This is a genomic window from Mycobacterium sp. NPDC050441 (assembly GCF_040655355.1).
Taxonomy (GTDB): domain Bacteria; phylum Actinomycetota; class Actinomycetes; order Mycobacteriales; family Mycobacteriaceae; genus Mycobacterium.
This window is the reverse complement of record NZ_JBFAJS010000002.1, coordinates 569,541-800,226: the sequence shown is the minus strand read 5'-3', so window position 1 is coordinate 800,226 and position 230,686 is coordinate 569,541. Positions and strand designations below refer to the sequence as shown.

At 66.1% G+C, this 230,686-nt stretch carries 182 protein-coding genes, 1 tRNA gene and 2 pseudogenes (2 of these 185 only partly in view); 57 read left to right on the top strand and 128 right to left on the bottom strand.

The annotated features are described in order from the left end of the window. Positions 1 to 396, bottom strand: the 5' end (the start) of a protein-coding gene (locus tag AB0I14_RS08740; protein ID WP_358019100.1) for an EamA family transporter. It extends 438 nt beyond the left edge of the window; the window shows 396 of its 834 coding nt (coding positions 1-396); its start codon is at positions 394 to 396; its stop codon lies off the left edge, out of view. Positions 397 to 431: 35 nt separating this feature from the next. Then, positions 432 to 1,049 carry a TetR family transcriptional regulator gene (locus AB0I14_RS08735; protein ID WP_358018812.1) on the bottom strand — a complete coding sequence of 206 codons (618 nt, stop codon included), beginning with the start codon at positions 1,047 to 1,049 and terminating at the stop codon, positions 432 to 434. Between the two features lie 207 nt (positions 1,050 to 1,256). On the opposite strand from AB0I14_RS08735, the gene AB0I14_RS08730 reads away from it, so the two are divergent. From AB0I14_RS08730 to AB0I14_RS08720, 3 genes are all read left to right on the top strand, one after another. Next, complete coding sequence (locus tag AB0I14_RS08730) at positions 1,257 to 2,609, top strand: aromatic ring-hydroxylating dioxygenase subunit alpha (protein WP_358018810.1); 1,353 nt, start codon at positions 1,257 to 1,259, stop codon at positions 2,607 to 2,609. Between the two features lie 49 nt (positions 2,610 to 2,658). After that, positions 2,659 to 3,123: a hypothetical protein gene (locus AB0I14_RS08725; RefSeq protein ID WP_358018807.1), complete on the top strand. Its 465-nt coding sequence runs from the start codon at positions 2,659 to 2,661 to the stop codon at positions 3,121 to 3,123. Positions 3,124 to 3,251: 128 nt separating this feature from the next. Continuing rightward, the gene (locus AB0I14_RS08720; RefSeq protein ID WP_358019097.1) at positions 3,252 to 3,668 is read left to right on the top strand and encodes a GtrA family protein; all 417 of its coding nucleotides are present in this window, start codon (positions 3,252 to 3,254) and stop codon (positions 3,666 to 3,668) included. 15 nt (positions 3,669 to 3,683) lie between these two features. Here the strand turns inward: AB0I14_RS08720 and AB0I14_RS08715 are convergent, their stop codons facing one another. Beyond that, positions 3,684 to 4,502 (bottom strand): acyl-CoA thioesterase domain-containing protein, encoded by an 819-nt coding sequence (locus AB0I14_RS08715; RefSeq protein WP_358018804.1) that lies wholly within the window; start codon positions 4,500 to 4,502, stop codon positions 3,684 to 3,686. Between the two features lie 44 nt (positions 4,503 to 4,546). Next, positions 4,547 to 5,245, bottom strand: a complete 699-nt coding sequence (locus tag AB0I14_RS08710) for an MBL fold metallo-hydrolase (protein ID WP_358018801.1) — start codon at positions 5,243 to 5,245, stop codon at positions 4,547 to 4,549. Between the two features lie 50 nt (positions 5,246 to 5,295). Here AB0I14_RS08710 and AB0I14_RS08705 point away from each other — a divergent pair, with 50 nt between their 5' ends. Genes AB0I14_RS08705 through AB0I14_RS08695 form a run of 3 tightly spaced genes read left to right on the top strand, consistent with a single transcriptional unit; the run spans position 5,296 to position 7,509 of the window. Further along, the gene (locus tag AB0I14_RS08705; protein ID WP_358018798.1) at positions 5,296 to 6,117 is read left to right on the top strand and encodes a tat pathway signal sequence; all 822 of its coding nucleotides are present in this window, start codon (positions 5,296 to 5,298) and stop codon (positions 6,115 to 6,117) included. Positions 6,118 to 6,164: 47 nt separating this feature from the next. Beyond that, entirely contained in the window at positions 6,165 to 6,968 is an 804-nt protein-coding gene (locus AB0I14_RS08700) for a DoxX family protein (protein ID WP_358018795.1), read from the top strand. Between the two features lie 10 nt (positions 6,969 to 6,978). After that, the gene (locus AB0I14_RS08695; protein WP_358018792.1) at positions 6,979 to 7,509 is read left to right on the top strand and encodes an RDD family protein; all 531 of its coding nucleotides are present in this window, start codon (positions 6,979 to 6,981) and stop codon (positions 7,507 to 7,509) included. Between the two features lie 74 nt (positions 7,510 to 7,583). Here AB0I14_RS08695 and AB0I14_RS08690 read toward each other — a convergent pair whose 3' ends face one another. Beyond that, the gene (locus tag AB0I14_RS08690; protein WP_358018789.1) at positions 7,584 to 9,023 is read right to left on the bottom strand and encodes a gluconate:H+ symporter; all 1,440 of its coding nucleotides are present in this window, start codon (positions 9,021 to 9,023) and stop codon (positions 7,584 to 7,586) included. Next, positions 9,020 to 9,547: a gluconokinase gene (locus tag AB0I14_RS08685; RefSeq protein WP_358018786.1), complete on the bottom strand. Its 528-nt coding sequence runs from the start codon at positions 9,545 to 9,547 to the stop codon at positions 9,020 to 9,022. The genes AB0I14_RS08690 and AB0I14_RS08685 overlap by 4 nt, the downstream gene beginning before the upstream one ends. A gap of 123 nt (positions 9,548 to 9,670) precedes the next feature. Between AB0I14_RS08685 and AB0I14_RS08680 the strand changes: the two genes are divergently transcribed. Further along, positions 9,671 to 10,387, top strand: coding sequence for an FCD domain-containing protein (locus tag AB0I14_RS08680; protein WP_358018783.1), 717 nt, complete (start codon positions 9,671 to 9,673; stop codon positions 10,385 to 10,387). An 8-nt stretch (positions 10,388 to 10,395) separates the two neighbouring features. Beyond that, a complete protein-coding gene (locus AB0I14_RS08675; protein ID WP_358018780.1) occupies positions 10,396 to 11,283 on the top strand; it encodes a hypothetical protein in 888 nt (295 codons plus the stop codon). 6 nt (positions 11,284 to 11,289) lie between these two features. On the opposite strand, the gene AB0I14_RS08670 is transcribed toward AB0I14_RS08675, so the two are convergent. The 7 genes from AB0I14_RS08670 to AB0I14_RS08640 form a co-directional block, all read right to left on the bottom strand. Continuing rightward, positions 11,290 to 11,616, bottom strand: coding sequence for a YnfA family protein (locus AB0I14_RS08670; RefSeq protein ID WP_358018777.1), 327 nt, complete (start codon positions 11,614 to 11,616; stop codon positions 11,290 to 11,292). A gap of 3 nt (positions 11,617 to 11,619) precedes the next feature. After that, positions 11,620 to 12,381 carry an ABC transporter ATP-binding protein gene (locus tag AB0I14_RS08665; protein WP_358018774.1) on the bottom strand — a complete coding sequence of 254 codons (762 nt, stop codon included), beginning with the start codon at positions 12,379 to 12,381 and terminating at the stop codon, positions 11,620 to 11,622. Next, positions 12,365 to 13,207, bottom strand: coding sequence for an ABC transporter ATP-binding protein (locus AB0I14_RS08660; RefSeq protein WP_358019094.1), 843 nt, complete (start codon positions 13,205 to 13,207; stop codon positions 12,365 to 12,367). Before AB0I14_RS08660 ends, AB0I14_RS08665 begins: the two co-directional genes overlap by 17 nt. An 8-nt stretch (positions 13,208 to 13,215) precedes the next feature. Continuing rightward, positions 13,216 to 14,418, bottom strand: a complete 1,203-nt coding sequence (locus tag AB0I14_RS08655; protein ID WP_358018771.1) for a branched-chain amino acid ABC transporter permease — start codon at positions 14,416 to 14,418, stop codon at positions 13,216 to 13,218. Then, positions 14,415 to 15,452, bottom strand: coding sequence for a branched-chain amino acid ABC transporter permease (locus tag AB0I14_RS08650; protein WP_358018768.1), 1,038 nt, complete (start codon positions 15,450 to 15,452; stop codon positions 14,415 to 14,417). Before AB0I14_RS08650 ends, AB0I14_RS08655 begins: the two co-directional genes overlap by 4 nt. 82 nt (positions 15,453 to 15,534) lie before the next feature. After that, positions 15,535 to 16,746: a branched-chain amino acid ABC transporter substrate-binding protein gene (locus AB0I14_RS08645; protein WP_358018765.1), complete on the bottom strand. Its 1,212-nt coding sequence runs from the start codon at positions 16,744 to 16,746 to the stop codon at positions 15,535 to 15,537. Between the two features lie 196 nt (positions 16,747 to 16,942). Continuing rightward, positions 16,943 to 17,569 carry an ANTAR domain-containing response regulator gene (locus tag AB0I14_RS08640; protein ID WP_358018762.1) on the bottom strand — a complete coding sequence of 209 codons (627 nt, stop codon included), beginning with the start codon at positions 17,567 to 17,569 and terminating at the stop codon, positions 16,943 to 16,945. An 83-nt stretch (positions 17,570 to 17,652) separates the two neighbouring features. Between AB0I14_RS08640 and AB0I14_RS08635 the strand changes: the two genes are divergently transcribed. After that, positions 17,653 to 17,729 (top strand) — tRNA-Leu (locus tag AB0I14_RS08635). Between the two features lie 5 nt (positions 17,730 to 17,734). Here the strand turns inward: AB0I14_RS08635 and AB0I14_RS08630 are convergent. Next, positions 17,735 to 18,079, bottom strand: a complete 345-nt coding sequence (locus AB0I14_RS08630; RefSeq protein WP_358018759.1) for a hypothetical protein — start codon at positions 18,077 to 18,079, stop codon at positions 17,735 to 17,737. A gap of 163 nt (positions 18,080 to 18,242) precedes the next feature. On the opposite strand from AB0I14_RS08630, the gene AB0I14_RS08625 reads away from it, so the two are divergent. Continuing rightward, positions 18,243 to 18,917: an isoprenylcysteine carboxylmethyltransferase family protein gene (locus AB0I14_RS08625; protein ID WP_358018756.1), complete on the top strand. Its 675-nt coding sequence runs from the start codon at positions 18,243 to 18,245 to the stop codon at positions 18,915 to 18,917. A gap of 39 nt (positions 18,918 to 18,956) precedes the next feature. Here AB0I14_RS08625 and AB0I14_RS08620 read toward each other — a convergent pair. From AB0I14_RS08620 to AB0I14_RS08610, 3 genes and pseudogenes are all read right to left on the bottom strand, one after another. Further along, positions 18,957 to 26,993, bottom strand: a pseudogene (locus tag AB0I14_RS08620) (amino acid adenylation domain-containing protein); the annotation flags it as partial. 113 nt (positions 26,994 to 27,106) lie between these two features. After that, a complete protein-coding gene (locus AB0I14_RS08615) occupies positions 27,107 to 51,547 on the bottom strand; it encodes a non-ribosomal peptide synthase/polyketide synthase (protein WP_358018753.1) in 24,441 nt (8,146 codons plus the stop codon). Continuing rightward, positions 51,537 to 51,767, bottom strand: coding sequence for an MbtH family protein (locus AB0I14_RS08610; RefSeq protein ID WP_166904687.1), 231 nt, complete (start codon positions 51,765 to 51,767; stop codon positions 51,537 to 51,539). Before AB0I14_RS08610 ends, AB0I14_RS08615 begins: the two co-directional genes overlap by 11 nt. A gap of 662 nt (positions 51,768 to 52,429) precedes the next feature. Here AB0I14_RS08610 and AB0I14_RS08605 point away from each other — a divergent pair. Beyond that, positions 52,430 to 53,833: a cytochrome P450 gene (locus AB0I14_RS08605; RefSeq protein WP_358018750.1), complete on the top strand. Its 1,404-nt coding sequence runs from the start codon at positions 52,430 to 52,432 to the stop codon at positions 53,831 to 53,833. A 16-nt stretch (positions 53,834 to 53,849) separates the two neighbouring features. Here AB0I14_RS08605 and AB0I14_RS08600 read toward each other — a convergent pair whose 3' ends face one another. The 3 genes from AB0I14_RS08600 to AB0I14_RS08590 all read right to left on the bottom strand — a co-directional run bounded on the left by AB0I14_RS08600 (position 53,850) and on the right by AB0I14_RS08590 (position 57,209). After that, positions 53,850 to 55,115: a glycosyltransferase gene (locus AB0I14_RS08600; RefSeq protein ID WP_358019091.1), complete on the bottom strand. Its 1,266-nt coding sequence runs from the start codon at positions 55,113 to 55,115 to the stop codon at positions 53,850 to 53,852. A gap of 55 nt (positions 55,116 to 55,170) precedes the next feature. After that, positions 55,171 to 56,010: a TylF/MycF/NovP-related O-methyltransferase gene (locus AB0I14_RS08595; RefSeq protein ID WP_358018747.1), complete on the bottom strand. Its 840-nt coding sequence runs from the start codon at positions 56,008 to 56,010 to the stop codon at positions 55,171 to 55,173. A 218-nt stretch (positions 56,011 to 56,228) separates the two neighbouring features. Then, positions 56,229 to 57,209: a class I SAM-dependent methyltransferase gene (locus AB0I14_RS08590; protein WP_358018744.1), complete on the bottom strand. Its 981-nt coding sequence runs from the start codon at positions 57,207 to 57,209 to the stop codon at positions 56,229 to 56,231. A gap of 45 nt (positions 57,210 to 57,254) precedes the next feature. Here AB0I14_RS08590 and AB0I14_RS08585 point away from each other — a divergent pair, with 45 nt between their 5' ends. Further along, positions 57,255 to 58,205 carry a GAP family protein gene (locus tag AB0I14_RS08585; protein WP_358018741.1) on the top strand — a complete coding sequence of 317 codons (951 nt, stop codon included), beginning with the start codon at positions 57,255 to 57,257 and terminating at the stop codon, positions 58,203 to 58,205. Positions 58,206 to 58,235: 30 nt separating this feature from the next. Here the strand turns inward: AB0I14_RS08585 and AB0I14_RS08580 are convergent, their stop codons facing one another. Both AB0I14_RS08580 and AB0I14_RS08575 read right to left on the bottom strand, forming a co-directional pair. Further along, positions 58,236 to 59,027, bottom strand: a complete 792-nt coding sequence (locus AB0I14_RS08580; RefSeq protein ID WP_358018738.1) for a class I SAM-dependent methyltransferase — start codon at positions 59,025 to 59,027, stop codon at positions 58,236 to 58,238. A gap of 161 nt (positions 59,028 to 59,188) precedes the next feature. After that, positions 59,189 to 60,469 carry a glycosyltransferase gene (locus tag AB0I14_RS08575; protein WP_358018735.1) on the bottom strand — a complete coding sequence of 427 codons (1,281 nt, stop codon included), beginning with the start codon at positions 60,467 to 60,469 and terminating at the stop codon, positions 59,189 to 59,191. Between the two features lie 283 nt (positions 60,470 to 60,752). On the opposite strand from AB0I14_RS08575, the gene AB0I14_RS08570 reads away from it, so the two are divergent. Beyond that, positions 60,753 to 61,541, top strand: coding sequence for a GAP family protein (locus AB0I14_RS08570; protein ID WP_358018732.1), 789 nt, complete (start codon positions 60,753 to 60,755; stop codon positions 61,539 to 61,541). Between the two features lie 21 nt (positions 61,542 to 61,562). Here AB0I14_RS08570 and AB0I14_RS08565 read toward each other — a convergent pair whose 3' ends face one another. From AB0I14_RS08565 to AB0I14_RS08525, 9 genes are all read right to left on the bottom strand, one after another. After that, positions 61,563 to 62,840, bottom strand: a complete 1,278-nt coding sequence (locus AB0I14_RS08565; protein ID WP_358018729.1) for a glycosyltransferase — start codon at positions 62,838 to 62,840, stop codon at positions 61,563 to 61,565. Between the two features lie 108 nt (positions 62,841 to 62,948). Further along, on the bottom strand, positions 62,949 to 64,235 hold the full coding sequence (locus AB0I14_RS08560) for a hypothetical protein (protein ID WP_358019088.1): 1,287 nt from the start codon (positions 64,233 to 64,235) through the stop codon (positions 62,949 to 62,951). 194 nt (positions 64,236 to 64,429) lie between these two features. Beyond that, positions 64,430 to 65,398, bottom strand: coding sequence for a sulfotransferase family protein (locus AB0I14_RS08555; RefSeq protein WP_358018726.1), 969 nt, complete (start codon positions 65,396 to 65,398; stop codon positions 64,430 to 64,432). A 140-nt stretch (positions 65,399 to 65,538) separates the two neighbouring features. Continuing rightward, a complete protein-coding gene (locus tag AB0I14_RS08550; RefSeq protein WP_358019085.1) occupies positions 65,539 to 65,877 on the bottom strand; it encodes a hemophore-related protein in 339 nt (112 codons plus the stop codon). Between the two features lie 99 nt (positions 65,878 to 65,976). Next, complete coding sequence (locus tag AB0I14_RS08545) at positions 65,977 to 68,844, bottom strand: RND family transporter (protein WP_358018723.1); 2,868 nt, start codon at positions 68,842 to 68,844, stop codon at positions 65,977 to 65,979. Between the two features lie 40 nt (positions 68,845 to 68,884). Continuing rightward, positions 68,885 to 71,800: an RND family transporter gene (locus tag AB0I14_RS08540; protein ID WP_358018720.1), complete on the bottom strand. Its 2,916-nt coding sequence runs from the start codon at positions 71,798 to 71,800 to the stop codon at positions 68,885 to 68,887. Further along, positions 71,797 to 72,207: an MmpS family transport accessory protein gene (locus tag AB0I14_RS08535; RefSeq protein WP_358019080.1), complete on the bottom strand. Its 411-nt coding sequence runs from the start codon at positions 72,205 to 72,207 to the stop codon at positions 71,797 to 71,799. The genes AB0I14_RS08540 and AB0I14_RS08535 overlap by 4 nt, the downstream gene beginning before the upstream one ends. A gap of 501 nt (positions 72,208 to 72,708) precedes the next feature. After that, positions 72,709 to 73,443: a hypothetical protein gene (locus AB0I14_RS08530; RefSeq protein WP_358018717.1), complete on the bottom strand. Its 735-nt coding sequence runs from the start codon at positions 73,441 to 73,443 to the stop codon at positions 72,709 to 72,711. 61 nt (positions 73,444 to 73,504) lie between these two features. Continuing rightward, positions 73,505 to 74,560: a hypothetical protein gene (locus AB0I14_RS08525; protein ID WP_358018714.1), complete on the bottom strand. Its 1,056-nt coding sequence runs from the start codon at positions 74,558 to 74,560 to the stop codon at positions 73,505 to 73,507. A gap of 145 nt (positions 74,561 to 74,705) precedes the next feature. Between AB0I14_RS08525 and AB0I14_RS08520 the strand changes: the two genes are divergently transcribed. After that, entirely contained in the window at positions 74,706 to 75,992 is a 1,287-nt protein-coding gene (locus tag AB0I14_RS08520; RefSeq protein ID WP_358019077.1) for an adenylate/guanylate cyclase domain-containing protein, read from the top strand. Here the strand turns inward: AB0I14_RS08520 and AB0I14_RS08515 are convergent. The 8 genes from AB0I14_RS08515 to AB0I14_RS08480 are packed head-to-tail and all read right to left on the bottom strand — an operon-like array spanning position 75,989 to position 83,665. Then, the gene (locus AB0I14_RS08515; protein WP_358018711.1) at positions 75,989 to 76,474 is read right to left on the bottom strand and encodes a DNA starvation/stationary phase protection protein; all 486 of its coding nucleotides are present in this window, start codon (positions 76,472 to 76,474) and stop codon (positions 75,989 to 75,991) included. The two genes, AB0I14_RS08520 and AB0I14_RS08515, sit on opposite strands and share 4 nt — an antisense overlap. Positions 76,475 to 76,533: 59 nt before the next feature. Next, on the bottom strand, positions 76,534 to 78,315 hold the full coding sequence (locus AB0I14_RS08510; protein WP_358018708.1) for a DUF2339 domain-containing protein: 1,782 nt from the start codon (positions 78,313 to 78,315) through the stop codon (positions 76,534 to 76,536). A 43-nt stretch (positions 78,316 to 78,358) separates the two neighbouring features. After that, positions 78,359 to 79,012 carry a response regulator transcription factor gene (locus tag AB0I14_RS08505; RefSeq protein ID WP_358018705.1) on the bottom strand — a complete coding sequence of 218 codons (654 nt, stop codon included), beginning with the start codon at positions 79,010 to 79,012 and terminating at the stop codon, positions 78,359 to 78,361. Further along, positions 79,012 to 80,169, bottom strand: a complete 1,158-nt coding sequence (locus AB0I14_RS08500; RefSeq protein ID WP_358018702.1) for an ATP-binding protein — start codon at positions 80,167 to 80,169, stop codon at positions 79,012 to 79,014. Before AB0I14_RS08500 ends, AB0I14_RS08505 begins: the two co-directional genes overlap by 1 nt. A 57-nt stretch (positions 80,170 to 80,226) precedes the next feature. Then, positions 80,227 to 81,084, bottom strand: a complete 858-nt coding sequence (locus AB0I14_RS08495; protein WP_358018699.1) for a sulfurtransferase — start codon at positions 81,082 to 81,084, stop codon at positions 80,227 to 80,229. A 10-nt stretch (positions 81,085 to 81,094) separates the two neighbouring features. After that, positions 81,095 to 81,847 carry an amino acid ABC transporter ATP-binding protein gene (locus tag AB0I14_RS08490; protein ID WP_358019074.1) on the bottom strand — a complete coding sequence of 251 codons (753 nt, stop codon included), beginning with the start codon at positions 81,845 to 81,847 and terminating at the stop codon, positions 81,095 to 81,097. A gap of 17 nt (positions 81,848 to 81,864) precedes the next feature. Beyond that, complete coding sequence (locus tag AB0I14_RS08485; protein WP_358018696.1) at positions 81,865 to 82,770, bottom strand: amino acid ABC transporter permease; 906 nt, start codon at positions 82,768 to 82,770, stop codon at positions 81,865 to 81,867. A 7-nt stretch (positions 82,771 to 82,777) separates the two neighbouring features. Next, the gene (locus tag AB0I14_RS08480) at positions 82,778 to 83,665 is read right to left on the bottom strand and encodes an ABC transporter substrate-binding protein (RefSeq protein WP_358018693.1); all 888 of its coding nucleotides are present in this window, start codon (positions 83,663 to 83,665) and stop codon (positions 82,778 to 82,780) included. A 207-nt stretch (positions 83,666 to 83,872) separates the two neighbouring features. Between AB0I14_RS08480 and AB0I14_RS08475 the strand changes: the two genes are divergently transcribed. From AB0I14_RS08475 to AB0I14_RS08450, 6 genes are all read left to right on the top strand, one after another. Further along, complete coding sequence (locus AB0I14_RS08475) at positions 83,873 to 84,463, top strand: HdeD family acid-resistance protein (protein WP_358018690.1); 591 nt, start codon at positions 83,873 to 83,875, stop codon at positions 84,461 to 84,463. An 85-nt stretch (positions 84,464 to 84,548) separates the two neighbouring features. Next, a complete protein-coding gene (locus AB0I14_RS08470; RefSeq protein ID WP_358018687.1) occupies positions 84,549 to 86,021 on the top strand; it encodes a cytochrome ubiquinol oxidase subunit I in 1,473 nt (490 codons plus the stop codon). Positions 86,022 to 86,032: 11 nt separating this feature from the next. Continuing rightward, entirely contained in the window at positions 86,033 to 87,082 is a 1,050-nt protein-coding gene (cydB, locus tag AB0I14_RS08465) for a cytochrome d ubiquinol oxidase subunit II (RefSeq protein ID WP_358018684.1), read from the top strand. A gap of 50 nt (positions 87,083 to 87,132) precedes the next feature. Next, a complete protein-coding gene (cydD, locus tag AB0I14_RS08460; protein ID WP_358019071.1) occupies positions 87,133 to 88,686 on the top strand; it encodes a thiol reductant ABC exporter subunit CydD in 1,554 nt (517 codons plus the stop codon). After that, positions 88,673 to 90,205 (top strand): ATP-binding cassette domain-containing protein, encoded by a 1,533-nt coding sequence (locus tag AB0I14_RS08455; protein ID WP_358018681.1) that lies wholly within the window; start codon positions 88,673 to 88,675, stop codon positions 90,203 to 90,205. The genes cydD and AB0I14_RS08455 overlap by 14 nt, the downstream gene beginning before the upstream one ends. 10 nt (positions 90,206 to 90,215) lie before the next feature. Continuing rightward, complete coding sequence (locus AB0I14_RS08450; protein ID WP_358018678.1) at positions 90,216 to 90,773, top strand: DUF4190 domain-containing protein; 558 nt, start codon at positions 90,216 to 90,218, stop codon at positions 90,771 to 90,773. A 6-nt stretch (positions 90,774 to 90,779) separates the two neighbouring features. On the opposite strand, the gene AB0I14_RS08445 is transcribed toward AB0I14_RS08450, so the two are convergent. From AB0I14_RS08445 to AB0I14_RS08390, 12 genes and pseudogenes are all read right to left on the bottom strand, one after another. Then, complete coding sequence (locus AB0I14_RS08445) at positions 90,780 to 91,652, bottom strand: acyl-CoA thioesterase II (RefSeq protein ID WP_358018675.1); 873 nt, start codon at positions 91,650 to 91,652, stop codon at positions 90,780 to 90,782. A gap of 47 nt (positions 91,653 to 91,699) precedes the next feature. After that, the gene (gene pyk / locus AB0I14_RS08440) at positions 91,700 to 93,118 is read right to left on the bottom strand and encodes a pyruvate kinase (RefSeq protein WP_358018672.1); all 1,419 of its coding nucleotides are present in this window, start codon (positions 93,116 to 93,118) and stop codon (positions 91,700 to 91,702) included. Positions 93,119 to 93,142: 24 nt separating this feature from the next. Then, on the bottom strand, positions 93,143 to 94,645 hold the full coding sequence (locus AB0I14_RS08435; protein ID WP_358018668.1) for a glutamate synthase subunit beta: 1,503 nt from the start codon (positions 94,643 to 94,645) through the stop codon (positions 93,143 to 93,145). Then, positions 94,638 to 99,203, bottom strand: coding sequence for a glutamate synthase large subunit (gene gltB, locus AB0I14_RS08430; protein WP_358018665.1), 4,566 nt, complete (start codon positions 99,201 to 99,203; stop codon positions 94,638 to 94,640). The genes AB0I14_RS08435 and gltB overlap by 8 nt, the downstream gene beginning before the upstream one ends. 85 nt (positions 99,204 to 99,288) lie before the next feature. Then, positions 99,289 to 99,702, bottom strand: a complete 414-nt coding sequence (locus tag AB0I14_RS08425) for a DUF2752 domain-containing protein (RefSeq protein ID WP_358018662.1) — start codon at positions 99,700 to 99,702, stop codon at positions 99,289 to 99,291. Then, positions 99,692 to 100,088, bottom strand: a pseudogene (locus tag AB0I14_RS08420) (TM2 domain-containing protein). The gene AB0I14_RS08425 and the pseudogene AB0I14_RS08420 overlap by 11 nt, the downstream one beginning before the upstream one ends. 26 nt (positions 100,089 to 100,114) lie before the next feature. Then, complete coding sequence (lgt, locus tag AB0I14_RS08415) at positions 100,115 to 102,367, bottom strand: prolipoprotein diacylglyceryl transferase (protein ID WP_358018659.1); 2,253 nt, start codon at positions 102,365 to 102,367, stop codon at positions 100,115 to 100,117. Further along, positions 102,364 to 103,152: a tryptophan synthase subunit alpha gene (trpA, locus tag AB0I14_RS08410; RefSeq protein WP_358018656.1), complete on the bottom strand. Its 789-nt coding sequence runs from the start codon at positions 103,150 to 103,152 to the stop codon at positions 102,364 to 102,366. Before trpA ends, lgt begins: the two co-directional genes overlap by 4 nt. Then, complete coding sequence (gene trpB, locus AB0I14_RS08405) at positions 103,149 to 104,414, bottom strand: tryptophan synthase subunit beta (RefSeq protein ID WP_358018653.1); 1,266 nt, start codon at positions 104,412 to 104,414, stop codon at positions 103,149 to 103,151. Before trpB ends, trpA begins: the two co-directional genes overlap by 4 nt. Before the next feature lie 37 nt (positions 104,415 to 104,451). Further along, on the bottom strand, positions 104,452 to 105,270 hold the full coding sequence (gene trpC, locus AB0I14_RS08400) for an indole-3-glycerol phosphate synthase TrpC (RefSeq protein ID WP_358018650.1): 819 nt from the start codon (positions 105,268 to 105,270) through the stop codon (positions 104,452 to 104,454). An 83-nt stretch (positions 105,271 to 105,353) separates the two neighbouring features. After that, on the bottom strand, positions 105,354 to 105,974 hold the full coding sequence (locus AB0I14_RS08395) for a TIGR02234 family membrane protein (protein WP_358018647.1): 621 nt from the start codon (positions 105,972 to 105,974) through the stop codon (positions 105,354 to 105,356). Beyond that, positions 105,971 to 107,500 (bottom strand): anthranilate synthase component I, encoded by a 1,530-nt coding sequence (locus tag AB0I14_RS08390; RefSeq protein WP_358018644.1) that lies wholly within the window; start codon positions 107,498 to 107,500, stop codon positions 105,971 to 105,973. The genes AB0I14_RS08395 and AB0I14_RS08390 overlap by 4 nt, the downstream gene beginning before the upstream one ends. A 71-nt stretch (positions 107,501 to 107,571) precedes the next feature. Here AB0I14_RS08390 and AB0I14_RS08385 point away from each other — a divergent pair, with 71 nt between their 5' ends. Further along, positions 107,572 to 108,027: a peroxiredoxin gene (locus AB0I14_RS08385; RefSeq protein WP_358019068.1), complete on the top strand. Its 456-nt coding sequence runs from the start codon at positions 107,572 to 107,574 to the stop codon at positions 108,025 to 108,027. Here AB0I14_RS08385 and AB0I14_RS08380 read toward each other — a convergent pair. Beyond that, positions 108,014 to 109,672, bottom strand: a complete 1,659-nt coding sequence (locus AB0I14_RS08380) for a 2-isopropylmalate synthase (protein ID WP_358019066.1) — start codon at positions 109,670 to 109,672, stop codon at positions 108,014 to 108,016. The genes AB0I14_RS08385 and AB0I14_RS08380 overlap by 14 nt on opposite strands. Positions 109,673 to 109,917: 245 nt before the next feature. Here AB0I14_RS08380 and AB0I14_RS08375 point away from each other — a divergent pair, with 245 nt between their 5' ends. Together AB0I14_RS08375 and AB0I14_RS08370 are read left to right on the top strand one after the other, a co-directional pair. Then, a complete protein-coding gene (locus AB0I14_RS08375) occupies positions 109,918 to 110,589 on the top strand; it encodes an FCD domain-containing protein (RefSeq protein WP_358018641.1) in 672 nt (223 codons plus the stop codon). Continuing rightward, on the top strand, positions 110,586 to 111,383 hold the full coding sequence (locus tag AB0I14_RS08370) for an ATP-binding cassette domain-containing protein (RefSeq protein ID WP_358018638.1): 798 nt from the start codon (positions 110,586 to 110,588) through the stop codon (positions 111,381 to 111,383). Before AB0I14_RS08375 ends, AB0I14_RS08370 begins: the two co-directional genes overlap by 4 nt. Positions 111,384 to 111,455: 72 nt before the next feature. Here the strand turns inward: AB0I14_RS08370 and AB0I14_RS08365 are convergent, their stop codons facing one another. From AB0I14_RS08365 to hisD, 11 genes are read right to left on the bottom strand one after another with little or no spacing between them, the layout of a single operon-like run. Beyond that, positions 111,456 to 112,451: a hypothetical protein gene (locus AB0I14_RS08365; protein WP_358018635.1), complete on the bottom strand. Its 996-nt coding sequence runs from the start codon at positions 112,449 to 112,451 to the stop codon at positions 111,456 to 111,458. After that, positions 112,441 to 114,087, bottom strand: coding sequence for an N-6 DNA methylase (locus tag AB0I14_RS08360; protein WP_358018632.1), 1,647 nt, complete (start codon positions 114,085 to 114,087; stop codon positions 112,441 to 112,443). Before AB0I14_RS08360 ends, AB0I14_RS08365 begins: the two co-directional genes overlap by 11 nt. Positions 114,088 to 114,137: 50 nt before the next feature. Continuing rightward, positions 114,138 to 114,695, bottom strand: a complete 558-nt coding sequence (locus AB0I14_RS08355) for a hypothetical protein (protein ID WP_358018629.1) — start codon at positions 114,693 to 114,695, stop codon at positions 114,138 to 114,140. Between the two features lie 24 nt (positions 114,696 to 114,719). Beyond that, positions 114,720 to 115,067: a phosphoribosyl-AMP cyclohydrolase gene (hisI, locus tag AB0I14_RS08350; RefSeq protein ID WP_358018626.1), complete on the bottom strand. Its 348-nt coding sequence runs from the start codon at positions 115,065 to 115,067 to the stop codon at positions 114,720 to 114,722. After that, the gene (hisF, locus tag AB0I14_RS08345) at positions 115,064 to 115,849 is read right to left on the bottom strand and encodes an imidazole glycerol phosphate synthase subunit HisF (RefSeq protein WP_358018623.1); all 786 of its coding nucleotides are present in this window, start codon (positions 115,847 to 115,849) and stop codon (positions 115,064 to 115,066) included. The genes hisI and hisF overlap by 4 nt, the downstream gene beginning before the upstream one ends. Next, complete coding sequence (locus AB0I14_RS08340; RefSeq protein WP_358019063.1) at positions 115,846 to 116,676, bottom strand: inositol monophosphatase; 831 nt, start codon at positions 116,674 to 116,676, stop codon at positions 115,846 to 115,848. The genes hisF and AB0I14_RS08340 overlap by 4 nt, the downstream gene beginning before the upstream one ends. Then, positions 116,673 to 117,407 carry a bifunctional 1-(5-phosphoribosyl)-5-((5-phosphoribosylamino)methylideneamino)imidazole-4-carboxamide isomerase/phosphoribosylanthranilate isomerase PriA gene (priA, locus tag AB0I14_RS08335; protein WP_044518436.1) on the bottom strand — a complete coding sequence of 245 codons (735 nt, stop codon included), beginning with the start codon at positions 117,405 to 117,407 and terminating at the stop codon, positions 116,673 to 116,675. Before priA ends, AB0I14_RS08340 begins: the two co-directional genes overlap by 4 nt. Next, complete coding sequence (gene hisH / locus AB0I14_RS08330) at positions 117,404 to 118,021, bottom strand: imidazole glycerol phosphate synthase subunit HisH (protein ID WP_358018620.1); 618 nt, start codon at positions 118,019 to 118,021, stop codon at positions 117,404 to 117,406. The genes priA and hisH overlap by 4 nt, the downstream gene beginning before the upstream one ends. Next, entirely contained in the window at positions 118,018 to 118,626 is a 609-nt protein-coding gene (gene hisB, locus AB0I14_RS08325; RefSeq protein WP_358018617.1) for an imidazoleglycerol-phosphate dehydratase HisB, read from the bottom strand. The genes hisH and hisB overlap by 4 nt, the downstream gene beginning before the upstream one ends. Continuing rightward, positions 118,623 to 119,762 carry a histidinol-phosphate transaminase gene (locus AB0I14_RS08320; protein ID WP_358018614.1) on the bottom strand — a complete coding sequence of 380 codons (1,140 nt, stop codon included), beginning with the start codon at positions 119,760 to 119,762 and terminating at the stop codon, positions 118,623 to 118,625. The genes hisB and AB0I14_RS08320 overlap by 4 nt, the downstream gene beginning before the upstream one ends. Further along, positions 119,762 to 121,090: a histidinol dehydrogenase gene (gene hisD / locus AB0I14_RS08315; protein WP_358018611.1), complete on the bottom strand. Its 1,329-nt coding sequence runs from the start codon at positions 121,088 to 121,090 to the stop codon at positions 119,762 to 119,764. The genes AB0I14_RS08320 and hisD overlap by 1 nt, the downstream gene beginning before the upstream one ends. A gap of 104 nt (positions 121,091 to 121,194) precedes the next feature. Here hisD and AB0I14_RS08310 point away from each other — a divergent pair, with 104 nt between their 5' ends. Together AB0I14_RS08310 and rhtB are read left to right on the top strand one after the other, a co-directional pair. Next, entirely contained in the window at positions 121,195 to 121,605 is a 411-nt protein-coding gene (locus AB0I14_RS08310) for a nitroreductase family deazaflavin-dependent oxidoreductase (RefSeq protein ID WP_358018608.1), read from the top strand. Positions 121,606 to 121,626: 21 nt separating this feature from the next. Next, complete coding sequence (gene rhtB / locus AB0I14_RS08305) at positions 121,627 to 122,262, top strand: homoserine/homoserine lactone efflux protein (RefSeq protein ID WP_358018605.1); 636 nt, start codon at positions 121,627 to 121,629, stop codon at positions 122,260 to 122,262. Here the strand turns inward: rhtB and AB0I14_RS08300 are convergent. Next, positions 122,259 to 122,669 carry an SRPBCC family protein gene (locus AB0I14_RS08300; protein WP_358018602.1) on the bottom strand — a complete coding sequence of 137 codons (411 nt, stop codon included), beginning with the start codon at positions 122,667 to 122,669 and terminating at the stop codon, positions 122,259 to 122,261. The genes rhtB and AB0I14_RS08300 overlap by 4 nt on opposite strands. An 81-nt stretch (positions 122,670 to 122,750) precedes the next feature. Here AB0I14_RS08300 and AB0I14_RS08295 point away from each other — a divergent pair, with 81 nt between their 5' ends. Then, positions 122,751 to 123,650: an AraC family transcriptional regulator gene (locus AB0I14_RS08295; RefSeq protein ID WP_358018599.1), complete on the top strand. Its 900-nt coding sequence runs from the start codon at positions 122,751 to 122,753 to the stop codon at positions 123,648 to 123,650. On the opposite strand, the gene nadC is transcribed toward AB0I14_RS08295, so the two are convergent. From nadC to nadA, 3 genes are read right to left on the bottom strand one after another with little or no spacing between them, the layout of a single operon-like run. Further along, positions 123,587 to 124,444 carry a carboxylating nicotinate-nucleotide diphosphorylase gene (nadC, locus tag AB0I14_RS08290; protein WP_358018596.1) on the bottom strand — a complete coding sequence of 286 codons (858 nt, stop codon included), beginning with the start codon at positions 124,442 to 124,444 and terminating at the stop codon, positions 123,587 to 123,589. The two genes, AB0I14_RS08295 and nadC, sit on opposite strands and share 64 nt — an antisense overlap. Further along, positions 124,444 to 126,045: an L-aspartate oxidase gene (locus tag AB0I14_RS08285; RefSeq protein WP_358018593.1), complete on the bottom strand. Its 1,602-nt coding sequence runs from the start codon at positions 126,043 to 126,045 to the stop codon at positions 124,444 to 124,446. The genes nadC and AB0I14_RS08285 overlap by 1 nt, the downstream gene beginning before the upstream one ends. Then, on the bottom strand, positions 126,042 to 127,085 hold the full coding sequence (gene nadA / locus AB0I14_RS08280; protein ID WP_358018590.1) for a quinolinate synthase NadA: 1,044 nt from the start codon (positions 127,083 to 127,085) through the stop codon (positions 126,042 to 126,044). The genes AB0I14_RS08285 and nadA overlap by 4 nt, the downstream gene beginning before the upstream one ends. 46 nt (positions 127,086 to 127,131) lie before the next feature. Between nadA and AB0I14_RS08275 the strand changes: the two genes are divergently transcribed. From AB0I14_RS08275 to AB0I14_RS08260, 4 genes are read left to right on the top strand one after another with little or no spacing between them, the layout of a single operon-like run. After that, entirely contained in the window at positions 127,132 to 127,824 is a 693-nt protein-coding gene (locus AB0I14_RS08275) for an NUDIX domain-containing protein (protein WP_358018587.1), read from the top strand. A 42-nt stretch (positions 127,825 to 127,866) separates the two neighbouring features. Continuing rightward, positions 127,867 to 129,198: a lipase family protein gene (locus tag AB0I14_RS08270; protein ID WP_358018585.1), complete on the top strand. Its 1,332-nt coding sequence runs from the start codon at positions 127,867 to 127,869 to the stop codon at positions 129,196 to 129,198. Positions 129,199 to 129,254: 56 nt separating this feature from the next. Then, positions 129,255 to 130,043: an AraC family transcriptional regulator gene (locus AB0I14_RS08265; RefSeq protein WP_358018582.1), complete on the top strand. Its 789-nt coding sequence runs from the start codon at positions 129,255 to 129,257 to the stop codon at positions 130,041 to 130,043. A 49-nt stretch (positions 130,044 to 130,092) separates the two neighbouring features. After that, positions 130,093 to 130,503 (top strand): VOC family protein, encoded by a 411-nt coding sequence (locus AB0I14_RS08260; protein ID WP_358018579.1) that lies wholly within the window; start codon positions 130,093 to 130,095, stop codon positions 130,501 to 130,503. Here the strand turns inward: AB0I14_RS08260 and AB0I14_RS08255 are convergent. The 3 genes from AB0I14_RS08255 to bioB form a co-directional block, all read right to left on the bottom strand. Further along, positions 130,484 to 131,056 (bottom strand): DUF2567 domain-containing protein, encoded by a 573-nt coding sequence (locus AB0I14_RS08255; RefSeq protein ID WP_358019061.1) that lies wholly within the window; start codon positions 131,054 to 131,056, stop codon positions 130,484 to 130,486. The two genes, AB0I14_RS08260 and AB0I14_RS08255, sit on opposite strands and share 20 nt — an antisense overlap. 131 nt (positions 131,057 to 131,187) lie before the next feature. After that, positions 131,188 to 131,427 (bottom strand): hypothetical protein, encoded by a 240-nt coding sequence (locus AB0I14_RS08250; protein ID WP_358018576.1) that lies wholly within the window; start codon positions 131,425 to 131,427, stop codon positions 131,188 to 131,190. Between the two features lie 11 nt (positions 131,428 to 131,438). After that, positions 131,439 to 132,416, bottom strand: a complete 978-nt coding sequence (gene bioB / locus AB0I14_RS08245) for a biotin synthase BioB (RefSeq protein ID WP_358019058.1) — start codon at positions 132,414 to 132,416, stop codon at positions 131,439 to 131,441. A gap of 151 nt (positions 132,417 to 132,567) precedes the next feature. Between bioB and AB0I14_RS08240 the strand changes: the two genes are divergently transcribed. Beyond that, positions 132,568 to 133,185 carry a TetR family transcriptional regulator gene (locus AB0I14_RS08240; protein WP_358018573.1) on the top strand — a complete coding sequence of 206 codons (618 nt, stop codon included), beginning with the start codon at positions 132,568 to 132,570 and terminating at the stop codon, positions 133,183 to 133,185. Positions 133,186 to 133,196: 11 nt separating this feature from the next. Here the strand turns inward: AB0I14_RS08240 and AB0I14_RS08235 are convergent, their stop codons facing one another. The 4 genes from AB0I14_RS08235 to AB0I14_RS08220 all read right to left on the bottom strand — a co-directional run bounded on the left by AB0I14_RS08235 (position 133,197) and on the right by AB0I14_RS08220 (position 136,946). Beyond that, on the bottom strand, positions 133,197 to 133,706 hold the full coding sequence (locus AB0I14_RS08235; protein ID WP_358018570.1) for a 2'-5' RNA ligase family protein: 510 nt from the start codon (positions 133,704 to 133,706) through the stop codon (positions 133,197 to 133,199). A 1-nt stretch (position 133,707) separates the two neighbouring features. Further along, the gene (gene bioD, locus AB0I14_RS08230; RefSeq protein WP_358018567.1) at positions 133,708 to 134,385 is read right to left on the bottom strand and encodes a dethiobiotin synthase; all 678 of its coding nucleotides are present in this window, start codon (positions 134,383 to 134,385) and stop codon (positions 133,708 to 133,710) included. Continuing rightward, entirely contained in the window at positions 134,382 to 135,530 is a 1,149-nt protein-coding gene (locus AB0I14_RS08225) for an 8-amino-7-oxononanoate synthase (RefSeq protein ID WP_358018564.1), read from the bottom strand. The genes bioD and AB0I14_RS08225 overlap by 4 nt, the downstream gene beginning before the upstream one ends. A 72-nt stretch (positions 135,531 to 135,602) precedes the next feature. Continuing rightward, the gene (locus AB0I14_RS08220) at positions 135,603 to 136,946 is read right to left on the bottom strand and encodes an adenosylmethionine--8-amino-7-oxononanoate transaminase (RefSeq protein WP_358018561.1); all 1,344 of its coding nucleotides are present in this window, start codon (positions 136,944 to 136,946) and stop codon (positions 135,603 to 135,605) included. A gap of 46 nt (positions 136,947 to 136,992) precedes the next feature. Between AB0I14_RS08220 and AB0I14_RS08215 the strand changes: the two genes are divergently transcribed. The 4 genes from AB0I14_RS08215 to treZ are packed head-to-tail and all read left to right on the top strand — an operon-like array spanning position 136,993 to position 145,341. Continuing rightward, entirely contained in the window at positions 136,993 to 139,161 is a 2,169-nt protein-coding gene (locus AB0I14_RS08215) for an acyltransferase family protein (RefSeq protein WP_358018558.1), read from the top strand. A gap of 4 nt (positions 139,162 to 139,165) precedes the next feature. Continuing rightward, entirely contained in the window at positions 139,166 to 141,346 is a 2,181-nt protein-coding gene (gene glgX, locus AB0I14_RS08210; RefSeq protein WP_358018555.1) for a glycogen debranching protein GlgX, read from the top strand. A gap of 1 nt (position 141,347) precedes the next feature. After that, the gene (gene treY, locus AB0I14_RS08205) at positions 141,348 to 143,615 is read left to right on the top strand and encodes a malto-oligosyltrehalose synthase (RefSeq protein ID WP_358018552.1); all 2,268 of its coding nucleotides are present in this window, start codon (positions 141,348 to 141,350) and stop codon (positions 143,613 to 143,615) included. Beyond that, the gene (gene treZ / locus AB0I14_RS08200) at positions 143,608 to 145,341 is read left to right on the top strand and encodes a malto-oligosyltrehalose trehalohydrolase (protein WP_358018549.1); all 1,734 of its coding nucleotides are present in this window, start codon (positions 143,608 to 143,610) and stop codon (positions 145,339 to 145,341) included. Before treY ends, treZ begins: the two co-directional genes overlap by 8 nt. On the opposite strand, the gene AB0I14_RS08195 is transcribed toward treZ, so the two are convergent. Next, entirely contained in the window at positions 145,335 to 145,793 is a 459-nt protein-coding gene (locus AB0I14_RS08195) for a helix-turn-helix domain-containing protein (RefSeq protein ID WP_358018546.1), read from the bottom strand. The genes treZ and AB0I14_RS08195 overlap by 7 nt on opposite strands. An 85-nt stretch (positions 145,794 to 145,878) precedes the next feature. Between AB0I14_RS08195 and AB0I14_RS08190 the strand changes: the two genes are divergently transcribed. Next, the gene (locus AB0I14_RS08190) at positions 145,879 to 147,045 is read left to right on the top strand and encodes an MFS transporter (RefSeq protein ID WP_358018543.1); all 1,167 of its coding nucleotides are present in this window, start codon (positions 145,879 to 145,881) and stop codon (positions 147,043 to 147,045) included. On the opposite strand, the gene AB0I14_RS08185 is transcribed toward AB0I14_RS08190, so the two are convergent. Continuing rightward, complete coding sequence (locus AB0I14_RS08185; RefSeq protein ID WP_358018540.1) at positions 147,014 to 147,841, bottom strand: DUF2182 domain-containing protein; 828 nt, start codon at positions 147,839 to 147,841, stop codon at positions 147,014 to 147,016. The genes AB0I14_RS08190 and AB0I14_RS08185 overlap by 32 nt on opposite strands. Continuing rightward, entirely contained in the window at positions 147,838 to 149,307 is a 1,470-nt protein-coding gene (locus AB0I14_RS08180; RefSeq protein WP_358018536.1) for a tyrosinase family protein, read from the bottom strand. Before AB0I14_RS08180 ends, AB0I14_RS08185 begins: the two co-directional genes overlap by 4 nt. A 300-nt stretch (positions 149,308 to 149,607) precedes the next feature. Here AB0I14_RS08180 and AB0I14_RS08175 point away from each other — a divergent pair, with 300 nt between their 5' ends. Beyond that, entirely contained in the window at positions 149,608 to 151,272 is a 1,665-nt protein-coding gene (locus AB0I14_RS08175; protein ID WP_358018533.1) for a M4 family metallopeptidase, read from the top strand. A 25-nt stretch (positions 151,273 to 151,297) separates the two neighbouring features. Here AB0I14_RS08175 and ilvA read toward each other — a convergent pair whose 3' ends face one another. Beyond that, positions 151,298 to 152,590: a threonine ammonia-lyase IlvA gene (gene ilvA / locus AB0I14_RS08170; RefSeq protein WP_358018529.1), complete on the bottom strand. Its 1,293-nt coding sequence runs from the start codon at positions 152,588 to 152,590 to the stop codon at positions 151,298 to 151,300. 138 nt (positions 152,591 to 152,728) lie between these two features. Here ilvA and AB0I14_RS08165 point away from each other — a divergent pair, with 138 nt between their 5' ends. After that, positions 152,729 to 153,166 carry a lipoprotein LpqH gene (locus AB0I14_RS08165; protein ID WP_358018526.1) on the top strand — a complete coding sequence of 146 codons (438 nt, stop codon included), beginning with the start codon at positions 152,729 to 152,731 and terminating at the stop codon, positions 153,164 to 153,166. A gap of 80 nt (positions 153,167 to 153,246) precedes the next feature. Beyond that, positions 153,247 to 153,477: a hypothetical protein gene (locus AB0I14_RS08160; protein WP_358018523.1), complete on the top strand. Its 231-nt coding sequence runs from the start codon at positions 153,247 to 153,249 to the stop codon at positions 153,475 to 153,477. Here AB0I14_RS08160 and AB0I14_RS08155 read toward each other — a convergent pair. Continuing rightward, positions 153,471 to 153,875, bottom strand: a complete 405-nt coding sequence (locus AB0I14_RS08155; protein WP_358018520.1) for an SRPBCC family protein — start codon at positions 153,873 to 153,875, stop codon at positions 153,471 to 153,473. The genes AB0I14_RS08160 and AB0I14_RS08155 overlap by 7 nt on opposite strands. Positions 153,876 to 154,013: 138 nt before the next feature. On the opposite strand from AB0I14_RS08155, the gene AB0I14_RS08150 reads away from it, so the two are divergent. Together AB0I14_RS08150 and AB0I14_RS08145 are read left to right on the top strand one after the other, a co-directional pair. Beyond that, entirely contained in the window at positions 154,014 to 154,847 is an 834-nt protein-coding gene (locus AB0I14_RS08150) for a class I SAM-dependent methyltransferase (protein ID WP_358018518.1), read from the top strand. Between the two features lie 63 nt (positions 154,848 to 154,910). Next, a complete protein-coding gene (locus AB0I14_RS08145) occupies positions 154,911 to 155,849 on the top strand; it encodes an LLM class flavin-dependent oxidoreductase (RefSeq protein WP_358018515.1) in 939 nt (312 codons plus the stop codon). Here AB0I14_RS08145 and AB0I14_RS08140 read toward each other — a convergent pair. Continuing rightward, positions 155,828 to 156,217: a MerR family transcriptional regulator gene (locus AB0I14_RS08140; protein ID WP_358018512.1), complete on the bottom strand. Its 390-nt coding sequence runs from the start codon at positions 156,215 to 156,217 to the stop codon at positions 155,828 to 155,830. The genes AB0I14_RS08145 and AB0I14_RS08140 overlap by 22 nt on opposite strands. Before the next feature lie 55 nt (positions 156,218 to 156,272). Here AB0I14_RS08140 and AB0I14_RS08135 point away from each other — a divergent pair, with 55 nt between their 5' ends. Then, positions 156,273 to 156,755, top strand: a complete 483-nt coding sequence (locus AB0I14_RS08135) for a PPOX class F420-dependent oxidoreductase (protein ID WP_358018509.1) — start codon at positions 156,273 to 156,275, stop codon at positions 156,753 to 156,755. On the opposite strand, the gene dnaE is transcribed toward AB0I14_RS08135, so the two are convergent. The 7 genes from dnaE to lspA all read right to left on the bottom strand — a co-directional run bounded on the left by dnaE (position 156,721) and on the right by lspA (position 165,313). Further along, positions 156,721 to 160,269 carry a DNA polymerase III subunit alpha gene (gene dnaE, locus AB0I14_RS08130; protein WP_358018506.1) on the bottom strand — a complete coding sequence of 1,183 codons (3,549 nt, stop codon included), beginning with the start codon at positions 160,267 to 160,269 and terminating at the stop codon, positions 156,721 to 156,723. The genes AB0I14_RS08135 and dnaE overlap by 35 nt on opposite strands. A 78-nt stretch (positions 160,270 to 160,347) precedes the next feature. After that, a complete protein-coding gene (locus tag AB0I14_RS08125; protein WP_358018503.1) occupies positions 160,348 to 160,992 on the bottom strand; it encodes a TetR/AcrR family transcriptional regulator in 645 nt (214 codons plus the stop codon). 69 nt (positions 160,993 to 161,061) lie between these two features. After that, entirely contained in the window at positions 161,062 to 162,291 is a 1,230-nt protein-coding gene (locus tag AB0I14_RS08120) for a DUF6596 domain-containing protein (protein ID WP_358018501.1), read from the bottom strand. A gap of 2 nt (positions 162,292 to 162,293) precedes the next feature. Continuing rightward, positions 162,294 to 162,671: a YciI family protein gene (locus tag AB0I14_RS08115; RefSeq protein WP_358018498.1), complete on the bottom strand. Its 378-nt coding sequence runs from the start codon at positions 162,669 to 162,671 to the stop codon at positions 162,294 to 162,296. Positions 162,672 to 162,702: 31 nt separating this feature from the next. Continuing rightward, positions 162,703 to 163,602 (bottom strand): EamA family transporter RarD, encoded by a 900-nt coding sequence (gene rarD, locus AB0I14_RS08110; RefSeq protein WP_358019055.1) that lies wholly within the window; start codon positions 163,600 to 163,602, stop codon positions 162,703 to 162,705. 50 nt (positions 163,603 to 163,652) lie between these two features. Then, positions 163,653 to 164,576, bottom strand: coding sequence for an RluA family pseudouridine synthase (locus tag AB0I14_RS08105; RefSeq protein WP_358018495.1), 924 nt, complete (start codon positions 164,574 to 164,576; stop codon positions 163,653 to 163,655). After that, on the bottom strand, positions 164,576 to 165,313 hold the full coding sequence (lspA, locus tag AB0I14_RS08100; protein WP_358018492.1) for a signal peptidase II: 738 nt from the start codon (positions 165,311 to 165,313) through the stop codon (positions 164,576 to 164,578). The genes AB0I14_RS08105 and lspA overlap by 1 nt, the downstream gene beginning before the upstream one ends. Positions 165,314 to 165,369: 56 nt before the next feature. Here lspA and AB0I14_RS08095 point away from each other — a divergent pair, with 56 nt between their 5' ends. The 3 genes from AB0I14_RS08095 to AB0I14_RS08085 are packed head-to-tail and all read left to right on the top strand — an operon-like array spanning position 165,370 to position 167,342. Next, a complete protein-coding gene (locus AB0I14_RS08095; protein WP_358018489.1) occupies positions 165,370 to 166,338 on the top strand; it encodes an asparaginase in 969 nt (322 codons plus the stop codon). A 14-nt stretch (positions 166,339 to 166,352) separates the two neighbouring features. Then, positions 166,353 to 166,826, top strand: a complete 474-nt coding sequence (locus AB0I14_RS08090) for a hypothetical protein (RefSeq protein WP_358019052.1) — start codon at positions 166,353 to 166,355, stop codon at positions 166,824 to 166,826. 54 nt (positions 166,827 to 166,880) lie between these two features. Then, entirely contained in the window at positions 166,881 to 167,342 is a 462-nt protein-coding gene (locus AB0I14_RS08085; RefSeq protein WP_358018486.1) for a hypothetical protein, read from the top strand. On the opposite strand, the gene AB0I14_RS08080 is transcribed toward AB0I14_RS08085, so the two are convergent. Continuing rightward, on the bottom strand, positions 167,324 to 168,667 hold the full coding sequence (locus AB0I14_RS08080; RefSeq protein ID WP_358019049.1) for a DNA polymerase IV: 1,344 nt from the start codon (positions 168,665 to 168,667) through the stop codon (positions 167,324 to 167,326). The two genes, AB0I14_RS08085 and AB0I14_RS08080, sit on opposite strands and share 19 nt — an antisense overlap. A gap of 72 nt (positions 168,668 to 168,739) precedes the next feature. On the opposite strand from AB0I14_RS08080, the gene AB0I14_RS08075 reads away from it, so the two are divergent. Next, complete coding sequence (locus tag AB0I14_RS08075) at positions 168,740 to 168,958, top strand: RNA-binding S4 domain-containing protein (protein ID WP_358018483.1); 219 nt, start codon at positions 168,740 to 168,742, stop codon at positions 168,956 to 168,958. A gap of 10 nt (positions 168,959 to 168,968) precedes the next feature. Here AB0I14_RS08075 and ileS read toward each other — a convergent pair whose 3' ends face one another. Continuing rightward, the gene (ileS, locus tag AB0I14_RS08070; protein WP_358018480.1) at positions 168,969 to 172,100 is read right to left on the bottom strand and encodes an isoleucine--tRNA ligase; all 3,132 of its coding nucleotides are present in this window, start codon (positions 172,098 to 172,100) and stop codon (positions 168,969 to 168,971) included. A 289-nt stretch (positions 172,101 to 172,389) separates the two neighbouring features. Beyond that, positions 172,390 to 172,956, bottom strand: coding sequence for a hypothetical protein (locus AB0I14_RS08065; protein ID WP_358018476.1), 567 nt, complete (start codon positions 172,954 to 172,956; stop codon positions 172,390 to 172,392). A 136-nt stretch (positions 172,957 to 173,092) separates the two neighbouring features. Here AB0I14_RS08065 and AB0I14_RS08060 point away from each other — a divergent pair, with 136 nt between their 5' ends. From AB0I14_RS08060 to AB0I14_RS08050, 3 genes are all read left to right on the top strand, one after another. Continuing rightward, the gene (locus tag AB0I14_RS08060; RefSeq protein WP_358018473.1) at positions 173,093 to 173,461 is read left to right on the top strand and encodes an XRE family transcriptional regulator; all 369 of its coding nucleotides are present in this window, start codon (positions 173,093 to 173,095) and stop codon (positions 173,459 to 173,461) included. A gap of 48 nt (positions 173,462 to 173,509) precedes the next feature. Continuing rightward, on the top strand, positions 173,510 to 174,244 hold the full coding sequence (locus AB0I14_RS08055; protein ID WP_358018470.1) for a hypothetical protein: 735 nt from the start codon (positions 173,510 to 173,512) through the stop codon (positions 174,242 to 174,244). Between the two features lie 119 nt (positions 174,245 to 174,363). Next, a complete protein-coding gene (locus AB0I14_RS08050) occupies positions 174,364 to 177,390 on the top strand; it encodes an RND family transporter (RefSeq protein WP_358019046.1) in 3,027 nt (1,008 codons plus the stop codon). 33 nt (positions 177,391 to 177,423) lie between these two features. Here AB0I14_RS08050 and AB0I14_RS08045 read toward each other — a convergent pair whose 3' ends face one another. The 10 genes from AB0I14_RS08045 to mutA all read right to left on the bottom strand — a co-directional run bounded on the left by AB0I14_RS08045 (position 177,424) and on the right by mutA (position 196,747). Then, the gene (locus AB0I14_RS08045; RefSeq protein ID WP_358018467.1) at positions 177,424 to 178,611 is read right to left on the bottom strand and encodes a PE-PPE domain-containing protein; all 1,188 of its coding nucleotides are present in this window, start codon (positions 178,609 to 178,611) and stop codon (positions 177,424 to 177,426) included. A gap of 50 nt (positions 178,612 to 178,661) precedes the next feature. Further along, on the bottom strand, positions 178,662 to 179,366 hold the full coding sequence (locus tag AB0I14_RS08040; protein ID WP_358018464.1) for a GAP family protein: 705 nt from the start codon (positions 179,364 to 179,366) through the stop codon (positions 178,662 to 178,664). A gap of 30 nt (positions 179,367 to 179,396) precedes the next feature. After that, positions 179,397 to 181,121 (bottom strand): AMP-binding protein, encoded by a 1,725-nt coding sequence (locus AB0I14_RS08035; protein WP_358018461.1) that lies wholly within the window; start codon positions 181,119 to 181,121, stop codon positions 179,397 to 179,399. A 36-nt stretch (positions 181,122 to 181,157) separates the two neighbouring features. After that, complete coding sequence (locus tag AB0I14_RS08030; protein WP_358018458.1) at positions 181,158 to 182,573, bottom strand: condensation domain-containing protein; 1,416 nt, start codon at positions 182,571 to 182,573, stop codon at positions 181,158 to 181,160. A 34-nt stretch (positions 182,574 to 182,607) separates the two neighbouring features. Beyond that, positions 182,608 to 188,883: a sulfolipid-1 biosynthesis phthioceranic/hydroxyphthioceranic acid synthase gene (gene pks2, locus AB0I14_RS08025; RefSeq protein ID WP_358018455.1), complete on the bottom strand. Its 6,276-nt coding sequence runs from the start codon at positions 188,881 to 188,883 to the stop codon at positions 182,608 to 182,610. Positions 188,884 to 189,849: 966 nt separating this feature from the next. Next, positions 189,850 to 191,115: a serine hydrolase domain-containing protein gene (locus AB0I14_RS08020; RefSeq protein ID WP_358018452.1), complete on the bottom strand. Its 1,266-nt coding sequence runs from the start codon at positions 191,113 to 191,115 to the stop codon at positions 189,850 to 189,852. A gap of 75 nt (positions 191,116 to 191,190) precedes the next feature. Then, the gene (locus AB0I14_RS08015) at positions 191,191 to 191,529 is read right to left on the bottom strand and encodes a DUF4333 domain-containing protein (protein ID WP_358018449.1); all 339 of its coding nucleotides are present in this window, start codon (positions 191,527 to 191,529) and stop codon (positions 191,191 to 191,193) included. Positions 191,530 to 191,594: 65 nt separating this feature from the next. After that, on the bottom strand, positions 191,595 to 192,566 hold the full coding sequence (gene meaB / locus AB0I14_RS08010) for a methylmalonyl Co-A mutase-associated GTPase MeaB (protein WP_358018446.1): 972 nt from the start codon (positions 192,564 to 192,566) through the stop codon (positions 191,595 to 191,597). Between the two features lie 43 nt (positions 192,567 to 192,609). After that, on the bottom strand, positions 192,610 to 194,874 hold the full coding sequence (gene scpA / locus AB0I14_RS08005) for a methylmalonyl-CoA mutase (protein WP_358018442.1): 2,265 nt from the start codon (positions 194,872 to 194,874) through the stop codon (positions 192,610 to 192,612). 1 nt (position 194,875) lies between these two features. Continuing rightward, positions 194,876 to 196,747, bottom strand: a complete 1,872-nt coding sequence (gene mutA / locus AB0I14_RS08000; protein WP_358018439.1) for a methylmalonyl-CoA mutase small subunit — start codon at positions 196,745 to 196,747, stop codon at positions 194,876 to 194,878. Between the two features lie 138 nt (positions 196,748 to 196,885). On the opposite strand from mutA, the gene AB0I14_RS07995 reads away from it, so the two are divergent. After that, a complete protein-coding gene (locus AB0I14_RS07995; RefSeq protein ID WP_358018436.1) occupies positions 196,886 to 197,641 on the top strand; it encodes a TVP38/TMEM64 family protein in 756 nt (251 codons plus the stop codon). 11 nt (positions 197,642 to 197,652) lie between these two features. Then, on the top strand, positions 197,653 to 198,129 hold the full coding sequence (locus tag AB0I14_RS07990; protein ID WP_358018433.1) for a nitroreductase family deazaflavin-dependent oxidoreductase: 477 nt from the start codon (positions 197,653 to 197,655) through the stop codon (positions 198,127 to 198,129). Positions 198,130 to 198,140: 11 nt separating this feature from the next. Here the strand turns inward: AB0I14_RS07990 and AB0I14_RS07985 are convergent, their stop codons facing one another. The 4 genes from AB0I14_RS07985 to AB0I14_RS07970 form a co-directional block, all read right to left on the bottom strand. After that, complete coding sequence (locus tag AB0I14_RS07985; protein WP_358018430.1) at positions 198,141 to 198,767, bottom strand: RES domain-containing protein; 627 nt, start codon at positions 198,765 to 198,767, stop codon at positions 198,141 to 198,143. Further along, positions 198,764 to 199,291, bottom strand: a complete 528-nt coding sequence (locus AB0I14_RS07980; RefSeq protein ID WP_358018427.1) for a hypothetical protein — start codon at positions 199,289 to 199,291, stop codon at positions 198,764 to 198,766. The genes AB0I14_RS07985 and AB0I14_RS07980 overlap by 4 nt, the downstream gene beginning before the upstream one ends. A 76-nt stretch (positions 199,292 to 199,367) precedes the next feature. Continuing rightward, entirely contained in the window at positions 199,368 to 200,564 is a 1,197-nt protein-coding gene (locus tag AB0I14_RS07975; protein WP_358018424.1) for an SPFH domain-containing protein, read from the bottom strand. A 41-nt stretch (positions 200,565 to 200,605) separates the two neighbouring features. Beyond that, complete coding sequence (locus tag AB0I14_RS07970) at positions 200,606 to 201,040, bottom strand: NfeD family protein (RefSeq protein WP_358018421.1); 435 nt, start codon at positions 201,038 to 201,040, stop codon at positions 200,606 to 200,608. 57 nt (positions 201,041 to 201,097) lie between these two features. Here AB0I14_RS07970 and AB0I14_RS07965 point away from each other — a divergent pair, with 57 nt between their 5' ends. Then, positions 201,098 to 201,955, top strand: coding sequence for a hypothetical protein (locus AB0I14_RS07965; RefSeq protein ID WP_358018418.1), 858 nt, complete (start codon positions 201,098 to 201,100; stop codon positions 201,953 to 201,955). Here AB0I14_RS07965 and AB0I14_RS07960 read toward each other — a convergent pair. The 9 genes from AB0I14_RS07960 to AB0I14_RS07920 all read right to left on the bottom strand — a co-directional run bounded on the left by AB0I14_RS07960 (position 201,952) and on the right by AB0I14_RS07920 (position 210,970). Beyond that, entirely contained in the window at positions 201,952 to 202,983 is a 1,032-nt protein-coding gene (locus AB0I14_RS07960) for a ferrochelatase (protein WP_358018415.1), read from the bottom strand. The two genes, AB0I14_RS07965 and AB0I14_RS07960, sit on opposite strands and share 4 nt — an antisense overlap. Before the next feature lie 3 nt (positions 202,984 to 202,986). Next, a complete protein-coding gene (gene inhA, locus AB0I14_RS07955; RefSeq protein ID WP_358018412.1) occupies positions 202,987 to 203,796 on the bottom strand; it encodes an NADH-dependent enoyl-ACP reductase InhA in 810 nt (269 codons plus the stop codon). Positions 203,797 to 203,860: 64 nt separating this feature from the next. Then, complete coding sequence (gene fabG1, locus AB0I14_RS07950) at positions 203,861 to 204,637, bottom strand: 3-oxoacyl-ACP reductase FabG1 (protein WP_358018408.1); 777 nt, start codon at positions 204,635 to 204,637, stop codon at positions 203,861 to 203,863. A gap of 84 nt (positions 204,638 to 204,721) precedes the next feature. Beyond that, on the bottom strand, positions 204,722 to 205,729 hold the full coding sequence (locus AB0I14_RS07945) for a VWA domain-containing protein (RefSeq protein ID WP_358018405.1): 1,008 nt from the start codon (positions 205,727 to 205,729) through the stop codon (positions 204,722 to 204,724). A 77-nt stretch (positions 205,730 to 205,806) separates the two neighbouring features. After that, positions 205,807 to 206,754 (bottom strand): DUF58 domain-containing protein, encoded by a 948-nt coding sequence (locus AB0I14_RS07940; protein ID WP_358018402.1) that lies wholly within the window; start codon positions 206,752 to 206,754, stop codon positions 205,807 to 205,809. Further along, a complete protein-coding gene (locus tag AB0I14_RS07935; RefSeq protein ID WP_358018399.1) occupies positions 206,751 to 207,911 on the bottom strand; it encodes a MoxR family ATPase in 1,161 nt (386 codons plus the stop codon). The genes AB0I14_RS07940 and AB0I14_RS07935 overlap by 4 nt, the downstream gene beginning before the upstream one ends. 134 nt (positions 207,912 to 208,045) lie before the next feature. Next, complete coding sequence (gene ripB / locus AB0I14_RS07930; protein ID WP_358018396.1) at positions 208,046 to 208,714, bottom strand: NlpC/P60 family peptidoglycan endopeptidase RipB; 669 nt, start codon at positions 208,712 to 208,714, stop codon at positions 208,046 to 208,048. A gap of 37 nt (positions 208,715 to 208,751) precedes the next feature. Beyond that, positions 208,752 to 210,161: an NlpC/P60 family peptidoglycan endopeptidase RipA gene (gene ripA / locus AB0I14_RS07925; RefSeq protein WP_358018393.1), complete on the bottom strand. Its 1,410-nt coding sequence runs from the start codon at positions 210,159 to 210,161 to the stop codon at positions 208,752 to 208,754. A gap of 230 nt (positions 210,162 to 210,391) precedes the next feature. Further along, positions 210,392 to 210,970, bottom strand: a complete 579-nt coding sequence (locus tag AB0I14_RS07920; RefSeq protein ID WP_358018390.1) for a DUF6676 family protein — start codon at positions 210,968 to 210,970, stop codon at positions 210,392 to 210,394. A 226-nt stretch (positions 210,971 to 211,196) separates the two neighbouring features. Between AB0I14_RS07920 and acnA the strand changes: the two genes are divergently transcribed. After that, on the top strand, positions 211,197 to 214,025 hold the full coding sequence (gene acnA, locus AB0I14_RS07915; protein ID WP_358018387.1) for an aconitate hydratase AcnA: 2,829 nt from the start codon (positions 211,197 to 211,199) through the stop codon (positions 214,023 to 214,025). 37 nt (positions 214,026 to 214,062) lie between these two features. Continuing rightward, on the top strand, positions 214,063 to 214,641 hold the full coding sequence (locus AB0I14_RS07910) for a helix-turn-helix domain-containing protein (RefSeq protein ID WP_358018384.1): 579 nt from the start codon (positions 214,063 to 214,065) through the stop codon (positions 214,639 to 214,641). Positions 214,642 to 214,670: 29 nt separating this feature from the next. On the opposite strand, the gene AB0I14_RS07905 is transcribed toward AB0I14_RS07910, so the two are convergent. From AB0I14_RS07905 to AB0I14_RS07885, 5 genes are all read right to left on the bottom strand, one after another. Then, positions 214,671 to 214,865: a helix-turn-helix domain-containing protein gene (locus AB0I14_RS07905; protein ID WP_358018380.1), complete on the bottom strand. Its 195-nt coding sequence runs from the start codon at positions 214,863 to 214,865 to the stop codon at positions 214,671 to 214,673. A 129-nt stretch (positions 214,866 to 214,994) separates the two neighbouring features. After that, positions 214,995 to 216,623, bottom strand: a complete 1,629-nt coding sequence (locus AB0I14_RS07900; RefSeq protein ID WP_358018377.1) for an ABC-F family ATP-binding cassette domain-containing protein — start codon at positions 216,621 to 216,623, stop codon at positions 214,995 to 214,997. Positions 216,624 to 216,648: 25 nt separating this feature from the next. Then, the gene (locus AB0I14_RS07895) at positions 216,649 to 217,479 is read right to left on the bottom strand and encodes an enoyl-CoA hydratase (RefSeq protein ID WP_358018375.1); all 831 of its coding nucleotides are present in this window, start codon (positions 217,477 to 217,479) and stop codon (positions 216,649 to 216,651) included. 18 nt (positions 217,480 to 217,497) lie between these two features. Next, positions 217,498 to 217,872 (bottom strand): thioredoxin, encoded by a 375-nt coding sequence (gene trxA, locus AB0I14_RS07890; RefSeq protein ID WP_358018372.1) that lies wholly within the window; start codon positions 217,870 to 217,872, stop codon positions 217,498 to 217,500. Positions 217,873 to 217,916: 44 nt separating this feature from the next. Then, complete coding sequence (locus tag AB0I14_RS07885) at positions 217,917 to 219,014, bottom strand: 12-oxophytodienoate reductase (protein WP_358018369.1); 1,098 nt, start codon at positions 219,012 to 219,014, stop codon at positions 217,917 to 217,919. Positions 219,015 to 219,187: 173 nt separating this feature from the next. Here AB0I14_RS07885 and AB0I14_RS07880 point away from each other — a divergent pair, with 173 nt between their 5' ends. Beyond that, on the top strand, positions 219,188 to 220,690 hold the full coding sequence (locus AB0I14_RS07880) for an HNH endonuclease signature motif containing protein (RefSeq protein ID WP_358018366.1): 1,503 nt from the start codon (positions 219,188 to 219,190) through the stop codon (positions 220,688 to 220,690). 64 nt (positions 220,691 to 220,754) lie between these two features. Here the strand turns inward: AB0I14_RS07880 and AB0I14_RS07875 are convergent, their stop codons facing one another. The 10 genes from AB0I14_RS07875 to AB0I14_RS07830 all read right to left on the bottom strand — a co-directional run bounded on the left by AB0I14_RS07875 (position 220,755) and on the right by AB0I14_RS07830 (position 228,404). Then, a complete protein-coding gene (locus AB0I14_RS07875; RefSeq protein ID WP_358018363.1) occupies positions 220,755 to 221,051 on the bottom strand; it encodes a hypothetical protein in 297 nt (98 codons plus the stop codon). Positions 221,052 to 221,105: 54 nt separating this feature from the next. Further along, positions 221,106 to 221,447: a hypothetical protein gene (locus AB0I14_RS07870; protein WP_358018359.1), complete on the bottom strand. Its 342-nt coding sequence runs from the start codon at positions 221,445 to 221,447 to the stop codon at positions 221,106 to 221,108. A 103-nt stretch (positions 221,448 to 221,550) separates the two neighbouring features. Beyond that, complete coding sequence (locus tag AB0I14_RS07865; RefSeq protein ID WP_358018356.1) at positions 221,551 to 222,078, bottom strand: hypothetical protein; 528 nt, start codon at positions 222,076 to 222,078, stop codon at positions 221,551 to 221,553. A 68-nt stretch (positions 222,079 to 222,146) separates the two neighbouring features. Then, positions 222,147 to 222,488 carry a metal-sulfur cluster assembly factor gene (locus AB0I14_RS07860; RefSeq protein WP_358018353.1) on the bottom strand — a complete coding sequence of 114 codons (342 nt, stop codon included), beginning with the start codon at positions 222,486 to 222,488 and terminating at the stop codon, positions 222,147 to 222,149. Further along, a complete protein-coding gene (gene sufU, locus AB0I14_RS07855) occupies positions 222,485 to 222,937 on the bottom strand; it encodes a Fe-S cluster assembly sulfur transfer protein SufU (protein WP_358019043.1) in 453 nt (150 codons plus the stop codon). Before sufU ends, AB0I14_RS07860 begins: the two co-directional genes overlap by 4 nt. Positions 222,938 to 222,939: 2 nt before the next feature. Then, entirely contained in the window at positions 222,940 to 224,196 is a 1,257-nt protein-coding gene (locus tag AB0I14_RS07850; protein WP_358018350.1) for a cysteine desulfurase, read from the bottom strand. A gap of 1 nt (position 224,197) precedes the next feature. Next, the gene (sufC, locus tag AB0I14_RS07845; RefSeq protein WP_358018347.1) at positions 224,198 to 224,971 is read right to left on the bottom strand and encodes a Fe-S cluster assembly ATPase SufC; all 774 of its coding nucleotides are present in this window, start codon (positions 224,969 to 224,971) and stop codon (positions 224,198 to 224,200) included. 2 nt (positions 224,972 to 224,973) lie between these two features. Further along, entirely contained in the window at positions 224,974 to 226,161 is a 1,188-nt protein-coding gene (gene sufD, locus AB0I14_RS07840; protein WP_358018344.1) for a Fe-S cluster assembly protein SufD, read from the bottom strand. Continuing rightward, positions 226,162 to 227,592, bottom strand: a complete 1,431-nt coding sequence (gene sufB, locus AB0I14_RS07835; RefSeq protein WP_358018341.1) for a Fe-S cluster assembly protein SufB — start codon at positions 227,590 to 227,592, stop codon at positions 226,162 to 226,164. It abuts the gene before it with no gap. Beyond that, positions 227,589 to 228,404, bottom strand: a complete 816-nt coding sequence (locus AB0I14_RS07830; protein ID WP_358018338.1) for a metalloregulator ArsR/SmtB family transcription factor — start codon at positions 228,402 to 228,404, stop codon at positions 227,589 to 227,591. The genes sufB and AB0I14_RS07830 overlap by 4 nt, the downstream gene beginning before the upstream one ends. Positions 228,405 to 228,469: 65 nt before the next feature. On the opposite strand from AB0I14_RS07830, the gene mptB reads away from it, so the two are divergent. Together mptB and AB0I14_RS07820 are read left to right on the top strand one after the other, a co-directional pair. Further along, positions 228,470 to 230,146 (top strand): polyprenol phosphomannose-dependent alpha 1,6 mannosyltransferase MptB, encoded by a 1,677-nt coding sequence (gene mptB, locus AB0I14_RS07825; protein WP_358018335.1) that lies wholly within the window; start codon positions 228,470 to 228,472, stop codon positions 230,144 to 230,146. Continuing rightward, positions 230,143 to 230,686 carry the 5' portion of an ABC transporter ATP-binding protein gene (locus AB0I14_RS07820; RefSeq protein ID WP_358018332.1) on the top strand. It continues 389 nt past the right edge of the window, so only the first 544 of its 933 coding nucleotides appear in the window; it begins with the start codon at positions 230,143 to 230,145; its stop codon lies off the right edge, out of view. The genes mptB and AB0I14_RS07820 overlap by 4 nt, the downstream gene beginning before the upstream one ends.

Sequence of the window (230,686 nt, the reverse complement as noted above, 5' to 3'; positions counted from 1 at the left end):
ACCGATGAGGTCGACGTCGCCCGTCCAGGGCTCGGTGAGCAGCACGACGCCGGCCGCTGCGAGCCCGGGCCAGAGCACTCGACTGCGGCCTTTCCCGTGTGCGACCGCGACCCCGAGCGGGCCGAGGAATTCCAGCGCGCTGGCCGTCCCCAGCGGGATTCGGGACAGCGCCGCCATGAACAACATGGTCACCCCGGCGGTGACCACACCGAGCGCGACGCAGGCCCAGAAGGCAGATTTCGTGAACGCCGAGGGACGCGGCCGCACGATCAGCAATATCAGCACTCCGGCCCAGGCCAAGCGCAGCCACGCGGCGCCCTCGGCACCGATGTCATCAATCAGGCCGACGGCCACGGCCAGACCGATCTGCACGCACAGCATGGAGGCCATGGCCATCAGCGCGCCGGTGCGCGCGGGATGTCGAACCTGCTTCACGAACCATTCCCCTTGGGGACAACGATATTGGCCAGAACCATGCGGAGGAACGGCCGGTAGACCGCCTGCTCATCGAGCAGACTGTTGAGGGTGACGCCGTCGTTGGCGGCCAGAACCACCCGGGCCAGATCCTGCGCCGGAATGCTCAGGTGACCTCCGAGACGGGCGGCGCCTTTGGAGATGTAGTCGGCGAGGGCGCGGACCGTCGCCTCCCGCTGCGCCGCCACCCGTTCCCGCGCGTCGGGATTACGTAGCAGGAACAGCGTGTACTCGGATCCGAGCGCGGCCCGGTCGGGGCCCTCGGCGGCGACCAGGTCGCGCCAACGGTCACCGAGTTCGTCGACGTCGAGATCGTCGAGTCGGTGGAACGTCGCGATGACATCGGCAAAACCGTCGAGGAATTGTTGGCGTTGCCGTTCGACCACAGCCAGGAACAACTCGGCCTTGCTCCCGAAGTGGGAGTAGATGGCACCGCGGGTGTATCCCCCGACCTCAGCGATGTCTTCGAGCGCGGCTCCGTCAAACCCCTTGCGCGCAAACACCTCTTCGGCAGCGTCCAGCAGAACGTTGCGCGTGTGCTCCAAGCGGCGTTGCTTCGTCCAGCGTTCGGCCATGACCCCATCCTGTCAAACGTTAGCCAGCGGGCGCGGCAGTGCACCTCCACGATCGTCGCCACTCGACCTATCAATATGCACCGTTGTATTAGATATACAGATATGTATAGTAGTGATCGCAGTCACAAGCCACTTCCCCAGCGCCGACGCGCCCGGGCGCGCCCGGCCGTCAGCTCGCAGCCCGATATCGAATGAGGAGGCCCGCCCGTGCAGACAGCACGCCCCGGAAACTGGGTGGACAACGCCACCCGCCTGGATGACATCGGACCTGATGCGTACCGGATGCAGATTCCGACCAGTCGCTATATCGCACCGGAATTCGTTGCCCAGGAGCGTGATTCAATCTGGAAGAAAGTCTGGCAGGTGGTCGGCCGGGTGGATGAGTTGACCAACGCCGGCGACTGGAAGCAGTACCAGATCTTCGATCAGTCCTACCTCATCGTGCGGGGCAAGGACGACCGGCTTCGCGCATTCGTCAATGCCTGTCGACATCGGGGCAACGTGTTGTGCCGCGATGCCCGCGGGAACGCCAAACGCGGCTTCCTGTGCCAGTACCACCTGTGGTCCTACGACCTCGACGGGCGACTCAAGGGCATGTTGCGGGAAGCGTTGGCCGGGCCGATCGACAAAGACACCCATGGGCTCATCGAGGTCTCGGTGGGCACCTTCGCCGGGTTCATCTTTCTCAACCCGGATCCGAATGCCGAACCCCTGGCGGACTTCATCGGCGACGAGGTCGCGACCATGCTGGCGCCGTATCACCTCGACGAGATGGTGACGGTGATGGACGTGACCGAGGCCATCGACTGCAACTGGAAGGTCGTTCTCGATGCCTTCCAGGAGGGCTACCACATCAACGGCATCCACCCCCAGCTCCTGCGGGTGATCAACATCGACCCCGCCACCAGCCGGTACCGGTTCTTCGACCAGCACAGCGTGTCGATGGCGCCGTTCGACGTCGTCGGAGCCACCCCGGAGCAGCAGGTCGACGGCATCATGGACCTACCCGAGACCTTCCCGTCCACCGTCGCGGTGCTCCCCCGCTTCTCCGAACTCGTCGCCGAGCATCGCGGCGAGGATGGATCGCTGAACTTCCCCGAAGGCGTCACCGCCCGCACACTGCTGCAGCGGGCAACGCGAGACACCTTGACCGGCATGGGACTTGACGTCAGCGGGCTGACCGACGCCCAGATGAGTGACAACCACGGCTGGGTGTGGTTCCCGAATTTCTTCATGACCATCCGCGCCGGGGAAGCCACGATCATCATGTCGCTACCGCACCCGGACGGTGACCCCAACCGGTGTATCTGGCATGTCGCCAGCTACATGTGGTTGCCCGACGAGCACAAAGCCGCGTTCACCGCCGAGCCCATCGTGGTCGACGAAGCCGGCAGCTACAAGTATTTCGAAGCGCTGCAACAAGATTACGAGCAGATGCCACGTCAACAGATCGGGTTGCGCAACACCGCCCTGAAGCACATGGCCCTGGTCAAGGAAGAAGTCGTCATCGCGCACTTCCATTCGGTCGTCGACAAATACTTGGCGGCAGCCGACTCCTGACCGGACCCAAGTCAGTACCCAAATCGACCACAGAAGAGGAACCTCTCCGTTGAAAGACGTCAGCGAAGTTGTCGACGAATACACCGGCCGCCGCCGCACCGTGGTGCAGTACGCGGTCACCACCAAGCAATTGGTTGGCGCCGCCAAGCAACCCGGCTTCGGAACAGACGGCTGGGCTCCGCTGGCCGCCTTGGTCGCCGTCGACGAGTTCAAACGCGTCGGCAACTTCAAGGAAGTCATGAACTGGGCGCAGTACACCGACTTCATGACCAACTGGGCCGCCGCCTCCGAGTGGGACGGCTTGTTCAAGCGCGTCAGCGAAGCCGACGGCGTGGTGTTCCTCGAACTCGAGGAACACACCAAGATGGGCGACTTCGAGTCAGTGGTCAACTCGATCTCGGTGTATGAGTTCACTGCCGACGACAAGATCCGCCACATCGACCTCTATCTGCAGATGGCGCTGCCGAACACCGAGATGCTGACCAGCTATGAGGGAGTTGCGATCTCGGAGTGACGGCCACCCCGTGTCGATACCTCCGGTGAAGTTCGCCCGGTGCTCACGGTCCCGACATCTTCCGATGCCACCGTGTCCATGTGCGGAGCGAACCGAGCCGGGTATCGCCGGCCGAGCGATTCCACCGGATGTGCGCCGTGGCGGTGCGAGCCCTGCCGGCGCCGCTGAATTCTCTTGTGGCTCCGACGTTCCTCGGTTTCGCGTTGATCAACACCTTCACCTTCGGTGTCGACCTGACGATCCTGACCCTCCTGCACGGCGGGTTCCGGGCGCCGCTTGCTGTCGCGGTGACGGTCGGATACGCCGCGGCTTTTGGCCTGGCCTACTACCTGAACCGCACCCTGAACTTTCGTTCGCACGCCGCTGTCGGTCCGCAGGTGACGGTGTACGTCGTAATGGTCGTGATCAACTACCTGGCGTTCATCCTGGGGGTGTCGAGCGGGCTCGCGGCGATGGGCACCGAGTATCACCTGGCCAGGATCGTTGCCGGCGGGTGCGAGGCGATCTTCATGTACTGCGCGATGCGGTGGGTGGTGTTCCGGTGACCCGGCTCGCCCCGGCTACCGCGGCGCGGTCCGACCCGGAAACGGGTCGTTGTTGAAATCGATCTGAGCTGCCGGGTTACTGATCGCCGTGACCAGGCCGGTGCCGAACGCCCCGGCACTGTCGTACAGCGTCGAAGCGCCGACGGCGACGCCATCGGCTGACCAATGTGAATCCGCCTGCACGCCGATCCACTCGTCACCGGGTAACCGCGACAGCGCGACCGTGAGGTCACCGTTGATGTAGCCGACGCCGGCGGTGCCCAGGTTGGTGACCAGACTGGTGCCCTCGGCAGCCATGGCCGCCCGCACGAACGGCGAATTCGGATGCCCCTGCACCACCGTGATGGTGCGGTTCATGAACCGCTTACGCGATGCGTTCTGATGCTCGGCGATGGCGCGACTCCAACCACCCGCGTCACTGCCCATGTACGTCGTCCGGTCCCCGTCGAGTGCGGCAGGCGGTTCGAAGTCGGTGGCCGCAGTCCATTCTTCACCCCGCGGCGGTGCACTCAGCCGGTATTGCACCAACGTCGCACGGGCCACGGTCACGCCGTCCTGCACCAGCTCGCACTCCGAATTGCGGACCCGCCGGCCGTCACGGATCAACGCCACCTTCGTCGTGGTCGGCAGGCCGCGCGCGGCCTTGAACAGGTCGACCGTCAACCGGGCCGGCAGAAACTCGGGAAGCCCGAAGGCCGCCTCCAGCGCCCGTGCGGCGAGGCCGACCAGCGCGGGACCGTTGAGGTGATCCTCACCCCAGTGGCTCTGCGCAAAGCGGGTCGGCTGGAACCTGTCCTGCTCGGACTGCACGAAATGGGCGTCAACCTCGGTCATCGGCGAATCGTCGCATATTGGCTAACTAAATCGGTCGGCGGGGATCACCTAGTGCGCCGGGCGCTCAGCCAGCGCTGTTGGAGCCGGATGAAATGGGCGTCGACGACCGCACCGTGCCCCGGAACGAACACCCCTTGCTCCCCGCCCGCAGCCAGCACCGCCTCGAGCGTGGCCGGCCACGCCTCCAGATCGGAATCGGCGTCGATGACCGGATCACCGGACTGCTCGACGAGATCACCGCAGAACACCACTGTGTGCTGGTTCGGCACCGTCACGATCAGGTCGTGGGTGGTGTGGCCGGCACCTGGACGGCAGACACTCACGGTCCGGCCGTCGAGATCGATCTCCCCACCGGACACCTGGTGGGCGGGAGCCGACATCGCGGCGATCGCCCGGTCGACGTCGTCGGCGTCGGCACCGTGGCGGATCGCATCGCCCCGCAGGTGCGCCCGGCCGGCAGTCATGGTGACCGCAACCTCTGGCGCACAATAGATTTCGGCATCCTTGAACCAGGAGCAGCCGAGGACATGGTCAAAATGGTTGTGCGTCAGGACAATATGCCCGACTCGATGCCCCGTCAGTGCCGCCACATCGGCCTCGATGCCGCGCGCCTCGGCCAAAGTCGTACCGGCATCGACCAACAATGCGTGCGTGCTGCCACTGACCAGACCGACCGTCACATCCAGAAACGGCAGCCGGGTGCGCCACACACCCGCACCCAACTGTTCCCAGTCGTAGTTCACAGCCCGATGCCGGTGCCGGCCAGGGGATCCACCCCTGCGAAGCTACTCCAATGCGCCGCCTCCTGTCCTTTGCCTGCGTACTGGCCGCCATCTGCGGCGGTGCCACCGTCCCGTCGGCCGGCGCAGCCTGTACGACCGGGGCCGATTGCGACTTTTCTGAGCGCGTGGCCGCTGCCGATGCCTACTTGGCGACGCGCCCGGGCACCGTCGGTTACGTACTGCGAGACCGCACCACCGGGGCCGTCTACCGGAATGCACACGCCGGGGAGCAGGTGTGGACGGCGTCCACGATCAAGCTGGGCATGGTGGTCGATCTGCTGACCAGACAACGTGCCGGCAGTGTCACGCTGACCGATTCGGACCGGGCCCTGATGGCGGCCATGCTGCACTCGTCCGACGATGACGCCGCCGACACCCTGTGGACCCGGTACAGCGGCGCCGATCACCAGGCGTTCAACACCGATTTCCCAGCGTACGGGCTGACCGAACTACAACCGCAACGCGGATTCAGCCGCACCTTCCCGTACTGGGGCTTCCAGAAGACCACGCCAGAAGATCTCGACCGGCTGATGACTTACACCCTCACCGGTCTCACCCCGGCCGAAACGGCAGGCATCGTGGACGCGCTCCAGCACGTCGACGCCAACCAGCAGTGGGGCGTCTGGGGTGCCGGCGCGGCGATGAGCCCAGGCAACAAGGACGGCTGGTCACTCGAACAGGGCGGCTGGGTGGTCAACAGCGTAGGTTTCGCCGGACCGCAGCAGCGCTACACGCTGGCGATCATGAATGCGCTCGACGACCAGGGCGGTTACGACGACGGGGTTCAGACCACCACGCATCTCAGCGAAGTGCTACTGGCCGGACGCCGCTGACCTGACCGGACAGGTTTGCCCTGGCTGGCTCTGGGAACTCCTAGCTCATGTTGATCAGACGAATCGCCCGCCCCATGTTGTCGGCGACCTTCATCGCCCGAGGCGTCGACACCCTGCGCGACCCGAGTACCTCCACCGAGACGACTCGCAGAACGCTCGGCGCGTTGAGTGCACTACCCGGCCCCGTGGGCGCCGGGGTTCCGAACAACGCTGCCATGGTTGCACGGGCCAACGCCGTGGTTCAGGTGGCAGGTGGGCTCCTCCTGGCGCTCGGCCGGGCACCGCGGCTGACCGCGGCGGCTCTGGCCGTCACGATGATTCCGAGAAGCGTTGGTTCACAGGCATTCCTGAAAGATTCCGACCCACAACACGCCGCCGCTCAGCGCCGTGAGTTCCTCACCGACGTGAGTCTGCTGGGCGGTCTGATCATCGCGGCGGCCGACACCGCAGGCAAACCGTCCCTGGCCTGGCGCGGACGCCGTGCGGCACGGAACGTCTCGGCCAGCGTCGCCGCCGCTGTTCCCGGCGTGACAACCGGCAGTCTCAACAACAATGCTTTCACCGACAGTGCGTTCGCCGAGAAGGTGGGGCAGGGCCTGGCTGTCGGTGCCGAACGCGGCCGTGAGCTGGCCGACACGGCTCTGGAGCGGACGACTGAATTGGCTGCCGAATTGGCGCAACTCGCGCGTGAACACGGACCCGAGGTGGCCGACGCGGCCCGCGAACGCGCCACCGAGTTCGCGCACATCGCACGTGAGCGTGCACCCGAACTCGCCGAAGCCGCCCGCGAACGCTCTGCTGCGCTGGCCGATATCGCGCGAGCCCAACTCGAGCAGCGACGGAATCGGTAGCGTTGGCGGCATGAGTACGGGCGACTATCCACCGGAATTCGGTCAGTACGGACAACCGGGCGGCTACCCACCGCCTTATAGCGGCCAGCCATCGGGTGGGTATCCCCCGCCCTACGGCGCCCAAGCCCCCGGCGGCCTGGGCCGGCGTTGGTTGGCTCGGGTGATCGACGGGATCTTCGTCATGATCGGGGCGTTCTTCCTGTCGTTCGTCACCGACTCGCTGTCGAGCTACTGGGTGACCGGCCTGTTCACCGGACTGCTGATGTTCATCTATTACGTGGCTTTCGAGGTGGCGATGGGCGCGACGCCCGGCAAGAAGCTGCTCGGGCTCGCCGTGCACGGTCCGGGCAACGCACCGAAGCCGACGGCCAAAGAGTCGGCGATTCGCAACGCCTTCACCCTCCTGACGATCATCCCGTGGGTGGGCGGCCTCCTGGCCGTCATCGCGATGATCGTGATCGCGGTGACCATCAGCTCGAGCCCCACCAAGCAGGGCAAGCACGACGAACTCGCCGGCGGCACGCAGGTGGTCCGAGGCTGAAAACCGTTGCGTGAGGTGCCTGTTCGCGCAGGCGCCTCACGCCCGGGGCTGGGGCTGGGGCTGGGACCGGCGGCTCAGATCACCAGCCCCAGCAACAGGACGAAAATCAGGCCGCACACCGACAGCACGGTTTCCATCAGCGACCAGGATTTGATGGTCTGACCGACCGTCATCCCGAAATACTCCTTCACGAGCCAGAATCCGGCGTCGTTGACGTGTGAGAAGAACAACGAACCGGCACCCACCGCGAGCACCACGAGGGACACCTCGCCGGTGCTCATCCCCTCGACCAGGCCCAGCATGAGTGACGACGCCGTGATGGTGGCGACGGTAGCCGAGCCCGTGGCCAACCGGATCAAGACCGCGAGCACCCACGCCAGCAGCACCACCGACAGGTTGGCGCCCTTGGCCCATTCGGCGAGCAGGGTGCCGATCCCAGTGTCCACCAGAACCTGTTTGAACCCGCCACCGGCCGCCACGATCAGGATGATGCCGGCCACCGGCGGGAGCGATGACTCAATGCACTTCACGATCTGGTCGCGGCTCATCTTGGCGCCGCCACCGAGGGTGAACATTCCGACCACCACCGCGATCAGCAACGCCATCAAGGGCTGGCCGAGGATGTCGAACGTCTGACGCAGCAGATGCGACTTGTCGTCGACGAAGATGTCGACAAGCGCCTTGCCCATCATCAGCGCCACCGGCAGCAGAACACTGAACATGGTGATCCCGAAGGTCGGTCGCGCCTTCGTAGCGGTCGTCATCGTCGCGCCGGCCGTGGCACTGCCACCGGAGTCCGCGCCCGTGGAGTCCGCGGCGTCGAACCGGTCCGGGACCTCCAGGACTACCCAGCGGCCGGCCAACTTGCCGAACAACGGACCTGCCACCACGATCGTCGGGATTGCCACCAGCACGCCCAGCGCCAGGGTGACACCGAGATCTGCGTTGAGCAACGAGATTGCGGCGACCGGCCCCGGATGTGGTGGAACGAATCCGTGCATGGCCGACAACCCCGCCAGCGCCGGGATGCCGACGGTGATCAAGGACAGTTGAGAACGCCGGGCCACCAGGTAGATCACCGGCATCAACAACACCAGACCGATCTCGAAGAACATCGGCAGGCCGATGATTGCGCCCACCAACGCCATAGCCCACGGCAGCGCCCGCGGCGACGCGTGGCCGACGATGGTGTCCACGATCTCGTCCGCTCCCCCGGAGTCGGCCAACAGCTTGGCGAACATCGCACCGAGAGCGATCAATATCCCGACACTGGCAGCCGTGGACCCGAAGCCGCTCGAGAACGACGCGAGTACGTCGCTGACGTTCTCGCCCGCAGCCATGCCCACGGTCAGTGCGCCGAAGATCAGGGCCAGGAACGGATGAAGTTTGACGATCGTGATGAGCACGACGATCAGGGCGATGCCGGCCAGTGCGGCCAGGACCAGTTGCGCGCCGCCCGCCACGGGCTCAACCAGTTCCGACCCGGCCGCGAGATGAGTGAGCGCCGAGGTCATCGGTTCTCCTGTTCTGTTGTCGCAGTATCGGCTTGGGCTGTGTCCCGGTGGACATACTCATCGACGATGGCGTCGATGCTCTGATCCACGTCGATGGCGATACCGGCCTCATCCGGGCCGAGCGGCTCCAGCGTCGCGAATTGGGAGTCCAACAGGGCGGCCGGCATGAAATGCCCCGGCCGGCTGGCCTGGCGTCGGCGGATCACTTCGGGTGATCCACTCAGATACAGAAACACGACATCGGGGCAGTGCCGCCGCAGTTGGTCGCGGTACTTGTGTTTGAGTGCCGAGCAGCTCATCACGCCGCCGTCGTGGTGCTTGGCGAGCCACTCCCCGATCGATTCCAGCCAGGGAAAGCGATCACTGTCGTCGAGGGCGTGGCCCGCGGACATCTTGGCGATGTTGGCCGCGGGGTGAAAGTCGTCGGCGTCAGCGAAAGGAACCCGCATTCGCTGTGCCAGTGCGGCGCCGATGGTCGACTTGCCCGACCCGGATACGCCCATGACCACGACTGGTGAACCCATACAACCGCCTCACGATGTGTGTCTGCCGTCACACAGCATGGCTCAAAAGGCATACGTTTGCAACAGGCGGGCGATTACATCTGTTCTTTAGCCCACATATCCTCGATATGACAGGATGTAACCGTGTCCTCGCCATCAAACGTCGGCGCGTTGCATGCCAACCTGCTGACCGCGCTCGGTACCGGAATCGCCTCCGGTGAGCTGGCGGCCGACCAGGTGTTGACCCTGGACCGGCTCAGCGCCGAGCACGAGGTGTCGCGCAGCGTGGCGCGCGAGGTGATCCGGGTGCTGGAGTCGATGGGCATGGTGGAGTCGCGGCGCCGGGTCGGAATCACGGTGCAGCCGTCACGCAAGTGGAATGTGTTCGATCCCAGACTGATTCGCTGGCGCTTACAGGCCGGAGACCGGGCGGCGCTCCTGGCATCACTGTCCGAGCTGCGGCGAGGTTTCGAACCGGCCGCCGCGGCACTCGCTGCACGGCGGGCCGACCCCGACCAATGCCGAATCCTTGCCGCCGCGGTCTCGGACATGGTGGTGCACGGACGGTCCGGCAATCTCGACGCATACCTGCTGGCGGACAAGATTTTCCATCGGACGCTCCTGGACGCCAGCGGCAACGAGATGTTCCGCGCACTCAACGACGTGGTGGCCGAGGTCCTGGCCGGGCGCACGCAGCACGGCCTGATGCCGCACTCCCCCAACCCGGCCGCCATCGAGTTGCACGACCAGGTGGCCAGGGCGATCCGGCTGCGCGACGAGGACGCTGCCGAACGGGCGATGCGGGCCATCATCGACGAGGCGGCCACCGCGGTGATCGACGGCGACGGCACCGGTGCTTAACTAGCCCTATGGGTCGTTCTCCCGCATTGGCACGTCGTTTCTTCGACCGGCTGGAGCCGGTACACGGAGTCACCTACTTCGCCCCAGAGTCACGCGCGGCGCTCGAGTCCTTGGGCTACCCCGGCTTCTGGATGGGCTACTTCGCCGCCCGGTCCGCGCCGCTGGGCATCGTGGCGCCCGAAGTCGTCGCCGCCATGTTTTATAACTTCACCGCCGAGCGGGTAGCCAAGGCCCTGCCTGCGGCGTGGGAAAAAGCCAGTCCGGCAACCCTTTTGAAGATGCGGTCGGAATCGGCCGTCGCGGCGCTGCGCCGATCCGGAGTGGCCGACGCCGACGCCACCCGCCTGGCCGGCGAATTGACGGAAAAGGCCGCGCGCACGGCACCCCTGGACGGGCGGCCGCTCTACGCCGCCAACCGGGCCCTGCCATGGCCGGAGGACCCGATCGCCAAACTCTGGCACGCGGTCACCCTGCTGCGTGAGCACCGCGGCGACGCCCATATCGCTGTACTGGTCACCGAGGGAATCAGCGGCCGGGAATGCAATGTGTTGCACGCCGCGGCCGGTCGGGTGCCACGCGAGATGATCATGCGCAGCCGCGACTATGACGACGAGCAGTGGGCGGGCTACGCCGAGCAGTTGCGCGCACGTGGCTGGTTGGACGGCCAAGGAAACCTCACCGACGCCGGGCGAGACATCAAGCAGGTCGTCGAAGACCGCACCGATGCGCTGGCTCTGAGCGCACTGGATGCGTTGACCGACGACGAGATCACCACCCTGTTCCGCGTGCTGACGCCGATCACCCGGCAGGTGGTGGCCGCCGGCGACGTTCCGGCCGCCACGCCCATGGGTCTGAGCCGCGACAATCTCGACGACGACAGCGCCCATCTGGGCTGACAGGTTTCAGCGCGGCGCGTACATGATGAGCCCGACGCCCGCGAGGGCGACGAGCGCACCGGTGACATCCCACCGGTCGGGCCGGAAACCGTCGGCGGCCATGCCCCACAACAACGACCCGGCGATGAACACCCCGCCGTAGGCGGCCAGGACCCGGCCGAAGTGGGCGTCGGGCTGGAACGCCGCGACGAAGCCGTAGGCGCCGAGCGCGATCACCCCGGCGCCCATCCACATCCAGCCACGGTGCTCGCGTACGCCCTGCCACACCAGCCAGGCGCCACCGATCTCCAGCACCGCGGCGAGTAGGAACAGCGCAATCGATTTGCCTACCATCACTCAAGCCACTCCGAGGTAGGCGGCGCGAATGCTGTCGTCCGCCAACAACTCCCGCGCATTGCCGGTTCGGGTGACGTTGCCGGTCTCCAGGATGTAGGCCCGGTCCGAGCGGCTCAGCGCCTGTTGGGCGTTCTGCTCGACCAGCAACACCGTGGTGCCCTGGGTGTTGATCTCGGAGATGATCCTGAAGATCTGCGATATCACCATCGGCGCCAACCCCATCGACGGCTCGTCGAGCAACAGCACCCTCGGCCGGGCCATCAGCGCGCGGCCGATGGCCAACATCTGCTGTTCCCCGCCGGAGAGCGTGCCGCCAACCTGCGACCGCCGCTCGGCCAGCCTCGGGAACGTCTCGAACACCCAGTTCAATCGCTCGTCATGCTCGTGGCGGGACGCGAATTTGCGTCCATAACAACCCATCTCCAGGTTTTCCACGACTGTCATGCCCGGAAAGACCCCGCGTCCCTCGGGAGCCTGGATCAGCCCGTCGATGACGCGCTGATGGGCTTTCACGCGCGAGATGTCGCGGCCTTCGAACCACACCGAGCCCGAGGTCAGCGACCGTAGGCCCGAGATCGCCCGCATCATCGTGGTCTTGCCGGCCCCGTTGGAGCCCAACAGCGTGACCAACTCCCCCTCGTGCACCACGAGCGAAACCCCGTGCAACGCCTTGATGCGGCCGTAGTGCACGACCACGTCGCGCACCTCGAGCAGAACGGGGCGCGCGGATTCCGTCGGTGACAACTCAGGAGACGCTGTCATCAGGTACCCCCAGATATGCGGCGATCACCCTCGGGTCCTCGCGGATTTCGTGTGGCGATCCGTCGGCGATCTTGCGGCCGAATTCCAGCACCACGATGCGGTCGGTCACGCCCATCACCAGGCGCATGTCGTGCTCGATCAGGAGCACCGTGTAGCCGTCGTCGCGGATCTTTCGGATCAACTCGATCAGCGACGCCTTCTCGGCCGGGTTGAACCCGGCAGCCGGCTCGTCCAGGCACAGCAGCTTGGGTTCGGTGGCCAGCGCGCGGGCGATCTCGAGGCGCCGCTGATCTCCATAGGGAAGGTTCTTGGCCTTCTCTTCCCCGCGTTGCGCGATCCCGACGAAATGCAGCAAGGCCACGGCGCGTTCGACCGCCGACCGCTCCTCGCGACGGTGCCGTGGGGACCGCACCAGGGCGCCCGGCACCGAGGTCTTGTGCCGCGCATCGGTTCCCACCATGACGTTCTCCAGTGCGGTCATCTCACCGAAGAGGCGGATGTTCTGGAAGGTGCGGGCGATGCCGCGGCGGGTGATCTGGTGACGTTTGATCCGCCCGAGCGGGGCGCCGTCGAACAGGACCGACCCCGAGCTGGGCCGGTACACCCCGGTGATCGCGTTGAAACACGTGGTCTTGCCCGCACCGTTGGGGCCGATCAGGCCGAGGATCTCCCCGCGGCGGATGTTGAAACTGACCGAGTCCAGGGCCACCAGTCCGCCGAACTTCACGGTGAGATCCCGTGTCTCCAGCAGGACCTCGCCCTCGGCGGCCTGAATGTCACGATGGACCCCGGCCAGCTCCTCGACACTCTCGGTCACGCCGGGCATGGGCTCGTTCACAGCACCGGCTCCTTGTCCGTGTTGCCGCGCAACAGCTGTCGGGCCGATCTGCCGTAGGTCAACAGCTGCTGGCGCACCGGGAACAGCCCCTGCGGCCGGAAGATCATCAGCACCACCAGTGCCAAACCGAAGAACAGGTACTTGAGGTCACCGAGGTTGATCCCGAGGAACTCGACCCCCAGGAGGCGGTTCGGCAGATACACGACGATGAAGGCGCCGAAGATCACGCCGAGCTTGTTGCCCTGACCGCCGAGCACCACCGCACACAGGAACAACATCGAGTTGATGATGTTGAACGTCGGTGGCGCGACATACTGAACCTGCCCGGCGTAGAGCGCACCGGAGAGCCCACCGATCGCGGCGCCGATCACGAAGGCCCACAGCTTGAACCGGAAGGTGTTGACGCCCATCACCTCTGCGGCGTCCTCGTCCTCACGGATGGCGACCCAGGCGCGCCCGACCCGGCTGCGCTCCAGGTTGCCGACCAACAGCAGGATGCCGATCATCAGGATCAGGCCGAGCCAGAACCACCAGGTGCCGTAGTTGGCGTCACCGACCGAGTTGCCGCTGGAGAACACACCGTTGGGCAGCTTCTCGCTCTCCCCCACCCGCGGATAGGCAACCTGATTGAGCCCGCGTGAACCGTTGGTGATGTCGGACAGATTGTCGGCCAGCAGTCGGATGATCTCACCGAAACCGAGGGTGACGATGGCCAGGTAGTCGCCGCGCAACCGCAGCGTCGGTGTCCCCAGGATCAAACCGGCCAGCGCGGTGACGGCCATGGCCAACGGCACGCAGGACAGCCACGCCCAGTCCTTGCTGAAGAAACCGTCGGGACCCACCTTGTTCCACGGGCTGTCGGGGCTGGTCAACAGGGCGACGGTGTAGGCGCCGACGGCATAGAAGCCGACATAGCCGAGGTCGAGAAGGCCGGCCTGACCGACGACGACGTTGAGGCCGATCGCGATGATGGCGACCATCGCGAACTGTGCCATGGTGCCGCCGAAACTGATGCCAGGGGTGTTGAGGAAGCTCGGGGTGAACAACGGCAGCAGGCCCAGCAACCCGAAACCCGCCACGCCGACAACCCATTTGGCCATGCGCGGCAGCGTCGCCCACGCCTCGCGGACGGCGTCGCCGGGGGCCAGCAGGGTCTTGGTCACCGAACCGGCGGACTCTGAACCGTGATGCTCGCTCATACCCGTGCCTTCCCGAGGCTTTCACCGAGTATGCCCGTGGGCCGGAACAACAGGACCAGCACGAGCAGCACGAACGCCACCACGTCACGCCACTGCGTTCCGAACACCGCCTGCCCGTAGTTCTCCATGATGCCCAGCAACAGGCCGCCCAGCAGGGCCCCACGGAGATTGCCGATGCCGCCGAGCACCGCCGCCGAGAATGCCTTGATTCCCAGTAGGAATCCGCCCGAGTAGATGATGCCCTGAGGCACCTTCAGCGTGTAGAGCAGTGCCGCCGCCCCAGCCAGCAGGCCGCCGATGAGGAAGGTCCGCATGATGATGCGCTCCCGGGAAACGCCCATCAGCGTGGCGGTGGTCGGGTCCTGCGCCACCGCGCGGATCCCGCGTCCGAACTTCGTGCGGTTGATCGCGATATCGGTCAGGAGCGCCAACACCAGCGCGGCGCCCACGATCACCAGCGTCACGTTCGACACCGTCGCGCCGAAAATCGTGAACTGGGCTTTCGGCTGGACCAGAACGATGGGTTGTTGCGCGTTGCTCCCGCCGTAGCCCTTCATCAGCTTCGGCAGCACGAAGTGCACGAACTCCTGCAGCACGAACGACATACCGATGGCCGTGATGAGGAAGGTCAGGGCGCGGGCATTGCGTTTTCGCAGCGGCCGATAAGCGATGAGCTCCAGCCCGACCGCCGCCGACCCCGAGACCAGCATCGCGAACAGCAAGGCGATGCCGAGATACAACACGGTCAACGCGACACCCTTGTTGTAGGCGTTGCCGCTCGGGGCGAAACCCAGAATCACATCCAGACAGAAGTACGCGCCGAACATTCCCAGCATGAAGATCTCTGAATGGGCGAAGTTGATCAGGCGCAGCACGCCGAAGACCAGCGTGTAGCCCACCGCCACCAGAGCGTAGATCGCGCCCCAGGACAGGCCGTCGATCGTCAACTGCCAGAACCCGTCTCGCAGGCCGTCGAGGTTGAAGCTGATGTTGGCTGCCAGGCAAGCGGATTGCTCGACGCACTGGTGAATCATCCGGCGGCGGCTCCTGACTCTGTATGTGAAGCGAAACGCGTCCGAGTCCTGGTGACGGTCTCGGACGCGTTTCGTGTGGCGACTACTTGACTTCGTACATCCAGATCAGGTTGGTGGTCAGCTCGCCCTTGTCGGTCCACTGGTACTTGCGCGCCACACCCTGGCCCTCGTACTTGCGGACGTAGTCCAGCAGCGCCGGCCGGGTGATGGCGCCGGAGTCGATGCCCTTGAGCAGGATGGTGCCCAGGTCATAGCCCTCGGTGCTGTAGGTGCCGGGCGCCTGGCCGAACTTCTTGGTGTACTCGTCGGCGAATGCCCCGGTGGCCGGACCACACGGGCAGGACAGCAACGCGCCCTTCGACGATTCGCCGGCCTGATTCACGAACTGCTGATCCTTGGTGCCGTCGGCGCTGACGAAGGTTGCCGTCACGCCACCGTCTTTGAGCTGCTGCACGAACGGTGCGGCCTCGGAGTAATAGCCGCTGTAGAAGACCGAGTCCGGCGCGGCCCCCTTGATCTGGGTGACCGCGGCCGAAAATTCCTTGTCCCCCTTCTTCACCGAGATGTTGCACGACGAATCGGCAACCGGGCCAAGGGTTTCGCGCACGGCCTCGGCCAGGCCCAGACCGTAGTCGGTGCTGTCGTCGACCACGCACACCTTCTTGTTGCCGAGCGTGTTCTTGAGATAGTTGGCCACCGAGGGGCCCTGCACACCGTCATTGGCCAGGCCGCGGAAGAACGTCCGCCACCCGTTCTCGCTCAACGTGACGTTGGTGGCCGAGGCGGTGGCGGCGAGCAGGCCGGCCTGGTTGAAAACATCGCCGGTGGCCTTGGTCTCCCCGGAGAACGCAGGCCCGACCAGTCCGATGATCATCGCATCGTCGACGATCTGGGGCGCCACGCCGGTGGCCTTCTGCGGATCGCCTTCGGTGTCAAAGCTCTTGAGCTGCACCTGGCAGCCGGCGTTGGCGGCGTTGTGCTTGTCGACAGCCAGCTGCACGCCGTTCTTGATGTTGATACCCAGGGCGGCGTCCGGACCGTTGAGCGCGCCCATCATGCCGATCATCACCGGCGGGCAGACGGCCTTGCCGTCACCGGCGGGCTCAGCGGGCGCGACGTCCTGAGCGGCCTTGACCTCGGCCCCGTTCTCGTCGATCTGAACCTTCTCGACGATCTTCAAACTGGTCTGCGATGCCCCGTCTTCCGGCGAGGATTGGTTACAGCCGGCAATAGCCAGGGCAACCACACCCGCACTTCCGAGAGCAAACGCTTTCCGTGCCACGCGACCGCGCACGCTTCACCTCCGGGTCAGAGTTGTCAGCGGTACCGACGCCCCGACCGTGTCAGGAAGGGGCGCCAGAGCTTCGGGTAGAACATAGCCAACCACCGGCCCGAGCGCGGGATGTTGAGTGAGGCATCTTGCGCGTGTGCTGGCTGAACGTGGAATTTCGGCCCGACAGAAACCCACAATTAACAACCAGCCTTGTCGGTCAGTTCTCCGGAGCGGGTGCTTCCTCGGATTCGTCCAGGGTTTCCAGCACCACCTCGGCCACCCGTTTCATGGTGGTACGACGGTCCATCGCGGCCCGCTGAATCCACTTGAAGGCCTCGGGCTCGGTCATCTGATGTTTGCTCTGCAGCAAACCCTTGGCCCGCTCCACCAGCTTGCGGGTCTCCAACCGATCGCCCAACGTCGCCACTTCGTTTTCCAGCGCGGCGATCTCGCTGAACCGGCTGACCGCCACCTCGATGGCCGGGACCAGGTCGGTGACGCTGAAGGGCTTGACCAGGTAGGCCATCGCCCCGGCATCGCGGGCACGTTCGACCAACTCCCGCTGGCTGAACGCCGTCAGGATGACGATCGGGGCAATGCGCTTGCTCGCGATCTCAGAGGCGGCGTCGATACCGTCGCGGCGCGGCATCTTCACGTCCATGATCACCAGGTCCGGGTGCAGGGCCTCGGCGAGCTCGACGGCCTCCTGACCGTCACCGGCCTCACCCACGACCTCGTATCCCTCTTCACGGAGCATCTCGGCGAGGTCGAGGCGGATGAGCGCTTCGTCTTCGGCGATGAGCACGCGGCGGGGGCTGTCAGCGTCGTTCGGTGACCCGGTCATGGGGAACATTGTGTCGTGGAGGCCGCCGTTCGGCGACCTCGGGGCCATCCTCTATGGTGGTAGGCCGCAGTACCGAACGGGACGCCCTCGTATCCCAACTGGCAGAGGAAACGGATTCAAAACCCGTACAGTGTGAGTTCGAATCTCACCGAGGGCACCACGAAGTCATTGGAAGGCAGTAGCGCAGGCGAAGAGCGCGGCGGGTAGATACCCGATCAGTGCGACGCCGAACAGCCCACTCAGAATTCTCACCAGCCGCGTCCTGCAGATGATCGCCGCCCGGATCAATCCGCCATAGCCGAGTATCGCCAGCGCCACACTCAGTACTGCTCCCCCTCGTGCCTGCACCGCTTCGGTGGTCGACGGGTAGGCGCCGCTCATCAGATTCGATGTCAGCGCATCGCTGCTCAACACGACGTAGAGCGTCGTGAAGGACACGAGCAAGAGGAACGCCGAGCCCAGCGCGACCCTGGTGGCGAGCTTCGGCCTGCCGTCGGGAAGTTCCACCATGAGATAGGACGCTACGGCACGGGGCCTGCGGAAAGCGGTTGCACCGCTTGGTCGTAACTTGCGGGCCAATCGCACCCACCTCGTGGGTGACCGACGGTAGGTTAAGCCGAGCGCTGCGTTGCGCCCGTCGACGGCCGATGCTGTGGCGGACGACAGGAGGATTGTGAAAGCCGTTGCGAAAGTAGTGGGATTCGGGCTCGTTGAGCTCATCGTGTTCGGCTTGGTGCTGTTCTCGCTTGCCGGAACCTTCAACTACTGGCAGGCGTGGGCCTTTCTTGTGGTGTTCGCACTCTCAACGTGGATCCCGAGCATCTACCTGCAGCGCGCAGACCCCGCCGCGCATCAACGCCGCAAGCACGCCGGGCCGGCCGCCGAAAGCCGAACGCTGCAAAAGGTCCTCATCGCCGGGTGGTACGCCTCACTGGCAGCGATGGTGGTGGTCAGCGCCCTAGACCATCGCTTCGCTTGGTCCTCGGTGCCACCGGCCATCTGCGTGGCCGGCGATGTTCTGGTGGCCGTCGGTCTGGGCATCACGAGCCTGGTCGTCATCCAGAACAGCTTCGCGGCCTCCACCGTTCAGGTGGAGACAGGCCAGAAGCTCGTCTCCACCGGCCTGTACGGGCTGGTGCGCCACCCCATGTACACCGGCAACGTGCTGACCATCGTCGGCTTCCCGCTCGCGCTCGGGTCCTACTGGGGGCTCCTGCCCGTCGTCCCCGGACTCCTGATGCTCGTCGTTCGCATCCGCGACGAAGAGAAGCTGCTGGTCGAACAGTTGGACGGCTACCGCGAATACGCACAGAAGGCGCGCTTCCGCCTGGTGCCCTACATGTGGTGATCGCCGCGTCGGCCCCCGACCGGCCGACGCGGCGACCGTTCACTGCGCAGGTGCGTCGTCCAGCTCCTGCGCCAAGCGCCGTACCGATGGGGCGTCGAGCAGCGTGAGCACCGTCAGTTCGGCATCGAGGGCTCCGTTGATCGCGGCAACGGCACGCATCGCGGAAATCGAATCACCGCCCGAATCGAAGAAGGACTCCTCTACTCCCACCCGGTCCATGCCCAGGACCTCGGCGTAGATGCTGGCCACGATCTGCTCGATCAAGGTGGCCGGCGGGTTGTAGGCGGCGTTGGTCTCACGAGCTTCGGTTGCCGGCACGACCGTGCGGCCCCATCCGTCCAGCCGTGGCTGCCCCTTCTGTAAGTCCACGGACGACAAGCGGCGTCCCGGATGGGCGGTCATCTCCACCAACACCTTCTTGAACCGCTCCATCAACGCGTCGATGGATTCCGCGTCGAACACATCGGTGTCGTACTGGACGCGCAGTTCCAGCTCACGTCCCGGCCCGGCCTGCACCGAGATCGGGTAGTGGTAGTAGTCGCGGCTGCTGAAACCGGTGATGGCCAACCCGTCGCCACCTGGCTGCGTCCCGGCCTCAGTCGGATAGTTCTCATAGACGAAAACGGTGTCGAACAGTCTGTCCTGGCCGGTGATGCGGTGAATGTCGCTGAGTGCCACGTGCTGATGCTCGATGGTGTCGTTGTGGGCGCTCTGCAGTTGAGCCAACAGGTCGGCTGTAGTCGTGTCCGGCGTGAACGTGGCCCGCACCGGCACTGTATTGATCAGCAGACCCACCATCGAATCCGCGCCGTCGACCTCCGGAGATCTGCCCGAGACGACGGTGCCGAATGCGACGTCAGGCTGGCCGGTCAGTGAGCTGAGCAGTAGGGCCCAGGCACCTTGCAACACCACATTGACGGTGGTGTGCTGCGACCGCGCCAGCTTGGTGAGCGCTCGCGTGGTCCGCGCCGGCACCCGATACGAGGCGACGCAACGCTCCCCGAACCGCAACTTCTGCGGCGGCCCGACGAGAATCGGGGTGTCGAAACCGGCCAACACCTCACGCCACGCCGTATGGGCGGCATGGTGATCGCGTTCGGCCAGCCACGTCATGAACCTGCGATACGGCGAGGCCGCGGGCAACCGTAGCCCGTGGTAGCCCGCGAAGATCTCCTGCATCAGGATCGGCATCGACCAGCCGTCGAGCACGATGTGGTGATTGGTCAGGACGAAACGGTGGCGGCCGTCCGCGACACGAATGAGTGCGGTCCGGAAGGCGGGCTGGTTCTCGAGGTCGCACACTGCTGCACGCTCGTCCGCACAGATCGCCTCGATCTCCGCGTCGACACCAATGCCGTTGGCGTCCAATTCGATATACCGCCAGGGTGCCACGGGATCGACGGGAATTGCCTGCACGGGCTGCTCGAATTGTGGGCAGAAGCGGGCCGCCAGATGCGGATGCCGGCCGACCACTGCCTGCACGGCCTCGCGGAGTTGCTGCACGTCGAGCGGGCCACTCAAGGCCAGATCCAGCTGCACCGCATAGACGTCGTCGCCGGAGCTACTCGCGATGCCGGCGTGATACAAGAGTCCCTGCTGCAATGGGGTCAACTGCAGCACGTCGGAGATGGGGAATTCTCCGTGCAGCACATCGATCTGCTGCTGGCTCAGCCGGGCCGGAGCGATATCTGACGGGGTCAACCCGCCCCCACCCCGCCTGACATGGGCGCAGATACCCGCCAGGGCGTCGAACCACAGGCGGCTGATCCGGGTGACGGCCGTGTGATCGAGTGCCGAAGGCGCCCACGTCCAGGTGGCATTCAGATGCGGGCCGGTGTCAGTGTCGATCGTGACGGCGTTGAGCTCCACGGAGTGGGCCAGCGCAATGGGCATCGCCCCGGCGGCGCCGGTCAATGACAAGCCTTCCTGGCTGAAACGCCACACATCACCAGAAGCGAAAGCTGCCGGGGAGCCCAGCCGTCCGAGGTAGTTGAACCCGATCACGGGATCGGATCCAGCCAGGTCCACATCGGCGTTGAGATATCGCAGCAGACCGTAGCTCAGCCCGTCGGGCAGCGCTCGAAGCTGCTCTTTGGCGTCTTTGATCACCGCACCGAGCGCGGCATCACCGGCCACCACCTGCGTCCAGCGCAGCGCGCCTCCACGGCCGCCGAAGCTCAATGACACCGGGTACTTGGTGGTGAACCACCCGACGGTGCGCGACAGGTCGATATCGCGATCGTCGCCCAAACCTGCCAATTCCTCTTGGCGCCCATGACCTTCCACGTCGATGGCGATCGGAGCACCGCCGGTCCCCAGGTATTGCGTCCACGCGAGGGCAAAGGCGATCAACAGGATCTCCTGCACGCCGGCGTGGAATGCCGCAGGCACCTCGCCGAGGAGCATGCGGGTGGTCTCGGTGTCCAGGAAGTCCGTCAGGTATCCGGCCGTGGCAAACGTGTCCTCCGCCGGTTGGGGTGCCGGCAATGCAGCTGGGATCGATGTCACCTGGCGCCACACGTCCGCCTGGCTCACCACGTCGGGGTGACGCGCGTATTGAGCCAGCAGGTCGGCCCATCCCGTGAACGACGTTCCAGCGGGCGGCAACAGCACGGGCTGCTCGCCGCGATGCTGAGTCCAGGCGATGTTGAGATCCTCCAGCACGATTCGCCAGGACACACCGTCGACCGCCAGATGGTGAACGACCAACGCCAGTTGGCCCGTGGCGGAACTCCACAATGCGCTCAGCATCGCCCCGGCAGCAGGATTCAACCGCGACCGTGCCGCCGCCAGCGCGTCTTCCGTCAACACATCCACCGTGTGCAGGTACGCGCGGGCATCCACCCCGTCCGCCTGCGGCACCGTCAGAGACCATCCACCTGCTCCGTCGTCCTCGGCACGCAATCGGAGCATGCCGTGCCGATCGAGCAAGGCCTGCAGCAGGATTACGACGTCGTCCTCGGAGGCGCCCGCGGGTGCCTGCAGCACCACCGTCTGATTGAACTCGTCGATCGGGCCGTCGGCGGTTTCCAGATCCTTCAACCACCGCATGATCGGGGTCGGGACCACCGGTCCGAGTCCCTCGTCAATCACGCTGCCTGCGCCGTTGGCCATCCTGACGACACGCGCCAACCGGGCCACGGTCTGCTGAACGAAGATGTCGCGCGGGCGACCGGTCAGGCCGGCACTGTGCGCCCGCCATATCACCTGCATGGCCGAAATGCTGTCGCCACCGAGGTCGAAGAACGAGTCGTCGACTCCGACCTGCTCCAGCCCGAGGACTTGCGCGAAGATGCCGGCCAGGATTTCCTCCAGGCCGGTGGCCGGGGCGCGGTAGTGGTCCACGTCTTGGTATTCGGGTGCCGGCAGAGCACGGGTGTCGAGTTTTCCGTTGACCGTCAAGGGCAACGCCTCGATCGCGACGACCGCCGTGGGCACCATGTAGGGGGGCAACTTCTCCCCCAGGATGGCGCGCAGTTCAGCGGGGTCGGCGCCCCCGGTGATGTAGCCGACCAGGCGCTTGTCGCCGGGACGGTCCTCCCGCGCGATCACCACCGCCTGCTCGACACCGTCCAAAGCCGTTAACGCCGACTGGATCTCACCCAGCTCGATGCGATAGCCCCGGATCTTCACCTGCTCATCGGCGCGGCCCAGGTACTGCAGTTCCCCGTCCGCACGCCAACACACGAGATCCCCGGTGCGGTACATCCTTTGTCCCGGAGCCCCGAACGGGCACGCCACGAACCGCGATGCGCTCAACCCGGGCCGGCCCACGTACCCGGCACCCAAACCCGCACCGGCCACATACAACTCGCCCACCACCCCGACCGGCACTGGCTGCAACGAGCGATCGAGCACGAAGAAAGCCAGGTGGTCCAGCGGCACACCGATCGGGCTGACACTGCCCTCGACATCGGCGTCGGTGATCTCACGGAACGAGGCATGCACCGTCGTCTCGGTGATCCCGTACATATTGATCAACCGTGGTAGCACCGGATGGTCCTGCAGCCACTCGCCCAGCCGGGCAGGCTCCAGTGCCTCACCACCGAACACGACCAATTCGAGTTGGAGTTCAGACACCAACCCCGGGGAAAGCTCATCCGCCGTTTGCAGCGCGTAGAACGCCGACGGTGTCTGACTCAACACGCTGACGCGTTCATCGACCAGCAACGCATGGAACTCTTCGGGCGATCGCGCCACCGAATCGGACACCACCACCAGCCGCCCACCGTGCAACAGCGCGCCGAAGATCTCCCACACCGAGAAGTCGAACGCCAGCGAATGACTTTGTGACCACACCTGATCCGCCGACAGCTCCAGCTCGGTATCCAGCGCCTCCAGCAGCCGGGTCACGTTGCGGTGCGGGATCGCCACACCTTTCGGCACGCCCGTGGTGCCCGACGTGTAGATCAGATACGCGATGTCGTCCGGGCCGACCACCGGCAGGACGGCACTCGGACGATCGTCGGTCGCAGCGGCCGCGACCTCACAGACATCGATCACCGTCAAGCCATACCCGACCAGCCGATGGGTCAGATCGGTGGTGGTGACCACGGCCACCGGCCCGGAATCGGTGAGGACGAACTCCAACCGCGAATCGGGCACCACAGGATCGATCGGCACATACGCCGCACCGGTCTTGAGAACTGCGAAGATCGCCATGATCGCCTCAACCGACCGGGTGAACAGCAGTGCCACCCGCTGCCCGGGACCGACACCCTGCTCGGCGAGCAGGTGCGCCAACCGATTCGCAGCCTGATCGAGCTCTCCATAGGTGATCCGGCTTCCATCGAAGCTGACTGCCACCGCCCCGGGATCGCGGGTCACGTGCGCCTCGAACAGTGCCGGGATGGACACCGGTGCGGATGCCGGACGGGTCAGCGTCGCCCGATTGCCCACCTCGTCGAGACGGGCCTGCTCATCGGCATCAAGCACATCGATCGCCGACAAACGGCGGTTCGGGTCGGAAGCCATCGCCTCGAGCACCCGATATAGCCGATCGATCAGCGCCTCGATGCTGTCGCCGTCGAACACGTCGGTACGGAACTCCACCGTCCCGGAAATACCTGCGGCCTCACCGGTTTCGGTCCAGCGTTCGGCCAGCGAGAACGACAGATCCATGCGAGCGGTGTGGGTGTCCAGCGGTAGCTGAGTGACCTGCAGATCCCCCAGCGCCACCCCGCCGCCGGCATCACCGGTCTGTCCAGGAACGTTCTGCCAGGCCAGCATCACCTGCACCAGCGGGTGATGGGCCAGGGACCGGGACGGATTCAGCCGCTCGACGAGCACCTCGAAGGGCACGTCCTGGTGCTCGAAAGCACCGAGACTGCGCGCCCGAACTTGTGCCAGCACCTCGGCAACGCTGGGATCACCTGCCAGATCCACGCGCAGCACCAAGGTGTTGACGAAGAATCCGATCAGCTCATCGAGAGCCGGGTCGCGACGCCCCGCGATCGGGAAGCCCACCGCCACATCGGAACTCGAGCTGAGTTTCGACAACAGAACGGCCAGGGCAGCCTGCATGACCATGAACTTCGTGGCGTTGTGATCGCGCGCCAGGCGTGCGATCTGCTGCTGTAGATCGGCCGGCCACTCCACATCGACCCGGTCGCCGTTCTGGTCAGCGACCAAGGGATAGGGCCGGTCGGTCGGCAATGCCAAGCGTTCGGGCATCCCGGCCAGGGCGTCGGCCCAGAATTTCAGTTGCTGGGAGATACGGCTGTCGCTGTCCTCCAGATCACCGAGCTGTGCGCGCTGCCACAGGGTGAAATCCGCGTACTGGACGGCCAAGGGCTGCCAGCCGGGCGTCTGCCCTGCGCCTCGGCTGGCGTAGGCCACCCCCAGATCGGCCACCAGCGGAGTGATCGACCAGCCGTCGGCGGCGATATGGTGCACCACCGCCACCAACACGTGCTCGTCCTCGGCCAGCCGGAAAACCATTGCCCGCAAGGGAATCTCGTTGGCCAGGTCGAAGCTGTACCGCGCCGCTTCCTCGACAGCCTCCTGCAACCGGCCGGTCGGCCATCCGACGGTATCAACGACTTCCCAGCCGAATTCGGTCTGCTCGGCGGGAACGATCAGCTGTTGAGGTGTTCCGTCGACCGTCGGGAACAATGTCCGCAGGCTCTCGTGGCGATCCAGCAGGTCGGCGAACGCCGCACCGAGGGCATCGACATCGAGCGGGCCGTCCAGGCGCAACCCTGCCGCCAGGTTGTAAACCGGTGAAGGTCCATTCAATTGGTCGATGAACCACAGTCGGCTCTGCGCAAACGACAACGGCATCACCGCCGGCCGCTCGCCGGCCACCAACGGCTGCTGTCGACCTCCATCACCACCGATGCGAGGCATCAACTGGGCGACTGTGGGAGCGTCGAATACGATGCGCTCTTCCAGACCGGCGTTCAGGGTCCGGTTGAGCGCAGCAACCAGACGCATGGCCTGCAGCGAATCGCCGCCGAGATCGAAGAATGAGTCGTCGATACCGACGCGGTCCAGTCCGAGGATCTGGGCGTAGATGCCGGCCACGATCTCTTCGGTGGGCGTGGTCGGGGCGCGGTAATCGTCGACGTGTTGGTATTCGGGTGCGGGCAGTGCTTTCTTGTCGAGCTTGCCGTTGACGGTCAGCGGCACAGTGTCGATCACGACTACTGCCGTGGGCACCATGTAGGACGGCAGCTTCTCCCCCAGCGTCGCACGCGCCAGGGATGGATCGGCGGTCCCGGTGATGTAGCCGACAAGCCGCTTGTCGCCGGGACGGTCCTCCCGCGCGATCACCACCGCCTGCTCGACACCGTCCAAAGCCGTTAGTGCGGCTTGGATCTCACCGAGCTCGATCCGATAGCCACGAATCTTGACCTGCTCATCGGCCCGCCCCAGATATTGCAACTGCCCATCTGTGCCCCAGCGCACCAGGTCCCCGGTGCGATACATGCGTGTGCCCGGCGCTTCCTCGTTACCGAATGGGCAGGCCACGAATCGTGCCGACGTCAATGGCGCCCGGCCCACATAGCCGTAACCCAAACCCGCACCGGCGACGTACAACTCACCCACCACACCGGCGGGCACCGGACGCAACCAGCCGTCGAGGACGAAGAACGCCAGATCGGCCAACGGCCCACCGATCGGCGAGACCGCATTCTCCATGTCGGGTGCCGTGATCTCACGGAACGTGGCATGCACTGTCGTCTCGGTGATCCCGTACATGTTGATCAACCGCGGCAACCGCGGATGTTCGGCCAGCCAGGGCTTCAGCCGGGACGGTTCGAGCGCCTCCCCGCCGAACACCACCACCTCGAGTGCCAGCCGGTTCTCCAGCCGGGCCGTGTCCACGGCGGCCAGCGCGTAGAACGCCGACGGGGTCTGACTCAACACGCTGACCTGCTCAGCGACCAACAGCGTATGGAACTCTTCAGCCGAACGTGTCACCGACTCGGACACCACCACCAACCGCGCGCCGTGGAGCAGCGCGCCGAAGATCTCCCACACCGAGAAGTCGAACGCCAACGAATGACTTTGTGCCCATACCTGACCCGGCGACAATGCCAGATCACGATCGATCGCATCCAACAGCCGCGTCACATTCCGATGCGGAATTGCCACGCCCTTGGGCACACCCGTGGTACCCGAGGTGTAAATCAGATACGCAACATCATCACCGGCTGGCTCGATCAGCGGTGCGGTACCCGGCCGGCTGGACATCGCGGGATCGTCGACATCGATCACCGTCAACCCACGCCCGCTCAGACGGTCCATCAGGTCAGTGGTACTGACCACAGCCGCCGGCGCCGAATCGGTCAGGACGAATTCCATGCGTGCATCAGGCACCGACGGATCGATCGGCACATACGCCGCACCGGTTTTCAGCACACCCAAGATCGCCACGATCGACTCGACCGACCGCGGAAACAGCACCGCCACCCGCTGCCCCGGACCGACGCCCTGCTCGACAAGCAAGTGCGCCAACCGATTCGCGGCCTGATCGAGCTCACCGTAGGTGATGTGGCTACCGTCGAAGCTGACTGCCACCGCACCCGGATCACGAGCCACCTGCGCGGCGAACAACAACGGAATGGACAGTGACGCCGTAGCCGGCACGTCTAGGGCCGCGCGGTTACCCCACTCATCCAGCTCCTCGAGCTCGTCGTCGTCGTCCAGATCCATCGACAACAATCGCCGGTTGGCGTCGGCAGTCACGATTGTTGTACCTCCCCGGTCATGGCCTCCAGCACCCGCTGGAAACGCCCGACGACTTTGTTCACGCGTTTGGCAGTGAACACGTCCGTGTCGAATTCGACGCGGAGAACCAGTTCCGTCCCGGGCATGGCTTGCAGGGTCAGCGGATAGTGGTTGTATTCGCGGCCATTGACCTCGGTGATGGCCAATCCATCGGCCATCGAGGCCGCGACGGACTCCACCGGATAGTTCTGATAGACGAACAGGGTGTCGAACAATTGATCGTGGCCGACGGCGCGGTGGATCTCGCTGAGTGCCAGATGCTGATGGTCGAGGGTGTCGCCGTGACGGCGTTGCAGTTCGTCGAGCAGGCCGGCGATAGTGGTGTCCGGCGTGATGGTGGCCCGAACGGGCACGGTGTTGATGAGAAGGCCGACCATCGAATCCGCGCCTGCCACTTCTGCTGATCGGCCCGAGACCGCAACGCCGAACGCGACATCCTGCTGGCCGGTGAGCCACATGAGCACCTGCGCCCAGGCGGCCTGCAGCACGGTGTTGGCGGTGGTGTGCTGCGAGCGGGCGAGCTCGTTGACTGCCCGGGTGGTTTCGGCAGGCAACCGGAACGTCTCGGTGGCCCGTCGCCCCGGCCGGGTCCGGTTGGGAGCGACGAGTGTCGGCGCGGCGAAACCAGCCAACACCTCTCGCCACGCGGCGTAGGCAGCGTCGACGTCCCGATCGGCCATCCACGTCACGAATCTGCGATAGGACCCGGGAGCCGGCAGGCGCTGTCCGTAGTAGCCGGCGAATATCTCCTGCAGAAGGATCGGCAGTGACCACCCGTCGAGCACGATGTGGTGATAGGTCATGACGAACCGGTGCTCGCTGTCGGCGGTACGGATCAGCGCTGTGCGGAACGCCGATTGGTGGGCCAGATCGCAGACCGCGGCGCGTTCGTCGGCACACAATTGCTGCGCGTCTGTGTCCGTTGCCATCTCGAGGTATTGCCAGGGCACACTGGGATCCGCCGGGATTATCTGCACCGGGTCGTCGAATCGTTTGTCGAACCGGGCTGCCAGGTTCGGGTGCCGCCTGACCACCGCACGCACCGCCTCGCGCAGCCGATCAGGATCCAGCGGGCCGGTGACCGTGACGTCGAGTTGCATGGCGTAGACGTCGTCCTCGTCGTCGCCGAGGGTTGCATTGGCGTGGAACAAGAGTCCCAGCTGCAGCGGCGTCAAGGGCAGCACGTCGGCAAGCTGGTGGTCCTGACTGAGCTCATCGATCTGCGGTTGGCTCAGATTGGCCGGGACAACGTCAGACGGGGTCAGACCGCCGCCGCCGCCCCGGACGTGGGCGCAGATACCGGTGAGTGCCTCGAACCACAGCTGGCTGAGTCGGCTGACCTGGGTCTCGTCCAGAGCCGAGGGAGCCCAGGTCCACGACGCGTAAAGGCTTGGGCCGGCATCAGTTTCGGCTGTACTCGCGTTGAGCTCCACAGTATGTCCGAGCGGCATGGGAACGGCCGCGGCGGTGGCGGCGGTCGCCGCGCCATCGACGCTGACCTGCCACAGCCCAGCCATGTCCGCCTGCTGAGCGGAGCCGGATGCGCCCAGCCTGCCGAGGTAGTTGAATCCGATGGTTGGGTCGGATCCGGACAGATCGATGTCGGGGTTGAGATATCGCAATAGTCCGTAAGTCATTCCGTCGGGTAGCGCACGCAGTTGTTCCTTGGCGTCTTTGATCACCTGGCCGAGTGCCGGATCGCCGGCCGTCACCTCAGACCAGCTCAGCCCGGCCTGACGACGTCCGACCTCAGCCGCGACGTTCAGCACCACCGGATACTTGGTGGTGAACCAGCCCACGGTGCGGGACAGATCGACGGCCCGATCGGAAATTCCACCCAGATCTGCCAATTCCTCTTGACGGCCGTGGCCCTCGACATCGATGGCGACCGGCAGAGTAACTCCCAGGAACTGGGCCAATGCCAGCCCATAGGCGATCAGCAGAATGTCTTGTACCCCAGCGTGGAACGCGGCCGGGACCTCGCCGAGCAATGCCCTGGTCGTCTCGACATCCAGTGAAGCGGTGAGGTGGCCGGCGGTGGCATACGTGTCCAGATCGGGCCGCACTGCGGGCAGGACGGATGGAGTCGTCAACGCTCGCTGCCAGCGCTCGGCCTGATCCTCCACCGGGGCGGAGCGCGCGTACTCACCGAGGAGTGCGGCCCATTGCGCGAAGGAGGTCCCTGTCGTCGGCAACGCCACCGGCTGTCCCTGGCAATGCTGCGCCCAGGCGATATTCAGGTCTTCCAGCAGAATTCGCCACGACACCGCGTCGATCGCCAGGTGATGAATGGTCAACACCAACTGGCGGGCGGATGCCACCCACAGTGCGCTCACCATGTTCCCGGCGGCCGGGTTCAGCCGCGACCGGGCCGCGACCAACGCCTCATCGGTGAGCACGTCGACCGACTCCAGAGATGCTCGCGCCGAACCCTTCTCGGGTACCAGGAGAGACCAGTTCCCGGCCTCGTCGTCCTCGGCGCGCAGTCGCAGCATGGCATGCCGGTCCAGCAGAGCACTCAAGAGCATCTCGGCGTCGGACTCGGTGACGCCCGGCGGGGCTTGGACCACCACTGTCTGGTTGAACTGGTCGATCGGGCCGCCCGCGTGGTCAACAGATTCGAGCCAGCGCATGATCGGGGTCGCCGCAACCGGACCGACACCCTCGTCGACCGGACCGTCGTCATCACCGGTCACCCCGACCACCTGAGCCAGTCGGGCCACCGTCTGTTCGACGAAAATGTCACGCGGACGGCACATCACACCGCACGCCCTGGCCTGAGCCACCACCTGCATGGACAGAATGCTGTCGCCACCCAGGTCGAAGAACGAGTCATCGACCCCGACCCGCTCCAGTCCGAGAACTTGCGCGTAGATGCCGGCCAGGATCTCCTCGACGGCGGTCGCAGGTGCGCGGTACTGGTCGGCGTCCTGGTATTCCGGTGCCGGCAACGCGCGGGTGTCGAGTTTGCCGTTGACCGTCAACGGCAACGCATCCAGCACCACGATCGCTGCCGGGACCATGTACGGAGGGAGCCGGTCGGCCAACGCATTTCGCATCCCGGCCGGATCCACCGACCCCGCTGTCCCTGCGGTGACATAGCCGACCAGGCGCTTGATACCCGGATGGTCCTCGCGGGCGATCACCACGGCCTGCCCCACGCCGTCCAACCCACCCAGCGCAGCCTGAACTTCGCCGAGTTCGATGCGGTAGCCGCGGATCTTGACCTGGTCATCGGCGCGACCGAGGTACTGCAGCTGTCCATCGGCACGCCAGCTCACGAGATCCCCGGTGCGATACATGCGTGTCGCGGGCTCCCCCGGCTCACCGAACGGGCAGGCCACGAACCGGGCTGCGGTCAGACCCGACCGGCCCAGGTAGCCGCACGCCACGCCGTCGCCGGCCACGTAGAGCTCGCCGATCACTCCGGGCGGAACCGGGCGCAACCACTCGTCGAGTACGAACAGCGCCGACGTCGCGACGGGCGCCCCGATGGGTGCGGCGCCCGACCCATGCGCCAGTGGCGCGCTCATCGACGCGTACACGGTGATCTCAGTGGGACCGTAGGCGTTGATGACCACCCGCCCGGGCGCCCAGCGATCAACCACTTCACCGGGGCAGGCCTCACCACCGAGCAACAATGCGACCGACTCCAGCCCCTCCGGCGACAGCGCCCCAGCGGCTGACGGCGTCTGGGTGAGCACGTTGACCTGCTCGCGGACCAGGAGGGCATGGAAATCGTCAGGTGAGGTCACGACCGACTCGGGCACCACCACCAGGCGTGATCCGCCCAGCAGCGCGGCCCAGATTTCCCACACCGAGAAGTCGAAGGCGTACGAATGGCATTGCGTCCACACCTGGTTCGCAGGCAGATCCTCAGGCGTGGACCGTGCCAGATGCGTCAGATTGTCGTGGGTGACGGCCACGCCCTTGGGCAGACCCGTGGTGCCCGAGGTGTAGATCAGGTACGCGAGATCATCCGGGGCGGACTCGGGCGCAAGGTCCGGAAGTGGCGTGGCCGGTTGGTCGGCCACCGCGGGATCGTGAACGTCGATGACCTGCAGGCGATGTCCATCCAGCCGGTCGGCCAAGCCGGCGATGGTGACCGCGACGACCGGTGCGGCATCGGCCAGCATGAACTCGACCCGGGCTGCGGGCAGCGCGGGATCGATCGCCAGATACGCCGCTCCGGTCTTCAGCGCCGCCAGCATCGCGACGATCGCGTCCGCGGAGCGGTCCAGCAGCACGGCAACGCAGGTTCCGGGACCGGCCCCGTAACCGATCATCAGGTGGGCCAACCGGTTTGCGGCCTCATCCAGTCCGCGGTAGGTCAGCGAATGCCCGTCGGAGGTCACCGCGACGGTTTCCGGGGCGCGGGCGACCTGTGCGGCGAACAGCGCGGGAACCGATACCGATGCGCTTGTGGACCGGGCTAGTGCGGCCCGATTGCCGATCACGTCGAGGCGGGCGCGTTCAACGGCGTCGAGCAGATCGATCGACGACAGGCCCCGGTCGGTGTCGGTGGTCATCGCGACCAACACCTGCTCGAACCGTTTGATCAGCGTTTCGATGCTAGCCGCGTCGAAGACGTCGGTGCGGAACTCCACCGTCCCGCCGATGCCGGCAGGCCCGCCGGTCGGGGTCCGGCGTTCAGCCAGGGAGAAGCTCAAATCCATCCGCGCGGTGTGGGTGTCCGCCGGCATCTGGCTGACCTCCAGATCACCCAGCGCGAGCCCGGAACCGGACGCGTTACCGGCCTGCCCGGGGACGTTCTGCCACGCCAGCGCCACCTGGACCAACGGGTGATGGGTCAGGGAGCGTGTCGGGTTGAGCCGATCCACAAGCACCTCGAACGGCACGTCCTGATGCTCGTAGGCGGCCAGGCTGCGGGCCCGCACCTGGGCGAGCAACTCCGCCACCGTGGGGTCTCCGGCCAGATCCACCCGCAGCACCAGGGTGTTCACGAAGAAACCGATCAACTCATCCAGCGCAGGGTCGCGGCGTCCGGCGATCGGGAAACCGACTGCCACATCGGAACTTCCGCTGAGTCTGGAAAGCAGGACTCCGAGCGCGGCCTGCAGCACCATGAAGCTGGTCGCGTTGTGCTCACGAGCCACCCGGGCCACCTGCTGTTGCAGCTCGGCGGACCAGTCCAGGGCAATCGTGGCGCCGCGCTGGTCGGCAGCCGGCGGGTAAGGCCGATCGGTGGGCAATGCCACGCGTTCGGGCATCCCGGCCAACGCATCCTGCCAGTAGGCCAACTGCGAGGCGATCCGGCTCTGACTGTCGTCGAAGTCACCGAACTGAGTGCGTTGCCACAGCGTGTAGTCGACGTACTGGACGGCCAGATCTGCCCAGCCGGGGGCTTGGCCGGCGCTTCTGCCGGCGTAAGCCACCCCGAGATCAGCCACCAGCGGAGTGACCGACCAGCCGTCGGCAGCGATGTGGTGCACCACTGCCGCCAGCACGTGTTCGTCGTCGGCAAGGCGGAAAAGCCGGGCCCGCAAAGGAATTTCGGCCGAGAGGTCGAAGGTGTGGCGGGCCGCTTCGCCGATCGCCGCCTGTAACCGTTCCGCCGTCCACCCGGTGGCATCTACGACGTCCCAGCCGAACTGGGCGTCCTCGACTGCTACCACCGACTGCCGCGGAATTCCCTCGACTGCCGGGAAGACGGTACGAAGGCTTTCGTGGCGAGCCACCACATCGGCCAGTGCCACACCCAACGCGTCGACATCCAGCGCCCCGCTCAGCCGAAGAGCGGTTGCCATGTTGTAAACCGGCGACGGGCCCTGCAACTGGTCCAGGAACCAGAGCCGGGACTGTGCGAAGGACAGCGGAATCTCCGCGGGCCGATCACCGGCCACCAGCGGATCCAGTCGAGTCGCTTCCCCGCCGATGCGGGGCGCCAGTTGCGCCACACTGGGCGCTTCAAACAGCACACGCACTGCAAGACCGGTGTCCAGGGCGGCATTGACCGCGGCGACCAGACGCATCGCGGAAAGCGAATCTCCGCCGAGGTCGAAGAACGAGTCGTCGACCCCGACCCGCTCCACTCCGAGCACGCGGGCGTAGATCTCGGTGAGGATCTCCTCGGTGGGGGTCGCCGGGGCGCGGTAGTGGTCGATGTCCTGGTATTCGGGTGCCGGAAGGGCACGGGTGTTCAGTTTTCCGTTGGGGGTCAACGGCAATGCCGCCAACTGCACGACGGCAGCCGGAACCATGTAGGCCGGGAGCTGCTCGGCCAACTGGGCACGCAGCTTGGCCGGCTCCGCTGTTCCGGTCACGTAGCCCACCAGCCGCACGGCGTCGGGACGGTCCGTACGAGCGATCACCGCCGCCTGCTCGACACCGTCCAGCCCGGCCAGCACGGCCTGGATCTCGCCGAGCTCGATGCGATACCCGCGGATCTTGACCTGCTCATCGGCACGTCCGACGTAGCGCAATTGACCGTCGGCGCCCCAGAACACCAGATCGCCGGTGCGATACATGCGGGTGCCTGGCGCCCCGAACGGGCAGGCGACAAAGCGCGAGCCGGTCAGATCAGCCCGGCCCACATATCCCAGACCCACACCGCGGCCGGCCACGTACAACTCGCCGACCACGCCGGGCGGCACCTGACGCAACGCCGCGTCCAGGACGAACAGCGCCGCACCCGATACCGGCGCGCCGATCGACGGCGCCCCCGACCCAGCTGTCAAAGGTGCAGTCCTGGAGGCACATATCGTGGTCTCGGTCGGGCCGTAGGCGTTGACCATCACCCGGCCGGGTGCCCAACGGTCCACCACGTCGGCTGGGCAGGCCTCACCGGCGACCAACAACGTCACCGCGCCCAAACGCTCGGGTGACAGCATCGCCACCGCCGACGGCGTCTGGCTCAACACGTCGACCTGCTCGGCCACGAGAAGGGCCTGCAGATCCTCTGGTGAGCGGGCCACCGATTCGGGTACCACCACCAGCCGCCCGCCATGCAACAGCGCGCCCCAGATCTCCTCGACCGAGGCGTCGAAGGCATAGGAATGCCACTGCGTCCACGTCTGTCCGGCCAGGAATGTGCCCGGCGTCCCCAGCAGTTCGGTCACGTTGCGGTGGGTGATCGCCACGCCTTTGGGAACACCGGTGGTGCCCGAGGTGTAGATCAGGTAGGCGATATCGTCCGGGCTCGGCACCACGAGTTGGGCGTTGGCAAACCCCTCGAGGTCCGGGGTATGGGCGGTGTCACTGACATCGATGACCAGCAGGTCGCACCCGGCCAGCCGATGGGCCAGACCGGTGGTGATGATCGCGGCGGCCGGGGCGGCGTCGGCGAGCATGAATTCGATCCGCGCATCGGGCAGTACGGGGTCGATCGGCAGGTAGGCCGCCCCCGTCTTGAGCACGGCGAGCATGGCCACGACCGCTTCCGCGGAGCGCTCCGCCAGCAACGCCACGCACGCCCCCGGGCCGACTCCGTGCGCGGTCAGCGTGTGGGCCAACCGGTTTGCGGCGTCGTCGAGTTCCAGATAGGTCATGCTGCGGCCGTCCACGGTGATCGCCACCGCCTCGGGCGCACGGGCAACCTGTCGAGCGAACAGCGCGGGGACAGACAAGGAGGCCGGGGCGGGCTCGGGGGGCGTCAAGACCGCCCGGTTGCCCCAGCCGTCCAGACACGCGCGCTCCGCCGCGTCGAGCAGATCGAGAGACGAGAGTCGTTGGGTGGGGTCGGCGGTCATCGCCGCCAGCACGCGCTGCCACCGTGCGATCAGTGCCTCGACGCTGTCCGCGTCGAACACATCGGTGCGGAATTCCACCGCCCCGCCGATCCCGGCAGGCTCGCCTTCGGCGGTCCAGCGTTCTCCGAGGGAGAATGTCAGGTCCATACGGGAGGTCTGGGTGTCCACCGGGAGCGGTGTCACCCGCAGATCCCCCAGGCTCAGCCCGTCGGCGGGGCCGGTGTCCTGCCAGGGAAGGTTCTGCCAGGCCAACGCCACCTGAACCAGCGGGTGATGGGTCAGGCTCCGGGTCGGGTTGAGCCGCTCCACCAGAACTTCGAACGGCACGTCCTGGTGCTCGAAGGCGGCCAGGGTGCGCGTCCGCACCTGAGCCAGCACCTCGGCCACGGTGGGATCCCCGGCCAGATCGACGCGTAGCACCAGGTTATTGACGAAGAAGCCCACCAGCTCATCGAGGGCTGCGTTACCGCGCCCGGCGATCGGGAAACCAACGGCCACATCTGAACTCGCGCTCAGCGTGGACAACAGCACGGCGAGGGCGGTCTGCATCACCATGAAGTTGGTCGCGCTGTGCTCGCCGGCCACCTCGTTCACCCGCTGCTGCAGCTCGACCGGCCAGTCCACCGCCACGGTGGACCCGCGCTGATCGGCAACCGGCGGGTACGGACGATCGGTGGGAAGCGCCAGGTGTTCGGGGAGGTCCGCCAGCGCCTCTTCCCAGTAGGCCAGTTGCGCCGCGATCGGACTGGCAGTGTCGTCGAGATCACCGAGCTGCGCGCGCTGCCACAGCGTGTAATCGACGTACTGCACCGCCAAGGGCTCCCAATCGGGTGCCTGTCCCCTGCTCCGGCCGGCGTATGCCACGCTCAGGTCACGTACCAGCGGGGTGAGTGACCAGCCGTCGGCGGCGATATGGTGCACCACCGTCACCAGGACGTGCTCATCCTCGGCGACTCGGAAAAGCTTTGCCTGCAGCGGAATTTCAGCGGCGAGGTCGAAACTGTACCGGACCGTGGAGCCGACGGCCTCTTCCAGGGCACCTGCCGGCCAGCCGCTGGCATCAATGACGTCCCACCCGAAATCGACCGCGTCGACGGACGTCACCACCTGCCGGGGTGTTCCATCCGGCGCGTCGAACACTGTGCGCAGACTCTCGTGGCGAGCCACCACATCAGCCAGCGCCGCACCCAACGCGTGGGCGTCGAGACGCCCGTGCAGCTGCAGACCGACCGGCATGTTGTAAACCGGGGACGGCCCCTGCAGCTGGTCGACGAACCACAGCCGGTTCTGGGCGAACGACAGTGGGATCACTTCGGGGCGTTCACCGGCCACCAGCGGCTCCAGCCGCCCTGCACGTTCACTGACGCACGACGCCAATTCGGCGACCGTGGGCGCTTCGAACACCGTGCGGACCGAAAGCTCGGTGTCCAGACTGGCGTTGATGGCCGAGACCAGGCGCATCGTCGAGACGGAATCCCCGCCCAGATCGAAGAACGAGTCGTCGGCGCCCACCCGCTCCACGCCGAGCACGCGGGCGAAGATTCCGGCCAGGATCTCCTCATCCGGGCCGACCGGCGCGCGGTAATGACCGACGTCCTGAAAGTCCGGCGCCGGCAGCGCCCGGACATCGAGTTTGCCGTTCACCGTCACCGGCAGCGCGGCCAGGGCCACCACCGAGGCGGGAACCATGTAGCCCGGCAGCCGTTCGGCCAGCGCGGCACGTGCTTCGATCGGATCGGCGGTCCCGGTGATGTAGCCAACCAGGCGCTTGTCCCCCGGGTTGTCCTCGCGGGCGATCACCGCCGCTTGGTCGACTCCCTCGAGCGCGGTGAGTGCGGACTGGATCTCACCGAGCTCGATGCGGTACCCACGGATCTTGACCTGCTCATCGGCGCGGCCGAAGTAGTCCAGCTGCCCGTCTGCGCGCCAGCGCACCAGATCGCCGGTGCGGTACATCCGCGACCCCGGCTCCCCGAACGGACAGGCCATGAATCGCGACGCGGTCAGCCCTGTGCGACGCCAATACCCCACGCCGACACCGGCACCCGACAGGTACAACTCGCCGACCACACCTGCGGGCACTGGGCGCAGCGACTCGTCCAGTACGAAAAACGCCGCCCATGCCGTCGGCGAGCCGATCGGCGGAGCCCCCGAACCGGCTTCCAATGGCGTGCTGGCACACAACCACATGGTGGTCTCCGTCGGACCGTAGACGTTGACCATCACCCGCCCCGGCGCCCAGCGCTCCACCACGTCCGGCGGGCAGGGCTCGGCCCCGATCACGAGCGCCGTGGCTTCCAGACCTTGCACCGGCAACACGCCCACTGCCGACGGGGTCTGCGTCAACACCGTGACCTGTTCACGCACCAGCAGGGCATGGAAGTCTTCCGGCGACCGGGTCACCGAATCTGGCACCACCACAAGCCGCCCGCCATGCAGCAGCGCACCCCAGATCTCCCACACCGAGAAGTCGAACGCATACGAGTGGAACTGCGTCCACACCTGCCCCGGCTCCAGTGGCACCCCGATCTGCAGCGAGTCGAACAGCTGCGCCACGTTGCGCTGGGTGACCGCAACCCCTTTGGGCTGCCCGGTGGTGCCCGAGGTGTAGATGATGTGGGCCATGTCGTCGGGAGCCGGCGGCGTCAATGCGGTGCTGGGCTGGGTTGAGGCGATGGCGTCGGCAACATCGCTGACTTCGACGATCCTCAGCTGGTGCCCGCCGAACCGGTCGACCAACGCCGCAGTGGTGACCGCGGCGATCGGGGCGGCGTCGGTCAGCATGAACTCGACCCGGGCCTCCGGCAGCGCAGGATCGATCGGCAGATAGGCCGCGCCGGCCTTGAGCACCGCCAAGATCGACACGATCGCCTCGGCCGAACGGGGGAACATCAACGCCACCCGTTCGCCGGGGCCCACCCCCTGGCTGACGAGCAAGTGCGCCAACCGATTCGCGGCCTCATCGAGTTCGCGGTAGGTCAACGTCTGGTCCCCGCAGACCAGCGCGACCGTCTCCGGCGCACGTGCCACCTGCGCCGCGAACAACTCCGGCACCGACGCCGGCTGCACCAGGTCGGACAGCACCGCGCGATTGCCCCACCGCTCCAGGCGCGCCCGCTCGGCCTCGTCGAGCAGGTCCAGCGCCGACAACCGGCGACCTGGAGCCGCGGTCATCGCCTCCAGTACCGCCTCTATCCGCTTGGTGAGCGCTTCGATGTCGGCCGGGTCGAAAACATCGGTGTCGTATTCGAGACGCAGCCGTAGTTCGTCGCCGGGTATCGCCTGCATCGTCAGCGGATAGTCGGTGGATTCGTGACTGGTGAACTCGGTGATCTCGAGCCCGTCGTCCCCGCCCGACATCGCGCTGGTGTCCACCGGGTAGTTCTCGAACACGAACAGGGTGTCGAACAGTCGGTCGTGGTCGGTGATCCGATGGATTTCGCTGAGCGAGAGATATTGGTGCTCAAGGGTTCTGGTCTGTGCGCTCTGCAGGTGGTCGAGAAGATCGGTGGTGGTGATCGCCGCCGTGATGTCCGCCCGCACCGGCACCGTGTTGATCAGCAGGCCCACCATCGATTCCGCGCCGGCCACCTCGGCCGGCCGTCCCGAGACAACCGTGCCGAAGGCAATGTCACGCTGGCCGGTCAGGGAGTTCAGCAGCAGCGCCCACGCACCCTGCAGCACGATGTTGGCGGTGGTGTGGTGTGAGCGCGCCAGGTCATTGAGCGCCCGGGTGGTCTGCTCGGACAGTCGATGCGCCCGCACGCCACGACGCCCCAGCCCCGACTTCTGCGACGGGCCGACCAAGGTGGGGGTGTCAAAGCCGGCCAGCACCTCACGCCAGGCCGCGTGCGCGGCCACGACGTCGCGATCGGCCAGCCACTCGATGAAACTGCGAAACGGCGTGGCCGCAGGCAGCCGAAGTCCTTGATAGCCGGCGAAGATCTCCTGCAACAGGATTGGCAGCGACCAGCCGTCGAGCACGATGTGGTGATTGGTCAGCACCACTCGATGGCGGTTGTGTGCCGTACGGATCACCGCCACCCGGAAGGCCGGAGGATGGGCAAGGTCGCAGACCGCGGCGCGTTCCTCGGCGCAGACCTGTCGGATCTGCTCCTCGGTTACGGCCGTGCCCAATTCGACGTACCGCCAACCCGCAGTGGGATCGGCCGGAATGACCTGCACCGGCTCGTCGAACTGCTCGCAGAACCGGGCCGCCAGGTGCGGATGGCGGTAGGCCACTGCCTGTACGGCATCGCGCAGCCGGTGCTCATTGAGCGCGCCGGCAACGGTGATGTCCAGTTGTACGACATAGAGATCGTCGTCGGGTCCCTCTGCGGTGCTGCTGTGAAAGACAAGTCCCTGCTGTAATGCGGTCAGCGGCAAGATGTCCGCGATCCGGTACTGGCGGGTCAACTCGTCGATCTCGTGCTGGTTGAGCCGGGCGGGCACGATGTCAGACGGCGTCAATCCGCCTCCGCCATTTCGCACGTGCTCGCATATGCCGGACAGCGCGTCCAACCACAGTTGGCTGAGACGGCCGATCTGGGCCTCGTCGACTGCCGAGAGCGCCCAGGTCCAGTTGGCCTGCAGCTGCGGGCCGCTATCGGTGTCAACGGTGCCGGCGTTGAGGGCCACGGTGTGGGTCAACGGCATCGGTATCGCCGCGGTCACACCGGTCGCCGACAGACCTTCGGGGGACATCTGCCACAGCTCACCGGCCGCATCGGCGGATCCGCCGCCGAGACGACCCAGATAGTTGAATCCGGCTGTCGGGTCGTCGGTCCCGAGGTCGATGTCGGGATTCAGGTAGCGCAGCAGCCCATAGGTCAATGGGGCCGGCAGAGCCCGAAGCTGCTCCTTGGCGTTCTTGACCACGGCGCCCAACGCCGCGTCACCGGCGACCACCTGGGTCCACGACAGCCCACCGGCGAAGTTCAAGGCCACCGGGTACTTCGTGGTGAACCACCCGACCGTGCGCGACAGATCGATGTCGGCGGCGATGTCCTCGTGCCGCCCGTGGCCCTCGACATCGATGGCAATCGGATCGCCGCCGGCGCCGGCGAATTCAGCCAGTGCGAGCCCGAAGGCGATCAGCAGAATGTCGTTTACGCCCGCGTGGAACGCCGTCGGCACCGCACCGAGCAACATGCGGGTGGTCTCGGCGTCCAGCGACACCGGCAACTGTCCGGCGGTCTCGTAGGTGTCCGCCTCGGGACGTACCGCCGGTAGAACCGCGGGCGCCGCCACGATCCGTCGCCACTCCTGTTCATGGGCCACGACGTCGGGATCGCTCGCGTAGGTATCCAGCAGTTCGGCCCACCGCGCGAATGATGTGCCGGCCGGTGGCAGCGCCACCGGTTGTCCGCCACGATGCTGTGCCCAGGCGAGGTTGAGGTCCTCCAGGATGATTCGCCACGACACCCCGTCGACCACCAGATGGTGAGCCACGAGTACCAGCTGGGCCGTGGAGGTGACCCACAACGCGCTCAGCATCACCCCGGCGGCCGGGTTCAACCTCGATCGTGCCGCCACCAGCGCATCGTCCGTCAGAGCGTCCACCGACTGCAGGCACTCACGTGCGTCGACCGAACCCGGCTCGGGCGCGGTCAATGACCATCTGCCGGTGGCCGCAGTTGATTCGCTCCTCACGTCCGCGGCGTCCTCGACACGCAGCCGCAGCATGGCATGCCGATCCAGCAAGGCCTGCAACATGTTTACGACGTCGGCCTCGGTCACTCCACCGGGAGCCTGCACCAGCAGCGTCTGGTTGAACTGGTCGACCGGGCCGTCGACGTCCTGCAGCCAGCGAATGATCGGGGTGGCCGGTACCGGTCCGACGCCTTCGTCGACCGGGCCGTGCGATCCGGCGGCCACACCGGCCACCCGCGCCAACCTGGCCACCGTCTGCTCGACGAAGACATCGCGCGGGCGGCACACCAGGCCGGCCGCCCGGGCCCGGGCAACCACCTGCATCGACAGAATGCTGTCGCCCCCGAGGTCGAAGAACGAGTCGTCGACTCCGACCCGCTCCAGCCCGAGAACCTGGGCGTAGATGCCGGTCAGAACCTCTTCGACCGCGTCTTCCGGGGCCCGATAGCGTTCCCCGTCGCGGTAATCGGGTGCGGGAAGTGCACGGGTGTCGAGTTTTCCGTTCACCGTCAACGGCAGTGCATCCAGCGCCACCACCGCGACGGGCACCATGTAGGCCGGAAGCCGGTCGGCCAGCTGGGACCGGATCCCGGCTGGATCCGCGGTGCCGGTGAGGTAACCGACCAGCCGCTTGTCACCGGGACGGTCCTCACGGGCGATCACGACCGCCTGCTCGACGCCGTCGAGCCCGGCCAAAGCGGCCTGGACTTCACCGAGTTCGATGCGGTAGCCACGGATCTTGACCTGCTCGTCGGCGCGGCCCAGGTACTCGAGCTGACCATCGGGCCGCCAGCACACCAGGTCTCCGGTGCGATACATGCGGGTGCCGAAGCCACCGAACGGACAGGCGACAAACCGCGAGGCGGTCAAGCCGGTTCGGCCCACATAGCCATATCCGAGGCCCGCGCCTGCCACGTACAGCTCACCGACGACTCCGGCCGGCACCGGGCGCAACGACTCGTCGAGCACGAACAGCGCCGCTCCGGGAACCGGCGAGCCGATCGGCACTCCGCGCCCAGGTTCGAGTGGCGCACTGATCGCCACGCACATCGTGGTCTCGGTGGGACCGTAGGCGTTGATCATCACCCGCCCCGGAGCCCACTGGTCGACCACCTCGGGTGGGCAGGCTTCACCGACCACGACCAGCGCCGCCGACTCCAAGCCCTCGGTCGGCAACACCCGTACGGCCGAGGGTGTTTGGGTGAGAACGTCGACGTGCTCGCGAACGAGCAAGGCGTGGAAGTCCTCCGGGGAGACCGTGATCTCCTCGGGTACCACCACCACCCGTCCGCCACGAAGCAAGGCGCCGAAGATCTCCCATACCGAGACATCGAAGGCCAGCGAATGGCACTGGGGCCACACGCCGGGGTGCGGCAGTCCGGCATCGAGAGTCTCGAGTAGTTGGGTCACGTTGCGGTGCGTGACAGCAACGCCCTTGGGCACCCCGGTAGTGCCCGAGGTGTAGATGAGGTAGGCGATGTCGTCTGTGCTCGGCGTCGGCAGGGCACCGCCGTCAAGGGCGGGGACCTCGCTGACATCGACGACCGCCATGCCGCGCCCTCGCAGCCGGTCGACCAGATCGGCGGTGGTGACCGCGGCCACCGGCCCGGCATCGGCCAGCACGAAATCCAGCCGCGTATCGGGCACCGACGGATCGATCGGCAGATACGCCGCACCGGTCTTGAGGATGCCCAGGATCGCCACGATCGCCTCGGCGGACCGGTTGAACAGCAGCGCGACACACTGGCCGGGCCCGGCACCCTGACCGATCAGCAAGTGCGCCAACTGGTTCGCGGATTCATCGAGTTCCCGGTAGGTCCACGAACGCTCACCACAGGTGACCGCCACCGCCCCGGGAGTACGCGTCACGTGTTCGGCGAACAACGCGGGAACCGACACGGCCCTGGGCGCCGGACGGTTCAGCGTCGCCTGATTGCCGATCGCCGCCAGGTGCGCGTGGTCATCGTCATCGAGCAGATCCACCGACGACAGTCGCGCCGCGGAGTCGGCAGTCATCGCCGTCAGGACTCGCTGCAGTCGGGCCACCAGTGTTGCGATGGTGTCGGTGTCGAATACGTCGGTGCGGAATTCCACCGTCCCGCCGATTCCGGCCGGCTGACCCGTCTCGGTCCGACGGTCAGCCAGCGAGAAGTTCAAATCCATTCGCGCGGTGTGGGTCTCCACCGGCATCCGGGCGACCTGTAGATCGCCCAACGCCATCCCGGCAGCTGAATCGTTGATGTCGTGCCCGGCGACGTTCTGCCAGGCCAACGCCACCTGGATCAAGGGGTGGTGCGCCAGGGACCGAGTCGGGTTGAGCCGTTCGACGAGCACCTCGAACGGCACATCCTGGTGGTCGAACGCGGCCAGACTGCGCGCGCGCACCTGAGACAGGACCTCGCTGACGGTCGGGTCCCCCGCGAGGTCGACCCGCAGGACCAACGTGTTGACGAAGAAGCCGACCAGTTCATCCAACGCTGGATCACGGCGCCCGGCGATCGGGAAACCAACCGCCACATCCGAACTCGCGCTCAGCTTGGACAACAGTGTCAGCAGCGCCGCTTGGACCACCATGAAACTGGTCGCATTGTGCTCACGCGCAAACCCGGCAACCTGCTGCTGCAACTCGGCCGGCCAGTCCACCGCCATCGTCGCGCCCCGCTGATCGGACATCAGCGGGTAGGGCCGATCGGTGGGTAGCGCGACGCGCTCGGGCATCCCGGCCAGCGCGTCCTGCCAGTAGGTCAGTTGCCCCGCGATCCGGCTGTGGCTGTCCTGAAGGTCGCCGAACTCAGCGCGCTGCCACAACGTGTAATCGGCGTACTGCACCGCCAGGTCAGCCCAATCGGGAGCATGCCCAGCGCATCGGCTGTTGTAGGCCACCCCCAGATCCGCCACCAGGGGCGTGACCGACCAGCCGTCGGCAGCGATGTGGTGCACAACCGCCGCCAGCACGTGCTCGTCCTCGGCCAGGCGGAACAGCCGGGCCTGCAAAGGGATCTCGGTGGCCAGGTCGAAAGTGTGCCGCGATGCGGAGTCGATCGCTTCCTGCAGGCGCACCGCCGTCCAATCGGTGGCATCGACCACGTCCCAGCCGAATTCCGCCTGCCCGGGGGCCATCACCACCTGACGGGGAATACCGTCGGGCGCGGCGAACAGCGTCCGCAAGCTCTCGTGGCGGTCCACCACGTCGGCCAGCGCCGCGCGCAACGCGTCGACATCCAGTACGCCCCTGAGCCGGAAGGCGGCCGTCATGTTGTAAACCGGTGACGGACCCTGCAATTGGTCCAGGAACCACAACCGCGACTGGGCGAACGACAACGGAACCACCGCGGGCCGCTCACCGGCCACCAACGGCTCCAACTGAGCCTCTTCCCCACCGATATGGGAGGCAAGCTGCGCAACGGTGGGTGCGTCGAACAACGAGCGCACCGCGACGCCGGCATTCAGCGATCTGTTGATCGCCGCGACCAGACGCATCGCGGACAATGAGTCCCCGCCGAGATCGAAGAACGAATCGTCGGCGCCTACCCGATCCAGACCCAGGACACGGGCATAGACGTCGGCCAGGATCTCCTCGACCGGGTTGGACGGGGCCCGATAGTGATCGGTGCCGGCGTAGTCCGGTGCCGGAAGGGCGCGTCTGTCGAGCTTGCCGTTGACTGTCAGCGGCACCGCATCGATCGCCACCACCGCGGCCGGGACCATGTAGCTCGGGAGTCGCTCGGCGACCTGGACGCGGACCTGACCCGGGTCGGCGGTGCCGGTGATGTAGCCGACGAGACGCACGGGGCCGGCACTGTCCTCGCGGGCGATCACCACCGCCTGTGTCACCCCGTCGAGAGCGGCCAGGGCGGCCTGCACTTCACCGAGTTCGATGCGGTACCCACGGATCTTGACCTGTTCGTCGGCGCGCCCGAGGTACTGCACTTGACCGTCGTCGCCCCACCGCACCAGATCGCCGGTGCGGTACATCCTTTGTCCCGGGGAGGTTCCCGCGATGCCGAACGGGCAGGCCACAAACCGCGACGACGTCATACCCGCTCGACGCCAATAGCCAACGCCCACACCGCGACCGGCGATGTACAGCTCGCCGACCACTCCGGGCGGCACCGGACGCAGCCAGGCGTCCAAGATGAACAACGCTCCCCCGGCCACCGGCTTGCCGATCGGCACCAACGGCCCCGGGGTCAGCGGTGCGCTGATCGACGCGTACACCGTGGCTTCGGTGGGACCGTAGGCGTTGATCATCACTCGACCGGGCGCCCAGCGATCTACCAGTTCAGGCGGACAGGCCTCACCGGCCACCACCAACGCCGCCGAATCCAGACCCTGCGGCGAGATCATGCCCGCCGCCGAAGGGGTTTGGCTCAACACAGTGACGTGTTCGGCAACCAGCAGCTCGTGGAAGGCCTCGGGTGATTCGGCGACCTGTTCAGGCACCACCAGCAGACGCGCACCATGCAGCAGTGCACCGAAGATCTCCCACACCGAGACGTCGAAGCTGTACGAGTGCCACTGCGTCCAAACCTGGCCCGGCCCCGACGACACGTTGGCGTCGAGCGAGCCGAACAGCCCGGGCACGTTCCGGTGCGGGATGGCAACGCCTTTCGGGACGCCGGTCGTGCCCGAGGTGTAGATGATGTACGCGATGTCATCGGGCGCCGGGCCCGACAATGCGGTGCAGGGTTGGCTGTCGACCGCAGTGTCGTTGACGTCGATGACGGTGACGCCGCACCCGTCCAGGCGGGACCGCCGGTCGGAGGTGGTGACCGCGACGATCGGCGCGGCGTCGGCCACCATGAACTCGATGCGTGCGAGCGGGAGTGCAGGGTCCACCGGGACGTAGGCCGCACCGGTTTTCAGTACTGCCAGAATTGCCACGACGGCCTCGGCCGACCTGGAAAACAGCAGCGCCACAACCTCGCCCGGGCCGGCGCCGCGTTCGGACAACAGGTGTGCAAGCCGGTTGGCGGCGTCATCGAGTTCCCGGTATGTCATCGACCGGCCGTCGAAGGTCACCGCCACCGCGTCGGGGGTACGCCCGACCTGCGCGGCGAACAAGGACGGAAGCGAATGCGCGGTGGCCGGTTCGGCCAACACCGACAGGTTGCTCCACTGGTCCAGGCAGGAGCGCGCAGCCTCGTCGAGCAGATCGACCGTCGACAACGGCCGGCCCGGATCCGCCGTCATCGACGCCAGAATCGTTTTCAACCGCTCGATGATCGCCTCGACCGTGCCGAGGCCGAAGACCTCGGTGTCGTATTCGACGCGCAGACTCATTTCGCGGCCGGGCAGTACCTGCACCGCCAGCGGGTAGTGGTTGGACTCGCGGAAATCGAATTCGGTGACGGTCAAGCCGTCGACGCCCAGCGGCGCGGTGGTATCGATCGGATAGTTCTCGAAAACCAGGAGGGTGTCGAACAGCTTGTCCTGGCCGGTGATGCGGTGAATGTCGCTGAGCGCCACGTGTTGGTGCTCGAGCGTGTCATTGTGGGCAATTTGCAGCTGGTGCAGCAGGTCCGCGGTGGTGGTTGCCGGCGTGAAGGTGGCCCGTACCGGCACCGTGTTGATCAGCAGGCCGACCATCGAATCCGCGCCGAGGACCTCGTCCGGACGCCCGGAGACCGTCGTGCCGAAGGCGACATCCTGCTGGCCGGTCAGCGAGCTGAGCAACAGCGCCCAGGCACCCTGCACCACCACGTTGGCGGTGGTTTGATGCGACCGGGCCAGGTCGCCGAGTGCCCGGGTGATCTCCTCGGACAGCCGGAATGAATCAATGCCTCGTTCCCCCAGACCATCTCGGACGGCCGGGCCGACCAGTGTGGGAGCGTCGAAGCCGCTCAGCGCTTCCCGCCACGCCGCGTGGGCGCCGACGCGATCCCGCTCGCCGAGCCAGGTGACGAAGCTGCGGTACGGCGCGGCCGCGGGCAGCCGCTGCCCACCGAAGCTCGCGAAGATCTCCTGCAGCAAGATCGGCATCGACCAGCCGTCGAGCACGATGTGGTGAGTGGTCAGTATGAATCGGTGCTCGTCGTCCGCGACACGAATGACTGCGGCACGGAAAGCCGGCTGATTTTGTAGGTCACAGACCGCGGCGCGTTCGGCGGCGCAGATCTCCTGAATCTGGTCGTCAGTGTCGATGCCATTGGCTTCCAATTCGATAGACCGCCACGGCACCACGGGATCGACCGGAATGACCTGTACCGGCTCGTCGAACTGTTCGCAGAACCGGGCCGCCAGATGCGGATGCCGCGCGGTAACCGTCTGCACCGCGTTGCGCAGCCGATTCTGATCGAGTGGTCCGGTCAACGCGATGTCGAGCTGCATCGCATAGACGTCGTCTGAGCCCTGCGCGGTGTCCGCGTGGTAGAGCAGCCCTTGCTGCAACGGGGTCAGCGGCAACACGTCGGCGACGCGATACTGCCGGCTCAGCTCGTCGATCTGCAGCTGGCTCAGCTCGGCAGGCGCAATGTCGGACGGGGTCAGCCCGCCGCCACCGCGACGCACGTGCTCGCAGATACCGGCCAGGGCCTCGAACCACAATTGGCCCAACCGGTTGACCAGCTCGTCATCGAGCGCCGAGAGCGCCCACGTCCAGTCGGCGTTCAGTTGCACGCCGGTGTCGGTGTCGACGGTGGCTGCGTTGAGCTCCACGGTGTGCCCGAGTGATGTGGGCACCGCCCCGGCGATGCTCGTCAACGAGAAGCTGTCAGGGCAGATCCGCCAGATATCAGCGGACGTATCGCCCGCGGTCGCACCCAGGCGGCCCAGATAGTTGAACGCGACGGCTGGGTCAGGTCCTGCCAGGTCCGCGTCGGGGTTCAGGTAACGCAGCAGGCCGTAGGTCAGGCCGTCGGGCAGCGCCCGAAGCTGTTCTTTGGCGTCTTTGACCACCGCACCGAGCGCCGCGTCACCGGCGACCACGTGTGCCCAGGACAGGCCACCGCTGCGACCGAAGTTCAACGCCACCGGGTATTTGGTGGTGAACCACCCGACCGTGCGCGACAGGTCGATATCTCGGGCGGGAACTCCACCCAGGTTCGCAACGTCTTCATGGCGGCCGTGACCCTCGACATCGATGGAGATCGGTGCGCCACCGGCGCGCGAGAATTCAGCCACCGCCAACCCGAATGCGATCAGCAGAATGTCGTGCACCCCAGCGTGAAACGCGGTAGGCACTTCGCCGAGCAACATCTGGGTGGTCTCGACGTCCAGCACCATCGACAGCTGCCCGGCGGTCGCGTAGGTATCGACCTCGGGTTGTGGCGCGGGCAAGGTTGCCGGGGTCGCGGCGATCTGCCGCCACAGCTGCTCCGGTTCCCTGACTTGCGGGTACTGCGCAGCGTGAGCCAGTAGATCGGCCCAGCGGCCGAATGACGTACCGGCATCCGGCAGTGACAGCGGCTGCCCGCCGCGATGCTGGGCCAAGGCGATGTTGAGATCCTCCAACACAATTCGCCAGGACACCCCGTCGACGGCCAGATGGTGAACGATCAACACCAGCTGACGCGCCGAGGTCACCCACAGCGCGCTGATCATCACCCCGGCAGCCGGGTTCAACCGCGACCGTGCCGCCACCAGCGCCTCATCGGACAGCACATCCACCGTGCGCAAGCATCCAGCCGCGTCGAGGGCGCCCGGCTCGGGAACCGTCAACGACCATCCGCCGGCGCCGTCATCTTCGGCACGCAACCGGAGCATGCCGTGTCGATCAAGCAAGGCCTGCAACAGGATTACGACGTCAACGTCGGTGACGCCCGTGGGCGCCTGCATCAGCACCGTCTGGTTGAACTGGTCGATCGGCCCGTCGCTACGCTCCAGGCTCTTCAGCCAATGCATGATCGGGGTCGCTGCCACCGGCCCCAGACCCTCATCGGCCGGCGCGTCGGCTGTGCCGGCCGTCTCCACCACCTGAGCCAGGCGGGCGACGGTCTGCTGGACGAAAATGTCCCGGGGGCGGCACACCAGGCCTGCCGCGCGGGCGCGTGAGGCCACCTGCATCGACAAGATGCTGTCCCCACCCAACTCGAAGAACGACGCGTCGACACCGACGCGGTCCAATCCGAGGATCTGGGCGTAGATGCCGGCCAGGATCTCCTCAACGGGAGTCGACGCGGCCCGATAGTCATCGACGTCGTGATATTCCGGTGCGGGCAATGCCTTCTTGTCGAGCTTGCCGTTGACGGTCAACGGGAACGCACCCAAGGCGACCACCGCCGTGGGCACCATGTAGGACGGCAGCTTCTCCCCCAACACCGTTCGCACCACGGACGGATCGGCGGTCCCGGTGATGTAGCCGACCAGCCGCTTGTCGCCGGGACGGTCCTCCCGCGCGATCACCACCGCCTGCTCGACACCGTCCAAAGCCGTTAGTGCGGCCTCGATCTCACCGAGCTCGATCCGATAGCCACGAATCTTCACCTGCTCATCGGCCCGCCCCAGATACTGGAGTTCCCCCTCCGGGCGCCAACACACCAGATCCCCGGTCCGGTACATGCGTGAGCCCGGTGAACCGAATGGACACGTCACGAATCGTGTCGACGTCAATGGCGCCCGGCCCACATAGCCGTAACCCAAACCCGCACCGGCGACGTACAACTCACCCACCACACCGGCGGGCACCGGACGCAACCAGCCGTCGAGGACGAAGAACGCCAGATCGGCCAACGGCCCACCGATCGGCGAGACCGCATTCTCCATGTCGGGTGCCGTGATCTCACGGAACGTGGCATGCACTGTCGTCTCGGTGATCCCGTACATGTTGATCAACCGCGGCAACCGCGGATGTTCGGCCAGCCAGGGCTTCAGCCGGGACGGTTCGAGCGCCTCCCCGCCGAACACCACCACCTCGAGTGCCAGCCGGTTCTCCAGCCGGGCCGTGTCCACGGCGGCCAGCGCGTAGAACGCCGACGGGGTCTGACTCAACACGCTGACGTGTTGGTCGACGAGTAAGGCGTGGAACTCTTCAGGTGAGCGTGTCACCGACTCGGACACCACGACCAACCGCCCGCCGTGGAGCAGCGCGCCGAAGATCTCCCACACCGAGAAGTCGAACGCCAAAGAATGGCACTGCGTCCACACCTGACTGGCCGACAACGCCACGTCACCGTCGATCGCATCCAGCAATCGCGTCACATTCCGATGCGGAATCGCCACGCCCTTGGGCACACCCGTGGTACCCGAGGTGTAAATCAGATACGCAATGTCGTCGGGCGCCGGCACCTCCGACGGCGGAGTACTCGGTTGGCCGTACACCGCGCGGTCGTGAACATCGATCACGGTCAACCCATGTCCACCGAGCCGATCTACCAGCTCGGCGGTGGTCACGGCGACAACCGGACCGGCATCGGCCAGCACGAATTCCAGCCGAGCATCCGGCACCGACGGATCGATCGGCACATACGCCGCACCGGTTTTCAGCACCGCCAGGATCGCCACGATCGCCTCGACCGACCGCGGAAACAGCACTGCCACCCGCTGGCCCGGACCGACACCCCGCTCAACGAGCAAGTGCGCCAACCTATTCGCAGCCGCATCCAGCCCGCGGTACGTCATCGAGCTATCGCCGAAACTGACCGCCACCGCACCCGGATCACGAGCCACCTGCGCGGCGAACAACGCCGGAATTGCCGCTGACGACATCGGCGCCGCCCCATACAAGGCCGGCCGATTGCCCCAGCTGTCAAGCTCTTCGAGCTCATCCCGGATGTGGATCGTCGAAATCGTCCGTCCCGGGTCGGGCGTCATCGCTCTCAGCACCTGTTCGAAACGGTCCGCGATATCGCGGGCGTCGCAGCCGGCGAACAGCTGTCCCACCCCCGTCATGCTGAGAAGGAGGTCTTCACCCTCCTGGAGGAACACCAGACCGAACTGATCCACCAGGCCGGTGTGCGTCACTGTCCCCGACCCGAAAGCACTACCGAAATAGGCCACCGGGATAGTCGGGATGAAATTGATGGCGGCCCGGGTCGACGGCTGTCCTGTCCCCTGGAATCGCGCCTTGTTCTCGATCGCGCGGAGCGGGAATCGCTGATGGCGCATCGCTTCCTGGATCCGCCTGTCGACATGCCGGCAGAACTCGGCCACTGTGGACCGCGGTGACGTTCTCAATACCAATGGCACAACCCCGGAAACCATCCCGGGCATCATCAGCACTTCGGGACGTACCCGTCGGCTCACCGGAAAGTCGAGCACGACCTCCGATCCCCCGGACTCGCCGTGGACCAGCAGCGCGTACGCCGCGGCGATCACCGACGCTCGGCGCACCCCCAGGGCTTTCGACAGCTCGCGGGCCCTGTCGACGACGAAACGATCGAGCCGGACGGGCGCCGAAGGCTCGTACTCATCGGCCTGGTTTGCGACTCCGGATGCCGGTCCATGATGAGGCTCAGCCTCAAGCGGTACATTCTTGGACCAATACGCCTGATCGTCGAGGAAATCGTCGGTAGCCTCGTACTCAGACTCGCAATCGATGAGGCTCTTCAGCGACCCGAAGATTGCGGGGGGCATCGGCTGGCCTGCAGCGATTGCTGTATAGGCAGCGGCAATCCGATGAATGACGAGACCCATGCCGATGCCGTCGATCGCGATGTGGTGGCAGCACACAAAAAAGTAGAACTCGTCGGCCCGCGTCTGCATCAACGCGAACTTGAAGAGCGGACCGTCCAGCGGCATTGGCGTCTGACGGATCGAGGACACGACGCGATAGACGTCCTGCACCGGATCGGCCGAGCCCGTCAGGTCATGGAGGGCAACCTCGACATCCGGATAGTCGACTGCCGTCTGGAAAACCTGGCCGCCTACCTCCCAAAAGGTAGCCCTGAGAGGTTCAGCCTCGTGAACCACGTGACGAATCGCCCGTTCCAGAACGTCATGTTCAATGACGCCGTCGAACCGCGCGAGCATACCCAGCTGCCACTTGACACCGGCGCGCCCAGTCTCCTCGGCAAGCCAAATATCCAGCTGGCCCCGCGTGAGCGGAAGTGCCTCAGAATCACTTCCAGAAGTTCCAGCCGGCGGCTTACTGATCAACAGTCCGACCCTGTGCCAACCTCTCGCGGAGACTCTTCGGCCGGATGTCAGCCCAGTGTTGCTCGATGTACTCCAAGCAGGAGGCGCGATCCGCCTCGCCGTAAACCACCCGCCAGCCGGCCGGAACGTCTGCGAAGGCCGGCCACAAGCTGTGTTGCTCCTCGTCGTTGATCAGGACGAAAAAACTGCCGTTGTCGTCGTCGAATGGATTGATGCTCACCAGTTCTCCAGACCATCTGGGCGAGTTAAATGGAACACGTTCTAAACCTAACCCAAACGGGGTGATCGGCAAGCAGTTTTAGGAAAATCGTCAATATTTGCTGATTGCCATACGGCGCCCGATGTGCGATGCCGTACCCCCCGCCACGGGCACCGTTAACATGGCGAATTAGCCACTAACGCTTAGCTTGCGACGAGTTACGCTGCTACGCACGCAGCCACCAGCACCGATCGCCATGGCCGCCCGCATCGGACAGAAGTTTGCTGAGTGACGGACTCTCCACACCCGCCAGCCGACGTCGCGGCACCGATTCGACCCGTACGAACCTTCAGCGAGACAAATTCAACTGCCCAGAACATGCTGAGCGCCAGCACAGCATTTCGCCCCGAGATCGGGAACTAATGGCCGTCGTCCGATCAAGGTTGCAGACAAACGTGCCCACCACCCACCGGCTCACCCGCGATGGGTGATATCTCCGCCCGAAAGCGCCCCGTACCCAACCCGACGCCGTACGGTTGGGAACTACCGTAGAACCCGGATCTGCGACCGTGGATCGACCCGGGGCGAGTGTTCCCCCTCGACCGGCAACCCGCGTCAGTTGCAGTCCGAGGCCGTCGGCCCGTCAGCACCCGTACCGTCTAGTAGCTAGGGATCACGCAAAAGTGACTGCCGCGAAAACCGAACTGCCGCCCGGACCTCCACTTCCCATGGTGGTGCAGTCCACGTTGATGGCCGGCTTCGGTTTGCGCTTCCTGCGCGCCTGTCAGCGCCGCTACGGGAACATGTTCACGCTGCGTATTCCGTTGTCGGGCACGGTCGTCTACCTTGCGGATCCCGCCGACATCAAAACGGTGTACGCCGGCGACCCTCGGGTCTTTCACTCCGGCGAAGCGCATTGGTTTTTTCGTGGACTTTTAGGTGAGAGCTCGCTGTTTGTGCTCGACGAGGACGCGCACCACACCCTGCGCCGCCTGACGATGCCGGCATTTCATCGGGACGCCGTCGCACAGCAGGCCGCTCAGATGGTCGAGATCGCCGCCGCGAACGTCGCCGGGTGGGAGGTCGGGAAGAGCTTCCCGGTGGCGCCCAAGACGACGGACATCACGCTTGAGGTGATCTTGCGGACGGTCATCGGTGCCAGCGACCCGGCGCGCCTGGCCGCGCTGCGCAGAGTGGTGCCGCGGTTGCTCTACATGAAACCGTGGGAAACACCGGCGATTACGAAGCCGAGCCTTCGGCGTCACCGCCCGTGGCGAGGAGTGGGCCGGCGATTCGAGGAAGCCGACGCCCTGCTCTACGCCGAGATCGCCGACCGTCGTGCCGACCCCGACCTCGCCGAACGTACCGACGTGCTGGCCATGTTGGTCCGCGCCACCGGCGACGACGGTCGCACGATGTCCGACAGCGAACTGCGCGACCAGCTCCTGACGGCGATCGCGGCTGGACACGAGACCACCGCGACGGCACTGTCCTGGGCGTTGGAGCGGCTGATCCGCCACCCGGATGCGCTGGCCAAGGCGGTGCGGGCCGCCGATGCCAGCGCCGCAGGCGACCCCGCCGGCGACGAGTACCTCGACGCGGTGGTCAAGGAGACGTTGCGGATCCGCCCGGTGCTGTTCAGCTCGGGCCGGGTTCTCAAGGAGCCGACCGAGATCGGCGGCTATCGGTTGCCGGCGGGCGTCATGGTCGACCCGGCGATCGGGCTGGTGCACGCGAGCGCCGCGGTGTACCCGGATCCGGATCGATTCGACCCGGATCGAATGCTCGACGCCTCCCTGAGCCCCACCACCTGGCTCCCTTTCGGCGGTGGAAACCGCCGCTGCCTCGGTGCCACCTTCGCCATGGTCGAGATACGGCTCGTGCTACGTGAGATCCTGCGTCGGGTCGAGTTGAGCACCACCACTGCAGCAGACGAGAAGCAGCGGGCGAAGCACGTCACGTTCGTTCCACATCGCGGCGGGCTGATCCATGTCCGCGCGATCCGAGACACCGAGCCGGCATCGCAACCAGCGATGACGCAGCATTGCCCGGCCGATGTTCACGGGTCGCGCGACTCGCCGCAGTAGCGCACCACGCCTGGCGTCACGGCCGACCCACACCGGCGAGTTTCTCCACGAGATCGGCCGTGGTCGCAATACTGTCGGTGGGGTCGGTCATCTGAGTGGCCACCTCGCGGGCCCGGGCTGCAATGTGCGGCTCGAGGATCGTGCGCAGGTCTGCGACCAGGGACTTTTCGGTGGTGGCCGAAAAGCGCCGGGCAGTGCCCACTTTCAGTCGTTTGACTCGAGATCCCCATAGTGTCTGATCGAGATCCGTCGACAGGATCAACGTGGGAACCCCCGCACGTAAGCCCGCGGCAGTGGTGCCCAGCCCGCCGTGATGCACGACCGCGCGGCAAGCGGGAAAGGCGGACGAGTAATTCATCGCGCCGACGATCTTGACGTCTTCAGAATGCGGGACGTGACTGAAGTCCGTTCCAGCAGCACACACCAACGCCCGCTCGCCCAGCTGCGCGCAGGCCGAGCTGATCATGGCAAGGGTTTCAGCACCCGATTCCATCGGCAAACTGCCGAAGCCGAAAAATATGGGTGGTGTTCCGGCGGCGATCCACGAGGCGACCTCGTCATCTGAATCCCCGGGAAGATTCATCGTCAAGGCACCGACAAAGGGTCGTTGACCAGACCATTGGGCCCATTCGCCCGCCAACCCGGGAAAGCAAGCTTCGTCATACCCCTGGATTTCCAGGCAACCGCGTTCGGTGAGCCGCCACGGCGAGGGCGAGGTGGCCTTTGGCAAAGCCAGTTCGCCTCGCTGTATGCCTTCGACTTTCTTGGCGTTGCGCCATGCAACCCATTCAGACGCTTTCATCGCAGTACGGCCCAGCCGCCCAGGCAGGAACGGTATGAAGTGGCCATTGGCCCGAAGCGGGAACAGGTGCAGCGTGGCCAACGGAATGTCGTAGTACTCAGCGACGTTGCCCGCGGCATCCTCGAAATTCACGCCGGTGAACAGCAGGTCTGCACCTTCGGCGAGCGACGTCAGCGTGGCGATGATGTCCTTCCAGCACTGGTGGAAGGGCGCCACGACTTCGCGCCGCAACCTGATCATTTCCCGGACCTTCCAGAAATTACGGAAGAAATGGGTCCAGAAGTCGCGGTGTGCATCCAGCACCGCCTGCAGATCCGGTCCGTACGGGATCGCGGTCGGCCCGGCCGCCTCGACGAAGCCGATGAGGTCGGGTGGGACAGCCATGTGCACGTCGTGTCCGCGGCGCAGCAACTCGCGGCCCACGGCGACACAGGGCTCGATGTCACCGCGTGTTCCGTAGCTTGCCAGGACAATCTTCATCGCAGATTCTGGCCTCTCACGTCCCTTGCGCGCCTGCGGAATCCAACGCCTTTCACTATTTGCGCCAAAGCACAGCAGTCCCGTCGATGTCGACGATCTCGGCGGTGATCCCATGCTCCGTCCGGTAGTCGGTGACGGCTTGCCGGCATGGCTTGAGATCGTGATAGTCATCGATGATGCAGAAGCCCTGTGGGGACAGCCGCGGGTAGAGCGCGTCGAGCGCCTGGATCGTTGATTCGTACAGATCGCCATCGATCCGCAGTACCGCAATTTGATCGATCGGCGCGTCGTGCAGGGTGTCCTTGAACCAACCAGGCAGAAAGCGGACCTGGTCGTCCAGCAGTCCGTAGCGCTCGAAATTCGCTCTGACCTCAGTTTCGGGCACGCCCAGAATGCCGGCGAGACTCTGCGTCCTGAGCCCTTTGTCTGCTTTGTAATTCTCGGGGTCGACGCGTGGCAGGCCCTCGAACGAATCCGCTACCCAGACAGTTCGCTTCTCGTCTCCGTAGGCAGCCAATACGGCACGCATCAAGATGCACGCCCCACCGCGCCACACTCCACATTCGATCAGGTCGCCTGGGATGTCGTCAGCCAGCACGGTCTCGACGCAATGCTGAAGGCTGGCAAGCCTCTGCATTCCGATCATCGTCTCGGCCTCGGCCGGCCAATCTATGCCCAGGTCTCTCTTGTGCTGAACGAGGGTGCCGTGATGTCCGTTCGGAGTAGCGCGCGCGAGTCGGTGTGCACCACTGCGCACAAGCATGCTGTTGAGAGTTTTGAAATAGAGCCGTCGCCGCAGCGTCCACTGGGCAGGCATCCGCTCCGGCATTCCGTATCTGGTGAGGTTGCCCCGGATCAGGTCGAGGTACAGAGATCGAACATCGTGGTCGGTCACGTGAAATGGGGCCCCCAGCTCGGATTCCAGTCGGTTCGAGTGACTCTAGCCTCGAGCCGGCACTGCCCGGCCCGGTTTGTCGATTGACTCTGCGGAGTTTGATCCACCCGTTGCACAGGACAAGACATGGCGAGCGCCCCGGCCTCACGTCGCGCAGCTGGATCGATTGTGGCAGAGATGATTTCCGGCACCGCTACGGCCCGTGGTCGTCCGACGCCCTATATGGCCTGTAGAACGAACCCCGTCTGATCGCCCCGCCCCTGCCGGTTCAGCAATTGCGCGCGCTTCTCCCACTGCCACAGCTGCTTGGGTCCGAACATTCGCAGAATCCTGGGGTCGGTCACCGCAACGTCACGTCGATAGGCTTCACTGCCGAGGAACTGGCCCAAATTCGAATCATCAAACGTCCGAACCACTCGCATTCCAGCCCGCTCGGCCGCCATTGCCATTCCCTGTCGGGAAGGTATGACCATGTGCCGAGGTGCATCGGCCTGCACCCAATCCGCCCGGTAGGTGGCCCAGGCTTCCGATGAGGTCGTCGGCACACGCGCCAGGCACATACCTCCCACAGCGAGCTTCTCGGAGGCCACCTTGAGTGTCGCGACCGGGTCGGGAACGTGTTCGAGGGAATGATTGAACATTATGAGGTCGTAGTTGCCGGCGACGTCGCCCAAATCTGCCTTCATCAGTGGCACGCCTTCGGCGGACTCGCCATCGGCCTCGATGAACGGGTCCGCCCCACACAGATTGTTGAATCCAATTCTGGTCAGACGATCCAGCAGTCCACCCGTGCCACACCCCACGTCCAGGATTCGCGCGTCGTGGTCAACTGGCAATTGAGCGAGCATTTTGACGACGTCGCCCCCGAGCAGCACGCGGAAGATCCCTTCAGATAACCGCGACTTTATGAATGCACCGAGTATCGGACTGCCGCCGCGCAGCTTAGTTTCGTCGTGCTGTGTGACCAGCCATCGGAAAGCGCCCGGCTGCGCTGACGCGCTGTGCGAGTAGTAGTTTGAGGGATAGTGACGCATGAGTTCTGCACCCTCGAGCGCATCGTGAATCTGCAACGTATCGCATACAGCGCAGCAGAAATATTCAAATGGTTCCCGAGTGCCGAACATCATCTCGCGAACTTCGATTGCCGGATGGGGGCCGGTCGATCCGCATAACCGGCAATCTCTGGTTATCGCGGACACTCGGCCATCCTCAGAGAACTCCACGCCACCGCGGCAGCATACCGTTTGCGGTCCGCCGCCGGGCCGAAACCGGCCAGCCGCCTGGGCCGGCGTACGGGCGAAGTTGGCGCTGGCAAACCGACTTTGGCGTACCGGGATAGGAACGCTCAGGGCACCGACAGCTTGAAAAGAGCTGACCGGGACGAGCGACCGGGTAGTGTTTCGGCCGTGTGGGGATCGGTGCTTGCGCTAGGGATTTTGGTGGGCCTCGATCCCATGCGGATCGGCATCACCCTTCTCGTGATCTCGCGGCCGCGCCCCGTGCAGAACCTGCTCATGTTCGGCGCCGGCTGTATGACTGCATGCATTCCCACGCTGATAGTCCCGCTGACGCTGCTGCACGCGACTCCGATGTTCAAATCGACTGCGGAAGCCTGGGCCAAGAGTTCCACGGGCGGTTACATCCAAATCGGCATGGGTGCGGTCGCGCTGACGACTGCCACGCTGCTGACAGTGCACTTCTGGGTACGTCAGCGGGCGAAGCTGCCGACCGCGGACGGTGGCGCGTCGACCATGGTCCTGGACACGGACAAGTCGACGCCGGTCGCGCGGTTCCTCGCCCGCGCACAGGAGGCACCGGAAGACGGTGGGTCATTTTTCCGGCGCCTGATGCGGCGCTGCCACGATGCGTGGGACAGCGGAGCCTTGTGGGTCTCGTTCGTGATCGGCTTCTCATTTGCCGGGGCCCCACCCGACGTGGCTCTGTTCCTACTCGCGATCGTCGTCGTCTCAGGAGCAGCGGTCGGCACGCAGATCACCGCCGCCATCGCGTTCATCATCGGGATGCTGGCCGTGGTCGAGGTCGTCCTCATCAGCTATCTGGCCGCACCTACGAAAACCGAAGCCGTCCTGCAGCGGCTGCACGACTGGGCGTGGGCCCATCATCGAAAGATCCTGGTGGCCATGTGCGTATTGGCTGGTGTCATGTTGATCGCCAAGGGCTTGAACACCATCTGAGTTGGGATACCACCCGACGTACCGGAAAGTTCAGCCCACTCCGCTATCGCCATCCCGCGAGCGGCTGGCCACCGCCACCGTCGGGCCCAGCCCGCGCCGGGTCCGAAACTCAACGGTGATCGAGGGGTCGGCATGCCGGCCCAGCGCACGCAGCGCAGCCGGACTGTAGGCGCGCAGCGAGCTGATGAACCCGTCATGCTGCAACGGCGAAACCTTGATGAGTGGAAGCACAACCGCCAACAGAGCCACGTGCAAAGGAGCCGGCGGCCTGGGCAGATCGACGATCAGCAGTTTCTTCGCCGCCCGGGTACCCGCCGCAAACACCCGCGAGGCGAGTTCAGGGGCCAGGTGGTGCAACGACAACGCAAACACCGCCAGGTCGTAATAGCCTTCCGGCGCGTCGATTTCAGTGGCGTCCATCTCCCGGACGACGGCGCGCGGGTGATTGCCGAGATCTCCGGCGGCCATGCCGGCGACAAACGTGGGCTCGATGTCGGTGACCGTCAGCTGAGCAGTGGGATGCATCTCCAACAGCTTGCGCGACAGCCCGCCGAGGCCCGCACCGAGTTCGAGGATCTTCGGAGCGGGCACCTCGGCCACCTCGCGTAGCACCATCCGGGCACACTTCTCGTGGATACCGATCCTCCGCCGCCCTCCGGCGCGGTCCAGCGAATCCATGACCTTGCGTTTCAGATCATCGACGTCGTCACGATCCAGGTACTCCAGCCGGTTGGTCTGCAATCGCCGGTCCAGCCACGAAGCGTCCGGCCCACCACGGGGCATGTTCGCGATGTCGGAGGTTCTGCTATCCACGTAGACCATCATGGGTCATCGCGGTGGTGATCCGAATAGAAGTCGTAAAGTCACCGCGATTGCTGCCGGCCTGAATGGGCCAACGTGCTATCACTCAGAGATCCAAGGGTTTTGAGGCGCGGCGAACGGACTTCCACCGGTGTGATGTCATTTGTCCCGTGCCGGGGCGATCAGCCGGCACGGTTGAGCCGACCGAACTTTTCCAGCAGGTCGGCGGTGGTCGCCACGCTTTCGGCGGGTTTGGTCATGTGAGTGGCGACCTCACGGGCGCGAGCCAGATACTCCGGCTCGAGGACGGTACGCAGGTCTGCGACCAGCGTCTTCTGGGTAGTGGCCGAAAGACGCCGAGCGGTACCCACTTTCAGCCGTTTGATCCGAGCTCCCCACAGCGTCTGATCCAGGTCTGTTGAGAGGATCAAGGTGGGCACCCCCGCACGCAACCCCGCGGCAGTGGTGCCCGCGCCGCCGTGGTGCACGACCGCACGGCAAACCGGAAAGGCAGCCGCGTAGTTCATGGTGCTGACCACCTTGACGTGATCGGAATGGGGGACGTCGCTGAAGTCACTCGCTCCGGCGCACACCAACGCCCGCTCGCCCAACTCGACACAAGCGGCACTGATCATGGCCAGTGTCTCGGCGCCGGAGTCGACCGGCATGCTGCCGAAACCGAAGCAGATCGGTGGGGTTCCCGCGGCAATCCAGGCCGCGACCTCGTCGTCGGTATCGGTCGGCAACTCCATCGTCAATGCACCGACAAAAGGCCTTTGCCCCTCCCATTTCGCCCATTCCTCCGCGAGCCCGGGAAAGTAGATCTCGTCGTAGGCCTGGATTTCCAGCGAGCCGCGCGCGGCCACCCGCCACGCTGAGGGACCGGTTGCCTTTGGCAAGCCCAGTTCGCGGCGCTGCGGATCCTCCAGCCTTTTCATCATGGGCCAGCTCACCCACTCCGACGCCCTCATCATCGCGCGAGCCAACCGCGCCGGCAGCGCCGGAACGAGCTGCCCGTTGGGCCGCAGCGGGAACACATGCAACATGGCCAACGGAATCCCGCAACCCTCCGCGACATTGCCGGCAGCCTCCTCGCCGATCACCCCGGTAAAGAGCACATCCGCCCCGTCCACCAAGGACGTCAGCGTCTTGTTGATGTCCTGCCAGTACTGGTCGAAGAGATGCCACTCCTCGCGCAGCAAACCGGCCAGATCCCGGACCCGCCAGAAGTTCTTCCAGAACTTGCGCAAGAAGCGCGCCCAGAAATCCCGGTTCAGGTCTTGCCACACCCGCACATCCGGCCCGCAAGCAATGGCCTCCGGTCCAGCCTCCGCCACGAAGTCGACCAGATCGGGCGAGACAGCCATGCGTACGTCATGACCGCGGCGCACCAGCTCACGACCGACCGCCACTCCAGGCTCTACATCACCACGAGTCCCATAGAAAGCAAGCACAAATTTCATCGCGGAGCCTCAAGCCCTTTCAGTTGTCCCAGCCGTGAGCTGCCCGAAGACACCGGTCATTATCCCCATCCCCTGTCAGTTCCGTTCCAAAACGGAAGAGCTGAATCCGGAAGAAACTACCCAAGATTCGACCGGGTCCCGATGAAAACGCGAGTCGGTTGGTGCTGCCGCCCCCCGACGCCGGGGCACGACTTCGATCCGCACGCCGACGGCCGGACGGACGCCGGCCAGGCCAAGATCAACCAGGTTCCAAAAGGCCCAAAAAATAATTAACTAGCAGGTAATGTTCCCCGCCGTGTGGGGCTCACTACTCGGTATGGCGATTCTGATGGCGTTCAATCCAGCCCTTCTGGCCCTCATCCTCCTCGTCATCTCCCGTCCACGACCGGTGCAGAACCTGCTCGTGTGCTGGATCGGCTGCCTCACAACGAATATTCCCGCGCTCGTGGTCCCAGTGGTGTTGCTGCACCGTGCGCCGATGTTCAGTCCTCAGGCTCCGGCTGCCAACGCCGCGGCCCGGCACATCCAACTCGGCATGGGTGTGCTCGTGCTCTCGATCGCTCTGCTCATCGCGGTACGTTTCTGGGTTCGTTCGCGAGCGCAGGTGCCGATACCGGCCGGCAACGTCTCGGGCCAGGTGTTGGAATCCGAGGGGCCGAGCCAAATCTCGTCGCCGTTCGCCGGCGTGGGTGATGTGACGGACGGCGGATCTGCGATTCGGCGGCTGTTCGGCCGTCTTCAAAGAGCCTGGGACAGTGGCGCCTTATGGGTCGCGTTGGTGTGCGGCATGGGATTCTTGCCGGGATTTCCGCTGGTCCTGTTTGTGGCGACCACTGTCGCGTCCTCCGGGGCTTCGACGGGCACGCAGGTTGTCGCCGTCATCCTGTTCGTCGTCGCGATGTTCGCCGTTTTCGAGGTCGCCGTCGTCAGCCATCTGATCGCCCCGGTGCGAACCCAAGCTGTGCTGCAACCCGTACACGACTGGGCACTGGCCAACCGGCGCCAGGTGATGATAGGTATCTTCGTGATGATCGGATTGTTGCAGGTGGTAAAGGGTTTGGGCATCATCTGAGCGGGTGCTCGGATGGCAACGTCAATCAGGACGCCCTGATCGGGCGAACCGTTCCAGGTGATCAGCGGTACTGGCGACACTGTCGTCCGGTTTGGTCATCTCAGTAGCGATCTCGCGGGCCCGGACGACGTATTTCGGGTCGAGAATCGTGCGCAGGTCCGCGGTGAGCCGTTCACTGGTAGCGGCCGAGATGCGCCTTCCGAAACCAACTTTCAGCCGTTCGACGCGACCTGCCCAGATCGCCTGATCGAGCGCTGTCCAGTAGACGAGCATAGGTACTCCGGCGCGCAGTCCCGCGGACATTGTGCCCATGCCACCGTGGTGTACCAGCGCGCGGCAGGCTGGAAACACGGCCGCGAAGTTCATCGTGTCCACGACCTTGACTTGGTCGGAGTCGGGGACCTGGCTGAAGTCACTCGAGCCGGCGCACACCAACGCCCGCTCCCCCAACTCCGTGCAAGCCGCCTTGATCATCGCCAGCGTGTCAGCGGGAGATTTGACCGGCGTACTGCCGAAGCTGAAGAAAATCGGCGGTGTTCCCGCCGCAACCCACGCGGCGACCTCGTCATCGCCGTCCGTTGTCAGCTCCATCGTCAGTGCACCGACAAAGGGCCTTTGGCCATTCCATTGCGCCCACTCGGCCGCCAGTCCGGGAAAACAAACCTGATCGTAGGCCTGTATTTCCAGTGATCCGCGTTCGGTGATCCGTCGTGGCGAGGAGCCGGTGGCCTTCGGCAGACCCAGTTGGCGACGCTGCGCGTCGTCGAACTTCTTCACCCCGCGCCAATTCGCCCACTCGTACACCTTCAGCGCGGAACGCCCCAACGAGGGCGGCAGGAATGTCAGCATCCGACCGTTGGGCCGCACCGGCGAGACGTGCACGGTGGCCATCGGAATGCCGTAGTACTCGGCGACATTCACCGCTGGAGGTTCGAAATTCAGGAAAGTGATGAGTAGGTCCGCCCCGTCGGCGAGCGACGTCAGCGTCGTAGTGATGTCCTCCCAGAACCGGACGACGGACTCCCCGATCTCGCGCATTTCGCGCATCAGTTTCATCAGTTCCGGGATCTTCCAGAAGTTACCGAAGAAACGGACCCAGAAGTCCCGGTGCGCGTCCGCCCACACCGCCGTATTCGGGCCGTAGGGGACTGTCTCAAGCCCGGCCGCCTCAGCGAAGGCAACCAGGTCGGGCGGGACAGCCAAGCGCACGTCATGCCCGCGGCGCACCAGTTCACAACCGACCGCGACACAGGGCTCCACATCGCCGCGAGTGCCATAGCTTGCCAGCACCAATTTCATCGCGCGTCTCTCGACATGAACTCTCCAGTCCGAGCTGTTGCGAACAACGCTGTGGCAGCTAATCTTCGGGATTGAACGGTCTAGGCTACCTACCGCACAGCAGGTATGTCAGTGGATCTCACCGGCAAGGTCGAAATCGGCCAACGTGCGCGCAGCCAATTCGCGCAAGGCGAATGTCGTATTCTCCGCACCGGGTTGATAAGCGCCGACGCTGATGAAGATCTTGCCGCTCAAGCGTCCAGACAGAATGACCAAGCGGCCGCCGGTCCGCTCAAGGAGCTGTCGCGATTCTTGTTGCCCGGTCGTTCGCGCGTTCGCGAACTCGGCTACGGTGCCATCGGCCTGGCTGATGAACGAGCTGAGATCGCCCAGGTAAGAACAGAACACCGCTTGGTCTGGGTCCGCGGGCACTCTGGCGACCATCTGTTTCAGCATCCGCTTCGGCATGAACGACGGCAGCCACAGGAGCTGCTTGGACTCCTCTGACGTCTCATTCAACGTCGCCAGCGTCTGCTTGATGGCCGCACGGACGTCACGCAGATCTGTTGTGACCGGTGCCGGGTCGAGGGTGACGCGCGCGTACGACAGTGCCATCGCGCGAGTGTCGTCCTCCGTGCGGTCGCTCATCGGGATCTGGAGCGTGACGGCGCCGTCCTCTTCGCGGACACGGCCGATGCGTTCGCCGAACTTCGCGGCAAAGGCCGCGGCCAGGGTGTGACTCGCTCCGCCGAGAGCTTCTGCTCGCGCGTCCCACGCACCCAGGTCAACGTAGATGGTCAGGGCGGGGACGAGCACAACGTCATCGGCGACGACTGTCTTGCCGGGTGCCGGCCGCGGCGCCGATGAAGGACGATTCTCAACCTTGGTTCGAGTCTGCTCTCGGGCCGATTTCACTGCCGTGACAAGCGCTCGGGCAGCCTTGGGCACATCGCGCGCTGTTTGTCGGGCATCCTCGACCACCGCTTGCAGTCGAGTGCGTGACTGTGGGGGCGGATACCCGAGATCGCGCGTTTTGCCCAGTGTCCCTTCGACTATCACGAGCGCGAGCCCAAGCCCGTCGATCAAGTTGTGCGAGAGCACCAGGCTGATCGCGGTCGAGCCGTCATCGAGAGGAAGGACACCGATGTGCCAGCCTCGACCCGATTCAGCATCGACGGGGAGCTGTGAGCGTTCATCGACCCAGTTACTGAAATCAGCGCGTGGGCCGGTCGACTCAGCGATGTCGACATCTGACGGCCCCCGATCCAGGACCCATCGATGCCGGGCGACCGGGAGCGCCGGACGCTCGATGCGACGACCCAACAAACCCTCGCCGAGATTGCGGTGAAAGCGTCGTAGCCCGTCGAGATCGATGGCGCGGTCGTACAGCCACGTGACCTGTATGACCACGTTCATCCCGGCCGCGCGATGTTCTGCCAACAACGCTTCGTCTGCCAACGCGAGCCGATTATCCCGTCGCACAGGATCTTTGAATGCGCGGCGCGTTCTCAACGATTCACGTGTACGACTTGTTCGCCCTGACACCAACTAGCCTCTTTCATCGTCAGCAGTGCGCTGCGCTACCGCAACGGTGCCCGGTTGCAGATGGGTCAGGCCCACGTTCCGCGGCGCCGGTGAGCCAGTGCGACGGCCTCGTAGCGAAACTTCAGGATTGACGGCCGAATGAAGCGGTTCAGCTTGTTCAAGCGGACGGAATTCTCGAACACCGTCCGGAAGCCTTGTTCGCCTGCACGATATTCCGCAAAGACGCGATCCAACTGAGACTGGTCCAAGGCTTCGTCGCGCGCGGCCGCGCTCAGGGCCTCGTAGACGGAAGAAATCCAGTTTGTCCCGAAAGTTTCCGTCACCGGACCGATGCTCCGCTGGCGGTGGAGGTCTGGTGTGAGGAACTCGTCGATTGCGCCTTCATCCCGGGTATCCAGATCGATGCCCAGGGCCACCGAAATCCGCTTGACCTCACGACGCCAATCTTCGAGGAGGTTGGCGTACTCGACGAACACGCGCGGCATGTCGCGGGTATCTCTCTCAGCCAGCAGGTTGAATTTCAACCACAGCGCGCTCCCGAGCTCCGGCGATGTCAGAAAATCCGCGGCACCTGATGCGATGACTTCCTGCGGAGGACGCACCATGTTGACGACAGCGATGTCGAAGCCGGCCTGCCGAGCGGCTTCGAACCACAAACTGGACAGCAGCGTTATCTGCAGGTCCTTGATGAGCACGAGCGGCGCAGCCGGCAATGTGGCGAGAAACTGTCCAATCTTGTTGACGCAGAAATCTTTCTGCTCGTCAGTGAACCCCCCGTCCTCCTGCAGGCGCAGCGACGGATCGAACACTGCGCTGCCGTGGCGGCGCAAGATCGTGTTGTTGAGGTGAAGGGAGGCACGCGGCTCCCAGTAGCCACGCGGGTTGCGCGGGTCGGCGCCCGACAGCCCGACCGGGAGCGTAGCGCCGCACAGCGAGAGGACCCGCGTGACCGCAGAAGTTCCAGACCGAGGCACACCCAACACGAACAATGCGACTGGACGCGCCGCGGAATCGCTGTTACCGGCGGGGTTCACAAGCCCAACTCCTCGAATGGCGCGGCGGTGCATCGACTCTGATTCATGACGACAGAAACTGATCTCGCCGAGCCGGCATGGCGAGACTGGCACCGCCCACCGAAGACGAGCGAACCCACGACGACGGTGCCCACTTCAGATCAGAAGTTGCTGCAGGTGTTGAAGGCTTGTTCGATGGTGCCGAGGTACGGCTGAAACATCGGAGCATTCGCCACATCTCGGGCTGTCCTCGCCCGCTTGGCCGGTGCGTCAGTGAGGAATTCGCGCAAGCCGCGCTGCAGTATCGGCGATTGATCGAATGCCATCCGGACTTGGGGGTCCTGCGCATCGAGCGCTGATACCAACTGCGGATAAGTGCAAGTCGTGTTGATGGCCGAATCCAGATTTGGCCCCGCGGACGCGATCCCGGCTCCAGCGGTCAACGACAAAGCGAGGCCTCCTAGCCCGACGGCCAGTTTGGTCAACGACAGACGGAACATATTCAAAACTTCCTTCCTACCATTGCTCCCGACCATTCCGACTGTAATCGGCCTGGCCCGATACCACCCGTGCTTTGTCCAGCTCTCCATGACGCGAAATCAGGCCTCCTGCTTGACCAGTGGATCAGCAGGCGCTGTCACTGGGCCCAGAACCGCACTGGAGGGCCGCTGGCGGACCCTCAGCGGCCACCAGAACCAACGCCCCAGCAGCGCGGCGATCGCCGGCGTCATGAATGCACGCACCACCAAGGTGTCGAACAACAAACCCAAACCGATGGTGGAACCCACCTGACCGATGATGCGCAGATCACTGACCACCATCGACAACATCGTGAACGCGAACACCAGACCCGCGGTCGTCACCACTTTTCCGGTGCCGCCCATCGCCCGGATGATGCCCGTATTGATCCCGGCGCCGACCTCTTCCTTCATCCGCGACACCAGCAGCAGGTTGTAGTCGGAACCCACCGCCAACAGGACGATCACCGACATCGCCAAGACGAGCCAGTGCAATTCGATGCCGAGGATGTGCTGCCAGACCAGCACCGAAAGCCCGAACGCCGCGCCGAGCGAAAGTGCCACCGTACCGACGATGACCAGAGCGGCGACGAAACTCCGCGTCACCACCAGCATGATGCCGAAGATCAGGCAGAGCGCCGCGACACCCGCGATCAAGAGGTCGAATTTTGACCCGTCCCGCAGATCCTTGTATGTCGCAGCGGTTCCGGCGAGGTGGATCGAGGCGTTCTGCAGCGGTGTCACCTTGATCGCCTCTTCGGCTGCCGTCCGCACGGCATCGACCCGCGAGATCCCCTCGGGCGTTCCGGGATCGCCCCGGTGCGTGAGGATCAGCCGGACGGCCTTCCCGTCGGGCGAAAAGAACAGGCTCATCGCCCGTTGGAAGTCCTTGTTCTCGAACACTTCCGGGGGCAGATAAAAGGAGTCGTCGTTCTGGGCGCCGTCGTAGATCTTGCCCATCGCGCTGGCATTCGACGTCGTCTCGTCCATGATGGCGATCATTCCGGACATGGTGCTGTGCATTGTCAGCATCATGGCTCGCATTGACTTCATGATTTCGATCATCGGCGGCAACTGAGTGACAAGCTGCGCCTGTAACCCATCCATTTTCACCAAGTTGTCGAGAAGTTTGTGCATCTGAAGGCTGAGCTGGTCGGTGCTATCAAGCGCGTCGAACACTGATCGAATGGCGAAGCAAATGGGAATGTCGTAGCAGTGGCCTTCCCAATACAAGTAATTGCGAATCGGCCGGAAGAAGTCGTCGAAATTTGAAACGGTGGCCATCAGATCATCAGTAAGTTCGGCAGTCTCCCCGGTCACCTCGACGGTGTTGTGAGTGATCGAGCCGATCAACTTCATCAGATTGTGAGTGCCCTCCATCTGGGTGATCATTCTCTGCATGTCGTCCGCCTGCTTCAACATGCCGTTCATGCGATCTTTCGCGAATGGCACGATCTGTCGGAGGCCGGCGCTCTGCAGGCTGATTTGAAACGGTATCGACGTGCGCTCGATCGGGCTGCCCTCAGGCCGGGTAATACTCTGCACCGTGGCAATTCCGGGAACCGCGAAGATCTTCTTGGCCAGCTTGTGCAGGACCAGAAAATCTGTCGGATTGCGCATATCGTGGTCGGCTTCGAGCATCAGGATGTCGGGCGTCATCCGCGACTCGGGGAAATGCCGCTCGGCGGCCGCGTACCCGACATTGGCCGGGATGTCCTGGGGTACATACAGCCGGTCGTCGTAGCTGGTCTGATATCCGGGCAGGGCCAACAGTCCGACGAAAGCGACCGCACACGCCCCAGCAAGAATCGGCACCGGCCATCGGACCACCGCCGTGCCGACCCCCCGCCACCGGCGGACCATGAGCTTCCGCTTCGGTTCGAACAGCCCGAACCGGCCGCCGACGGCAATGACGGCCGGAACCAGCGTGACGGCCACCGCGACGGCAACCGCCATGCCTATAGCGGAGGGAATGCCCATCGTCTCGAAGTACGGCAGCCGGGTGAAGCTCAGACAGTAAATGGCTCCGGCAATCGTCAAACCTGAGGCCACAACCACTTTGGCAACGCTGCGATAGGTGGTGTAGAACGCGGTTTCGCGGTCTTCGCCGGCTTGACGTGCCTCGTGATATCGCCCGATGAAGAAGATTCCGTAATCGGTTCCTACCGCGATTCCGAGCGATACCAGCAGATTCACCGCAAATGTCGACAGACCGAGGACCTGGTGATCGCCGAGGAATGCGACGACTCCCCGCGCCGCCTGCACCTGTATTCCGACCATTGCCAGCAACAGGACGACGGTGATGACCGAGCGGTACACGAAAAGGAGCACCGTGCAGATCACCACCAGGGTCACCAGCGTGATCTTCATGATCGACGTATCACCGGCGTGGTTCATGTCGGTGATCAGCGGGGAGGGACCCGTGACGTAGGCCTTCACCCCGGGCGGCGGCGGCGTTCCCGCCACGATGCCCCGGACCGCTTCCACAGATTCGTTCGCGAGGGCCTGCCCCTGGTTACCCGCGAGATTCAGCTGCACATAGACACTCAGATCATCGGCACTCTGAACACCCGACGCGGTGAGTGAGTCCCCCCAGTAGTCCTGAACGTGCTGCACGTGTTTCGTATCGGCTCGCAACTGACGAACCAGATCGTCGTAATAACTGCGCGCGTCCTCGCCGAGGGGTTTGTCACCCTCCAGGACGATCATCGCCACACTGTCGGAATCGGATTCGCCGAACACCTGCCCCATGCGCTGCATCGCCTGAAACGACGGCGCATCCTTGGGAACCAGCGATACAGAGCTTTCCCGCCCGACTTGTTCCAATGACGGAACAGCGAAGGTGACGACGGCGATGATCGCCAGCCAGCCGAGAATGATCGGCACCGACAGCCGATAGATCACCCGAGCGATCAAAGGCGGCCGGTCGCTTGTGTGCCGACTGCTCATGCGGCCTTCACCGCACAGAAGGAATACGCATTCATAACTGTCAGCGCTCTTCCCTCTGCAGGATCGACCGCACAAGCTGGCCGCGGCCCGACGGGCGACCCGCTGCGCTGAGGCCCGCTGCGCTGAGGGGACGTGGATGCACCCGCTGCGGCCACCAGAACCACCGCCCCAGCAGCGCGGCGATCGCCGGTGTCATGAATGCGCGTACCACCAAGGTGTCGAACAACAGCCCGACGCCGATGGTGGCACCCAACTGTCCGATGGTGACCAGGTCACTGACAACCATCACCAACATCGTGAACGCGAACACCAGTCCGGCGGCCGTCACCACCTTGCCGCTGCCGCCCATGGCCCGGATGATGCCGGTGTTGATCCCGGCGCCGATCTCCTCTTTCATCCGGGACACCAGTAGCAGGTTGTAGTCGGAACCCACCGCCAACAGGACGATCACCGACATCGCCAGCACCACCCAGTTCAAGGGCATACCGAGGATGTGCTGCCAGATGAGCACGGAAAGCCCGAAGGCCGCGCCCAGTGAAAGCGCCACCGTACCGACGATGACCAGAGCGGCGACGAAGCTCCGCGTCACCACCAGCATGATGCCGAAAATGAGGCAGAGCGCGGCGACAGCCGCGATCAGGAGATCATATTTAGACGCTTCGACCAGGTCTTTCACCGACGCCGCGGTGCCCGTGAGATAGATCGAGGCATTTTGCAGCGGCGTGCCCTTGAGCGCTTCTTCGGCCGCGGTTTCGATCGGGTCGACGAGCGACATGCCCTCAGTCGTCGCCGGATCGCCTCGCTGGGTGATGAGCATGCGGGCCGCTTTCCCGTCCGGTGACAGGAAGATGTCCATGACGCGCTGGAAGTCCTTGTTCTCGAAGACTTCCGGAGGCAGGTAGAAGGAGTCGTCGTTCTGCGCGGCGTCGAATGCCTTGCCCATCGCGGTGGCGTTGTCGTTCGACGTCGCCATTTGATCCATGATCCCGGACATGGTGCTGTGCATCGTCAGCATCATGGTTCGGGTGGATTCCATGGTCGAGATCATCACCGGAAACTGAGCGGCCAATTGCGGCAGAATTGCGTCGAGTTGATCGAGATTGTCGACCAGGCTGACCATCTTGACGGTGATTTGGTCAATACCGTCGAGCGTGTCGAAAACCCCTCTGATCGACGAACATATCGGAATCGTGTAGCAGTGCGGTTCCCAGTAGAAGTAGTTCCGGATCGGTCGGAAGAAATCATCGAAATTCGCAACGTGATCGCGCAGTTGATTGGTCACCGTTTGCAGCTCATGGGTATCGGCGACCATTTTGTGCGTCGTGCTGACCATCTCTTCCGTCAGTGCCTGCATGCGCTTGACGATGGCGATCGTTTTCGTCATGTCGTCGGCCTGCACCAGCAGGTCTTCCATTCGATCCTTCTGGAACGGCATCAAATGGGTTTGAGACGCATTGCTCATGCTGAGCATGAACGGAATCGTCGAGTGTTTGAGCGGCTCCCCGGCGGGACGGGTCGGCGCCTGGACCATCGAAACTCCCGGCACGGACTGCACACCCTTGGCCAGTTTGTTCAGGACCAGGAAGTCGATCGGATTCCGCATGTCGTGGTCGGCCTCGATCAGCAGAATGTCGGGCGCCATCATCAATGACTGGGGGAAATGTCGCGTCGCCGCCGCATAACCCACATTGGCGGGGATGTCCTGCGGGATGTAATTCTGGTCGTTGTAGCTCGGTTTGTATGCGGGAAGCGCCAATAGGCCGATGAGCGAGACCGCGCACGTCGCGACGAGAATGGGCCCGGGCCAACGAACGACCGCCGTGCCCACCTTCCGCCACCGACGGGTGGTGAGCTTCCGCTTGGGTTCGAACAGCCCGAAGCGGCTACCCACGGCGATGACTGCGGGGACGAGTGTGACGGCCACCAAGACGGCGGCAGCCATGCCCACGGCAGTGGGAATGCCCAGAGTTTGATAGACCGGCAGACGGGTGAAGTGCAGACAGAGAATCGCCCCGGCGATGGTCATGCCGGAACCCACGACCACCTTCGCGACGCTGCTGAACGTCGTATAGAACGCCGCCTCTTTGTCCTCGCCGGCCTGGCGCGCCTCCTGGTAGCGCCCCGTGAAGAAGATGCCGTAGTCGGTACCCGCCGCGATCGCGAGCGCTACCAACAGGTTGACGACGAACGTCGTGATACCGATGACCCCGAGACTGCCGAGTAACGCCACTACCCCTCGGGCCACCGTCAATTCGACGCCGACAACCACCAGCATGAGAATCACGGAGATGATCGACCGATAGACGAGCAGCAGCATCACGAAGATGACCGTGAGGCTCAACGAGGTGACCAGCCCCACCGTCCTGTTGCCGGCCGGGCCCAGATCCGCGGCGAATGCCGCCGGTCCCGTGACATAGGTCGTGATTCCCGGCGGCGCCGGAATCCGGTCCACGATCGCACGCATCGCCTCAACGGATTTGACCGCCGAGATGTCCGCGTTGCTGGTGAGCGTCACCTGTACGTAGGTGGCCTTGCCGTCGACGCTCTGCGCGGCGCCCTGGGTCATCGGGTCGCCCCAGAAATCCTGGACGTGCACGACGTGTGTGGTGTCGGCCTTCAGCTGACGAACCATCTCGTCGTAGTAGCCGTGTGCGGCATCGCCGAGGGGCTGCTCCCCTTCCAGAACGATCATCGCGACAGCGCCCGACCCGGCTTCGCCGAACAGTTGCCCCATGCGCTGCATCGCCTCGAACGACGGTGCGGCGGCGGGATCCATCGCTACCGGATGCTCTTTCTCCACCTGCTCGAGCGAAGGCACGGCAACGCTCAGGATGACGGTGACCGCCAACCATCCCAGGATGATCGGCACCGACAGCACGCGGACCATGCGTGCGATGAACGGGCGGCGCCTGGCCATGGGCAACGGCTCCGTTATCGGCTCACTGTCCGTGCTCATGCGGCCTTCAGCTGACAGAAGGTGAAGGCACTCACGCCAGTCCGGACCTTCTCGTCCTTCACCTCGTCGCCGACGAGGATGCGGCATCCGATCGAGTCAGTATTGCCTTGAGCGGAGATGTTGCCCATCGCCGTCGCATCGGAGATCGGGAAGTCCATCGACCATGGCAGCGGCGCGTCCCGGATGAGTTTCGGTTCGGCATCGGCATCGAAATAGCTGATGGTCGCCAGCGTCCCCGGGGGGCCGAATACCTCGTAAACCAGGTGCTTGGGGTCGTGGGCCCGCTTCTCCTCACGCTCGGTACTGGTGTACGCGGGGCGGCTCTCGCTGCCGAAGACGCCGTGCAATCTCTGCACGGTAAATCCGCCTGCGACTCCCACCACCACCAGCACCAGCGGAATCCACAGCCGCTTCAGGATCCTGAAAATCGCGAGTTCCTCCGACTGTCTCCGTGCCGGCACCCTGGCGGGTGCTCAATCATGCATTTGCAGATCGGATGCGAACGATCGAGCCCCGAATGCAGAGGCATTCCAGGCCAGACCCTGCACGAAGCTTCCGCAAACGTGCTGCGCGCCTCGATGAGCGCACCCGATCCCGAAGAGTAAACCATGCCTTTGCGTCAATATGGCGCAAACGAGTCAGATGGCCGGAATCGCTTCACCGCCTTGACAATCACGCTGAAGCGACACCGCTCGCACACCAACCGGTACCGCCGGTAATCCCCACTGTTCGGGCGCTGTCGAGACGGTGCCGAGCAGCCCCGAATCTAGGAACCAGCTATGAATCAGCCGTGAAAGGACCACGAAGTGCGCCATTGCTGCGGGCCGGCTGACGGATGCTATCCCGCGACGATGAATCCATCCAAGCACACACCTGGATCCGCACTCACGGCGACAGCCCCACGACACTCAGGACACCTCAACGGCCGGCGCAAGGTCCCGGATGGCCTGACGAATCATGCGGGGCCGGGGCGCCGCACCTGCGGGGTATACGACGGTGGTGTGCAATCGCGGGTTGGTGGTGCGGATTGTCCACACGTGGGTGTACACCACGCCGCGGGCATCGCGGGACGAATGAGTGACAGCCGTGACACCGTCCCATCGCCGGAACCCCGGGTCGTCCTCGGAGGGCGGCGGATAGCCGATCCCTTCGTGAGACAGCCAGAAGTGAGTACGCCCGTATGACCGGATGGTGCGTATTGGAATTGCGACGGCCACCGAAACCATCCCCACGAGAGCCATCGCGCTGACCACGGTCATCCCGACCGCCGCCAAGCCTGTCGTGCCGGGCCGGTCTAGACCGCCGTGCTGGATCGCTCTCCGAATGAAACGACCAACGCCGGATGCCGTCACGGCAAGGACAACCGCAGCCACGGTGGCGAAGACCCAGAACACCGGACCGAGCGGACTACGAACCTCCAGCACGGTGTCGTCCGGCGCTTCCGGCGGCTCACCCTTCGGTTCAGCGGTAGACGCGCAGCGAAAGGAGACGGCCCCGAATCCCGTCGCCATGATCAGGACTCCCATCAGCGGGGCCCAAGGTGAGCCCGACAATTCTCCGCGAGCCCAACCCAGCACTGCGAGCAGTCCCCCGACGAGCGAGGTGACGGCCGCAGCGATGAACACCCAAACCAGTGGACCCATCCGGTAGACCTCGGCAGCGGACCGTCTGCGGTCATGCTCGCCGCGCGTCACTGCTGTGCCGCTACGGCAGGAACCGGGCGATCTGCGGTGACGGCAGTGTCTGAGCGGCGCGCGCCTGCCGGAAGCCCACCGCTCCACCTGCGGCCGTCATCAACAGCATGCCGCCCAGTCCGGGCAGCACGGCGAACAGCAGGTCGCTTGTGCTGGCCGTGCGCAGATAGTCGGCGTATCCGAGCCGGAAGGACTCCGCCAGCGCAGGCACCGAAAGCGGCTGTGCCGCTGGTGGTTCTGGCCGCGGCGCAGGAATGGCCGGCGCGCTCGGGACCGCCGGCGGCACCCCTACCGGTGGGGCCGTGGGCACCGGGACCGAGATGACCGGAGCGGGAGGGACCACGACCGGCGCCGGAGCGACCGGGGGCGCAGCGATCGCCGGAGCGGGTGCGGCGGGAACCTTGGGCGGGGCCGACCGGATGACGATCGTCCGACTGCTCGGGGCCGTCGGCACCGGCGCGAGTTTGGGGGCCCGGCCGAGGTTTCCGTTTGTCGGCACCCCTGCCGCTCCCCCTCCGCCGCCCGTCACGGCTGCCGTCGGGGCCTGGGCAGTCCCACTGGTCACAGCCGCAGTAGGCACCTGGGCGGTCCCGCCCGATAGGACTGCCGACGGACCCTGCCCGGTCGTGCCGACGCGGGCCGACTGCGGTGATTCGGCGAATGTTCCTGAGCGGGCCGCGGTCTCCGGGGCCTCGCCTACGCCCACCTTGGTGGTCGCGGTGTCGGTGGTCCCGACCTTCGACTCGGGCTTGGAGCTTTTGGAAGCCCTCGACCCGCCGAGGCTGCCCCCGGAATTCTTGACTCCGGCGCCGCGCTGCGGGCCCAACTTGGCCGCGGGACCGGACTTCTTGTTCTTCTTCTTGTGATCGAAGATGTCGTGGATATCGATACCGAACAAGTGCGCCGAAGCCACCGCGGTGCCGGCCATGCCAGGTCCGACCACCATGGCACCACAAGCGATCGCACAGCCGGCTGCGGTGTTGCGCACCCATGACTGATCCACGAAGAGGTCCCCCCAGAACAGATCGGCGGCACTGCTGCCGCGCTCACTGGAACAAGTGCCCATTGTGACATATCGATATTCTGTCGGATTTTGCTGGACCATGATTCGAAATAGCGGCCGCGTCAATGTCGGACAATCCGGTTGCTTGCGGCGATACCCTTTGTCCGTGGTGGTCAGCGAGTTCCGCCGGTCGGTGTGCATACCAGAGATGGCGTTGAACAACCGCGTTCCGGCCCGCACTCGGCACTACGCCGAGAGCGTGTCGAGCCGACTGCGGGTGTTGACCATTGCGACGTGTATTGCGGCCGCGGTATCCGGGGGATTCGGGGTCTTCCAACTCATCCTCGGCGGGCCAATGTGGCGGTTCGGCTTCGTCAACCTCGGATCTGCCGCGTTCTTCCTGCTAGTGCCGCTGTTGTATCGGTTCGGCGAACTGATCGCGCCGCTGGCGTTCTTCCTGTTCGCCTATGTATCGGTGTCGACGATGTGCTTCGCGGTCGGCACCGGTTCGGGACTGCAGTTCTACTTCATGGTGGCGGCGTCGCTGGCGGTGCTGGTGTTGGGAATCGAGCGCATTGTGCTGGCGGGGACGTTGACGGCGCTGGCGGTAGCCGCCGCAATCGTGCTGGAAGTCCTGGCCCCCGACGATCGGGGGCTGGGGCCACCGTGGGCGCTGACCGCGGGGTTCGTTCTTTCGGCGGTCTCGGCCGGAGCAATGGTGTTTGCCACAGTCTGGATGTCGTTACGTGAGATCGCCCGTGCCGAACAAGCCATGGAAGCCGAATACCAGCGGTCCGAGCAGTTGCTGGCCAACATTCTGCCCACCACGATCGCGCAGCGGCTCAAGGAGCCCTCACGGACGATCATCGCCGACAACTACGACGACGCCTCGATCCTGTTCGCCGACATCGCCGGCTACACCGAACGGGCCAGCGACCTGACTCCGACCGATCTGGTGCGCTTCCTCGACCGGCTGTACACCGACCTCGATGCGCTGGTGGACCGCCACGGCCTCGAGAAGGTGAAGACCAGCGGTGACTCCTACATGGTGGTGGCCGGGGTGCCCAAGCCACGCACCGATCACATCGAGGCACTCGCCTGCTTGGCGCTCGATCTGGCGGAAGCCGTGGCCGACCTCAAGGACCCGCGTGGGCGCGCGGTGCCATTGCGGATCGGCCTGGCAGCCGGACCCGTGGTGGCCGGGGTGGTCGGGGCCCGCAAGTTCTTCTATGACGTCTGGGGCGACGCGGTCAACGTCGCCTCACGAATGGAGACCACCGACGTGGCCGGCCGAATTCAGGTGCCGCAGAACGTCTATGACCGCATCAGCCACGCGTTCGTGCTCGAGGAACGCGGCGATGTCGAGATCAAGGGCAAAGGCGTCATGCACACCTGGTACCTGACCGGCCGCCGCGACGATGAAGCGACACGCGCCCGACTGGAGAATGCCGGTCCGACGCGTGCCGCCTCCTTCGTGCCGCCGACCAGTGGTTAAACCTTGCGGTTCTCCGACTTGATCAGCCACGCCAGCTTTTCCAGGCCATCAATCAACTGGTGCAGGACGTCCGCGGTTGTCGGGTCGTACGCGTCCACCTCATCGTGTACCTCGCGCATGGTCTCCACGGCCGCATAGATCCGAGTGGTGACAAGGTCGACTACCTGGTCGGTACTGCGCTCGTAGGCGGGGAACTCCGGGAGCGTGGTGCTGCCCACCACGGTGTCCGACCGTCCGTCGGGGACGGCATCGAGCGCACGCATCCGTTCGGCGATGGTGTCGCTGCCCTCCCTGGCGAAATCCACGACCTCATCGAGCTGCAGATGCAGGTCCCGGAAGTTGGTGCCGACGACGTTCCAATGGGCCTGCTTGCCCTGTATGCCCAGTTCGATCAGGTCGACGAGGACCTGCTGCAGGTGTCCGCTCAGCTCCGGTGTGGCCTGGTAGCCCTGGATGTCGGATTCGATTCGACGTGTACTCATGCCAGTTACAACTGTCCCTAATCTGGAATCACTCCAGTTTAGGGCAGATGTGAGCACGTTCACACCGGCCGCCGGCCCGCCGCCTGGTCCTGCTGATTGAGCAGTCGCGCATATCCCGCCCCCATGCCCAGCAGGGCCAACCCGACCACGATGAACACCGCGACCCGGAAGATTCCGTCGAGAGTCCCCAGGTCGAACAGGAACAGCTTGGCCATGGCCGCCGCGACGAGCGCCATGCCGCCGCCGATGGGCAGCGACCGCTGCGCCTTGGGGCGTCGCGCCGCATAGCGGAGCAGGCCGGCCGCCACCGCGATCCAGCAGATGGTCGCCACCATGTGGCCACCGAAGAAGCCTGCCCCGGTGCCGGCGATGGCGACGCCGGCCGTCACGGTGAACACGGTGAGCGCATATCCGGCCACAAGAGCCGCCGCCGCCCACACCAGCCGGAGCACCTCCTGATCCCCCGCGCCCTCGGCGGACCATGCCCACGAGATCGCGGCCGCCGCACCGACCGCCAGTACGCTGCCGATCAACAACGAAACCGTAAGTCCCGCAGATAGTTTCGTGGCCTGCACCAGGACGTCGGGGCTGGCAGAGTCGAGGTAGACCAGGCCTCCGACCACAGCCAGCCCGATGGCGATCCACCGCGTCACACCCTGGCGACGCCCGGCAACGGCGACCACGGTGGCCATCGCCAACAACACCGGGCCCGCCACCGGCGCGTCAAAGGCCACCAGCACGGCGATGAGCACGGCAACAGCCGCGAGTACCGACCATATCTGGCGGACCACGACGCCCAGCCCGGGAATGCGCTCGCCGAGTGCCACGATCACCACCAAGGCCGCCGCCAGCGCAACCAACATGAGGGCTGCAATCGCACGATCGACGCCGGCCGCGACACACAACACGGGAAGAACGCCGCAGGCGGTCAGAACCGCCGTTGCCCACGGCTTGGTGGACCAGCGCAGCACCAGCACCCCGCCCGCCAGTGCCAGCGCTGCAGCCAGCCCGCAGGCCAGCGCGAGCACGAGATCATTCCGGCCATCGATTGAGGCCGTCGCCAGCGCTGTCAACAACGGCAGCGTGGCCGCCGCGATACGTGCGGCGTACAACCCGGTCCAGTCTCGACCGAACTGGATCGGAAGTGCGGCGGCCGACAACGCAAGCATGAATCCGATCAGCAGCAGGGTCACTCCGTCGGTGACGACAGGCGCCAGGGCGATCAGCGGCACCAGGACCAACAAGCCCAGCTGTTCGGAGTTCCACCGCCGCGCCAGCATCAGACCGCCGCCACCGATTCCGGCGGCCAACATCAGACCGACCGGCGCCGACACCCAGTCATAGATCGTGGTCACGGCGATCACGTCCATGTACGCGGCCGCAACACCGGTTGCAGCCAACGCGATCGCCCCGACCCGGCCACCCGGCCTGCGATACAGCCACCACCCCGCGCCGACCAGCCCGGCGGCCAGCACTGCACCTGCCGCGACCCGGAACTCCGGTCGCAGGATGCCGGCCTGGGCGGCCAGCACCAGCAGCAACACCACACCGGTGAGCGTCACGGCCACCCCGGCCACCGCGAGTGCCTTGCCGATCCAGCCTTCTGAGCGCTCCGGACGGAACGCGGGCGCGGGCCTCGGCGGCGCCGGCGTGGGAGCGACGGGAGCGACGGGCCAGGCGACAGGCGGCGCAAAAGGCACCGGGGCCGGTACGACCGCCGGAGCCTGATCGACCAGTCGCCCCAACTCCCCCAGGTCCGCCGACACCCGGTTCATGTAGGCCGAGATCGCGGACAAGTCGGACGACATCCGGGCGATCAAGGCGCGATGAGATTCGCTCATGCGGTCATAGTGGCAACAAATGCGGTTGCCGTGATGAGTAGGACTACTCGTCGAGGCCGTGTTCGATGGCGTAGCGGGCCAATTCGACACGGTTGGCGACCTGCAACTTGCGGAACGTCGCCTGGACGTGGTTCTCGACCGTGCGGTGGCTCAGCGACAGGCGCGTGGCAATCTGCTTGGCCGTCAGCCCCTTTGCCACAAAACGCAGCACCTCGGTCTCCCGCTCGGTCAAGCTGGGGGTGGCCGGACCGTCGTCCGGATGTCGAGCGATACGCCGATACTCGCCGAGGACCAGCCCGGCCAACCCCGGCGTGAACACCGCACGCCCCTCCGCGGTGGCCCGTACCGCAGCGGTCAATTCGGCTTTCGACGCACTCTTCACCAGATACCCGGTGGCCCCGGCTTTCACCGCTTCCAGAACGTCGTCGCGCTCGTCGGAGGCCGAAAGCACCAGCACCCGCGACGACGGCGACACCGCGAGGACCTCGGCGGTGGCCGTGGCGCCACTGCCGTCGGACAGGCTCATGTCCATCACCACCACATCGGGCAGCACCACCCCGGCCCGCCTACCCGCCGAGGCCACCCCATCGGCGGTGGCCACGACATCGAATCCCTCGTCGGCGAGATCTCGTGCCACCGCGTCGCGCCAGATCGGATGATCGTCGACGACCATCACCTTCAGTGCGGTCTCCGTCATCACTGTCCCTTCTCGACGGCGTCACGGCCTCCAGATGAGCGGGGCAGCGTGAGTTCCCATTCCGTGCCACATCCAGGTTCTGTGTTCAACTGCGCCTGCCCGCCCAACCAATCCATGCGGCCCACAATCGATTTCGAGATTCCCACATGACCTTCGCGGGCCGCCGCTGCCAGTCGCCCGGCAGCGATACCCACACCGTCGTCGCGAATGCTCACCGTCACCGAATCGCCGAGATCCTCAAGCAGCACGAAAACCCGGGCGCCGGGTCCGGCGTGTGCGGCGGCATTGTCCAGAGCGTTGCCGGCCGCGGCGAACAACTCATGGGCGGCGTCGTGTTCGAGGAGCACGGGTTCGGCCGGCAGGCTGACCGAAACCCGATCGGAGGCCCGGGACCGCAGCAAGGCACCGATGTCGGTGACGCCGCCGGTGTGCACCTCCGGATCGGGCGCGCTGACAAGCCTGCGCAACGCGCGCTCCTGCTCTCCGGCGAGTTCAGCCAATTGCGCTGTCTCACCACCGATTTCCCGACCTCGCCGCGAAACCAGGGCCAACACTTGAATGGCGCCGTCGTGGACCCGTCGAGACAATCGCTCTCGTTCTTCCAACGAGGCCGCCAACCGCACCGCACGCTCCAACTCGGCATGCGCGCGACGCGCGGTCTGAGCGGCCATCCCCACCGCGAGGCCCACCGCCAGCTCGATGACGATGGTGGCGTTGCGGCCGAGATTGATACTGACGTAACCCTTCAACGCGGCCGCGGCCGCCATCACGGCCAGCCCGGCTCCCATCCCTCCGACCGGACCGAACTGCAGTGCCGCCGAAATCGTGGCGTTCGTCGCCCACAAAGTTGTGGGCCACGACTGGTTGTCGGCGATCCAGTGCTCGGATGCCACCAATTCGGTGGAGAGCATGAGGGCCAGGACCACCACGGTCTCGGCGATGACCCACGACGGACGACGGCCGAAACCCTGCAGGTAGGCAATCCCACACGCGATGCTCCAGGCGATCAGCACCGCGCACAGCACGCCGGCCAGTACCGGCCTGGTCAGATCATCGTTGATCGCGATCTGAAACCCCAGCGCGTACAGGCAACTCAGCAACCGGAAGATCTGCGCGGCACGCCACAACGGAGTAACCGGTTCCGGGCGCCGCTGCATTGGCCCAGCATAAAGTCGCTCACCGCCGCGCAGGTGCACCGATCGTGAACGTGCGGGCTACTGCTCCCCGAGTGCCACCGGCCGACCCGGATCTGACGCCCACTCGGACCATGACCCGGGATACAGCGCCGCATCCACCCCGACGGCAGCCAGGCCGGCCACCGCGAGCGCCGCGGTGACCCCCGACCCGCAGTAGGCACCGATATCGGCCCCGTCGGCCACGCCCCGATCGGCGAGCAGCGCGTGTAGCCGGACCTCCGGGAGCAGCGTGCCATCCGTGGAAAGCAACTGGGTGCTGGGCAGATTGACGGCCCCGGGGATGTGACCGGCCACCGGGTCCACCGGCTCGACGTCGCCGCGGAACCGTTCCGGCGCCCTGGCGTCCAGCAGCACCTCAACCCCGGTCATCGCCTGTCCGGCGGTCAGGGTGCGCAGGGCCCCGCGGTACAGGTCGTCATAGAGCACCTCGACATCACCACTCGGGGGTGTCATCGGGCCGGTTGGCAGGCCCTCACCCGCCGCGGACCACGCCGCCAGACCTCCGTCGAGAATGCGGACGTCCTCGATCCCGGCCGCGGTCAACACCCACCACGCCCGGGCCGATCCGGCACGATTCCAGTCGTCATAGACGACGGTGGGCACACCCTTGCGCACCCCCCAACGGCGCGCCGCCGCCTGCAGGTCGGATCCCGACGGCAGCGGATGACGACCACGACCGGTGATGCGATGGTCGGTCAGATCCTCGTCCAGCGAGACATAGACGGCGCCGGGCAGATGACCGCTCAGGTAGGCCTGTTCACCGACGGGCTCAGCCAACGACCAACGCACATCCAGCACCGTGACCGGATTGCCGGAAGCGATGAGCTCACGAAGTTCACCGGCCGTGACGAATACGTCATGTCGTGCGGAAGCCACACTCTCGAAGCTACATCACCTTCGACAGAAACTCCTTTGTGCGTTCATGTTTGGGGTTGGCCATCACCTCACGGGGATTGCCGCTCTCCACGATGACACCGCCGTCCATGAATACCAACTTGTCGGCGACTTCACGGGCGAAACCCATCTCGTGGGTGACCACCACCATCGTCATGCCCTCGCCCGCGAGTTTCTTGATGACCGCCAGCACCTCCCCGACGAGCTCCGGATCGAGCGCCGAAGTCGGCTCGTCGAACAGCATCAGCTTCGGGTTCATCGCCAGCGCCCGGGCGATGGCCACCCGCTGCTGCTGGCCGCCCGACAGCTGTGCGGGGTAAGCGTCGGCCTTGGCGACCAAACCCACCTGATCGAGCAGATCCTTGGCCCGGGCCAGCGCGGCGTCCTTCTTGACCCGTTTGACGCGCATGGGCGCCTCGACGATGTTCTCCAACGCGGTACGGTGCGGGAACAGGTTGAAATGCTGGAACACCATGCCGATGTCACGACGCTGCCGGGCAGCATCTCGCGGGGCCATCTCGTGCAGCTTGCCGCCACGTTCGCGATAGCCGATCAGGTCCCCGTCGACGTACAGACGACCGGCGTTGACCTGCTCGAGATGGTTGATACACCGCAGGAACGTCGACTTGCCCGAACCCGACGGACCGACCATGCACAACACCTCGCCCCTGCCGACGTCCAACGTGACGCCTTTCAGGACGTGCAGGGCACCGAAGTTCTTACAGACGCTCTCGGCCCGCACCATCGGTTCGGCTGCGGCGGTCATGGATGTGGCTCTCCCATCTGCGCTTTGGCCAGGGCCTGCAGTTGCTTGGAGGTCAACTTGCGCGACGCACCACGCGCATAATGCCGCTCGAGGTAGTACTGGCCGACCATCAGAATGCTGGTGATCGCCAGGTACCAGGTGGACGCCACCAGCAGTAGCGGGACCGGCTGAAACAGACCGACACCGATATCCTTTGAGCGGCCGTACAACTCGAAGCTGTACGGAATGGCGGTGACCAGCGACGTCGTCTTCAGCATGCTGATGAACTCGTTGCCGGTCGGCGGGATGATGACCCGCATGGCCTGCGGAAGCACCGTACGTCGCATGGTCATGCTCCACGACATGCCAAGCGCGACCGAGGCTTCCGTCTGCCCTTCAGGCACCGAGTTGATACCGGCTCGGATGATCTCCGCCATGTAGGCGGCCTCGTTGAGCCCCAGGCCGAGAACCGCCAGCCAGAACACATTCGGGTCGGACAGGGTGAACTCGAAAAGCTTCGGGCCGAACGGTACGCCGAACTGAATGTTCTTGTAGATCACGGGGACCAGGCCCCACAACACCAGCTGGACATAGATCGGGGTGCCGCGGAAGATCCACAGGTAGGTCCAGGACACCGCTTTGAGCACCGGATTCGGTGACAACCGCATCACCGCCAGGAGCACGCCCAGAACGAGCGCCAGGATCATCGAATAGATGGTCAGTTGCAGCGTGTTCCAAGCAGCTTCCGAGATGCGCTGATCGAAGAGGTACTTGCCGTACGTCTCCCACCCGTATGCGTCGTTGGTCGCCGCGCCCCACAGGAACAGCCCGATCAGGACGAGGATGAGGATCGCCGCCACCCAACGCCATGGATGTCTCAGCGGGACGGCGTCGATGGCGGCCGGCGACGATTCATCACTCATCGGCGGCTCAGCTGGTCGCACCGTTGATGACTGGCTTCTCGATCATCCCGTTCTCCGCGCCCCAGTTCGCGGCCACCTGCTTGTACACACCGTTGTCGATCAGGTGCTGAAGCGCCTGCTGCAGCGACGCTGCCAGCGGCGAACCCTTCTGCACCGCCCAGCCGTACGGTGCGGAGTCGAAGACCTCCCCAGCCGCTTCGAGCTTTCCGTTGCTCTGTTTGATCGCGTACGCCGTCACCGGCGAATCCGCGGACATGGCGTCGGCCTGCCCCAGCATCACCGCACTGGTGGCGGCGGTCTGGTCATCGAACTTGATGACGTTGATGGCGGGCTTGCCCGCATCGACGCACTTCTTGCTGCGCGCCGGCATTTCCTCGGTGTCCTGCACCGTTGCCGTCTGGACAGCGACCTTCATGCCGCACGCGTCTTCGGGGTTGATCCCCGCACCGACCTTCTGTGCCCACGCCGAACCGGCACTGAAGTAGGTCACGAAGTCGACCTGCTCTTCACGCTTCTTCGAGTCGGTGAACGACGACATGCCGAGGTTGTAGTTCCCGCCCTGAACCGACGGGATGATCTTGTCGAACAACGACGCCCGATACTCCGGAGTGAGACCCAGCGTGGCGGCGATCGCATTCATCAAATCGACATCGAAGCCGATGATCTGGCCGCCGGGATCCTTGAATTCGTTGGGCGGATAGGACGGGTCGGTCCCGATGACCAGCTTGCCGCTCGACTTGATCGGCTCCGGCACCGAATTGGCGATCGCGTCGACCTTCTCAACCTTCGCCGCCGTCGTCGTCTTGGTTTCTGACCCTCCGGATTCGGTGTTGTTCGCGCAGCCCGACATCGCGAGCGCGCCACTTGCGGCGACCACCACCGCGAAACGCCACATCTTGCTTCGTCGGGGACGACATCCAACTGTCACGGTTGTCTCTTTTCTCTGTCTGCGGCTGCGGTCGGGCTGTTCCAAATCGAAGACGTTAATGGCCGCCGGGCTGGGATGCAGCGTCGGTAACGGAACCTTAACTACCAGGCTGCGACACCACAGCCTTAACGCAAAAACCGCGATCTACATCTGTGTTTGTGTCAAACTGCCTGCATGGAAACCACTGCTGCCCCAAGCTTGTTGCCACATCTGTGGAAATCGACGCTGGTTTCGGGAATTCTCGCCGTCATCCTCGGCATCCTGGCGTTGGTATGGCCCGGGATCACCATCCTGGTTGCCGCGATCTTCTTCGCCGCGTACCTGTTGATCACCGGTATCTCCCAGCTCGTCCTGGCGTTCAGCATCCGGTCATCGGTCGGTGGGCGGGTGTTGCTGTTCATCGGTGGCGCCGCGGCGCTCGTGCTGGCCGTGCTCTGCTTCGTCAGCCTGCAGAATTCGTTCGAACTGCTGGCGATCTGGATCGGTGTCGGGTTCATCTTCCGCGGTGTCGCAACCACGATGTCGGCCATCGGGGATCCTTCATTGCCCGGGCGGGTCTGGGAGATCATCATCGGCATCATCAGTGTCATCGCCGGCATCATCATGTTCGTCGCCCCGAAGGAGGGTTTGGTCGCCCTCGCTCAGGTCACCGGCATCATCCTGATCGTCGTCGGGACATTCGAGGTGATCTCGGCATTCGCAATCCGCAGCGAGGCCAAGAAACTCCACGCCTTGATCTCGCCGGAGCCCCCCACCGTGACGTAAGACACCGGTCGCGGTCGGCGCTGGGCTCCGGGATATCTACTACACTCCGTCGTAGATTGATCTGAGACCTCGAAAGTAGGGCCAGATGGACGCTTTGGACGTATCACGGTGGCAATTCGGAATCACCACCGTGTACCACTTCATTTTCGTTCCGCTGACCATCGGGTTGGCACCGCTGATCGCCGTCATGCAGACGGTGTGGGTGGTCACCGGAAACGACAGCTGGTACCGGTTGACCCGGTTCTTCGGCAAGCTCTTCCTGATCAACTTCGCGATCGGCGTCGCTACCGGCCTGGTGCAGGAATTCCAGTTCGGCATGAACTGGAGCGAGTACTCGCGATTCGTCGGAGACATCTTCGGTGCACCGCTGGCCATGGAAGGCCTGGTCGCATTCTTCTTCGAATCCACGTTCATCGGATTGTGGATCTTCGGCTGGTCGCGACTGCCACGGCTGGTTCATCTGGCCTGTATCTGGATCGTGGCTCTGGCAGTGAACATGTCGGCGTTCTTCATCATCGCCGCGAACTCGTTCATGCAGCATCCCGTCGGGGCGCACTTCAATCCGGAAACGGGCCGCGCCGAACTGACCAGCATCGTCGCGCTCTTCACCAACAACACCGCGATCGCCGCATTCAGTCACGCTGTCGCGGGCGCATTCCTGACCGCAGGCACGTTCGTGGCCTGTGTGTGCGCGTGGTGGATGGTGCGTTCGCGCCGCAGTGGTGACGACGCGGAGGGCACCAAGGACGACGCCGCCACGATGTACCGCCCAGCCACGATCCTGGGCTGCTGGGTCATGCTGATCTCCGCGGTCGCGCTCTTCTTCACCGGAGACGCGCAGGGCAAGCTGATGTTCCAACAACAGCCCATGAAGATGGCCTCGGCGGAATCGTTGTGCAACAGCGAGACCGATCCCAACTTCTCGGTGCTGACCGTCGGTACCCACAACAACTGCGACAGTGTCATACACCTCATCGAGGTGCCCTATGTGCTGCCGTTCCTGGCCGAGGGCAAATTCACCGGCGTTCACCTCGATGGTGTCAACGACCTGCAGGCGCAGTTCGAGGAAAAGTTCGGGCCCGGTGACTACCGTCCGAATCTCTTTGTCACGTACTGGTCATTCCGGGCGATGATCGGGTTCCTGGCTGTGCCGGGGTTGTTCGCGCTGGCCGCGCTGTGGCTCACCCGGGGCGGGAGAATCCCCCGACACCGCTGGTTCAGCTGGTTCGCCCTGCTGACGATCCCGACCCCGTTCCTGGCCAACAGCGCCGGTTGGGTGTTCACCGAGATGGGTCGCCAGCCCTGGGTCGTGGTGCCGAATCCGACCGGTGATCAAGACATCCGGTTGACCGTCGCCCAGGGTGTCTCAGGGCACTCGGCGGGGCTGGTATGGCTTTCACTGATCACGTTCACCCTCCTGTACGCCGTGCTGGCGGTCGTGTGGTTCTTCCTGCTGCGCCGCTACGTCGTCGAGGGGCCGCTGGAACACGACTCCGAACCTGCCCCGCCGACGCCACCGGGCGATGACGAAGTCGCGCCGTTGTCGTTCGCCTACTGAGGAGCGGATCGATGGGATTACAAGAACTCTGGTTCATCCTGCTGACAGTCCTGTTCCTGGGATTCTTCATCCTCGAGGGATTCGACTTCGGCGTCGGGATGCTGATGGCATTCTTCGGCCGGACTGCCGCAGCCCGGGACGAGGACCCCGAACCGTACCGCCGTGCCGCACTCAACACCATCGGCCCGGTATGGGACGGCAACGAAGTCTGGCTTATCACCGCGGGCGGAGCGATGTTCGCCGCCTTCCCGGAGATGTATGCCACGGTGTTCTCCGGGCTGTACCTGCCGCTACTGGCCATCCTGTTGTCGATGATCGTGCGCGTCGTGGCGATCGAATGGCGGGGCAAGATCGACGATCCCGGGTGGAGGCGATGGGCCGACACCGCCATCGCGATCGGGTCTTGGGTGCCGGCCATCCTGTGGGGTGTCGCGTTCGCCGGACTGGTGCGCGGCCTGCCGGTCGATGCCGATCGACAGATGCACCTGTCGTTCGGTGACGTTCTCAACGCCTACACGCTGCTCGGCGGACTGGCGACCGGTGCACTGTTCGCACTGCACGGCGCGGTGTTCGTCGCGCTCAAGACCAGCGGCCAGATCCGCACGGATGCCTTCCGATTCGCAACGCGGTTGGCGATCCCGGCCACGGTTCTGGTGGCCGGTTTCGGCATCTGGACGCAATTGGCCCACGGCAAGAGTTGGACATGGTTCCTCCTGGCCGCTGCCGTGCTGGCACAACTGGCGGCGGTCACCCGGATCTACAACCGCAGTGGCGAGGGCTGGGCCTTCATCTACACCACCATTGTGGTTGCCGCCGTGGTACTTCTGCTGTTCGGATCGTTGTTCCCGAATCTGGTGCCTTCGACCCTGAACCCGGACTGGAGCTTGAACATCCACAATGCCTCGTCCTCGCCCTACACGCTCAAGATCATGACGTGGGCGGGGCTGGTGTTCGCGCCACTGGTGGTGATCTACCAGGCCTGGACGTACTGGGTGTTCAGCAAGCGGATCTCCGCCGATCGGATACCCGCCCCGGTCGGGCTGTCGCGGCGGTCAGTCTGAATCTCTGGCGCGCACTCGGCATCCGGGGAGCCACCGGGTCCACGGCGGCGCTGCGGCGCCATCTGCTGGCGACAGTCGCGTGCGGCGTCACCATCAGTGCCTGCACCATTGCCGCAGCCGTTGTGCTGGCGCACATCGTTGCCGCGATCATCACCGACCCGGGATCGGCGACCCGCCACGGCGGTGCCCTCGTCGCGTTGTCGGCGCTCTGGACACTGCGTGCCGCGGCCCACTGGCTCCAGGGCCGTCTCTCCCAACGCGGCGCCACCTCGCTGATCGGAGAATTGTCCAGCCAGGTGCTGCGCTCGGTAACCGCCGCACCCCCAAGGCAATTGGCGACCGACCGTGATGCCGCTGCCGCAGTGGTCACCCGTGGCCTCGACGGCCTGCGGCCCTACTTCACCGGCTATCTGCCCGCAGTGGTGCAGGCGGCGGTCCTCACCCCGTTGGCAGTGGTGGTGATGGCCTGCTACGACCTCCAGGCCGCGGCGATCGTAGTGATCGCGCTCCCCCTGATCCCCGTGTTCATGGTGCTGATCGGACTGGTCACCGCCGAGCGGTCGGCGGCCTCACTCGCCGCGATGACGACGCTCCAAGCCCGGCTACTCGACCTGGTGGCCGGCATTCCGACGCTGCGCGCCCTCGGCCGGGCTGCCGGCTCGGTCCAACGGATCACTGAATTGGCTGCCGCGCACCGACGTTCCGCCATGGCCACGCTGCGGATCGCATTCCTCTCCTCGTTGGTGCTCGAACTGCTGGCCACTTTGGGTGTGGCGCTGGTCGCCGTCAGCGTCGGCCTGCGACTGGTCTACGGCGAGATGACCCTGACGGCGGGGCTGACAGCGCTGCTGCTGGCCCCGGAGGTGTTCTGGCCGCTGCGCCGCGTCGGCGCGGCATTTCACGCGGCACAGGATGGTAAAACAGCAGCAGAACAAGCTTTTCGACTGTGCGAGACGCCCACGCCGACCGAAGGTGGCGTGCGTCTGGCGAATACCGCACCGACGATCGAGTTGAGCGGCCTGGGACCGGTGGTCGAACCCGGTCGGGTCACCGTGCTGACGGGACCCAACGGGGCGGGAAAATCGACTGCACTGCAAGCCATTCTCGGATTGGCCAGGCTGCCATCGGGGCCCGTGCGGGTCGACGGAGTGGATGTCCTCGACCTGGATCTGACGGCCTGGTGGCACAGCATCGCCTGGCTGCCGCACCGGCCCGTGCTGATCCCGGGGACTGTCCGCGAAAACCTCGAACTACTCGGACCACTGGCCGATCCGGACCGTGCCTGCCGCGAATCCGGATTCGACGATGTGCTCGATGACCTTCCCGACGGGTTGGACACCAGGATCGGCCGCACCGGGGTCGGACTGTCTCTGGGGCAGCGACAACGGTTGGGGCTCACCCGAGCACTCGGGTCATCGGCACGGCTGTTACTGCTCGACGAGCCCACCGCCCACCTTGATTCCGCTCTGGAACAACGGGTGTTGCAGGCCATCGTCGCCCGGGCCCGCGCGGGCGCCACGGTCGTGGTGGTCGGGCACCGGGATCCGGTGGTGGCCATCGGCAACGAGGTGATCACGATTGGTGCCACACATGTTTCGTCGTGATCCGCTGCTGCGGCTGACCCTGGACCTACTGCGGCCACGGTTGAGCCGGCTGATCCTGGCCAGCGTCCTCGGGGTGCTCTCGCTGGGCAGCGCGCTGGCCTTGGCGGGCGTCTCGGCGTGGTTGATCACCCGGGCCTGGCAGATGCCCCCGATCCTGGACCTGTCCGTGGCCGTGGTCGCGGTTCGCGGGCTGGGCATTTCACGCGGCGTACTCGGTTACTGCCAGCGACTCGCCGCCCACGACACGGCACTACGGGCGGCGGCCAACGCCCGCACCGGGCTGTACCGCAGGCTCGCGACGGGACCCGACGACGACGCGATGCGGTTGCCCAGTGGCGAATTGGTTTCTCGGGTCGGTAGTTCCGTCGATGAACTGGCCGATGTGGTGGTGCGCTCTGTGCTGCCGATCGTGGTGGCCACAGTGCTCAGCGCGGTGGCCGTCGGTGTCATCGCGATCATCTCACCCAGTGCCGCGGTGGTGTTGACGCTGTGCCTGCTGTTCGCCGGCGTGGTGGCCCCGGCACTCACCGCCCGCGCTGTGGCGGCCGCGGAATCCGTTGCTGTCCAACACCGCGGTGACCGCGACTCCGCCACGATGCTGGCCTTGGAGTACGCCCCGGAGTTGCGGGTGAGTGGACGGCTCGACGACGTCATCGCCACCGCCGAGCGCCATCATCGCGACTGGGGGCACGCCGCCGACCGTGCGGCGGCCCCGGCAGCGCTGGCCGCCGCGATGCCCAGCATCGCCATCGGCGCCAGTGTGCTGGGCGCCGTCGTCGCAGGCATCGCGCTGGCCCCCACCACCGCGCCGACCACCCTCGCCATCCTGATGTTGTTGCCGTTGTCCGCCTTCGAGGCCACCACCGCCCTTCCCGACGCCGCCGTCGGGCTCACCAAATCCCGCATCGCCGCACGGCGTCTGCTCGAACTCACCGAGGGTGATCCCCTGGCCCGCCGACGGCCCTCGGCTCCCTCCGTCGATCTGCCGGACGGGGGCCGGCTCGCCGTCGTCGGCCCCAGCGGCTCGGGAAAGACCACGCTGCTGATGGCGCTGGCCGAGCGGCTCGATGAAACCCCGGGACGCGCAGCATTTTTCGCCGAGGACGCACACATCTTCGAGACCACGGTGCGGGACAATCTGCTGGTGGCCCGCGGGGATGCCACCGATCCCGAACTGCTGTCCGCGATCGAGCGGGTCGGCCTCGCCGAATGGCTGGCGGCGCTGCCCGACGGTCTGTCGACCGTGCTCGAAGGCGGCCACACCGCGGTATCGGCAGGTCAGCGACGCCGGCTGCTGCTGGCGAGAGTGCTGCTGTCAGATTTCTCCGTCGTCCTGCTCGATGAACCGACCGAGAACCTCGATGCTGCCGACAGCCAACGCATCCTGACCGAAATCCTCACTCCGGGTGAATGGTTCGCCGTGGACCGGACCGTCGTCGTCGCCACCCACCATCTGCCGGATACGCTCGGCTGTCCCGTCGTCCACTGTCCGCAACCCGGCACCGTCATCGGCGGGTAGCCTCGCAGACATGACCGACGAGCGATCCAACCCGCCCGGGTCTGAGGAGCCACAGCCGACCGGACCTCCCCCGCCACCGGCGTATCCCTACGGGCCGCCCCCCGGCGCATATCCCGGGCCCTACCCTCAGGCCCCGCAACCGTACGGCGGGTACCCGATGCAGCCCAGCCCGCGCGGGCCTGCGAACGGGCTCGGTATCGCTGCCCTCATTCTGGCCATCGTCGCCCTGCTGCTGACGTGGTCGGTGATCGGTGGGCTGATATTCGGCATAGTTGCGCTGGTCCTGGGATTCATCGCCCACGGACGCTGCCGACGAGGCGAAGCCACCAACAGCGGCGTCGCCGTCACCGGAATCGCCCTCGGCGCGATCGCCTGCGTGTTGTCCCTGGTATTCGTGGGCATCTGGGTGTACTTCGGCCAGCGATGGTTCGACGATATCGGCGGCCGCGACTACGTGCACTGCCTGCAGCAGGCCGGCGACGATACCGTGGCCCAGCAGCAGTGCGAGAAGGAGTTCGAGCGGCGGGTGGAGGATTCGTTCGGCGTGACGCCGACCCCTACCCGCTGAGCTGACTCACGACTTGGCGGCACCTGGGAAGTGCTTGACGATTCCCTCTTGCACCACCGTCGCCACCAAGTGGCCCGACGCGTCGAAAAAGTGTCCGGTACCCAACCCGCGGGATTCCGCGGCCACCGGCGACGTGGTCGAATACAGCACCCACTCGTCGAACTTGATCGGCCGGTGAAACCACACGGAGTGATTCATCGTCACCGCGAAGATGCGATCGAAACCCCAGGACAACCCGTGGGTCGTGATGATCGAATCGAGCACCGTGGTATCCGAGGAGTACACCAGTGCCGCACCGTGCAGTACCGGATCGGAGGGCATGGTGCCTTCGGTCTTGAGCCACACCCGGTTGTGATCGAGCTTGCCGCCCTTGTCCCGCATCACCCAGGACGGATCGTTGGTGTACCGCCATTCGATCGGGCGCAACGCCTCGACGAACAGCGGCACCGTTTTCTCGTACCCGCGCAGCAGTTCATCGATCTTGGGCAGCGTGTCCGGATGCGGAACCTCCGGAGCGGGCACGCTGTGCTCCAGCCCCCGGCCGGCGTTCATGTAAGACAGCATCACGGTGGTCAGCAGGTTGCCGTCCTGCATGACATCCACGCGGCGGTTCGCGAACCGGCGCTCGTCGCGCAGCCGCACCACGTGGAACTCCAGATCCTTCTGGGGATCACCGCCGGCGATGAAGTGCGCGTTCAACGCACTCGGTGCCAGCTTGTATTCCAGCGTGCGCCCGCCGGCGACGAACGCCTGCGCGACCATCTGCCCACCGAAGGTGCGCACCGGGTTCTTGCTCGGATGCGAGCCGGTGAACAGATTGTCATCGACGCGATTCAGATCGAGAACAGCCAGCAGCTCCTCGAAATCCGGGTGTGTCAAGGAAGGCCTTTCGAGATCTTTGGCAGGCGCTCGCTGGCAGACGACCGCTAGACGTCGTCCTCCCCGATGCGGTGCACATGGATCAGATTCGTGGAGCCTACTGTGCCCGGAGGAGCGCCCGCGACGATGACCACCAGCTCACCGCGCTTGTAGCGGCCCAGATCCAGCAGCGACTTGTCGACCTGCCGGATCATGTCGTCGGTGCTGTTCATCTGCGCCACGATGAACGTCTCGGTGCCCCAGGTCAGGGCCAGCTGGCTGCGCACCTCGGGCAGTGCCGTGAACGCCAGCACGGGAAGCGGGGTGTGCAGACGGGCCAGGCGGCGCACCGTATCCCCGGACTGGGTGAACGCGACCAGCGCCTTGGCGTCGAGCCGCTCCCCGATATCGCGGGCCGCGTACGAGATCACCCCGCGCTTGGTGCGCGGCGTGTGCGTCAGCGGCGGCACCGTCACCGAGTTGTCCTCGACGGCCTTGATGATGCGAGCCATCGTCTTGACGGCCTCCAGCGGGTACTTGCCGACCGAGGTCTCGCCCGACAGCATCACCGCGTCCGCGCCGTCGAGAACGGCGTTGGCGACGTCGGAGGCCTCAGCCCGGGTGGGCCGGGAACTGTCGATCATCGACTCCAGCATCTGGGTGGCGACGATGACGGGTTTGGCGTTCTCCCTTGCCATCTGGATGGCGCGCTTCTGCACCAGCGGAACTTCTTCCAGCGGCAGCTCGACGCCGAGGTCACCGCGCGCCACCATGATCGCGTCGAAGGCCAGCACGATGGCCTCGAGGTTCTCGACGGCCTCGGGCTTCTCCAGCTTGGCGATCACCGGCACCCGCCGGCCGACCCGGTCCATCACCTCGTGCACCAATTCGACGTCGGCGGGTGAACGCACGAACGACAACGCGACCAGGTCCACACCGAGCCGGAGCGCGAACTCGAGGTCCTCGATGTCCTTCTCGGACAGCGCCGGCGCCGTCACGTTCATGCCGGGCAGCGACATGCCCTTGTTGTTGCTGACGGGACCGCCTTCGGTGACCTTGCAGACCACGTCGTTGCCGTCGATCTTGTCGACCACCAGGCCGACGTTGCCGTCGTCGACAAGGACCCGATCCCCAGGGCGCGCATCCTCGGCCAACCGCTTGTAGGTGGTCGACACCCGGTCGTGCGTGCCCGCGCAGTCGTCGACGGTGATCCGCACCGATTCGCCGGCCGCCCAGTAGGTCGGGCCCTCCGTGAATCGGCCCAACCTGATCTTGGGTCCCTGCAGATCTGCCAGCACACCCACAGCGTGGCCGGTGGCATCCGATGCCGCCCGGACCCGCTTGTAGGCGGCCTCGTGGTCGGTGTAGTCACCGTGGCTGAAGTTCAGCCGAGCGACGTCCATACCGGCCTCGACCAGAGCCCTTACCGTCTCATCAGTGCTGGTAGCCGGGCCAAGCGTACAAACGATTTTTCCGCGTCTGCTCACGTCATGCCAGTCTAGTTTATCGATTCAGACAACGCTCAGTGGGAGCGTCCCGGGCCGCACCGGTGACGGCAGATCCGACTCGCCCATCAGGTAGGCGTCCACCGCGTGTGCCGCGCTGCGGCCCTCCGCGATGGCCCACACCACCAGTGAGGCGCCCCGGTGCGCGTCTCCGCAGACGAACACGCCGGGCGCGTCCGTCTGCCAGTCCGAACCGCACGACACGGTGCCGCGCCGGGTCAGTCTCAGGTTCAGCCCGTCCAGCAGTGCCATGTGCTCGACCCCCTCGAACCCGATCGCCAACAGCGCCAGGTCGCAGGGAATCTGCAACGACTCGCCGACCGGGGTGATCTCGCGCCGTCCTTCCGCATCGCGGGTCACCTGAACCTCGGCGATCTCGATCGCACGCACATGACCGGTGTCGTCGCCGATGAACCGTTGCACCGCCACCTCGAACCGGCGCGCACCTCCTTCGGCGTGCGCTGGGGAGGTCCGCAGCACCAACGGCCACGTCGGCCACGGCGAGAGCTCGTCATCGCGGGTCTCGGGCGGTTCGACGTTGTAGTCGAGCTGCGTCACCGACGCCGCACCCTGACGGTGCGCGGTACCCAGGCAGTCTGCGCCGGTGTCACCGCCACCGATGATCACCACGTGCTTGCCCACCGCCGAGATCGGTGAGGACGCGTCGCCCTCGCACTCGCGGTTGGCCGGCACCAGATGCTCCATCGCCAGGTGCACGCCGTCGAGTTCACGTCCGGGCACCTCGTTGTCGCGGCCCCGTAGCGCACCGACAGCCAGCACCACCGCCTGGTGGCGCTGACGCAGCTGCTCGACCGTCAAATCGACGCCCACCTCGCACTCGGTGACGAATCGCGTACCCTCGGCCCGCATCTGGGCCAGACGCTGATTCAGCACCGACTTCTCGAGCTTGTACTCGGGGATCCCGTAGCGCAGCAGCCCACCCACCCGGTTGTCGCGCTCGTACACCGTCACCTCGTGGCCGGCACGGGTGAGTTGTTGTGCGGCAGCCAAACCCGCCGGGCCCGAGCCTACGACTGCGACGCTCCTGCCCGTGGAGATCGCGGCGGGTTGGGGTTCGACGATGCCGTTCATCCAGGCGTGGTCGGCGATCGTCTGCTCGATCCGCTTGATCGTCACGCTGCCGCCGGTCTCCGCCTCGGAAATCGAGAGCACGCAGGCCGACTCACACGGCGCCGGGCACAGCCGTCCGGTGAACTCCGGAAAGTTGTTGGTGGCGTGCAGGCGATCACTGGCCGCATCCCAACGCCCCCGCCGGACCAAGTCGTTCCATTCCGGGATCAGGTTGCCCAACGGGCAGCCCGCCTTGCCGGAATGACAGAACGGGATCCCGCAATCCATACAGCGCCGCGCCTGCTGCGACACCTCACCGGCGCGCGCATTGGGATCCTCGCGCTCGTACACCTCGCGCCAGTCCCCCACCCGCTCCTCGACCGGCCGCTTGGCCGCCTCGATCTTGGGGACACGAAGAAATCCAGTCGGATCAGCCACGGCTGGCCTCCATGATCGCGCTGTCCACATCGCGCCCCTCGGCCTTGGCCATCCGGGTCGCCTGCAGAACACGCTGGTAGTCGGTGGGCATTACTTTGGTGAATTGCGCACTGCGTCTTGGCCAGTCAGCCAGAATCGAGGACGCCAGGGTGCTGCCGGTATGGCGCGCATGGCCGGTCACCACATCGTGCAGCCAGGCCAGGTCCTCTGCTTCCAACTGCTGCAGCTGCACCATTTCGGTGTTGACCTTCGCCGGGTCGAGTCCGAGCACGAAGGCGATGCCACCGGACATGCCGGCAGCCAGGTTGCGCCCGGTCTTACCCAGGATCACCACCCGGCCGCCGGTCATGTACTCACACGCGTGGTCTCCGACACCCTCGACGACCGCCAAGGCCCCGGAATTGCGGGCGCAGAAGCGCTCACCGACCCGGCCCCGCAAGAACACCTCGCCCGAGGTGGCGCCATACAGCAGGGTGTTGCCGGCGATGACATTGTCCTCGGGCAGGAACAGCACATCGTCGGGCGGCCGCACGATGACCCGACCGCCGGAAAGTCCCTTGCCCACATAGTCGTTGGCATCGCCGACCAGATCCAGCGTGACTCCCGGCGGCAGGAACGCTCCGATCGACTGGCCGGCGGACCCGGTCAGGGTGACGTGAATGGTGTTGTCGGGCAAGCCGGCGGCACCGTAGCGGCGGGTGACCTCCGATCCGAGCAAGGTACCCACCGTTCGGTTGACGTTGCGGACGGGAAGCTCCAGCCGAACCGGTAGGGCATCCTCGAGTGCGCCCTCGGCAAGTTGGATCAAGGTCCGGTCGAGGGCCAGCTCGAGACCGTGATCCTGGTCGCGCACGCGCCGCCGCTGAGTCATGTTGCCATGGGCATCGAGCGGAACCGCGAAAATCTGGCTGAGGTCCAGCCCACGGCTCTTCCAGTGCGCCACACCGGGATCGGTGTCGAGTACCTCGGCATGGCCGACCGCCTCGTCGATGCTGCGGAATCCCAGCTCGGCGAGGTAGCGGCGGATGTCCTCGGCGATGAAGGTGAAGAAGTTCTCCACGAACTCGGGCTTGCCGTTGAACCTCGCCCGTAGTTCGGGGTTCTGCGTGGCCACGCCGACCGGGCAGGTGTCCAGGTGACAGACCCGCATCATGATGCAGCCCGACACCACCAGCGGTGCGGTGGCGAAGCCGAACTCCTCGGCACCCAACAGCGCCGCCACGATCACATCGCGGGCACTGCGCATACCGCCGTCGCATTGCACGGTGATCCGGTCACGCAGACCGTTGAGCACCAACGTCTGCTGGGTGTCGGCCAGGCCGATCTCCCACGGCGCCCCGGCGTGCTTGAGCGAGGTCAACGGTGCGGCGCCGGTGCCGCCGTCGTACCCCGAGATCAGCACCACGTCGGCGTGCGCCTTCGACACCCCGGCCGCAACCGTTCCGACCCCGACGCTGCTCACCAGCTTCACGTGAATCCGGGCGTCGGCGTTGGCGTTCTTCAGATCGTGGATGAGCTGAGCCAGATCCTCGATCGAATAGATGTCGTGGTGCGGGGGTGGAGAGATCAACCCCACACCCGGTGTCGAGTGCCGGGTCTTGGCGATGTTGGGGTACACCTTGTAGCCCGGAAGCTGGCCGCCTTCACCGGGTTTGGCGCCCTGAGCCATCTTGATCTGGATGTCGGTAGCGTTCACCAGGTAGTCGCTGGTGACGCCGAAGCGGCCCGAGGCGACCTGCTTGACGGCGCTGCGCCGCCGCGGATCGTAGAGTCGGTCGACATCCTCGCCGCCTTCTCCGCTGTTCGACCGGCCACCGAGGTTGTTCATGGCGATGGCCATGGTCTCGTGGGCCTCCGCCGAGATGGACCCGTAACTCATTGCACCGGTGTTGAACCGGGTCACGATCGACTCGACCGGTTCAACCTCGTCGAGCGGGACCGGGGGACGAAGCCCCTGCTTGAACTCGAACAGGCCGCGCAGCGTCCCGCCTTCCCGGGACAGCCGGTCGACCTCCTCGGAGTACCTGGCGAAAATGTCGCGGCGCCCGGTACGGGTCGAATGCTGCAGCAGGAACACCACTTCCGGGGTGAACAGGTGCAGCTCCCCTTCCCGACGGAACGCGTACTCGCCGCCGACCTCGAGACGACGGTGCACCCGCTCGGTGGGGTTCTCCGGATACGCGCGCCGGTGGCGCAGCTTGACCTCCTCGGCCAGCACATCCAGTCCGACGCCGCCGAGCTGGCTGGTGGTACCGGTGAAGTAGTCCTCGACGACCTCGCGGCTCAGCCCGATCGCCTCGAAAACCTGCGCAGCGGTGTAGGACGCGACCGTGGAGATGCCCATCTTGCTCATCACCTTTACCACGCCCTTGCCCAGCGCCTTGACGTAATTGCGTACCGCGGTGGCGGTGTCGATGCCGGTGAGCTCACCCTCGCGGATCAGGTCCTCGATCGACTCGAAGGCAAGGTAGGGGTTGACCGCGGCCGCCCCGTACCCGATGAGCATCGCGATGTGATGGACTTCGCGGGCATCGCCGCTTTCCACCACCAGCGCCACCTTGGTGCGTTCCTTGGTCCGCACCAAGTGATGGTGTACCGCCGAAACAGCCAGCAGCGACGGGACCGGAGCCCGCGTGTGATCGGAATCGCGATCGGAGATCACCAGTGTGCGAGCACCTTTGGCGATCGCCTCGGTGGCCCGCAACTGCAGGTCATCGAGCGCTTCGGCCAACCCCTCCGCACCGCGTTCGACGTCGTAGAGAGCACGCAGCACGGCGGTACGCAGGCCGGGATGATCACCGTCATCGTTGATGTGGACGATCTTGCTCAGCTCGTCGTTGTCGAGAACCGGCCAACGCAACACGATTTGACGGCAGGACGCGGCCGAAGGTTCCAGCAGGTTCTCCTCGGGCCCCATTACCCGGGCCATCGAGGTGACCACCTCCTCGCGGATGGCATCCAGCGGCGGGTTGGTCACCTGGGCGAACAGTTCGACGAAGTAGTCATAGAGCAGCCGTGACCGCTTCGAGAGCACCGCGACTGGGGTGTCGGTCCCCATCGAACCGAGCGGCTCACCGCCCGATGCCGCCATCGGGGTCAGCAGGATCCGCAGTTCCTCCTCGGTGTAGCCGAACGCGATCTGCCGGCGCACCACCGAGTCGTGATTCGGCTGGATGCGGGACCGGTCGGGCAAGGTGCTGAGATCCAGCAGACCGGCATGCAGCCACTCACCGTAGGGTTCGGCCGCGGCCAACTGCTCCTTGATCTCGTCGTCGGAGATGATGCGTCCGGCGGCGGTGTCGACCAGGAACATCTTCCCGGGTTGCAGGCGGCCCTTGGCAACGATCTCCCCCGACGGCACATCGAGTACACCGCTCTCACTGGCCAGGATGATCCGATCATCGACCGTGCGCCACCAACGCCCCGGCCGTAAACCGTTGCGGTCCAACACCGCCCCCACCACGGTGCCGTCGGTGAACGTGACGCAGGCCGGCCCGTCCCACGGTTCCATCAGAGAGGCATGGAACTTCCAGAACGCGCGCTCCGCGGCATCCATGGTCGTGGCGTTCTCCCACGCCTCCGGGATCATCATCAGCACCGCGTGCGGCAGGCTGCGCCCGCCCAGGTGCAGCAGCTCGAGCACCTCGTCAAAGGACGCCGAATCGGAGGCATCCGGGAAGCAGATCGGCGACAACCGGCTCAGGTCACCGGGAATCCGGGCGCTGGCCAGTAGCGCCTCCCGGGCGTGCATACGGTTGCGGTTCCCGCGCACGGTGTTGATCTCCCCGTTGTGCGCGACGAACCGGAACGGATGCGCCAGCGGCCAGGACGGGAATGTGTTGGTGGAGAAGCGACTGTGCACGATGGCGATCGCACTCATGCAACGCGCGTCCCGCAGGTCCGGAAAGTATTGCGGCAGCTGCATCGTCGTGAGCATGCCCTTGTAGACGATCGTGCGGCTGGACAGCGACGCGATATAGACCGCGTCGACCCCGGTAGCCTGCTCGGCCCGCTTGCGCAGTGGATAGACCTTGCGGTCCAGCTCGAGACCGCTCTGGCGGATGCCGTCGACCTCGGGGACCGCAACAAACAGCTGCGCCATGTAGGGCATGCAGCCCAGCGCCGTCGTACCGATGCCGGCGCCGTCCGGATCGACCGGCACTGCACGCCAGCCCAGAACCTCGAGGCCTTCCTCGGCGGCCAACGCTTCGATGCGGTCGCGCGCGGCGCTGCGCGCGTCCTGGTCCTGCGGCAGGAAACAGATGCCCGCGGCGAAGGTGTGAGTGCCATCGGCTGCAGGCTCCGGCAGGGCGAAATCGACCACCTCACGGAGCAGTTCGACCGGCAGTTGCAGCAGGATGCCGGCACCATCCCCGCTGTTGGGCTCAGCCCCGGCGGCGCCGCGGTGTTCGAGGTGTTCGAGCGCGGTCAGACCGTCGGAGACGATGCCGTGGGAGCGGCGGCCCTGGATATCGGTGATCATGGCCACGCCGCAGGAATCGGCCTCATTGGCGGGGTCATACAACCCCTGCGCATCTGGCAATGCCGAGAACAGCATCTAGTCGCACCTCCGCAAGTCCGGAACATCCTGGTCCCGGGACTGCACCGGCCCGAATTTTCAGTGTATCAGCGCAGGTGGGCTACTACTGAGTGCTTATCGTCGGGACCAACGGGAAGCCAGGCAGGTTCCGCACCACGGTCCAGAGCACCAACGTGACCACGATCGTCACCACCGCCGGCACCGGAAACAGCGGCTTGCCCAGCCGCCACCGGACCACCATCCACACGATGAGGGACGGAAGACCGACCAGGGCGAATACGTTGTCGACGACAGCAGCACCCACGTCGCCGTGCAGCAGGTCGTGGGTCATCCGCAGGCCGCCACAGGCCGGACAGTTCCACCCGGTCAGAGCCTTGAACGGACACCCCGGAAACAAGAATCCGGGACGGTGTGGATCGGCCATACCGATGTAGGTCAACGCGCCGGCGCCGAGCACTCCCGAGGCCAGCAGCGAATACCGCCCCGTCGTCGTGGTGGTGAGGCCGCTAGGTGCCATCGCGAAGTGGACGCCCGTACGTATCGCGGACCCTGTCGGTAAGGATCAGGATCGCGTCGATGAGCCCCCAAATGATGGCCCCTATGCCGCAGGTGGCCAACCCCACGATCAACTGGGCGACGCCCAATCCGGGTCTGGCCCAAGTAGATCCGCCCGATGCCCACAAAGCCGAACAAGCCGACCAACTGCAGTAGACCTGCAACCACCTTGGACTTGTCGGAAAGCGGTTCGCCGGTGACCGGATGACGGCCAAATGGCGCGCTCGGATCCATGAACGCCGGTGGATACGGCGAGTAGCCCGGTGGCGGCGGGTATCCTGCGGGCGGTGGAAAGCCGGCCGGCGGCGGGATATCCGAGGGACCTGCGGACTGCGACGGATCAGTCATACAGCCAGGATGCCAGAGTCGGATCCTTACCGGTTACGGCGCAACCAGCGACGCACGCGGCCGCCCTGCTCGGTCGGCTCGTCAACAGCGGGTGACTCGGAGCCGGTTTCGCCGGAGACGTCCTCATCGACTTCGTCGGTCTCGTCCTGCTCGGCAGTCTCGGACTCTGCGTCACCGTCTGCCTCATCGGCAGTCTCGGCATCCTCGTCTTCGTCGGTTGCGTCCTCGGTGTCCGACTCGGATACAGCCTCGGCCTCATCGGTCGCGTCGTCGGCGTCGGCCTGCTCGGCAGCGTCGGGTGCCTCATCGACGGCCTCATCGGCAGCGGCACTATCGCCCGCATCTTCGGCTTCGGCTTCGGCTTCGGCTTCGGCTTCGGAGGGATCAGCTACCGCTGCCGCTGACTCATCGGCATCCGCGTCGACCGCAACCGCTGCAGAGTCAGACTCCTCGTCAGAGGTCGCCTCATACGCGTCGTCGTCGGCCGCGGGCTCCTCGCCCGCCTCGGAGTCGGTTTCGGCGGGTTCAGGCTCTTCGTCGGCATCGGCCTCGTCGGTTGTCTCGGCGGCGTCTTCCCCGACCTCAGCCTCGACGGCATCCGCCACCGGAGCTTCAGCCTGGTCGACCTCGTCGGTATCCACCGACTCCTCGGCCTCAGCAGGCTCAACCGGACCGGCCTCGTCGGCGACATCGTCGTCAACGCCGGCCCCGACTACCGCTTCCTCACCTTCGGTGTCGTCGGCGGTCTCGTCAGCCGCCTGCTCCTCGGCAGCTTCCCCAGATTCGGGTTCCGGCTCGGCGTCCACATCAGTGGACTCGTCGGCAACAGCGACCTCGTCCGCGCCGTCTTCCTCGACCTCCGACTCAGCTTCGGCTTCGGCTTCACCAGCGTCATCCTCGGCATCAGTGGACTCGTCGTCAGCTGTGGCTTCGTCCGCAGCCTCTTCCTCGACGTCGGACTCGGCTACCGCATCCTCATCGGTGGCCTGCTCTTCGGCGGCCTCGTCCTCAGCCACATCGTCGGATTCGGCCTCAGCATCGGTGGACTCGTCGTCAGCAGCGAACTCGTCCGCAGCCTCGTCCTCGAGGTCCGCCTCGCCGGCGTCCTCGTCGGCCTGATCCTCGGATTCGACTTCCGGCTCGCCTTCGGCTTCTGCCGACTCCTCGTCGCCGGCGTCCTCGTCAGCATCGTCAGACTCTGCATTGATCGCCTTCAGTTCGATGGCCGCAGCAGCTTCGGCGCCGTCGTCCTCGCTGGCGCCGACCTCATCCGGATGCATGTGGTCGGCATCCTCGGCGTCCTCGTCATCGTCTTGTCCCGCCGCCGTTGCAGCCGCGACAACACCGGTGGTGGCCGCTGCGGCAACGACTTCCTTACCGAGTTCGTCGAGCGCCGACTCATCCTCTTCGTCCTCGCGGTTACCCACCAAGGTCGCCGGGTCTTCCCGTCCCTTGGTCGCCAGCATGATGTAGACGACGGCGCCGATGAACACGAAGGTCGAGGTGAAGGTATTGATGCGGATTCCGGCGAACTCGGTTGCCGGGTCGCTGCGCATCAATTCGACCAGGAACCGGCCCGCGCAATAGCCGGCCACATAAAGCGCGAACAGCCTTCCGTGGCCGAGTTTGAACTTACGGTCGGCCCAGATCAGCAGCGCGAAAATCAGTAAGTTCCACAGCAATTCGTAGAGGAACGTGGGGTGTACCACCCGTAGGACCTCGCCGGTCGACACTCCGTTGAGATCATCCACCCTGCCGAGGGAGTTCACGCGTTTGTAGATCTCCAGGCCCCACGGGAGTGTGGTGTCGCCGCCGTACAGCTCTTGGTTGAAGTAGTTTCCGAGCCGGCCGATGGCCTGAGCCAAGATGATTCCCGGAGCGATCGCATCACCGAAGGCCGGCAGTGGAATTCCGTGCGAACGGCAACCGATCCAGGCTCCGACGCCGCCCAGTGCGACGGCGCCCCAGATTCCCAGACCGCCCTGCCAGACCTGGAATGCTGCGCCCAGTCCCTTTCCGGTCGGCCCGAAATAGGTGGGCCAGTCCGTCATGACGTGATAGAGCCGGCCACCGACCAGCCCGAAAGGTACTGCCCACAAGGCGATGTCATAGATGACGCCGGCTTGGCCGCCCCGCGCCTGCCAACGCCGGTCGCCGATCACCAGCGCTGCGATGATGCCGACGATGATGCACAGCGCATACGCGCGGATCGGCACCGGCCCCAGATGCCAGACGCCCTGTGACGGGCTGGGCAAATACGCGAGCACGGTAGTGGTCAAGCTGAAATCCTCTGCCTAACGCCGTTGGCCAGTTCTTCGGTGAGGCGACGGACTGCGTCCAGCCCCTCGCTCAGGGCCGACACGAGTGCCGACCCGACGATGACGCCGTCGGCGTAGGCGCCGATCTCGGCCGCCTGCGCTCCCGAGCGCACACCCAATCCGACCCCGACGGGGATGTCGGACACTTCCTTGACGCGCCGCACCAACTCCGGCGCCGCGTTCGAGACCACATCGCGTGCCCCGGTGACGCCCATCGTCGAGGCGGCGTAGACAAAACCTCGCGAAGCATGCACCGTCGCCGCGAGCCGTTCCGGCGTCGAGGACGGGGCGACCAGGAAAATCCGGTCCAGATTGTGTTCCTCGGATGCGGCGATCCAGTCGACGGCTTCCTCGGGGATCAGATCGGGGGTGATCAGACCGTATCCACCGGCGGAGGCCAGGTCGCGGGCAAATGTGTCAACGCCCTTGCGCAGCACCGGGTTCCAGTAGGTCATCACCACGGCGCGGCCGCCGGCGTTGCTGATCGCCTCGACTGCCGCCAGCGTGTCGCGGACCCGCACCCCACCGGCCAGTGCGGCCTCGGTGGCGGCGGCGATCGTCGGTCCGTCCATCCCTGGATCCGAGTAGGGAACGCCGACTTCCACCAGATCGCAACCGGATTCGACCATCGCCGTCATCGCCGCGATCGAAGTCTGAACGTCCGGGAACCCGGTCGGCAGATAGCCGATCAGCGCGGCACGGCCCTCGGCGCGGCAGCCGTCGAACAACTCCGCCAGCCGGCTCATCCCGCGCTCCCCTCATCGAGCAGTCCGAACCACTTGGCCGCAGTCTCAACGTCCTTGTCACCGCGCCCGGACAAGTTCACCACGATGATCGATCCACTGCCCAGTTCAGGCCCCAGCTTGAGCGCGCCGGCCACCGCGTGCGCCGACTCGATCGCCGGGATGATGCCCTCGCGACGGCACAGCAGCGAGAACGCGTCCATCGCCTCGGTATCGGTGACCGGGCGGTACTCGGCACGACCGATGTCCTTGAGGAACGCATGCTCGGGCCCGACGCCCGGGTAGTCCAAACCGGCCGAGATGGAATGCGATTCGATCGTCTGGCCGTCCTCGTCCTGCAACAGGTAGGAGAACGATCCTTGGAACGCACCGGGTGAGCCGCCGGTGAAGGTCGCGGCGTGCCGACCCGTCTCGACACCGTCGCCCGCGGCCTCGAAACCGACCAATCGGACCGCTGGGTCGTCGATGAACGCGTGGAACACGCCGATGGCGTTCGAGCCGCCGCCGACGCACGCGGTGACCGCGTCGGGTAACCGACCGGCCTGATCGAGGATCTGCGCCCTGGCCTCCATGCCGATGATCCGCTGGAAATCACGCACCATCAGCGGGAACGGATGAGGACCGGCCGCCGTCCCGAAGCAGTAATAAGTGTCGTCGGCGTTCGTCACCCAGTCCCGGAACGCTTCGTTGATCGCGTCCTTGAGGGTCTTGGATCCGGCCTCGACCGAGACCACGGTCGCGCCGAGCAGCCGCATCCGCGCGACGTTGAGGGCCTGACGGGCGGTGTCCACCGCGCCCATGTAGACGATGCATTCCAGACCGAGCAGCGCACACGCCGTGGCGGTGGCGACGCCGTGCTGACCGGCGCCGGTCTCGGCGATGACGCGGGTCTTGCCCATCTGCCGCGCCAGCAGCGCCTGTCCCAGAACGTTGTTGATCTTGTGAGAACCGGTGTGGTTCAGATCTTCTCGCTTGAGGAAGATGCGCGCGCCGCCGGCATACTCGGACAGCCGGGCGGCCTCGTACAGCGGGGACGGCCGGCCACTGTAATGACGCTGCAACCGGTCGAGCTCGTCGAGGAAGGCTTGATCGCCGCGGGCCTTCTCATAGGCCGCGGTCACCTCCTCGATCACCGCCATCAGTGCCTCGGGAACCAACCGGCCACCGTAAGAACCGAAATGCCCCAGTGCGTCGGGATCGTGAACGGTCGGTTCGGCCACGCCTGCGCTGGAACGGGGCAACTCAGGCCCCGCGAGATCCGCCATCAAACAGCCTTTTCGTGCAAGCGGCTCATCGCCTGGTTCAGCGAGCCGGTTTCGGGCAGGACGGGTGTGTACCGGCGGTGACCAGATCGGCGACCGCGCTGCGGGGATCCCCGCTGGTCACCAGGCCCTCACCGACCAGCACTGCATCGGCACCCGCGCCGGCATACGCCAGCAGATCAGCGGTTCCACGTATTCCGGACTCCGCGACGCGGATGACATTGCTGGGCAGCCCCGGAGCGATCCGGCTGAAGCAGTCCCGGTCGACGTCAAGCGTCTTGAGGTCGCGGGCATTGACGCCGATGACCTTGGCGCCGGCCTGCAGCGCCCGGTCGGCCTCTTCTTCGGTGTGCACCTCCACCAGAGCCGTCATCCCGAGGGATTCCGTGCGCTCCAGCAGCGATTCCAACACCGGCTGCTCCAGTGCCGCCACAATCAGCAGCAACAGGTCGGCACCGTGCGCCCGGGCTTCATGGATCTGGTACGGCTTGACGATAAAATCCTTGCGCAGCACCGGAATTGACACTGCGGCCCGCACCGCGTCGAGGTCATCCAGAGATCCGTTGAACCTGCGCTGCTCAGTGAGCACACTGATCACCCGCGCGCCGCCGGACTCATACGCCTTGGCCAACTGCGCCGGGTCGGCGATATTGGCCAACTCGCCCCGAGACGGGCTCGCCCGCTTCACCTCGGCGATCACCGCAATTCCCGGTTCCCGCAATGCAGCCATCACATTGAGTGGCGCAGGTGCGTCCTGGGCCCGCGCTTTGATATCAGCCAGGCTGATAACGGCCTCGCGGGCGGCAACGTCGGCGCGGACTCCCTCGATAATGGAGTCGAGCACTGTGGCCGAACTCATCGCCCGTCGGTTCCTTTCTGGTGCCTCCGGGCCGGTCCCGGTTGCCCTCCCTCGAAGGGTAGCCGCCGCCACACCTTCACCATTCACCGGCCCTTACTGTCCGGATCACTGCCCTCGCCGGTCGGATCGTGACCTTCGTCCAGCGCATCCCACAGCATTCGCTCCGACATCGGCTCATCACCGCCGTCTCCCCTGGCTGCCTCGCGCCGCGCCGCAGGTGCCGCGTAGCGGCCCGTACTGCCGCGCTTCGCACTATTGGCCGACCGCATCAGCAGCACCGCACCGACCAGTGCACACACCGCCGCCACCAGGGTCAGTACTGCGCCCCCGAAGGAACGACTGGTCCCGCCTCCGGCTGCGGTCAGCTGGGAGACCGGAACGACAGCCAGGTCAGCAGCCCGCTGCGCGACATCCTTGGCCACCCACAGGCTGATCCCCAGGTACCCCATCCCGGCGCTGGCTGCGGCGATCAGCAGGGCCAGCAACCGCAACGCCCAGCCGTGTACGGCCAGCACCGCGACCGCGGCCGCCAGCACCAGCAACGCCAGCGGGATCAAAGCCGTCGACCAGGTTGCGCCCGTCAACGCCGTGGCCTTGGGCTGGCCCAGCCCGTCGAACGACGTCAGCGAGACCCAGGTCATCCGCGACGCGACCCACAGCAGCACCGCCGCGACGACGAACAACGCCTGCGCCACCCGGGTCACGGCTCGGCCAATGTGTCAGCGGCGGCAATGGCGTTGAGCACAGCTTTCGCCTTGTTCGCCGATTCGTTGTACTCGTAGGGGCCGTTGGAATCGGCCACGACTCCCCCGCCGGCCTGCACATAGGCCGTGCCGTCACGCATCAGCGCGGTCCGGATGGCGATCGCGAAGTCGGCATTGCCCGCGAAGTCCAGGTAGCCCAGCACGCCGCCGTACAGGCCGCGCCGGGTCATTTCGACCTCCTCGATCAACTCCATGGCCCGCACCTTGGGCGCCCCCGACAGGGTTCCTGCCGGGAAGCACGCCGTCACCGCATCCAACGCGGTCTTGCCCTCCGCCAACTCCCCCGTCACCGTGGACACCAGGTGCATCACGTGGCTGTAGCGCTCGATGTGGCTGTAATCCTCCACCCGCACAGTGCCCGGGCGGCACACCCGCCCCAGATCGTTGCGGCCGAGGTCGACGAGCATCAGGTGCTCGGCGCGTTCCTTCTCGTCGGCCAGCAGCTCCTTTTCCAGCAGCACATCTTCTTCCTCCGTGGTACCGCGCCACCGCGTTCCCGCGATCGGGTGGGTGGTGGCCCGGCCGTCTTTCACCGTGACCAGCGCCTCGGGGCTGGAGCCGACGACCGAGAAGTCCAGTCCGCCATCGGCATCGGGGACATTGAGCAGATACATATACGGGCTCGGGTTGGTCACCCGCAGCATCCGGTAGACGTCAATCGGGTCGGCGGCGGTATCCATTTCGAACCGCTGCGAGGGCACCACCTGGAAGGCTTCGCCGGCCTCGATGTCACCGACGAGTTTGTCGACGATCGCGGTGTACTCCTCCACCGTGCGCTGCGCGCGGTGGTTGGGCGCAGGCCGGCTGAACGTCGCCACCGTGGACGGCAGCGGCTGGCCGAGGGCGGCGGTCATCACATCGAGGCGTCGCACCGCATCGTCATACGCCTCGTCAACCCGTTCGTCGGTGCCGTTCCAGTTCACCGCGTTGGCGATCAGGGTGATGGTGCCCTCGTGGTGGTCGACGGCGGCGATGTCGGTGGCCAGCAGCAGCACCATGTCCGGCAGGCCCAGATCGTCTATGGCGAGCTCCGGGAGCCGTTCCAGCCGGCGCACCATGTCGTAGGCGAAATAGCCCACCAACCCCGAGGACAGCGGCGGCAGGTCCGGCACCGCCTCGGTCTGCAGCAGGTCCAGCGTGGCCCGCAAGGCTGCCAACGGCTCGCCGCCGCTGGGCGCATCCCTGGGGGCCGTACCCAGCCACACCGCCTGGTCGTCGCGGACCGTCAGGGCTGAGGGGGCACCGGCGCCGATGAACGACCATCGCGACCACGACCGACCGTTCTCGGCGGATTCCAGCAGGAACGTGCCGGGACGGTTGGCGGCGAGCTTGCGGTACGCGGACAACGGCGTCTCGCTGTCGGCCAGCACCTTGCGCGTCACCGGGACCACGCGGTGCTCAGCGGCCAGCGCCCGGAAATCCTCGCGCGATGTGGTGCGGGTGAGGCTGTCGGCGGTGGTTTGCACAGACCAATCCTCCCAGATCGGCAGAGCAGGACTGGCATGCAGACGGCGTAGCCTGAGCGACCATGACACAGATCAGGACCGGTGACACCGTTCCCGACTTCGAACTCCCGGACCAGACCGGCACGAATCGCAGCCTGACGAGCCTGCTCGCCGACGGCCCGGTGGTGCTGTTCTTCTATCCGGCGGCGATGACGCCTGGATGCACCAAGGAGGCCTGTCACTTCCGGGATCTGGCCGGCGAGTTCACCGCCGCCGGGGCGGCCCGGGTCGGCATCAGCACCGACCCGGTCGCCAAGCAGGCCAAGTTCGCCGACATCCAGAGTTTCGACTACCCGCTGCTCTCGGATGCCGACGGCAAGGTGGCGGCCCAGTTCGGGGTGAAGCGTGGCCTGCTCGGCAAGCTCATGCCGGTCAAGCGGACCACGTTCGTCATCGACACCGACCGCACTGTGCTCGCGGTGATCTCCAGCGAGATCAGCATGGACACCCACGCCGACAAGGCACTGGAAGTCCTCAAGGCGCGTTGACCGCCCGCAGCACCGCCGCCATCGACGCCGCGAGCACCGAATCGCTGCGCCCGCACGCCCATCCGGTGCGGCCGGCCGACCGGTACTCCAGATAGCTGACGGCGGTGCTGCCGATCGATTGTTGGGTCAGGCTCAACACCTCGATCGAATGGCCGATCTCCGCGAGGGCGGCCCGCAGCGCATCCACCGGGCCGATGCCGCGGTGGCTGCTGGTCACGGTACGGCCGTCGAACACCAGCGTGAGGTCGGTGACCGCGGCCGCACCGTCGCCGCCGGTGTGCCAGTCCTTGAGCTGCACCGGCCCGGCCGGATCGAGATAGGTCGCCTCGAACAACTCGAACAGTTCGGCGGCGGTGACCTCGGCACCGCTTTCGTCGGTGTGCGCCTGGACGTGACGGGCGAAATCGATCTGCAGGCGGCGGGGCAGATCCAGCCCGTATTCGCCTGCCAGCAGGTAGGCGATCCCGCCCTTGCCGGACTGTGAGTTCACCCGGATCACCGCGTCGTAGGTGCGACCGATATCGGCCGGGTCGATCGGCAGATACGGTACCCGCCAATCGATTTCATTTTCCGGCCGCCCGACGTCCGCGGCGCGGCGGCGATGTTCGGCGAAACCTTTCTTGATCGCGTCCTGATGTGTTCCCGAGAACGCCGTGTGCACCATGTCCCCGACATAGGGATGGCGCTCGTGGATCGGCATGCGGGTGCAGTGACTGACCGTCCGCGCGATCTCGTCGATGTCGGAGAAGTCGATCATCGGATCCACGCCCTGGGCATGCAGATTCAGTGCCAGGGTGGCGATGTCGACATTGCCGGTACGTTCACCGTTGCCGAACACGCAGCCTTCGACCCGCTGCGCCCCGGCCAGTACCGCCAGCTCGGCGCAGGCGATGCCGGTCCCCCGATCGTTGTGCGGGTGCACCGACAGGATGACGCTGTCCCGACGAGACAGATTGCGGTGCATGTACTCGATCTGATCGGCGTAGACGTTCGGGGTGGCAACCTCGACGGTGGCCGGCAGGTTCAGGATGACGGGACGGTCCGGGGTGGCCTGCCACAGCCTGGTCACCGCGTCGCACAGCTGCAGCACGTAGTCGGGCTCGGTGAGGTTGAACACCTCCGGTGAGAACTCGAACCGCACATTGGGCATGCTGTCGGTGAACTCGAGGACGTCCCGCGCGCCGGCCAGGATCAGGTCCCGCAATTCAGTGCGGTCCTTCCCCAACACGACATCGCGCCAGGTCGGTGCGGTGGCGGTGTACATGTGGATGACGACGTCGTTGCCGATGCCGCGCACCGAGTCCACGGTCCGTTCGATCAGGTCGCGGCGTGCCGGAACGAACACGACGATGGTGACATCCGGCGGGGCGATATCGGATTCCGCGAGCAGCCGGACGAAGTCGAAGTCGGTCTGCGACGCCGACGGGTATCCGACCTCGATTTCCTTGTAGCCCATGGCGACCAGCAGCTCGAAGAACCGGCGTTTGCGGGCCGGGTCCATCGGCTCGGCCAGCGCCTGGTTGCCGTCACGCAGATCCACTGGGACCCACAACGGCGCGGCGGTGATCCGGGCGGTAGGCCAATCACGTTGCACCAGAGGTACTTCGATGCGGTCGTACACGCTCGAGTAACGACCCGACGGCATCTGGGACTGCCGCTGTCGGTTCCAGCCCGGTGCGGTCGCCGGGATGTCCCCGGCCGGGGTGGCGATGGTGGGAAATGCTGACGTTGTCATGAGGGTGCCTTCGGTCGGATGGGTTTCGACCGGCGCGACACAGCCCCACGGCAGGGGGCCGGTCGATTCAGGCCCCGCCGCGGCGGCTAAGCAGGAGGACACGCGTCATGATGGCTAGACTATACACAACTCCTCAGACAAGTAGACAGGTTGCGATGACGTCCCAAGTACAGCGTCACCCGCTGGCGACCCAGACCGCCCAGCTGCTCCTGACGCGCATCCGTCAGGGCGAATGGCCGCTGGGTCACCGGCTCCCCGGCGAGACGACACTGGCCGCCCAACTCGGCGTCGGCCGCTCCACCCTGCGCGAGGCCATCCGCGAGCTGTCCGGGAAGGGCGTTCTGGAGAGCCGCCAGGGCGCCGGGGTCTTCGTCACCGCGCTGGACGCCGTCGAAGACTGGGACACGGTGCTGCGCCGCGCCACCATCGTGTCGGTGATCGAGGCCCGCATCGCCATCGAGGCCGAAGCCGCCGCACTGGCCGCCGCCCGCCGCACCCCCGCCGATCTGCGCGCGATCCGTCGCACCCTGGCCGCCCGCGGCGTGGTCGGCCAGTCGGTACCCGATCACGTCGACGCGGATATGGCATTTCACCGCACGGTGATCGCCGCCGCCCACAACGAGGTGCTGATCCAGTTGTTCGACGCCTTCCTGCCGCGGCTGCGGCTGGCGATGATCGACATGCTCAAGATCCAGCCCATCGCATCCGAGCCCTGCGACCACGACCTGCACCAGCAATTGGCCGACGCAATCGTCGCCCGAGATCCCGAGGCCGCAGCAGCCGCCAGCAGAACCCATTTGAGCTCAATGAAGGAGTCCTTCGCATGACCCCGGTCCTCGACATCACCGATGTGACCTTCCGCCGCGACGGCAAGCAGATCATCGACGGCATCTCCCTGACCGTGCAGTCCGGTGAGCATTGGGCACTCTTGGGGCCCAATGGTGCCGGCAAGAGCACACTGCTGGGTTTCTGTGCGGCCGTGACGTTTCCGACCTCGGGCACCGTGCGAGTGCTCGGCGGCCAGATGGGCCGCACCGATCTGGCCGTGCTGCGACGCTCCATCGGTCACGTCAATCCCCGGCATCGCCTGCAGTACCCGCTCACCGTGCGCGAGGTGGTACTCACCGGCATCACCGCCACCATCGACATTGCCGCCCACTGGACGCCCACCCCCGAGCAGGTGCGCCGGGCCGACGACCTCATCGATACCGTGGGGCTGACCGCCCGCGCTGACGCGATCTGGCCGACGCTGTCTCAGGGCGAACGCGGACGCACCTTGATCGCGCGGGCATTGATTGCCGATCCGCAGCTGCTCCTGCTGGACGAACCCACTACCGGTCTGGACGTCGCAGCCCGCGAGCAGTTACTGGAAACCCTTGATACATTGGATGACTCGCATCCCGACATGGCCTCGATCCTGGTCACGCACCACCTCGAGGAGCTGCCCACCAGCACCACGCACGCCCTGCTCATCTCGCAGGGACGCACGGTGGCCAGTGGGCCGGCCCGCGATGTGGTCAACACCGAACACGTCAGCGACGCCTTCGCCCACCCTGTGGTGGTGGGGTATCAGGACGGCAGATGGAGCGCGCGGGCCAAGGCCAGCTCGCGAGTCTTGTAGCCTCCGTGAGTGCGACGCAAAGGTCGTTCACGGCGCGAATCTGCGACCTTTGCGTTGATCTCGGCGATTCTGTCAGGCGTCGGACGGCGTGTTACGACGCCGGCGTGCCTCACGGTGCCGGGTCACCGGTGTGGTGTCGATGACGCGGTTGACCATGGTCGCCAGAAAACGCGAAGGCTGCAGCCCGGGCGGCACCGTGTCGTGCCGGATCACGATGTCGGGCAGTGCCGCCAACGCCTCGTCGACGGCGGCCGTGGCAACGTCGACGATCTCGAACAGTGCATCGGGCTCGGCTTTTTCGATGCTGTCGACTTCCTCGTCCGCGGACTCGGCGACCTCGGAGTCGTAGTCGATCATCACCAGCGCCACCGCGTGATAGGCGTCGTCCTCGGTGCCGAGCTTGCCCAGCAGGTCGATGAGCCACTCGGCCTTGTCCGGTTCGGTGCTGAGAATCGTCGAGCGTAGACCGTAGACGAATCCGAGCGCCGACAACGGGTGGCGCAGGCGCAGATTCTTGGCGTCGCCGTAGCTTTCCTCGACACGGTTGGCGGCATTCTTGCCGAAGCTGGAATCCATCCGCTTGGTGCTGATCAGCAGTTCCGGGCCGGTGTCCCAGTCCGACATCACCACATCGACCTGCTTCATGTAGTGCTTGCCCAGCACGCTGGCGCTCGACGCGGCAACGCCTTTCATCGATCGCTTGAGCCGTTGCTCGATGAGGTGCCGTTCCTTCTGTGGCAGCGCCTCGAGCAGACTGGCGATCGCGCCGGGCATGATCCGCGGATCCGTCGCCCTGGGCCACACCGCATCCGGATCGAATCCGGCGCGCCGCAACTCGTAGGCCAGCCACACATCCAACGCCAGCGCCGGAACTCCGGTGGTGGAAGGCGCATCCAGGAACAACGGCACCCCGAGAAGCTTGCGCAGCACCCGGAAATCCGGGACGAAGGTCAGCTCGCCCGCGCTGCGTACCCACGGGTTGGTGTGCACGCCGCCAGGCGCCGCGTCGGCCACGATGCGGTCGAAGATCGCCCACGCGGTGGCTTTGGTCGACGGTTCAGCGGGCACGCCGAGACCTTACCGTCCGGCGGGTCGCCAATGAATCGCGCGCCGTCCGAACAGGTTCCAAGACGATCCGGGCCGGAAGTCCCAACGCGTCGTCGACGACGCGCGTCGCGTCGAGCAGCCTGCCGCGCTCCAGGAGCGCCCCGACGCGTCGGCGCACCGCTCGCAGCTCGTCGGCGCGAGCAGCCACCAGATCGGGCGACGGAACCAGCCAGCGATCGGCCTCACGCGGTTCGATCTTGAGGATGCCGCCGCCGTAGGAGCGGCCGACGATCTCGGCATGGAGCACCGTCACCGAGTTCAGCGCGGCCAACCCGAGCAGGTCGCGGCCCAGCGTGCGTACCCCGTCACCCAGGTACACCCCGTGCACCGAGTTGAGGTGATGCGCCTTCGCTCGGTTGGTGACCAGGCGCGGGGTGTCCGCATTCATGCAGGTCAACAGCACATCGGCCGGACTCACCAGTGGCACCAGATACCAGGGCTGCCGCACCCGGCACTTGTAGGCCAGGTGCACGCCGGCGGCGTGCCCGGCATCGATGTAGCGCTGTGCCGCCGCCGACGGGTGCCCGGCCGGCCGGAACAGATGGATGGACCGGCCGTCCTCCCCCAGTCTGTCCAACTGTTCGGCCGACAGCGTCAGCCCGCGTAGGTGCGCGCTGCCCGGCGGCGACAACGGCAGCAGGTCGGTGCGCTGCAGACCCAGTTCACCTACGCGCTCCGGGGACAGCGCGAAGTAGCCGTTGTTGCCCGTCACCATGCCCAGGGTCGTGTCGCCCCAGGTCTCCAGCATCGTGAAATGCCCGTCAGTGTGCAGACGGTGGATCGCCTCCACCGGCGCGTTGCCGATCAACCCGCTGACCCATTTGTCGGCGGGATCGCGCGGTGACCAACGCCGCTGTGCGAGCTCGGATGTCAATGAGCCCGCGTTACGGGCCCGATGGATGACGGCATGACCGCACGGCCCGCCGCCGTAGCCGTCGGCCAGCAGCAGCACCACGTCGGCCTCGGCCTCGGGGAACACCTGCTCGTCGAACATCACCAGCTCGACGCTCGCGAACCGGTCGAACAAGAACTTCCGCACCGCCCCTGCGTAGTTGACGCTGAGCAGCTCGGCGGGCAGCACCAGCGCCAGGCGCCCACCCGGCCGCAGGAACAGCGCGGCGTGCACGGTGAACGCGGCCCAACTCGAGGCCAGGCCAGACAACGTCACCCCGGCCTTGAGTGCAGCGCGCCGCGACTGCGCCCTGGTCGCGCCCCGGAACTCTTGATAGCGGATGTAGGGCGGATTGCCGATCACCGCGGTGTATTCGGCACGCGGTTCGATGGCGAAGAAGTCCGCAGTCCGGATGCGGGCCCGTCCCCCGGCCTCGGTCACCCGGCGGCGCGCGGTGGCCGCACTGGACCGGTGGATCTCGATGCCGTCAAGCTCGGGTAGCTCAACACCGAGCTCATGCAGCCGGCGCGCGGCGGCCACCAGAAAGGCAGCGTCACCTGCCGAGGGTTCCAGGACCCGCTCATCAGCCGAGCGCACCGCCCACTGCGCGAGATAGTCGGTGATCGGGGCCGGGGTGAAGAACGCTCCGCGCGCCTTGCGGTCCGCGGCGGAATCGCCGCGGGCCGGCACAGCGCTGTCAGTCACTCCGCCATTCTTGCCGACCACACCGACAAGTCGATGACCGCAACGCCCGCTCAGAGCTTGAAGTTGGTGTAGACGACCCGGTGCCCGAGAAATCCGCTGACCGCGGCGATAAACTCGGGCGCCAATGGATTCCAATTCCAGAACTCCACGGTCAGCAGGCCGAAGCCCCAAGCCGGGTCCCAATCCCACCCGTTGAGGTCGTTGGCGCCACCACAGGACGGGCAGGGCATCGCACCGACACCGCCGTCCGACCATTCACCGATGGCCGCGAACGCTGCCTCACGCTTCTGATCGTTCGATGCGAGCAACTCCCGGTGCCCGCAATGCCGACAGGTGAGGACTTCCGGCTCGTAGCTATACGACACCACCCGTCCGACGCTGATTTCGGCCCCATTGGTCCACAGCACCGGTGCCGGATCGGTTCCGCCGACAGCATGGCCATAGTTCGGTCCGGGCGGGTGCCCAAGGGGCGCCCCGAGTACGCAGTCGGTTTGCTCGGCACTGATCATCCCGGTGTCGATGAGCCACCGCGTCAGGCGTGCGCCCAGCTCCGGTGCGTCCTCGGCCGACACCTCGACGTCGACCAGTGACTGCGACCAATCTCCCATCGGTCCACGGTAATACGGCGCCAGTCAGTCCACGGGGGGCAAAAGGACGTCCGCGTCAAAGCACGTGTGAGCGCCGGTGTGACAGGCGGCGCCGGTCTGATCGACCTCCAGCAATACCGTGTCGCCGTCACAGTCGAGACGGACCGAGTGCACGTACTGCGTATGCCCCGAGGTCAGTCCCTTGACCCACTGCTCGCCGCGGGACCGCGAAAAATACGTCGCCTCACGGGTTTCCAGGGTGCGGGCCAACGCGTCGTCGTCCATCCAGGCGACCATCAGCACCTGGCCGGTGGAGCGCTCCTGCGCCACCGCACTGAACAGGCCGTCGGCGTTGCGCTTCAAACGCGACGCGATCGCCGGATTGAGACTCATCGGACGATGATCCCTTCCGCCGCCATCGCGGCCTTCACCTGGCCGATGGTCAATTCCCGGAAATGGAAGACGCTGGCCGCCAGCACCGCATCCGCGCCGGCCTGCACGGCGGGCGCGAAATCGGCCACCGCACCGGCACCGCCACTGGCGATCACCGGGACGCCCACCGCTGCCCGCACCGCGCGCAGCATCGGCAGATCGAATCCGGCCTTGGTGCCGTCGCGGTCCATCGAATTGAGCAGGATCTCGCCGACCCCGAGTTCGGCACCCCGTGCGGCCCACTCGATGGCGTCGATTCCGGTGCCGCGGCGCCCACCGTGTGTGGTGACCTCCCAGCCCGAGGGGGTGGGCTGATCGCCGGCCGGCACGGTGCGGGCATCGACGCTGAGCACGATGCACTGCGAGCCGAACTGGCGGGCCATCTCGGCCAGCAGTTCCGGCCGGGCAATGGCGGCGGTGTTGACCGACACCTTGTCGGCGCCGGCGCGCAGCAGCACGTCGACGTCGTCGACCGAGCGCACGCCGCCACCGACGGTCAGCGGGATGAACACCTGCTCGGCGGTGCGTTTGACCACCTCGAGCATGGTGGACCGGCCCGACGAGGACGCGGTCACGTCGAGGAAGGTCAGCTCGTCGGCGCCTTCGGCGTCGTAAGCGGCCGCGAGTTCGACGGGATCGCCTGCATCGCGCAGGTTCTCGAAGTTGACGCCCTTGACCACCCGGCCGGCGTCGACATCGAGGCACGGGATGACCCTCGTCGCGACATCACTGATGGTGCTCACAGGTAGTCCTCCGGATTGCCAGCGGATTTCACGATTTCCAGCATGCGTTCGTGCACGCCGGGTGCGGCGGCCAGGGCCGACTTCGACTCGGCCGTCCACGGTTCTCCGGCCAGGTCCGTCACGATGCCCCCGGCCGCGCGAACCAGCGCCACACCGGCGGCATGGTCCCAGATGTGGTGCCCGAAACTGATGGCTCCGCCGAGGATTCCGGCCGCAACGTAGGCCAGGTCGACTCCGGTGGCGCCGTGCATCCGCACCCGCGAACAGATCCTGCTGAGGTTGGACAGCACCTCGACCCGGTAGCGGCCGGGGAACCGGCCGCGGGAGTCGATGTTGAAGGTCTGGATCCCGACGATCGAATCGGTCAACGTCGGCGATCCCAGCGCCGGCAGCGCGGTGCCGTTGTCTCGCACCGGACCTCCGGCCAACGCCGAATACCGCTGCCCGGTGAACGGCAGCCAGGTCAGGCCTGCCACCGGCTCGCCGTCGGCCAGCAGGCCGAGCAGGATGGCCGCCATCGGCGACCCGGCCGCATAGTTGAAGGTGCCGTCGATCGGGTCGAGAACCCACACCAGCGGCGAATCGATGGGCTCACCGCCGAATTCCTCGCCGTGGACCCCGATTCCGGTGGCCTCGGTCAGTGCCCGCACCACCTGCCGCTCGATCGCCAGATCGACCTCGGTGGCGAAGTCGTTGCCCTGCTTGGTGACCGCGGAATCGGCGCGGTGCCCGGCGATGAACGGCACCGACGCCGCGTCGAGGATCTCGGTCGCCGCGGCAACCAGCGCGGCCAGCTTCGACGGATCCAGGTCACCCACCTCGCTTATCCGCTGACCGCGGCCAGTGCCTGCGGCAGAGTGAATCGTTCGGCGTAGAGCGCCTTTCCGACGATCGCGCCCTCCACACCGTGGCCGGTCAGGGTGGCGATCGCCCGGAGGTCATCGAGGCTGGACACCCCACCCGAGGCGATCACCGGGGCGTCGGTGCGGTCGGCGACCGCGGCCAGCAGTTCCAGGTTGGGGCCGGTCAGGGTGCCGTCCTTGGTGACGTCGGTGACGACGTAGCGCGAACACCCTTCACGATCAAGGCGATCCAGTACCTCCCAGAGGTCGCCGCCGTCGGTTTCCCAGCCGCGGCCGCGCAGGCGCCAGCTGTCGTTCTCGAACTGCACGTCCAGCCCGACTGCCACCCGGTCGCCGTATTCGGCGATGGCCCGGCGGCACCACTCGGGACTTTCCAGCGCCGCGGTGCCGATGTTCACCCGGGCGCAGCCGGTGTCCATGGCGGCCTTCAGCGAGTCGTCGTCGCGGATGCCTCCGGACAGCTCGACTTTCACGTCGAGCTTGCCGACCAGATCGGCCAGCAGTTCGCGGTTGCTGCCCCGGCCGAAGGCGGCGTCCAGGTCCACCAGGTGGATCCACTCGGCGCCGTCACGCTGCCAGGCCTGGGCGGCCTCCAGCGCCGAACCGTAATCGGTCTCACTGCCCGCCTTGCCCTGCACGAGACGCACCGCCTTGCCGTCCACCACATCGACAGCCGGCAACAGAATCAAACTCACAGTCCCTCAACCCAATTCGCGAGCAGCGTCGCACCGGCGTCGCCACTCTTCTCCGGATGAAATTGCGTAGCCGACAACGGGCCGTCTTCGACGGCGGCGATGAACGGCACGTGATGCGTTGCCCAAGTGACCAGTGCATCCGGATTACCGGACCACTCCTGGGCAGCATACGAATGAACGAAATAGAAGCGCGTGGCGGCGTCGAGGCCCTTGAACAGCGTGCTGCCGGCCGCCGCGTCGACCACATTCCAGCCCATGTGCGGGATCACCGGCGCGTCCAGTCGGGTCACCGAGCCGGGCCACTGCCCGCAACCGGTGGACTCCACCCCGAACTCCACACCCCGGGCGAACAGGATCTGCATACCGACGCAGACCCCCAGCACCGGACGGCCGTGCTGCAAGCGGTCGGCGATGATCTTCTCCCCGCCGATCGCCCGGAGCCCCGTCATGCAGGCCTCGAACGCTCCGACACCCGGCACCACCAGACCGTCTGCGCCCGCGGCAGCGCCTGGATCGGCCGTGACCTCGACGTCGGCCCCGACGCGCTCCAGTGCCCTCTGGGCCGAGCGCAGATTGCCCGATCCGTAGTCCAGGACGACGAGTTTCTTGGTCACAGAGTGCCCTTGGTCGACGGAACACCGGTGACCCGGGCGTCGTACTCGACGGCCTGCCGCAGCGCGCGGGCCACCGCCTTGTACTGCGCCTCGGTGATGTGGTGCGGGTCGCGACCGTAGAGCGTGCGCACGTGCAATGCGATGCGGGCGTTGAACGCCAGCGATTCGAACACGTGCCGGTTGATCACAGTGTGGTACGGCGCGCTGGACCCGGCGATGGTGAACTCCACCATGAACTCGGGCTCGCCGGTGTGCACGAAGTAGGGCCGGCCGGACACGTCGACGGCGGCGTGCGCGAGCGTCTCGTCCATCGGGATGAACGCGTCACCGAACCGGCGAATGCCCGTCTTGTCGCCCAGGGCCTGTCCGAGCGCCTGACCCAGCACGATCGCGGTGTCCTCGATCGTGTGGTGGCCCTCAATCTCAATGTCGCCCTTGGCGTGCACCGTGAGATCGAAACTGGCATGGGTGCCCAGCGCGGTCAGCATGTGGTCGAAGAACGGGACACCGGTGTCGATGTCGACGACACCGGTGCCGTCGAGGTCGATCTCGACGACGATGTCGGATTCCCTGGTCTTGCGTTCGACTTTCGCGCGACGGGTCACGATGCTCCTACCGGGCTGTTGGCTGGCTGAAGTTCGGTGGTGGCCAGATCGGCGCTGGCGGCCAGGAACGCGTCGTTCTCCTCGGCCAGACCGATGGTGGTGCGCAGGAAGCCGGGGATACCGACATCGCGGATGAGGATCCCTTTGTCCAGGTAGCGCTGCCAACTGGCAGGGGCGTCGGCGAACTCGCCGAACAACACGAAGTTCGCGTCACTCGGGATCACGCGGTAGCCGAGGCGGGTCAGTTGGGCGCTCACCCGGTCCCGTTCGGCGGCCAGGGTGGCGACACTGGCCAGTGTGTCGTCGGCATGCCGCAGTGCCGCACAGGCGGCAGCCTGCGTGAGCACCGACAGGTGATACGGCAGACGTACCAGCAGCAACGCATCGATCACCGCGGGCGCGGCGGCCAGATAACCGAGCCGACCACCGGCGAACGCAAACGCTTTACTCATCGTGCGGGTGACGATCAGCTTGGCCGGGAACTCGTCGATCAGGGTGACTGCGCTGGGCTGCGAGGAGAACTCGCCGTAGGCCTCGTCGACGATCAAGATGCCGCCCGCCATCGCCTGCAGCAGACGGCGCAGATCTTCGATAGAGACACTTTGTCCCGAAGGATTGTTGGGGCTCGCGACGAACACCACGTCGGGTGTGCGTTCCCTGACTGCAGCCACGGCCGCATCAACATCGAGTCCGAAGTCCGCGGCGCGGGCGGCCTGGAGCCATTCGGTCTGGGTGCCGTCGGAGATGATCGGGTGCATCGAGTACGACGGCACGAACCCGATCGCGGTGCGGCCCGGCCCGCCGAAGGCCTGCAACAACTGCTGCAGGATCTCGTTGGAACCGTTTGCCGCCCAAAGATTGTCGACAGTCAGCTGCACCCCGGTGGCCGCGGTGAGGTAGGCGGCCAGATCGGTGCGCAACGCCACCGAGTCACGGTCGGGATAACGGTGCAGTTCGGCCGCGGCCGCGCGGACCGATGCGGCGACGTCGTCGATCAAGGCCTGCGTCGGCGGGTGCGGATTCTCGTTGGTGTTCAGCCGTACCGGCACCACCAATTGCGGTGCGCCATAAGGAGATTTTCCGCGCAGGCTTTCACGCAGCGGCAGATCGGCCAGCGTCACATCCTGTGCGCCCATTACCTTTCGAACCTCCGTCGGACCGCCTCGCCGTGCGAAGGCAGGTTTTCGGCCTTGGACAACGTGATCACATGCCCGGACACGTCCTTGAGTGCGGCCTCGTCGTATTCGACGACGTGGATACCACGCAGGAACGTCTGCACCGAAAGGCCGCTGGAGTGCCGGGCGCAGCCCGCGGTCGGCAGCACGTGGTTGGAGCCGGCGCAATAGTCACCCAGGCTGACCGGCGACCAGGCACCCACGAAAATGGCTCCCGCCGAACGGATCCGGCCGGCCACGGCGGGCGCATCCACGGTCTGGATCTCTAGGTGCTCGGCGGCGTAGGCGTTGACCACCCGCACCCCTGCCTCGATGTCGTCGACGAGCACGATCGCGGACTGCTTGCCCGAGAGCGCGACTCGAACACGGTCAACGTGCACGGTGGTGGCCAACTGGCGGGTGAGCTCGCGGTCGGTGGCCGCGGCCAGCGCCTCGCTGTCGGTGACCAGCACGCTGGCCGCCATCTCGTCGTGCTCGGCCTGGCTGATCAGGTCGGCAGCCACGTGCACCGGATCGGCCGTGTCGTCGGCCAGGATCGCGATCTCCGTCGGGCCTGCCTCGGCGTCGATGCCGACCTGCGACCGGCAGATCCGCTTGGCGGCAGTCACGTAAATGTTGCCGGGGCCGGTGATCATGTCCACCGGGGCGAGCTCGGCGCCGTCGGTGTCCGTGCCACCGTAGGCCAGCAGCGCCACCGCCTGCGCACCGCCGACGGCCCACACCTCGTCGACGCCGAGCAGCGCCGCGGCGGCCAGGATGGTCGGGTGCGGCAGGCCCTCGAATTCAGCCTGCGGCGGGCTGGCGATCACCAGCGAATCGACGCCGGCAGTCTGCGCGGGCACCACGTTCATCACGACGCTCGACGGGTAGACGGCGTTGCCGCCCGGCACGTACAGCCCCACCCGTTCGACCGGCACCCAGCGTTCGGTGACGGTGGCACCGGGGGCCAGCGTGGTGGTGGTGTCGGTGCGACGCTGGTCGGCGTGCACCGCGCGGGCCCGGTCGATCGCGACCTGCAGTGCGGCGCGAACATCGGGGTCGAGTTCGGCGAGGGCGGCGGCCAGCCGTGCCGCCGGAACGCGAACGGTGTCGGGGCGGATCCCGTCGAAGGTATGGCCGTAGTCCAGCGCGGCCGTCGCGCCGTGCTCGGCGACGGCCTCCACGATCGGACGGACCTTGGGCACCACTGCGTCCACATCGACTCCGCCGCGGGGCAGCGCGGAACGCAACTGCGCGGCGTTCAGCGCACGGTTGCGCAGGTCGATACGGGACATCTGAAACTCGGCCATCGGTTCAATTGTCCCTGATCAGTCCAGTTGATAAAAATCCGTCGTCCACTGCTGCCGGCACAACCCGCCGTAGGGTAGTTCCAGACTGCCGAATGGAGCCCCAGATGTCCGCGAAAGACCACCCGAACAACGCCCCCGGCGTACCGATGCTTATGCCGCCTGCGCTGGAGCGGTTCCAGATCAAATACATCAACCCGCTGGTGAAACCATTTTCCAGGCGCTTGCCGGGCTTCACCGTGATCAAACATCGGGGCCGCACCTCCGGTACGCCGTACGAGACGATCGTCACCAGCTACCGCAAGGGCAATGTCTTCGCGGTCACGCTCATGCACGGCAAGACCAACTGGGTGAAGAACGTGATAGCGGCCGGCGGGGCCGACGTGCACCTGTTCCGTGGCGACATCAAGATCACCAACCCGCGCGTCCTGCCTGCGGGCACGGATGATCCGACGCTGCCCCGGATCCCCCGCGGCGCCGCCCGCCGGATGGGCGTCTTCGTCGCAGATATCGTTTGACAGGCTCGCCAGACTGCATACATGACCTGGCAGATCTGGCTGGCGTTTCTCGGAGCGTCGATCGCCATCAGCGTGTCCCCGGGAGCCGGGGCGATCCAGTCGATGGCGACCGGCCTGACCCATGGCGTACGCCGCGGGTCATGGAGCGTGCTCGGACTCCAGATCGGGCTGCTCCTGCAGTTGGTGTTGGTCGCCGTCGGCCTGGGCGCCGTCGTCGCCAAGTCGATGCTGGCCTTCCACATCGTGAAGTGGATCGGTGTGGCCTACCTGATCTATCTGGCGATCCAGCAGTGGCGTAGCGCCTCGCAGGATCTGCGCGACCGGATGGGCGGTACGGGCGAGCGAGGCCGGCTGGCCCTGGTGATGCGCGGATTCCTGGTCAACACCACCAACCCGAAGGGCCTGGTGTTCCTGGTCGCGGTACTACCGCAGTTCGTGGTGCCCACCGCGCCGTTGCTGCCGCAGTATCTGGCCATCGGGGCGACCATGGTCGCCGTCGACGTGGTCGTGATGAGTCTCTACACCGGGCTGGCCGCCCGGATGCTCACCTGGCTGCAGACACCGCGTCAGCAGACCATGCTGGGCCGGGTGTTCTCCGGGCTGTTCGCCACCGCCGCCGTGGTGCTCTCGTTGGTCCGCCGCGGCGCGACCGCCTAACCGCCCGTCAAGTTCTCCAACGCACCCTTGATGATCGGCGCTGCCTGCTCCATCACCGCACCCAGCCCACCGGCCGCACCGTCTGGCAGCACATCGCGTGACCAGACGAAGCGACACCGATGCGGGCCGTTGGCCACCACCTGCATCACGGCGTTGTCGTGCTCGGGTCGTGCGGCGTCGCCGATCAACGAGTAGGCGATCCGGCGGGCCTGATCGTCGCGGCTGACCAGGCGCTCGCGGGCAATGAATCCGTCGGCGAACGTCACGACGCGAATATCGCCGTCCGCCTCGGAGGCCGCCACGAAGCCCGGCGCCATGCGCACCGGACCGTCCGCCCAGTCGCCGATCACCTGCCACACGCGGGCGCTGTCGGTTTCGATGTCGAATTCAACGTTGATCCATGCCATGGCACCAGTCTGGCCGGGCGCCGATCGACTGTCTTGAACATTCTTGCGCGCTGTCGACGCCGGCCCAGACTGTCGGTCCCCATGGCTAACGTGCAAGAGGTGTTGACCGCCCAGACCCTGATCGCACGACCCGATTTCAGCGTCGCGACGTGGGACTGCACCGGCGGGAATGCTGGTTGGTCCGAGCCCGAGTGCCCGATCGACGGACGGTTCGTGCTGGTGCGCTCTGGTTGCTTTCGCCGCCGCGGACCCGGCGGTGCGGTGGAGCACGATGCAACGCTGGGCTACCTCGGCGCGCCTGGTGAAAGCGAGCAATTCGCACATTCACACGGCGGCGACAGGTGCACGTCAGTACAGCTCAGCGCGCCGAACTGGTGGCAGCTCGCCGGCGAGCCGAGACGGACCGGGCCCGCCGCGGTGTATGTAGACGCCCGGCTGGAATTGACGCATCGGCGGTTGCTGGCCACCCATCACCACGATCCCGATTACCAACTCGCCGAGAGCCTGGTGCAACTCGTGGGAACAGCGCTGCGTGCCGCCGCGCAACGACCGATGCCGGCCGCCGATGCGCCGAGTCGTCCCGCCGACCGTCGGATGGTGGCCCAGGCGCGCGACGCGATCAGGCAGGCCGATGACACAGCCGTGGGACTGTTCTCCCTTGCCGGCGCTCTCGGGGTCTCCGCATACCGGCTGAGCCGATCGTTCAGCAATGAACTCGGAGTATCGGTGACGCGGTATCGCAACCGGGTGCGGGTCGGAAAGGCCCTCGACTTACTGCAACGCGGTGAGTCCACGATGGCCGACATCGCCGCTGGGCTGGGCTTCGCCGATCAGGCCCACCTGTGCCGGACCGTGCGCCAGCACACCGGCTGCACACCGACCGCTGTTCGGCGCGAATTACGCCAGGTGTCCCCCGGTCAGGTGTCGAGACCGATGTCGAGCACCCGCACCGAATGGGTGAGTGCACCGATCGCCAGGTAGTCGACCCCGGTACCGGCGTACTCGGCAGCGCTGTCCAGGGACAGGCCTCCCGAGGATTCCAGCAGTGTCTTGGGCGATCGCGTGTCCCGGCGCTGCACCGCGATCTGGGTCTGCCAGACCGGGAAGTTGTCGAGGAGCACCAATTCCACATCGGCGGCGAGCACGTCATCGAGTTGCTCGAGGGAATCCACCTCGACCTCGCACGGCAGGTCCGGAGCCTCGGCCCGGACGGCCTTGAGCGCAGCCAGCACCGACCCGGCCGCGGCGACGTGGTTGTCCTTGATCAGTGCCGCGTCGCCGAGTCCCATCCGGTGGTTGACGCCGCCGCCGACGCGCACCGCGTACTTCTGCAGCGCCCGCAGGCCCGGCAGCGTCTTGCGGGTGTCGCGGATTTTGGCGTGGGTGCCGGCCACCGCGTCGACCCAGGCCGCGGTCGCGGTGGCGATCCCCGACAGGTGACACATCAGGTTCAGCATGGTGCGCTCGGCGGTCAGCAGACCCCGGGTCGGCGCCTCGACGGTCAGGATCGCCGAACGGGCGTCCAGCCGGGCACCGTCCTCGACGCGGTCGATCACGCGGTAGCCGTCGGCGCCGAGTACCTCGTCGAGCACCAGCAGCGCGATGTCGACGCCCGCGGCCACGCCCGGTTCCCGGTTCACCACCGACGCGGTGGTCATCGCATCGGCGCCGACGGTGGCGAGGGTCGTCACATCCGGGCCGTAGCGCAGGTCCTCTTCGAGTGCCCGCGCGATCGTGGCCTGGGCCTCGGCCAACTCGGTATCCGAAAGTGCCATCAGCACACCGCCGTTGGGGCGTCGAGGGCGGGACGGCCGGCTACGGCACGAATCGTCACAGAGTGCTCCTGAGCGGGGTCGGTTTCGGGATGGTCGCCACGGTGGTGGCAACCCCGGCTTTCGGTGCGGGCCAGGGCTGCGACGGCAATCGCCTGTGCGGTTGCGGTGAGGGCCGCGTCCTCGAAGCTGTGGCGAGTGGCGGGCTGGACGGATCGCGCGTCGGAAAGGACGCCGTCGAGGCGGCGCAGGCCCTCGGCGTCGCGCACCACCGATGCACATTCGGACATGGTGTGCTGCAGGACATCTCGGTCAACAACATCATGGCGACGCTCCTGCGGCGCCTGTGCCCGCACCGAGCCCGCGGTACTCGCGTGCTCGGCGGCCGCCCGACCGGCCCGGCCGCCGACGACCAGTCCTTCGAGGAGACTGTTGGAGGCCAACCGGTTGGCCCCGTGCATCCCGGTTCGGGCCACCTCGCCCGCGGCGAAAAGGCCTGGCAGCTCGGTACGTCCGTGCACGTCGGTCACCACGCCGCCACAGCTGTAGTGCGCACCGGGCACCACCGGGATGGGTTGGCGGGTCGGGTCGACGCCGGCTGCTGCGCATGCCGCCGCCACCGTCGGGAACCGGTTGGCGAACTGGGCGACGCCGCGGGCGTCGAGGTATACGCACGGGTCACCCGTGACGCTCAGTCGGCCGTTGATCGCCGCGGCAACAACATCGCGCGGGGCCAGGTCCCCCATCGGGTGCACCCCGTCGGTTACTGAATTACCGTGCGAATCAATGAGTATGGCGCCTTCACCGCGCAGCGCTTCGGTGATGAGCGGCCGCCGGCCACCGCTGTTCTCGGCGTACAGCATCGTCGGGTGGAACTGGACGAACTCGATGTCGCGGACCGCAACTCCGGCCCACAACGCCAGTGCAATGCCGTCGCCGGTCGAGCCGCTCGGGTTGGTGGTGGCCTGGTACACATGGCCCAGGCCGCCGGTGGCCAGGATGATCGACGGGGAGTGCACGATGCCCAGGCCGTCCTCGTTGCGGACCAGCACCCCGGTCACACCGCTGTCGTCGCGCAGGATCTCGCACGCCACATGGTCACGGCGGATGTCGAGTTTGGCCGCTGCCGAATCGAGTGCCCGCTGCACCTCGGCCCCGGTCGCGTCGCCGCCGGCGTGAATGATCCGGCGTCGCGTGTGCCCACCCTCGCGGGTCAGTGCCCAGCGCCCGGGAGCCGCCTCGTCGAACTGTGCGCCGTCGGTCACCAGATCGGCTACCGCGCCGTACCCGGCCGCGACGATCGAGCGCACGGAGTCCGGATCGCACAGGCCGCCCCCGGCGGCGACGGTGTCCGCGACATGAGCGTCGACCGAGTCGTCGGTGTGCGGCAGAACGACGGCAATCCCGCCCTGAGCATGGAAAGTCGCCGTCTCACGGGCCTTGCTCAGCACCACCACCCGGCGGCCACGGCGATGCGCGGCCAAGGCCGCCACCAGGCCGGCGACCCCGGTGCCGACCACGACGACATCAGCACGCTGCTGCCACAGCGTTGAACTGCCGCAGGCGAAGCGGCTCGATCCCCGGGCGCTGCCCGTCGGAGTCATTCGCCGCCGCCGGGCTGACCAATCGCAATCATCCGCTGCACGCTGGCACGACCCAGCCGGGCGGTTTCGGGATCGACATGCACCTCGTCGGCGCCCTCGATCAGGCATCGCAGCAACGCAGCAGGGGTGATCATCTTCATGTAGGTGCACGAAGCGCGGTCGTTGACGGCCAGGAAGTCGACTTCGGGTGCGGCCCTGCGCAACTGGTGGAGCATGCCGACCTCGGTGGCGACGAGAACCTGCCGGGCCCGGGTCTCCCGCGCCGCGTCGAGCATGCCACCGGTGGACAGGATCTTCACCCGATCCTCGGGAACCGCACCCTCACCCGCCAGGTAGAGCGCCGAGGTGGCACAACCGCATTCGGGGTGGACGAAGAGTTCGGCGTCGGGGTGTGACCGGGCCTGGGCGGCCAACTCGTCGCCGTTGATCCCGGCGTGCACGTGGCATTCGCCGGCCCAGACATGCAGGTTCTTACGCCCGGTGACGCGGCGCACGTGCGCACCCAGGAACTGATCCGGGCAGAACAGCACCTCTCGGTCCTCGGGGATGGACGCCACGACCTCGACCGCATTCGACGACGTGCAGCAGATATCTGTCAGCGCCTTCACCGCGGCGGTGGTGTTGACGTAGGACACGACGACCGCGCCGGGGTGCTCATCCTTCCAGGCCTGCAGGTCGTCGGCGGTGATCGAATCGGCCAGCGAGCAACCGGCCCGCTGGTCCGGGATCAGCACCGTCTTGTCAGGGCTGAGGATCTTGGCCGTCTCGGCCATGAAGTGCACACCGCAGAACACGATGGTGTCTTCGGGGGCCTCGGCGGCGATGCGCGAGAGCGCCAGGGAATCGCCGACGTGGTCGGAGACGTCCTGGATGGCCGGCAGCTGGTAGTTGTGCGCCAGCAGCGTCGCGCCGCGCAGGTCGACCAAACGGCGGATCTCAGCGGCCCATTTCTCGTCGCCGTCAACGCCTGAATAGCCACCGGGGCCATCGACGATCTGTTCTGCCAGGCCACCCGAGAGGGTGTCATTGAGAGCGGTCACGCCGACCTCCTCCACTGCGTCAGGTTTTCGACTTATAATCGAAAACATGCCACATCGTAACACCGCGCACGAAGTACTCGCCGCTGTGTTCCAGGTTCGCGGTCTCGACACCCGACAGCCGGCCCTCAACGTGCTGCTATGGCAGCGGGCACTCGATCCGGAGCGGGGCAAATGGTCTCTGCCGGGCGGTCGACTGGAGGACGACGAGGACCTGATCAGCTCGGTTCGGCGACAGCTGGCCGAGAAGGTTGACCTGCGTGAACTTGCCCACCTCGAACAACTGGCCGTGTTCTCCGATCCACATCGGGTTCCTGGCGTGCGGACCATCGCATCCACATTCCTGGGCCTGATGCCCTCTCCCTCGACCCCAGCCCTACCGCCGGACACCCGGTGGCATCCGGTCAGCGACCTGCCCCCGATGGCCTTCGACCACGCGCCGATGGTCGAACACGCGCGCAACCGGCTGGTGGCCAAGATGTCGTATACCAACATCGGATTCGCTTTGGCACCAAGAGAATTCGCCCTGTCCACGCTGCGTGACATCTACAGCGCCGCGCTCGACCATCAAGTCGACGCGACGAACCTGCAGCGGGTTCTGGAACGCCGCAATGTCATCACCCGCACCGGCACCACCGCTCGATCAGGCCGCAGCGGCGGACGCCCCGCGGCGCTGTACCGCTTCACCGAATCCCGGTACCGCGTCACCGACGAATTCGCCGCATTACGCCCGCCAGGGTGAGTCGAGTGGATTCTTAGACCCTCCTTAAGTAAGAATGCCTGGATGGACTTGGGCAGTGCAGCACGCGCCTCCGGAGCCGAATGGATCGGTCGAGCACCTCACGAGGAGCTCGACCGGGCCGCTCGACCCGAACTCCCCCACCGGGATGCGTTCTACGCCCCGCCTGCTGGATTCGAGCACGCCGAACCGGGCACCGTCCTGCGCAGCCGCGATGTCGAACTGGCCTTTCTGGGCCTGATCCCCCAGCGCCTGCAGGCCACGCAGCTGCTGTTCCGCTCCACCGACCGCAACGGCATCCCCGAAGCTGCGGCCACCACCGTCATCGTCCCGGCCGATGCCGCAGCCGACTGCCCGGTGGTGTCCTATCAGTGCGCCATCGACGCCATCTCGGCCCGGTGCTTCCCGTCCTACGCGCTGCGCCACCACGCCAAGGCCACCGGCTCACTGGCCCAACTGGAGCTTCTCCTCATCTCGGCCGCACTGGCCGAGGGCTGGGCGGTCTCGGTACCCGACCATGAGGGCATCGACGGCATGTGGGGCGCGCCCTACGAGCCCGGTTACCGGGTGCTCGACGGCTTGCGCGCGGCGCTCAACACCGAACACCTTTCGTTGTCGCCGAAGGCACGCATCGGCCTGTGGGGATATTCCGGGGGCGGCCTGGCCAGCGCCTGGGCGGCCGAGATGGCCGGCAGCTACGCCCCCGAACTCAACATCGTCGGCGCCGTCCTCGGCTCCCCCGTAGGCAACCTCGGAAACACCTTCCGCCGACTCAACGGCACCGTGTTCTCCGGGCTGCCGGCGCTCGTGGTGGCAGCCCTCGCCGACATCTACCCCAACCTCAACCGCGTCATCGCCGAGCACGCCACCACCGAGGGACGCAAGATCCTGGACCGGCTGCACCGGATGACCACTGTGGAGGCCATCGTGCGGATGTTCCGCACCGACATGGCCGATCTGGTCGACCTGCCGCTGGAGGAGATCCTCGACGGGCCCGAGGTCACCGAGGTGTTCCAGGACACCAAACTCGGTGTGGCCGTGCCGGTTCCGCCGGTTCTGATCGTGCAGGCGGTGCACGACGAAATCATCTCGGTCGACGACATCGACGAACTCGCCGATACCTATCTAGCCGGCGGCGCCGACGTGACCTACCACCGCGACATGTTCAGCGAGCACCTACTGCTGCATCCGTTCTCGGCGCCGATGGCATTGCGCTGGCTGACCGACCGGTTCGCCGACCGCCCGCTGACCGACAACCTGGTGCGATCCAAATGGCCGACGCTGCTCAACCCGATGACCTACATGGGCATGGCGCGACTCGTCGGAATCGGCGCCAAGGTCGCCATGGGACGGCCTGTCCGGCGGCGCCCGCTCTGACCCGCCAGGCGCTGGCACAATAGGGGTAGATGCGTTATATCCGTCAGCCCCCGACGGTGGCCCTGCGCGACAGCGTCGACCACCTGTGGTGCCTTGCGGACGGACCCATGCATTCGGCGGAACGCATCCTGCCCACCGGGACCACCGAGCTTGTCGTAAATCTCGGCGCTGACGTCATAGCCCTAACGAATCATGAAGGTTCACAACAGTTTTCTGGTGCCGTAGTCTCCGGGCCCTATACCCGACCGTTCGACATAGACCCGCGCGAGCACACCGCAATGGTGGGCGTGCATTTCAGGCCGGGTGGCGCCCTCGCAGTGCTCGGTGTTTCACCGCGCGAACTGCTCGGCTCCCATGTCAACCTTGATGTGTTGTGGAACAGCGCGGCGTCCCACGTCCGCGCCGAGATCTGCGAAGCGGAATCGGTCTCACAGCGCTTGGCGATCGTCGAATGCGCATTACTCACCCGATCCCATGGCGGCGGCGAACTGACCCGTGAAGTGGCCTTTGCGGTGCGCGCGCTCAGCCACACCCGCCAACCAACGATCGAAACGCTGGCCCGCGAAGTCGGCCTCAGCCACCGCAGACTGATCCAGCTGTTCACGACCCAGGTCGGAATGGCGCCCAAACGGTTCGCCCGCCTGAAGCGGTTCCGGCACGCGCACGACGCCGTCTCTTCGGCACCGTCACCGCCGCACTGGTCCACCTTCGCCATCGAGCACGGGTATGCCGATCAGTCGCACATGATCCGGGAGTTCCAGGAATTCTCCGGGATGACGCCCGCCCAGCAACTACGCCGAAGCGTCTACGTCACAAAGAACGACCACATCGCGCTCGAACCGTAGGTCAATTTCGTTCAATACATCCGCCGCGAAAGTCGCGCACACTGCGGTCATGTCTGGACACACCACCTACCGAACCGGCGCGGTCCGCTACCAGGTCACCGACGTCGAGCGTGCGGTCGCGTTCTACACGGAGCACCTGGGGTTTCATGTCGCCCTGCGCGGAGGGCCGGCATTCGCGTCCGTGGCCAACGGCAATCTCACCCTGTTCTTGAGCGGGCCGGGCAGCTCAGGCGCGCGTCAACTGCCCGACGGAAGTTCACAGGCCCCCGGAGGCTTCAACCGGTTCGTGCTCGAGGTCGAAGACCTCGACGCGGCCATCACCGAGTTGCGCGGGGCCGACGTCTCGTTCCGCAACACGGTGGAGACGGGTCCGGGCGGCCGGCAGATCCAGATCACCGACCCCGACGGCAACCCCGTCGAGCTTTTCGAAGCGGCAGCCGTCAAGCCCCCGGCGGACTGACCACCGGCGGGATCACCGGATATGTCGGCGTCTCCACAGGCGGCCACGCGCCCAGGTCATCGCGCACCGTCGACACCGCGATCAGCGCGTAGACCATTGCCGCTGCGGCCGCGGGGAACAGGATCGTGCCGGCGATCTGCAGCGGTGTGTGCCCGAAAAAGACCGACGGCGCTTCCATCACGTAGTGCACCCGATGTTCCGGGGTCACCGGAGCTCCGGCGATGTCCAACGACCCGAACCGCAGGTGGGCAAGAGCCACACCGACACCGGCGGCCGTCCCGGTGGCCAACGCACAACCCGCGGCCAAAGCACCGACAAGAACCGGCCCGCGATGTGGGGCCCACTGCCACAGCGCCACCGCGGCCACGACCGCCAGGACGACAAGCATGCCCACGAACATGAACGCCGACGTGAAGAAGTGGTCGGATTCGCTGCCCAGATAGGCGTGCACCCGTTCACCGCTGCGGGTCAACGCGACCACGCCATGAATTCCGGGAGCCAGCCAGGCCCACACCGCGCCGATCACCGCACCCGCCACCGCGAGCGCAGCCATCACGATCAGTACCGCCCGCTCGCGCGAAACTCGCGGTGCGCCAGGGATATTGGCGCGACCTGGGCCGGCCTGGGCAACCTGCTCTTCGCCCGAGAGGCTCATCGGCGCTTTCTGCTCTTCGCCCGAGAGGCTCATCGCCGCGTATCCAGGTCCATCGAATCCACCTGCCCATGCCGCGAACACTTCGCCCACCACCCGGTGGGCCGCACCTGGACGATCATCCGGCGGCCGCACTCGGCACAGAACCGGGGTGGTTCCAGGCCGAGCTGAGCGGCGGTAGGAATGACACTTCCGTCCGCCGCGTCCGCCTGGACCCCGGTGTAGACGTTGTATAGGCCGGCGCCGACGGGCGCGGGCAAATCTTGAACCATCACCACCAGTTCTACAGGCTGGCGTTCAGCGCCTTGAGCGGCATCTGCAGATCGTCGAGCAATTCCAGGTCCGACTCGGCCGGGCGGCCCAGCGTGGTCAGGTAGTTGCCGACGATGACGGCGTTGATGCCGCCCAGGATGCCCTGCTTGGCGCCGAGGTCACCGAGAGTGATCTCGCGGCCACCGGCGAAACGCAGCATGGTGCGCGGCAGTGCCAGGCGGAACGCAGCCACTGCCTTGAGCGCCTCGGATGCCGGCAGCACCTCGAGGTCACCGAACGGCGTGCCCGGACGCGGGTTCAGGAAGTTCAACGGGACTTCGTGCGGGTTGAGCTCGGCCAGGTTGGCGGCGAATTCCGCGCGCTGCTCCAGCGTCTCCCCCATGCCGAGGATGCCGCCGCAGCAGACCTCCATGCCGGCCTCGCGCACCATCTCCAGCGTGCCCCAGCGCTCTTCCCACGAGTGGGTGGTGACGACGTTGGGGAAGTACGACTGCGCGGTCTCCAGGTTGTGGTTGTAGCGGTGCACGCCCATGTCCTTGAGGCGGTCCACCTGCTCCTGCGTCAGCATGCCCAGCGAGCACGCGATCTGGATGTCGACCTCGTTGCGGATCGCCTCGATGCCTGCGGCCACCTGCGCCAGCAGCCGCTCGTCCGGACCGCGCACCGCCGCGACGATGCAGAACTCGGTGGCACCGGTCTTGGCCGTCTGCTTGGCCGCCTCGACCAGGCTCGGGATGTCGAGCCAGGCGCTACGCACCGGGGAGGCGAACAGACCCGACTGCGAACAGAAGTGGCAGTCCTCCGGGCAGCCGCCGGTCTTGAGGCTGATGATGCCCTCGACCTCGACCTCGGGGCCACACCACTTCATCCGGACCTCGTGGGCCAGGGCGAGGAGGTCTTCGAGCTGGTCGTCGGGAAGCTGCAGCACCTGCAAAGTCTGATCCCGGTCGAGGCCGACGCCGCGCTCCAGAACCTGCTCGCGAGCCATGCCCAACACATCTACGGCTGCCTGCGTCACCGAAACGTCCTCCTGTGGATCGTCTGCCGGCCGGGCCGACACTTGAACACGTCGGCGGTGCCGACACTTGAACACGTCGGCCGGGCCGACAATTGAACACCGTTCAGGCTAGGGTAACGGTGTGCAACTCCACAAACCCGACGTGGTGGATGCGGCGACGGCCATCCTCGACAACTACGGCATCGCCGACCTGACGATGCGGCGCCTGGCTCGTGAGCTCAGTGTCAGCCCGGGCGCGTTGTACTGGCACTTCGCCAACAAACAGGAACTGCTGGGCGCTGTCGCCGACCGCATTCTCGAACCCGTCCGCATCGAGCGCACCGCCTCCGCATGGCCGGGCCGGATCCACCAGATCTGTGTGGCACTGCGGGACGCACTGCTGTCGCACACCGACGGAGCCGAGCTGGTGTCGTCCAGCTTCGCGGCCGGGCAATCCCAGATCGTCGGTGAGATCGTCGCGCAGCTCACCGACGCCGCCCAGCAGGCCGGCGTGGTGTCACCGGATGACGAGTTGGCCGCTCGGACGGTGCTCTATTACGTGCTCGGCTTCACCGCTGACGAGCAGTCACGGCTGCAGTGGGACGCCGCAGGAGCATTGGCCGATGAACAGTCAGTGCTTCACCGCGACACGTCACGGCAGTTCGCGTTCGGCCTGCAATTGTTGGTCGACGGGTTGGCGGTGCGCGGCGCGAGCTCGCTCAGCGCCGGACGCGACATCCTGCAGCGCAGCCAGGATTGACGCGTACCCGGTCAGCCGATCGGATACTCGACGCGTTTGTCGCCGTCCCAATGTCGCAGCCCGGTCACCTGGCCGACGATCTCTGCGGGACGTCCGGCGATCCGCACAGCGGTGGTCAGCCGGACCGGCGCGATCCGCCGGGCCAGCGTGACGTGCGGGGTCCAGTTCCCCGGTTCGGCGTGTGGCATCGGGGCAGGGGCCATGAACGGCAGGCACAGGCGATAAACCTCCGCCTGGATTTCGACTAGCTCTTCAGTCGGGACCAGCAGCCGCGCCAACACTGCGGCCGAGCGCCCGAAGATCAGCGTCGCGCCGAGTCGGCACGGTAGTGGGAACCGGTCGGTGAGTTCGTGCAGCACCGCCTCGGCCTGGCCGTCGATGTGTTGGGCGACGGTCAGCGTCGAGTGCGGTCGGCTGGCAGGCGCCTGGCTGGGAATGTCGGCGTCGCGCAGCGCATCCCAGATCCGCCGGACCGCGGCTTCGGTGTCCGGGTCGAAGACCAGCTCGACGGAATGGACCATGTCAGGACAGGCCGGTCAGCCAGTTCGGGTCAAAGGCGTCGGCGCACATCTTCTCGAACTCCGCGGCGCTCGATCTGCCGGCCCCCGCCGGGAGCGCGGCACGTACCGGCGCCAACTGTGCCAGCGCCTCGCGGTTGCCCGACTCGGCGACGCCGGGCTTCTCCGGCCAGGCTCCGATCACCAGGCCGGCGCAGGTAATTCCTTGCCCGGCAAGCGATTCCAATGTCAATGCGGTGTGGTTGAGTGTTCCCAGCCCCGGGGACACCACCACGAGGACCGCAGCGGAGAGCTCAGAGGCCAGATCACGCAGCGTGACACCGTCGGCGCCCAGCTCGACCAGGAGGCCACCGGCGCCTTCGACGAGGGTCAGCCCGTCGGCAACCTCGGCGTTGCGCACCGCGTCCACCAATTCGGCACACGTCGGCAACGGAAGTCCGGCGCGCTGCGCGGCCGCCACCGGTGCCAGCGGTTCCGGGTAGCGCCATCCCCCGTGCAGATTGCCGACCCCGGACAGCCGGCTGACCTCACCGAGGTCGTTGTCGCCGTCGACGGTTCCGGTCTGGACGGGCTTGCACACCGCGACCTCAAGCCCGGCAAGCCGGGCCGCACAGGCCAACGCGGCGGTCGTCACGGTCTTCCCGACGCCGGTATCGGTCCCGGTGACGACCAGCGTGCTCACAACCGGGCCTCGGACAGGACCTCGGTCAACACCTGGCGGGCCAGGTCCATCTCGTCGGCGGTCAGCGAGGCCCGCGCCGTCAAGCGCAGTCGTGACGTGCCCTCGGGAACCGTCGGTGGGCGGAAGCAGCCCACCCGCACGCCGCGGTCAAGGCAGGCTGCAGCGGCAGCCACCGCGACCTCGGGGTCACCGAGGATCACCGAGACGACTGCGGATTCGGGCACCGCGGTATCTCCGGAAATCCGGGCCAGCGCGGCAGCATGATCCAACACGGCTTGTGCTCGGTGAGGTTCGGCGATCAGCACCCGCAGGGCCGCCCATGCCGCGCCGACGGCGGCCGGCGCCAGGCCGGTGTCGAAGATGAAGGGGCGGGCGGCGTCGATCAGATGGGCGCGGATCGGCGCAGGGCCGAGCACCACGCCGCCCTGGCTGCCCAGTGCCTTCGACAGCGTCGTCGTCATCACCACGTCCGGCGCTCCGGCGAGGCCGGACTCGTACAACAGGCCCTGTCCGCCCGGGCCGCGCACGCCGAGCCCATGTGCCTCGTCGACGAGCAACAGCGCACCGTGCCGGCGACAGACCGCGTGCAGTTCGGGCAGCGGCGCCAGCACCCCGTCGGTGCTGAACACCGATTCGGTCAGGACCACCGCGCGGTCCTCTGTGCGTGCCGACAGCGCGGCATCGACCGCGTCGACGTCGAGGTGCGGCGTGACGGTCACCCGCGCACGCGACAGCCGACAGGCGTCGACCAGCGAGGCATGTGTCAGGGCGTCGGAGACGAGCAGCGAGCCCGGGCCGCTCAACGCGACGACGGCGCCCAGGTTGGCGGTGTAACCCGAGGAGAAGACCAATGCCGACTCGGCGCCGACAAACGTCGCCAGAGCGGTCTCGAACTCTTCGTGCAACTCGGTGTTTCCGGTGACCAGCCGGGAACCGCCGGCGCCGGCACCCCAGGTGCGCAGCGCTTCGATGCCACCGTCGAGGACCTCCGGGTGTTGCGACAGTCCCAGATAGTCGTTGGAGGCCAGATCGAGTTCGGTCGCCACGGCGGGGCGGGTGCGCAGCTCACGACGAAGCCCGGCCTGCCTGCGCTGTACTTCGACGTCGGCCAGCCAGGCCAGCGGTGAGAGATCCGTGCGCGTCACCTGGTGCTCCTTGCGCTCGCGTCGTTGAACCGACGGTTGAACACGTCGGCGATGCCGACCATTGAACACCGTTCAGGTTAGTGCACGAGCGACGCCGACCATGCCTGCGGTGATCTGTTCCACCTCCGCCGGCGTACAGATGAAGGGCGGCATGGCGTAGACGAGCTTGCCGAACGGGCGCAGCCAGACCCCGTGACGCAACGCCGCCAGGGTCGCCACCCGCATGTCGACCGGCTCGCACATCTCGATCACGCCGATGGCCCCGAGCACCCGGACATCGGCGACACCGGGCAGCGCGCGGGCCGGCTCCAGCCCCGTCCGCAGGCCCGCCTCGATCTCGGCCACCCGGCCCGGCCAATCACCGCTGACCAGCAGTTCCACCGCAGCCACACCGACCGCGCAGGCCAGCGCATTGGCCATGAACGTCGGCCCGTGCATGAGCGCACCGGGCTCCCCCGCACTGATCGTCCGCGCCACCTCACGGGTACACAGCGTCGCGGCCAAGGTGATGTAGCCGCCGGTCATCGCCTTACCGACACACATGATGTCCGGGCTCACCCCGGCGTGTTCGGCAGCGAACAGCTTTCCGGTGCGGCCGAATCCGGTGGCTATCTCGTCGAAGATCAGCAGCACATCGTGGCGATCGCAGATGGCGCGCAGGTCCGCGAGGTAGCGCGGGTCGTGAAAACGCATTCCGCCGGCGCCCTGCACGACGGGTTCGACGATCACGGCGGCAAGCTCGTCGGCGTGCTCGGCCAGTTGCCGCTCGAACGCCTCGCTGTAGGACGGCTGATAGTCGGCGGGCACCGGTGGCGCGAAGATTTGGGGCACCAGGACATCAGTCCACAGAGAGTGCATGCCGCCGTCCGGATCACACACGCTCATCGGGGTGAACGTGTCGCCGTGATAGCCGCCGCGCCAGGTCATCAGGCGGTGTTTTGACCCTCGGCCGAGGCTGCGCCAGTACTGCAGCGCCATCTTGACGGCCACCTCGACCGACACCGACCCGGAATCGCTGAAGAACACGGTCTCCAGGGGCGCGGGGGTGAGCTCGACCAGCAGCTGGGCCAGCCGTGCGGCCGGCTCGTGGGTCAGACCGCCGAACATGACGTGGTTCATGGTGGCGAGCTGGTTGTTGATTGCACGGTCCAGCACCGGGTGTCCGTGTCCGTGCACGGCGGTCCACCAGGACGCCATCGCGTCGAGAACCTCGATCGGTGCGCCGTCGGTAGGGTCGATCACAGTCAGCCACGCGCCCTTGGCTCCGACCGCAACCACCGGCGGCAACGCGTCCGCGTCGATGGCGCTGTAGGGGTGCCAGATGTGGGCCGCGTCAATGGCGCTGATCTGCGCCGGGGTCAGCTCAGCCACAGTCGGGCAGCCTAGCTCTTTGCTCACAGGGTGTGACGCACGCATCCGAAATGTGAGCGGCAGGCCGATGTTAGGTAAATTGGCCTCGACCATGAAAACCCTTGACGCCCCCCGGACGGAGCCCGGCACCGAATCCGGTTCCGTTCCGCACGCCGTCATGGGCACCCGAAAATCGGGCTTCTATCGCCATGATCTGGACGGACTGCGTGGTATCGCCATCGCCCTGGTGGCGATGTTCCACATCTGGTTCGGCCGGGTTTCCGGTGGTGTCGACGTTTTCTTGGCGCTGTCCGGGTTCTTTTTCGGCGGCAAGATGCTGCGCATGGCGCTCAATCCCGAGGCGCCGCTGTTGCCGCTGCCCGAGCTCGTCCGACTGGTGCGACGGTTGTTGCCCGCCCTGGTCGTGGTGCTTGCCGCAGGCGCCGTACTGACCATCCTGGTGCAGCCCGAAACGCGGTGGGAAGCGTTTGCTGACCAAAGCCTGGCAAGCCTGGGCTACTACCAGAACTGGGAATTGGCCAACACCGCCGCGGACTACCTTCGCGCCGGTGAGGCGGTCAGTCCGCTGCAGCACATCTGGTCGATGTCGGTCCAGGGGCAGTTCTATGTGGCGTTCCTGGCGTTGGTCTTCGGGTTCGCTTTCCTGGGCCGCCGACTGTTCGGCCGGCACCTGCGCACCGCGTTCATCGTGTTACTGGGCGCGCTGACCATCGCCTCGTTCGTGTACGCGATCATCGCGCACAACAACGATCAGGCCACGGCCTACTACAACAGCTTCGCGCGCGGCTGGGAGCTGCTGGCAGGCGCACTTGCCGGCGCGCTGGTGCCGGCCGTGCGGTGGCCGATGTGGCTGCGCACCATTCTGGCGACGGTGTCATTGGCCGCCATCCTGTCGTGCGGTTGGTTGATCGACGGCGTCAAAGAATTCCCCGGCCCCTGGGCGCTGGTTCCGGTCGGAGCCACCGTCATCTTCATCCTCACCGCCGCCAACCGGATGGACGATCCGGATACGGCCGAGCGGCTGCCCGCGCCCAACCGGATGCTGGCAAGCAAGCCGTTCGTGTCGCTGGGCTCGATGGCCTATTCCCTGTACCTGTGGCACTGGCTGCTGTTGATCTTCTGGCTGTCCTACTCGGGCCATGCCCACGCCAACTTCCTCGAGGGCACGATCGTGCTACTGATCTCGGGGGTCCTGGCCTGGCTCACCACCCGCTACATCGAGGATCCGCTGCGCCCGCAGAAGGCGAAGGCCGCCAGCACCGCGCCGGCCGTCCCGCTGCGCGTCCGGCTACGCCGGCCCACCATCGTCCTCGGCTCCATCGTCGGACTGCTCGGCGTCGCATTGACGGCCACCTCGTTCACCTGGCGCGAGCACGTCACGGTGCAGCGCGCCAACGGCAAGGAACTGTCCGGGCTGTCGGCCCGCGACTACCCGGGAGCCCGCGCACTCATCGACCATGCCCGGGTGCCCAAGCTGCCGATGCGCCCGACGGTTTTGGAGGCCAAGGACGATCTGCCCGCGTCCACGACCGACGGCTGCATCAGCGATTTCGGCAACACCGACGTGATCAACTGCACCTACGGCGACAAGGACTCGCCGCGGACGATCGCGGTGGCGGGCGGGTCGCATGCCGAACACTGGATCACCGCGCTGGATCTGCTGGGTCGCCTGCACAACTTCAAGGTGGTCACCTACCTCAAGATGGGTTGTCCGCTGACCACGGAGGAAAACCCGCTGGTGATGGGCGACAACCGCGCGTACCCGAAATGCCATGAGTGGAACGAAAAGGTGATGTCTCAGCTCATCGCCGATCGCCCCGACTTCGTGTTCACCACCTCGACCCGGCCGTGGAACATCAAGCCAGGCGACGTGATGCCCGGCACCTACATCGGAATCTGGGAAACCCTCTCCGAGAACAACATTCCCATCCTGGCGATGCGCGACACCCCGTGGCTCACCCGAAACGGCAAGCCGTACTTCCCCTACGACTGCCTGGCCAATGGCGGCGATGCGATCTCCTGCGGCATCGACCGGTCCAAGGTACTCTCCGACCACAACCCCACGCTCGATTTCGTCGGAAGGTTTCCCCTGCTCAAGCCACTCGACATGAGCGATGCGGTGTGCCGTAAGGACTACTGCCGCGTGGTGGAGGGAAATGTGTTGCTGTACCACGATTCCCACCATCTCTCCACGACCTACATGCGCACGATGACAGGTGAACTCGGCCGTCAGATGGCGGTTGCCACCGGTTGGTGGTGAAACCATGACGTCATCGTCACCAACACCGTCGTCCCCAGTGCCGCCGCCGGTACCCACGCCGATGTCGACGGTCTGGCCAGGTGAGGCCTACCCGCTCGGCGCGACCTATGACGGCGCCGGCACCAACTTCTCGCTGTTCTCCGAAGTCGCCGAACGCGTCGAGCTGTGCCTGATCGCCAAAGACGGCACCGAGCACCGGATCAACCTCGAAGAGGTTGACGGCTACGTCTGGCACGCCTACCTGCCCACGGTCACACCCGGTCAGCGCTACGGATACCGCGTGTACGGCCCGTGGGATCCCGGCACCGGACATCGGTGCGACCCCAGCAAGCTGCTGCTGGACCCGTACGGCAAGTCGTTTCACGGCGACTTCGACTTCAGCCAGGCCCTGTTCTCCTATGACCTGACCGCCGAACCGCCCGGCACCGGCACCCCGCCCCAGGTCGACTCTCTGGGCCACACCATGACCAGCGTCGTGATCAACCCGTTCTTCCAATGGGGCTCCGACCGGGCACCGAAGACGCCGTACCACGACACGGTGATCTACGAGGCACACGTCAAGGGGATGACCCAGACCCATCCGGGTATCCCCGAAGAACTCCGCGGCACGTATGCGGGGCTGAGTCACCCGGTTGTCATCGAGTACCTGCAGTCGCTGAACATCACCGCGATCGAGCTGATGCCGGTGCACCAGTTCATGCACGACCACCGACTGCTGGACCTCGGACTGCGAAACTACTGGGGCTACAACACGGTCGGCTTCTTCGCCCCGCATTTCCAGTACGCCGCCACCCGGCATGCCGGCGGCGCGGTGGCCGAGTTCAAGACCATGGTCAAGGCATTCCACGATGCGGGTATCGAGGTGATCCTGGACGTGGTCTACAACCACACCGCCGAAGGCAACCACCTCGGTCCGACCATCAATTTCCGCGGGATCGACAATGCCGCCTACTACCGACTGCTCGACGGCCAACCCGAGTACTACAAGGATTTCACCGGAACCGGCAACAGCCTCAACGCCCGGCACCCGCACACCCTGCAGCTGATCATGGACTCGTTGCGGTACTGGGTGCTGGAGATGCATGTCGACGGGTTCCGGTTCGACCTGGCCTCCACCCTGGCGCGCGAATTCTATGATGTGGACCGGCTTTCGGCGTTCTTCGACCTGGTCCAGCAGGATCCCGTCGTCAGCCAGGTGAAACTGATCGCCGAGCCTTGGGATGTCGGCGAGGGGGGCTATCAGGTGGGCAACTTTCCCGGCCTGTGGACCGAGTGGAACGGCAAGTACCGCGACACCGTGCGTGACTACTGGCGCGGCGAGCCGTCGACGCTCGGCGAGTTCGCGTCTCGACTGACCGGGTCCTCCGACCTCTATGAGGCCACCGGCCGCCGACCCGGCGCCAGCATCAACTTCGTCACGTGTCACGACGGGTTCACCCTCAACGACCTGGTGTCCTACAACGAGAAGCACAACATGGCCAACGGTGAGGACAACCGAGACGGCGAGAGCCACAACCGGTCCTGGAACTGTGGTGTCGAGGGGCCGACTGACGATCCGGAGATCCTGGCACTGCGCGCCAAGCAGATGCGCAACATCACCGGGACGCTGATGCTGTCCCAGGGCACCCCGATGATCGCTCACGGCGACGAGATCGGCAGGACCCAGCTGGGCAACAACAACGTGTATTGCCAGGATTCCGAACTGTCCTGGATGGACTGGTCGCGGCTGGAGACCAACGCCGACCATCTGGAGTTCACCCGCAAGGTGCTGGCATTCCGTAAGCGTCATGCGGCATTTCGGCGCCGCCGGTTCTTCGAGGGCAAACCGATCCGCAGCGGCGATCAGGTTCGCGACATCGCCTGGCTCACCCCGGCGGGTACCGAGATGACCCCGGAGGACTGGGGCACGGGATTGGGTACGTGTGTCGCCGTGTTCCTCAACGGCGATTCGATCCCGGCCCCCAACGCCCGCGGCGAGCGCGTCGTCGACGACACGTTCTTGTTGTGCTTCAACGCCAACGACCACGAGCAGGATTTCGTCACCCCGAACGGCGACTACGCCACCGAGTGGGCCGGCGACCTCGATACCGCCAGTCCGACAGGCGATTCCGATCTCATCGTGGCCGCGGGCGAGAAGATCTCGCTACAGGCCCGCTCACTGCTCGTGTTGCGCAAGACGGCCTGACATGCCGCGCCCGGTCCTTTCCACGTATCGGCTCCAGATGCGCGGGGACTGCTGCACATTCGATGACGCGGTGAACCTACTCGACTATCTCGACCGCCTCGGGGTGTCGCACCTGTATCTGTCCCCGATCCTGACCGCCGTACACGGATCCACACACGGATACGACGTCACCGATCCCACCACGGTGTCGGCCGCCCTCGGCGGGCCTGAGGGTCTACGGCGACTGTCGGAGGCTGCCCGCAAAAGGAACATCGGCCTCGTTGTCGACATCGTGCCCAACCACGTCGGGGTCGCCCACCCCGAGCAGAACCGCTGGTGGTGGGATCTACTGCGGTACGGCAGGGCGTCGGCATACGCCGAGTACTTCGATATCGACTGGGATCTCGACGACGGCCGGATTGTGTTGCCGGTCCTCGGTTCCGACGACGATGTCGCCGACCTGGTGGTCGACGGCGAAGTGTTGCGCCTGGGCGATCTCGTCTTTCCCGTGGCACCGGGAACCGGCACAGGCACCGGCCGTCAGGTGCATGACCGCCAGCACTACCGGCTGACCGGTTGGCGCAGCGGGATCTGCGGTTATCGTCGCTTCTTCTCGATCACCTCCCTGGCGGCGCTGCGCCAGGAGGACCGGGCCGTTTTCGACGCCAGCCACGTCGAGATCAAACGTTGGTTCGATGAAGGGCTGGTGGACGGCCTGCGCATCGACCATCCGGACGGATTGTCTGACCCCGCAGGCTATCTGCGGTGGTTACGTGAGCTCACCGGCCCCGACGCCTGGATCGTGGTGGAGAAGATCCTGGCCGCCGACGAGTCCCTCGACGCGTCACTTCCGGTCGACGGCACCACCGGATATGACGCGCTGCGCGAGGTCGGTGGACTGTTCATCGCCCCGGCCGGCGCGGCCGCACTCACCGCGGTGAGCGGCCGACCGGACCCCGGGGCCGAATCCGTGCTCAAGACAACCGCCATCGCCGACACTCTCGCCAGCGAGTTGGGCCGACTGTGCCGATCCATCACGGCGGTGACCACGCAGCACGACCCTCGGCTGCCCGGGGCGGTGACCGCACTGATCAGCAGGATCGGCGTATACCGAAGTGATTATCCGGCGCTTGGCACGATCCTCCCGGTAGCGCTACAGGAAACTGCCTGCACCACACCGGAACTCACCGATGCGTTGTCCACCATCTCGGTGGCGATGTCGAGCAGCGCCGAGGTGGTGCCCCGGTTCAACCAGCTGTGCGGAGCCGCGACCGCGAAGGCGGTCGAGGACTGCCTGTTCTACCGCGACGCCCGGTTGGTCTCACTCAATGAGGTCGGCGGTGCACCCGAGTTGTTCGGAGTCACGACTGCCGAGTTCCACCAACGGGCGACGACGCGAATGCAGGCCTGGCCGTCGACGATGACCACGCTGTCGACCCACGACACCAAGCGCGGCGAGGATGTCCGCGCCCGTATCGGGCTGCTGTCCCAGGTGCCCGACACGTGGGCGGAGTCCGTCGAGCGGTGGAACACACTGACCACTCCCCCGGACCGGTCCACAGCATTATTCCTGTGGCAGAACATGTTCGGTGCCTGGCCGGTCGGTGGCAACGTCACCGACGAACTTCGTATCCGCTTGCATGCCTACGCCGAGAAGGCGATCCGGGAAGCCGCCACCCATACCTCCTGGCACGATCCTTCCCGCGACTTCGAGGACGAGGTACACCGCTGGCTGGATGGAGTGCTCGACGGGCCGGTCGCAGCCGAACTGACCGCGCTGGTGAGTCGACTGGACGTGCATGCCCGAAACGACAGTCTGGGCCAGAAACTCATCCAGTTGACGGCGCCCGGAATTCCCGACGTCTACCAGGGCACCGAGACGACCGAGGACAGTCTGGTCGATCCCGACAACCGACGTCCGGTCGACTACCCGGCGTTGCGCGACGCCTTGGAGCGTGGGGACGATGCGAAGCTGCGGGTAACCACCGCTGCACTGGCGCTGCGCCGCGCCCGACCGGCCACATTCCTGGCCGGCGACTACACCCCGCTGCCGGCCACCGGTAGCGCGGCGACACACCTGGTGGCCTTCCTGCGAGGCCAGGATGTCGTGGTAGCCGCGTGCCGTTGGACTGTCGGTCTGGCCGAAACCGGCTGGGCCGAAACGGCATTGCCGTTGCCCGAGGGCCGGTGGCTGGATCGGCTGAGTGGCCGGCATTGGGCTGGTGTGGTGCCGCTGACCGAACTGCTCGCCGATTCTCCGGTGGCCCTGCTGGAGCGCGCCGATGGCTGAGTTCGAGGTGTGGGCGCCGATACCGGACCGGGTGCGGGTCGACGTGGACGGGACGCTGCACGACATGGTGCGTTCCGGAGACGGATGGTGGCGCGCCGAGGTCGCCTGCCGCACCGACGCCAGGTACGGGTTCGCCCTCGACGAGGATCCTGAGGTCTTGCCAGATCCTCGTTCACCGCGTCAGCCCGACGGCGTGCATGCCCGCTCGCAACGGTGGGCTGCGGCACCCGGGGCGTGGACCGACGCCAAATGGGCCGGCCGCTCCATCTGCGGCGGGGTGATCTACGAACTGCATACCGGAACCTTCACACCCGAGGGCACATTCGACGCCGCCATCGACAAGCTCGATCATCTGGTGGATCTCGGTGTCGATTTCGTGGAGCTGATGCCGGTCAACGCATTCAACGGAAACCACGGCTGGGGTTATGACGGGGTGCTCTGGTACGCGGTACATGAACCGTACGGCGGTCCCGACGGCCTCGTCCGGCTCATCGACGCATGCCACGCACGTGGTCTGGGCGTGTTCATCGACGCTGTGTTCAACCATCTCGGACCGTCCGGCAATTACCTTCCGAGGTTCGGCCCGTACCTGTCGTCCGGCCACAATCCGTGGGGCAGTTCGATCAACCTGTCGGATGCCGACGCCGACGAGGTGCGTACCTACATCATCGATTGCGCATTGCGCTGGATGCGCGATTTCCACGCCGACGGGCTGCGTCTGGACGCGGTGCACGCACTCGTCGACAACACCGCGATCCATGTGCTCGAGGAACTGGCAGCCGAAACCGACGCCCTGTCCGAGGAACTCGGCCGGCCGCTGTCGCTGATCGCCGAAAGCGACCTCAACGACCCCCGGCTGATCACCCCGCGGGACCGCGGCGGGTACGGCCTGACCGCGCAGTGGGACGACGATCTCCACCACGCCATCCACACCGCGGTTTCCGGTGAACGGCAGGGCTACTACGCCGATTTCGGATCGCTGGCCACACTGGCAGAAACGTTGAAGCACGGATACTTCCACGCCGGCACCTACTCGTCGTTCCGCCACCGCAGGCACGGCCGGCCGTTGGACACGGCCACCATTCCCGCCACCCGCCTGCTGGCGTACACCCTCACTCACGATCAGGTCGGCAATCGCGCCGTCGGCGACCGACCGTCGCAGCTTCTGACCTTCGGACAGCTCGCGGTCAAGGCCGCATTGGCACTCGGATCTCCCTACACGGCCATGCTTTTCATGGGTGAGGAATGGGGATCCTCCTCGCCGTTCCAGTTCTTCAGTTCGCACCCCGAACCGGAGCTGGCCCGTGCCACCGCAGAGGGGCGCAAGGCCGAATTCGCCGAGCACGGCTGGGATGCCGACGAGATCCCCGATCCACAGGACCCGGCGACGTTCCTGCGGTCCAAACTGAATTGGAGCGAGGTCACCGAGGGTGTTCATGATCGGCTCCACCGGACCTATCGCGAGCTGATCGCCTTGCGGGGCAGCGAACCCGACCTCGGTGACCCCTGGCTCGACCACATGTCGATCGATTTCGACGAGGAACAGCGCTGGATCGTTCTGCATCGGGGTGCGGTGTCCATCGCCTGCAATCTGGGCACCGAGCCAGTGGCGGTACCGGTCTCCGGAGAGCTGCTCCTAGCTTGGGATCGCCCCGACATCGACACCGACACCACGGTATTGGCCGGGCATTCTTTCGCGGTCCTGCGCGGCGAGCGCGATCAGTAGGCCTTCCGCACGGACGTGCCGTCGAGGTCCAATGCGGCGCCGCGCGAGCTCGTCGGCCGCAGTTCTGAAATCTGATCACCGCGCTGGTCCACCAGTATCGAGTGCGACTCGCCCGAAGCGAACGCGTGCCGCTCACCCCACTGACGCAGCGCCACCACGACGGTGAAGAGGTCACGACCGGCCTGGGTGAGTGTGTAGAGCTGCCGGCGGCCCGATGCGGCGGTCTCCCGGTCGAGGATGCCGCGCTCCACCAGTCGGCGCAGCCGGTCAGTGAGGATGTTGCGCGCGATGCCGGTGCGCTGCTGAAAGTCGGTGAATGCGCGCGCGCCGTCCATGGCGTCGCGCACGATGAGCAGGCTCCAGCGGTCTCCGACCAGGTCGACAGTGCGCGCGACCGGACAGGTGGGATCGGTCCAGGTCACGTCGTTGCCGCGGGGCGCCGACTCGGTCATCCCTCTCCTCCAAAAGTTGCTGATTGAAACTATTCTGCCGTAACCTCCAATCAGTTGCAATATGCAACCAATGAGAGGAGTGTGGATGGACCTGACCTTCGGCCACAGAGTGTTTTTCGCCACCGTCTGCGCAGTGGCCGTGGCAACGATCTACGCGGCACAGCCGGTTCTCGCGCAGATCGGCAGCGATCTCGGCGTGCCGGAGGCGCATCTGGGGTGGATCGTCACGGCCGGGCAACTCGGCTATCTGGTCGGACTGGTCCTTCTCGTGCCCTTCGGCGACATGGTCGACCGCCGCAGGCTCATCAGCGGGCACCTTGTGCTGGCCGCGGTCGGTGTGGCGCTGGCCGCGACAGCCGCACAAACCTGGCTGCTGCTCACCGGACTGGCGGTAGCCGGCCTGTTCGCCGTCGTTGTCCAGACCACGGTGGCATTCGCTGCGGCCCTGTCCACACCCGAGCAACGCGGCCGCACCCTCGGCGCGGTGACCTCCGGAGTTGTCATCGGCATCCTCGGTTCCCGCGTGGCAGCAGGCACTTTCGCCGCCGCGTGGGGGTGGCGCGGCGTCTATGCCGGGCTGGCCGTGCTGCTACTCGCCCTGGCGTGCCTCGTCCCGAGGCTCCTGCCGGCCGATCCGCGGTGCGAATCCGCCTCCTACGTAGACATTCTGGCGTCGCTGGGCCAACTGCTCGGTGACCATCTGTTCGTCTCACGCGGGCTGATCGCGTTCTTCCTGTTCGCCTCGTTCGGGACACTGTGGAGCGGCCTGGCGCTGCCACTCGCAGCGGCTCCGTGGCATCTGAGCACAGCCCAGATCGGCCTTTTCGGAATCGCCGGCCTCGCCGGTGCACTCGGTGCCGCCCGGGCGGGACGCTGGGCTGACGCCGGCTCCGCAAGTGCCGTCACCGGCGGAGCGCTCGCGCTACTGGCGGCCTCATGGCTGGCCATCGGGCACGCATCATGGTCGCTACTGCTGATCGTGGTCGGTGTGATCGTGCTCGACTTCGCGGTGCAGGCCGTACACGTGAGCAACCAACACCTGCTCACCACAGCCCACCCGCATCGCACCAGCAGCGTTATCGGCGGCTACATGTTTTTCTACTCACTCGGCTCGGCCCTCGGGGCAACCGCCACGACCGCGGTGTATTCGGTTGCGGGGTGGACCGGCTCGAGCATCCTCGGCGCCGCCTTCGCGGCCTGCGCGCTCGTCGTCTGGATAGTCAGCCGAGCGGCGCACCGAACGCCACGATGACGGCGACCACGGCCAGAACTGCAGCGAAAATCGGCAGATGATCCACAGCCTTCGTCACCAGCTTCTCCGCCACGACGATGCCGAAGAGGATCACCATCAGCCACAACGCGTGCGGAGCCAATGCCATCGGCAGCATCATCGGGCCACAGGCGCCCACGCATCGCAGCCCGTTGCGCAGGCCCTCGTCGACGCATGCCCGGTCCGCCCGACGGCCGTCGGCGGGCAGTGCGTGCACCCGGTGACATGCCCGCAGAAAGAACCGTTTCCTGCGGGTCAGCTCCCAGGCCGCCGCAACCGCAAGCACACCCGAGATCACCGGGACACCAACGTCCTTCGATCCCGCAAACCAGACGATGCCCAGCACCACTGCACCGAACACCGACCATACGGCGAGGTAGCCGAGCGCGAACAGCGCTTGGCTGCGATGCCGCCGGTTCCACCTGCCGTTCATCGAGATCGACCGCGCGATAGGCAGCGTCGTGGGCAGCATCATCGCCGCCGCCATGACCACCCACAATCCGAGCGACACAGGGAATTCCGGTGCACCGGAAGACATTGCCGCACAACGGTCCGCGATGGCGTCGAGCCTTATCGCGCCATGGCGGTGCGCCGCAGTGTGCGGCAGTGTCGAACAATGCTGGGTGCCACCGTGAGACGGCATCATCAGATGCAGTTCCGCGACCCCGAGCCAGGCGGCGACCGAGACGGTCAGCACGGACAGCTCCGGATGCGTCCACCACAACCGCCGCCAGGCCGACGGCCGCACCGCACCCGTTGTTACTGCAGCAAGACTCATTGCAGGAAGACACTCACGCGCCCGACGCGCGCATTTCCCGCCTCCTGCGGTGCCGAGGCCTGGGCGCCGGGCAGCTGGATGGGATGAGCCGCGGGCTCCACGAACTGCGGGACAAAGGTGACGCTGACCTGGTCGCTCCACCGGCCTTCGGCAGTGAACCGCTGATACAGACCGGTGATGTCGTAGGCGAGCCGCATTCCGCCGTGCTCGTTGTCGGGGTTGCTGGTGTCCTCGATTCCGAAGAACGCGGCCACACCGACGAAATGGTCGTCATCGACCGTGGGTTCACCGCCGCCCACATTGAGATACACCTTGTAGGTCACCCCCACCGGCGCCGGCGACGTCACGTCCTCGATGCGCAGGAAGGCGCGGGACGCCGGGGCCCCTTCCTCGGCCAGCGGGCCCAGTGGAGGTGCGATGCCGAAGGTGACGTTGGTCGTCGCACCGGCGAGGGCGATCGCGCGCTCCGATGCTCCGACGAGTTCCGGCGGGTTCTCCGGCGCGGGTGCGGTTGGCATGAGTGCCTCCAGTGCGACAGGGGCAGTGATGTCCTCATAGCTATAGCTGAGCTGAGGCGCAGTCTCGAGAACCTCTTGCACCGTCTCGGTGAGTGTCGCCCGGTTCTCGTCGTGGAAGTGGAACGTCACGCCCGTCAGCCAGGCGGCCTCCGTCGTGTTCGCCCGGTCCGGCAATGTCCGCCAGATCTCCCAGATCCGGTCGATGTTGGCATGGTGCAGCCAGAAGATGGGGTCCAGCGCCGCTGTGTTGAACGACCCCATCAGGCCACCCACTCCCACGTGGACGGCGCCGTGCGGCGTTCCTTCCAGCGGTCCCATCGCGGAGCCCGGGTCCTCGCCGGCATGACTGAATCCCGTACGTCCACCGGCAAACCCGCCGATGCCGGCGAAGTCGACGGGCGCCAACGCACTCGTCAGGTCGACATCGGACGCGGGCAATGACGAGCCGTCATTCAGGTTCCGTCCGGGCACCCACAGGGGATTCGGCGTCACCCCGTCCGGCAGGGTCGTGTCCAGGAAGGCCTTCGGCAGCCGTCGGCGGGCCGGAGCGTCGCTGCTGTAGTTCCAGTAGGGCAGTGCCCAGGTCGCCTTGATCTGCTCGTCGACGTCGTCGAGATCCTGGATGGCCGACGTGATGATCCGCTCGAACCATTGCAGATACATGCGGTGCCAGGGCAGGAAGAACCAGCAGAAGTGCTGGCACTGGTTGCGGAAGTTGTCGGGATTCACTGTGGTTCCGTGGATGTCCGACTGATACTGCCAACCGATCGGATCCAGCTGATCCATATCGGTCCGGCTGATCAGCACCTGCACTCCGCGGGCGTAGGCATAGATCGTCGGGTGCCAGTGGTCGATCTGATCGAGCGTCCAGATGTTTTGCCGAACCCGGGTCGCGGCCGATTCCGCGACCGTGAGGATGTCACCGGACTGGGCGACGTGTTTGGCCATGGTCGGCTCCCTTGACGGCGGATCTCCCGAGGGCGAATACCCACCTCTGGACGGTAGGCATCCGCAGTCCGGGGCGCGCGCGTAGATCACTACCTGTGTTCGGCGCCGACGCGAACAGCGCGTGGCACCGTGTCGGCCCCACACGGGCATCGCGACCCCCGATCGTCACGAATTCGAGTAGGCCACTACGCGCGCAACTGCGCCGCTCGCGACGCATGATCAGGCCATGCCACGGTGCTGACACCCGGTCGGTCCGAAGCGGGACAGCCCAACCCATCGGAGCAGGAGAAGTGAGAACTGATGAACGACAACGGGTTAGAGAGCTTTGCACTGCACAGTGCGGACAAGTACCAGGGCCCGGCAGTGCAGGCCATCAATGACGAAGCAGTCGTGCGCGGCGCAGCGCCTGCGGTCGACGTGGCGACGCTCGATCCAGAATCGGCTGCGCGCCGCTACCTCAACCAGATGATCGCCAGCCCCGAGGTGCCGTCGATCACCGACAGCAGCGCAGGTCCGGGGACCGAGTACCTGGCCCTCGGCACCGAATCCATTCCGCTGACCGACTCCACCGTCGTCAAGTTCGCCCAATACCGCCAACGCATCCCTGTATACGGGTCGCTGGTCACTATCGAGCTGGATGACGCGAACAACATGCTGGCCGTCAATTCGGCGATCGGCAATCCCGATGGTGTCGACGCGGTCGCGACCATATCGCCGGCGCAGGCCCAGGATGTGATCGTCAAGGACGCAGGCAAGGACGCATTGCCGCTGCCGGAACCACCCCGGCTGTACTTCTACTTCGACAGGAGTTCAGACCCCGGGGTCTGGCGCCTGGTGTACATCGCCAAGAACGTCCAGCGTCACCGCAAACGCACCTCCGACGGTCACCCGGAGACGCTGCCGGAGCTCTTCGACTACGTCGTTGACGCTCATTCCGGTGACCTGGTCGCCAAACTTCCCCGCACCCAGACGATTTCGTGGACGCTGGAAGAACTGGACTCGACCGATGCCCTCGGCCAGACTCGCCGCATCCGGGCCGAACGCGATGAGAACGACAACAAGCGACTGGTGGACCCCACCCGGCGCATCGAGACGTACGATTTCGGGTTCCGCAAGATCGAATCGCAGTTCCGCTCACTACCGGGCGCGGAGCCGATCTCCAATCCACCGGCACCCTGGAGCCCGGCCGCGATCAGCGCCCACGCCAACGCCCAGGAGGTCGCCGACTACCTGGTGAACACGTTGCAGCGCAACGGCCTCGACAACCAGGGCAGCCCGTTCATCTCGTCCATCAACTGCACGTCCATCCAGGATCCGACGCCCCGAGAATGGCGCAACGCCGCCTGGATCGGCACCCAGATGGTGTACGGCCAGCGCAGCGTCGGCGGCGAGCTGCGGTCGTATGCGGTGGCCATGGACGTTGTGGCCCATGAGATGACGCACGGACTGACCGACAACACGGCCCGCCTCGAGTACAAGGACGAATCCGGCGCACTCAACGAGTCCTATTCGGACATCATGGGAACGATCATCGCCAATTCCCAGAAACCCGACATCGACAGCTGGAACTGGGAGATGGGCGAGGAACTCGACGGCACCGGGGTTCCTCTGCGGGATCTGAGTGATCCGGCCCGCCGCGGCCAGCCGGCACACGTTCGCGACTACGTACAAACGACCCGGGACAACGGCGGTGTGCACACCAACAGCGGCATCCACAACAAGGCGGCGTTCAACGTCATCAGCGCGAAGAACGGCCAGGGTCACCTCTTCACACCGCAGGATGTGGCAGCGCTGTTCTATCTCGCGCTGACACTTCACCTTTCGCGAACATCAGGCTTCAGTGACAGCCGCCGGGCCGTCGAGCTGGTGGCCAAGTCCCTGTTCCGCAGTGACTCCGAAAGCGTTCGCGATGAGAAAGTCGCCGCGGTGAGCGCAGGTTTCGAGGCAACCGGGATCAGCGCCTGAGCGCACGACCCTCAGAGCTGCTTTCTCAGGTGAGGTACCGGTACGTCGGCGACCCCGGTTCGAGCAACTCGACGTGGATGTCGGAGCCCTCCATACGGGCCAGCAGGCCTTCGAGGTCGGTCGCTGCGCTCAACTCGACACCGCACAGTGCCTCACCGGTTTCGCGGTTGTTGCGCTTGACGTACTCGAAAAGCGTGATGTCGTCACCCGGTCCGAGCACGTCATCGAGGAATCGGCGCAGCGCCCCGGGTTCCTGCGGGAAGTCGACCAGGAAGTAGTGCTTGAGCCCCAGGTGCACCAGTGAGCGCTCGACCACCTCGTTGTAGCGGGACACGTCGTTGTTTCCGCCGGAGATCAGACAAACCACAGTGGAACCGTGCTCGATGTCGGCCTCCAGCAGCGCCGCCACCGACAGCGCACCGGCGGGCTCGGCGATGATTCCGTCGTTCTGGTACAGGTCGAGCATGGCGGTGCACACCGCACCCTCGTCGACCGTGGTGAGGGCGACCATGTCGCCGGCTGCGGCCAGCGCGGCGTAAGGCAGCGCCCCGGCCCGCGCCACCGCCGCACCGTCGACGAACTGATCGACGTGATCCAGGGTGACCGGCCCGCCCGCCGCCAACGCGGCGATCATCGAGGCCGCACCCGCCGGCTCGACGCCGAGTACCGAGGTGCCCGAGGCACGCTCGGCGAGATATGTGGTGATGCCGGAGATGCAACCGCCGCCACCGACGGGGACGATCACCAGGTCCGGCTCGTCGTCGAGTTGGTCGAGCAGCTCGGCCGCGATGGTGCCCTGTCCGGCCATCGTCCGCACGTCGTCGTACGGGGGCACGAGGGTCGCCCCGGTGCGCGCGACATCGTCGAGCGCTGCGGCAGCGGCCAGATCGTAGGTGGACCCGACCGCGATGAGCTCGATGAACTCGCGGCCGTGGTACCGGATGCGATCCCGCTTCTGCTTGGGTGTCTTGGAGGGCACGTACACGCGGCCGTGGGTCCGCATCGACCGGCAGGCCATGGCGAAGCCCTGAGCGTGGTTGCCTGCCGAGGAGCACACCACGCCGGCGGCCAACTCCTCGGGCGACAGCTGCGCCATCAGGTTGAACGCCCCGCGCACCTTGTAGGAACGCACCGCCTGCAGGTCCTCACGTTTGAGGTACACGTTGGCTCCGGTGGCTTCCGAGAGTCGCTCGTTGAACTGCAGAGGGCTGCGCGTGACCACCCCGGAAATTCGCTTGGCAGCCTCGTCGATGTCGGCCGCAGTCAGCGGCGCGGCCAGCGGGGACACTCGGGAGCCTTTGCTCAAATCGGCAGTCACCGTTCAATGGTGCCACTGGCCAGGCGTTTCACTGCAGTTGGGTGGGGCCACACGCTGAGATCTCGCCACTCGTGCCGCCAAATCGAAGAAATCCGCCGCATGTGGTTGAGAGGACCCCGAACTGGGAAAACAACCTTCATGCGGCACATCCAGCAGCGGGTGCGGCGGGTGACGGCGCGGACCGTTTCGGTAGGCGCGCTGGCGTTATCTGCCTGCGCGGCGGCCACCGGCATCCCGGCCGATGCCTACACGGCGCGGATCTTCATCAACGACCAGCAGCTACCTACCACGTTCTCGGTGCTGTGCACGCAACAGTCCTGGCTGTGGACCATCGAATCTCAGCCGGAAGCGCCTGGCTTCGCGGCCATCGTCCAGACCGGCGCCACCGTCGAACCGAAGGTGATGCGCCTGACCGACTTAGAGGGGTTCACCGGCAGCTCAGCCAATGTGACATCGCCTGCCGATGCCGGCATCGACGGCACGACATTCCACATCAGCGGCACGGCGCGTGGCTCGTTCGCGGACCGCCCCACCAGACCGGCCGAGGTCCAGTACCGCGTGGAAGCCCGCTGTTGAGCACTCTGGACCGATAAAGCGACCCGCCTAATCGAAGGTTTCGGGTGGCCGAAACCTTGGTTACGAGCTATCGTCAACACATGACCACCGCCGGGAACTTTCGTAGCGGCACCTCCCGGGCCGATCATCAGGTCGACATCGCCGGGGTGCCCTGGCCGACCTACAAGCTGATCGCCCTGGCGATCGGCGCCCTGGTCTTGGTGGTTGTAGGCCTGGCAACCATGAGCGCCGCACCGGCAGTACTCTCGGCCGCCGCGGCCGCCATTGTGGCGTGGCTGGGACTGGGCCACGCGTCACCCTCTGATCAGTGACCTTCCAGCAGTCGCCGCAACGTCTCTAGATCGGCGGCCACGGCGGCCACATCTGCCTCGAACTCCGCGTCGGTCACCCCGGGCCGCTGCCGGACGGTGAACACGACTTCGCACGACGATGCATCGACCCCTGCCGGCACCACCCTCATCGGGTTGTAGACGGCCTCGCCCGAGGGCAGATGCACCACGTGGTCCAGCACTCCCAGCGTGTTCGGCGCAGCGAACTCGACGGTCACCTCACCCATCGGGGAATCCGCGAGCCAACCTTGCGGAGTGAGGCGCAGCCCGCCCTCGGCCAGGCCCGCTGCCCAGTTGGCCATCTGTCGCGGATCCGCGGCATAGGCGTACACCGCGTCGGCGGCGACCTCGATCCAGACGCTCACGTGGGTGCTGCGCATGGTTCCCACCGTAGGCTGCCGGCGGCCCGCTGCCCAACCCCTTCTCACCGGCGCACAGCTTCTGGGACACGTGATCGCAAGGGCGGTAAACGTTTTCGCCCAACTGTTCAGCCGCAGGCGGGGTGTACGGTCGGGCTTGTGAGTATTGCGACGACGGGCCTGACGCCGGTGGAAGAAACCGCATTCCTGACCCTGTATGCCAGGGCACTCGACAGCCGATGGGCCCGCCCCATCCTCGGCGACACCATGGCCGACGAGACGGTGGGAAGACTCGACTACGACTTCGCCGGTCTTGGCGTGCAGACCAGCGTGGTGTGCCAGTCAGCATTGCGCGCCAAGATGCTCGACGACCGGGTCCGTGCGTTTGTCTCCAGCTATCCCGGCGCCGTCGTGGTCGATCTCGGCGGAGGTCTCGACAGCGGCGTTCACCGCGTTGCGCCACCGGCCACGGTCGACTGGTACAGCGTCGACCTACCCGGGATCAGCGCATTGCGCGATCAGGTGATGCCCCCACTCCCCCAGGCGCACAACGTCTCCGCGTCGTTGGCCGACCCGGACTGGACCGACCCGATCCCCTCCGATCGACCCACCATATTGGTGGCCGACGGACTGTTCGCGTTCCTCACCGAACCGGAGATCGCCGGCATCTTCCGGAAGATCACCGAACACTTCGGTTCCGGCGAATTGGCGTTCAACGATTACGGCCGCATCGGCTGGATGAGCAGGGCAGCCCTGAGGTTCTTTCCGGCCAAGATGTTCAAAGACGTCGGAAGCCAGTGGGGCTACCCGGGTTTCAAAGACGCCCACCATCCCGAATCCTGGAATCCGCGAATGCAACTCGTCGAGGAGGCCAGCCTCGCCCACCAGCCCGAGGTCGACCTCTTTCCCGGCGCGCTGCGGATCGCAACGCGAGCCACGGGCCTGAGCAAGGCGACCGCCCGCAAGGCCCGCATCCTGCGGTACCGGTTCTGACTGCACCGCGCCATTACCCGCGAAGTAGTCGACCGAACCGGTACATCGGGTCATCGTTGAAGCATGTCGCTGTCCATCGGCATCATGCTGCCCAGCCGGGAAACCGCGATGACGGGGCGCCATGACGCACGCGGCCTGATCGAATTCGCCCGAATCGCCGAGGAATCGGGATTCGACTCGGTGTGGACAGGTGACTCCCTGTTGGCCCGCACCCGGGTTGATCCGCTGACCCTGCTTGCCGCGGTGAGCGCCGCCACCTTCCGCGTCAGGCTCGGTACCGCGGCGCTGATCGGTCCGTTGCGCACCCCGTTGCTGACCTCAGCGCAGGCCGCCACGGTCGATCAGCTGTCGGGCGGCCGGCTGATCCTCGGCCTGGGTTCCGGATCTCCCGTGCCGGAAAGCCGTCGCGAATTCGAGGCGCTGGCAATGCCGTTTCGCGATCGGGCCCGCCGCCTCGACGAGGCTGCCGAGGTGTGGCGCCAGGCGTGGACCGGCCAAGATCGATTCAGTGGCCGATACTGGCAGATCGACGGCCTCGACAGGGGTCTGCCGCCCGCGCGTCCGGGCGGCCCGCCGCTGTGGTTGGCCGGTGGAGACTCCGACCGGGTGATCGCACGGGTCGCCGAGGGCTACGACGGCTGGCTGCCGTACCTTCCCGACGCCCGCGCATACGCTCGGGCTTGGGTGCGTATCAGCGAGTTGGCGTCACGCCCGATCACGCCCGCTGTGTACGCCACGGTGTGTATCGACGACGACCGCGGGCGCGCCCGCGACACCCTCGACACGTACACCCGGGCCTATTACCGCCAACCACTGGACGTGATGAGCTCGTTCCAGGCGTTCTGCGGTGGATCCGCACAGGAATGCGCCTCGTGGCTCTCCGGCTATCTCGAGGCCGGAGCACGCCACCTGGTCCTGCGGATCGGCGCGCTCGATCCGCATCCGGAGATGCTCGCCGAGCGGCTGCTGCCGCTGCTGCGTCAGGCCGGTAGTTCGTTGTGAATCCCGCACGTGCACAACTCGATTGACGGACATGTGCACCGCATCCCCCACTCGATGATGGCCCGCGCACGTCCCAGCGACTCCAATTGCTCATCGATCTCGGCCAATTTGCGCTGGGCCAGCTCACGAGCCATCGGACGGCCCGGGGTGTCGTCCTTGAGGAGCAGCGCTATCTCGGTCAGCGAGAAGCCCGAGGTCTTGCACAACCTGATCACTTCCAGGCGCATCAGGACCGACTCCTGATAGCGGCGCTGCCCGCCCACGCGTTGCGGTGCGGGCAACAAGCCCACCTGCTCGTAGTAGCGCAGCGCGGTCTGGGCGACCCCCGACCGCTGCGTGACCTCTCCAATGGTCAGCGTCGCTCCCATCCGCCCTCCTCGCCGCACTTGACTTAGAGTCAACTCTAAGTCGTTGACTGTCCACATGCCAGATACCGACACCACGCTGGAGACCCTGAGCCGCTCCCAGTACGCGCTACTGCGCAGCTTTCGCCGCGACGGCACCGCGGCAGACACCCCGATATGGTTCGTGCTCGACGGCCGAACGGCATTGTTCCGCACCAAGATCGGCCCGAAGACCCGCAGACTCGCGGCGCGGCCCGATGTCGAACTGGTCGTCTGCGATTACCGAGGTCGAATCACGGGCACCACCTGGCTGACCGGCCGGGCCACTGTCCTGGCCGGCGAGGACGCCGAACAAGCCAACCGTGCGCTGCACCAGCGCTACGGCTGGCAGTGGAACATCGTGCCCCTACTGAAGATCCCCGGTATCACCAACGTGCACCGCGACCTTCCCCTGCGCGAGAAACTCCGCCGGGCCCGCAATCGAGCGCTGTGGCCCGACAGTGCGATCGTCAGAATCGACCTGGCCGCTACCCGAGGCAACCGGGACCGAGCAACGCCTTGAGATCACCCATCAAGGCCGAGGACGGCGTCACCCGCAGTGACTGATCCAGCTCCAGCGTGGTGATGCGCTCACCGCTGATCAGCCGCAGATGCACCTGGGAGGTACCGGGATGATTGGCCAGTACCTGCTTGAGCGCACTGACCTTGTCGATGGTGCACTGCCGGGTCGGCAGGCTCACCGCCAGCGGCCGGTTGGCCTGGGCGCTGCTGAAGTCGGGCACCACCAGTTCGTGCGCGATCAGCGAGATCCGGTCGTCGCGCGCGGCCACCTTCGCCTTGACCAGCACCACGACGTCGTCGGCGATCTCATGACCGAACAGCGAATAGGTCTGTGGGAAGAACAACACCTCGATACCGCCGGTGAGGTCTTCCAATTGGGCTGATGCCCAGGGCAATCCGTTCTTGTTCACCCGGCGGTTCACCGAGGCAAGGATGCCGCCGACCACGACCTGCGTATCGTTGGCGACATCCCCGTCGAGAATCGCCGGGATCTGGGTGTCCACCTGGTTGGCAAGCAGGTGGGCAACCCCGTTGAGCGGATGCCCGGACACGTACAGCCCCAGCATCTCGCGTTCGAGCGCGAGCTTGTGCTTGTCCTCCCACTCCTCCTCGGGCACGCGGATGGTGAATACCGCGTCAGTGCCGCCCCCGTCGTCGGCGCCGCCGAACAGGTCGAACTGGCCCATCGCCTCGGCCTTCTTGGTGCCGAGCACCGAGTCGACGGCGTCGGTGTGTACCAGGAACAGCCCCTTGCGCGGGTGGCCGAGCGAGTCGAATGCACCTGCCTTCACCAGGGATTCGGTGACCTTCTTGTTGCAGGCCGCGATGTCGATCTTGTTGAGGTAGTCGGAGAAGTCGGCGTACTTGCCCTTCTCGGTACGGGTACTGATCAACGACGCAACGACATTCGCGCCGACGTTGCGGATGGCGCCCAGTCCGAACCGGATGTCGTCGCCGACCGAGGCGAAGTTCTGCACCGACTCGTTGACGTCGGGCGGCAGAACCGTGATGCCGAGCCGACGGCAGTCGGCCAGATAGACCGCGGCCTTGTCCTTGTCGTCACCGACCGAGGTGAGCAGACCGGCCATGTACTCGGCGGGGTAGTTCGCCTTGAGGTAGGCCGTCCAGTACGACACCAGGCCGTAGCCGGCCGCGTGGGACTTGTTGAACGCGTACCCGGCGAACGGAAGGATGGTGTCCCACAAGGCTTTCACCGCAGCCTCGGAGAACCCGTTGGCGGTCATGCCTTCCTTGAAGCCCTTGTACTCGGCCTCGAGCACCTCAAGCTTCTTCTTACCCATGGCCTTACGGAGCGCATCGGCCTTACCCATGGTGTAGGAGGCGACCTTCTGCGCGATGAACATGATCTGCTCTTGGTAGACGATCAGGCCGTAGGTCTCGGCGAGGATCTCCTTGAGCGGTTCCTCGAGCTCGGGGTGAATGGGCTTGATCGCCTGACGGCCGTTCTTGCGGTCGGCATAGTCGTTGTGGGCGTTCATGCCCATCGGACCGGGACGGTACAGCGCGAGCACCGCCACGATGTCGTTGAATCCGGTGGGCTGCATACGCCGCAGCAGGTCACGCATTGCGCTGCCGTCGAGCTGGAACACGCCCAGCGTGTCGCCACGGCCGAGGAGCTCGTAGGCGGCCGGATCGTCGAACGGCAGCGTGTCCAGATCCAGGTCGATCCCCCGGTTGGCCTGGAGGTTCTCCAGGCAGTCACCGATGATCGTCAGGTTCCGAAGGCCCAGGAAGTCCATCTTCAGCAGGCCGATGGCCTCACACGACGGATAATCCCAACCGGTGATGACCGCGCCGTCCTGGGGCCGCCTCCAGAGCGGGATCGCGTCGATCAGCGGCTCGGAGCTCATGATCACCGCACAGGCGTGCACGCCCGCGTTGCGCACCAGGCCTTCCAGGCCACGCGCGGTCTCGAAGATCGTCCGCACGTCCGGATCGGTGTCGATCAGGGCGCGGACCTCGGCCGCTTCCTTGTACCGCTCGTGGTTGGGATCGGTGATCCCGGACACCGGGATGTCCTTGGCCATGATGGGCGGCGGCAGTGCCTTGGTGATCCGGTCGGCGATCGCGAAACCAGGCTGGCCGTAGTGCACGCGGGCCGAATCCTTCAGCGCCGCCTTGGTTTTGATGGTGCCGAAGGTGATGACCTGGGCCACCCGGTCGCTGCCCCACTTGTTGGCCGCGTACCGCAGCATCTCGCCGCGGCGGCGGTCGTCGAAGTCGATGTCGATATCGGGAGCCGACGGACGCTCCGGGTTGAGGAAGCGCTCGAACAGCAGACCGTGCGGGATGGGGTCGATGTTGGTGATACCCAGCGCGTAGGCCACCAGTGACCCGGCGGCCGATCCACGGCCCGGCCCCACCCGGATCCCGACCGACCGGGCGTAGTTGATCAGGTCGGCCACGATCAGGAAGTAGGACGGAAAGCCCTTGTCGCAGATGACCTTGATCTCGTAGGCCGCGCGGTCGGTGTACTCGGCGGGCACGTCCGCGCCCCGGAACCGGTGTTCCAGCCCGGCCCGCACCTCATGGCTCAGCCACGAGCCCTGGTCATGGCCGTCGGGGACCGGGAACACCGGCATGCGGTCGGTGGGCGTCCACACGTCGGCGTAGGACTGCACCCGCTCACCGATGAGCACCGTGGAATCGCACGCTCCCGGCACCTGCGAGTCCCACAGGGCCCGCATCTCCTCGGCCGATTTGAGGAAGTAACCGTCGCCGTCGAACTTGAACCGGTTCGGATCCGAGAGAGTCTTGCCCGTCTGAATGCACAGCAGCGCCTCGTGATTCTGCGAGGCCTCACGGGTGACGTAGTGACAGTCATTGGTGGCCAGCGGCGGGATGCCGAGCTTCTGCCCGACCTCCAGCAGGCCCTCCCGGACGCGGCGCTCGATATCGAGGCCATGGTCCATCAGCTCGAGGAAGAAGTTGTCGGGGCCGAAGATGTCGCGCCATTTGGCGGCGGCTTCCAGCGCCTCCTGACGTTGGCCGAGCCGCAGCCGGGTCTGCACCTCGCCGGACGGGCAACCCGTGGTCGCGATGATGCCTTCGGCATGCTCGGCGATGATCTCGGCATCCATGCGCGACCACTTGCCGAGCTGGCCTTCGAACGACGCCAGCGAGGACAGCTTGAAGAGGTTGCGCAGACCGGTGGCATTCTCGGCGACCATGGTCATATGGGTGTAGGCGCCGCTGCCCGAGACGTCGTCGCTCTTCTGGCTCGGGTCGCCCCACTGGATCCGCTTGGTATCAAATCGAGAAGCGGGAGCTATATACGCCTCGATGCCGATGATCGGTTTGATGCCGACCTTGGTCGCGGAGTTGTAGAACTCACTGGCGCCGAACATGTTGCCGTGGTCGGTCATACCTATCGCAGGCATGCCCAGCCGCTCGGCCTCGGCAAGCATCGGCGTGATCTTCGCGGCCCCGTCGAGCATCGAGTACTCGGTGTGGTTGTGCAGGTGTACGAAGGACCCCGAAGATGAACCGCTCATAGGGGTGCCAGTCTATGGCGCCCCACCGACACTTCTCGTACTTCCCGGCGTGTCGCTACTCGTGTCCTTGTCGGCGCGTCAGCGATCACGGTCGGCGATCGACAGCAACCCATTTCTGATCACCAGATGCAGTTGCTTGGCTATCTCCGGTACATCGACGGGCCTGCGCTGCCAACCACTGTAGGCACCCACTCCCCACAGCATCGCGTACAACAGTTCGACCAGTGTGGCGTGCTCGGTGTGCGCCGGCAGTTCGCGCCGGACGATCGCCTCCGTGACCACCTCGCCGAGGAAACCGCGGGTGGCCGCGACGGTAGCGGAGGGCAGATCCGGATGGCGGTAGGCCTCCAGCCGCGCGTTGGCCAGGAATCCGACGACGGCGTGGTCCCGATGCCACACCGCCACCACGGCATCGATGTAGGCATGCAACCGATCCAGCGTTCCATCATGCTGTTTCGCCACGCGAATGCACGAATCGACGACGTCGTGCGCCTGCTTGAGCAGTGCGCGGTAGAGCTCCTCACGGCTGGCGAAGTAGTAGTTCAGCGTCGGACGGCTCAGACCGCTGCGCTTGGCGATCTCCTGGAATGTCGCCGCCGCGTATCCACGTTCGTTGATGACTTCGTAGGCCGCCTGCACGATGCGCTCACGGGTTTGCGCAGCATCGGCGCCAACCGGCCTGCCCGGTCGTCGAGCGGCCCGAGGCCCGCTACGCGCAGTCATTCAGCAAACCCTATGGCATTGCCATAATGAGGTCAAAAGATGACTTCGCAAATATCCACCCCGGTCGGGTCACGACCCCCGTCCGGCCCGGCCGGTCGACCGCAGACTCCCCAGGCGTCCGGTCAGGTACGCCCGGACCGCGTTGTCGGTGGTCAATTCGATGGCCCGGCGATATGCCGCGGCGGCCTCGTCGACCCGTCCTGCCTCGGCAAGGAGGTGCCCGCGGGTGACCCACGCCGGCTGAAACGCGCCGGCCGAGCGGTCTGTGATCGTGTCGAGGGCACGCAGTCCGGCATCGGCACCGTCGATTTCGCCGTCCAAGGCCGCCAGCGCCACCGCGGCACCCAGTGACGGCCCCACCCGCATCAGCGCGCGATACAGCTTGCGCAGCGCGTGCCGGTCGACGTCGGGGGCGCAGTGCGCCGATTGAATCGCCGCCTCGTACTGGAACCGGCCCGGACGCTCGAAGCTGTGCGCACGGGCAAGTAGGCGTTCCCCTCGCGCGTGCAGCGCGGAGTCCCACCGGCCGCGGCTCTGATCGTCCAGCGCCACGAAATTGCCGTCCGGGTCGAGGCGCGCCGGGCGCCGCGCCTCACACAGACACATCAGTGCCGCCAGGCCCAGAACCTCGGGTTCCTCCGGCAACAACTCGACGAGCACCATGGCCAGGTGCAGGGCCTCTGATGCCAGCGATTCGACAGCCGTTCCCTGCGGGACGGACAGCCAGTCGATCGAGTATGCGCCGTAGACCGCTTCGAGCACCTCGGGCAGCCGCACATCGAGGTCGACACGCTCCGGCAGGGTGAACGGGATTCCGGTGTCGCGAATGCGCTTCTTGGCCCGCACCAGCCGCTGCGCCATCGTTGCCGGGGCGACCGCGAAGGCCGCGGCGATGACGGCCGCGTCCACCCCCAGCACCGTCTGCAGCATCAACGGGGTTCGGATGTCGGCGGCGATGGCCGGGTGTGCGCACACCAGCATGAGCTCAAGCCGACGGTCGGGAATCGCCGCCGGTTCGGCCATGTCCCAGGCGACGTCGTAGTCCTCGGTCCACGGCCCGCTCAGGCGGTAGCCGGGCGATTTCCACATGTCCCGCAGTCGATTTCGTGCCACTGCCAGCAACCATGCCTCGGGATTGTCGGGCACGCCGTCGCGCGGCCAGCGGCCCACGGCCCGTTCCATCGCGTCGGCCAACGCATCCTCGGCCGCGGCGATGTCGCGGCCCTGGGCCGCCAGCAGCGCGAGCAGTCGACCGTAGGACTGGCCGACCACTTGCGAAAGCCGCTCCCCGGCCGTCACGTTCAGGGCGTGTACCAGCCCCGGCCCCGGCCGTAGGTGACAGCGACGGGTCTGATCTCGATCGAACCCCACGCCGCGGCAGGACACTTCTGCGCCCAGCCCAGTGCCGCGTCGAGGTCGGGCACCTCGATCACGAACACTCCGCCCAGCCGTTCCCTGGTGTCGGCGAAGGGCCCGTCCTGGATCTCCGCCGCGCCGGTGCGTGCGGTGTAGGTCGTTGTCGCCGACGCCGACTGCAGGACCTGCGTGCCGACGAGCACGCCGGCCGCATCCAGATCATCGGCATATCGGGCGAACGCGGCCTGGGCGGGTTTCATGTCCTCCTCGGTCAGGCCCGCCTCTGGTCCTTCCTGGTAATGCATGAGTAGGCAGTACTGCACGGTGTCCTCCTGGGTTCTGAGTTCCAGCCTGTCACCGTGATGACGATTCCGGTTCCATCCGATCGACAACGTCGGCGATCCGACCGGCCGGTTTTCTGCGCAACGCACCGACGGTCATGATCACCAACGCCACCCAGATCAGGGCGAACCCGATCCAGCGGCCCACCGGCATCGGCTCGTGACCGATGAACACACCCCAGGCCATCTGTAACCCAGGGTTGAGATAGAACAGCAGGCCCAGCGTCACCATCGGGAGTCGCTGTGCGGCCGCGGCGAACAGCAGCAACGGCACCGCGGTCACCGGACCGGCCAGCAACAACAGCAACGCGTGCCAGGTGCCGTGGTTGAGGAAATTTCCCCGGCCCAGCACCTCCAGGGTGATCACGTAGCCGGCGGCGAGCGGAAGAGCCACCAATGTTTCTACGGCCACGCTCACCCGCGGGTCGGCCTGCACCACTTTCTTGATCAGGCCGTACACACCGAAGGACAGCGCGAGCACGACCGCGATGTAGGGCGGTGCGCCCAGCTCGGCGGTCAGGATCACCACTGCGATCAGTGCGAGCACCAACGCGACCGCCTGCCATCGGCTGATCCGCTCGCGGAACACCAGTACGCCCAACAGCACGCTCACCAGGGGATTGATGAAGTACCCCAGTGCCGCATCCACGACATGGCCGGTGGTCACGGCATAGATGTAGGTGCCCCAGTTGATGGAGATCAGTGCGGCGGCTGCCACCAGTTGTAGCCAGGTCTTGAGCGTCAACCTACGCAGGTCACCGAGTCGACGTGCTACCGCCAGCACCAACAGCAGGAACAGCGCGCTCCACACGATGCGGTGGGCCAGCACCTCCGGCGCCCCCGCCGGCAGCAACAGCAGGAAGAAGCCGGGGCACAAACCCCACCAGATGTAGGCACCCGCGCCGTAGAGCACCCCGGTGCGGGTGGCACCGGTCTGCTGCGCAGGTGTCCGCACACCCACAGCTAGTGGCGGCGCAGAGCGTCGAGGGCGGCCTGCAGGTCAGCCGGATACGGACTGGTGATCTCGATGCGCCGGCCGTCAGCCGGATGGGCGAAGGCCAGTGAGCGGGCATGCAACCATTGACGTTCCAGCCCAAGCCTTTTCGCCAACGTGGGGTCGGCTCCGTAGGTCAAGTCACCGCAACACGGGTGGTGTAGCGCGGCGAAATGCACGCGGATCTGATGCGTGCGGCCGGTCTCCAGATGGATGTCCAGCAGGCTGGCGGCCTGGAACGCCTCCACGGTGTCGTAGTGGGTGATGCTGTGCCGTCCGCCGTCGACGACCGCGAACTTCCAGTCGTGACCGCGATGCCGCCCGATCGGGGCATCGATGGTTCCGCTCGACGGATCGGGGTGCCCCTGCACCAGCGCGTGATAGCGCTTGTCCACGGTGCGTTCCTTGAACGCCCGTTTGAGCACTGTGTATGCCCGCTCTGACAACGCCACCACCATGACTCCGGAGGTTCCGACGTCGAGTCGGTGCACGATGCCCTGGCGTTCGTGGATACCCGAGGTGCTGATCCGGAACCCGGCAGCGGCCAACCCGCCCAGCACCGTCGGACCGTGCCAGCCCACCGTGGCGTGCGCGGCCACCCCCGGAGGCTTGTCCACCGCCACGATGTCGTCGTCGGAGTAGAGGATGCCCATGCCCTCGATGTCGACCGGGGTGTTCTCGACCGGGGCGGGCGCCTCAGGCAGCCGAACCTCCAGCCAGGCCCCCGCGACGAGCTTGTCGGACTTCGCGGCAGGCGCGCCGTCGATATCGACACCGCCGTCCTCGGCCATGGCTGCCACCGCGGTGCGCGACAGCCCGAGCAGCCGGGCCAGGCCGGCGTCGACCCGCATTCCCGCCAGGCCCTCGGGCACCGGCATCGACCGAGTCGTCACTATGACGTCTCGGCCTGGCGCCCGACCGCGCTCGACTCGTCCGATGGTGTCACCGGCTCGGTGTCACCGGCCTCCGCGACCTGATCGTCGTGATCGTCGTCGGCCGGAACGTCGTCAGCGCCAGCCGATTCGGATTTCGCCGGTGCATCGCCGTCCGTGGTGTCGTTCAGGCGCCGGCGCCCGACGGTATCGAAGTCGAACCCGAACAACGACAGCGCCACCAACAGGATCGCGCCGCCGACCACGGCCGGATCGGCCACGTTGAACACCGGCCACCATCCGACAGAGAAGAAGTCCACCACGTGACCGCGCAGCGGTCCGGGCGCACGGAAGAAGCGGTCGATCAGGTTTCCGGTCGCACCGCCCAGGATCATGCCGAGACCGATCGCCCACCACGGAGACACCAGTCGGCGACCCATCCAGACGATTCCGATCACCACGCCGGTCGCGACGAGGGTCAATACCCAGGTGTATCCGGTTGCCATCGAGAACGCCGCACCGGAGTTGCGTACCAACGTCCAGGTCACGGTGTCACCGATGATCGACACCGGCTGTCCGGGCGTCAGCAGGCGCACGGCGAGCACCTTGGTCACCACGTCGATGAACAGCACGACTGCGGCGACGGTGAGCAGCAGACGCAGCCGCCGCCGGGGCGGAGCAGCGGTTACAGGGGATGGTTTGGCATCCCCGGTTGCGTCGGTCACCGGCTCTACCGGGCCTGACGTTTCATCAGTCACTCCCCCATCATCCCAAACAGTCGAGGCGGGACAATTGCGGGACAATCTGGACCGTGATGGAGACCGTGACAGGGCCCGTGGTGCCGCGCAGGCACATCGTCGTGATCACCACCGGCGGCACCATCTCGACCAGCACCGACGGCGCCGGAGTCCGCCATCCGACGCGCACCGGGGCCGAGTTGACGGCCGGGCTGGCCGGTGACACGGACGTCGAGATCGTGGATCTGCCGGCGACCGACAGCGCATTGCTGACACCCGCGGACTGGGACGAGATCGGGGAGGCGGCCCGCGCCGCAGCGGCCCGGGCCGACGGCGTGGTCATCACCCATGGCACCGACACCATGGAGGAAACCGCGCTGTGGCTGGACCTCACCTACGGCGGAGCCGTGCCCGTGGTGCTGACCGGGTCGCAACGCAGCGCGGACGCGCCGGACGCCGACGGCCCGGGCAATCTGCGTGATGCCATCGCCGTCGCGTCCAGTCCGCAGGCCAGGGATCTCGGGGTGGCAGTGTGCTTCGCCGGCACGGTGTGGCAGCCGCTGGGCCTGCGTAAGCGGCATACCCATGAGCTGAACGCCTTCACCGGCCACGCGCTCGGAACCATCACCGACGGGCGGTGTGAGATCACGGACGCCGAAGACCGTGCTTTTCTCGGCGCTCTGGCCGCCGCGTCGGCCCCGCGCGTCGATATCGTCGCGGCGTACCCGGGAGGTGACGCGACCGCCCTGGACGCCTGCGTCGCCGCCGGGGCACAGGCCGTCGTACTCCAGGCGATGGGTTCGGGCAATGCGGGAAGCGCGATGATCGACGGGGTCAGCAGGCACTGCCGCAACGGGGTCGTCATCGCGGTATCGACCCGGGTTCCCGACGGCCCGGTCGCCGCGCAGTACGGACCCGGCCGGCGGTTGGTCGACGCCGGCGCCATCGTGGTCCCGTCGCTGCGCCCGGCGCAGGCAAGGGTTCTGCTGATGGCCGCACTGGTTTCGGGGCGACCCGTCTCAGAGGTCGTCGACGCCTGGGGTTGACGACCTGTGCTCAAATAGAGAACGTGCGTTTCCACATTGCGGCGGCAGCTGCCGTCGGCTTGTCGCTGCTCGGTCCGCTCCCGACCGCGGCGGCTCTGCCCTCGCCGCCCGGCGTCGAGGAAATCGACGGCTACCCCATCGCGGAGGGCAACTACAGCTCGCCCACCGACTCCTACGGGATGTTCTTCCGAACTCCGGACGGCCGATTCTGCGGAATCCGTCCCAACCGCGGCCCCGTCGGCTGCGACGCGGTTCCCGGGGACGCTCCGGCGGGAACCAACCAGACCTTCGTCGAGAGCGGAGCGCCCGCGTCCTACCGATATTCAGGGACGGCGTCCTTCACCCGCGAAGTCGACGTGTTGCCCGTCGGTTACCGCCTGGAGAACTGGGGCGCCAGCTGCGGTATCGGCGAGCAGGGTGTGGTGATCTGCAAAACCTCCGGCCGGCATGGCTTTTCGCTCGATGCCGCTTCCGGCGTGCTCTGGTAGCCGGAGCCACTCAAGTCGGTCGCCGGGGTTGACGACGCCGGTTGAATGGAACCTATGCGCCGGCACCTCATCGCAACCACCGCGGTCGGTCTATTGACGCTGTGCCCGGTCCCGACCGCCGCCGCCGAGCCACCACTCGGTGCCGACGAGATCGACAGTTATCCGATCGCACAGGGTCACTACAGCTCGCCCACCGACTTCTACGGCGTGTTCTTCCGAACCCCGGATGGTCGGCACTGCGGGATCGGCCCCAACGGCGGTCCGGTGGGTTGTGACGCTGTGCCGATCGACGCACCGGCCGGCAGCAACCAGATCGTCGTCAACAGTGGCGGCCCCGCCTCCTACCGGCACTCCGACACCACATCGTTCACCCGAGACGTCGACGTGCTGCCCGAGGGCCACCGTCTGGAGAATTGGGGCGCCAGCTGTGGTGTCGGCCGTCAGGGCACGGTGACGTGCAAGACCTACGGCGAACACGGCTTCGTCTTGAGCGCCACCTACGGCGTGCTCTGGTAGTCGGCCAGTCCGCTGAGATAGTCACCCCAGTCCAGGCTGTCGACGGGATCAGCCCGGCTGAAACCGGGCGTGTCGTCGGGAAAAGTGCGGGCCGGGCCGGGTCCGCTGGCCCGGGTTTCGAAGCGAACGGTCATCACGCCGTGCCCGGCGCCCTGAACCCAGCCGTGACCGTGGTCGGGGTGCGCCACATCGTCGCCGATGCGCCAGCCCGTGGGAGTGACCTTGGCCGCTTCGGTGGCCTGATCGTGGGAGTCGAAGACCTCGTCCGGTTGATCCAGGTCCGGGAACAAGGATTCCTGTCTGCTGTCGGACAGCCCTGAAAAGCCCACGCCGACAAGGCGAATGGGGCCGATCTCCACCGGGTCGAGCAGCAGCCTGCGAGCGGTGCCGATCAGGGTGGCTGCCTCGGTGGTGGCATAGGCCAGGGTGGCCGAGCGAGTCAGCGTACTCATGTCCGACTTCTTCAGCTTGACCGTCACGGTGCGAGCGCCGCGACCGTCCTTCTCCAGGCGCCGATGCGCATGCTCGCCGATCGGGCCGATCGCATCCTGCAACTGGCGAAGCGTGGTGAGGTCCTCTGGAAAAGTCGATTCCGCGCTGATCTGCTTGGCCTCGGCTCGCTCGGTCACCGGGCGGTCATCGATTCCGCGAGCCAGACGATGCAGCGCGGCACCCACCGCCGTGCCGAGCACACTGGCGGCTTCGGCATCCGACAGCGCGGCCAGCGCGCCCACCGTCTCGATACCGAGCCGGTGCAGCTTCTCCTCGGCCACCGGGCCGATCCCCCACAACTTGCGCACCGGCAGGCCGTCGAGCAACCGCGCCTCCTCGTCGCGGCGGACGATCCGGATCCCGTCCGGCTTGGCCAGCCCGGAAGCGATCTTGGCGATCTGCTTTCCCGAGCCGGCTCCCACCGAGGCCACCAGACCGGTCTGCTCGCGCACTTTGGCCCGCAACTGCTGGCAGAACTGCTCGACATCTGCCCCGGTGGCGCCGGCAAGTTCAACCGGTTCACCGAACGCCTCGTCGAAAGACAGCTGCTCGAGCACCGGGACGACGCTGCGCACGGTATCCAGGGCGCGACGGCTCGCCACGCCGTAGACCGCCCCACGGGGCGGCAGCACCACCGCGGGGGCGCCGACGAGCCGTCGGGCCTGGTGCATCGGCATCGCCGAACGTGCGCCCCACCGGCGCGCCTCGTAGCTGGCCCCGGCCACCACGCCGCGTCCGCCCAGTCCTCCGACCAGGACGGGCCGGCCGCGCAGGGTGGGACGGGTCAACTGCTCGACCGACGCGAAGAACGCGTCCATGTCCAGGTGCAGCACCCAGCGTCCGCCCGCGCCCTTGACCTCGGCGCCGTTCATAGCTGCTGATGCTATGGCGCTAGCCTGACCTGCATGACGCCGGATGACGTACCGATCAGGGACGAGTCGATTCGCCTGGGACAGTTTCTCAAGCTTGCATCCCTGATCGACAGCGGCGCCGACGCCAAGTCCGTCATCGCCGACGGTCTGGTCACTGTCAACGGCGAGGTCGAAATCCGCCGCGGCCGCCAGCTACGCCCGGGCGACATTGTCTCGCTCGCCGGCCGCACAGCGCGGGTGACCGGTCCCTGATCCGGCCGCCTCACGCTCTTTCGATCGCGACCCGTACCCCGTCCCCGATCTCGGCACCGTCGGCGACGTCGCCGAATTCGAAACCGGTGGCCAGGATTTCACCGGCGATGAGATCCCTGTGGGTCCGGGCCCACGGCTCGTACTGAGCCGGCACCGACATCTGCACGACGATGCGGTCGGACACCTCAAGGCCGGTCGACTTGCGCAGTTCCTGCAGTTCGCGGATCCGGTCCTTGGCCCAACCCTCGGCCTCGAGTTCCTCGGTGACCGTTCCGTCGAGCACCACCAGGCCCGCACCGTCGGGGAGAGCCGCGGTCCATTCCGGGTCGGCCGCAACCAGTTTGGCGGTGTACTCCTCGGGTTGCAGCACCACCGGGCCTGCGGTCAGGGTGCCGTCGGGGTTGACGACGCCCTCCCCCGACTTGACGGCCTTGATCGCGGCCTGCACGTCCTTGCCGATCCGCGGGCCGGCGACGCGGGCATTGACGGCCAGGTCGAACTTGCCATAGGTGTCGATGTCGTCGGTCAACTCCACCGCCTTGACGTTGAGTTCGTCTGCGATCAGATCGGCGAACGGCACGAGTGCCGCAGGGTTCACCGAATCATTCAGCGCCACAGTCAGCTTCGGCAGGGGCAGGCGCACCCGCAGCTTCTTGGCCTTGCGCAGCGACGACCCGACCGAGCACACCTCGCGTACCCGGTCCATCGCGGCCACCAGATCGGCGTCCTTGGGCAGCACGTCGGCTTCGGGCCAGTCGGTCAGATGCACCGAGCGCTCACCGGTCAGGCCCCGCCAGATCACCTCGGTGGCCAACGGCAAGAGGGGTGCGGCCAGCCTGCAGGTCACCTCGAGCACGGTGTGCAAGGTGTCGATGGCGTCGGAGTCCTCTTCCCAGAAGCGCGAACGTGACCGGCGCACATACCAGTTCGTCAACGCCTCGGTGAACTGCCGCAGTTCGTCGCAGGCCCCGGAGATGTCGCAGGTATCCAACGAGACGGTGAGATCGTCACGCAACTGGGCCAGCTTGGCCAGGATGTAGCGGTCGAGCACATTGTCCGAATCGGTCCGCCAGGTGCCCTTCTTCGGCGCGTAAAGCGCCAGGAAGCTGTAGGCGTTCCACAACGGCAGCAGCACCTGGCGCACGCCTTCACGGATGCCCTGCTCGGTGACGATCAGGTTGCCGCCGCGCAGGATCGGCGAGGCCATCAGGAACCAGCGCATGGCGTCGGAGCCGTCGCGGTCGAAGACCTCGCTGACATCGGGATAGTTGCGCAGCGACTTGCTCATCTTCTGGCCGTCGTTGCCCAGCACGATCCCGTGCGCCACACAGGTTTTGAATGCCGGCTTGTCGAACAGTGCGGTGGCCAACACGTGCATGGTGTAGAACCAGCCGCGCGTCTGGCCGATGTACTCGACGATGAAATCGCCCGGGAAATGGGCGTCTGCACCCTTGACACCGTCGAACCACTCCTGGTTCTCGAACGGATAGTGCACCTGGGCGTACGGCATCGAGCCGGAGTCGAACCACACGTCGAACACGTCCTCGATCCGGCGCATGGTCGACTTGCCGGTCGGGTCATCCGGGTTCGGCCGCGTCAGCTCATCGATGAACGGCCGGTGCAGATCGGTCGGCCGCACACCGAAATCGCGCTCGAGCTCGTCGAGGCTGCCGTAGACATCGATCCGCGGATAGGCCGGATCATCGGACTTCCACACCGGGATGGGGCTGCCCCAGTATCGGTTTCGCGATACCGACCAGTCGCGTGCATTGGAGAGCCATTTGCCGAACTGCCCGTCCTTGACGTGTTCGGGATACCAGGTGATCTGCTGGTTGAGCTCGACCATCCGGTCCCGGAAGTCGGTGACCTTGATGAACCAGGACGACACCGCGCGGTAGATCAACGGGTTGCGGCATCGCCAGCAGTGCGGATACGAGTGCTCGTAGGTTTCGTGCCGCAGCAGCACCGCGCCGTTGGCCGCGGCAGGCCCGTCACCGTTCTTGAGATCACGGATGATCTGCGAATTGGCCTCGAAGACGTGCTGGCCCGCGTAATCGGGTACGGACGCGTCGAAGCGTCCCTTCGAGTCCACCGGAGTGACCGCCACGATGTCGGCGGTGTCGGCGGTGGCCTTGTCGTCCTCGCCGTAGGCGGGGGCCATGTGCACGATGCCCGTGCCGTCCTCGGTGCTGACGAAGTCGGCCGCGAGCACCTGGAACGAGTTGGGCGCGTCCATGAAGTAGGCGAACGGCGGCAGGTACCGGGTCCCGAGCAGATCCCGCCCGGCGTAACTGCCGAGAACCTCGGGTTCCTCCCCGAGCTCACGGGCGTACGCCGCGAGCCGGGCCTGGGCCAACACGTAACGCCGCCCGTCGGAGCCCTGCACCAGGACATAGTCGATGTCCGGGTTGACGGCGACGGCCTGGTTGGACGGCAAGGTCCACGGCGTCGTAGTCCAGATCAGCAGGTGCGCACCCTTCAGCGGGCCGTCGGTCACGGTGAAGCCGACCGTGACCGCCGGATCCTGGCGGCTCTGGTAGACGTCGTCGTCCATGCGAAGCTCATGGTTGGACAACGGGGTCTCGTCGTTCCAGCAGTACGGCAGGACGCGGTTGCCCTCGTAGGCCAGACCCTTGTCCCACAGCTGCTTGAAGGCCCAGATCACCGACTCCATGAAAGTCGGGTCGAGGGTCTTGTAGTCGTTGTCGAAGTCCACCCAACGGGCCTGACGTGTGACGTAGGCACGCCATTCGTCTGTGTACTTCAGCACCGAGGCGCGGCAGGCCGCATTGAACTTCTCGATGCCCATCTCTTCGATCTGGGCCTTGTCCGCGATGCCGAGCTGGCGCTGCACCTCGAGTTCGGCGGGCAGACCGTGGGTGTCCCACCCGAACCGGCGCTCCACCTTGTAGCCGCGCATCGTGCGGTAGCGCGGCACGATGTCCTTGACGTAACCCGTCAGCAGGTGGCCGTAGTGCGGCAGACCGTTGGCGAACGGCGGCCCGTCGTAGAAGACATATTCCTCGGCATCGTCGCGGCGCGCGATGCTGGCCCGGAAGGTGTCGTCGCTGGCCCAGTAGTCCAGCACCTCAAGTTCGCGCTCCGGAAAATTCGGTGCGGCGGGCTTGGGATAGGCGCTCACGTCTCGTCTCCTGTGCCGGTGCCGAGTTCAACAGCTCAACACGCTCAAGGCACGGGGACGACGTCGCGCGGGTGCGCAAGCGCCGCGGTACCACCCCGCTTGCGCGCTGCATCGCAGCGCGCCGCTCAACTTTCAGGCGATCACGAGCCCAACCGTCCGGTTCTACTGGACTGCGGATCTAGTGCACTCGAATCCTGCAGCTGTTCTTCCGAAGGCTCCCCGGTGATGGCCGGATCAGCGCCGATGCGCCCAGTCTAAATGAGCACCGCAAATCGCCGGGAAATCACACCTAACCGGAGGTGACCTCGATGAGTGCCAGCGGGAACTGCTCGGTCAGTTCCTGCACCGTGCAATGGTCGAATCCGCGACTGTCGAACCGCCAGTCCAGACGCATGGTGGTGGCGCTGTCGTGGTGGATGTGCAGTGCGAGCGGATGTTCGCACTGGCCCGCCCGCGGCCCCTCGCCGTAGGCGAAGCCCATGTCCGCCGACGGATGGGCACCGCTGCCGGCGCCCGGACGTGCCGCGTCGAGCAATTCGGAGCCCGACAGGCCACGATGCGACACGCAGGACACACCGACGCGGCGATATCCGGCCCGCTCAGGACCGCTCACGACGTCGATGATCAGCACCCCGTCACCGATCGTGCGGGCGACTGTCCGGCCCAGAGCGGCCAACAGCAGCTCCTCGGCGGTGCAACCGAGCGCGATTCGGGCTTCGTGCAGTTCCGCGGACAACACATCGTCCAGCGAACTGGACACCGTGGCCATATCTGCGGCAGCGGGAGGTCCTGCGGTGCCGTAGTCGGCAATCCACGAACTCGTGCCATATGCGTCGTGCAGGACGGAAACAGACATATATGTCACGTTAGCCAGAGAGTCCCAAAAATGGGAGAGCTGTGCCAAAAGTCTGACACCATTGTCAATAACGCAGTTGCTGGCTTTGCTGTGGTTCGCTGTGACCAAGTCCGGGTTTGGGGTCTATGGTGTTCTGATGCCGCGAACCGACGAGAACGGCAGGCAACTCAAGGCCCTGCTCGACTATCTGCTGGATGGCGAGGTCGACGCCAAGGCCGTGTACAGCGCGCTGGGCGTGTCCAGCAGCACGTATTACCGGCGGGTGAAGGAAGCCGACTATCCGAATGCCGAGGAATTACGGCAGGTGGCCGACCGCTTCCATCTCAGCTACCCCGACCTGCAGATCCGGTTCGGGCTGATGAGCCGCCAGGAGGTCTGGCACTACATGGAATCGTCGCCGGTGACGGTGGCTCCCGCCGACACGGCCACCCGTGTTCGGCCGGCCGTCCACCGTCCCAGGAGACTGTCCGAACTGACCCCACGATCCGACGCTCCCCCGCTGTAAGCAACCCGCACGACAGCTGAACCGCAACACCGTCCGAGGCAAAGTCTTATGTCCGTCGCCACGCTCATCCTCATCACACTGGCCTGCATCATGTGGAGCCTGTGGATCAGGAGAGTCACCTGGTCGTGCCGGTGGGAAGTGGCCGCCACCCTGAACATCGCGCTACAGGGCCTGGCCGTGCTGCTGATGTCGCCCTGGGCCTCGGCGACGATCGGGCACGTGCTGTACGAGCTGACGGGCAAGTGGAACGTCGAGGACTACATCGGGCACGACTGCTACATCGTGGCGGCGTCGGCGATCGTCTACAACTCCCTTGGCCGACTCCAAGACGACAATGCGATGCAGCGCTCGTTCAAGCAGTACGTCGAGCGTCCGGCCACGATCTGCATCCCGGTCCTGCTGGCCACCTTCTCGATGGGTAACGGTGCGGCGGTGTACCGGGCCGACTTCTTCCAGGTACCCACCGACTTCTGGCTGAGCGTGTACTGGATCATCCTGTGCGGCACCCTGATCTACCTGCTGGGTTACGGGGCACGCGCCATGCTGATCCTGCGCAAGGATCCGCGATCACGCCGCATCGCCAACATCTACCTGTTCGCCTCGATCAGCGGCGTGCTCGCGTGCGCGACCCGGATCGTCACGTCGCTGGTGCCGGCGCTGCAACCCATCGAGAACGGCCGTCTGGTCTGGATTTTCGCCTGCGGCTGCGGCGCGATCTTCGCACTCGCGTCCGCGCATTCCTGGCGGATCAAGACGCGGTGGCTGTCTTCGAGCAATCGGTGAGGTCGAGGCACACATCATTTCATCGCCACCGCGGCGCCGACCGCTGCCCCACCGCTCGCCCGTAGGATCGTAAAGTGCCGTCGCCGACAGAATCTACGAGCACGGCCGAACACTCCTCGCTGTTCGTCCGGCTCGGCTCAGTGATCGTGCGATGGCCGTGGGTCGTCATCGGAATCTGGCTGGCCATCGCGGCCGCCCTGCCGCTGACGTTCCCGTCGTTGACGCTGATGGTGCAGCAACGTCCGGTCGCGATTCTGCCGTCGCACGCGCCCGTCACCGTTGCCACCCGTGAGATGACCGAGGCGTTTCACGAATCCGGCTCAGAGAACGTCCTGTTGGTTGTCCTGAGCAACGACAAGGGCCTGGGCCCGGCCGATGAGGCGACGTACCGCACGCTCGTCGACAATCTGCGCAAGAACGACACGGATGTCGTGATGCTGCAGGACTTCATCAGTGCCCCTCCCCTGCGCGAGATCATGGCCAGCAAGGACGGCAAGGCCTGGATCCTGCCGGTCGGCATCGCGGGCGATGTCGGTTCGCCACAGTCGTACGCGTCCTATACCCGCGTCGCCGACATCGTCAAAACCAGCGTGCAGGGCGCATCGCTGACCGCGAGCCTCACCGGTCCCGCCGCCACCGTCGCCGATCTCACCGACATCGGCGAACGCGACACGACGGCCATCGAGATCGCCACGATCGGAATGGTTCTGGTGATCCTGCTGATCATCTACCGAAACCCGGTCACGATGCTGCTGCCCCTGCTCACCATCGGGGTATCGCTGGTCACCGCCCAATCCGTGATCGCCGGCCTGGCTTACCTGGGCATGGGTATCTCCAACCAGACTGTCGTGTTCCTGACTGCCATGATGGCCGGCGCCGGGACCGACTACGCCGTATTCCTCATCAGCCGATATCACGACTATCTGCGCGACGGACTGGAATCCGACTGCGCCGTCGAGCAGGCACTCGGCTCGATCGGCAAGGTCATCGCCGCGTCCGCCGCCACGGTGGCCGTCACCTTCTTGGGCATGATGTTCGCTCAGTTGGGTCTGTTCTCCACCGTCGGCACCGCACTGGCCGTCGCCATCGGCATCGCCTTGCTGGCCGCGTTGACGATGTTGCCGGCCGTGATGGTGCTCGTCGGACGCCGGGGTTGGATCGCCCCGCGCCGTGACCTCACGAGCCGGATCTGGCGACGATCCGGCATACGCATCGTGCGCCGGCCGTGGTCCCATCTGGCCGCCAGTCTGGTTGTCCTTGCGGCGCTGGCCAGTTGCGCGACCCTCGTCCAGTACAACTACGACGACCGCAAAGCGCTGCCGGCGCACGCTGAGAGCTCCATGGGTTATGCGGCCCTGGAGGACCACTTCCCGATCAGCTCGGCCATTCCGCAGTACCTGATCATCCAGTCCCCGAACGAGTTGCGTACGCCCCAGGCACTGGCCGACCTGGAACAGATGGCCCAGCGGGTGAGCCAGCTTCCCGGGATCGCGGTCGTGCGAGGGATCACCCGGCCGACGGGAGAATCGCTGCAGCAGGCCCGACTGAGCTATCAGGCCGGCGAGGTCGGAACCAAGCTGAACGACGCGTCCACCCAGATCAACGGGCGTGCAAGCGATCTCAACCGGCTCACCGACGGCGCCGATACTCTGGCGACCAGCCTGCTCGATGTGCGCACGCAGGTCACCCGTGGCGTGGCCGGAGCGCGTGGCCTGGTCGATGCGTTGGCCACGATGCAGAAGCAGGTCGGCGGCAACACGACGCTCCAGCAGATCGACAGCGCGGCAAAGCTGGTCAGCAGCATGCGGGCGCTCGGCGACTCGCTCGACACGAACTTCGCCGATCTGACCAACGGCATGCCGTGGATCGATCCGGTCCTGCGGGGGCTGGACACCAGCCCCGTCTGTCTCACCGACCCGGCCTGTCTCGAGGCCCGCGGATCGCTGCGCCGGCTGGCCGCGGCCCGTACCGACGGAACGTTCGACAAGATCGCCGCCCTGGCGCGGGATCTGCGGGCGACAGATTCCATGCAGACCCTCGACGACACGGTCAAGAAGCTCAGCGCCACCATCGATTCCGCGAGCAAATCCATGCAGTCCATGGGACTGGCCAATCCGGCCCAGGCGCGATCGCAGCTCAGCACCCTGCAGACCGGCGCCGATACGCTCGCCGACGCCAGCAGGCAGATCGCCGACGGAGTCTCGCTACTGGTCACCGAGACCAAGCGGATGGGATCGGGGCTCGACGAGGCGTCGGCATTCCTGCTCAATATGAAGACCGACGCCGCCAGCCCACCGATGTCCGGGTTCTACGTGCCCGCACAGATCCTGACCCAGGACGAATTCCGTAAGGCCGCAGCGACGTTCATATCCCCGGACGGCCATACCGCGCGATACCTGATCCAGACGGATATCAACCCCTTCGGCACCGAGGCGATGAACCTGGTCAACGCGATCGGTGACACCGCGCGGGGCGCCCTGCCCAACACCGCGCTCGAAGGGTCCTCGGTGTCGATCGCCGGATATCCGGCGATGTTGCGCGACACCCGCGACTTCTACAACCACGACATCAGGCTCATCATCGCGGTCACCATCGCGGTCGTGCTGCTGATCCTGGTAGTCCTGTTGCGTGCGTTTGTCGCGCCGCTCTACCTGATCGGCTCGGTGGTGATCTCTTACCTGTCGGCCCTGGGCATCGGTGTCCTGATGTTCCAGTATGTCCTTGGCCAACAGTTGCATTGGAGCGTGCCGGCACTGACCTTTATCGTGCTGGTCGCTGTCGGCGCCGATTACAACCTGCTACTGATATCTCGAATCCGCGATGAGTCGCCCAATGGTGTGCGCTCGGGCGTGATCCGCACCGTCGGATCCACCGGTGGCGTGATCACCGCGGCCGGGCTCATCTTCGCCGCATCGATGTTCGGGCTGTTGTTCGCCAGCATCAGCACGGTCGTCCAAGCCGGGTTCGTGGTGGGCGTAGGGATTCTGTTGGACACGTTCCTGGTGCGGACCCTGACCGTGCCCGCGATCGCCACGCTGATCGGGAGGGCGAACTGGTGGCCTTCGGATTTCGTCACACGTCAGCTCGCCCATCTGCGCAGCCGACTGAAGGTGGCCACCAAGCAGGAAGCCGAGCCCGGAAACTGAGCCGGGCCCGGCTGACAACTGAGGCCGAGTCGGCTAGCCGATCCCCGGGAACAGGTTCTTCACCTGCTGAGCCGCGTTGTCCATGTTGGCCTGATCGGTAGGACTCAACTTGATGCCCTGCACCGCCTTGTCGACGTTCTCCTGGTCGGTGCGGCTCAGCTTGATGGTGGGCTGCGACGCGGGGGCCTGCTGTGCCGGCAGTTCCGACAGGCCTGTGCCGGCCTGCCGCAACCAATCCTCGACGTTGGCCCGGGCCACGGGATCCAAACCGGTCGCCGGGGCGCCCGGATAGTCGTTACGGGAGTAGCCGGCATCCACCATGGGCCGCACCACGCCATCGAGCTGGTCGACCAGTTCGTTGGGAACGCCGAGGTCGCGAAGCGGTCGGGTCAGCGGCAGGAGTCTGGTGGGCAGGAAAAGCATTGTCTGCGTTGCGCCCCGGGAGTTGACCGTGACGAAGACGTTCTGCGGCGGGATCTCATCGCGCGAACTGTAGGAGGTCTCGGTATGCAGATACTCCAGCGCGACAAGCGAATTCGCGAGCGCCAGGAAGTTGTCCGGCCGATCGGGGAAGTCGGCGATGAAATCGTATTCACCCACCACCAAGGTGGTGTCGTACTGACTCTCCACCGGACCGCGCACCGTGTAGTCGATCAGCGGCACGTACGTTCCCGGCGTCAGCGACGACAGGACCGAATGGCTGAACGGAGTCACCGACTGCGGGGGCCCGAACAGCGTGAAGGACACGCCTTCTGCGGCGCGCGCACCGGGATCCTGCGACAGGCGCGCCAGCGCCTCGCTGAGCACCAGCGCGCCCTCGGAGTTGCCGACCACCACGGTCTGGCCGGGACTGTTCTGCAGCGCGGTCTTCAGATTGCGCGCACCGATGTCCACCGAGTCGCCCACGCTGTCGGTCGAGATGTCATTGCCTGGCCACAACTTGTCCGGCAACCGGCCGTACACCATCCCGGCGGGATACTCGACGATGCGCCGGTTCGCGTTCGGGTAATAGCCGCGGCCCACCTTGTTGGTGATCTGGTCCCACGGAATGCCGGGGCCGCGAGCGCCGCCGAAGATCAGCGCGGTCTCGGCGGAGGCGGTTCCGGCGCCGAATACCGTTCCCGCGGCGACGAGACCGACGGCGAAGGATCCGGCCAGCAGCGACCGGCTCCGAGCGCGGGCGGCTTCGCGGCGCCGACGTCCTCCGTTGACTCCAGGCATCCTGCCGTCTCCCTTCCGTGCACCGACTGCGGGCGGTGTCATGCCGTCGCTCATATCCCCAGCAGGCCGATCGTGATGAACAAAGCGCCTGCCGCAGCAAGAATCATCGCCACGTCGCGCCGCGTGCACGAACGGATCCAGGTGTGCACGCGGGTCATCCACACCAGCGTACGTTGCGGGGCGATCAGGTAACTCAGGAGTGGGATCTCGACGAGCGCAAAGGCCACCAGGTTGAATGCGATCACCGCGCCAACCTGTGTGCCGGGTGCGACGCCGGAGGCGTGTATGACGGCCAGTGCCGCCAGGTAGTCGACCGACGGCAACGCGATACCCAGCCCGCTGACGCCGGCTACCCACAGCGAATTACCTTGCATGACCGCACGTATCCGGTCCCGCAGACCCACTCGAGGCGCCGCGACCGCCACACTGCCGGTGGAAGACTCGTCCGCCTCCACCCGCGATGGTCGGGCTCGACGCGAACCCACGTTGGCGGCCACCAACACGGCGGCGACCAAGGCGAGGATGCCGATCCCGATCTGCATCCTCGGCACGGTGAGCGTGCCCGCGGCCAGCGGCGCGGCGTCGAGAACCAGCAACGCCGTCCCGCCGACCACCAGGCCCATCAGGAACCCGCCGCACAGGAACGCCAGCAACTGATGCACGGGTCGGGGCCGGTTCAGCATGAGCACGGTCAGCCCGATCCGCACAGGTTCGAGGCTGACCGCGATGGCCATCAGCAAAAGGGTTGCCCACATGGTGGTTTCAGCGCGTCGGGTCAGCCCCGATCAGGCGTCCAACCTCGCAAACTCCTGTCGGCGGTACAGTTCTGCGCTCGCCTGACGGCGGACCTTGCCGCTGGTGGTGATCGGGAGCGAGCCGGGAGCGACCAGCGCCAGGTCGGCGGGATTGAGCCCATGCGTCGTCGAGATCGCGGAGATCACTTCGCGTTTCATCGACGTGAGACGCTCGGACAGATCCTCCGGGCTTTCGTCCGAACGCTTCTTCACCTCGATGACGGCGACCAGCTTCTCTTCCTCGTCGTGGTTCACCGCAATCGCAGCGACACGTCCGCGGGAGATCGCCGACACCGTGGCCTCGATGTCGTCCGGGTAGTGGTTGCGCCCGCGGACGATCAGGAGGTCTTTGACCCGGCCGATGATGAACAACTCACCTTCGGAGATGAAGCCCAGATCGCCGGTCCGCAGCCATGTTCCGCCGGGTACGCCGTCGACCGTCGCGCCGAATGTCTCCTGCGTCTCATCGGGCCGGTTCCAGTATCCGGCCGCGATGTTCTCGCCCTGTGCCCAGATCTCACCGATCATCCCGGCGGGCATCTCGGTGTGGGTTTCCGGATCGACAATCCGTACCGCCGGGCTCTGCGGTGTCCCATAGCTGATCAGCGCGGTTCCGCTGGCACACCGCTCGGCGTGCCCGGCGGCCAGTTTCTCGGGCTCGAAATTGGCCACCACCGGTGGCTTCCCCGGCTCGCGCGTCGCGACGTACAGCGTGGCCTCGGCCAGACCGTAGGACGGCCGAATCACCTTGCCCTGCAGGTTGAATGCGGCGAACCGCTTGGTGAAGCGTTCGATCGTCGCATGGTGAACACGCTCGGCACCGCTGATGATGCTCAGCACGTTGCCCAGGTCGCAACCCGCCATATCGTCATCGGTGGTCTTGGCCGAGGCCAGGTCGAAGGCGAAGTTGGGTCCGGCGGTCAACCCGGTGGTCACGCTGCCGAGCTGTTGCATCCAGCGTGCCGGTCGGGCCAGGAACGCCAACGGGCTCATCATCACGGTGCGCCATCCACCGAGAATCGGCGCGACGATCCCCGCCATCATCCCCATGTCATGGTAAAGCGGCAGCCATGTCACCACGGTGGTGTCTGACGGCGGCACCCGGTTGTAGTCCGGGTAGAAGCTGGCCATCATCTGCTCGAAGTTGGCCGTCAGGTTGCGATTCGACACCATCACGCCCGCGGGAATCCGCGTCGAGCCGGAGGTGTACTGCAGGTACGCGGTCGCGGGGGCAGCTTCGCGCCGCAGGCGAACAGCCTTGCGGGAGTCGAGGTCGAGCTTGTCTACCTCGAGCACGACGGGCGCCGGGGTGCCGTCCTGCGCCACCGCATACGGCGCCACCGTCTCGGAGATGGCGGATGTGGTGAGGATGACCGTGGGCGCCGCGTCCCGGAGGACCGCGGTGACGCGCTCGTCGTGAGCGCCGAACATCGGCGTCGACAGCGGGACACAGACCACGCCGGCTTCCAGCGACGCCAGGAAGGCGACGACGTATTCCAGGCTCTGAGGCGCGAGGATCACCGCGCGGTCCCCCGCCGCGGCATGGGTCTGCAGCTCCCCCGCCAGATTTCGGATGCGGCGGTAGAGCTGACCCCAGGTCAGGGTCTCCTCGACGCCATCCCAGTCGCGTTCGTAATCGACGAAGGTGTAGGCGATGTCGTTGGGCTGCATGCTCGCCCGCTCACGCAACACGCCGTTGAGTGTCGACTCAGTCATCGAGTCTGCCTTCCTGTTCTGACTTCATTCCACGACTCACCTGCGCGACCCTGCGCCGAGGTTTTCCAGCACCCGGGCACACGTCGACTTCAGTACCTTGACGTACCGGCCGACCGATTCATGTGCCTCGGGATTGTTCGGATAGACCACCGAAACCGCCGTGCGGTCCTTCAATCGCACCAGGAACACCGTCATCTGGTACGAGTACACGCCGTCGCTGAACATACCGATCCGCATCGATTCCAGCTCGGTGGTGAGCAGGACCGACAATGGTGCCGCCCCGGCGTCCAGGAAGTTGATCACCTGGAAGTTCGGCCTCGGCCAATCCAATTCGGGTCTCAGCTCGAGCACCCGGTAGAACGGGACATCCACGAGCTGATGTCCAGCGTCGAAGGATTTCTGTGCCGCAACGGCCGATTCGGCAAAGGACCTGCCCGCGATCGGCACGGTGATCGGGACCAGCCCGGTGAACCAGCCCATCGTCATCAGATCGGCGGTGGTCTTGCGGGTATCGCTCGGGGTCAGCCCGTAGTAGGTGTCCGCGCCGGTCAACTCGTGCTCGGCCAATCCCGTGCAGGCGAGCATGCCACCGATGAAGCGGGCCCCGGCTGCGACGCATGCCGATTCGAAATTGGCTGTCTGTTCCTCGTCCATGAGGGTCTCGACCCACATCTCCGCTCCACACGGCTCGAGCGGATCGCCCAGGGGCAGTGGGAAGTCCGGCAGGCTGCCCTTGTTGCTGGTCGCGAAGTCGGCCCACGCCTTGACTTCCGGTGAGTCCGGCGTCAGGGCACCGAGCAGTTCCTTCTGCCGCAGGCAAAACGCGTCGTAACTGCCCGCTTCCGGAAGCGCCAGCGGGGCTCCACCACTGACGAGGGTGGTGTACATCGCGTGGAATTCCATGAGCGTGACACCCGCGAACGTCGCATCCATGTGCAGGTGGTCGATGCTCACATAGAGCGTGAATCGGTCCGGGTACTGGACGATGCCGTAGGTGAAGCAGTCCCAGTGCAGCGGATCCGGCGTCGACAACGTCAGCTGACGCAGCTCCGCCGACGTGAGATCGCCGTGCCGGGTGGGCACGAACTTGATGTCGGCCGGATTGGGCATCGTGTGCCGAACGATGTTGTGGACATCGTGGTACTCGAACCAACTGCGGAACGTGTCATGCCTGCGCACATGGGCATTGACCACATAGGTCATCGCCCTGATGTCGCATTGCCCTGGAATATCACACGTCACGATCACCAGACGGGAGTAGTCCAGGCCCTTGGCTCGCTGATCGACGAACCCGCGCAAGTGCTGGGCCTGCATGTAGCTGACCGGGATCTCACTGACGGGCGCTTCAGCCGCCTTGGCGCACGAGGCCGGCGAGGCTCGCCAGGAAACGGCAGAACCGGGCGATGCTTCCCACTCTTCGATCGAACCGATCGCAACGGACCCTAACAGCAACGTGACTCCTCTATAAACTCAACCGAATTCGGCATCACGCCGTCGGTGTCAGCTCCGTGTCGGCATTGGCGATCAATTTCTCGCACAGCCTGTCGGCGAGCCCGCGGACCGTGGTGATGTCCGCCGGGCTGATCCGCACCCCGGTTTCGGTCTCGATCCTGGTCCGTACCTCGAGGTTGCCCAGCGAGTCGATGCCGTATTCGGCCAGCGGCCGGTCCGGGTCGATCGAACGACGCAGCAACACACTGATCTGGTCGGAGACCAGACGGCGCAAGCGTGACGGCCATTCGTCCTGCGGACTGGCGTACAACTCGGTGAGGAAGCCGCTGGCGTCGGAATCCCCGGAACTCGCGGGACGGAACGACTCGGCGAACGGAACGCGCTTGGCAAAGTCGGCGAGCCAGGACACCCCCACAATCGGCGTGTAGCCGGCGTATCCGCGGTTGTACCGCAGCATCGTCTCGAAAGCGTGGGCACCTTCGTCGGGAGCGATCGCCGAGTCGGAGGCATCCGCGAATCCGGTGCCCTTGCCGATCTCGGTCCACGCACCCCACGCGATGGCACTCGACGGCAGTCCTTCATTGCGCCGCCACCCGGTGAATCCGTCCAACCAGCTGTTGGCCGCCGCGTACGCGCCCTGCCCGGGCGAGCCCACCAGGGCCGCGGCCGACGAGAAGCAGCAGAACCAGTCCAGTGATTCCGACCGCGTCGCCTCGTGGAGGTTCCACGCGCCCACAGCCTTTGGTGTCCAGTCTCGGGCCACCAGCTCATCGGTGATGTTCGTCAGCGTGGCGTCTTCGACGACCGCAGCCGCGTGCAGGACACCCCGTAGCGCCAGCCCGGTGGCCGTCGCCGCCGACACCAGCGCCGCGGCGGTGGCCGGATCGGCGATGTCGCCGTTGACGACCTCCACCTCGGTACCGAGGCCCCGTATCCGGTCTAGTTCGGCCACCGCTTCGGCGGAGGGCTGCGACCTGGCGTTGAGCACGATCCGGCCGCAACCGGCCAACGCCATCTTCTCGGCGAGGAACCGTCCCAGGCCGCCGAGTCCACCAGTGATCACGTACGCCCCGTCGGCGCGGAAAACCGGCGCGTGCTCGGGCGGCACCACCGCCGTGACAGAGCCCGACTCCGGGATCTGCAAGACGAGCTTGCCGGTGTGCTCGGCCGCACCCATCAGTTCCAGCGCCGCCGTCCATTCGGTCAGCGGATAGGTGCTGACCTCCGGAAGCGGCAGCGCGCCTTCGGCGATCATGCCGAACACGGTCTGCAGTACGCGACGAACGACGTCGGGCCGGCGCTGGCTCAGCGACGACAGATCGACGGCGTGGAACGACAGGCCGTCCCGGATCATCGCCGGCGTGAGGGTGGCGTCAGTGCGAAGGTCAGCGACTCCGGTCTCGACGAACCGGCCGCCGAAGGCGAGCAGTTCCAGTCCGACGCGTTGCGCCGATCCGGTCAGCGAGTTGAGCACGACATCGACACCGTATCCGTTGGTGTCGCGTCTGATCTCATCGGCGAAGCTCAGCGTGTGCGAGTCGTAGACGTTCTTGATGCCCATGTCGCGCAACAGTTGTCGACGCGCCGGACTGCCCGCGGTGGCGAACACTTCGGCTCCGCACTCGCGTGCGATCGCTATCGCGGCCAGACCGAGGCCTCCGGTTGCCGAATGGATCAGCACCTTGTCCTGTGCCGATATCCGCGCCGACTCTCGCAATGAGTACCACGCCGTTGCATGCGCGGTGGGTACTGCGGCGGCACTGTCCATCGCCAGCTCATCGGGCAGCGCGACGGCAAGGTCGGAGGCACACGTGACGAACGTGCCCCAGCAACCGGTTGTCGCCACACCTGCCACCCGATCGCCGACCTTGTGGTCGGTGACATCGGGTCCGACCGCCGTCACGATTCCGGCGAAATCGCGGCCCAGCGTTGCCGATTGCTCGGCCAGACCGGGATACCGGCCCGAGGCCGCCAGGATGTCGACGAAATTCAGGCTCGACGCGCTGACCCGCACCTCGATGCAACCGGGCTCGGGCGCTGTCCGCTCAAAGGTGGTGAGCTCCAGGGAACTGAAATCCCCTGGGGTACGGATGCTCAGGCGCACGGGATCGGTGGACATGTCGACGGTGGTGGTCAGACGCTCACCGGCGGCCAGCGGGCTGGCCCCCAGTCGCGCGGTGTACCAGTGCCCGTCGCGCCAGGCGGTCTCGTCCTCAGGGCTTCCCGCGAGCAATTGGCGCGCAATGTCCTTGGGATCGGTGCGCTCGTCGACGTCGATCTGAGTCGCATGCAGTTGCGGCTGCTCGTTTCCGATCACGCGGACCAGTCCGCGCAACCCGATCTGGTCGAGGTTGAGTGCGTCTCCGGGCAGAACGGATTGTGCGCCACGCGTGATGAGATGCAGGCGGGGCGCCTGGTCGTCGACGTCGATGAGTTCACGCACGATGTGAACGACACGCTGGACCAGCTCCAGACCCCGGGAACCCGATTGCCGGTCCCCCGTAGCCACAGCGCCGGCCAGGACCAGGGCGACATCGCTGTAGGCCTCTGCACCGAGGTGTTTGCGCAGCGATTCGGCATTGGCCGGTTGGTTCGCCCCTTCGGGCCATACCACCGTCGACACGTCACCGAGATCGGGCTCGAGTGCGTCGGCCAATTCGGTGGTCAGCAGGTCGGAGGCGTCGGACGTGATCAACAACCATTTGCCCGTCCCGGACGTCTGCGCCTCCGGCAGTTCCTGCTCGTGCCACTCAACGGCGAGCAGTCGCTCATTGAAGATGCGGTCCCGCTGACCGCCCTCGGACATGCCGGTGCCCAACCGCAGGCCTCGGACGACCAATAGCACCTCACCGTCCTCGTCGAGGAGGTCGAGATCGGCTTCCACGCTGGTGGCGTCGGCGTTGGTGACCTGCAGCAGGCAGTAATGCGCGGCACGGGTCGAACCGGATGCACGCAGGCTCTTCACGCCCAGCGGGAGCAGCAGACCGCCCGGATCCTCACCTTCGGCGTACGCCGCCACGGACTGGAAGCACACGTCGAGCAGGGCCGGATGAATCTGATAGGCGCCCTGCTGGGACCGGATTGCGCTCGGCAGGGCCACCTCAGCCAGGACACTCGTGACCGGCCCGTCGGCGGTGTATGCCGCCGCCAGACCAGAAAACGCAGGTCCGTACTGAATACCCTTGTCCCCGAACCATTTCCGCAGCACGTCCCCTTCGACGCGACGGGGATGGGCCGTCTTGAGTTCGGAGAGATCGTGCCGGGCCGGGGCATCAGACGGGTCCACCTCGACGATCACCGCCGCGGCACGCCGGATCTGCTCGCTCTCCCCCGCCGTCTCGACCAGGAATTTCACGGCGCCTTCAGGGGTCACCTTCGCCTCGGCCGAGACCACGGTCTCGTCGTCGAGCAGCAGCATCTGTTCGAAGGTGATGTCACGCACCTCGCAGGCATCGCCCAACAGTGAGCGGCCGGCCGCCAACGCCATCTCGCAGTACGCAGCGCCCGGAAGCGCGGCCACGTTGTGGACCTGATGGTCGGCCAGCCACGGCTGGGCGTCGACACCGACGTCGGCCTGCCAGACATGCCGCTCGGGATCCTCGGGAAGGACGACATGTGCACCCAACAACGGATGGACGCTGAGCAGATGTCCACCGCCGGGAAGGTGCTCACGAGCGTCCCGACTGACGGTCAGGGGCAGACGGGTCCAGGTGGGCAGGGGTGCGTCGGCGAGGGCGCCCGCCGGGTACAGCGTCCCGAAGTCGACGGCGGCACCCGCACTGTGCAGGTCGCCGACGTACTGCAACAGGCCGGTGGGCATCTCGGTCTCGCGTCGCATACTCGGCAGTGCCGCGATGTTGATGTCCAGGCTGCGGGCGACCTGTTGGGCCGGGTGGACCAACAGTGGGTGCGGGGCCAGCTCACCGAACACCCGGTAGCCGTCTTCGAGAGCGGCCTGCACCGCAGCCGAGAACCGCACGGCGTGGCGCAGATTGTCGACCCAGTAGTCGGCGTCGGTGTAGGGCTCGTCGCGTGGGTCGTACGAGGTTGACGAGTAGTACGGCACCGTCGGCGTGAGCGGGGTCAGGTCAGCGAGCGCCTCGGCGAGGCCGTCGAGGATCGGATCGACCTGTGGCGAATGCGACGCGACGTCGACCGCGACCTCGCGGGCCATGATGTCCCGCTGTTCCCAGTCGGCGACGAGCTCTCGGATGCGTTCGGTGGTTCCACCGACCACGGTGGATCGCGGCGAGGCGATCACCGAGATCACCACGTCCTTGATGCCTCGCGCGGCAAGTTCGGACAGCACATGTTGTGCGGGAAGTTCGACCGAGGCCATGGCGCCCGAACCCGAGATCCGGGTCATCAGGGTCGACCGCCGGCAGATCACCCGCACGGCGTCCTGCAGCGACAACGCACCCGCGACCACGGCGGCCGCTGCCTCGCCCATCGAATGGCCGATGACAGCTCCGGGCTGCACTCCCCTGGACTTCAGCGCCGCTGCGAGCGCGACCTGCATCGCAAAGATCGTCGGCTGCACCCGGTCGATGCCCCCGACCGGCTCGGGATCCGAAATCGCCTCGGTCACAGAGAAACCCGACTCTTCGGCGATGAGGGGTTCCAATTCGGCGATGGCCGCCGCGAACGCAGGCTCGGTGGCCAGGAGTTGCGCACCCATCCCCGCCCACTGCGAGCCCTGGCCCGAGAACAACCACACCGGTCCGCGCTCGCCGGCCCCCACTGCAGGCTCGTACACGGCGTCGCCCTCGGCGACCTCCCGCAGCGCTGCCCCGAGTTCCTCGGCGGTCGCGGCCGTCACCGTGGTTCGGAACGGCCGGTGAGCCCGGCGCCTCGTCAGTGTGTAGGCCAGATCCGGCAACGGTTGATCGTCGGCCTCGTGGATCAGCCAGTTGGCCAACCGGCCGGCAGTACGGCGCAGTTCGTCGGCCGAGGTGGACGACACCGCGAAGATCATCGGCTCGGCAGCGCCGGCCGGCGCACCGGCAGGTTCAGTCCCGGCGGCAGGCGCCTCGAGCACTGCGTGCACGTTGGTGCCGGACAACCCGTAGGACGACACGGCAGCGCGCCGCGGGTGCTCCCCGGCGACGGGCCATTCCGTCAGTTCGGTGGGTACGACCAACGAACTGTTGAGCCGGGCCATCGACTCGGGCAACTCGGTGAAATGCAGGTTGGCCGGAACGGCGCCGTGCTGCAGCGCGAGTACGGCCTTGATCAGACCGATCGCCCCGGATGCCGACTGGGCGTGCCCGATGTTCGTCTTCACCGACCCGAGGGCGCACGGTCCCTCGGTGCCGTACACCGCGGCCAAGCTGGCGAACTCGATGGGATCGCCGACGGGGGTTCCGGTTCCGTGGGCCTCGATCATGCCGACGGTCACCGGATCGACCCCTGCTGCGGCCAGTGCCGCACGGTAGACCGCGCTCTGCGACTCCTCCGACGGGGTCGCGATGTTGATCGTGCGGCCATCCTGGTTGGCCGCGGTCCCGCGGATCACGGCCAGCACGCGGTCGCCGTCACGCTCGGCATCGGCAAGACGCTTCAGCAGCACCATCGCGACGCCCTCGCCCGAGACGAACCCGTCGGCGCCGACGTCGAACGCGTGGCAGCGACCGGTGGGCGACAACATTCCCTGCGCCGAGCCCGCCACCATCTTCTTCGGGTCCAGCAGGAGCGAAGCGCCGCCGGCCAGGGCCAGGTCGCTTTCCGACTCGTGCAGGCTCCGGCATGCCATGTGAATGGCCAGCAAGCCAGATGAGCATGCCGAGTCGACCGTCAGCGCGGGTCCGTGCACGCCCAGTGCATAGGCCACGCGGCCCGACGCCAGGCTGAAGTTCGTCCCGGCGAAGCCGTAGGCACCGTCGAGCGCGTCGGCCTCGGCAGCGACCATCTGGTAGTCGTTGTGCGTCATACCGAGGAAGACACCGGTCAACGAACCGGAGATGTCGCCCGGAGCGCGGCCCGCGTGTTCGAGGGCCTCCCACGACGTCTCGAGCAGGAGCCGGTGCTGCGGATCGATGGACGGCGCCTCGCGCTCGCCGTAACCGAAAAAGTCCGCGTCGAATCCCGCGACGTCGTCGAGGAACGCACCCCACTTGGAGACCGAACGACCAGGAACTCCGGGCTCCGGGTCGTAGTACTCATCAGCATCCCAGCGATCGAGCGGAACCTTCGTGACGAGGTCGTCACGCCGCAGGAGGGCCTCCCAGAACCGAGCCGGTGAGTCGATCCCCCCGGGCAGACGGCAGCCCATGCCGATAACGGCAATCGGGGTGACTGGTGTCTCGGCCAAGTTGGCTCACCTCTCTCGATGCGATCGATCAGCAAAGCGTCGATCAACATACTTAGAACGCGGAAAAGAATGTGCGCTACGTCGCCCACGACGCACGGTACCGAATCCCCGTATCCGGTACGAGTCGTTGCCAACGCGGGTCCGTAGCCTAGCGCGTGACCCAACCAGATGTTGGAAACGCCCGATCGCAAAAACGTTCACGCGTTCGCTGCGCCGACCAATACTTGAGAAATGGCAGCACCGGTCAATTTCACCAGCGAGACACCGAAGAGGGTCCGGCGACGCCCCCGCTGACCACTAATTCTGCTGTGGCACAGCAACATTCGGTATGCCGACCCGCGCTGTCACTCTGCAGCAGAAATTATCCCGCTAACTAACACTCGGCTGATTTCGGCCGTGGAGACACATTTTCTCAGGTTGTCCATAGTTTGGAAACGTTGTTCAGTTTGCCACTCACAGTTAATTCATAGGTCCCCTGCCAATAGTTAGCTGGCCACCGGCACGCAAACTCCGGGATCCGTATTTGAACCGAATTCATGTTTCACCGACGGGACGCTCGATAACGGTACGAATGTGTACCCGAACGACGCATCAGCTAATGGGCATTATTGACTATGCAACGTCATAACCAGCATTGATCGCCACCGCCGGCCTGAGTGTCGCAACGCCCGGGACATCCGCGTACCAAACCCCGGGGCCAGGGCAGGCCTGTTGAGATCCAGCCCACGGCAAACCTGAATGCGTGACAGAAACCACATTCTGTCTACTAAGGCAAAGAAGTCGAGGTTAACGGTGGACATGCGCTGCAATCCCGGGAAGGGCATCCCATACCTGGGACATGGTGTGATGTATATCACTGCAGGTGGAAGCGGTACGCCGCCGTTCCCGCCCCGCTCTCAACCCCCCGCAACGAATGGAGCCGACCTGACATGTTCTCAGGTCGGCTCCGGCGATCGGAAAGACGGACTATCCCGCGGCGGGCTTGGGTACCTCGTACGGTGACGCACCGAGATCCGGCACGGCCCCGAATCCGCGCTCACGGGCGCGAGCGACATCCTTGCGGATCAGAGCGTTGAGACCGACGAAGGCAGCCATGTCCAACACCATCGGGGTCAGCAGCCGGTTGTGCACAAACCCGATCGCCAACCCGCTGGCCGGATCCGCCCAGCCAACCGACCCGCCGAGCCCGACATGGCCGAATCCGGGCATGATCCCGAACGGCACCGAGTGATACCCGAGATGGAAGCCGAGCGGCACCCCCAGATTGCGATCCGGGCGTAAACCGGGCGGACCGGCCAGACCGACAACAACGCGCTCAGACAGGTAATCCACGCCACCGAGGCGGCCCTGGTTGGCGATTGCACCGTACATCCGGGCCAGGCCACGGGCGGTGGCAACACCGTTGACGGCGGGCGCCTCGGTGTCCAGGAACGGGGTGTCGCCCTGAACCAGGGACATCACCCCGGGGAAGTACATCGAGCCGAAGGCGCCCGAGAAGTTCAGCCCGGCTACCCGCGGAGCCACGAAGTCGAAGACATGGTTGGGCCACCGTCGTTGCGGAATGAGAATCTGTGCGGCCCGGGTCGGGGCGTCGGCCGGCGGGCGCCCCAGATGTAGACCATCGGTGCCCAACGGCTCGGCCAACTCGATGCGGAACAGCTCACGCATGCTCTGCCCCGTCACCGCGCGAGCCAGACCCGACAACAGCCAACCATAGGTGAGCGCGTGATACGCCGACTTGCCGAACAGCACTGAGTTCACCGGCGCCGCCGCGACCCGGCCCTCCATCACCCGGTAATCCAGCAGATCGGCTTTGCTGACGCCATTGAGCTGAGACAGGCCGGCCTCGTGCGCCATCACCTGCCGCACCGTGACGGAGGATTTGCCATTGGCCCCGAATTCAGGCCAATACTTGCTCACCGGGCCGTCGTAATCGATCAGACCGCGGTCGACGAGACGGTGGATGACCGTCGAGGCCATGCCCTTCGTCGCGGAGAACACCATCGCACCGGTGTCGGCCGTCCAGTGCTGCGTACCGTCGCGGTCCGAGTAGCCGGTCCAGACGTCGACCACCGGTTGACCGTCTTGGAGGATCACCAGCGCACCGCCGCCGTACTTCCGGCCCGGGAACAGTTTCGAGAAGCCGCGGACCGTGCAGGAGAAGTTCCTGTCCGCCGCGCCTTGGACGCCGTGTGGAAGCGCCTCGTCGCGCTCCCCGTTGTGATCGGTCACACACTTGAATTTACCTGGCCCCCCGGCAAATTCCACAAGCGTTACCTACCTGTTAGCCGGGGCCCGGCTAACAGGTCAGGAACTCGGCTTGTCATCCACCTTGAAGTCGATGTTGACCTTGTCGGACTCGATGTTCTTGACCGTGGCCGTAACGCCGTACTTGCTGCCGTCCTTGGCTGTCAGCACACAATGCTGGGTCGCCCCCACTTTCCCGACGATGCCGTCGTCGCAGGTCACAGACTTGGCCTTGCGCTTGGCCGCGGCTTCCAGCTTCTCCTTCGCCATGGTTTGCAGCTTGGTCTTGGCCACCGTGGGCTGTGTGCCCGTCGACTGGCCGCCACAGCCGGCCAGCACCGCTCCGCCGACCATTGCGGCGGCCACCAGCACACGCAGTTTCGCCTTCACGTCCCTCATCTCGGGTCAGCCCAGCCTCTCGCTTCGGTGTCGCTGCGAACAGCGTAAGTGCGCCGGTCCGGGTGTCAGTCGGCCGCGTCGAGAATTTCCTGCGCGGCCAGGGCCGGAGTGAGTTCACCCTCGCGCACCCGACGCTCCACGTCGTCCCGGATGCTGCGCACGCCGGGATGCGACATCACGCGGTCCAGCACGGTGTCACGCACCATCGACCACGTCCAATCCACCTGCTGCACCCGGCGCCTGGCCTCGAACTCGCCGGCGTCGGTGAGCACCTGACGATGTTTGAGCACCGTCTCCCACAGCTCGACCAGCCCATGGCCTTCGATCGCGCTCATCGTGAGAACCGGTGGCCGCCACAGTGTTTCGCGCGGATAGATGAGACGGATGGCGCCCGTCAGTTCGCGGGCGGCAGCCTTGGCCTCGATTGCGTGCTCGCCGTCGGCCTTGTTGACGACGATGACATCGGCCAGCTCCAGCACGCCCTTCTTGATGCCCTGCAGCTGGTCACCGGTGCGGGCCAGGGTGAGGAACACGAAGGTGTCGACCATGTTCGACACCGTGACCTCGGACTGCCCCACCCCGACCGTCTCGACCAGGATGACGTCGTAGCCTGCCGCCTCCAGCAGAACAATGGTCTCCCGGGTGGCCTTGGCCACGCCGCCGAGCGTCCCGGACGTCGGCGACGGCCGGATATAGGCATCCGGATGCACTGCCAGACGGGCCATGCGGGTCTTGTCACCCAGGATCGAGCCACCGGTCCGGGTCGACGACGGGTCCACCGCCAGGACGGCGACCCGGTGGCCGGCCTCGATGAGGTACATGCCGAGAGCTTCGATCGTCGTCGACTTGCCGACGCCGGGAACCCCGGTGATGCCGATGTGTTGGGCTTTGCCCGCGTCCGGCATCAGCTCCAGCAGCAACTGCTGAGCCTGGTCACGATGGTCGACCCGGGTGGATTCGACCATCGTGATGGCTCGCGCCAGCGCGGCGCGGTCACCACTGCGGACCGCGGCCGCGAGCTCAGGAACCGAATTCATATCCCAGGTCGCTCCGCTCCTGCCCGCCGAATGAGAGCCACTGCTAGCTCAGCTGGTAACCGAGCCGGTCTGCCAGCTTCTGCAGCAGGCCGATGGCGGCATCGGCGATCACGGTGCCCGGCGGGAAGATCGCGGTCGCCCCGGCTTCGTACAGCTCGTCGAAGTCCCCGGGCGGGATGACCCCGCCGACGACAATCATGATGTCGGGCCGACCCACCTCGGCCAGCGCGTCGCGCAGCGCGGGCACCAGGGTGAGATGCCCCGCAGCCAGCGAGGACACCCCGACCACATGTACGTCGTTGTCGGCGGCCTGACGAGCCACCTCCTCGGGGGTCGAGAACAGTGAGCCCACGTCGACGTCGAAACCGATGTCGGCGAATGCCGTCGCGATCACCTTCTGCCCACGGTCGTGCCCGTCCTGACCCATCTTGGCCACCAGGATGCGCGGCCGTCGGCCGTCGGCCTCGGCGAACTTACTCACCAGCTCCGTCGCGGTAGACATTCCGCCGACCTTTCCAGCTCCCCCGATTTCGTCGCGGTAGACGCCCGAAATCGTACGGATCTCAGCCTGATGGCGCCCGTACACCTTCTCCAGTGCGTCAGAGATCTCGCCGAGGGTGGCCTTGGCGCGGGCGGCGTTGATGGCCAGCGCCAGCAGGTTGTTGCCCAGCCCGTCCTCACCGGCCGAGCCAGTGGCCTCGGCTGCGCGGGTCAGCTCGGCCAACGCGGCCTGGGTGGCCGACTCGTCCCGGTCGGCCCGCAGCTGCTGCAGCTTGGCCAGCTGTTCGGCCCGGACCCGGCTGTTCTCGACCTTGAGCACCTCGATCTCTTGATCCTCGGTGACCTGGTACTTGTTGACGCCGATCAGCGGCTGTGCGCCCGAGTCGATACGGGCCTGCGTACGGGCGGCGGCCTCCTCGATGCGCAGCTTCGGGATTCCGTCGCTGATGGCCTGCGCCATGCCGCCGTGCTCGGCGACCTCCTTGATGTGCGCCCGGGCCCGCTCGGCCAGCTGGTGCGTGAGCCACTCGACGTAGTACGAGCCGCCCCAAGGATCGATGGGCCGGGTGGTGCCCGACTCCTGCTGCAGCAGCAGCTGAGTGTTGCGGGCGATCCGCGCCGAGAAATCGGTGGGCAGAGCCAGCGCCTCGTCGAGTGCGTTGGTGTGCAGCGACTGGGTGTGCCCCTGGGTGGCCGCCATCGCCTCGACGCAGGTACGGGCCACGTTGTTGAACACGTCCTGCGCGGTCAGCGACCAGCCCGAGGTCTGCGAATGGGTACGCAGCGAGAGCGACTTGTCGTTCTCGGGGTCGAACTGGGCCACGAGCTCGCTCCACAGCAGGCGGCCGGCACGGAGCTTGGCCACCTCCATGAAGAAGTTCATGCCGATGCCCCAGAAGAAGCTGAGCCGCGGCGCGAACTTGTCGATGTCCAACCCGGCTTCGAGGCCGGCCTTGATGTACTCGACACCGTCGGCCAGCGTGTAGGCCAGCTCCAGATCGGCTGTCGCACCTGCCTCTTGGATGTGGTAGCCCGAAATCGAGATGGAGTTGAACTTCGGCATCTTCGCGCTGCTGTAGGCGAAGATGTCCGAGATGATCCGCATCGACGACTTGGGCGGATAGATGTAGGTGTTGCGGACCATGAACTCTTTGAGGATGTCGTTCTGGATGGTCCCGGCGAGCTTCTCCGGCGGCACACCCTGTTCCTCGGCCGCGACGACGTAGAGCGCGAGGATCGGCAGCACCGCGCCGTTCATCGTCATCGACACACTCACCGACGACAGGTCGATTCCGTCGAACAACTGACGCATGTCGAGGATCGAATCGATGGCCACCCCGGCCATTCCGACGTCACCGGCCACCCGCGGGTGGTCCGAGTCGTAGCCGCGGTGGGTGGCCAGGTCGAAGGCCACCGACAGACCCTTCTGACCGGCGGCCAGGTTGCGCCGGTAGAACGCGTTGGATTCGGCGGCGGTGGAGAACCCGGCGTACTGACGGATTGTCCACGGCTGGTTGACGTACATCGTCGGGTACGGCCCACGCACGAAAGGCGGTGCGCCGGGGAAGGTGTCGAGCGGGTAGCCGGCCGCGGCCGCGTCGTCGCGGTCGGCGGAGATGTACACCGGCTTGACGTCGATGCCCTCGGGCGTGGTCCACGTCAGCTGTTCAGGGGTGTAGCCGTGTGCGGCGGCGGCCGCCGCGACATGCTCCTGCACCGCATCCGGGGTGGCCGGCTGGGCCGGGGTGTCCCCGCGCAGCGGTACGTCGGCGAAACTACGGATCTCTGATCCTGTTGTGGCTGTCATCTCAGGCCCCCAGTCCGGTGAGCAGGTTCGACAAAGCTTCGACCGCATCGATTTTGGCGGTCAGGTATCCGTCGGGCTTCGAATCAGCCTCGGCGACAGCCTTTTCCGGGCCGGCCAGGAGTACCTGACGCACTCCGGCCGCGTGTGCGGCTGCCACCGCGCCGGAGGCCTCGGCACCGTAGCGGGCGTCGGTACCGCACAGCACCGCAACCGTCGGGGCCCCGGCATCGGCCACCGCGGCGGCGATCGCGGCCGCCTCGACGATCCCGGGGTTGACCGCCTCGATGCCGCCGGAGGCCAGCAGGTTCGACGCGAATGTGGTGCGGATGTTGTGCTCGGCCAGTGGTCCGAGCGGCAGCAGCAGAACCCTGGGGCGGGCTCCGGTGGCCGCGAGGAACGCATCCGAGCGGTCGCGCAGCGTCTCGAACCCGGCTGCGTACCGGGCGATCGACGACACCGAAGATCCCTGCGGGAGCGGCTGTTCGTCGAGGTTGGGGAATTCGTTGACACCGGTGATCGCGGTGCGCCGGTGCGCGATGTCGTCACTGCGCTTGGCAGCGACCTCGGCGATCTGGGCCGCGATGTAGTCGCGGGCCGCGACGAAGCCGCCACGCGCCTCGATGTCCTGGAAGTGCGCCCAGGCCTGCTCGGCGAGCTGAGCGGTCAGATCCTCGACGAACCACGAGCCGCCGGCCGGGTCGAGCACCTGACCGATGTGCGATTCCTCCAGCAGCAGTAGCTGGGTGTTACGGGCGATGCGGCGCGCGAAGCTCGCCGACGTGCCGTCCAGGCCGTCGGGAATCGCCGCGTCGAACGGATGCACCTGCACGGTGTCGGCTCCCCCGACGCCCGCCGAGAAGGCGGCGAGCGTGGTGCGCAGCATGTTCACCCAGGGATCACGCTGGGTCATCATCGGCAGCGAGGTCACAGCGTGAATCCGGGCAGCTCCGGCGTCAGCAGCGCCGACCACCTCGGCGACCCGCGCCCAGAGCTGCCGCGCGACGCGCAGCTTGGCGATCGTCATGAACTGATCGTCGTCGGCGGCGTAACGGAAGCTGATCTGCCGCAACGCATCCGGTGTGGACACCCCGCCGTCGCCGAGGACGCGCAGGTAAGCGACCGCCGCGGCGACCGATCCTGCGAGCTCCCAGGCCGCGCTGGCGCCCAGGTTGTGGAACGCCGGACCGTCGACGGTGATGGCCCGGACCCCGCCGGCGTAACCGGTGAGCTTCGCGACGGCGGCCGGCAGGTCAGCCTCGTCCGCGGTGTATTTCCCCGACAGCGGTGCGGTCAGCGGGTCGGCTCCCAGGTCGATCGACAGCCGCGAGCGCTGGTCCTCGTCCAGGTCTTCGAGCAGTGGCAACACCGCATCGGCGGTGGCGGCCACATCCGCGCCGGCGTTCGCAACGGGTTCAAAGATCACCGGCACCAGATCCAGGAACACGCCGTCCAGCAGACGGTCCAGCTCACCCAGGGCGATACCGCCCTCGCCGCCGACCCGCAGGGCCAGGGCGCTGGCCCCTTCGGTCAATGCCACCAAGACGGCACCGTTGACCGTGCCGACCGCGGTATCCGCGACGGCGGGGAAGCTCTCGACGACCCTCCAGCCGGACTTCACGTCACGCAGCGCGTCGCCGCCGCGCACGAACGGCCACTGCCCCGGCAGGGTGGGCTCGGGCCGCGCGTCGAGGCTGGTGTACAGCGGCCGGATGACGAAACCCTCGTACGTCTGCGAATCCAGTAGGCGTTCCGGCTCGGCCGGCAGATCGGCCACGTCCCGCCGACTGCTCTTGGCCAGCACGCCGGCGACCGCCGTCCGCCACTGCGCGCGGTCCGACTCAACCGCACTCGTCCCCTGTAACGACACCCGCATCTCCTGTTATCGCAGCGTGTGACCTACCCACTCGCCCCTCAGGCTAAATGATCGCCATCACGGCCCTGACCGCTGGTAGGTCGACTCACGGCCGCGCCCATCGGAGTTCCCCGCCGATGGCCCGTACTGTTGTAAGACGTGAAACCCGTCGTCAGAACCCTGCGCGTGGTGCGCGCCGCGGTGCTGGCGACAGCTTCCCAATTGCCGACCCGGCGGATCGTGGGCCTGCTGGCCGGGATTGTGATTCTTGTCGCAGTTGCCGTGCTGGTTCCGTTGCCGACGGCGATGCAGATGCGGGACTGGGCCACGTCGGTGGGCCCGTGGTTCCCGCTGGTCTTCCTCGGTGCACACATCGTGGTGACCGTCTTCCCGTTCCCCCGCACCGCGTTCACCCTGGCTGCGGGCCTGTTGTTCGGGCCGGTACTGGGCGTGGCGATCGCGGTGGTGGCCAGTGCGGTGAGCGCCGTGCTCGCATTGTTCTTGATCCGGGCGGCCGGTTGGCAGCTCAATCGGCTGGTCCCCCATCCTCGGATCGACACGCTGGATACCCGGCTGCGCCGGCGCGGCTGGCCGGTGGTGTTGTCCATGCGGTTGATCCCGGCGGTGCCGTTCTCGGTGCTGAACTACGCGGCCGGCGCCTCTGGTGTGCGGGTCGTGCCCTACACACTCGCGACGCTGGTGGGGTTGTTCCCCGGCACGGCGGCCGTCGTCGTTCTCGGTGACGCGTTGACCGGGAACATCAGCCCGGCGCTGGTTCTGGTGTCGGTGAGCACCGCCGCGCTCGGCGTGGCCGGCCTGGTCTACGAATGGCGCCTCCATCACCGCGAGCGTGCGCATCTGGAGGCCGACCCCCCGCGGTCGGTGGGCATTTCACGCACGCTCACGGAATCCTGAGGAGACAACGGATGGCCGCGCTGCCCGATCTCGGTGCCAAACTCCTACGCAACCGGCGACTCGTGCGTGCCCCGATCTGGCTCTACCGGATGCGTGCCGGGGCGCTGTTCGGCACGAGGATGATGATGCTCGAGCACATCGGTCGCACATCCGGCGCACGCCGCTACGTCGTGCTCGAAGTGGTGGGCCGTCCGAACCCCGACACCATCGTCGTCGCTTCGGGTTTCGGCGCGAAGGCCCAGTGGTTCCGCAACGTTTCGGTCAATCCACAGGTCCGGGTGTGGCTCGGCAGTCACCGGCCGGCCGCCGCTGTCGCACGTGCGCTCGATCAGCAGGCCGTCGACCGGGTACTGGCGAATTACCGCTCGCAGCATCCGAAGACGTGGGAACAGTTCAGGCTCATCCTCGAGGAGACGCTCGGCCAACCGATCACCGATACCGATGCACCGCTGCCGATGGTGGAACTGCGGTTGCAGCCCCGCCGCTGATCCCCACCGTCCTAGCCCGGTGGAGGTTGGATGCGCACCTGACGCCGAGTGGGCCGATGCGCCACGATGATGCCGACGGTCACGCAGGCCTGCACGCCGCCGGTCGGTGACGAGTCGACGGCCCAATCACATTGTCCCGCACCCTCGAACAGGGCGACCGCATTCGCGCCCGCGCCGGTGCTGAACCGGGTCTGATAGCGAATTCCGGTGTGACGCCCGGTGGCGAAGAAGGCCGCGGCCCAGGCCTGCGGCAGCGCGTAGTCCGGGCACGTACCGATCTCGCGGGTCATCCCGACGAACGAGGCCGCCCGCGGCGAACACGTGTTGGCCAACCATCTGGCGCCCGGCGCCCGCACCCTCGACACCGCGGTGCGGGCCGCGGCCTCGAACGTGACCGCGCCCTGGCGCACCAGGTCGTGCCCGAAGCGCTCCCGCAACGCCGTCGTGACATCGGTTGCCAGATAACAGGTTCCGTTCGGCGGGAGCAGATCGAAGCGACCGGTCAGATCTGAGGAGAACCACCACGGTGACTTGTCCACGGCGTGTGCCCGGTACAGCTGATGGTCTGTGCGCAACCGGGACCGTGGGAACCCGGCGACATCCGGCGGTGAACCGAGTGCGGGCCGTTGACGGCTCATGCGCTCCAACTCGCGGCGGTCTCCCGCGCCATCTCGATCACCCGTTGCGGATCCCCACCGTGGCGCAGCCAGTCCGCGGGGCAGGACCCGTCGAGTCGGTCACTGGGCGCCCGCATCCACAGCGCGGCCATCCACGGATCGTCGGTGCCCGCGGTCAGCGCGACCAGCACGTCGCGCAGCGAGGGAATGGTGGCGCCGCTGTCGAGAAACTGCCAGGTCGGGTACACGACCCCGCCGTCGTCGAGCGGGCAGGCCAAAACCGTGTACCGCGCCACCTTCTGGTGCAGCGCCTGGCGGGTTACGCCGAGCCAGCGGGTCAGCCCTGCCGTGTCGTAGAACGGCCCCGTGATCTCGTCGAACACATGGCCCAGCGGCAAAGCGGCCACCATGGCGTCGGCGATCTCCTCCGGGTCGCCGAATGCCTCCGGGCCGAGGCTGGCCTCGTCGGCCCGACGCAACCGCTCATGGACCTTCCGGCTGACCGACCGCATGATCTGACGCTCGAACAATGCGAGATCGGTCATCGAAGCCTCCCAGATGCGTCAACCTCGTCAAGTCTACTGCGTCAAGGAAGTCAAGCAAGGCGCGCGAACCCGAAGACTACGCGCGGTGCGCGCCACCCTCCAGTTCATTGGGCGGGATCCCCGGCGGGGTCCCCAATGACTGCTGCGGCGCTGGGGCACCCAGCGGCGGCGGGGTGGCCCGTGCCGCTTCCTCGGCCTTCGCAACGGCCCGTGCGATCTCCGGATCGGTTTCGGTGTTGAACCACCCGGCAACCTCGTCAGAATCGTCTTCCGGCTTGGGCAGATCCTGCTCCACCGGCGGCGGGGTGTAGCGGAAGACCCCGTCCTCGCCGGGCGCGCCCAGCATCTTGGTGAACCCCTGCAGGGCCGAACCGAAATCACTGGGCACCAGCCACACCTTGTTGGCCTCACCCTTCGCCATCTGCGGCAGCGTCTGCAGATACTGGTAGGCCAGCATCTCCGGAGTGGGCCGGCCCGCCTTGATGGCGGCGAAGGTCTTCTCGATGGCCTTGGCCTGGCCCTGGGCCTGCAGATACTGGGCGGCTCGTTCACCCTGGGCGCGCAGCATCCGGGACTGCCGATCTGCCTCGGCCGCCAGGATCGCGGCCTGCTTGGCACCTTCGGCGGCCAGGATCTGCGACTGCTTCTGGCCTTCGGCCTGTTTGATCGACGACTCCCGCACGCCCTCGGCGGTCAGGATCATGGCCCGCTTGTCACGGTCGGCCTTCATCTGCTTTTCCATCGACTCCTGGATCGACGGCGGCGGGTCGATGCTGCGCAGCTCGACCCGCGCCACCCGCAGCCCCCAGCGACCTGTCGCCTCGTCAAGCACACCTCGCAACTGGGCGTTGATCGAGTCGCGTGAGGTCAGCGTCTGCTCCAGGGTCATGCCACCGACCACGTTGCGCAGCGTCGTGGTGGTCAGCTGCTCCACACCGACGATGTAGTTGCTGATCTGGTACACCGCCTTGGCCGGGTCGGTCACCTGGAAATAGACCACCGTGTCGATGTTGAGCGTCAGGTTGTCCTCGGTGATCACCGGCTGCGGCGGGAACGACACCACCCGCTCACGCAGGTCCACCCGCGCCCGGATCCGATCGATGAACGGCACCAGCAGCGTCAGCTGGCCGCTGACCGTGCGGCTGTACCGGCCGAGACGCTCGATCACCGCAGCCTCGGCCTGCGGAATGAGTGCAACCGACTTGGCCACGATGATGATCGCGAACACCACAAGCACAAGCAGCAAGATCAGCCCGGCTACGGCACCTTCCATGGTGAATCCCTTCTGAGGTACTACGTCGTTTTGCAGAGCTACTACATCGTTTTGAAGACCACCGCGGTGGCGCCGTCGATCCTGACAACGGTCACGTGATCACCCGGTTCGTACACATCGTTGTCGTCGAGGGGCCGCGCCGTCCAGATCTCTCCGTCGAGCTTGACCTGCCCCTCGTGCTGCGCCACCCGGTCCAATACCAGCGCGGACTTGCCCTCCAGCGCCTTGACCGGTTCCGGAAGTCCCCGCCCGGCCTCGAAACGGCGCCGCAGCGCGGGCCGGACCAGCACCAGCAAAAGGACGGAGACCACGAGAAACACCACTCCGTCGGCCCACAGTGGCAGGTCGAACAGCCAACTCGATCCGGTCGCGGCCAGTGCACCGCCGGCCAGCATGAGCAGGAACATGTCGCCGGTCAGCGCTTCTGCCCCGGCGAGTCCCAGCGCCAGGATGAGCCAGATCAGCGGAAGGGGCATAGGGACACCCTAGCGAATCCGACCTGATCGGCGACCGACAATTACACTGCCAGGATCATGTGGTGTCCAAGTGCAACTCTCTCGATGTGGGCCAATGCCTGGCTCGCGGGCGCAGCCGCGCCCGACGACATCCTCGACGCGTTATCCCAGTGGGCACCAATGCATTCTGTGACCGCCTACGACTCGCAGGCCGCGGTCCGTACCGGGCTGCCCTGGCCTGAGTTGGAAGACTCGGGTTCGGTGTCGTTGTTGCAGACTCTGCGCACCGCCGTCGGCAGATCCGGTACCCGGCCCTCGATCAGGGTCGCCCTGCCGGTGCCCGGCGATGTCCGCGGACTGCCCGCGGGTTCGCAGTTCCAGCGCGATGCGCTGACCGTAGGTGAAGCGGTGCTGGTGACCCATGACGAGCTCGACGGCGTCGGGCTGGTGCCGGAGTTCGAATATTTCGAATTCGACGACATGGAAACCGAATCCACGTTCGAGCCCGAGCCACGGGCACTGTCGTGGACCGTGTACTCACTGCCCGTTCTGCCGCCGCCTCAGCACTACGATCTCGGCGAGGCCGAGTACGAGTTGCGCTCAGCCGTGCGCTCTGCCGCCGACACGCTGGTCGCATTGCGAGACGGTATCGGTGTCGATGTCGACGATCCCCGGGGCATGGTCGAAGACATCCTCGAAGCCGGACGGATGCACCGCATCCCCGACCACGCCCCCACCCGGGCCGTGCGGGTGCTGGAGAACGCCGCGCACGTGGAAGCGATCACCACCGTGAGTTCGGGACTGATGCCGATCGGCCTGCAGAGTTCCTCGGAAGTTCAGATCGCCGGCGACGCCATGCGGCCGCTGGCTCAGGTGGTGCGCTCCGCACGGTTGGCCGCGCTCGAGGCCATCCTGCAATCTGCTTGGCGTGACTAGCTTTTCGCGCCACAGCAGTGCGGTGAGCACGGCGCGCCGTTGACGCTGGATCCGTAACCTGCGACGGGATCGGGACCGGCGACCCGCAACGGCTCCGCACCGGTGCGCAACTCCTCGATCAACCCGGCGGCCAGCCGGGCGAACCGCACGTCCGCGTTCGGTGTGCCGGCCCGCGCGAAGGCGATGCCGGCCCCTTCGGCCTGCAGCCGCAGCTCGTAATCGAGGTCCCACACCACCTCGATGTGGTCGGCGACGAATCCGATCGGGCACACGATGACCGCCCGGGTTCCCTTCTGACCCAACACAGTCAGATGATCGGCCACGTCGGGCTCCAGCCACGGGATCCGGGGCGGACCCGACCGCGACTGCCAGACCTGGTCGTAGTCGCCGTAACCCGCAGCGGTGGCCACCAGGCGCGTCGCGTAATCGACCTGACGGCTGTAGAGCCGCGGGCCGTGGCGCTCATCGGCAGCGATGGGCACCGAGTGGGCGGTGAATACCAGCCGGGCCTCGTCGCGCACCTCGGCCGGCAGGGTGGCGGCCGCTGCCGCGATCGAGTCGGCGAACATCTCGACCAGCAGCGGATGGTCGAAGTACTGGCGCAGTTTGACCAGCTCCGGTGCGCCGGCACCTACCGCGGCCCGAGCCCTGGCGATGTCCTCGACGTACTGGGTGCAGCTCGAGTACCCACCCCAGGCCGACGTGGTGAACACCGCCGCCCGCCGAATACCGTTGTCGCGCATCGCCGCAACTGTGTCCTCGACGTACGGTTCCCAGTTTCGGTTACCGAAATACACGGGCAGATCGGGCAATTGCAGTTTCAGCTGCTCGATCAGTGCCCGGTTGATCCCGTTGATCGGCGATACCCCACCAAAATGCAGGTAGTGCTCGGCGACGTCGGCCAACCGCTCGGCGGGGATTCCGCGCCCCCGGGTCACATTCTCCAGGAACGGCATCACCTGCTCCGGTGCCTCCGGTCCCCCGAAAGACAGCAGCAGGACAGCGTCGAAAGTACCCGGGCCGTCCATACGCTAGAGCAGCTGGGTGCTGGCGCCGCCGTCGGCGTAGATGATGGTGCCGGTGGTGGCGGGCAGCCAATCGGACAGCAACGCACACACGGTCTTGGCGACCGGCGTCGGATCCTTCATGTTCCAGCCGACAGGTGCGCGCTGATCCCAGCCCTCTTCCAGGAGCCGCATCTGATCGCCGGCCTCGGCGCCCAGGGCGCCGCCGACGATCGCGCTCATGGCCAGGGTCCGGATCGGTCCGGCCGCAACGAGATTCGAGCGAACACCGAACGGGCCGGCTTCGCGGGCGACGAACCGGTTGACCGACTCCAGCGCACTCTTGGCGACTGTCATCCAGTTGTAGGCCGGCATCGCGCGGGTCGGGTCGAAGTCCATGCCGACGATGCTGCCGCCCTCGTTCATGACCGGCAGCGTGGCCTTGGCCAGCGAGGCGTAGGAGTACGCCGAGATGTGGATGCCCTTGGCGACATCCGCGTACGGGGCGTCGAAGAAGGGGTTCACCCCCATACCGGTCTGCGGCATGAAGCCGATCGAGTGGACCACGCCGTCGAGCTTGTTGCCCTCGCCGATGACACCGGAGATCCGGTCGGCCAGGCTCGCCAGGTGCTCCTCGTTCTGCACATCGAGTTCCAGCAGCGGCGCCGGCTTGGGCAACCGGTCGGCGATGCGCTGGATCAGCTTCATCCGGTCGAACCCGGTGAGCACCAACTCAGCCCCGGCCTCCTGGGCCACCTTCGCGATGTGGAACGCGATCGACGAGTCCGTGATGATCCCGGTGACGAGAATGCGCTTGCCTTCGAGCAAACCTGCCATTAGTGCGACTCCTTCTTGGAGAAAGTTTCAGTAGACCAATATCTTTGGGCCAGATCCAGGTGGATCAGTGACCCATGCCCATGCCGCCGTCGACGGGGATCACCGCACCGGCGATGTAGCTTGCGTCCTCGGAAGCAAGGAAGCTCACCGCGCCGGCGACCTCCGCGGCGGTACCGACCCGCTTGGCCGGGATGAATTCCAGGGCACCCGCCTGAATCCGCTCGTCCAGGGCGCGGGTCATCTCGGTGTCGATATAACCCGGGGCCACCACGTTGGCGGTGACGCCGGCCTTGGACAGCTCCCGGGAGATCGAGCGGGCCATACCGATCAGACCGGCCTTGGCGGCCGCGTAGTTGGCCTGGTTACCGATGCCCCACATGCCGGAGACCGAACCGATGAAGATGATCCGGCCGAAACGCTTGCGCTGCATGCTGCGCGAGGCCCGCTGCGCCACCCGGAATGCTCCGGTGAGGTTTGCGTTGATGACGTTCTCGAACCGCTCCTCGGTCATCCGCATGAGGAACGCGTCCTGGGAGATGCCGGCGTTGGACACCAGTACCTCGACCGGACCCTGGTGCTCCTCGACCTCTTTGAACGCGCGGTCGACGGCCTCGTTGTCGGTCACGTCGCACACGACGCCGAACAGCCCGTCGGGTGCGCCGGACCCGCGGTGCGTGACGGCAACCTTGTGTCCGTCGTCGGCCAGTCGCTGCGCGATCGCCAGGCCGATCCCCCGGTTTCCACCGGTGACCAGGACGGAACGGGGAACGAACCCGGGCCGGCCGCCGGCTTCTGCAGAGGCGGTTCCGGAGTCGGCTTCGGTGGCAGCACTGTCACTCATGCCCGCCAACTTATCTCGTCACCAGCATGGTCTGAAAATCGCCTCACCGGTGCGGACTGCCGTCCGGGAACGCGTGATCGCGGCTTAACCGGGCAGTCTGCGGTTGATCAGCAGAGCCGCCACCCCGGCCACGGCCAGCACCAACGCGCCCAGCCGCAGCCAGCCGAGGCTGGCATCGCCCTTGATGGTCTCGTAGCCGATCTGCTGCTGCAGCGAGGTGAACACCTGCTTGAGCTGTTCGAGGCTGGACGCGGTGAAGGCGTCACCGCCGGACAGCTTGGCGATCTTGCCCAGCATCTCGTCGTCGACCGGAACCGGCTGGCGCTGGTCGTTGATCTCGACGTAGCCGTAGGGCGTACCAAAGGACACCGTGGAGATCGGCACCCCCTGGTCCTTGGCGGTGCGCGCTGCGGTGTAGGCACCCTTCGGGTTGTCCGGATTGGACGGCACGGTCTCCTTGCCGTCGGACATCAGCACGATGCGTGCGGGCGGCTTCTCGTCACCGCCGCCGATCACCGCACCTACGGTGGCGATCGCCTGCAGTGCGGTGAAGATGCCCTCACCCGTGGCGGTCCGGTCGGCCAACTGCAGCTTGTCGAGGCCGTTCTTGGTGGCATCACGGTTGGTGGTCGGCTGAACCAGGACGGTCGCCGTTCCGGCGTAGGCGATCAGGCCGAGGTTGATCCCCGGGGTGAGCTGATCGGCGAACTGCTTGGCGGCCTCCTGTGCGGCGGCCAGCCGGCTGGGCGCGACGTCGGTGGCACGCATCGACTGGGATACGTCGATCACCAGCATCACCACCGCGCGATTACGCGGAATCCGCACATCATGGGTGGGACCGGCCATCGCCACCGTCAACAGGACGAGCGAGGCCGCCAACAGGGCTGCCGGCAGATGCCGCCACCGGGTCGGCTGTTTGGGCGCCACACTTTCGAGCAGCTCCATGTTGGCGAACCGCAGGATCCGCTGCTTGCGCGCGCGCTGCACGAGGACGTAGTACGCCATCAGGCCCAGAACCACGAAGAGGAACAGGAACCACCACGCGTGCGCGAAGCCTGTCAGGCTCATCGGACCGAGAATCGGTAAAGTCATGTACTAGAAGCCATTTCAGTTAGTTGCTCATCCTCGCGCAAGCGCTCATCGGAGCTGTCCCCTCTTCGCGCAAGCGCTCATCGGCCCGCCATGGCGCCGCGCCGCCGACTCGCCACGAACCGCACCACATCGGCGATCCAGTCCCGGTCGGTGCGCAGGCTCAGCAGCGGTGCATCGCAACGCCGCAACGTGCGTGCCACTTCCTCCCGGTGTGCCGCGGCGGCCCGCTCGAAGTCACTGCGCAACTGCTCGTCGATGGTGAACTCGCGGGTGACACCGGTTTCCGTGTCCTGGAGCACCACATCGCCGACGGCAGGCAGTTCGACGTCGCGTGGGTCGAGCACCTCGATGCCGAGCACCTCGTGCCTGCCGGAGATCGCCCGCAGTGGGCGCATCCAGTTGATCGGGCCGAGGAAGTCGCTGATGATGACGGCCATCCCTCGACGACGCTCCGGGCGGCGCAACGCATCGATGGCGGCGGCCAGATCGCCGCGAACCCCGGTCGGGGCCTTGGGCATCGTTGCAATCGTGCGCAGCATCTCCTGCTCGTGAACCCGGCCGGACAGCGCAGGCACCCGACGCACCGATTCACCGTTGGCGATGATCGCGCCAATCCGGTTGCCGCCACCGCTGTTCAGGAAGGTGATTGCCGCCGCGGCCGCCACGGCCAGGTCGCGCTTCTCGCAACTGGTGGTGCCGAAGTCCAGGCTGGCCGACATGTCGACGACCAGCCAGGTCTCCAGCTCACGGTCGGCGATCATCTGCCGCACGTGCGGCGTCATCGTCCGCGCCGTCACCGACCAGTCCATCCGGCGCACATCGTCGCCGGGCTGGTAGATCCGCGAGTCCCCCGGCTCGGAACCCGGACCCGGGATCAGACCGAGGTGGTCGCCGTGGAGCACGCCGTCGAGCTTGCGCCGAACCGTCAGCTCAAGCTTGCGCAGCGCGGCCGTGAGGGCGGGGTCGCGGATCTCGCCGCGTTGCAGCGACGGCAGGTCGACGGTGCGGCCTGCGGAGTCGGTCACCGACCGCTGGCCGCGCCGGCCGCGGCAGGAACGGCGGGCGGAACCGAATGCCCTTGCTGCGGAAGTGCATTCACCTGAGGTAGCGCGACGGTCTGCATGATCCGATTGATCACGGTCTCCGCCGACACTTCGTCAGCCAACGCGTCGTAGGTCAGCACCAGGCGATGGCGCAGCACATCGGGGATCACCTCGACGACGTCCTGCGGGATGACGTAGTCACGGCCCCGCACCAACGCCAGCGCGCGGGCCGCCGAGATGATGCCGAGTGAGGCACGCGGCGAGGCACCGTAGGCGATCCACGCCTTGGCGTCGGGCATGCCGAACTTCTCGGGCTCGCGCGTCGCGGTGACGATCCGCACCACGTAGTCCACCAGCGCGTGGTGCACGAACGTGCTGGCCGCGAGTTCCTGCAGCCGCAGCAGGTCGCCGGTGTCCAGGATCTGCTTGGGCTCCGGGGGCTTCACGCCCATCCGGTAGATGATCTCGCGCTCTTCTTCGGGCGTCGGGTAATCGACGTTGAGCTTGAACAGGAAGCGGTCGCGCTGGGCTTCCGGCAGCGCGTAGACGCCTTCCTGCTCGATCGGGTTCTGGGTGGCCATCACCAGGAACGGGCTGGGCAGCGGGAAGGTCTTGCCGCCGATGGAGATCTTGCGCTCGGCCATCACCTCGAGCAGTGCCGACTGCACCTTGGCCGGCGCACGGTTGATCTCGTCGGCGAGCAGGAAGTTGACCACCACCGGGCCGAGCTCGATGTCGAAGTCTTCCTTGCCCTGACGGTAGATGCGGGTACCGATGATGTCGGTGGGCACCAGGTCAGGGGTGAACTGGATGCGGGCGAACGTGCCGCCGACCACCTTGGCGAACGTCTCGACGGCCAGCGTCTTGGCCACACCGGGCACACCCTCGAGCAGCACGTGGCCCTTGGCGAGCAGACCGACGAGCATCCGCTCGACGAGCTGGTCCTGGCCGACGATGATCCGCTTGACCTCGAAGATGGCGCGTTCCAGGGTGTGCACCTCGGCCTGCAGGCTGCCGTTGGTCGTGGCTGGGGCGGCCGGCGCGGTGTGGGAGCCGGCCGACCCGGGCGGAAAGCCCGGCGCCGCGCTCGAACCCGGATAACCTCCGGCGCCCTGCGGCGGTCCACTCGGTGACGTCATCAACTTCCTCCCACGGTGTTCGACTAAAAAACGCTGGTCTTGCCTTTTGCTCAGCGGGCAATCGGGTGCCCGCCGTCAACTATTCCAGGCACTTCGAGATCCGTCGACGCTGCCCGGAAGACTTCAGGTTCCCCTCAGGATTCGACGATGCGGGCCGCATAGGGCTGGATGCCCGACATACGAACCGGGCTCACCGTCACTTTTTCCGCACTTCCCGATGCCTCGAGCATCTTGCCGCCACCGAGGTACATCGCCACGTGCTGGCTGCCGCCGGGACCCCAGAACAACAGGTCACCGCGTTTTGCCTGGGCCACCGGGACCTTACGGCCGGTGTTGTACTGGTCGCCCGAATACTTCGGAATCTGCACACCCACGCCGGCGTAGGCGTAGCGGGTCAGGCCCGAACAGTCGAAGCCCATTTTTCCGGCGTCGTAGTCCACCCCCGGCCCGGGCCCGGTGAGCGTGCCGCCGCCCCAGGAATACGGCACTCCCATCTGGGTGCCGCCCCTGCGGATGGCGTATTCGATGGCCTGCGGTCCGCGTACCCGGCCACCGGGGAAGGTCGAGGCGGACTGTTTCGGGGCCAGACCGATGGTCTGCAGGAACTGCGAACCAAGGCTCTGTGTGGTCTGCAGCGCGATCTGGCTGACCTGGAACGAGGCGTTGGCGATGGCCACCGGATCCCCCGGCGCGCCGGAGCTGACGATCTTCGGCAAGGTCGGATCCCATTGGCCGTCGTCTGGCGCAGCGTTGGCCGGCGCCACCAGACTGATCGCCGCAAACGCGGTTGCGGCGATCAGCATCAGGCAACGTAAGGCGAAGGAGCGCAATGTATTCCCATCAGTATTCGATGTAGCGGACGACGTACGGGGTCATCCCGCTCGTGCGGACCGGGGAGACCTTGACCTCCGAACCCGTGTAGGGCGCTTCGAGCATCTGGCCGTTGCCGAGATAGAGCGTCACGTGCTGGCTGCCCCCGGGGCCGTAGAAGATGACGTCGCCGCGGCGCATCTGCGACGACGGGATCTTGCGGCCGGCGTTGTACTGCGAGCCCGAGTAGTGCGGCAACTTGATTCCGACGCCGGCGAAGGCGTAGAGGATCAGGCCCGAGCAGTCGAACCCGACCGTGTTGGCCCCCGAATCGATGCCGCGACTCGCACCGGCAGCGTTTCCACCGCCCCAGGAGTAGGGAACGCCCATCTGCGAGCCCGCCCGCTGGATCACATATTCGGATGCCTGCCGGCCGTACACCCGCGGGATGGCCCCGTTGGTGTAGCCGGTGGGCGTCGGCAGGATCCCGAGCTTCTGCAGGAACTGGCGGCCCATGTTCTGGGTGACCTGCGCCGACGTCGACGAGATGCCGAGAATGGTGTTGATGATGGCGACCGGGTCACCGCTGACGAATGCACTGGGGATCGCCGGCAGCGTGGGATCCCACGCGCTGTCCCAGTTCTGGCCGGCCTGCACCGGCGCGCCCGGGGCGCGATCCCAGTTGCCCGCCGCGGCCTGGGGGGCCGGCGCGGCGGGGGCGGCCGACGCCGATGCCTTGTGCACCTGATCGAGTTGGGTTTGGGCCGAGGCGCGTTCGGCGGTCAACCGCTGTAGCTCACCTTGCTGCGAGCTGAACGTCTGCTGCGCCGTCTGCAACGCCGCGACCGCAGTGTCCTGGCTCGTCTGGGCGTTGGTCGTGGCCTGATCGGCGTTGTGCTTGGCCAGGCGCGCGGCCGACTCCCGGTTGACCTGCTCGGTACGGGCGCGCTGCAGATCAGTGATCACCTTGTCGCTGCTGACGGCCAGGGTCTGACCAGTGGCGGCGGCGCTGACGATGTCGGCCGGGTCGGACGCGGTCACGTACGAACCGGAGGGGCCACTGACATAGGTGGCCGCGGCGAAGGTGTCGAAGCGCTTCTGCGCCTCATCGATGGCCGTGTTGGCGTCTTTGATGCCCTGTTGGCTGGCATCGACCTCCTGCTGCGCCGTGGTGGCCGCATCCCGGGCGTCCTGCACGTCGACGATGGCCTTGTTGACGGCCTCCTGCTGGGTCTGGATGGCAGCACCCAGTTCCTGCAGCTTCTGGTCGGCGTTGGCCACCGCGGCGACGAGCGATGCGACCTGATCAGGTGCCCCCGGATCAGCGACGGCCGGGACACCTCCCGACATCGCCGTGACCAACAGCATCCCGGCGGTCACCGGCACGGCCAAGAAACGGCCGTACAGCCGGGACGCAGAGGCGCCAACGGTGCGTCTCATTCGACTCAAGTCTCCTATGGCTCAACGACGGCGTACCGGCGTTTGCTCGGGGCCATTGCACAGAAGTCACATGAAGCACAACTGCAACAATGGCTACCGATTGCACCGTACGTCACATCTAGAACTAAAGAAACTTTAGTCACGAATTACAAGATTGTAATTGCGAATAGTGTGACCTATTAGTGATATTGAGCGCTATTCCGAACTAATGTTCGATGGATTTCCGGCGCCTACTCCGAAGCGGCGCTGGACGCCTCTGACCCGGCAAATTGTTTGCTGCGACGCTGCAGAACGCGCGTGAGAGCGGCGGCCCCCGCGACACCTAGAACCAGTGCGATCGTGAGCGCCGTCCAGGGGAAATCCGGGGTGGAAATCTCGCTGACGAAATTTTTCGCGGATAACACCGGATTACCGGTCTTGGCGACGTCCTGACCGGCCTCCAAAGTCACCCGATCGATCGTCGGACTGTAAGTACCGGCGAACGACGGGCTCAGCGCGAGCACCGTCGCACCCGGATTGGCCTGCCCGACCTCGGTGGCGACATCCCGCAGTGGGGTGTCGATGCCCGGATTACTCGGCAGCACCACGATCTTGAGGTCGACACCCTCCTGCCGGGCATCGCTGACCACCTGACGGAGGGCTTCGACGTCGGCGGCGGGGGCACTGACCCCGTCGTCGCGGACGTCGGCCTGCACGGCCGCCATGCACTTGGCCACCCCGTCGGGTTGCGCCGAATCGAGCCCTACGGTGTCGCACACCTCGACCGGAATGTAGGCCGGCTGGAACGGGATGACATGGGGTCCGGTCACGTCAGGCACGGTACGCGGCCCCCATCCGCCCCCGGGAAGCGACACAGGAATCGTCACCGCATCGGTACGCGGACGGATCAGACGGATCCACCCGACTGGGTGGCAACGAGCACCCGACAGGGGAAGACTGGACCCCGGCCCGCTGGGCCATGCAGGACAAGCGTACTGTTAACATCGGAACGCCGTCGACACAGCCCGTCGCGGCGAGATCGAGCCGGGAGTTGATGTGAGCAGCGAGAATACGGAAAATTCGTCCCTTAACTCATTTGGTGCCCGCGACACATTGACTGTCGGGGACCAGAACTACGAGATCTACCGACTGGACGCGGTACCCGGTACCGAAAAGCTCCCGTACAGCCTCAAGGTGCTCGCGGAGAACCTGTTGCGCACCGAGGACGGCGCCAACATCACCAAGGACCACATCGAGGCCATCGCCAACTGGGATCCCTCGGCCGAGCCGAGCGTCGAGATCCAGTTCACTCCGGCGCGGGTGTTGATGCAGGACTTCACCGGCGTGCCGTGCATCGTCGACCTGGCCACCATGCGCGAAGCCGTCGCGGCCCTCGGCGGCGACCCGGACCAGGTCAATCCTCTCTCTCCCGCGGAGATGGTGATCGACCACTCGGTGATCCTCGACGTCTTCGGCAACGCCGGCGCGTTCGAGCGCAACGTCGAACTCGAATACGAGCGCAATGGTGAGCGCTATCAGTTCCTGCGCTGGGGCCAGGGCGCGTTCGACGACTTCAAGGTCGTCCCGCCCGGCACCGGCATCGTGCACCAGGTCAACATCGAGTATCTGGCGCGGGTGATCTTCGAACGCAACGGCGTGGCCTACCCCGACACCTGTGTGGGCACCGACTCCCACACCACCATGCAAAACGGTTTGGGCGTGCTGGGCTGGGGCGTCGGCGGTATCGAGGCCGAGGCAGCCATGTTGGGCCAGCCCGTCTCGATGCTCATCCCCCGCGTCGTCGGCTTCAAGCTGACCGGTGAGATCAAGCCCGGCGTCACCGCCACCGACGTGGTGCTCACCGTCACCGACATGCTGCGCAAGCACGGTGTGGTCGGCAAGTTCGTCGAGTTCTACGGCAAGGGCGTGGCCGAGGTGCCGCTGGCCAACCGCGCCACGCTGGGCAACATGAGCCCCGAATTCGGTTCCACCGCAGCGATCTTCCCGATCGACGACGAGACCATCAACTACCTGCGGCTGACCGGGCGCAGCGAGCAGCAGCTGGCACTGGTCGAGGCCTACGCCAAGACGCAGGGCATGTGGCACAACGCCGACCACGAGCCGGCCTTCTCCGAGTACCTCGAGTTGGACCTGTCCACCGTGGTGCCCTCGATCTCGGGCCCGAAGCGCCCGCAGGACCGCATCGAGCTGTCCGATGCCAAGAACGCGTTCCGCAAGGACATCCACAACTACGTCGAGGAACACCTCCCGACCCCGGAGACCAAGCTCGACGAGGCCGTCGACGAGTCCTTCCCGGCCAGCGATTCCGTCTCGCTGTCCTTCGCCGACGACGGCGCCGTCGACGCCCGTCCGTCCGCTGCCAACGGTGCCGAGGGCCGGCCGTCCAAGCCGGTCACCGTGCGCTCCGACGAGCGCGGTGAATTCGTACTCGACCACGGCGCCGTCGTGGTCGCGGGCATCACCTCCTGCACCAACACCTCCAATCCGTCGGTCATGATCGGCGCGGCCCTGCTGGCGAAGAAGGCTGTCGAAAAGGGTCTGTCCAGCAAGCCGTGGGTGAAGACCAACATGGCGCCGGGGTCGCAGGTGGTCACCGACTACTACAACAAGGCCGGCCTGTGGCCGTACCTGGAGAAGCTGGGCTACTACCTGGGCGGCTACGGCTGCACCACATGCATCGGCAACACCGGCCCGCTGCCCGACGAGATCTCCAAGGCCATCAACGACAACGACCTGTCGGTGACCGCGGTGCTCTCGGGTAACCGCAACTTCGAGGGGCGCATCTCCCCCGACGTCAAGATGAACTACCTGGCCTCCCCGCCACTGGTCATCGCCTACGGCATCGCGGGCACCATGGACTTCGATTTCGAGTCCGACCCGCTGGGCCAGGATCAAGCCGGCAACGACGTCTTCCTCAAGGACATCTGGCCGACGGCCGCCGAAATCGAGGAGACCATCGCCAGCTCGATCAACCGCGAGATGTTCACCGACTCCTACGCCGACGTGTTCAAGGGTGACGACCGCTGGCGCGCGCTGCCGACCCCGGAGGGCAACACCTTCGAGTGGGTCGACAGCTCCACCTACGTGCGGAAGGCCCCGTACTTCGACGGCATGCCCGCCGAGCCGCAGCCGGTCAGCGACATCAAGGGCGCCAGAGTTCTTGCTCTGCTCGGTGATTCGGTGACCACCGACCACATCAGCCCGGCCGGTGCGATCAAGCCGGGCACCCCGGCCGCGCAGTACCTCGATGCCAATGGCGTTGAGCGCAAGGACTACAACTCGCTGGGGTCGCGGCGCGGCAATCACGAGGTGATGATCCGTGGCACCTTCGCCAACATCCGGCTCAAGAACCAGCTGCTCGATGATGTTTCCGGTGGCTACACGCGTGACTTCACCCAGCCGGGTGGCCCGCAGGCGTTCATCTACGACGCCTCGGTCAACTACAAGGAGGCCGGCATCCCGCTGGTCGTCCTGGGCGGCAAGGAATACGGCTCGGGCTCCTCGCGGGACTGGGCGGCCAAGGGCACGGTGCTGCTCGGCGTGAAGGCCGTCATCACCGAGTCCTTCGAACGCATCCACCGGTCGAACCTGATCGGCATGGGCGTCATCCCGCTGCAGTTCCCCGCCGGCGAATCGGCGGCGAGCCTCAAGCTCGACGGCACGGAGACCTACGACTTCGCCGGCATCGAGGTGCTCAACGAGGGCAAGACCCCGAAGACGGTCAAGGTCACCGCGACCCGCGAAGACGGCAGCAAGGTCGAATTCGACGCGGTCGTCCGCATCGACACCCCCGGTGAGGCCGACTACTACCGCAACGGCGGCATCCTGCAGTACGTGCTGCGCAACATGCTGAAGTCGAAGTAATCCCTATCAGACCGACCGAAGCAGGTAAGGGACTGCCGTGCCCCGGGTGACAGACGACCATCTCGCAGCCCGGCGCCGTCAGATTCTCGACGGCGCCCGGCGCTGCTTCGGTCAGTACGGATATGAGAGTGCGACCGTGCGGCGGCTCGAAGAAACCATCGGGCTGTCGCGCGGCGCAATCTTTCACCACTTCAAGGACAAGGACACCTTGTTCTTCGAACTGGCCAGGGAGGACGCCGAGCGGATGGCCGAAGTGGCCGCCCGCGAAGGGTTGATTCAGGTGATGCGGAACATGCTCGCCGCTCCCGAGCAGTTCGACTGGCTGGCCACCCGGCTGGAGATCGCCCGAAAGTTGCGCAACGATCCGGCTTTTCACCGGGGCTGGGCCGAACGGTCAGCCGAGTTGGATGCCGCCATCACCGAGCGTCTGCGCCGGCAGAAGCAGGCCGGTCGATTGCGCGACGACGTGCCGAGTGCGGTCCTGCACATCTACCTGGACCTCGTGCTCGACGGCCTGGTTGCCCGGATCGCCTCCGGTGAGGACCCGAAGAACCTCACCGCGGTGCTCGACCTGGTCGAGGACAGCGTCCGGCAGCCGACGCCGACGGATGGCTGAATCCCGCTACCGCACAGCGGTTGCGCTTGTCACGCCCTGGCCCGGGTGCGGTGATTGGGCCCACCGCGGCTGCGCATAGTCGTTCCAGACTCACGCAGCAGGCTATGGATCGAGCCGTAGGAGCGTCCGGTCTTGGCTACGAGCGATCGGATACTGGCACCCCCCTCGTACGCCTTGCGAAGCTCTGACAGCAGTTCGCCGCGATTCATGTTCATTTCCCTCATCGACATCTCCCCGCTTGTGATGTCCCGACGGGTACCCACACTAGAAACCACACACACGCCGATGTGTCGATTTGTCCAACGTCTTATATTGACGTGTTCGAAAGTGTGGTGGTTCTTGAGAATTCGCGGTCAGGCGAGCTCGATGAGATCCCGGTACTCGTTGGACCAGAAGTCCTCGGTACCGTCCGGCAGCAGCACCACCCGTTGCGGATTCAGCGCCTCGGCAGCACCGGGGTCGTGGGTCACCAGCACCACGGCACCCTGGTAACTGCGCAGCGCTTCGAGCACCTGCTCACGGGATGCCGGGTCGAGGTTGTTGGTGGGCTCGTCGAGCAACAGCACATTGGCCTTGGAGGCGACCAGCCCGGCCAGCGCCAGGCGAGTCTTCTCGCCGCCGGACAGCGTGCCGGCCGGCTGATCGAGCTGCGGTCCGGTGAACATGAAGGCACCGAGCAGACCGCGCAGATCCTGTTCGCCGGTGTCCGGGGCGGCGTGGCGGATGTTCTCCCACACCGACGCATGGTCGTCGAGCGTGTCGTGTTCCTGGGCGAAGTACCCCATCTTCAGCCCGTGGCCGGGTTCCAGGGCGCCGGCGTCGGCGGTCTCGGTGCCGGCCAGCAGGCGGAGCAGGGTGGTCTTGCCCGCACCGTTGAGCCCGAGCACCACCACCCGTGAGCCGCGGTCGATGGCCAGGTCGACGCCGGTGAAAATCTCCAGCGAGCCATAGGTCTTGGTCAGGCCCTTGACGACCAAGGGGGTCTTGCCGCACGGATCCGGAGTCGGAAACCTGATCTTGGCCACCTTGTCGGACACGCGCTCGGCGTCCAGCTCGGCGATCATCCGCTCGGCGCGGCGCAACATGTTCTGGGCCGCAACAGCTTTGGTGGCCTTGGCGCCCATCTTGGCGGCCTGGGCCCGCAATGCGCCGGCCTTCTTCTCGGCATTGGCGCGTTCACGGCGGCGACGTTGCTCATCGGTGGCGCGTGCGTCGAGGTACTTCTTCCAGCCCATGTTGTAGACATCGGCCTCACCGCGTACCGCGTCCAGGAACCAGACCCGGTTGACGACCTCGTCGAGCAACTCGACATCGTGGCTGATGACGACGAGTCCACCGGTATGGCTGTGCAGGTAATCCCGCAGCCAGCCGATCGAGTCCGCGTCGAGGTGGTTGGTGGGTTCGTCGAGCAGCAACGTGGTGTCAGATCCCGAACCGGTGTCGCTTGCCGCGAACAGGATGCGGGCCAGCTCGACGCGCCGACGCTGACCACCGGAGAGCGTGCGCAGCGGCTGTGTCAGCACCCGATCGGGCAGGCCCAGGCTCGCGCAGATCCGGCCGGCCTCGCTCTCGGCGGCGTACCCGCCCAGGGCCGAGAAGCGCTCCTCGAGCTGACCGTACTTGCGGACCGCCTTGTCGCGAGCCGCGTCGTCGGCGACCTCGGCCATCAAGACCTGCTGCTTCTCGAGGTCCGCCAGCAGCGTGTCGAGACCGCGGGCGGACAGCACCCGGTCACGGGCCATGACGTCGAGATCCCCTTCTTTGGGATCCTGTGGCAGGTAACCGATTTCACCGGTCGTGGTCACAGTTCCGGCGTACGGCTCGCCCTCGCCGGCCAGAATTCGCATCGTGGTGGTCTTGCCTGCGCCGTTCCGCCCGACAAGTCCGATCCGGTCACCGGGCTGCACCCGCAGTGCCGAGCCCTCGAAGGACAGCAGCGTGCGCGCTCCGGCGCGGACCTCCAGGTCCGTTGCGGTGATCACGCTGCGGTCCTCCTAAGTTTGTGTCTTACTTCTCGTCGGTGAAAACGGCGGGACGCTTCTCTGCGCGCGCAGCAACCGCTTCCTCAAAGTTTGCGGTGAGCAGGCGCACAAAGAGTTGTCCCAGGCCCTCGGCCTGCATGTGCCCCTCCAGGCTAGCGGCGTCCAGTCCACTCCAAAGTGTCCGCTTGGTCAACTCGATACCCGGCCGGGAGAACGCCGCCATCCGGTCCGCCATGCCGAAACAGGTCTCCAGAAGTGCCTCCTCGGCCACCACGCTGGACACCAGGCCGATCCGCGCTGCCTCCTGCGCGTCGACGTCCCGGCCGGTCAGCATGATCTCGAAGGCGCGTGAGGAGCCGATCGCCCGCGGCAGCAGGTAGGACAAGCCCAGCTCACTGGCGGTAAGCCCGTTGTTGATGCCCGCGGCGCGGAAATAGGCGCCCTCGGCAGCCACGCGGACGTCACAGGCCAGGGCCAGGCAGAGGCCGCCCCCGATGGCCGCACCGTTGACCGCGGCGATCACCGGCTGATGCAGCCGCCGTAGGGCGAGAATCACATCGTCGAGGATCTCCATCGACCGCAGCGCATACGTCGGCCTGGTCAGACCGGCGACGTGCGGCACCGACCCGGCCGACTTGTGGTCGGCCCCGGACGAGAACCCCCGACCGGCCCCGGTCAGCACCACCACGCGCACGCTGTTGTCGTACCGCAGCTCTTCCAGGACGGCCTTGAGCGGGACCATGACGTCGAACGCCATCGAGTTCATCCGCTCGGGCCGGTTGAGGGTCACCAGGGCCACGTTCGGTCGGGGACGGTCGACCAGTACGAATTCGTTCTGCGCAGTCACGGACAGCACGCTATCGCGTGCCGGTGATCACACTTGTTCGGCGTCGTCCTGAGCGGCCTGCTCTTTCATGGCCGCGTCGATGTCGAACTCCTTGATCTTCTGAACCAGATCCTCGAGCGCCGCCGGCGGCAGCACCCCGGCCTGGTTGAAGACCAACTTGCCCTTCTTGAAGGCCATCAGGGTAGGAATCGACCGGATCTCGGCTGCGGCAGCGAGCCCCTGCTCGGCCTCGGTGTCCACCTTGGCGAAGACAACATCGGGGTGGTTCTCGGAGGCGGCCTTGAATGTCGGCGCGAACGCCCGGCACGGTCCGCACCACGACGCCCAGAAATCGACCAGCACGATTTCGTTGCCTTTGACGATGTCGTCGAACTGTTCTGTGGTGATGTCCTGCGTACTCACGCTTTTCCTAACGTCGGGGCGTAGCGGCCTGTTCCCAGCCTATTTCAGTAGAGCCTGGCCAGCGCAGTTTCGGCGTGGTAGCCGGCGAACCCGCCCAGCGCGTCGTCGCGCAACCGGTTCACCCATCCCGGATCGGCCAGCAAGGCCCGACCGATCGCCACGATGTCGAACTCTTCTGCCTCGAACTGCGCCAGCAGCCGGTCGACCGGGGCCGGCTCGATGGGGCCACCGTCTCGCTTTCCGGGTTGGAACTCGGTGGCCAACCCGACCGAGCCGACCCCGATCACCGGCACGCCGGTGATCTTCTTGGTCCAGCCGGCCAAGCTCAGATCTGAACCCGGGAACGCGGGTACATAGACGCGGCGAGTCGACGGATGCAGCACGTCGACGCCCGCGCCTACCAGCGGGGCGAGCGCCTGCTCCAACTCACCCGGGGTCCCGACGAGTTGTGCGTCGTAGGCATTGGCCTTCCACTGCGAGAAGCGGTAGATGATCGGGAACCCGGGTCCGACGGCATCGCGCACCGCCGCTACGACCTCGACCGGGAAGCGGGTCCGCGCCGCCAGGGAGCCACCGTAGGAATCTGTGCGCAGATTCGTTTTCTCCCAAAGGAATTCGTCGAGCAGATAACCGTGGGCGCCATGCAGTTCGACAGCGTCGAACCCGGCAGCCTTGGCATTACGGGCGGCCTCGGCGAACTGCGCTGCGACCCCGGCCAATTCATCGGTTCGCAACGCCCGGCCTTTCGCCACGCCCACACTGTTGACTCCCGACGGGCTGACCGGGACCAGCCCGTCACTATCAGCACGCTCGGCGCCCTGATGCCACAGTTGTGCGGCGATCACGCCGCCTTGGGCGTGCACCGCGTCGGTGACGGCCCGCCAGCCGTCAAGTACCTCATTGCCGGCCAGCGTCGGGATGCTGAACGGCCAGCCCGCAACGGGGTCGGCCAACCGCACACCCTCGGTGATGATCAGGCCGACGCCACCGGCTGCACGACGGGCGTAGTAGGCCGCCACGTCGGCGCCGGGCACACCGCCCGGTGACGCCGCTCTTGTCATCGGTGCCATCGCGAAGCGATTCGGGATCGTCAGAGATCCGACGGTGATTGGGCTGAACAGGTCACGGAGAGTTTGGCTCACGTGTGCGTCAACGCCCGGTAGGACGGGTCGATTCCGATTTACTCGGCGCGAGTTTGGGGGCCACGCGCTGAACCTGTCGAAGCTGTGCGAGGTCAGCAGCCGTAGCCATCGGAACCGTCACCGACGTCCTGATACAGCCAAAATTCGTCGAGGGTCGGCGTAGACTCGAACATGTGTTCGATTCCGATTCCGATGCGGCGGTCCTGATCGACAGGATCAGTGGTGCGGCGCGGGCGGAGTCGGCGGCGATCGCGGCACGGCTTTCGGCGATCGGTGAGCTGGACACGTTGCGGGAACGGGAGCTGGCCGAGTCGATCTTTTGGCGCACCGATCCGTTCGAGGAGGTGGCCGCCGAAATATCGGCCGCACTGCGGATCAGCCGGGGCCGGGCCGGCACGCAGATCCACCATGCCCGGGTCCTGCGCGACAAACTGCCCCTGGTCGCGGCGCGGTTCGCTGCCGGGGATATCGACTACCGGGTGGTGCGCATGATCATCGCCCGCACCGGCATCGTCGATCCCGCGGTGTGGGCGGGGTTGGATGAAGAACTGGCCACCCGCGCCCACAAATGGATGCGGTTCTCCGAACGACAGTTGCGCGACCGGGTGGATCAATGGATCGCCAAACTCGACCCGAACGGGGTGCGGGTACCGCCGAATGTGGACGATGAGCGGTTCGTTCAGATCGAACCGAGCAGCCCGGGTATGACCTCGGTGTGGGCCAACGTCCACGCCGCCGACGGTGTGGCGCTGAGCCAGCGTCTGGATGCGGTGGCCAACACCGTGTGTGAACACGATCCCCGGACCCGTGAGCAGCGCCGCGCTGATGCTGTCGGGCCGGTGGCCCGGCTGGAATCGCAACTGCCGTGCCTGTGCGGACGCGACGAGTGCCCGGCCACACAGAACCGTGCCGCGGCCGATGCGGCGATGGTTCACGTGTTGGCTGAGCGGGCCACCGTGGACGGCACCTGCGATGATCCGGGGTATCTGGCCGGCCATGGGATCCTGCCCGCCGAGTCGGTGCGGGACCTGGCCGCTATGGGCAAGATCAAGCCGGTGGTGGTGCCCAGCCAGCCGACCGAACCCAGCGAGCCTGCTGAGTCGGGCGATCCCGGCGACCTGGCCCCGCCGGCCGCCTCTGATTCGGCCAATTCTGAACCGGGGTACCGCCCGTCGGTGGCACTGTCGGAGTTCATCCGCTGGCGGGACCTGACGTGCCGGTTCCCGGGCTGTGATGCCCCCGCCGAACGCTGCGATATCGACCACACCGCACCCTGGCCCGCGGGGCCGACGCATCCGTCGAACACCAAATTGTTTTGCCGTGCACATCATTTGGTGAAAACTTTCTGCCCCGGCTGGACCGACCGCCAACTACCCGACGGCAGCGTTGAGGTCCAGACCCCCACCGGGCACACCTACACCACCGAACCCCACGGCGCCGGCATATTCCCGACCCTGGGCCAACCCACCGGGGACTTGAAGCTCCCCGAACCCGAAGCCCCGCATCCGAATCGCGGCGCGAAGATGCCCACCCGCCGCAAGACCCGCGAACAAGACAGCCAGGAGCGGATCGCCGAGGAACGGCGCTTCCGCGCCGAACTCAACGCCGACCTCGAATTCGAACGCGACTACCAAGCCTGGCTCGCCGAAGAGTACGGGCCGCCACCACCCTTCTGACCTGAACGCTGTTGTGCCGCTCGGTTCGGCGGGAAGGTCCGCGCACCCCCGAGCGGCAACAACGTCACGACGCGAGATCGCGTTGATGTGGTCGTCCGGATTCGAACCGCCATATGGCGTGATCGAGCGCGAACGCATCCCAGCCCGCGGATGCGGCCACCTCACACACCATCTCAGCTGCACGCTCGGCACTGACCGTGCCGATGTGGCGCGCCACATACTCCGTCACCACACGGCCGGCCCTCGCCCCGGGGATCTGTGTGAGCTTGAGGGCGTACTCCCAGGTGACGCCCGACCGCTGCCCGGGCACCGCGCACCACGCCTCCATGACCTGCTTCCGACGGCCGTCCCCCTCAGCCACGGCACGCAGGTCTGCGGACGTGCGAACACCCAGTGCGACAAGCGCTTCCGCAACCTATTCGACGGCAACCGACTTCAACGGCGCGTTCGCCGTCGTCGAAGTCGGCCGACGGTTCCCGATCCGCGTCGCCCATGAGTCAGACCCGCCCAACTCGGCGATGTTCTGCAGGAGTTCGACGGCGCCATCGGTGTCGGCGTCCGCGCCCTGCGCCGCCCGGTAGCCGCGGTACCGGGCGATGATTTTCTCCACGCCGGCATACTGCGCCCCGGTCGAGTAGATCGAATCAATCACGCACAGCGCCAATGATTTCGGGTACCCGCGCGGACTGAACCAGCGCTGCGGATCACCAAGATCTCGCAGGCATGCTTCGTGCAATTTTTCGACATCCGAGTGCATCGCAATTCCTTCCGGCTGTTCGGGAGCCCCATCGGTTCCCGATGCGCTGGAAGCTAGCGAGGCCGCCCGACAGAAACCGGCCAGAATCTATGCAGCGGCGAAGTTATCCACAGGCCTGCCGGACATTGGCCAGCAACTGGGCCTGGCGCTTGGGCCACCAGACCAACTCCATGACCAGCACCACCAAGTAGACGACCGACACCACCGCATTGCCGACCGATCCGAATGCCGCGTCCCACAACGCACTCGCCACCGCGACGATGAGCACCAATGGCAAGAGCCAGCGAAACGGGCGGGCCGCCTCGGCGGCCTCGTGCACTCCCCGGCCATAGTCGCGGGCGGCATCGACCAATCGCGGATCATCGATCCGTTCACCGATGCGGGCCGCGCCTACCACCGCCACCCGGTCGGCCCCATTCAGCTGTCTCGCCATGGGCCAGTACCGAGCCATGCGCCGCGCCATCCAGACGCCGTAGAACGTGCCCACGATGACGAGCACCAGCACGCCGGAGAGCCAGAACCCGGAGTCCAGCCAGGAGAGCACACCCAGCACCAAGCCCACGCTGCCGCCGATCATCAGTGCTCGGCCCCAGAAGCCGCTGCGCCAGACGAACGCCGGGACCGTCACCATGAACACATACGGTATCCCGCGTCAGCAGGTAACTACGTGATCGACAGCACCGACATCAGCGGGTGAACTCAGACGGTGAAACCGAGCGCCCGCAGTTGCTCGCGGCCGTCGTCGGTGATCTTGTCCGGGCCCCACGGCGGGTTCCAGACCCAGTTGATCTTGATCTCATTGACCAGACCCGCCCCCACAAGCGCGGTGCGCGACTGATCCTCGATCACGTCGGTCAGCGGGCAGGCCGCCGAGGTGAGCGTCATGTCGATCAGTGCTACCGCACCCTCGTCGCCCTGCTCGACGTTGAGTCCGTACACCAGACCAAGGTCGACCACGTTGATGCCGAGCTCGGGATCCACCACGTCACGCATGGCCTCCTCGAGGTCGGCGAGCAGTTCGTCGGAAGCGGTCTCGCTCATCGCTGTTCCTTCACGTCATCGCTGGCCTGCACCAGCGCATCTTTGAATGCCATCCAGCCCAGCAACGCGCACTTCACCCGCGCCGGGTATTTCGCGACGCCGGCGAACGCGATGCCGTCACCGAGTACATCTTCGTCCCCCTCCACGTTTCCGCGTGAGGAAATCATCTCGGTGAAGGCCTCGACCGTCTTGAGGGCATCGCCGACGCTCTGGCCGATGACCTGGTCGGTGAGCACCGAGGTGGCGGCCTGGCTGATCGAACAGCCCTGCCCGTCATAGGAGATGTCCGCCACCGTCTCGGCGTCGTCGGAGAGCGTGACCCGCAGCGTCACCTCGTCACCACAGGTCGGGTTGACGTGGTGCACCTCGGCGGCGAAGGGCTCGCGCAGTCCGCGGTGATGCGGATGCTTGTAATGATCCAGGATCACTTCCTGGTACATCTGTTCCATTTTCACGCGAAGAACTCCACGGCGCGTTTGATGCCGGCCACCAGTCGGTCCACCTCGTCGAGCGTGTTGTACACCGCGAACGACGCCCGAGCGGTGGCGGCGATCCCGAAGCGGCGATGCAGCGGCCAGGCGCAATGGTGTCCGACGCGGACCGCGACGCCCTCGTCGTCGAGCACCTGCCCGACGTCGTGGGCGTGGATCCCGTCGACGACGAAACTGACCGGCGATCCGCGATGTTCGATCGATTGCGGCCCGATGATCCGCACCTGCGGAATTCCGGACAACCCTTCCAGCGCAGCCGCGACCAACTCGGCCTCATGCGCCTCGACCGCGTCCATCCCGATCGCAGTCAAATACCGTGCGGCAGCAGCCAATCCGACAACCTGCGAGGTCATCGGCGTGCCGGCCTCAAACCGCTGCGGGGCCGGCGCGTAGGTGGTCTGCTCCATCGTGACGGTCTCGATCATGGACCCGCCGGTGATGAAGGGCGGCATCGCATTCAGCAGGTCCCGCCGGCCGTACAGCACGCCGATCCCGGTGGGCCCCAGCATCTTGTGACCGGAGAACGCCGCGAAATCGACATCGAGCGCGTGCAAATCAACCGGCTGATGCGGCACCGACTGGCAGGCATCCAGCACAGTGAGCGCACCAACAGCCTTGGCCCGCGACACCAGCTCGGCCACCGGCGCGACCGCACCCGTGACGTTCGAATGATGGCTGAAGGCCACCACTTTCACCCGCTCGTCGAGCTGCAGCGAGTCCAGGTCGATGCGGCCGTCCTCGGTCACGCCATACCACCGAAGCGTCGCACCGGTCCGCTGAGCCAACTCCTGCCACGGAATCAGGTTCGCGTGGTGTTCCAGCTCGGTGGTGACGATGACGTCACCCGGGCCGACCACACGGTCGAAGCGCTTGTCCCCCAGCACATACGACACCAGGTTCAGCGACTCGGTGGCGTTCTTGGTGAACACCAACTCGTCGGGCTCGGCACCGACGAACACGGCGATGTCCGCACGGCCCTGCTCGTAGGCGTCGGTGGCCTCTTCCATCAGCTGGTGTGCACCGCGGTGCACCGCACCGTTGGAAGTGGTGAGGAACTCCCGTTCGGCGTCGAGAACCTGAAGCGGCTTCTGCGACGTCGCCCCGGAATCCAGGTACGCCAACTGCTTTCCACCGCGCATGACCCGGCTCAGAATCGGGAAATCAGCCCTGATCCTGGCCAACCCGGCTTGGTCCAACGTCGTCGCCGAGGTCGTCATGTCAGGCCCCGACAGCTTGGGTGAAGCGCACGTATCCGTTCTCTTCGAGCTCGTCGGCGAGTTCCGGCCCGCCCGATTCCACGATGCGGCCGCCGACGAACACGTGCACGAACTGCGGACGGATGTAGCGCAGGATGCGGGTGTAGTGCGTGATCAGCAGGACGCCGCCGTGCTCGGCCTCGGCGTAGCGGTTGACGCCCTCGCTCACGATGCGCAGCGCATCGACGTCCAGGCCCGAGTCGGTCTCGTCGAGGATCGCGATCTTCGGCTTGAGCAGCCCGAGCTGCAGGATCTCATGGCGCTTCTTCTCGCCACCGGAGAATCCCTCGTTGACGCTTCGCTCACCGAACGCCGGGTCGATGTCCAGATCGTCCATCGCGGCCTTGACTTCCTTGACCCAGTGGCGCAGCTTCGGAGCCTCGCCGCGGACCGCGGTGGCCGCGGTGCGCAGGAAGTTCGACATCGACACGCCGGGCACCTCGACCGGGTACTGCATGGCCAGGAAGAGACCCGCGCGCGCCCGCTCGTCGATGCTCATCTCGAGGACGTCCTGCCCGTCGAGGGTGATCGAACCGGAGGTGACGGTGTACTTGGGGTGGCCGGCGATCGCATAGGACAGCGTCGACTTCCCGGAGCCGTTGGGGCCCATCACCGCGTGCGTCTCCCCCGACTTCACGGTGAGATCGACACCCTTGAGGATCGGGATCTCGGTGTTCTCAGCGCCTTCGGCGGCGTTCACCGAGACGTGCAGGTCCTTGATTTCCAGAGTGGTCATGACTACGAAGTTCTCGATTCGTTCGGATCGTTCTTTTGCAGTTCTTGCTCGATTGCTGCGGTCAGGCGCTCACGCACCTCGGGGACAGCGATCTTGGCGATGATCTCGTTGAAGAATCCGCGCACGACGAGGCGTCGGGCCTGATCCTCGGGGATGCCGCGGGCGCGCAGGTAGAACAACTGCTCGTCATCGAAACGACCGGTGGCACTGGCGTGCCCGGCGCCGACGATCTCGCCGGTCTCGATCTCGAGGTTGGGTACCGAATCGGCGCGGGCACCATCGGTGAGCACCAGGTTGCGGTTCACCTCGAAGGTGTCGGTACCGGTGGCCTCGGCCCGGATCAACACGTCGCCGATCCACACCGTGTGCGCGTCGGGCTTGTTGGAATCCGGATCACCCTGCAACGCGCCCTTGTACAGGACGTCCGACTTGCAGTGCGGCTGAGCGTGGTCGACGAGCAACCGCGACTCGAAGAACTGACCGTCGTCGGCGAAGTAGGTGCCGAGCATCTTGGCGTCACCGCCGGGTCCGGTGAACCGGACGGTGGCCGAGGTGCGCACGACATCGCCACCGAGGGTGACGTTGACGTGTCCGAACACCGCGTCCTTGCCGAGCTTGGCGTGATGGGCGCTGACATGCACCATGTCGTCGGCCCAGTCGGCGATCCAGATGACGCCGAGGCCGGCCGCATCGCCGACGATGATCTCGACGTTGTCGGCGTAGGTTCCGCTGCCGCGCAGATCGACCACGACGATGGCCCGGGACAGTTCCTCGACCCGAATCTGCAAGTGGCCGTAGCCCACGGTGTCGACACCGGGTCCGTCGACCACGATCTCGATCGGCTCGGCGACCTCGGTGTCACGCTTGACGGTGACCACGGTCGCCGTCTCGAAGGACGAGAAAGCCTGGGCCGCAACGCGATCGGTGGGCACACCGCCCTCGCCGAGCCGCTTGTCGTCCCGGCCGACGGTCTCCACCGTCACGCCCGGCCGCTCGGTCACGGTGATGCCGGCCTTGCCATTGGCTACCGCGGAGCCGTCGTGCAGGCCGCGAAGCCGCTTGAGCGGGGTGAACCGCCACAGCTCGTCGCGACCGCCGGGGACCTCGAAGGCGTTGACATCGAACGACGCGAAAAGCTCGCCCTTGTTCGTCACAATGCCCTCGACCGCTTGGGTGAGATTCTGTGTCACTTAACCGACCGCGCCTTCCATCTGCAGCTCGATGAGCCGGTTCAGCTCAAGCGCGTATTCCATGGGCAGTTCCTTGGCGATGGGCTCGACGAAGCCGCGCACCACCATCGCCATTGCCTCGTCCTCGCTCATGCCGCGGCTCATCAGGTAGAACAGCTGATCTTCGCTGACCTTGGACACGGTGGCCTCATGGCCCATCGTGACGTCGTCCTCACGGATGTCGACGTACGGGTACGTATCCGAGCGGCTGATCGTATCGACCAGCAGCGCATCGCATTTCACGCTGGACTTGCTGCCGTGCGCACCCTTGTTGACCTGGACCAGGCCACGGTAGGACGCGCGGCCTCCGCCGCGGGCCACCGACTTGGACACGATGTTGCTCGACGTGTGCGGTGCCAGGTGCAGCATCTTGGCGCCGGTGTCCTGGTGCTGGCCCTCGCCGGCGAACGCCACCGAGAGCACCTCGCCCTTGGCGTGCTCACCGGTCATCCAGACCGCCGGGTACTTCATGGTGACCTTGGAGCCGATATTGCCGTCGATCCACTCCATCGTGGCGCCGGCCTCGGCACGCGCACGCTTGGTGACCAGGTTGTAGACGTTGTTCGACCAGTTCTGGATCGTGGTGTAGCGCACCCGGGCACCGGGCTTGACGACGATCTCGACCACGGCCGAGTGCAGCGAATCCGACTTGTAGATCGGCGCGGTACAACCCTCGACGTAGTGCACGTAGGAGCCCTCGTCGGCGATGATCAGCGTCCGCTCGAACTGGCCCATGTTCTCGGTGTTGATCCGGAAGTAGGCCTGCAGCGGAATGTCGACGTGCACGCCCGGGGGCACGTAGATGAACGAGCCACCCGACCACACCGCGGTGTTGAGGGCGGAGAACTTGTTGTCACCGGCCGGGATCACGGTGCCGAAGTACTGCTTGAACAGCTCGGGTTGCTCACGCAGGCCGGAGTCGGTGTCCAAGAAGATGACGCCCTGGGCCTCAAGGTCCTCACGGATCGAGTGGTAGACCACCTCGGACTCGTACTGCGCGGCAACGCCTGCCACCAGCCGCTGCTTCTCGGCCTCCGGGATGCCGAGGCGGTCGTAGGTGTTCTTGATGTCCTCGGGCAGTTCCTCCCAGGACGCCGCCTGCTTCTCGCTGGAGCGCACGAAGTACTTGATGTTCTCGAAGTCGATGCCTTCGAGGTTGGAACCCCAGTTCGGCATGGGCTTCTTGTCGAAGGTCCGCAGCGCCCGCAGCCGGGACTCCAGCATCCACTCCGGCTCGTTCTTCTTGGCCGAGATGTCACGCACGACGGCTTCGGACAGGCCGCGCTGCGCGCTTGCGCCGGCGACGTCGGAGTCCGACCAGCCGTAGCCGTAGTTGCCCAGCGACGCGATGGTCTCTTCCTGGGTCAATGGCGTTTCGGGCGTGATGGTCATGTCGCCGCTCCTTGTTTGCTCGCTGTCGATTGGCTTGTCGCTGCGGTCGTCCGGGCTGGGCCGTCCGCATCGAGTGGTACGTGGGTGGTGCAGGCGCAGTCACCGTTGACGATGGTGGCCAGGCGCTGCACGTGGGTGCCCAGGATCTCGGCGAACGCCTCGCTCTCCGTCTCGCACAACTCCGGGAACTCCTCGGCGACGTGCGATACCGGACAGTGATGCTGGCAGATCTGCACCCCGTGAATCGGGCCGTCCACCGGATTCGTCGTGGTGGCATACCCGGCCCGGGTCAACGCGTCCGCAACTCGTTCGGCGGTGTCGGCGACTCCGCCGGGCCCCTCGGTGACGCCGGCCAGAATGGTGTCCATCCGGCGTCGCGCGAACGTGCGCACGGCATCCTTGCCGCCGATCTCACGCAGTTGCCGAATCGCGGCGACGGCGAGGTCGTCATAGGTGTGGCCGAGCTTGGCCCGGCCCGCGGCCGTCAACCGGTAACGCTTGGCCGGGCGGCCCCGGCCGTTGTGCTGCCACGCCGCGGCGGCACTGGCCTGCGCGTCCCCGGCTTCGATCAGGGCATCGAGGTGTCGCCGTACGCCGGCCGCCGAGATACCCAGCCTGTCACCGATCTGCCCCGCAGTGATGGGACCCTCGAGCAACAGGTGAATGATCGAGCTCCGGGTGTGCCCGTCGGATGCCGGCACGACATCGTTGACCGGCTTCGGCACACCAGCCGAAGCAGAGCCCACAGTCGTCCGACCTATTTTCACAACACCATTGTGACGGAATTCCACTCCCGGTTCTAGCAAGGGCACCCTTACGTGACCTGGGCCACCGTTGCCGGGCGAAGACCGCCTCGGCCGACGGTTACGCTGCCCTGATGGCAAGCCGCCTGTCGACCTTCAGCACATCGATCGCCCGGTGGCACGGCGACGAACGGGCTGTCTGGTCCCCACTCAACGCCGCCGAGGTTGTCGCACAACGTCGTACCCGGCTTTTCGGGGCCACCGGAACCGTACTGATGGCGATAGGCGCCCTCGGTGCGGGAGCCCGCCCCGTCGTGCAGGACCCGACCTTCGGGGTGCGGCTGCTCAACCTGCCGTCGCGCATCCAGACCGTGTCACTGACCATGACCACGACCGGGGCAGTGATGATGGCGCTGGCCTGGCTCATGCTCGGGCGATTCGTCCTCGGACCCCGCCGGATGTCGCGCAGCCAGCTGGACCGGACGCTGCTGCTGTGGGCCATCCCGCTGCTGGTCGCACCGCCGATGTACAGCAAGGACGTCTACTCGTACCTGGCCCAGAGTGAGATCGGCTACATCGGCCTCAACCCTTATCAGGTCGGCCCGGCGACCGGCCTCGGCCTCGATCATGTGTTCACGCTGTCGGTGCCCAGTCTGTGGCGCGAGACACCGGCGCCATACGGCCCGCTGTTCCTGTGGATCGGCGAGAGCATCTCCGCACTGACCGGCGAGAACATCGTCGCCGCAGTGCTGTGTCACCGCGCCGTGGTGCTGCTCGGCGTCGGGCTCATCGTGTGGGCCACGCCCCGGCTGGCCCGCCGTTGCGGCGTCGCAGAGGTCAGCGCACTGTGGCTCGGCGCATGTAATCCGCTGCTTTTCATGCACCTGGTGGCCGGGATCCACAACGAGGCACTGATGCTCGGCCTGATGCTGGCGGGTACCGAGTTCGCGCTGCGCGGCATCGACGCCGCAGCGCCGCTCATCCCCCGGCCACTGACCTGGCCACACTCACGCGAGGACTGGGACCACTGGTACCCCGCGGGGATGCTGCTGATCGGCACGGTGCTCATCACGCTGTCCTCCCAGGTCAAGCTGCCGTCCCTGCTCGCACTCGGATTCGTCGGGATGGCACTGGCCTGGCGCCTGGGCGGCACGATCAAGGCGTTCTTCGTGGCGAGCGTCCCACTCGGCGTGATCTCGCTGGCGGTGATGGGCGTGATCGGCTGGGCCAGCGGCCTGGGCTTCGGTTGGTTGTCCACCCTCGGCACCGCCAACGTGGTGCGCAGCTGGATGTCACCGCCGACCCTGCTGGCGCTGGGCACCGGCCAGGTCGGCATCCTGCTGGGGCTCGGTGACCACACCACCGCGGTGCTCGCGCTCACCCGCGCCATCGGCGTCTTCCTGATCGCGATCCTGGTCAGCTGGCTGCTGTTGGCCGTGATGCGCGGCCGGTTGCACCCCGTCGGCGGACTGGGCGTCGCCCTGGGCGGCACCATCCTGCTGTTTCCGGTGGTGCAACCGTGGTACCTGCTGTGGGCGGTGATCCCGCTGGCCGCGTGGGCCACCCGACCCGGGTTCCGCGGGTCCACGATCGCCATCACGCTGGTTGTCGGGATCTTCGGCCCAACGGCCAACGGCGACCGGTTCACCTTGTTCCAGATCGTGATGGCCACCCTGGCGAGCGCGTTGATCGTGCTGATCCTGATCGGGCTGACGTGGCGCCGACTGCCGTGGCGTGCGTCACGCGAACCGGATACAGGCCCACCGCCGACACCCACGCAATCACCCGACGCCTACGCTGAATCCCCGTGACCTCGCGTTCTGATCAACCTGTGCTGCTCCGCGGCGTCAGTAAGCGCTACGGATCGACGACAGCGGTCGCCAACCTGGACCTCGATGTGCAGCGGGCCGAGGTACTGGCCCTGCTCGGCCCGAACGGCGCAGGCAAGACCACCACCGTCGAAATGTGCGAGGGATTCATCCGCCCCGACGACGGCCGTGTCGAAATCCTCGGGTTGAATCCCGTTGCCGACAACGCGCAGGTGCGCGAGCGGATCGGCGTGATGCTGCAGGGCGGCGGCGGCTACCCCGCGGCCCGGGCCGACGAGATGCTCAATCTGGTCGCCTCCTATGCTGCCGACCCGCTCGATCCGGCCTGGCTGATGGACACCCTCGGCCTGACCGAATCCGCCCGCACGACTTACCGGCGACTGTCGGGCGGCCAGCAACAACGCCTGGCGCTGGCCTGCGCCGTGGTGGGTCGCCCCGAGTTGGTATTCCTCGACGAGCCGACCGCCGGGATGGATGCCCACGCCCGAATTGTGGTGTGGGAGTTGATCGATGCACTGCGCC

What these genes read in the sequence shown, in the direction of transcription:
- AB0I14_RS08235 (WP_358018570.1), bottom strand. Translation starts at nt 133,706, where the DNA reads ATGGTCCATTCCGTCGAGCTGGTCTTCGACCCGGACACCGAAGCCGCG.
- AB0I14_RS07975 (WP_358018424.1), bottom strand. Translation starts at nt 200,564, where the DNA reads ATGGAAGGTGCCGTAGCCGGGCTGATCTTGCTGCTTGTGCTTGTGGTG.
- AB0I14_RS07990 (WP_358018433.1), top strand. Translation starts at nt 197,653, where the DNA reads ATGGCCGCGCTGCCCGATCTCGGTGCCAAACTCCTACGCAACCGGCGA.
- AB0I14_RS07850 (WP_358018350.1), bottom strand. Translation starts at nt 224,196, where the DNA reads ATGACGACCTCGGCGACGACGTTGGACCAAGCCGGGTTGGCCAGGATC.
- AB0I14_RS08375 (WP_358018641.1), top strand. Translation starts at nt 109,918, where the DNA reads ATGACGTCCCAAGTACAGCGTCACCCGCTGGCGACCCAGACCGCCCAG.
- AB0I14_RS08250 (WP_358018576.1), bottom strand. Translation starts at nt 131,427, where the DNA reads ATGGTTCAAGATTTGCCCGCGCCCGTCGGCGCCGGCCTATACAACGTC.
- AB0I14_RS08475 (WP_358018690.1), top strand. Translation starts at nt 83,873, where the DNA reads ATGGAAACCACTGCTGCCCCAAGCTTGTTGCCACATCTGTGGAAATCG.
- AB0I14_RS07935 (WP_358018399.1), bottom strand. Translation starts at nt 207,911, where the DNA reads ATGACGTCACCGAGTGGACCGCCGCAGGGCGCCGGAGGTTATCCGGGT.
- nadC (WP_358018596.1), bottom strand. Translation starts at nt 124,444, where the DNA reads ATGGCACTTTCGGATACCGAGTTGGCCGAGGCCCAGGCCACGATCGCG.
- sufC (WP_358018347.1), bottom strand. Translation starts at nt 224,971, where the DNA reads ATGACCACTCTGGAAATCAAGGACCTGCACGTCTCGGTGAACGCCGCC.
- AB0I14_RS08570 (WP_358018732.1), top strand. Translation starts at nt 60,753, where the DNA reads ATGTTCCCCGCCGTGTGGGGCTCACTACTCGGTATGGCGATTCTGATG.
- AB0I14_RS08580 (WP_358018738.1), bottom strand. Translation starts at nt 59,027, where the DNA reads ATGGTCTACGTGGATAGCAGAACCTCCGACATCGCGAACATGCCCCGT.
- AB0I14_RS08165 (WP_358018526.1), top strand. Translation starts at nt 152,729, where the DNA reads ATGCGGCACATCCAGCAGCGGGTGCGGCGGGTGACGGCGCGGACCGTT.
- AB0I14_RS08565 (WP_358018729.1), bottom strand. Translation starts at nt 62,840, where the DNA reads ATGAAATTGGTGCTGGCAAGCTATGGCACTCGCGGCGATGTGGAGCCC.
- AB0I14_RS08505 (WP_358018705.1), bottom strand. Translation starts at nt 79,012, where the DNA reads ATGACGGAGACCGCACTGAAGGTGATGGTCGTCGACGATCATCCGATC.
- hisI (WP_358018626.1), bottom strand. Translation starts at nt 115,067, where the DNA reads ATGAGTCTCAATCCGGCGATCGCGTCGCGTTTGAAGCGCAACGCCGAC.
- AB0I14_RS08655 (WP_358018771.1), bottom strand. Translation starts at nt 14,418, where the DNA reads ATGAGCGAGCATCACGGTTCAGAGTCCGCCGGTTCGGTGACCAAGACC.
- trpB (WP_358018653.1), bottom strand. Translation starts at nt 104,414, where the DNA reads ATGGCGGATCTCGCGGGGCCTGAGTTGCCCCGTTCCAGCGCAGGCGTG.
- AB0I14_RS08125 (WP_358018503.1), bottom strand. Translation starts at nt 160,992, where the DNA reads ATGACTGCGCGTAGCGGGCCTCGGGCCGCTCGACGACCGGGCAGGCCG.
- AB0I14_RS08285 (WP_358018593.1), bottom strand. Translation starts at nt 126,045, where the DNA reads ATGACTCCGACGGGCAGCGCCCGGGGATCGAGCCGCTTCGCCTGCGGC.
- AB0I14_RS08675 (WP_358018780.1), top strand. Translation starts at nt 10,396, where the DNA reads ATGGGTCGTTCTCCCGCATTGGCACGTCGTTTCTTCGACCGGCTGGAG.
- AB0I14_RS08260 (WP_358018579.1), top strand. Translation starts at nt 130,093, where the DNA reads ATGTCTGGACACACCACCTACCGAACCGGCGCGGTCCGCTACCAGGTC.
- AB0I14_RS08485 (WP_358018696.1), bottom strand. Translation starts at nt 82,770, where the DNA reads ATGAGTGATGAATCGTCGCCGGCCGCCATCGACGCCGTCCCGCTGAGA.
- AB0I14_RS08650 (WP_358018768.1), bottom strand. Translation starts at nt 15,452, where the DNA reads ATGATTCACCAGTGCGTCGAGCAATCCGCTTGCCTGGCAGCCAACATC.
- AB0I14_RS08520 (WP_358019077.1), top strand. Translation starts at nt 74,706, where the DNA reads ATGGCGTTGAACAACCGCGTTCCGGCCCGCACTCGGCACTACGCCGAG.
- AB0I14_RS08695 (WP_358018792.1), top strand. Translation starts at nt 6,979, where the DNA reads ATGAGTACGGGCGACTATCCACCGGAATTCGGTCAGTACGGACAACCG.
- AB0I14_RS07970 (WP_358018421.1), bottom strand. Translation starts at nt 201,040, where the DNA reads ATGCCCCTTCCGCTGATCTGGCTCATCCTGGCGCTGGGACTCGCCGGG.
- AB0I14_RS08175 (WP_358018533.1), top strand. Translation starts at nt 149,608, where the DNA reads ATGAACGACAACGGGTTAGAGAGCTTTGCACTGCACAGTGCGGACAAG.
- AB0I14_RS08530 (WP_358018717.1), bottom strand. Translation starts at nt 73,443, where the DNA reads ATGGGTCCACTGGTTTGGGTGTTCATCGCTGCGGCCGTCACCTCGCTC.
- AB0I14_RS08180 (WP_358018536.1), bottom strand. Translation starts at nt 149,307, where the DNA reads ATGGCCAAACACGTCGCCCAGTCCGGTGACATCCTCACGGTCGCGGAA.
- AB0I14_RS08700 (WP_358018795.1), top strand. Translation starts at nt 6,165, where the DNA reads ATGTTGATCAGACGAATCGCCCGCCCCATGTTGTCGGCGACCTTCATC.
- AB0I14_RS08550 (WP_358019085.1), bottom strand. Translation starts at nt 65,877, where the DNA reads ATGTTCCGTCTGTCGTTGACCAAACTGGCCGTCGGGCTAGGAGGCCTC.
- AB0I14_RS07985 (WP_358018430.1), bottom strand. Translation starts at nt 198,767, where the DNA reads ATGAGCCGTCAACGGCCCGCACTCGGTTCACCGCCGGATGTCGCCGGG.
- AB0I14_RS08195 (WP_358018546.1), bottom strand. Translation starts at nt 145,793, where the DNA reads ATGACCGAGTCGGCGCCCCGCGGCAACGACGTGACCTGGACCGATCCC.
- mutA (WP_358018439.1), bottom strand. Translation starts at nt 196,747, where the DNA reads ATGCGGGTGTCGTTACAGGGGACGAGTGCGGTTGAGTCGGACCGCGCG.
- AB0I14_RS08630 (WP_358018759.1), bottom strand. Translation starts at nt 18,079, where the DNA reads ATGGTGGAACTTCCCGACGGCAGGCCGAAGCTCGCCACCAGGGTCGCG.
- AB0I14_RS08450 (WP_358018678.1), top strand. Translation starts at nt 90,216, where the DNA reads ATGACCGACGAGCGATCCAACCCGCCCGGGTCTGAGGAGCCACAGCCG.
- AB0I14_RS08575 (WP_358018735.1), bottom strand. Translation starts at nt 60,469, where the DNA reads ATGAAATTTGTGCTTGCTTTCTATGGGACTCGTGGTGATGTAGAGCCT.
- AB0I14_RS08045 (WP_358018467.1), bottom strand. Translation starts at nt 178,611, where the DNA reads ATGCCTGGAGTCAACGGAGGACGTCGGCGCCGCGAAGCCGCCCGCGCT.
- AB0I14_RS07905 (WP_358018380.1), bottom strand. Translation starts at nt 214,865, where the DNA reads ATGAGGGAAATGAACATGAATCGCGGCGAACTGCTGTCAGAGCTTCGC.
- AB0I14_RS08510 (WP_358018708.1), bottom strand. Translation starts at nt 78,315, where the DNA reads ATGAGCGAATCTCATCGCGCCTTGATCGCCCGGATGTCGTCCGACTTG.
- rhtB (WP_358018605.1), top strand. Translation starts at nt 121,627, where the DNA reads ATGACCTGGCAGATCTGGCTGGCGTTTCTCGGAGCGTCGATCGCCATC.
- AB0I14_RS08190 (WP_358018543.1), top strand. Translation starts at nt 145,879, where the DNA reads ATGGACCTGACCTTCGGCCACAGAGTGTTTTTCGCCACCGTCTGCGCA.
- treY (WP_358018552.1), top strand. Translation starts at nt 141,348, where the DNA reads ATGCCGCGCCCGGTCCTTTCCACGTATCGGCTCCAGATGCGCGGGGAC.
- AB0I14_RS08735 (WP_358018812.1), bottom strand. Translation starts at nt 1,049, where the DNA reads ATGGCCGAACGCTGGACGAAGCAACGCCGCTTGGAGCACACGCGCAAC.
- gltB (WP_358018665.1), bottom strand. Translation starts at nt 99,203, where the DNA reads ATGCTGTTCTCGGCATTGCCAGATGCGCAGGGGTTGTATGACCCCGCC.
- AB0I14_RS08665 (WP_358018774.1), bottom strand. Translation starts at nt 12,381, where the DNA reads ATGACAGCGTCTCCTGAGTTGTCACCGACGGAATCCGCGCGCCCCGTT.
- AB0I14_RS08500 (WP_358018702.1), bottom strand. Translation starts at nt 80,169, where the DNA reads ATGCAGCGGCGCCCGGAACCGGTTACTCCGTTGTGGCGTGCCGCGCAG.
- AB0I14_RS08705 (WP_358018798.1), top strand. Translation starts at nt 5,296, where the DNA reads ATGCGCCGCCTCCTGTCCTTTGCCTGCGTACTGGCCGCCATCTGCGGC.
- scpA (WP_358018442.1), bottom strand. Translation starts at nt 194,874, where the DNA reads ATGACAGCCACAACAGGATCAGAGATCCGTAGTTTCGCCGACGTACCG.
- AB0I14_RS08140 (WP_358018512.1), bottom strand. Translation starts at nt 156,217, where the DNA reads ATGGGAGCGACGCTGACCATTGGAGAGGTCACGCAGCGGTCGGGGGTC.
- AB0I14_RS08660 (WP_358019094.1), bottom strand. Translation starts at nt 13,207, where the DNA reads ATGCCCGGCGTGACCGAGAGTGTCGAGGAGCTGGCCGGGGTCCATCGT.
- treZ (WP_358018549.1), top strand. Translation starts at nt 143,608, where the DNA reads ATGGCTGAGTTCGAGGTGTGGGCGCCGATACCGGACCGGGTGCGGGTC.
- AB0I14_RS08525 (WP_358018714.1), bottom strand. Translation starts at nt 74,560, where the DNA reads ATGGGCACTTGTTCCAGTGAGCGCGGCAGCAGTGCCGCCGATCTGTTC.
- sufU (WP_358019043.1), bottom strand. Translation starts at nt 222,937, where the DNA reads ATGGAACAGATGTACCAGGAAGTGATCCTGGATCATTACAAGCATCCG.
- AB0I14_RS08380 (WP_358019066.1), bottom strand. Translation starts at nt 109,672, where the DNA reads ATGCCGTCGGGTCGTTACTCGAGCGTGTACGACCGCATCGAAGTACCT.
- AB0I14_RS08135 (WP_358018509.1), top strand. Translation starts at nt 156,273, where the DNA reads ATGCCAGATACCGACACCACGCTGGAGACCCTGAGCCGCTCCCAGTAC.
- AB0I14_RS07870 (WP_358018359.1), bottom strand. Translation starts at nt 221,447, where the DNA reads ATGCACTCGGATGTCGAAAAATTGCACGAAGCATGCCTGCGAGATCTT.
- AB0I14_RS07980 (WP_358018427.1), bottom strand. Translation starts at nt 199,291, where the DNA reads ATGACCGATCTCGCATTGTTCGAGCGTCAGATCATGCGGTCGGTCAGC.
- AB0I14_RS08515 (WP_358018711.1), bottom strand. Translation starts at nt 76,474, where the DNA reads ATGAGTACACGTCGAATCGAATCCGACATCCAGGGCTACCAGGCCACA.
- AB0I14_RS08295 (WP_358018599.1), top strand. Translation starts at nt 122,751, where the DNA reads ATGGCTAACGTGCAAGAGGTGTTGACCGCCCAGACCCTGATCGCACGA.
- mptB (WP_358018335.1), top strand. Translation starts at nt 228,470, where the DNA reads ATGGCAAGCCGCCTGTCGACCTTCAGCACATCGATCGCCCGGTGGCAC.
- AB0I14_RS08310 (WP_358018608.1), top strand. Translation starts at nt 121,195, where the DNA reads ATGTCCGCGAAAGACCACCCGAACAACGCCCCCGGCGTACCGATGCTT.
- meaB (WP_358018446.1), bottom strand. Translation starts at nt 192,566, where the DNA reads ATGAATTCGGTTCCTGAGCTCGCGGCCGCGGTCCGCAGTGGTGACCGC.
- AB0I14_RS08035 (WP_358018461.1), bottom strand. Translation starts at nt 181,121, where the DNA reads ATGACTGAGTCGACACTCAACGGCGTGTTGCGTGAGCGGGCGAGCATG.
- AB0I14_RS08145 (WP_358018515.1), top strand. Translation starts at nt 154,911, where the DNA reads ATGTCGCTGTCCATCGGCATCATGCTGCCCAGCCGGGAAACCGCGATG.
- AB0I14_RS08275 (WP_358018587.1), top strand. Translation starts at nt 127,132, where the DNA reads ATGCCACATCGTAACACCGCGCACGAAGTACTCGCCGCTGTGTTCCAG.
- AB0I14_RS08425 (WP_358018662.1), bottom strand. Translation starts at nt 99,702, where the DNA reads ATGGCACCTAGCGGCCTCACCACCACGACGACGGGGCGGTATTCGCTG.
- AB0I14_RS08455 (WP_358018681.1), top strand. Translation starts at nt 88,673, where the DNA reads ATGTTTCGTCGTGATCCGCTGCTGCGGCTGACCCTGGACCTACTGCGG.
- AB0I14_RS07945 (WP_358018405.1), bottom strand. Translation starts at nt 205,729, where the DNA reads ATGACTTTACCGATTCTCGGTCCGATGAGCCTGACAGGCTTCGCGCAC.
- AB0I14_RS08015 (WP_358018449.1), bottom strand. Translation starts at nt 191,529, where the DNA reads ATGAGGGACGTGAAGGCGAAACTGCGTGTGCTGGTGGCCGCCGCAATG.
- AB0I14_RS08370 (WP_358018638.1), top strand. Translation starts at nt 110,586, where the DNA reads ATGACCCCGGTCCTCGACATCACCGATGTGACCTTCCGCCGCGACGGC.
- hisD (WP_358018611.1), bottom strand. Translation starts at nt 121,090, where the DNA reads ATGGCCGAGTTTCAGATGTCCCGTATCGACCTGCGCAACCGTGCGCTG.
- AB0I14_RS07860 (WP_358018353.1), bottom strand. Translation starts at nt 222,488, where the DNA reads ATGAGCGAGACCGCTTCCGACGAACTGCTCGCCGACCTCGAGGAGGCC.
- AB0I14_RS08690 (WP_358018789.1), bottom strand. Translation starts at nt 9,023, where the DNA reads ATGACCTCGGCGCTCACTCATCTCGCGGCCGGGTCGGAACTGGTTGAG.
- AB0I14_RS08600 (WP_358019091.1), bottom strand. Translation starts at nt 55,115, where the DNA reads ATGAAGATTGTCCTGGCAAGCTACGGAACACGCGGTGACATCGAGCCC.
- sufB (WP_358018341.1), bottom strand. Translation starts at nt 227,592, where the DNA reads ATGACCATCACGCCCGAAACGCCATTGACCCAGGAAGAGACCATCGCG.
- dnaE (WP_358018506.1), bottom strand. Translation starts at nt 160,269, where the DNA reads ATGAGCGGTTCATCTTCGGGGTCCTTCGTACACCTGCACAACCACACC.
- bioB (WP_358019058.1), bottom strand. Translation starts at nt 132,416, where the DNA reads ATGGCTCGCGAGCAGGTTCTGGAGCGCGGCGTCGGCCTCGACCGGGAT.
- AB0I14_RS08320 (WP_358018614.1), bottom strand. Translation starts at nt 119,762, where the DNA reads ATGGGCGCACAGGATGTGACGCTGGCCGATCTGCCGCTGCGTGAAAGC.
- AB0I14_RS07965 (WP_358018418.1), top strand. Translation starts at nt 201,098, where the DNA reads ATGTGGTGTCCAAGTGCAACTCTCTCGATGTGGGCCAATGCCTGGCTC.
- AB0I14_RS08540 (WP_358018720.1), bottom strand. Translation starts at nt 71,800, where the DNA reads ATGAGCACGGACAGTGAGCCGATAACGGAGCCGTTGCCCATGGCCAGG.
- glgX (WP_358018555.1), top strand. Translation starts at nt 139,166, where the DNA reads ATGACGTCATCGTCACCAACACCGTCGTCCCCAGTGCCGCCGCCGGTA.
- AB0I14_RS08065 (WP_358018476.1), bottom strand. Translation starts at nt 172,956, where the DNA reads ATGTCTGTTTCCGTCCTGCACGACGCATATGGCACGAGTTCGTGGATT.
- AB0I14_RS08685 (WP_358018786.1), bottom strand. Translation starts at nt 9,547, where the DNA reads ATGGGTTCACCAGTCGTGGTCATGGGCGTATCCGGGTCGGGCAAGTCG.
- AB0I14_RS08470 (WP_358018687.1), top strand. Translation starts at nt 84,549, where the DNA reads ATGGACGCTTTGGACGTATCACGGTGGCAATTCGGAATCACCACCGTG.
- AB0I14_RS08215 (WP_358018558.1), top strand. Translation starts at nt 136,993, where the DNA reads ATGAAAACCCTTGACGCCCCCCGGACGGAGCCCGGCACCGAATCCGGT.
- trpA (WP_358018656.1), bottom strand. Translation starts at nt 103,152, where the DNA reads ATGAGCCGGCTGGCGGAGTTGTTCGACGGCTGCCGCGCCGAGGGCCGT.
- AB0I14_RS08715 (WP_358018804.1), bottom strand. Translation starts at nt 4,502, where the DNA reads ATGACCGAGGTTGACGCCCATTTCGTGCAGTCCGAGCAGGACAGGTTC.
- AB0I14_RS08490 (WP_358019074.1), bottom strand. Translation starts at nt 81,847, where the DNA reads ATGGTGCGGGCCGAGAGCGTCTGTAAGAACTTCGGTGCCCTGCACGTC.
- AB0I14_RS08040 (WP_358018464.1), bottom strand. Translation starts at nt 179,366, where the DNA reads ATGTGGGCAACCCTTTTGCTGATGGCCATCGCGGTCAGCCTCGAACCT.
- AB0I14_RS08155 (WP_358018520.1), bottom strand. Translation starts at nt 153,875, where the DNA reads ATGCGCAGCACCCACGTGAGCGTCTGGATCGAGGTCGCCGCCGACGCG.
- AB0I14_RS08270 (WP_358018585.1), top strand. Translation starts at nt 127,867, where the DNA reads ATGGACTTGGGCAGTGCAGCACGCGCCTCCGGAGCCGAATGGATCGGT.
- AB0I14_RS08095 (WP_358018489.1), top strand. Translation starts at nt 165,370, where the DNA reads ATGGAGACCGTGACAGGGCCCGTGGTGCCGCGCAGGCACATCGTCGTG.
- AB0I14_RS08185 (WP_358018540.1), bottom strand. Translation starts at nt 147,841, where the DNA reads ATGAGTCTTGCTGCAGTAACAACGGGTGCGGTGCGGCCGTCGGCCTGG.
- AB0I14_RS08355 (WP_358018629.1), bottom strand. Translation starts at nt 114,695, where the DNA reads ATGGGAGATTGGTCGCAGTCACTGGTCGACGTCGAGGTGTCGGCCGAG.
- AB0I14_RS08640 (WP_358018762.1), bottom strand. Translation starts at nt 17,569, where the DNA reads ATGACCGGGTCACCGAACGACGCTGACAGCCCCCGCCGCGTGCTCATC.
- ripA (WP_358018393.1), bottom strand. Translation starts at nt 210,161, where the DNA reads ATGAGACGCACCGTTGGCGCCTCTGCGTCCCGGCTGTACGGCCGTTTC.
- AB0I14_RS08085 (WP_358018486.1), top strand. Translation starts at nt 166,881, where the DNA reads ATGCGCCGGCACCTCATCGCAACCACCGCGGTCGGTCTATTGACGCTG.
- AB0I14_RS07865 (WP_358018356.1), bottom strand. Translation starts at nt 222,078, where the DNA reads ATGGTGACGGTCCCGGCGTTCGTCTGGCGCAGCGGCTTCTGGGGCCGA.
- AB0I14_RS08160 (WP_358018523.1), top strand. Translation starts at nt 153,247, where the DNA reads ATGACCACCGCCGGGAACTTTCGTAGCGGCACCTCCCGGGCCGATCAT.
- AB0I14_RS08545 (WP_358018723.1), bottom strand. Translation starts at nt 68,844, where the DNA reads ATGAGCAGTCGGCACACAAGCGACCGGCCGCCTTTGATCGCTCGGGTG.
- AB0I14_RS08560 (WP_358019088.1), bottom strand. Translation starts at nt 64,235, where the DNA reads ATGAACGTGGTCATACAGGTCACGTGGCTGTACGACCGCGCCATCGAT.
- cydB (WP_358018684.1), top strand. Translation starts at nt 86,033, where the DNA reads ATGGGATTACAAGAACTCTGGTTCATCCTGCTGACAGTCCTGTTCCTG.
- AB0I14_RS08055 (WP_358018470.1), top strand. Translation starts at nt 173,510, where the DNA reads ATGTCCGTCGCCACGCTCATCCTCATCACACTGGCCTGCATCATGTGG.
- AB0I14_RS08255 (WP_358019061.1), bottom strand. Translation starts at nt 131,056, where the DNA reads ATGGCTGCGCTCGCGGTGGCGGGTGCGGTGATCGGCGCGGTGTGGGCC.
- AB0I14_RS08480 (WP_358018693.1), bottom strand. Translation starts at nt 83,665, where the DNA reads ATGTGGCGTTTCGCGGTGGTGGTCGCCGCAAGTGGCGCGCTCGCGATG.
- trpC (WP_358018650.1), bottom strand. Translation starts at nt 105,270, where the DNA reads ATGAGTTCGGCCACAGTGCTCGACTCCATTATCGAGGGAGTCCGCGCC.
- AB0I14_RS08720 (WP_358019097.1), top strand. Translation starts at nt 3,252, where the DNA reads ATGTGCGCCGTGGCGGTGCGAGCCCTGCCGGCGCCGCTGAATTCTCTT.
- AB0I14_RS08075 (WP_358018483.1), top strand. Translation starts at nt 168,740, where the DNA reads ATGACGCCGGATGACGTACCGATCAGGGACGAGTCGATTCGCCTGGGA.
- AB0I14_RS08220 (WP_358018561.1), bottom strand. Translation starts at nt 136,946, where the DNA reads ATGCGTGCGTCACACCCTGTGAGCAAAGAGCTAGGCTGCCCGACTGTG.
- AB0I14_RS08670 (WP_358018777.1), bottom strand. Translation starts at nt 11,616, where the DNA reads ATGGTAGGCAAATCGATTGCGCTGTTCCTACTCGCCGCGGTGCTGGAG.
- fabG1 (WP_358018408.1), bottom strand. Translation starts at nt 204,637, where the DNA reads ATGAGTGACAGTGCTGCCACCGAAGCCGACTCCGGAACCGCCTCTGCA.
- ripB (WP_358018396.1), bottom strand. Translation starts at nt 208,714, where the DNA reads ATGCTGATCGCCGCAACCGCGTTTGCGGCGATCAGTCTGGTGGCGCCG.
- AB0I14_RS08060 (WP_358018473.1), top strand. Translation starts at nt 173,093, where the DNA reads ATGCCGCGAACCGACGAGAACGGCAGGCAACTCAAGGCCCTGCTCGAC.
- AB0I14_RS08300 (WP_358018602.1), bottom strand. Translation starts at nt 122,669, where the DNA reads ATGGCATGGATCAACGTTGAATTCGACATCGAAACCGACAGCGCCCGC.
- AB0I14_RS07960 (WP_358018415.1), bottom strand. Translation starts at nt 202,983, where the DNA reads ATGGACGGCCCGGGTACTTTCGACGCTGTCCTGCTGCTGTCTTTCGGG.
- inhA (WP_358018412.1), bottom strand. Translation starts at nt 203,796, where the DNA reads ATGGCAGGTTTGCTCGAAGGCAAGCGCATTCTCGTCACCGGGATCATC.